This is a genomic window from Bradyrhizobium sp. Pha-3, assembly GCF_042258325.1.
GTDB lineage: Bacteria > Pseudomonadota > Alphaproteobacteria > Rhizobiales > Xanthobacteraceae > Bradyrhizobium > Bradyrhizobium elkanii.
The window spans coordinates 8404920-8630787 of the sequence record NZ_CP170151.1; the positions used below are offsets into that span (position 1 = coordinate 8404920).

General features: G+C 64.4%; 215 protein-coding genes, 3 tRNA genes, 5 pseudogenes and 1 riboswitch (2 of these 224 only partly in view). Of the genes and pseudogenes, 96 read left to right on the forward strand and 127 right to left on the reverse strand.

Features of this window, described 5'->3' with window-relative positions:
- The 3 genes from ACE10X_RS40165 to ACE10X_RS40175 all read right to left on the reverse strand — a co-directional run.
- Positions 1-1235, reverse strand: the 5' portion of a protein-coding gene (locus ACE10X_RS40165) for an amidohydrolase family protein (RefSeq protein ID WP_038386641.1). The gene continues 256 nt to the left of window position 1, outside the view; 1235 of the gene's 1491 nt are visible here — the first part of the coding sequence; its start codon is at positions 1233-1235; its stop codon lies beyond the left edge, outside the window.
- Positions 1236-1385: 150 nt separating this feature from the next.
- Positions 1386-1925, reverse strand: a complete 540-nt coding sequence (locus ACE10X_RS40170; protein WP_375763696.1) for a hypothetical protein — start codon at positions 1923-1925, stop codon at positions 1386-1388.
- 5 nt (positions 1926-1930) lie between these two features.
- Positions 1931-3787, reverse strand: coding sequence for an ABC transporter ATP-binding protein/permease (locus tag ACE10X_RS40175; protein WP_375763697.1), 1857 nt, complete (start codon positions 3785-3787; stop codon positions 1931-1933).
- Positions 3788-3981: 194 nt separating this feature from the next.
- Between ACE10X_RS40175 and rpmE the strand changes: the two genes are divergently transcribed.
- Entirely contained in the window at positions 3982-4209 is a 228-nt protein-coding gene (rpmE, locus tag ACE10X_RS40180) for a 50S ribosomal protein L31 (protein WP_375763698.1), read from the forward strand.
- Positions 4210-5581: 1372 nt separating this feature from the next.
- Entirely contained in the window at positions 5582-8185 is a 2604-nt protein-coding gene (locus ACE10X_RS40185) for an MASE1 domain-containing protein (RefSeq protein WP_038386638.1), read from the forward strand.
- An 86-nt stretch (positions 8186-8271) separates the two neighbouring features.
- Here ACE10X_RS40185 and ACE10X_RS40190 read toward each other — a convergent pair whose 3' ends face one another.
- Positions 8272-8889, reverse strand: coding sequence for a LysE family translocator (locus tag ACE10X_RS40190; RefSeq protein ID WP_038386637.1), 618 nt, complete (start codon positions 8887-8889; stop codon positions 8272-8274).
- Positions 8890-8903: 14 nt separating this feature from the next.
- Entirely contained in the window at positions 8904-9530 is a 627-nt protein-coding gene (locus tag ACE10X_RS40195; protein WP_038386636.1) for an FMN-binding negative transcriptional regulator, read from the reverse strand.
- Between the two features lie 120 nt (positions 9531-9650).
- Here ACE10X_RS40195 and ACE10X_RS40200 point away from each other — a divergent pair, with 120 nt between their 5' ends.
- Positions 9651-11165, forward strand: a complete 1515-nt coding sequence (locus ACE10X_RS40200) for a PLP-dependent aminotransferase family protein (protein WP_375763699.1) — start codon at positions 9651-9653, stop codon at positions 11163-11165.
- A gap of 16 nt (positions 11166-11181) precedes the next feature.
- Here the strand turns inward: ACE10X_RS40200 and ACE10X_RS40205 are convergent, their stop codons facing one another.
- Positions 11182-11694 carry a DUF1465 family protein gene (locus ACE10X_RS40205; protein WP_375763700.1) on the reverse strand — a complete coding sequence of 171 codons (513 nt, stop codon included), beginning with the start codon at positions 11692-11694 and terminating at the stop codon, positions 11182-11184.
- Between the two features lie 656 nt (positions 11695-12350).
- Positions 12351-12542, reverse strand: a complete 192-nt coding sequence (locus ACE10X_RS40210) for a DUF1192 domain-containing protein (protein WP_028340278.1) — start codon at positions 12540-12542, stop codon at positions 12351-12353.
- Positions 12543-12828: 286 nt separating this feature from the next.
- On the opposite strand from ACE10X_RS40210, the gene metG reads away from it, so the two are divergent.
- The 3 genes from metG (at position 12829) to ACE10X_RS40225 (ending at position 18573) form a co-directional block, all read left to right on the forward strand.
- Positions 12829-14508: a methionine--tRNA ligase gene (gene metG / locus ACE10X_RS40215; protein ID WP_304557283.1), complete on the forward strand. Its 1680-nt coding sequence runs from the start codon at positions 12829-12831 to the stop codon at positions 14506-14508.
- A gap of 69 nt (positions 14509-14577) precedes the next feature.
- Positions 14578-15576, forward strand: coding sequence for an NAD(P)H-quinone oxidoreductase (locus tag ACE10X_RS40220; protein ID WP_038386632.1), 999 nt, complete (start codon positions 14578-14580; stop codon positions 15574-15576).
- Between the two features lie 120 nt (positions 15577-15696).
- Complete coding sequence (locus ACE10X_RS40225) at positions 15697-18573, forward strand: EAL domain-containing protein (RefSeq protein WP_028333677.1); 2877 nt, start codon at positions 15697-15699, stop codon at positions 18571-18573.
- 206 nt (positions 18574-18779) lie between these two features.
- Here ACE10X_RS40225 and ACE10X_RS40230 read toward each other — a convergent pair whose 3' ends face one another.
- Positions 18780-19037: a hypothetical protein gene (locus ACE10X_RS40230; protein WP_038386631.1), complete on the reverse strand. Its 258-nt coding sequence runs from the start codon at positions 19035-19037 to the stop codon at positions 18780-18782.
- A 115-nt stretch (positions 19038-19152) separates the two neighbouring features.
- On the opposite strand from ACE10X_RS40230, the gene ACE10X_RS40235 reads away from it, so the two are divergent.
- A complete protein-coding gene (locus ACE10X_RS40235; RefSeq protein WP_038386634.1) occupies positions 19153-20646 on the forward strand; it encodes a sensor domain-containing diguanylate cyclase in 1494 nt (497 codons plus the stop codon).
- A gap of 332 nt (positions 20647-20978) precedes the next feature.
- Positions 20979-21920, forward strand: coding sequence for an IS110 family transposase (locus tag ACE10X_RS40240; protein WP_304557332.1), 942 nt, complete (start codon positions 20979-20981; stop codon positions 21918-21920).
- 105 nt (positions 21921-22025) lie between these two features.
- Here ACE10X_RS40240 and ACE10X_RS40245 read toward each other — a convergent pair whose 3' ends face one another.
- The 4 genes from ACE10X_RS40245 to ACE10X_RS40260 form a co-directional block, all read right to left on the reverse strand.
- Positions 22026-24086 carry a DEAD/DEAH box helicase gene (locus ACE10X_RS40245; RefSeq protein WP_038387498.1) on the reverse strand — a complete coding sequence of 687 codons (2061 nt, stop codon included), beginning with the start codon at positions 24084-24086 and terminating at the stop codon, positions 22026-22028.
- Between the two features lie 343 nt (positions 24087-24429).
- Positions 24430-24777, reverse strand: a complete 348-nt coding sequence (locus tag ACE10X_RS40250) for a hypothetical protein (protein ID WP_038387499.1) — start codon at positions 24775-24777, stop codon at positions 24430-24432.
- 179 nt (positions 24778-24956) lie between these two features.
- Positions 24957-25532, reverse strand: coding sequence for an HAD hydrolase-like protein (locus tag ACE10X_RS40255; protein WP_202948938.1), 576 nt, complete (start codon positions 25530-25532; stop codon positions 24957-24959).
- 145 nt (positions 25533-25677) lie between these two features.
- Entirely contained in the window at positions 25678-26283 is a 606-nt protein-coding gene (locus ACE10X_RS40260) for an ABATE domain-containing protein (RefSeq protein WP_038387500.1), read from the reverse strand.
- Between the two features lie 176 nt (positions 26284-26459).
- On the opposite strand from ACE10X_RS40260, the gene ACE10X_RS40265 reads away from it, so the two are divergent.
- The 4 genes and pseudogenes from ACE10X_RS40265 to ACE10X_RS40280 all read left to right on the forward strand — a co-directional run bounded on the left by ACE10X_RS40265 (position 26460) and on the right by ACE10X_RS40280 (position 29474).
- On the forward strand, positions 26460-27143 hold the full coding sequence (locus tag ACE10X_RS40265) for an alpha/beta fold hydrolase (protein ID WP_375763701.1): 684 nt from the start codon (positions 26460-26462) through the stop codon (positions 27141-27143).
- A gap of 33 nt (positions 27144-27176) precedes the next feature.
- On the forward strand, positions 27177-27776 hold the full coding sequence (locus ACE10X_RS40270) for a TMEM175 family protein (protein ID WP_051003228.1): 600 nt from the start codon (positions 27177-27179) through the stop codon (positions 27774-27776).
- A 40-nt stretch (positions 27777-27816) separates the two neighbouring features.
- Entirely contained in the window at positions 27817-28671 is an 855-nt protein-coding gene (locus ACE10X_RS40275) for an alpha/beta fold hydrolase (protein ID WP_038387502.1), read from the forward strand.
- A gap of 32 nt (positions 28672-28703) precedes the next feature.
- A pseudogene (locus ACE10X_RS40280) lies at positions 28704-29474 on the forward strand (SDR family oxidoreductase).
- 11 nt (positions 29475-29485) lie between these two features.
- Here the strand turns inward: ACE10X_RS40280 and ACE10X_RS40285 are convergent.
- Complete coding sequence (locus ACE10X_RS40285) at positions 29486-30787, reverse strand: sorbosone dehydrogenase family protein (protein WP_038387509.1); 1302 nt, start codon at positions 30785-30787, stop codon at positions 29486-29488.
- 456 nt (positions 30788-31243) lie between these two features.
- Here ACE10X_RS40285 and ACE10X_RS40290 point away from each other — a divergent pair, with 456 nt between their 5' ends.
- Complete coding sequence (locus tag ACE10X_RS40290) at positions 31244-31531, forward strand: hypothetical protein (RefSeq protein WP_075969423.1); 288 nt, start codon at positions 31244-31246, stop codon at positions 31529-31531.
- A 112-nt stretch (positions 31532-31643) separates the two neighbouring features.
- On the opposite strand, the gene ACE10X_RS40295 is transcribed toward ACE10X_RS40290, so the two are convergent.
- Both ACE10X_RS40295 and glf read right to left on the reverse strand, forming a co-directional pair.
- On the reverse strand, positions 31644-32912 hold the full coding sequence (locus tag ACE10X_RS40295; RefSeq protein ID WP_304557296.1) for a serine hydrolase: 1269 nt from the start codon (positions 32910-32912) through the stop codon (positions 31644-31646).
- Between the two features lie 67 nt (positions 32913-32979).
- Positions 32980-34206, reverse strand: a complete 1227-nt coding sequence (gene glf, locus ACE10X_RS40300; RefSeq protein ID WP_038387504.1) for a UDP-galactopyranose mutase — start codon at positions 34204-34206, stop codon at positions 32980-32982.
- A 198-nt stretch (positions 34207-34404) separates the two neighbouring features.
- Between glf and ACE10X_RS40305 the strand changes: the two genes are divergently transcribed.
- Together ACE10X_RS40305 and ACE10X_RS40310 are read left to right on the forward strand one after the other, a co-directional pair.
- Positions 34405-35637, forward strand: coding sequence for a hypothetical protein (locus ACE10X_RS40305; protein WP_375763702.1), 1233 nt, complete (start codon positions 34405-34407; stop codon positions 35635-35637).
- 74 nt (positions 35638-35711) lie between these two features.
- Positions 35712-36864, forward strand: a pseudogene (locus ACE10X_RS40310) (caspase domain-containing protein).
- Positions 36865-36906: 42 nt separating this feature from the next.
- On the opposite strand, the gene ACE10X_RS40315 reads toward ACE10X_RS40310, so the two are convergent.
- The 7 genes from ACE10X_RS40315 to ACE10X_RS40345 form a co-directional block, all read right to left on the reverse strand.
- Positions 36907-37470: a DUF488 family protein gene (locus ACE10X_RS40315; protein WP_375763703.1), complete on the reverse strand. Its 564-nt coding sequence runs from the start codon at positions 37468-37470 to the stop codon at positions 36907-36909.
- Positions 37463-37672 (reverse strand): DUF2945 domain-containing protein, encoded by a 210-nt coding sequence (locus ACE10X_RS40320; protein ID WP_038387511.1) that lies wholly within the window; start codon positions 37670-37672, stop codon positions 37463-37465. The genes ACE10X_RS40315 and ACE10X_RS40320 overlap by 8 nt, the downstream gene beginning before the upstream one ends.
- Before the next feature lie 327 nt (positions 37673-37999).
- Positions 38000-39292 carry a DUF3300 domain-containing protein gene (locus ACE10X_RS40325; RefSeq protein ID WP_051003229.1) on the reverse strand — a complete coding sequence of 431 codons (1293 nt, stop codon included), beginning with the start codon at positions 39290-39292 and terminating at the stop codon, positions 38000-38002.
- Between the two features lie 30 nt (positions 39293-39322).
- Positions 39323-40333 (reverse strand): HAD family hydrolase, encoded by a 1011-nt coding sequence (locus tag ACE10X_RS40330; protein WP_038387513.1) that lies wholly within the window; start codon positions 40331-40333, stop codon positions 39323-39325.
- A 91-nt stretch (positions 40334-40424) separates the two neighbouring features.
- Entirely contained in the window at positions 40425-42146 is a 1722-nt protein-coding gene (locus ACE10X_RS40335) for an arylsulfatase (protein WP_038387514.1), read from the reverse strand.
- Positions 42143-43036: a formylglycine-generating enzyme family protein gene (locus ACE10X_RS40340; protein ID WP_244435970.1), complete on the reverse strand. Its 894-nt coding sequence runs from the start codon at positions 43034-43036 to the stop codon at positions 42143-42145. Before ACE10X_RS40340 ends, ACE10X_RS40335 begins: the two co-directional genes overlap by 4 nt.
- A gap of 271 nt (positions 43037-43307) precedes the next feature.
- Positions 43308-43553, reverse strand: a complete 246-nt coding sequence (locus ACE10X_RS40345; protein ID WP_244435966.1) for a hypothetical protein — start codon at positions 43551-43553, stop codon at positions 43308-43310.
- A gap of 274 nt (positions 43554-43827) precedes the next feature.
- On the opposite strand from ACE10X_RS40345, the gene ACE10X_RS40350 reads away from it, so the two are divergent.
- The gene (locus tag ACE10X_RS40350) at positions 43828-45597 is read left to right on the forward strand and encodes a hypothetical protein (protein ID WP_375763704.1); all 1770 of its coding nucleotides are present in this window, start codon (positions 43828-43830) and stop codon (positions 45595-45597) included.
- Positions 45598-45742: 145 nt separating this feature from the next.
- Here the strand turns inward: ACE10X_RS40350 and ACE10X_RS40355 are convergent, their stop codons facing one another.
- The 3 genes from ACE10X_RS40355 to ACE10X_RS40365 all read right to left on the reverse strand — a co-directional run bounded on the left by ACE10X_RS40355 (position 45743) and on the right by ACE10X_RS40365 (position 49779).
- Positions 45743-45979 (reverse strand): hypothetical protein, encoded by a 237-nt coding sequence (locus ACE10X_RS40355; RefSeq protein WP_157788115.1) that lies wholly within the window; start codon positions 45977-45979, stop codon positions 45743-45745.
- Between the two features lie 841 nt (positions 45980-46820).
- Entirely contained in the window at positions 46821-49217 is a 2397-nt protein-coding gene (locus ACE10X_RS40360) for an autotransporter outer membrane beta-barrel domain-containing protein (RefSeq protein ID WP_375763705.1), read from the reverse strand.
- On the reverse strand, positions 49132-49779 hold the full coding sequence (locus ACE10X_RS40365) for a hypothetical protein (protein WP_304557298.1): 648 nt from the start codon (positions 49777-49779) through the stop codon (positions 49132-49134). Before ACE10X_RS40365 ends, ACE10X_RS40360 begins: the two co-directional genes overlap by 86 nt.
- Before the next feature lie 8 nt (positions 49780-49787).
- Here ACE10X_RS40365 and ACE10X_RS40370 point away from each other — a divergent pair, with 8 nt between their 5' ends.
- Together ACE10X_RS40370 and ACE10X_RS40375 are read left to right on the forward strand one after the other, a co-directional pair.
- Complete coding sequence (locus ACE10X_RS40370; RefSeq protein WP_157788118.1) at positions 49788-50390, forward strand: hypothetical protein; 603 nt, start codon at positions 49788-49790, stop codon at positions 50388-50390.
- Between the two features lie 152 nt (positions 50391-50542).
- Positions 50543-50989, forward strand: a complete 447-nt coding sequence (locus ACE10X_RS40375) for a hypothetical protein (protein WP_038387542.1) — start codon at positions 50543-50545, stop codon at positions 50987-50989.
- Between the two features lie 696 nt (positions 50990-51685).
- Here the strand turns inward: ACE10X_RS40375 and ACE10X_RS40380 are convergent.
- Positions 51686-51960 (reverse strand): annotated as a pseudogene (locus ACE10X_RS40380) (transposase); the annotation flags it as partial.
- Between the two features lie 105 nt (positions 51961-52065).
- Between ACE10X_RS40380 and ACE10X_RS40385 the strand changes: the two are divergent.
- The 3 genes from ACE10X_RS40385 to ACE10X_RS40395 all read left to right on the forward strand — a co-directional run bounded on the left by ACE10X_RS40385 (position 52066) and on the right by ACE10X_RS40395 (position 55707).
- Complete coding sequence (locus ACE10X_RS40385) at positions 52066-53205, forward strand: TRAP transporter substrate-binding protein (protein ID WP_038387520.1); 1140 nt, start codon at positions 52066-52068, stop codon at positions 53203-53205.
- Between the two features lie 88 nt (positions 53206-53293).
- On the forward strand, positions 53294-53962 hold the full coding sequence (locus tag ACE10X_RS40390; RefSeq protein WP_035630999.1) for a TRAP transporter small permease subunit: 669 nt from the start codon (positions 53294-53296) through the stop codon (positions 53960-53962).
- On the forward strand, positions 53959-55707 hold the full coding sequence (locus ACE10X_RS40395; RefSeq protein ID WP_038387521.1) for a TRAP transporter large permease subunit: 1749 nt from the start codon (positions 53959-53961) through the stop codon (positions 55705-55707). The genes ACE10X_RS40390 and ACE10X_RS40395 overlap by 4 nt, the downstream gene beginning before the upstream one ends.
- A gap of 201 nt (positions 55708-55908) precedes the next feature.
- On the opposite strand, the pseudogene ACE10X_RS40400 reads toward ACE10X_RS40395, so the two are convergent.
- The 6 genes and pseudogenes from ACE10X_RS40400 to ACE10X_RS40425 form a co-directional block, all read right to left on the reverse strand.
- Positions 55909-56446: pseudogene (locus ACE10X_RS40400) on the reverse strand (DUF4863 family protein).
- A gap of 136 nt (positions 56447-56582) precedes the next feature.
- Positions 56583-57224, reverse strand: coding sequence for an HD domain-containing protein (locus ACE10X_RS40405; RefSeq protein ID WP_375763706.1), 642 nt, complete (start codon positions 57222-57224; stop codon positions 56583-56585).
- A 183-nt stretch (positions 57225-57407) separates the two neighbouring features.
- Complete coding sequence (locus ACE10X_RS40410) at positions 57408-58382, reverse strand: GlxA family transcriptional regulator (RefSeq protein WP_038387523.1); 975 nt, start codon at positions 58380-58382, stop codon at positions 57408-57410.
- Positions 58383-58573: 191 nt separating this feature from the next.
- Entirely contained in the window at positions 58574-58987 is a 414-nt protein-coding gene (locus ACE10X_RS40415) for a cupin domain-containing protein (RefSeq protein WP_038387543.1), read from the reverse strand.
- A gap of 324 nt (positions 58988-59311) precedes the next feature.
- Complete coding sequence (locus ACE10X_RS40420; RefSeq protein WP_375763707.1) at positions 59312-59983, reverse strand: HD domain-containing protein; 672 nt, start codon at positions 59981-59983, stop codon at positions 59312-59314.
- Between the two features lie 71 nt (positions 59984-60054).
- The gene (locus tag ACE10X_RS40425; protein ID WP_375763708.1) at positions 60055-61044 is read right to left on the reverse strand and encodes an NADP-dependent oxidoreductase; all 990 of its coding nucleotides are present in this window, start codon (positions 61042-61044) and stop codon (positions 60055-60057) included.
- A 1120-nt stretch (positions 61045-62164) separates the two neighbouring features.
- Between ACE10X_RS40425 and ACE10X_RS40430 the strand changes: the two genes are divergently transcribed.
- The 3 genes from ACE10X_RS40430 to ACE10X_RS40440 all read left to right on the forward strand — a co-directional run bounded on the left by ACE10X_RS40430 (position 62165) and on the right by ACE10X_RS40440 (position 63379).
- A complete protein-coding gene (locus ACE10X_RS40430; RefSeq protein WP_375763709.1) occupies positions 62165-62545 on the forward strand; it encodes an alpha/beta fold hydrolase in 381 nt (126 codons plus the stop codon).
- Positions 62546-62582: 37 nt separating this feature from the next.
- A complete protein-coding gene (locus ACE10X_RS40435) occupies positions 62583-62855 on the forward strand; it encodes an alpha/beta fold hydrolase (RefSeq protein ID WP_375763710.1) in 273 nt (90 codons plus the stop codon).
- Positions 62856-63073: 218 nt separating this feature from the next.
- Positions 63074-63379: a hypothetical protein gene (locus ACE10X_RS40440; RefSeq protein ID WP_375763711.1), complete on the forward strand. Its 306-nt coding sequence runs from the start codon at positions 63074-63076 to the stop codon at positions 63377-63379.
- Between the two features lie 83 nt (positions 63380-63462).
- Here ACE10X_RS40440 and ACE10X_RS40445 read toward each other — a convergent pair whose 3' ends face one another.
- The gene (locus tag ACE10X_RS40445) at positions 63463-63813 is read right to left on the reverse strand and encodes a hypothetical protein (protein ID WP_375763712.1); all 351 of its coding nucleotides are present in this window, start codon (positions 63811-63813) and stop codon (positions 63463-63465) included.
- A 910-nt stretch (positions 63814-64723) separates the two neighbouring features.
- Here ACE10X_RS40445 and ACE10X_RS40450 point away from each other — a divergent pair.
- The 4 genes from ACE10X_RS40450 to ACE10X_RS40465 all read left to right on the forward strand — a co-directional run bounded on the left by ACE10X_RS40450 (position 64724) and on the right by ACE10X_RS40465 (position 66360).
- Entirely contained in the window at positions 64724-65071 is a 348-nt protein-coding gene (locus ACE10X_RS40450) for a response regulator (protein ID WP_038387529.1), read from the forward strand.
- 84 nt (positions 65072-65155) lie between these two features.
- Positions 65156-65680: a hypothetical protein gene (locus tag ACE10X_RS40455; protein ID WP_375763713.1), complete on the forward strand. Its 525-nt coding sequence runs from the start codon at positions 65156-65158 to the stop codon at positions 65678-65680.
- Positions 65681-65756: 76 nt separating this feature from the next.
- Positions 65757-66155, forward strand: a complete 399-nt coding sequence (locus tag ACE10X_RS40460) for a PAS domain-containing protein (RefSeq protein WP_375763714.1) — start codon at positions 65757-65759, stop codon at positions 66153-66155.
- A gap of 4 nt (positions 66156-66159) precedes the next feature.
- The gene (locus ACE10X_RS40465) at positions 66160-66360 is read left to right on the forward strand and encodes an HWE histidine kinase domain-containing protein (RefSeq protein WP_375764648.1); all 201 of its coding nucleotides are present in this window, start codon (positions 66160-66162) and stop codon (positions 66358-66360) included.
- Here ACE10X_RS40465 and ACE10X_RS40470 read toward each other — a convergent pair.
- Positions 66336-66566: pseudogene (locus tag ACE10X_RS40470) on the reverse strand (acyl-CoA desaturase); the annotation flags it as partial. The gene ACE10X_RS40465 and the pseudogene ACE10X_RS40470 overlap by 25 nt on opposite strands.
- A gap of 985 nt (positions 66567-67551) precedes the next feature.
- Positions 67552-68619: a glycosyltransferase family 4 protein gene (locus tag ACE10X_RS40475; protein WP_038387531.1), complete on the reverse strand. Its 1068-nt coding sequence runs from the start codon at positions 68617-68619 to the stop codon at positions 67552-67554.
- Positions 68620-69487: 868 nt separating this feature from the next.
- Here ACE10X_RS40475 and ACE10X_RS40480 point away from each other — a divergent pair.
- Positions 69488-69727 (forward strand): hypothetical protein, encoded by a 240-nt coding sequence (locus tag ACE10X_RS40480; RefSeq protein WP_157788120.1) that lies wholly within the window; start codon positions 69488-69490, stop codon positions 69725-69727.
- Positions 69728-70244: 517 nt separating this feature from the next.
- On the opposite strand, the gene ACE10X_RS40485 is transcribed toward ACE10X_RS40480, so the two are convergent.
- The 11 genes from ACE10X_RS40485 to ACE10X_RS40535 form a co-directional block, all read right to left on the reverse strand.
- Positions 70245-71489: an alpha/beta hydrolase family esterase gene (locus tag ACE10X_RS40485; RefSeq protein WP_375763715.1), complete on the reverse strand. Its 1245-nt coding sequence runs from the start codon at positions 71487-71489 to the stop codon at positions 70245-70247.
- A 4-nt stretch (positions 71490-71493) separates the two neighbouring features.
- Positions 71494-71913 (reverse strand): CopG family transcriptional regulator, encoded by a 420-nt coding sequence (locus ACE10X_RS40490; RefSeq protein WP_375763716.1) that lies wholly within the window; start codon positions 71911-71913, stop codon positions 71494-71496.
- Positions 71914-72114: 201 nt separating this feature from the next.
- Positions 72115-72477 carry a hypothetical protein gene (locus ACE10X_RS40495; protein WP_038387447.1) on the reverse strand — a complete coding sequence of 121 codons (363 nt, stop codon included), beginning with the start codon at positions 72475-72477 and terminating at the stop codon, positions 72115-72117.
- A gap of 132 nt (positions 72478-72609) precedes the next feature.
- Complete coding sequence (locus ACE10X_RS40500) at positions 72610-73398, reverse strand: 3-hydroxybutyrate dehydrogenase (RefSeq protein WP_038387448.1); 789 nt, start codon at positions 73396-73398, stop codon at positions 72610-72612.
- Positions 73399-73483: 85 nt separating this feature from the next.
- Positions 73484-74275, reverse strand: coding sequence for an acetoacetate decarboxylase (locus ACE10X_RS40505; RefSeq protein ID WP_375763717.1), 792 nt, complete (start codon positions 74273-74275; stop codon positions 73484-73486).
- A 35-nt stretch (positions 74276-74310) separates the two neighbouring features.
- Positions 74311-75462, reverse strand: coding sequence for a DUF3734 domain-containing protein (locus tag ACE10X_RS40510; protein WP_038387450.1), 1152 nt, complete (start codon positions 75460-75462; stop codon positions 74311-74313).
- Positions 75463-75830: 368 nt separating this feature from the next.
- The gene (locus ACE10X_RS40515; RefSeq protein ID WP_080583521.1) at positions 75831-76346 is read right to left on the reverse strand and encodes a hypothetical protein; all 516 of its coding nucleotides are present in this window, start codon (positions 76344-76346) and stop codon (positions 75831-75833) included.
- A gap of 13 nt (positions 76347-76359) precedes the next feature.
- Complete coding sequence (locus tag ACE10X_RS40520; RefSeq protein ID WP_375763718.1) at positions 76360-79512, reverse strand: efflux RND transporter permease subunit; 3153 nt, start codon at positions 79510-79512, stop codon at positions 76360-76362.
- Complete coding sequence (locus ACE10X_RS40525; RefSeq protein WP_375763719.1) at positions 79509-80585, reverse strand: efflux RND transporter periplasmic adaptor subunit; 1077 nt, start codon at positions 80583-80585, stop codon at positions 79509-79511. Before ACE10X_RS40525 ends, ACE10X_RS40520 begins: the two co-directional genes overlap by 4 nt.
- Positions 80582-81562: an efflux RND transporter periplasmic adaptor subunit gene (locus ACE10X_RS40530; RefSeq protein WP_375763720.1), complete on the reverse strand. Its 981-nt coding sequence runs from the start codon at positions 81560-81562 to the stop codon at positions 80582-80584. Before ACE10X_RS40530 ends, ACE10X_RS40525 begins: the two co-directional genes overlap by 4 nt.
- Positions 81563-81711: 149 nt before the next feature.
- The gene (locus tag ACE10X_RS40535; RefSeq protein ID WP_375763721.1) at positions 81712-82674 is read right to left on the reverse strand and encodes a sensor histidine kinase; all 963 of its coding nucleotides are present in this window, start codon (positions 82672-82674) and stop codon (positions 81712-81714) included.
- Between the two features lie 121 nt (positions 82675-82795).
- Here ACE10X_RS40535 and ACE10X_RS40540 point away from each other — a divergent pair, with 121 nt between their 5' ends.
- The gene (locus tag ACE10X_RS40540; RefSeq protein WP_038387480.1) at positions 82796-83458 is read left to right on the forward strand and encodes a TetR/AcrR family transcriptional regulator; all 663 of its coding nucleotides are present in this window, start codon (positions 82796-82798) and stop codon (positions 83456-83458) included.
- A gap of 20 nt (positions 83459-83478) precedes the next feature.
- On the opposite strand, the gene ACE10X_RS40545 is transcribed toward ACE10X_RS40540, so the two are convergent.
- From ACE10X_RS40545 to ACE10X_RS40555, 3 genes are all read right to left on the reverse strand, one after another.
- Positions 83479-84060 carry a TetR/AcrR family transcriptional regulator gene (locus tag ACE10X_RS40545; RefSeq protein ID WP_244435960.1) on the reverse strand — a complete coding sequence of 194 codons (582 nt, stop codon included), beginning with the start codon at positions 84058-84060 and terminating at the stop codon, positions 83479-83481.
- 80 nt (positions 84061-84140) lie between these two features.
- Complete coding sequence (locus tag ACE10X_RS40550) at positions 84141-84578, reverse strand: hypothetical protein (RefSeq protein WP_375763722.1); 438 nt, start codon at positions 84576-84578, stop codon at positions 84141-84143.
- Positions 84579-84582: 4 nt separating this feature from the next.
- Complete coding sequence (locus tag ACE10X_RS40555; RefSeq protein WP_375763723.1) at positions 84583-84924, reverse strand: hypothetical protein; 342 nt, start codon at positions 84922-84924, stop codon at positions 84583-84585.
- A 120-nt stretch (positions 84925-85044) separates the two neighbouring features.
- Between ACE10X_RS40555 and ACE10X_RS40560 the strand changes: the two genes are divergently transcribed.
- Together ACE10X_RS40560 and ACE10X_RS40565 are read left to right on the forward strand one after the other, a co-directional pair.
- Positions 85045-85254 carry a hypothetical protein gene (locus ACE10X_RS40560; protein WP_038387484.1) on the forward strand — a complete coding sequence of 70 codons (210 nt, stop codon included), beginning with the start codon at positions 85045-85047 and terminating at the stop codon, positions 85252-85254.
- A 651-nt stretch (positions 85255-85905) separates the two neighbouring features.
- Positions 85906-86505, forward strand: a complete 600-nt coding sequence (locus ACE10X_RS40565; protein WP_038387459.1) for a PepSY domain-containing protein — start codon at positions 85906-85908, stop codon at positions 86503-86505.
- Between the two features lie 326 nt (positions 86506-86831).
- Here the strand turns inward: ACE10X_RS40565 and ACE10X_RS40570 are convergent.
- The 12 genes from ACE10X_RS40570 to ACE10X_RS40625 form a co-directional block, all read right to left on the reverse strand.
- A tRNA-Phe gene (locus ACE10X_RS40570) sits at positions 86832-86907 on the reverse strand.
- A 139-nt stretch (positions 86908-87046) separates the two neighbouring features.
- Complete coding sequence (yacG, locus tag ACE10X_RS40575) at positions 87047-87229, reverse strand: DNA gyrase inhibitor YacG (protein WP_028333712.1); 183 nt, start codon at positions 87227-87229, stop codon at positions 87047-87049.
- Positions 87230-87718: 489 nt separating this feature from the next.
- Entirely contained in the window at positions 87719-88348 is a 630-nt protein-coding gene (locus tag ACE10X_RS40580; RefSeq protein ID WP_018269043.1) for a Maf-like protein, read from the reverse strand.
- 198 nt (positions 88349-88546) lie between these two features.
- Positions 88547-89011, reverse strand: coding sequence for a low molecular weight phosphatase family protein (locus ACE10X_RS40585; protein ID WP_038384414.1), 465 nt, complete (start codon positions 89009-89011; stop codon positions 88547-88549).
- A 54-nt stretch (positions 89012-89065) separates the two neighbouring features.
- Positions 89066-89572, reverse strand: a complete 507-nt coding sequence (locus tag ACE10X_RS40590) for a UPF0262 family protein (RefSeq protein WP_016841326.1) — start codon at positions 89570-89572, stop codon at positions 89066-89068.
- Positions 89569-90864, reverse strand: coding sequence for a histidinol dehydrogenase (gene hisD, locus ACE10X_RS40595; RefSeq protein WP_038384415.1), 1296 nt, complete (start codon positions 90862-90864; stop codon positions 89569-89571). Before hisD ends, ACE10X_RS40590 begins: the two co-directional genes overlap by 4 nt.
- Positions 90865-91076: 212 nt before the next feature.
- Positions 91077-91505 (reverse strand): DUF2948 family protein, encoded by a 429-nt coding sequence (locus tag ACE10X_RS40600; RefSeq protein ID WP_038384416.1) that lies wholly within the window; start codon positions 91503-91505, stop codon positions 91077-91079.
- Positions 91506-91806: 301 nt separating this feature from the next.
- Positions 91807-92631 carry an alpha/beta fold hydrolase gene (locus ACE10X_RS40605; RefSeq protein ID WP_018269045.1) on the reverse strand — a complete coding sequence of 275 codons (825 nt, stop codon included), beginning with the start codon at positions 92629-92631 and terminating at the stop codon, positions 91807-91809.
- Positions 92632-92757: 126 nt separating this feature from the next.
- The gene (locus ACE10X_RS40610) at positions 92758-93258 is read right to left on the reverse strand and encodes a hypothetical protein (protein WP_038384422.1); all 501 of its coding nucleotides are present in this window, start codon (positions 93256-93258) and stop codon (positions 92758-92760) included.
- A gap of 180 nt (positions 93259-93438) precedes the next feature.
- Positions 93439-93747, reverse strand: a complete 309-nt coding sequence (locus ACE10X_RS40615; RefSeq protein ID WP_304557322.1) for a UBP-type zinc finger domain-containing protein — start codon at positions 93745-93747, stop codon at positions 93439-93441.
- 191 nt (positions 93748-93938) lie between these two features.
- A complete protein-coding gene (locus ACE10X_RS40620; RefSeq protein WP_051002961.1) occupies positions 93939-95636 on the reverse strand; it encodes a cyclic nucleotide-binding domain-containing thioredoxin-disulfide reductase in 1698 nt (565 codons plus the stop codon).
- A gap of 37 nt (positions 95637-95673) precedes the next feature.
- On the reverse strand, positions 95674-96081 hold the full coding sequence (locus ACE10X_RS40625) for a hypothetical protein (RefSeq protein WP_375763724.1): 408 nt from the start codon (positions 96079-96081) through the stop codon (positions 95674-95676).
- Between the two features lie 101 nt (positions 96082-96182).
- Between ACE10X_RS40625 and ACE10X_RS40630 the strand changes: the two genes are divergently transcribed.
- Positions 96183-96257: transfer RNA gene (locus tag ACE10X_RS40630), tRNA-Thr, on the forward strand.
- A gap of 466 nt (positions 96258-96723) precedes the next feature.
- Here ACE10X_RS40630 and ACE10X_RS40635 read toward each other — a convergent pair.
- The 3 genes from ACE10X_RS40635 to ACE10X_RS40645 form a co-directional block, all read right to left on the reverse strand.
- Positions 96724-96879: a hypothetical protein gene (locus ACE10X_RS40635; RefSeq protein WP_157787953.1), complete on the reverse strand. Its 156-nt coding sequence runs from the start codon at positions 96877-96879 to the stop codon at positions 96724-96726.
- A gap of 54 nt (positions 96880-96933) precedes the next feature.
- On the reverse strand, positions 96934-97275 hold the full coding sequence (locus tag ACE10X_RS40640) for a hypothetical protein (protein ID WP_157787954.1): 342 nt from the start codon (positions 97273-97275) through the stop codon (positions 96934-96936).
- A gap of 319 nt (positions 97276-97594) precedes the next feature.
- On the reverse strand, positions 97595-97720 hold the full coding sequence (locus ACE10X_RS40645) for a hypothetical protein (RefSeq protein WP_276325853.1): 126 nt from the start codon (positions 97718-97720) through the stop codon (positions 97595-97597).
- Positions 97721-98023: 303 nt separating this feature from the next.
- Between ACE10X_RS40645 and ACE10X_RS40650 the strand changes: the two genes are divergently transcribed.
- The 6 genes from ACE10X_RS40650 (at position 98024) to ACE10X_RS40675 (ending at position 108115) form a co-directional block, all read left to right on the forward strand.
- Positions 98024-98344: a hypothetical protein gene (locus tag ACE10X_RS40650; RefSeq protein ID WP_028338941.1), complete on the forward strand. Its 321-nt coding sequence runs from the start codon at positions 98024-98026 to the stop codon at positions 98342-98344.
- A 229-nt stretch (positions 98345-98573) separates the two neighbouring features.
- Entirely contained in the window at positions 98574-99308 is a 735-nt protein-coding gene (locus ACE10X_RS40655; RefSeq protein ID WP_038384428.1) for an outer membrane protein, read from the forward strand.
- 237 nt (positions 99309-99545) lie between these two features.
- Positions 99546-101690 carry a methyl-accepting chemotaxis protein gene (locus tag ACE10X_RS40660; RefSeq protein ID WP_375763725.1) on the forward strand — a complete coding sequence of 715 codons (2145 nt, stop codon included), beginning with the start codon at positions 99546-99548 and terminating at the stop codon, positions 101688-101690.
- A 322-nt stretch (positions 101691-102012) separates the two neighbouring features.
- A complete protein-coding gene (locus ACE10X_RS40665) occupies positions 102013-103077 on the forward strand; it encodes an MBL fold metallo-hydrolase (protein ID WP_026191925.1) in 1065 nt (354 codons plus the stop codon).
- Positions 103078-103261: 184 nt separating this feature from the next.
- Positions 103262-104491, forward strand: coding sequence for a 5-aminolevulinate synthase (hemA, locus tag ACE10X_RS40670; RefSeq protein ID WP_028338945.1), 1230 nt, complete (start codon positions 103262-103264; stop codon positions 104489-104491).
- 114 nt (positions 104492-104605) lie between these two features.
- Positions 104606-108115, forward strand: a complete 3510-nt coding sequence (locus ACE10X_RS40675) for a NahK/ErcS family hybrid sensor histidine kinase/response regulator (protein WP_375763726.1) — start codon at positions 104606-104608, stop codon at positions 108113-108115.
- Positions 108116-108300: 185 nt separating this feature from the next.
- Here the strand turns inward: ACE10X_RS40675 and ACE10X_RS40680 are convergent, their stop codons facing one another.
- Both ACE10X_RS40680 and ACE10X_RS40685 read right to left on the reverse strand, forming a co-directional pair.
- Complete coding sequence (locus ACE10X_RS40680) at positions 108301-109479, reverse strand: YncE family protein (RefSeq protein ID WP_038384430.1); 1179 nt, start codon at positions 109477-109479, stop codon at positions 108301-108303.
- 193 nt (positions 109480-109672) lie between these two features.
- Entirely contained in the window at positions 109673-110347 is a 675-nt protein-coding gene (locus tag ACE10X_RS40685) for a response regulator (RefSeq protein WP_375763727.1), read from the reverse strand.
- Positions 110348-110663: 316 nt separating this feature from the next.
- Between ACE10X_RS40685 and ACE10X_RS40690 the strand changes: the two genes are divergently transcribed.
- On the forward strand, positions 110664-112328 hold the full coding sequence (locus tag ACE10X_RS40690; protein WP_038384431.1) for an MFS transporter: 1665 nt from the start codon (positions 110664-110666) through the stop codon (positions 112326-112328).
- Positions 112329-112419: 91 nt separating this feature from the next.
- Here the strand turns inward: ACE10X_RS40690 and ACE10X_RS40695 are convergent, their stop codons facing one another.
- The 3 genes from ACE10X_RS40695 to ACE10X_RS40705 form a co-directional block, all read right to left on the reverse strand.
- Positions 112420-112893: a secondary thiamine-phosphate synthase enzyme YjbQ gene (locus ACE10X_RS40695; protein WP_038384432.1), complete on the reverse strand. Its 474-nt coding sequence runs from the start codon at positions 112891-112893 to the stop codon at positions 112420-112422.
- Between the two features lie 181 nt (positions 112894-113074).
- Complete coding sequence (locus ACE10X_RS40700) at positions 113075-113587, reverse strand: hypothetical protein (RefSeq protein WP_038384433.1); 513 nt, start codon at positions 113585-113587, stop codon at positions 113075-113077.
- Between the two features lie 31 nt (positions 113588-113618).
- Complete coding sequence (locus ACE10X_RS40705) at positions 113619-114242, reverse strand: 2-hydroxychromene-2-carboxylate isomerase (RefSeq protein WP_028338952.1); 624 nt, start codon at positions 114240-114242, stop codon at positions 113619-113621.
- A gap of 275 nt (positions 114243-114517) precedes the next feature.
- Between ACE10X_RS40705 and ACE10X_RS40710 the strand changes: the two genes are divergently transcribed.
- The 5 genes from ACE10X_RS40710 (at position 114518) to ACE10X_RS40730 (ending at position 117145) form a co-directional block, all read left to right on the forward strand.
- On the forward strand, positions 114518-114889 hold the full coding sequence (locus ACE10X_RS40710) for an AtpZ/AtpI family protein (protein ID WP_028338953.1): 372 nt from the start codon (positions 114518-114520) through the stop codon (positions 114887-114889).
- 72 nt (positions 114890-114961) lie between these two features.
- Complete coding sequence (locus ACE10X_RS40715) at positions 114962-115711, forward strand: F0F1 ATP synthase subunit A (RefSeq protein WP_016847053.1); 750 nt, start codon at positions 114962-114964, stop codon at positions 115709-115711.
- Positions 115712-115766: 55 nt separating this feature from the next.
- Positions 115767-115997: a F0F1 ATP synthase subunit C gene (locus ACE10X_RS40720; protein WP_016847054.1), complete on the forward strand. Its 231-nt coding sequence runs from the start codon at positions 115767-115769 to the stop codon at positions 115995-115997.
- Positions 115998-116089: 92 nt separating this feature from the next.
- Positions 116090-116656 (forward strand): F0F1 ATP synthase subunit B, encoded by a 567-nt coding sequence (locus ACE10X_RS40725; protein ID WP_016847055.1) that lies wholly within the window; start codon positions 116090-116092, stop codon positions 116654-116656.
- A gap of 3 nt (positions 116657-116659) precedes the next feature.
- Entirely contained in the window at positions 116660-117145 is a 486-nt protein-coding gene (locus ACE10X_RS40730; protein ID WP_038384434.1) for an ATP F0F1 synthase subunit B, read from the forward strand.
- 153 nt (positions 117146-117298) lie between these two features.
- Here ACE10X_RS40730 and ACE10X_RS40735 read toward each other — a convergent pair whose 3' ends face one another.
- From ACE10X_RS40735 to ACE10X_RS40770, 8 genes are all read right to left on the reverse strand, one after another.
- Positions 117299-117949, reverse strand: coding sequence for a hypothetical protein (locus ACE10X_RS40735; protein ID WP_038384435.1), 651 nt, complete (start codon positions 117947-117949; stop codon positions 117299-117301).
- 114 nt (positions 117950-118063) lie between these two features.
- A complete protein-coding gene (locus ACE10X_RS40740; RefSeq protein WP_026191927.1) occupies positions 118064-118651 on the reverse strand; it encodes a GNAT family N-acetyltransferase in 588 nt (195 codons plus the stop codon).
- Between the two features lie 213 nt (positions 118652-118864).
- Positions 118865-120154: a pitrilysin family protein gene (locus tag ACE10X_RS40745; protein ID WP_038384436.1), complete on the reverse strand. Its 1290-nt coding sequence runs from the start codon at positions 120152-120154 to the stop codon at positions 118865-118867.
- Entirely contained in the window at positions 120154-121569 is a 1416-nt protein-coding gene (thrC, locus tag ACE10X_RS40750; RefSeq protein WP_038384460.1) for a threonine synthase, read from the reverse strand. The genes ACE10X_RS40745 and thrC overlap by 1 nt, the downstream gene beginning before the upstream one ends.
- A 644-nt stretch (positions 121570-122213) precedes the next feature.
- On the reverse strand, positions 122214-123302 hold the full coding sequence (locus ACE10X_RS40755) for a Cj0069 family protein (RefSeq protein WP_038384437.1): 1089 nt from the start codon (positions 123300-123302) through the stop codon (positions 122214-122216).
- A gap of 148 nt (positions 123303-123450) precedes the next feature.
- Positions 123451-124521, reverse strand: a complete 1071-nt coding sequence (locus ACE10X_RS40760; RefSeq protein WP_038384438.1) for a nickel/cobalt efflux transporter — start codon at positions 124519-124521, stop codon at positions 123451-123453.
- Positions 124522-124526: 5 nt separating this feature from the next.
- Positions 124527-124805: a metal/formaldehyde-sensitive transcriptional repressor gene (locus ACE10X_RS40765; RefSeq protein ID WP_038384439.1), complete on the reverse strand. Its 279-nt coding sequence runs from the start codon at positions 124803-124805 to the stop codon at positions 124527-124529.
- Between the two features lie 97 nt (positions 124806-124902).
- Complete coding sequence (locus tag ACE10X_RS40770; protein ID WP_244435776.1) at positions 124903-125259, reverse strand: hypothetical protein; 357 nt, start codon at positions 125257-125259, stop codon at positions 124903-124905.
- 385 nt (positions 125260-125644) lie between these two features.
- Between ACE10X_RS40770 and ACE10X_RS40775 the strand changes: the two genes are divergently transcribed.
- From ACE10X_RS40775 to ACE10X_RS40805, 7 genes are all read left to right on the forward strand, one after another.
- Positions 125645-126463 (forward strand): sulfurtransferase/chromate resistance protein, encoded by an 819-nt coding sequence (locus tag ACE10X_RS40775; protein ID WP_038384440.1) that lies wholly within the window; start codon positions 125645-125647, stop codon positions 126461-126463.
- Positions 126460-127851 carry a chromate efflux transporter gene (gene chrA / locus ACE10X_RS40780; protein WP_038384441.1) on the forward strand — a complete coding sequence of 464 codons (1392 nt, stop codon included), beginning with the start codon at positions 126460-126462 and terminating at the stop codon, positions 127849-127851. Before ACE10X_RS40775 ends, chrA begins: the two co-directional genes overlap by 4 nt.
- 58 nt (positions 127852-127909) lie before the next feature.
- Positions 127910-128143 carry a hypothetical protein gene (locus ACE10X_RS40785; RefSeq protein WP_038384442.1) on the forward strand — a complete coding sequence of 78 codons (234 nt, stop codon included), beginning with the start codon at positions 127910-127912 and terminating at the stop codon, positions 128141-128143.
- Between the two features lie 72 nt (positions 128144-128215).
- Positions 128216-128521: a hypothetical protein gene (locus ACE10X_RS40790; protein ID WP_038384443.1), complete on the forward strand. Its 306-nt coding sequence runs from the start codon at positions 128216-128218 to the stop codon at positions 128519-128521.
- A gap of 46 nt (positions 128522-128567) precedes the next feature.
- Entirely contained in the window at positions 128568-129512 is a 945-nt protein-coding gene (locus tag ACE10X_RS40795) for a DUF1259 domain-containing protein (RefSeq protein ID WP_038384444.1), read from the forward strand.
- Between the two features lie 111 nt (positions 129513-129623).
- Positions 129624-130598: a magnesium transporter CorA family protein gene (locus tag ACE10X_RS40800; RefSeq protein WP_038384461.1), complete on the forward strand. Its 975-nt coding sequence runs from the start codon at positions 129624-129626 to the stop codon at positions 130596-130598.
- A gap of 119 nt (positions 130599-130717) precedes the next feature.
- Complete coding sequence (locus tag ACE10X_RS40805) at positions 130718-131434, forward strand: dihydrofolate reductase family protein (protein ID WP_038384445.1); 717 nt, start codon at positions 130718-130720, stop codon at positions 131432-131434.
- A 6-nt stretch (positions 131435-131440) separates the two neighbouring features.
- Here the strand turns inward: ACE10X_RS40805 and ACE10X_RS40810 are convergent, their stop codons facing one another.
- Complete coding sequence (locus tag ACE10X_RS40810) at positions 131441-132157, reverse strand: TetR/AcrR family transcriptional regulator (protein ID WP_051002963.1); 717 nt, start codon at positions 132155-132157, stop codon at positions 131441-131443.
- A 205-nt stretch (positions 132158-132362) separates the two neighbouring features.
- Here ACE10X_RS40810 and ACE10X_RS40815 point away from each other — a divergent pair, with 205 nt between their 5' ends.
- The gene (locus ACE10X_RS40815) at positions 132363-133631 is read left to right on the forward strand and encodes an HlyD family secretion protein (protein WP_375763728.1); all 1269 of its coding nucleotides are present in this window, start codon (positions 132363-132365) and stop codon (positions 133629-133631) included.
- A 15-nt stretch (positions 133632-133646) separates the two neighbouring features.
- Complete coding sequence (locus ACE10X_RS40820) at positions 133647-135245, forward strand: DHA2 family efflux MFS transporter permease subunit (protein ID WP_038384447.1); 1599 nt, start codon at positions 133647-133649, stop codon at positions 135243-135245.
- Positions 135246-135299: 54 nt separating this feature from the next.
- Here ACE10X_RS40820 and ACE10X_RS40825 read toward each other — a convergent pair whose 3' ends face one another.
- The 9 genes from ACE10X_RS40825 to coxB form a co-directional block, all read right to left on the reverse strand.
- The gene (locus tag ACE10X_RS40825; RefSeq protein WP_038384448.1) at positions 135300-135851 is read right to left on the reverse strand and encodes a GrpB family protein; all 552 of its coding nucleotides are present in this window, start codon (positions 135849-135851) and stop codon (positions 135300-135302) included.
- Between the two features lie 60 nt (positions 135852-135911).
- On the reverse strand, positions 135912-136742 hold the full coding sequence (locus ACE10X_RS40830) for an SURF1 family protein (RefSeq protein ID WP_375763729.1): 831 nt from the start codon (positions 136740-136742) through the stop codon (positions 135912-135914).
- Positions 136739-137125 carry a DUF983 domain-containing protein gene (locus ACE10X_RS40835; RefSeq protein ID WP_026191934.1) on the reverse strand — a complete coding sequence of 129 codons (387 nt, stop codon included), beginning with the start codon at positions 137123-137125 and terminating at the stop codon, positions 136739-136741. The genes ACE10X_RS40830 and ACE10X_RS40835 overlap by 4 nt, the downstream gene beginning before the upstream one ends.
- Positions 137126-137189: 64 nt before the next feature.
- Positions 137190-138086 (reverse strand): cytochrome c oxidase subunit 3, encoded by an 897-nt coding sequence (locus ACE10X_RS40840; protein ID WP_028338984.1) that lies wholly within the window; start codon positions 138084-138086, stop codon positions 137190-137192.
- 107 nt (positions 138087-138193) lie between these two features.
- The gene (locus ACE10X_RS40845) at positions 138194-138823 is read right to left on the reverse strand and encodes a cytochrome c oxidase assembly protein (protein ID WP_038384449.1); all 630 of its coding nucleotides are present in this window, start codon (positions 138821-138823) and stop codon (positions 138194-138196) included.
- Between the two features lie 5 nt (positions 138824-138828).
- The gene (locus ACE10X_RS40850) at positions 138829-138993 is read right to left on the reverse strand and encodes a hypothetical protein (RefSeq protein ID WP_018269059.1); all 165 of its coding nucleotides are present in this window, start codon (positions 138991-138993) and stop codon (positions 138829-138831) included.
- A gap of 37 nt (positions 138994-139030) precedes the next feature.
- Positions 139031-139969: a heme o synthase gene (locus ACE10X_RS40855; protein ID WP_038384450.1), complete on the reverse strand. Its 939-nt coding sequence runs from the start codon at positions 139967-139969 to the stop codon at positions 139031-139033.
- A gap of 63 nt (positions 139970-140032) precedes the next feature.
- Positions 140033-141649, reverse strand: coding sequence for a cytochrome c oxidase subunit I (gene ctaD / locus ACE10X_RS40860; RefSeq protein ID WP_038384451.1), 1617 nt, complete (start codon positions 141647-141649; stop codon positions 140033-140035).
- Positions 141650-141730: 81 nt separating this feature from the next.
- Positions 141731-142570, reverse strand: coding sequence for a cytochrome c oxidase subunit II (gene coxB, locus ACE10X_RS40865; RefSeq protein ID WP_038384464.1), 840 nt, complete (start codon positions 142568-142570; stop codon positions 141731-141733).
- Positions 142571-142803: 233 nt separating this feature from the next.
- On the opposite strand from coxB, the gene ACE10X_RS40870 reads away from it, so the two are divergent.
- The gene (locus ACE10X_RS40870) at positions 142804-143142 is read left to right on the forward strand and encodes a hypothetical protein (protein WP_375763730.1); all 339 of its coding nucleotides are present in this window, start codon (positions 142804-142806) and stop codon (positions 143140-143142) included.
- Between the two features lie 12 nt (positions 143143-143154).
- The gene (locus tag ACE10X_RS40875; protein ID WP_038384452.1) at positions 143155-143703 is read left to right on the forward strand and encodes an invasion associated locus B family protein; all 549 of its coding nucleotides are present in this window, start codon (positions 143155-143157) and stop codon (positions 143701-143703) included.
- A 114-nt stretch (positions 143704-143817) separates the two neighbouring features.
- Here the strand turns inward: ACE10X_RS40875 and ACE10X_RS40880 are convergent, their stop codons facing one another.
- From ACE10X_RS40880 to ACE10X_RS40890, 3 genes are read right to left on the reverse strand one after another with little or no spacing between them, the layout of a single operon-like run.
- Positions 143818-144420, reverse strand: a complete 603-nt coding sequence (locus ACE10X_RS40880) for a TlpA disulfide reductase family protein (protein ID WP_038384453.1) — start codon at positions 144418-144420, stop codon at positions 143818-143820.
- 35 nt (positions 144421-144455) lie between these two features.
- On the reverse strand, positions 144456-144974 hold the full coding sequence (locus ACE10X_RS40885; RefSeq protein ID WP_304557324.1) for a hypothetical protein: 519 nt from the start codon (positions 144972-144974) through the stop codon (positions 144456-144458).
- Between the two features lie 10 nt (positions 144975-144984).
- Entirely contained in the window at positions 144985-145377 is a 393-nt protein-coding gene (locus tag ACE10X_RS40890) for a DoxX family protein (RefSeq protein ID WP_038384454.1), read from the reverse strand.
- A gap of 132 nt (positions 145378-145509) precedes the next feature.
- Here ACE10X_RS40890 and ACE10X_RS40895 point away from each other — a divergent pair, with 132 nt between their 5' ends.
- From ACE10X_RS40895 to ACE10X_RS40915, 5 genes are all read left to right on the forward strand, one after another.
- Entirely contained in the window at positions 145510-145965 is a 456-nt protein-coding gene (locus ACE10X_RS40895; protein WP_051002964.1) for a helix-turn-helix domain-containing protein, read from the forward strand.
- 272 nt (positions 145966-146237) lie between these two features.
- Positions 146238-147662, forward strand: a complete 1425-nt coding sequence (gene tldD / locus ACE10X_RS40900; protein ID WP_016847098.1) for a metalloprotease TldD — start codon at positions 146238-146240, stop codon at positions 147660-147662.
- Positions 147662-148432 (forward strand): signal peptidase I, encoded by a 771-nt coding sequence (gene lepB / locus ACE10X_RS40905; RefSeq protein WP_038384455.1) that lies wholly within the window; start codon positions 147662-147664, stop codon positions 148430-148432. Before tldD ends, lepB begins: the two co-directional genes overlap by 1 nt.
- Positions 148433-148541: 109 nt before the next feature.
- Entirely contained in the window at positions 148542-148889 is a 348-nt protein-coding gene (locus ACE10X_RS40910) for an MmcQ/YjbR family DNA-binding protein (protein ID WP_038384456.1), read from the forward strand.
- On the forward strand, positions 148886-149452 hold the full coding sequence (locus ACE10X_RS40915; protein ID WP_038384457.1) for a nucleotidyltransferase family protein: 567 nt from the start codon (positions 148886-148888) through the stop codon (positions 149450-149452). Before ACE10X_RS40910 ends, ACE10X_RS40915 begins: the two co-directional genes overlap by 4 nt.
- Before the next feature lie 106 nt (positions 149453-149558).
- On the opposite strand, the gene ACE10X_RS40920 is transcribed toward ACE10X_RS40915, so the two are convergent.
- The 3 genes from ACE10X_RS40920 to ACE10X_RS40930 form a co-directional block, all read right to left on the reverse strand.
- Positions 149559-150116 carry a PAN domain-containing protein gene (locus ACE10X_RS40920; RefSeq protein WP_038384458.1) on the reverse strand — a complete coding sequence of 186 codons (558 nt, stop codon included), beginning with the start codon at positions 150114-150116 and terminating at the stop codon, positions 149559-149561.
- A gap of 143 nt (positions 150117-150259) precedes the next feature.
- On the reverse strand, positions 150260-151630 hold the full coding sequence (locus ACE10X_RS40925; RefSeq protein ID WP_212054777.1) for a glutamate--cysteine ligase: 1371 nt from the start codon (positions 151628-151630) through the stop codon (positions 150260-150262).
- Between the two features lie 93 nt (positions 151631-151723).
- Entirely contained in the window at positions 151724-152248 is a 525-nt protein-coding gene (locus tag ACE10X_RS40930; protein ID WP_375763731.1) for a MarR family winged helix-turn-helix transcriptional regulator, read from the reverse strand.
- A 130-nt stretch (positions 152249-152378) separates the two neighbouring features.
- On the opposite strand from ACE10X_RS40930, the gene gstA reads away from it, so the two are divergent.
- Together gstA and ACE10X_RS40940 are read left to right on the forward strand one after the other, a co-directional pair.
- A complete protein-coding gene (gstA, locus tag ACE10X_RS40935) occupies positions 152379-152996 on the forward strand; it encodes a glutathione transferase GstA (protein ID WP_038384468.1) in 618 nt (205 codons plus the stop codon).
- A 234-nt stretch (positions 152997-153230) separates the two neighbouring features.
- On the forward strand, positions 153231-153539 hold the full coding sequence (locus ACE10X_RS40940; protein WP_244435780.1) for a hypothetical protein: 309 nt from the start codon (positions 153231-153233) through the stop codon (positions 153537-153539).
- Positions 153540-153844: 305 nt separating this feature from the next.
- Here the strand turns inward: ACE10X_RS40940 and ACE10X_RS40945 are convergent, their stop codons facing one another.
- From ACE10X_RS40945 to ACE10X_RS40960, 4 genes are all read right to left on the reverse strand, one after another.
- Entirely contained in the window at positions 153845-156058 is a 2214-nt protein-coding gene (locus tag ACE10X_RS40945; RefSeq protein WP_375763732.1) for a 3-hydroxyacyl-CoA dehydrogenase NAD-binding domain-containing protein, read from the reverse strand.
- A 19-nt stretch (positions 156059-156077) separates the two neighbouring features.
- Positions 156078-157286, reverse strand: coding sequence for an acetyl-CoA C-acetyltransferase (locus ACE10X_RS40950; RefSeq protein ID WP_038384474.1), 1209 nt, complete (start codon positions 157284-157286; stop codon positions 156078-156080).
- A 137-nt stretch (positions 157287-157423) separates the two neighbouring features.
- Complete coding sequence (locus ACE10X_RS40955; protein ID WP_038384470.1) at positions 157424-159211, reverse strand: acyl-CoA dehydrogenase C-terminal domain-containing protein; 1788 nt, start codon at positions 159209-159211, stop codon at positions 157424-157426.
- A gap of 108 nt (positions 159212-159319) precedes the next feature.
- The gene (locus tag ACE10X_RS40960) at positions 159320-159736 is read right to left on the reverse strand and encodes a nuclear transport factor 2 family protein (RefSeq protein WP_038384471.1); all 417 of its coding nucleotides are present in this window, start codon (positions 159734-159736) and stop codon (positions 159320-159322) included.
- A gap of 164 nt (positions 159737-159900) precedes the next feature.
- Between ACE10X_RS40960 and ACE10X_RS40965 the strand changes: the two genes are divergently transcribed.
- From ACE10X_RS40965 to ACE10X_RS40985, 5 genes are all read left to right on the forward strand, one after another.
- The gene (locus tag ACE10X_RS40965; protein ID WP_057016062.1) at positions 159901-160488 is read left to right on the forward strand and encodes a PadR family transcriptional regulator; all 588 of its coding nucleotides are present in this window, start codon (positions 159901-159903) and stop codon (positions 160486-160488) included.
- 367 nt (positions 160489-160855) lie between these two features.
- Positions 160856-164395, forward strand: a complete 3540-nt coding sequence (locus ACE10X_RS40970; protein WP_375763733.1) for a hypothetical protein — start codon at positions 160856-160858, stop codon at positions 164393-164395.
- Positions 164396-164510: 115 nt separating this feature from the next.
- Positions 164511-165353: a hypothetical protein gene (locus tag ACE10X_RS40975; RefSeq protein WP_375763734.1), complete on the forward strand. Its 843-nt coding sequence runs from the start codon at positions 164511-164513 to the stop codon at positions 165351-165353.
- 265 nt (positions 165354-165618) lie between these two features.
- Positions 165619-166548 carry a sulfite exporter TauE/SafE family protein gene (locus ACE10X_RS40980; protein WP_028339007.1) on the forward strand — a complete coding sequence of 310 codons (930 nt, stop codon included), beginning with the start codon at positions 165619-165621 and terminating at the stop codon, positions 166546-166548.
- Positions 166545-167327, forward strand: coding sequence for a TIGR02186 family protein (locus ACE10X_RS40985; protein ID WP_038384475.1), 783 nt, complete (start codon positions 166545-166547; stop codon positions 167325-167327). Before ACE10X_RS40980 ends, ACE10X_RS40985 begins: the two co-directional genes overlap by 4 nt.
- A gap of 1 nt (position 167328) precedes the next feature.
- Here ACE10X_RS40985 and ACE10X_RS40990 read toward each other — a convergent pair whose 3' ends face one another.
- The gene (locus tag ACE10X_RS40990; RefSeq protein ID WP_375763735.1) at positions 167329-168639 is read right to left on the reverse strand and encodes an aspartate aminotransferase family protein; all 1311 of its coding nucleotides are present in this window, start codon (positions 168637-168639) and stop codon (positions 167329-167331) included.
- Positions 168640-168786: 147 nt separating this feature from the next.
- Between ACE10X_RS40990 and ACE10X_RS40995 the strand changes: the two genes are divergently transcribed.
- Positions 168787-169278 carry an Lrp/AsnC family transcriptional regulator gene (locus tag ACE10X_RS40995; protein ID WP_375763736.1) on the forward strand — a complete coding sequence of 164 codons (492 nt, stop codon included), beginning with the start codon at positions 168787-168789 and terminating at the stop codon, positions 169276-169278.
- 14 nt (positions 169279-169292) lie between these two features.
- On the opposite strand, the gene ACE10X_RS41000 is transcribed toward ACE10X_RS40995, so the two are convergent.
- The 3 genes from ACE10X_RS41000 to ACE10X_RS41010 are packed head-to-tail and all read right to left on the reverse strand — an operon-like array spanning position 169293 to position 172366.
- Positions 169293-170624 carry an NRAMP family divalent metal transporter gene (locus tag ACE10X_RS41000; RefSeq protein ID WP_375763737.1) on the reverse strand — a complete coding sequence of 444 codons (1332 nt, stop codon included), beginning with the start codon at positions 170622-170624 and terminating at the stop codon, positions 169293-169295.
- 57 nt (positions 170625-170681) lie between these two features.
- The gene (locus tag ACE10X_RS41005) at positions 170682-171446 is read right to left on the reverse strand and encodes an MBL fold metallo-hydrolase (RefSeq protein ID WP_038384477.1); all 765 of its coding nucleotides are present in this window, start codon (positions 171444-171446) and stop codon (positions 170682-170684) included.
- Positions 171443-172366 carry a DMT family transporter gene (locus tag ACE10X_RS41010; RefSeq protein ID WP_038384478.1) on the reverse strand — a complete coding sequence of 308 codons (924 nt, stop codon included), beginning with the start codon at positions 172364-172366 and terminating at the stop codon, positions 171443-171445. The genes ACE10X_RS41005 and ACE10X_RS41010 overlap by 4 nt, the downstream gene beginning before the upstream one ends.
- Before the next feature lie 98 nt (positions 172367-172464).
- Here ACE10X_RS41010 and ACE10X_RS41015 point away from each other — a divergent pair, with 98 nt between their 5' ends.
- Both ACE10X_RS41015 and ACE10X_RS41020 read left to right on the forward strand, forming a co-directional pair.
- Entirely contained in the window at positions 172465-173328 is an 864-nt protein-coding gene (locus ACE10X_RS41015) for a LysR family transcriptional regulator (protein ID WP_375763738.1), read from the forward strand.
- Between the two features lie 290 nt (positions 173329-173618).
- The gene (locus tag ACE10X_RS41020) at positions 173619-174560 is read left to right on the forward strand and encodes an IS110 family transposase (protein ID WP_375764572.1); all 942 of its coding nucleotides are present in this window, start codon (positions 173619-173621) and stop codon (positions 174558-174560) included.
- 477 nt (positions 174561-175037) lie between these two features.
- Here ACE10X_RS41020 and pdeM read toward each other — a convergent pair whose 3' ends face one another.
- The 4 genes from pdeM to ACE10X_RS41040 form a co-directional block, all read right to left on the reverse strand.
- Positions 175038-175709, reverse strand: coding sequence for a ligase-associated DNA damage response endonuclease PdeM (gene pdeM / locus ACE10X_RS41025; protein ID WP_375763739.1), 672 nt, complete (start codon positions 175707-175709; stop codon positions 175038-175040).
- Between the two features lie 63 nt (positions 175710-175772).
- Positions 175773-178547 (reverse strand): ligase-associated DNA damage response DEXH box helicase, encoded by a 2775-nt coding sequence (locus tag ACE10X_RS41030; RefSeq protein WP_375764649.1) that lies wholly within the window; start codon positions 178545-178547, stop codon positions 175773-175775.
- Between the two features lie 302 nt (positions 178548-178849).
- Positions 178850-180076: an ABC transporter substrate-binding protein gene (locus tag ACE10X_RS41035; protein WP_038384487.1), complete on the reverse strand. Its 1227-nt coding sequence runs from the start codon at positions 180074-180076 to the stop codon at positions 178850-178852.
- A 141-nt stretch (positions 180077-180217) separates the two neighbouring features.
- Positions 180218-181144, reverse strand: a complete 927-nt coding sequence (locus ACE10X_RS41040) for a methyltransferase domain-containing protein (protein ID WP_375763740.1) — start codon at positions 181142-181144, stop codon at positions 180218-180220.
- Between the two features lie 130 nt (positions 181145-181274).
- Here ACE10X_RS41040 and ACE10X_RS41045 point away from each other — a divergent pair, with 130 nt between their 5' ends.
- The 5 genes from ACE10X_RS41045 to ACE10X_RS41065 all read left to right on the forward strand — a co-directional run bounded on the left by ACE10X_RS41045 (position 181275) and on the right by ACE10X_RS41065 (position 186895).
- Positions 181275-182351 carry a ligase-associated DNA damage response exonuclease gene (locus tag ACE10X_RS41045; protein ID WP_375763741.1) on the forward strand — a complete coding sequence of 359 codons (1077 nt, stop codon included), beginning with the start codon at positions 181275-181277 and terminating at the stop codon, positions 182349-182351.
- The gene (locus ACE10X_RS41050; RefSeq protein WP_375763742.1) at positions 182348-184201 is read left to right on the forward strand and encodes a cisplatin damage response ATP-dependent DNA ligase; all 1854 of its coding nucleotides are present in this window, start codon (positions 182348-182350) and stop codon (positions 184199-184201) included. The genes ACE10X_RS41045 and ACE10X_RS41050 overlap by 4 nt, the downstream gene beginning before the upstream one ends.
- Positions 184202-184395: 194 nt before the next feature.
- Positions 184396-184701 (forward strand): DUF6460 domain-containing protein, encoded by a 306-nt coding sequence (locus tag ACE10X_RS41055; RefSeq protein ID WP_038384491.1) that lies wholly within the window; start codon positions 184396-184398, stop codon positions 184699-184701.
- A gap of 22 nt (positions 184702-184723) precedes the next feature.
- Positions 184724-185458 carry an MBL fold metallo-hydrolase gene (locus ACE10X_RS41060; protein WP_038384492.1) on the forward strand — a complete coding sequence of 245 codons (735 nt, stop codon included), beginning with the start codon at positions 184724-184726 and terminating at the stop codon, positions 185456-185458.
- A gap of 114 nt (positions 185459-185572) precedes the next feature.
- Positions 185573-186895 (forward strand): MATE family efflux transporter, encoded by a 1323-nt coding sequence (locus ACE10X_RS41065; RefSeq protein WP_038384493.1) that lies wholly within the window; start codon positions 185573-185575, stop codon positions 186893-186895.
- A 269-nt stretch (positions 186896-187164) separates the two neighbouring features.
- Here ACE10X_RS41065 and ACE10X_RS41070 read toward each other — a convergent pair whose 3' ends face one another.
- Positions 187165-188262: a quinone-dependent dihydroorotate dehydrogenase gene (locus ACE10X_RS41070; RefSeq protein ID WP_304497495.1), complete on the reverse strand. Its 1098-nt coding sequence runs from the start codon at positions 188260-188262 to the stop codon at positions 187165-187167.
- The gene (locus ACE10X_RS41075) at positions 188259-188603 is read right to left on the reverse strand and encodes a DUF952 domain-containing protein (protein ID WP_028334591.1); all 345 of its coding nucleotides are present in this window, start codon (positions 188601-188603) and stop codon (positions 188259-188261) included. The genes ACE10X_RS41070 and ACE10X_RS41075 overlap by 4 nt, the downstream gene beginning before the upstream one ends.
- A gap of 200 nt (positions 188604-188803) precedes the next feature.
- Between ACE10X_RS41075 and ACE10X_RS41080 the strand changes: the two genes are divergently transcribed.
- Entirely contained in the window at positions 188804-189457 is a 654-nt protein-coding gene (locus ACE10X_RS41080; RefSeq protein ID WP_375763743.1) for a helix-turn-helix transcriptional regulator, read from the forward strand.
- 180 nt (positions 189458-189637) lie between these two features.
- Here the strand turns inward: ACE10X_RS41080 and ACE10X_RS41085 are convergent, their stop codons facing one another.
- The gene (locus ACE10X_RS41085) at positions 189638-190423 is read right to left on the reverse strand and encodes a class II aldolase/adducin family protein (RefSeq protein WP_244435784.1); all 786 of its coding nucleotides are present in this window, start codon (positions 190421-190423) and stop codon (positions 189638-189640) included.
- Between the two features lie 260 nt (positions 190424-190683).
- Here ACE10X_RS41085 and ACE10X_RS41090 point away from each other — a divergent pair, with 260 nt between their 5' ends.
- Entirely contained in the window at positions 190684-191616 is a 933-nt protein-coding gene (locus ACE10X_RS41090) for a 2-dehydropantoate 2-reductase (protein ID WP_375763744.1), read from the forward strand.
- Positions 191617-191628: 12 nt separating this feature from the next.
- On the opposite strand, the gene ACE10X_RS41095 is transcribed toward ACE10X_RS41090, so the two are convergent.
- The 5 genes from ACE10X_RS41095 to ACE10X_RS41115 all read right to left on the reverse strand — a co-directional run bounded on the left by ACE10X_RS41095 (position 191629) and on the right by ACE10X_RS41115 (position 196043).
- On the reverse strand, positions 191629-193269 hold the full coding sequence (locus ACE10X_RS41095; protein ID WP_375763745.1) for a lysine--tRNA ligase: 1641 nt from the start codon (positions 193267-193269) through the stop codon (positions 191629-191631).
- Positions 193270-193493: 224 nt separating this feature from the next.
- Positions 193494-194531: a transporter substrate-binding domain-containing protein gene (locus ACE10X_RS41100; RefSeq protein WP_375763746.1), complete on the reverse strand. Its 1038-nt coding sequence runs from the start codon at positions 194529-194531 to the stop codon at positions 193494-193496.
- Between the two features lie 91 nt (positions 194532-194622).
- A complete protein-coding gene (locus tag ACE10X_RS41105) occupies positions 194623-195213 on the reverse strand; it encodes an SCO family protein (protein ID WP_038384500.1) in 591 nt (196 codons plus the stop codon).
- Positions 195214-195231: 18 nt separating this feature from the next.
- Positions 195232-195420, reverse strand: coding sequence for a hypothetical protein (locus ACE10X_RS41110; RefSeq protein ID WP_375763747.1), 189 nt, complete (start codon positions 195418-195420; stop codon positions 195232-195234).
- A gap of 155 nt (positions 195421-195575) precedes the next feature.
- On the reverse strand, positions 195576-196043 hold the full coding sequence (locus ACE10X_RS41115) for a hypothetical protein (protein WP_028339032.1): 468 nt from the start codon (positions 196041-196043) through the stop codon (positions 195576-195578).
- A gap of 279 nt (positions 196044-196322) precedes the next feature.
- Here ACE10X_RS41115 and ACE10X_RS41120 point away from each other — a divergent pair, with 279 nt between their 5' ends.
- Positions 196323-197981: an FAD-binding dehydrogenase gene (locus ACE10X_RS41120; RefSeq protein WP_375763748.1), complete on the forward strand. Its 1659-nt coding sequence runs from the start codon at positions 196323-196325 to the stop codon at positions 197979-197981.
- Positions 197982-198059: 78 nt separating this feature from the next.
- Here the strand turns inward: ACE10X_RS41120 and ACE10X_RS41125 are convergent, their stop codons facing one another.
- Together ACE10X_RS41125 and ACE10X_RS41130 are read right to left on the reverse strand one after the other, a co-directional pair.
- Positions 198060-198419, reverse strand: coding sequence for a hypothetical protein (locus ACE10X_RS41125; RefSeq protein ID WP_038384505.1), 360 nt, complete (start codon positions 198417-198419; stop codon positions 198060-198062).
- A gap of 246 nt (positions 198420-198665) precedes the next feature.
- Positions 198666-199013, reverse strand: coding sequence for a helix-turn-helix domain-containing protein (locus ACE10X_RS41130; protein WP_194458128.1), 348 nt, complete (start codon positions 199011-199013; stop codon positions 198666-198668).
- Positions 199014-199241: 228 nt separating this feature from the next.
- Here ACE10X_RS41130 and ACE10X_RS41135 point away from each other — a divergent pair, with 228 nt between their 5' ends.
- The 3 genes from ACE10X_RS41135 (at position 199242) to ACE10X_RS41145 (ending at position 201140) form a co-directional block, all read left to right on the forward strand.
- Positions 199242-199874 (forward strand): CDGSH iron-sulfur domain-containing protein, encoded by a 633-nt coding sequence (locus ACE10X_RS41135; RefSeq protein ID WP_375763749.1) that lies wholly within the window; start codon positions 199242-199244, stop codon positions 199872-199874.
- Positions 199841-200569: a group II truncated hemoglobin gene (locus tag ACE10X_RS41140; RefSeq protein WP_375763750.1), complete on the forward strand. Its 729-nt coding sequence runs from the start codon at positions 199841-199843 to the stop codon at positions 200567-200569. The genes ACE10X_RS41135 and ACE10X_RS41140 overlap by 34 nt, the downstream gene beginning before the upstream one ends.
- A 220-nt stretch (positions 200570-200789) precedes the next feature.
- Positions 200790-201140: a RidA family protein gene (locus tag ACE10X_RS41145; protein WP_028339041.1), complete on the forward strand. Its 351-nt coding sequence runs from the start codon at positions 200790-200792 to the stop codon at positions 201138-201140.
- A gap of 75 nt (positions 201141-201215) precedes the next feature.
- Here the strand turns inward: ACE10X_RS41145 and ACE10X_RS41150 are convergent, their stop codons facing one another.
- Positions 201216-202157: an alpha/beta fold hydrolase gene (locus ACE10X_RS41150; RefSeq protein WP_375764650.1), complete on the reverse strand. Its 942-nt coding sequence runs from the start codon at positions 202155-202157 to the stop codon at positions 201216-201218.
- Positions 202158-202266: 109 nt separating this feature from the next.
- Here ACE10X_RS41150 and ACE10X_RS41155 point away from each other — a divergent pair, with 109 nt between their 5' ends.
- Positions 202267-202659: a hypothetical protein gene (locus ACE10X_RS41155; RefSeq protein ID WP_375763751.1), complete on the forward strand. Its 393-nt coding sequence runs from the start codon at positions 202267-202269 to the stop codon at positions 202657-202659.
- Here the strand turns inward: ACE10X_RS41155 and ACE10X_RS41160 are convergent.
- Positions 202656-203720, reverse strand: a complete 1065-nt coding sequence (locus ACE10X_RS41160; RefSeq protein WP_076832425.1) for an aromatic ring-hydroxylating dioxygenase subunit alpha — start codon at positions 203718-203720, stop codon at positions 202656-202658. The genes ACE10X_RS41155 and ACE10X_RS41160 overlap by 4 nt on opposite strands.
- Before the next feature lie 105 nt (positions 203721-203825).
- Here ACE10X_RS41160 and ACE10X_RS41165 point away from each other — a divergent pair, with 105 nt between their 5' ends.
- From ACE10X_RS41165 to ACE10X_RS41195, 7 genes are all read left to right on the forward strand, one after another.
- A complete protein-coding gene (locus ACE10X_RS41165) occupies positions 203826-204734 on the forward strand; it encodes a LysR family transcriptional regulator (RefSeq protein WP_375763752.1) in 909 nt (302 codons plus the stop codon).
- Positions 204735-204828: 94 nt separating this feature from the next.
- Positions 204829-205518 carry an RNA polymerase sigma factor gene (locus ACE10X_RS41170; RefSeq protein WP_375764651.1) on the forward strand — a complete coding sequence of 230 codons (690 nt, stop codon included), beginning with the start codon at positions 204829-204831 and terminating at the stop codon, positions 205516-205518.
- Positions 205519-205614: 96 nt separating this feature from the next.
- A complete protein-coding gene (locus ACE10X_RS41175) occupies positions 205615-206136 on the forward strand; it encodes a DUF4142 domain-containing protein (protein WP_028339046.1) in 522 nt (173 codons plus the stop codon).
- 11 nt (positions 206137-206147) lie between these two features.
- Positions 206148-206468, forward strand: coding sequence for a cupredoxin domain-containing protein (locus ACE10X_RS41180; protein ID WP_026191945.1), 321 nt, complete (start codon positions 206148-206150; stop codon positions 206466-206468).
- Positions 206469-206562: 94 nt separating this feature from the next.
- On the forward strand, positions 206563-206925 hold the full coding sequence (locus tag ACE10X_RS41185) for a nuclear transport factor 2 family protein (protein ID WP_028339048.1): 363 nt from the start codon (positions 206563-206565) through the stop codon (positions 206923-206925).
- A 162-nt stretch (positions 206926-207087) separates the two neighbouring features.
- The gene (locus ACE10X_RS41190; protein WP_375763753.1) at positions 207088-207885 is read left to right on the forward strand and encodes a helix-turn-helix transcriptional regulator; all 798 of its coding nucleotides are present in this window, start codon (positions 207088-207090) and stop codon (positions 207883-207885) included.
- A gap of 109 nt (positions 207886-207994) precedes the next feature.
- Complete coding sequence (locus tag ACE10X_RS41195; RefSeq protein ID WP_375763754.1) at positions 207995-209164, forward strand: cytochrome P450; 1170 nt, start codon at positions 207995-207997, stop codon at positions 209162-209164.
- Between the two features lie 219 nt (positions 209165-209383).
- Here ACE10X_RS41195 and ACE10X_RS41200 read toward each other — a convergent pair whose 3' ends face one another.
- A complete protein-coding gene (locus tag ACE10X_RS41200; protein ID WP_375763755.1) occupies positions 209384-210313 on the reverse strand; it encodes a dihydrodipicolinate synthase family protein in 930 nt (309 codons plus the stop codon).
- 36 nt (positions 210314-210349) lie between these two features.
- On the reverse strand, positions 210350-211516 hold the full coding sequence (locus ACE10X_RS41205; RefSeq protein WP_038384514.1) for an NADH:flavin oxidoreductase/NADH oxidase: 1167 nt from the start codon (positions 211514-211516) through the stop codon (positions 210350-210352).
- A gap of 247 nt (positions 211517-211763) precedes the next feature.
- On the opposite strand from ACE10X_RS41205, the gene ACE10X_RS41210 reads away from it, so the two are divergent.
- On the forward strand, positions 211764-212783 hold the full coding sequence (locus ACE10X_RS41210; RefSeq protein ID WP_375763756.1) for an LLM class flavin-dependent oxidoreductase: 1020 nt from the start codon (positions 211764-211766) through the stop codon (positions 212781-212783).
- Positions 212784-213349: 566 nt separating this feature from the next.
- Here the strand turns inward: ACE10X_RS41210 and ACE10X_RS41215 are convergent.
- The 3 genes from ACE10X_RS41215 to ACE10X_RS41225 form a co-directional block, all read right to left on the reverse strand.
- Positions 213350-213556, reverse strand: coding sequence for a DUF3551 domain-containing protein (locus tag ACE10X_RS41215; RefSeq protein WP_304500415.1), 207 nt, complete (start codon positions 213554-213556; stop codon positions 213350-213352).
- Positions 213557-213671: 115 nt separating this feature from the next.
- Positions 213672-213745 (reverse strand) — tRNA-Gly (locus tag ACE10X_RS41220).
- A 108-nt stretch (positions 213746-213853) separates the two neighbouring features.
- On the reverse strand, positions 213854-215371 hold the full coding sequence (locus ACE10X_RS41225) for a 4-amino-4-deoxy-L-arabinose transferase (RefSeq protein WP_375763757.1): 1518 nt from the start codon (positions 215369-215371) through the stop codon (positions 213854-213856).
- A gap of 185 nt (positions 215372-215556) precedes the next feature.
- Between ACE10X_RS41225 and ACE10X_RS41230 the strand changes: the two genes are divergently transcribed.
- From ACE10X_RS41230 to ACE10X_RS41245, 4 genes are all read left to right on the forward strand, one after another.
- Positions 215557-216135, forward strand: coding sequence for a methylated-DNA--[protein]-cysteine S-methyltransferase (locus ACE10X_RS41230; protein WP_375763758.1), 579 nt, complete (start codon positions 215557-215559; stop codon positions 216133-216135).
- Positions 216136-216144: 9 nt separating this feature from the next.
- Entirely contained in the window at positions 216145-216984 is an 840-nt protein-coding gene (locus tag ACE10X_RS41235; protein WP_304557329.1) for an AraC family transcriptional regulator, read from the forward strand.
- A gap of 56 nt (positions 216985-217040) precedes the next feature.
- Positions 217041-217400: a VOC family protein gene (locus tag ACE10X_RS41240; protein WP_038384519.1), complete on the forward strand. Its 360-nt coding sequence runs from the start codon at positions 217041-217043 to the stop codon at positions 217398-217400.
- A gap of 197 nt (positions 217401-217597) precedes the next feature.
- Positions 217598-218014 (forward strand): SRPBCC family protein, encoded by a 417-nt coding sequence (locus tag ACE10X_RS41245; protein ID WP_038384520.1) that lies wholly within the window; start codon positions 217598-217600, stop codon positions 218012-218014.
- A 185-nt stretch (positions 218015-218199) separates the two neighbouring features.
- Here ACE10X_RS41245 and ACE10X_RS41250 read toward each other — a convergent pair whose 3' ends face one another.
- The 3 genes from ACE10X_RS41250 to ACE10X_RS41260 form a co-directional block, all read right to left on the reverse strand.
- A complete protein-coding gene (locus tag ACE10X_RS41250; protein WP_038384521.1) occupies positions 218200-219642 on the reverse strand; it encodes an MATE family efflux transporter in 1443 nt (480 codons plus the stop codon).
- Between the two features lie 332 nt (positions 219643-219974).
- Complete coding sequence (locus ACE10X_RS41255; protein WP_375763759.1) at positions 219975-221024, reverse strand: hypothetical protein; 1050 nt, start codon at positions 221022-221024, stop codon at positions 219975-219977.
- 288 nt (positions 221025-221312) lie between these two features.
- Positions 221313-222371 carry a 2'-deoxycytidine 5'-triphosphate deaminase gene (locus ACE10X_RS41260; protein WP_375764652.1) on the reverse strand — a complete coding sequence of 353 codons (1059 nt, stop codon included), beginning with the start codon at positions 222369-222371 and terminating at the stop codon, positions 221313-221315.
- Positions 222372-222553: 182 nt separating this feature from the next.
- A riboswitch (SAM riboswitch) is annotated at positions 222554-222633 on the forward strand.
- Between the two features lie 76 nt (positions 222634-222709).
- Between ACE10X_RS41260 and ACE10X_RS41265 the strand changes: the two genes are divergently transcribed.
- Entirely contained in the window at positions 222710-223903 is a 1194-nt protein-coding gene (locus tag ACE10X_RS41265) for an O-succinylhomoserine sulfhydrylase (RefSeq protein WP_038384523.1), read from the forward strand.
- Between the two features lie 276 nt (positions 223904-224179).
- On the opposite strand, the gene ACE10X_RS41270 is transcribed toward ACE10X_RS41265, so the two are convergent.
- Both ACE10X_RS41270 and pimD read right to left on the reverse strand, forming a co-directional pair.
- The gene (locus ACE10X_RS41270) at positions 224180-224953 is read right to left on the reverse strand and encodes an SDR family NAD(P)-dependent oxidoreductase (protein WP_375763760.1); all 774 of its coding nucleotides are present in this window, start codon (positions 224951-224953) and stop codon (positions 224180-224182) included.
- 108 nt (positions 224954-225061) lie between these two features.
- Positions 225062-225868: the 3' portion of a pimeloyl-CoA dehydrogenase small subunit gene (gene pimD / locus ACE10X_RS41275; RefSeq protein WP_038384527.1), read on the reverse strand. 339 nt of this gene lie beyond the right edge of the window; the window shows 807 of its 1146 coding nt (coding positions 340-1146); the start codon falls outside the window, past its right edge; the stop codon is at positions 225062-225064.

Sequence of the window (225868 nt, forward strand, 5' to 3'; positions counted from 1 at the left end):
AGCGCGCATTTGCGGATGCCCTCGAGCAACGACACTTTCTTGCGCTCGCGCACCCATTCGCGGATGAAGCGGGTGAAGCAGCCCGCCGAGCGCGGGTGCGAGGTGGCATCGTCGGGCAGCGGCCAGGCGTCGCCGGTGTAGGGGCGGCCGTCCGACAGCGTCCACGGCATCGCGTCGGAGGCGATCGCGCCGCCCGGATACAGCACCGCCATGTCGAGCAGATCGCGATGATGCGCGTTGTTCTCGATGTCGAGCACGTGCCACAGCACCAAGGTCGAGGGCTCTTCGGCCTGTGCCGCCAGCAGTTCCTCGCGGCTGCCGAAGCGATGACCGTCGGTCACGCGCTGCACCGAATCATAGCCGAGGCCGTTGCGTTCCTCGAATTTCGGATCGCTGAAGAAGGTCGCCGCCAGCACGGTCGAGCCGGTGCCGTAGGGATAGGCCTCCACCGTAATCGGCAGGCCCTGCGCCTGCGCTTTCGCGATCAGGGCAACACAGCGTTCGATATCCGTCTTGCTCGACGAGTTGAAATGACAGATGTGCATATGCGCGCCGGTGGCGCCGGCATACCCGATCAGTCGGATATAGGCCTCGGCCGCGCTCTCGGGATCGATCCGCGACATGTAGGCGACGTGGGTGAAGGTCGGCACCGCATGCGTGGCCGCGAGCTGGCACACCGCGGTCAATTCCTGCACGCCGGCGCCCGGCGCATAGGCGTTGAGAATGCCGATGCCGATACCGCCCTCGTTCAGGCCGATCGCGAGGCGGTCGAGGATGCCGCCGACCTCGCCTTCGGTCGCGACGTTTTCGATCCAGCGGCGATCGCGCATCGCGGCGCCAAACGATTCCAGCGAGCTTTCCGAATTCGAGCCGGTCATCGCGCCGATGCGCGCGAAGGCCCAGTTGGCGGCGGCGCCGTAGTTCAGCACCCTGCCCTTCTCGGCCTGGCGCTTGTACCAGGACGCGACCGGCAACACGCCGGCCTCGAGGTCGAGCGAGGTCGTCACCCCGTCGAAGGCCTGCATGCGGTCGGCCGGAATGGTCTGGCCATGCGCGTGCAGGTCGATGAAACCCGGCGCCACCACGAGCCCGGTCGCGTCGATCTGCCGCTCGGCGCCGCCGAGGCCGGTGCCGACCGCGGCGATCTTGCCGTCGACCACAGCCACATCGCCAATCGCGTCCATCCCGCTGGCCGGATCCACCACCCGGCCGCCGCTGATCACCAAGCCACCCATCTCGTCACTCCCCGCATTCCGAAACCGACCGGTCTCCTGTCGAACACAGAGAAGCGCATCGCACTGATCGCAGCAAGCCGGCCAGGGTTGTGGCGACATGCTGTGACGGAATATCCGCCGCGCGTGATGGCGATTGCAGAGAGCCCCGTCCTACGTTCCGGTTGCACGCCGCGATGGCAGCCCGCGCCAGAGATCGGGGCCGGGCTTCACGCGGCTCGCCACGAGTTTTGGCGGCGTGCGGTCCTTGGCGATCGCCGCCTCGACCGCGCGCTTGAGCCTGACATTGTCGATCTGCGCCAGGAATCGCCGGATGACGGCCTCCTGATCCGCACTTTGACCGGAGATCGCCGCGCACAGCTCCGCCGTCGTCCTGCGGAAGAAGTGGAAGGCGTCATCGGCCGCGCCGCCCAGCCGGTCGACCTCGCCGGCCACACCGAGCGCGTGCATCCGATCGTCGTCGTCGAGCGTCACTGCGAAGCGCAGCACGGCAAGCTGCCAGGCACAAAGCAGCTTGCTCTCCGGTTCAGTCGCGTACTCGCGCATCAGTCGAACACCCCGCGCGTCTGACCTCCTTCGGCTGTCGAAGGAGGTCAGACGCGGCGCGACTATCCTTGCGCGGGAATAGGTTTTCGAGGGGAGCGCGCGCCCGATCGCATAGGAATCGCATAGGCGGAGCGCGCCGAGGCCCAATTCGCTCAGATCCCCTCGAACTGCAGCCGGGCCAGCCGGGCGTAGAGGCCGCCCGCGGCGACCAACTCGGCGTGGGTGCCCTGCTCGACGATCCTGCCCTGTTCCATCACCAGGATGCGGTCGCAGGACAAGACGGTCGCCAGCCGATGCGCGATCACCAGCGTGGTGCGGTGGCGCATCAATTCCTCCAGCGCGGTCTGCACCAGCGTCTCGCTCTCGGCGTCGAGCGCCGAGGTCGCCTCGTCGAGCAGCAGCAGCGGCGCATCGCGCAGGATCGCGCGCGCGATCGCGATGCGCTGGCGCTGACCGCCGGACAGCGTCACGCCGCGCTCGCCGAGTTGGGCGTCGAAGCCTTCGGGCAGGCGGCGCAGGAATTCAGTGGCATGGGCGAGATCGGCGGCGCGCTCGACCTCGGCATCGGAAGCATCGGGCCGGCCGAACCGGATGTTCTCGCGGGCGCTTGCGGCGAACACCACGGAATCCTGCGGCACCAGCGCGATGCGCGCGCGCACCTCGGCCGGATCGGCCTGCCGGATCGGCACGCCGTCGAGCGAGATCGTGCCGGATGTCGGATCGTAGAAGCGCAGCAGCAGATGGAACAGCGTGCTCTTGCCGGCGCCGGACGGACCGACGATCGCGACCTTTTCACCTGATCGCACCGCCAGCGACACGCCGTCGACCGCGAGCGCATTGGGCCGGGTCGGATAGGCGAAGCTGACATTGTCGAAGCCGACATCGCCGCGCGCCGGCTGCGGCAGCGCGCGCGGCGAAGCGGGCGCCGCGATCTGCGGCCTGACGCGCAAGATCTCGAACAGCCGCTCGGCGGCGCCCGATGCGGCCGAGACCTCGCCCCAGACCTCGCTGAGCTGGCCGAGGCCGCTCGCGGCGAACGCCGTGTAGAGAATGAACTGGCCGAGCCGGCCCGGACTGATGGTTCCGACCAGCACGTCGTGCGAGCCGACCCAGAGGATCACGACGACGCTGGCGAACACGATGAAGATGACGATCAGCGTCAGCACCGCGCGCGCCTTGGTCGAGCTGCGCGCGGCTTGATAGGCCTGCTCGACCTCGCCGGCAAAACGCGTCCTGGCGAGCCGCTCGCCGGTATAGGCCTGCACGGTACGGATCGCATTGACCAGCTCCGAGGCATAGGCGCTGGCATCGGCCAGCGTGTCCTGGGCGGTGCGCGACAGCCGCCGCACCCAGCGGCCGAACGCCACCAGCGGAATCACGATGATCGGAATCGCGAGCAACACGAAGCCGGACAGCCGCGGGCTGGTGATCACCATCATAGCGGCGGCGCCGAAGAACAGCATCAGGTTGCGCAGCGCGATCGACACCGACGCGCCGACCGCGGACTTGATCTGCGTGGTGTCGGCGGTGAGCCGCGACACCAATTCGCCTGATCGCGCGGAATCGAAGAACGAGGGCGACAGCGAGATCAGATGCGCGAACACGTCGCGCCTAAGATCCGCGACGATGCGCTCGCCGATCGTCATCACGAGGTAGTAGCGCGAGGCGCTGGCGCAGGCGAGCACCGCGACGACCGCGATCATCACGCTGAAATAGCTGTTGATCATCGCGATGCCTTCGGGCGTGAAGCCCATGTCGATCATCCGCCGCACCGCGACCGGCACGATCAGCGTGGTGATCGCGGCGATCGTCAGCGAGATCAGCGCGAGGATCGCCCGGCCCTTGTAGCGCGCCACATAGGGCGCGAGCGCAAGCAACGGCCGCAACCGGGCACGGCTCTTCGCCGGCTCCGTGATCTGGCTCTCGATGAAGGCTTCCTCATCGAGCAACGCGTCGCGCGGGGGCTGCGGGGCGCCGCGCGGGGTCTCAAGCTGTTCGGCTACGCTCATCAATCTAGACCGGTTCTATCGCCCCCCACATAGGCCCGCCGACCCCCCGCTGGCAAATCCGGTAAAGTCCCAATCCGGTGATGGGCTTAGGCCCTTTCTTGGCTTGTTTTGGCGGGCTCCATGGGTTATAGACCCGCGCAAATCCCGTATTCCAGACATCTTGAGACGGGCGCCGGCGCGCCGAAGGAACTGTCATGAAAGCCGATATTCATCCGAATTATCATACGATTAACGTCGTCATGACCGACGGCACCGAGTACCTGACCCGCTCGACCTGGGGCAAGGAAGGCGACACGCTGAACCTCGACATCGACCCCAAGTCGCACCCGGCCTGGACCGGCGGCACCCAGCAGCTGATGGACCGCGGCGGCCGCGTCTCGCGCTTCCAGAAGAAGTTTTCGGGCTTCCTCAAGAAGGACTAAAGTCCGCTTCGCAATCGCCTTGGCGATCACACGCAAAACGCCCCCGTCTCGGGGGCGTTTTTGTTTTTGGGGGCTCGTCCGGATCGGCGGGCTGAACGAGCCCGCGATCCTTTCGATGGGTCGTCCCGGCGAAAGCCAGGAGCCTATAGCCACCGCACTTGATGATGAACAGGATCGTGGCCCCAGCATCGCGCAACAACTCTCATTAGTGAGGGGGAATCTCCGCGAACGCGGCTATCACGGAATGCGGCAACGGCCCCTCACCCCAACCCTCTCCCCGTAAGAACGGGGAGAGGGAGCACTGTGCCGTCGCTGCTCGACCCAATCTCGTCACGGTCTAGTGTGGACGTTTCGATCGCTTGAGTTCGGCGACCTTAAACTTCCCCGCGGCCTGCAGGCTGCTGCAAAGCCACCAGGCCCTGTTTCGGTACTCGCCCAGGAACCATTTGGTCTCGACGCAATCGACGTAGGATTTGTAGGTGAGGTTGTCTCGGCACGTCGACGAGAACGGTCCGTGGGTTTGTCCGCCCGTCGACTCGCTACACCCGACCCAAGGGTCCTTGCCATGCGGGAGGCTCGATTCGCAGCCACCGTTGCAATTGCTGGCGACTTTCTCCAGCGCGGCAATCCTGCCCAGCACTGAATCCGGTGCCGGCGCACGAGCGGTTGACGATGACGTCTGGATGGTTCTCGATCTCCGGTGAGATGCTCCTGTGGTCACCACCTGGGTCGCACGATTGGCCTTGCCACCGGCTTCGGCGCCTCGACCGTGATGGACGGAAGCGGCTTGGCGGGGTCTGTTTGCGACGCTGCCGGGCCGCACAGCCAGACAGTTGACAACACAGCGACGGCTGAAGGCTCGACGGCAATCTCATGACATGGCCCTCCCAAATCCGGGACGGAAATGCCGTCCCGACGAGCGCACGGTACCATACAGCCTGAGTTTGGCTACCTAGGGTTGAAGAAGTACCTGCCGGTGTCTCGGGGTCGACATGGCGGCGAGAGAACGCCGACCGCTCGCGCCGTTCCGGCGTCTGCTCCTGGCCCAAAGCTGAGCTCGAACGGCGCTTGCCGATATTCGCCTTTGACCCGAAGCGGTCACTTGAGCGACACCGACACGCAGGCGGGATCGGATCAATTTTGCAGGACCCACGCCATTAGGTCAGCGATCCTGCCCCATAGCCGTTGTTACGAAGTTGTTGGCGCCCCCTACTCTCGATGCAGCGGCCATGCTTTGGTCAAAACTGCGTTGAGTGTTTGGCAGGGGTCATCGACATGGTGAAAATGCAATCGCCCTCCCTCGGGTGACATTGGACCGGGTGCCAGGTCGTTCCCTACCGCATTCTTGAGGTGCCCACCGCAAAGGCTTGTGATGGAACGGGCAAGGTTCGATAAGGCCGGCATTTTCGCCTTTGGCGATGCTCGGAGCGCTGTGACCTACTCGATCGAAGTTTTTATCGTCACCGCGATCTACGGGAGCCTTGCGGCCTCCGCACATCTCCTTCCCGCTATCAATCCAGCCGCGACACCGCTGTGGCCGCCAACCGGGGTTGCGCTCGCGCTGATGCTACTGCGGGGGTACCGGGTCTGGCCCGCGATCCTGGTGGGCGCCGTCGCGCCTTACCTGATGACCGACCGATCGCTCCTGGAGTTTGTCGCCGCCGGGATCGGCACCCTCCTTGCTGCAATGGCCGGGACATGGCTGATCGGACGCTGGTCGAACGGTCGCCAGACGTTTGCCACGCCAGCCGGTGTCGCAAAGTCTGCGAGCATTTCCTTTGTACCGACCGCGATGATCAGTTCATCCACCGCTTTGGCCGGATTCATCTTCGTCAACGAACCGAGCTTTCCCGATTCCGTCGCCGCCGGGCTGACCTGGTGGCTTGCCGACGCAGCCGCGACCCTGGTGATTGCTCCGGTCATCGTGCTCTGGGCGATGATGCCCTTACGGATTTCCTCCAGGTGGGCTCTGCTGGAATCGATCGCTGTTCCCGCACTCGCTGGTCTCATTGGGATCGTAGCCTACAGCCCGCTCATCGGCAGTGACCTCATCAGCGACGATCTCAATTTGCCGTTGCCGCATCGCAGTCTGCTGGGCTTTCTGGCTTTGCTCCCGTTGATCTGGACCGGCCTGCGCGGCAATCGATGCACCGCGGCTACGGCTGCGCTCATTTTCACCGGAATGGCAGTCTGGGGGTTCGCGTCCGGTAATGATCCGTTTCCGAAGACGGATCTGAGCGGCGCATTGTTGTCACTGCTCGTGCTTTCGATCATCGTATCGGCGCCCCCTCTTGCCCTGGCTGCGGCAATTGCCACGCGCCAGACCACGGAAGCCCATCTGCTTTCCGTGCAGGACCAACTGAACGGTCAACTTGAACGGAACGCCTCGGCGCTCGACAGCATCAGACGGCACTTCCAAACCCTTATCGAAGGCGTCGTCGACTATGCGATTTTTGCGCTTGATCGAGAAGGACACGTTACGAGCTGGAATAGCACCGCTCAAAAGATCATCGGCTACACCTCGGAAGAAATCATAGGCAAGCATTTTGGAATATTTTATCGGCCGGATGAACGCCGCGCAGGTTCGCCAACGCACGCGCTGGAGACGGCAATCGAACGAGGCAAGTACGACGTAGAGGGTTGGCGCATCAGAAAGAACGGTACGCCGTTCTTCATCACCGGCTCAGTCTCGTCGAGCCATGATGACGCGGGAAATCTGATCGGCTTTATCAGTATTCTGCGCGACGCAACCGAGCGACGCGACGCGGAGGAGAAGCTGGTTCAGGCACGCGAACAGCTCGCGATGTCGCAGAAAATGGAGGCAATCGGCAAGCTGACCGGCGGGATTGCACACGACTTCAACAATCTATTGATGATCATCGGAGGCAGTGCCCAGATCTTCACTCGCCTGCTCGATCCAAAACTGCCCAAGGCAATTGAAGCCATACAGACCGCGGCCAAACGCGGCGAGAGCCTCACACGCCAATTGTTGACATTCTCTCGTCATCAGCATCTCAGCCCGACGGTCGTCGACCTGAATACGTCCATCAAGAACATGCGGACCATGATCGAGAGCTCGCTGCGCGGGAACATCGTGTACAACGAGAACGTCAGCGAGGGCGTAGCGTCGGTCAAGGTGGACCTCGCCGAGCTGGAACTTGCGATCGTCAACATCGCCGTCAATGCGCGCGATGCCATGCCAAGCGGCGGCACGTTCACCTTATCCGTCCATGCGGTGACCGCGAACCAGGAAACCGGCGGCGATCGCCGCGCAAAGGCCTTCTTTGCGATAGCGCTTGGCGATACCGGCACCGGCATTCCGCCAAACCTCCTGTCCAAGATGTTCGATCCGTTCTTCACGACCAAGGAGGTCGGCAAGGGTACCGGGCTCGGCTTGTCGCAAGTCTATGGTTTCGCGCATCAGGCCGGCGGAACGGTGACGGCGGACAGCAAGGTTGGACAGGGAACGACGATTACAATCTACCTGCCGTCCTGCGCAGACGAGCAAATCACCAGTAAAGAGCTGGCCGCTGCCAGAACAAGAGCAAGGCAGCCGCAGCGGCAGACGGTTCTCGTTGTCGACGACAGCCCAGAAGTGGCGGATGTGACTTCCTCGCTGTTCGAGCATCTGGGTTATGACACGATCTATCGAGATTCGGCCGAAGCGGCGCTGAAATTGCTCGACGCCGGTACAAAGATCGATCTCGTCTTCAGCGATATCGTCATGCCCGGGACGATCGATGGCGTCGGGCTCGCGAGAGAAGTCAGGTCGCGATACCCCGGTTTGCCGATAGCCCTTACAACCGGCTACAGCGATGCCGCAAAAGCGGCTCCGCCAAGTCTGAAAATACTCCGCAAGCCGTTCGATACCGAGGCGCTGAGAGATTTTATCCACGATCTTGCGCCTCCCCGACCAACGCGATCATCCGGCACGCCCATGGCGTCAAGCACGACCGAAGCCGTGCGCAGAAATTGACCGGCCGCGCCATTGCAGAAGCGGCTCGTCGCGCAGCTTGACGAAGCGTTGATCTGCACCATCGCCGCTGATGGACATGACTGCTGCTAGCGATCCTGGAAAGCCAGCCGCGCGCCGAGCGCGACCAGGATGCTGCCGCCGATCCGCTGCATGACGCGCTGCGACCGCTTCGAGCGCTGCAGCTTCGACATCACGGCGCTGGCGAAAAACACGCAGACGATGTCGACCGCCGAGAAGGCCAGATTGACCGTTGTGCCGAGCAGAAACAGCTGGGCCCAGACCGGCAGGCCGGCCGACGCATCGACGAATTGCGGCAGGAACGCCAGGAAGAAGATCGCGGTCTTCGGATTGAGCACCTCGACGACGATGCTTTGCGCGAAGGCGCGCTCCGCGGAGAGCGGCGCAAGTGTGGGGCGCTTTGCATTGTCGCGGTCGCGGAACAGCGACAGCCCGAGCCAGACCAGATAGGCCGCGCCGGCAAGCTTCATCGCCATGAACAGCGGCGGCACCGCATGAAACAGCAGAGCGAGGCCGGCCGCCGCGGCGACGACATGGACATAGCCGCCGAGATGCAGCCCGAGCGAGGCCATCAGCCCCGCGCGCCGGCCGCCCGCCAAAGTGCGGGCCGCGGCGTACAGCATAGCGGGACCCGGGATCAGCGCGAAGGTTGCGGTCGTGATCGCGAAGGCAAGATACAATTCCATCGGGGGCGTTCGTCTCAGTTCCCAGGGATCATCGCCGCGACCTCGCGGTCGACCGGATTGTCGCTGGCGCCAAGACCCGCGATGACGCCGGCGCGATCCCCAGGCTTGCGGTTCTGGCTCATCTTCTTCTTGGCGTCGATCCGCGTGATCGGCATCCGGAAGCCGACGATCCCGCGCAGCTGCGCCTTGATGAAATCGTCAGGCGCGTCGCTGACCTGCCAGGCCTCCCGGCGCGACTTCTCGTGCAGCTCGGTCAACCGGGTCACGACGTCGAGCAGGCGATCGGCATCCTCGAAGAACTCGGCCGCGCCATAGGCGTGGACGGCGACGTAGTTCCAGGTCGGCACCACCTTGCCGTGCTCGGCCTTGGTCACGTACCAGGACGGCGTCACATAGGCGTCGGGCCCCATGAAGATCGCCATCGCCTCGCCGAGCGCGGGCAGCTTCCACTGCGGGTTGGGCCGCGCGACGTGACCGTACAGCGTGCCGTAGTCGCCCTCGTTCTCATTGAGGATCAGCGGCAGCGGCGTGCCGATCAGGCCATCGGCGGTTGCGGTGACCAGCGTCGCGAGCTTTGAGGCCCGCATCGCGGCGTGGATCGGACCGAGCTCATCGATCTTGAAATGCGGCGGCAGGTACATTGCGAACCTCTCGGCAGACCCCTTGGCAGACCTCTGGCAGGCCTCATCAATTGCTGCTCCACCATAGCGCTGAAGTGGCCTATGATAAGAGCCACTTTCGATCATTTTGATTGGTCCACTATGCCCCGCCTGCGCGCCACGATCAGCGTCCCTTCGCTCCGGGCCGTCGACCGCGCCGCCGGACAGGTCGGGCGCCAGATCGCGCAGGCCCTGCGCGCCGCGATTGCGAGCGGCGAATTGAAGGCCGGGGAATTCCTGCCGTCGACGCGCGCGCTGTCGGCCTCGCTCGGCGTTGCGCGCGGCACGGTCACGGAAGCCTTCGAGCAGCTGCTGGCCGAGGGCTATCTGGAATCGCAGGTCGGTGCCGGCACCCGCGTCGCGCCGACGCTTGCCGAACAGTCACGGCCCGTCGCGGTCAATCGCAACCCGAACGAATCGGCGCCGATCCAGTTGCCGCCGCGCGCGGCGCGGCTTGCCAAAGTGGCGGCGGCCTTCACGCCGATGCCGGAAGTCCCGTTTGCGATCGCGGTCCCCGGCGGCGCGGTCGCGCCCGACGACCATTGGCGCCGCCTCGGCAACCGCGTACGCGCATCGCGCGCGGCGGCGCCTGCGAGCTATGGCGATCCGCGCGGCTTGATGGAGCTGCGGCAGGCGATCGCCGACTATGTGCGCAAATCCCGCGCGGTGCATTGCGAGCCCGAGCAGGTCGTGATCACGGCCGGCACCCAGCAAGGCCTCTATCTCGCCGGCCGCGTGCTGCTGTCGTCGGGCGATCGCGTCTGGGCCGAGGATCCCGCCTATCCCGGCATGACGGCGGTGCTCGACGATCTCGATCTCCTCACGACGCGCGTGAGCGTCGATGCGCAGGGCGTCGACGTCGAAGCCGCAATCGCCGCGTGCCCGCATGCGCGCGCGGCCTTCGTGACGCCGTCGCATCAATATCCGCTGGGCATGCCGATGAGCATGGCGCGCCGCAATGCGCTGGTGGCGTGGGCCCAGCGAAGCAATGCCTGGATCGTCGAGGACGATTACGACAGCGAGCTGCGCTATGCCGGGCATCCCTTTCCGTCGATGCAGGGCCTCGCCCCATCGCGGGTGATTTACCTGGGCACGCTGAGCAAGGTGCTGTTTCCCTCGCTGCGGCTCGGCTACGTCGTGGCGCCCGCGCCGCTGATCGACGCCTTCGCCGGCGCGCGGGCGCTGCTCGACCGGCATTCGCCGACCGCCGACCAGTATGTGCTGGCGGCCTATATGGGCGAGGGGCTGTTCGAGGCGCATATCAGGCGCATTCGCGGCGTCTACGCCGCACGGCGTGCGACGCTGATCGCGGCGCTGACGCGCCACATGCCTGACGACGTCACGCTCCAGCCGAGCGATCAGGGCATGCATCTGCTGTTGTGGCTGCCAGAGCACTTCGACGATGTACAATTGGCAAAATCGGCGCTTGCCGCCGGCATCGTCGTGCGGCCGATTTCGCCGATGTACAAGGCCGCACCACGCCCCGGCCTGATGCTCGGCTTCGGCGGGTTCGAACCGGAGGAGCTGGAGGCGGCGGCGATCAGGCTACGACGTGTGATCGATCAGCACACGTCACAGCGGCGCGCCACGCCACGCCGTGCTGAGGCCTCACACTGATTTTGCAGCTTGGACTTTACTGCTCGAACGCGGCCTTGAGGCGGTTGAGCTGCGGCACCAGCGGGTTGCCGATCGAGGAACGATCCGGCGCCGGCGCGTGGATCGTGGTGTCGAGGCGGCGGACGCGCGCCTGCAGATCCATCGAGCGGGCGATCAACTGCTGCAATTGCTCGGGCAGCTTGGTCACCATGTCGGCCGGGCCGGGATCGGCGGCCGACAGCTTGACCTTGGTCTTTTCGCGATTGGCCTGGGTCAGCGTCATCTCGCCTTCCTTGACCGCGCGATGCAGCAGCAGCCAGGACGCGAGCTGCATCAGCCGCGTGGTCAGGCGCATGCTTTCGGTGGCATAGGTCAGGCTCACGGACCGTTCGAGCGCCTTGGCCTCGGCACGTCCGTCACCGTCGAGATAGGCGGCGGTCTGCTCGACCAGGTCCATGCCTTCCCGGAACAGCACGCCGAATGCCGTAGAATTGGTCAGCCGCTCACTGAACAGCACAAGCCCGGCTTCGCTCTGGGAACGATCGGCCATGGTTAACGCCCTCACACCATCGTAACGCCCGCTGGCATCTGACGCGCCAGCTTATGATGAACAAATCATTGCGCGGGGGCGCCGAAGAGTCCAGCCGCAACCGGATTTATGGTTTCCAGCGGATAGGACGCACAAAAAAGAGCCGCCGTTTCCGGCGGCTTTTGAAGTTGATAACAGGGAGGCGTCAAACAGAGTGGACAGGAGCCACTCGGTGTCCAAACGAGGACAATGCCAGTCATAATCGAGAAAGCTTAACCGATCGTAAATGAACGGATTTCTTGACGCTTTGTTTGCCATGTCGGCCATTGACCTAGTTTGGGACAGGTCTCTTCGTACCCCGGATGGAGCCAACGGGTCGCGCGAACGCGCGCACCGATGACAGGCTCCGCGAAATCCGGTGCCGCGGGTCTTCTCCTTCCCCCTGCAAGGGGGAAGGTCGGGATGGGGGTCAGCCGCAGGCGACGGTGTATTTGGAGAGAGCCGATCCCACCCGCTTTGCTCTGACGAGCAAAGCGACCTCCCCTTTTCAAGGGGAGGTGGAGCAGCGTAGCCCGGATGGAGCGCAGCGAAATCCGGGAACGGTCCATCCGCGGATAGCGCGGCTCCCGGATTGCGCTTCGCTCCATCCGGGCTACGCCACGAATGATGTCGCAGCGCTACGACTTGAAGAACGCGTTCGCGGCATCCTTCGACGCGCGCTTCTTTGTCATCGCCTCTTTCAGGCGATCGACTTCGGTCGTGAGCAGCGCGATGCGCTCGGTCAATTCCTCGACCGACAGCAGCGAGAGATCCTGTCCGATCTCGTGGCTGATTTTCTTGCGCGGCCGGTCCTCATCCTCAATCGGCATGTGTCCTCCCCGCGATGCTGGTCTGGCGCCGTGCGTCCAGAGCTGGTAGATGTCCTTGTGCAGGAGAATTTTGCAGTGACTTTCGTGTACGCGCAACATCTGACGCGAATGCCCCGGCCCGACCGCAAGGAGTCTGACCGGACGGGATAGTTGCGCGCCTGCGCGCGAGGCATGAGCCGACCCCAAGCCCTTCCGGTCACGCGGGAGGGCTTTTTGATTTTCCGATTTGATTTCGTCGGAATTTCTCTTGGGGGTCGGCATCACCGAACGCGAAAGACCTTAACCCATGACCAAAATTCTCATCACCAGCGCGCTGCCTTACGTCAACGGCGTCAAGCATCTCGGCAATCTCGTCGGCTCGCTGCTACCCGCCGATGTCCACGCCCGCTTCCGCCGGCAGATCGGCTGCGACGTGCTGTTCATCTGCGCGACCGACGAACACGGCACGCCGGCCGAGCTCGGCGCCATCGAGGCCGGACAGGATGTCCGGGCGTTCTGCGACGCGCAGCACGCCATCCAGGCCGATATCTACCGGCGCTTCGGTCTGTCCTTCGATCATTTCGGCCGCACCAGCTCGCCGCACAATCATGCGCTGACGCAGCACTTCTATCGCCGGCTCGATGACGCCGGGCTGATCGAAGCACGCACCTCGCGACAGGTGTTCTCGCCCGCCGACCGGCGCTTCCTGCCCGATCGCTATGTGCTCGGCACCTGTCCGCATTGCGGCGACACCGGCGCGCGCGGCGATCAATGCGACCATTGCGGCACGCTGCTCGACCCGCCGGACCTCATCGATCCCCGCTCGGCGCTGTCAGGCGACTGCGCGCTCGAGATCCGCGAGAGCCGTCATCTGTATCTGCGCCAGTCGCAGCTGATCGAAAAAATAGGCGCATGGATCGACAGCCGCAGCGGATGGCCACCCTTCGTGGTGTCGACCGCGAAGGGCTGGCTCAATGCGGAGCTGTGCGACCGCTGCATCACGCGCGATCTCGCCTGGGGCATCGCGGTGCCGCGCGCGAGTTTCGACGGCAAGGTGTTCTATGTCTGGTTCGACGCGCCGATCGGCTACATCGCGGCGACGCAGGAATGGGCCGACGCCGCGCCCGGCCGCGACTGGCGGCAATGGTGGTGGCAGGCCGATGACGTCAGCTACATCCAGTTTCTCGGCAAGGACAACATCCCGTTCCACACCGTGAGCTTTCCGGCGACGCTGATCGGCTCCGGCGAACCGTGGAAGACCGCCGATGTGATCAAGGGATTCCATTGGCTGAATTACGAAGGCGGCAAGTTCTCGACCAGCCGAAAGCGCGGCGTCTTCACCGATGCGGCGCTCACGGAATTGCCCGCCGACCTCTGGCGCTGGTGGCTGATCGCCAACGCGCCCGAAAGCGCCGACACCGATTTTGGCGTCGCCAGGTTCGTTGCCGACGTGAACAAGGATCTCGCCGATATCTTCGGCAATCTCGCCAACCGCATCATCAGTTTTGCGCATCGCGCCTTCGACGGCCACTTTCCCGAAGGCGGCGTGCCCGTTGATACCGAGCGACAGCTGGCGCACGATCTGGAGCAGCGCATCGCGACGCTGCAACGCCACCACACCGCACTGGAGTTTCGCGCGGCGGCGGCAACGACCCGCGCGATCTGGGACACCGCGAATGCTTACCTGCAACACACAGCACCATGGTCCGCCATCAAGTCCGATCCGGCACGCGCGGCGGTCATCACCCGCGTCGGGCTCAATCTTGTCGCGCTTGGTGCGACACTGGCGTGGAGCATCGTGCCCCACCTCGCGGAGCGCGTGCTCGGCGCGCTCGGTCGCAGCGATGCCGTGCCGCGCTGGCCCAATGGCCCACTCCTCCCGCTGCTGGATCGCGGCGCGGGCACGCCGGTCGCAAGGCTCGGACCGCTGGTCGAGAAAATCACGCCTGAGAGAGCCGGCCAGCTCACGGCGCGGTTCGGGGCTTAACGGCGTTTCGCTTCGGTGGAAAAGGCGGTATGCCATCCGCCAATCCTCTCCACTGACCAGGGACCGACCATGCCAAACCTGCCCGCGCAAATGACCGTCGTCGCCATCAGCAAGCCGGGTGGCCCTGAGGTGCTGGTGCCTGAGACCCGCGCGGTGCCGGTGCCGAAGGCCGGCGAGATTTTGGTCAAGGTCGCGGCCGCCGGCGTCAATCGTCCTGACGTCGCGCAGCGCTCCGGCTCCTATCCGCCGCCGCCCGGCGCCAGCGACCTGCCCGGCCTCGAGATCGCGGGCGAAGTGGTCGCGCTCGGCGAAGGCGCAAAGCACAAGATCGGTGACAAAGTGATGTCGCTCGTTGCCGGCGGCGGCTACGCGCAATATTGCATCGCGCAGGACGCGCAGGCGATGACCGTGCCGCCCTCGCTGTCGATGCAGGAAGCCGGCGCTACTCCGGAAACGCTGATGACGGTGTGGCACAATGTGTTCGAGCGCGGCGCGCTCAAGGCTAGCGAAACGCTGCTGATCCACGGCGGCTCGTCGGGCATCGGCACGATGGCGATCCAGCTTGCCAAGGCGTTCGGCGCCAAGGTGATCGTCACCGTCGGCTCGCAGGACAAGGCCGCCGCCTGCCTCAAGCTCGGCGCCGATCAAACGGTCAATTACAAGACCGAGGATTTCGTCGAGGCGGTGAAGAAGGCCACCGGCGGCAACGGCGCCGATGTCATCCTCGACATGGTGGGCGGCGACTATATCGACCGGAACTACGACGCCGCCGCGGTCGAGGGCCGCATCGTCCAAATCGCGTTCCTGTCGGGAACTCCAAAGGCCACAGCCAATTTCGCCAAGCTGATGGTCAAGCGGCTGCACCACACCGGCTCGACCCTGCGCCCCCGTAGTAATGCGGACAAGGCGGCAATGGTCGCGGCGATCGAGGCAAAGGTGCTGCCCTTGCTGCGCGAAGGCCGCGTCAAACCGCTGATGGACAGCACATTCCCGCTGGAAAAGGCCACCGACGCGCACCGGCGCATGGAGACCAGCGAACATATTGGCAAAATTGTGTTGGTGGTTTAACCCTCGCGACGGAAGCAGGGGCGGAAACCCTTTGATTCCCTTCGCTTTCGTGTCATTTATCGCGCCACCGCCGGGCCGGTCGCCGGGCCCGGTCAGTTTGTCGATCGCGGAGTACTGACATTGCGTCTGATCAGGTGCCTTGCGCTGCTCGCGCTGGGCCTCATGATGTTTGCCGCCGCGCCTGCCGCGTATGCGATCGACGCGGTGAGCGTGCGCAGCGATGCGCCGGCGATCGATTTGACGGCGGTTCTCGACCATCAGCGCAGTGAAACCGACCGCATCCAGGTCTCCACCGCACCCGGAACCGACGGCATCGTGCGCCGCATCGAGGTTCGCGCCCGCGAAGGCGGCCAGAACTGGGTGGTGTTCGCGCTCGCCAACAACACCGACGACCAACTCGACCGCCTGATCGTCGCGCCGCACTACCGCATCGTGTCGTCCGGCCTGTTGTGGCCCGACCTCGGCCTGTCGCGCATCGCCACCATCACGCCGTCGGTCGGCGATCGTCCCGAGCGGCAGGAGAGTCCGACCGCCGACGTGTTCCGCATCACGCTCGATCCCGGCGCCGTTGTCACCTATGTCGCGGAACTGCGCACCGACAAGCTGCCGCAGCTCTATCTGTGGGAACCCGACGCCTACAAGGACAAGGTCAACTCGTTCACGCTGTACCAGGGCATCGTGATCGGCATCTCGGGCCTGCTCGCGCTCGTGCTCACGATCTTGTTTGTGGTCAAGGGCAGCATCATGTTCCCCGCCGCCGCGGCGCTGGCCTGGGCGGTGCTGGTCTATATCGGCGTCGACTTCGGCTTCTGGGGCAAGGTGCTCGACATGTCGAACAACGCCGAGCGCGTCTGGCGCGCGGCGGGCGAGGCGATCCTCGCGGCGACACTGCTGGTGTTCCTGTTCGCTTATCTGAATTTGAGTCGCTGGCACGTCCGCTACTCGCACATCACGATCGGCTGGCTGGTCTTCCTCGGCTCGCTGGTCGCGCTGGCGCTGTTCGATCCCGCGGTCGCCTCCGGCATCGCGCGCATGTCGCTGGTCATGATCGCCTTCGCCGGCTTCGCGCTGATCGTCTATCTCTCGACCCACGGCTTCGACCGCGCGGTGCTGTTGATCCCGACTTGGTTCCTGCTGGTGGTCTGGGTGGTCGCGGCCGGCATGACGGTCGCAGGCTCCGTCACCAACGACATCGTCGGCCCGGCGCTGCTCGGCGGCCTGGTGCTGATCGTGATGCTGATCGGCTTCACGGTGATGCAGCACGCCTTCGCCGGCGGCGGCGCCACCACCGGCGTCGTCTCCGATGTCGAGCGCCGCGCGCTGGCGCTGACTGGCTCCGGCGACCTGATCTGGGACTGGGACGTGTCCGCCGACAAGGTGTTCACCAGCCCGGAGACCGAAGCGCTGCTCGGCCTCAAGCGCGGCACACTGGAAGGCCCGGCGGCGAAATGGCTCGAGGTGCTGCACCCGCTCGACCAGGACCGCTTCCGCGCCGCGCTCGACAGCGTGCTCGACCAGCGCCGCGGCCGCCTGGTGCAGGATTTCCGGCTCCGCACGCCCGACGGCCACTTCATGTGGTTCGCGCTGAAGGCGCGGCCGGTGGTCGGCTCCGACGGCGAGGTCTCGCGCGTGGTCGGCACCCTCACCGACGTCACCGAGTTCAAGAATTCCGAAGAGCGGATGCTGCATGACTCCGTGCATGACAACCTGACCGGCCTGCCGAACCGCAGGCTGTTCATGGACCGCCTCGGCGCGGTGGCGAATCTCGCCAAGACCATGCCGAACCTGCGGCCGACTTTGATGGTGATCGACCTCGACCGCTTCAAGCAGGTCAACGATTCCGTCGGGATTGCGGTCGGCGATTCCATCCTGCTGACGCTGGCGCGCCGGCTGACCCGCATTCTCAAGCCGCAGGACACGCTGGCGCGCATGGCCGGCGACCAGTTCGGCCTGATCCTGCTGTCGGAGCAGGACCCGGCGCGGATCACCAATTTCGCCGAGACCATCCGCAAGACCATCCGCGCCCCGATCGCGTTCAACGACCGCGAGATCTTCCTGACCGCCTCGATCGGCCTTGCGCTGTCCGACCCGGCGGCGCCGCTGACCGACGAGATCATCAAGGACGCCGAGCTTGCGATGTATCATTCCAAGCGGATCGGCGGCGACCGCATCGACGTCTACAAGCCGGCGATGCGGGCGCGGAAGACCGACCGCCTGACCCTGGAAAGCGACCTGCGCCGCGCCATCGAACGGCAGGAAATCACGATCCTGTACCAGCCGATCGTTCGGCTGGAGGATCGCGCGATCGCCGGCTTCGAGGCGCTGGCGCGCTGGGACCATCCCAAGCTCGGCCGGATGTCGCCGTCGGAGTTCATCAACGTCGCCGAGGAGACCGGCCTGATCGTCGATCTCGGCATGTTCGTGATGGACCAGACCGCGCGGCAACTCGCGGTGTGGCAGCGCGCGATGCGCGCGCGCGAGCCGATCTTCGCGTCGGTCAACGTGTCGTCGCGGCAATTGCTGCGCCACGATTTGATCCACGACATCCGAACCGTGCTGTCGCGCTCCTCGGTGGCGCGCGGCACACTGAAGCTGGAGCTGACGGAATCGCTGGTCATGGAGAACCCGGAGCACGCCGCCCAGATGCTGGCGCGGATCCGCGAGCTCGGCACCGGCCTGTCGCTCGACGATTTCGGTACCGGCCACTCCTCGCTGTCCTATCTGCAGCGCTTCCCGTTCGACACCATCAAGATCGACCAATCCTTCGTCCGCACCACGAGCCGCGGCACCCGCCCGGTGATCCTGAAATCGATCATCGCGCTGGCGCACGATCTCGGCATGGAAGTGGTCGCGGAAGGCGCCGAGACGGATTCGGATGCCGTCGAGCTGTACCAGCTCGGCTGCGAATACGCCCAGGGCTTCGCCTTCGGCGAGCCGATGGACGCCGATGCCGCGACCCGGCTCCTCACCGAGGAACGGCTGGAGGCCGCGAGCTAAGCGCGCTGGGATTTGGCTGCACTAACTTTCCGCATATTCGCTTCGCCTCTCCCGCTTGCGGGCGAGGCCGACACGCGTAGCGTGGCGGGTGGGGACTCTCTCTACAATGCGACTCGCGGAGAGAGCCCCCACCCCAGCCCTCCCCGCAAGCGGGAGAGGGAGCGCACCTTCTCCGCGGTGACTGCCCGACATTACAGGATCGCGCCTTAGCGCGGCTTGGGCATGCGCTTGAACTTGACGCTCTTGCCGTCGGCCTGCCGGGTGGCGATGTAGCCGGCCTCGAGGCAGGCCTCGCGCTGCGGCATCTTCTCCTGCGGGCTGCGCAACGTCTCCCACCACGACGCCCGATGCGCGGCGCGCGGCAGCGCCGCGTCGATGATCGCCTCGATCTCCTCGAAGGTCAGCACGATTTCGGGCAGATGCTGCTTCTTCAGATAATCCCGCAATGCGTCGTAGTCGTTCACAACGTCCTCGATGACAAAAATCCGGCAACCACCCGTTAACCCATTCGGCGGCTGCTGTCGCCATTTAAGGCGACAACAACATTTCCCGATGCATGACGGCGCTTTGGAGCGGGACATGCGATTTCGGCGGGGAAAGGACGCAAGGCGGCGCTGGCGGCTATCGGCAAAGCTGCTGATCGCCTCGTCGGTTGCGACCGTCCTCGGCTTCTCCGCGGTTTGCGCCGGCGTGATGTTCGACATGCGCCGCGGCGAGGAGGAACTGGCCCGCCGCACCCTGGAGAATCTGGCGTCGGGCATCGAGGCCGACATCAGCCGCAACATCGAGCTCTACGACCTGTCGCTGCGCGCGGTCGCCAGCAATCTCGAGATGCCGGAGATCCGCAATATCAGCAAGGAGCTGCGCCAGCTGATCCTGTTCGACCACGCCGCGACCGCAAAACATTTCGGCGCGATCCAGGTGTTCGACACCAAGGGCAATTTGACCATCGACGCGGCGAGCCTCGATCCGCGGCCGGAGAACCGCAGCGACGAGGAGTATTTCACGGTCCAACGCGACAATCCCGATGCCGGCCTTTACGTCAGCCGGCCAATGCTGCATCGCGGCGCCTACGCCATCGTGCTGAGCCGGCGCATCGTCGATGACGCGGGCCGCTTCCTCGGCGTCGTGGTCGGCTCGATCCGCTTCAGCTATTTCCACGATCTGTTCGGGCGGCTGAACCTCATGCCGGGCGACACCATCACCGTGCTGCGCAACGACCGCACCATCATCATGCGGACGCCGTTCGATCTCGACGTGATCGGCAAGAACCTAACGGAGCAGCTGGACTGGAAGGCCGAGAACCTGAAGGCGGGCGGCGCCTTCTCCGGCAAGGGCCCGGTCGACGACACGCCGCGGCTCTATGTCAGGCGCAGCAGCTCCGGGCCGCTTTACGTGGTGGTCGGCAAGCCGCTCGAAGCCGTCTTCAACCTCTGGCGCACCGAGGCCATTCGCATCGGCGCGATCATGGCGTTTCTGATCCTGTTCGTGCTCAGCGCAACGCTGGTCCTCGCCCGCGAGATCGTCCGCCGCGCCGACGCCGAGGACAAGCTCGAGGAGATGGCGACCACCGACGCCCTCACCGGCCTGAAGAACCGGCGCAAGTTCGACGGCGAGATCGAGCGCGAGTGGCGCCGTGCCGGCCGCTACGGCCAGCCGGTCGCGCTATTGATGATCGATGCCGATCATTTCAAGGCCTACAACGACACCTATGGGCATCAGGCCGGCGATCAGGTGCTGGTCGGGATCGCGATCTGCATTTCGGACGCGGTGCGCCGCGCCGGCGATTGCCCGGCGCGCTTCGGCGGCGAGGAATTCGCCGTGCTGCTGCCCAACATGACCGCGCTCGAGGCCTTCAACCTGGCCGAGACCATCCGCCACAAGGTCCAGCAATGGTGCGCGGGCGAACTGATCACGACGGTCAGCATCGGCGTCGCCAGCATGCGTCCGTCCGCGGGCCAGCAATGGTCCGACCTGATCGAGGCCGCCGACAAGGCGCTCTACGCCGCCAAGGCCAACGGCCGCAACCAGTCGGTGCTCGCAACCGTTCCGAAGATCGCGCTGGTGGCGTGAGGGGCCAAGCGGCTGCGAGATACCGGGCTTCACACGCAATCAGTTAGACACGGAGCTCTCTCCACATCGTCGTCCCTGCGAAAGCAGGGACCCATAACCACGGGGCTTCGTTGCAGAAGCGAGCTGTGGCTCCAGCGTTATGCAGCAGCAAGCATCGGTGGTTATGGGTCCCTGTGTCTTGGAAGTCTGTCAGGATGTGGGTGGGCGGGAAGCCGTTGGGTCCTTGGCGCTTGACGCCGCGAGCCGGCTCGGTCTCCCGCCCGTTCCATCTATCAACCTGAACAGTTGCACGAGGCTGCGCCAACAGACCTCGCATCACAGGGACAGGCACCGTGATCATAGCTCTTCGTTACGTCGGAATCGACGTCTCCAAAAAACACCTCGATATCTTTGATGAGGCTGACGGCGTGCCGAGGCGCATTGCCAACGCGACACAGGCCATCACACAGCAGGTGGCGCGTTGGCAATGCGATGCGCTGGTGGTCTTCGAGGCGACGGGTATCTATGACCTCGCGCTTCGCGAGGCGCTGCGTCAGGCCGGGATCCAGTTCGCACGGATCAACCCGGCCCGTGCCCGCGACTTTGCACGGGCCAGCGGCCTGCTCGCCAAGACCGATCCGATCGATGCGCGGATGCTGGCGGCCTTTGCGCGGGCCATGCAGCCCGCCCCCGAGCAGGTCGCCGATCCTGCACGGGGCGCCTTGGCGAGGCTTGCAAAACGGCGGGATCAGCTGGTCCTCATGCGCGCCCAGGAGAAGAACCGGCGCAGCGAGGCCGACGATCGCGCCATGGCCGAACGCATTGGCCGCCTCATCGAGGTCCTCGACAGCGAGATCGCCGGGATCGAGGCCGACATCAGCGCATTGATTAAAGCCGAAGCGCAGATCGCGGACGATGCGAAGTTAATGCGTTCGCTGCCCGGCGTGGGTCCCGTGGCCTGCATACAGCTCATCGCGCAGATGCCGGAACTCGGGCGGGTCGGACCGAAACAACTCGCAGCGCTCGCTGGCCTTGCTCCCTTCAACGTCGACAGCGGCACCTTCCGCGGCAAGCGCAAGATTGCGGGCGGCCGAAAGCGCGTTCGTGACGCCCTTTATATGGCGGCCCTCAACGCAGTTCGCAGGGCTGATCCGTTCAAGGCCTTCTATGCACGACTGCGACAGGCCGGAAAACCAGCCAAACTCGCCCTCATCGCCGTCGCCAGGAAGCTGCTCACGGTCCTCAATGCCATGATGCGAGACCGAAAGCCGTACCTGCAGACCAAACCAACATAACAGTTGCCGGGTCGCGCTGCGCTTGCCCGGGACGACACTGAGTTTGTTGCGGCGTCGAAACTCATACATCGGCATTCTGAACGCTGCGCCGCCGCCGGCGCCAGCTCAGCCCCGCCGCTTCTTCTTTGGCTTCTTGCCGAACTTCGGCTTCGCCGACACATCCGGCCACTGCGTGCGTCCGGCGTGACTGGGCTTGCCCGGATGCTTCTTTTTCTTCCCGAACCGTGGCTCGTCGCCGGATTTCGGCCTGAAGTCTTTTCCGTCCCGATCGGATCGGAACGAGTCCCTGGATTCCTTCTTTGACGCGTAGTCCTGGCGCGAACCGCTCGCGCCTTCGCTCGAAAACGCCCTGGCCTCGCGATCCGGCTTGCCGCGCCGCTTTCCTGCCGCCTCGTCGCGCGGCCCGTCGGCGCGCGGTGCGCTGTATCCGCCGTCGTCATTGTCGCGCCAAGGATCGTGCCTGGGCTTGCGCGCCGGCTTCTCGCGCACCTCGCCCTGCGGTGCGCCCGCCAGCAGCTCGATGCGGATGCTGTCTTCCTTGTCCGGGCGCTTGATCTTGACCGCGAAGGAATCCGCCACCCGCGCGGCGATCTCGAACTCGGTGGTCGTGTCCATGATCTTGATCGCGCCGATGTCGCGCTTGTCGATGCCGCCACGACGGCAGATCATCGGCAGCAGCCAGCGGGCTTCGGCATTCTTCCGGCGTCCGATCGCGGCGCGGAACCAGACAGTGGCCTCCTCCATGCCGTGACGCGCTGATGACTTGCCGGTCTTCGATCGCGGTCCGGCGGCACGCTCATCGCGGCGCGAGGCGCGCTCGCCGCGGCGATCGTCACGGTCCCGACCGCGTCCCTCGCCGGGATCGAGAATGTCTTCGGGCGCAGGCAGCCGCGCGCGGTAGAGCCGGGCGAGCGCCGCGGCAATCGCCTCGGGCGCGCGTTCGGCGAGCAAGGCCTGCGCCAGTGCCAGATCGTCTGATGTCGCCTCCTCGGAGAACACTGCATCCTGCAGCAGGCGATCATGGTCGAGCTTGCGGATCTCCTCCGCCTGCGGCGCGGAGCCCCAGACCACATCGATGCCGGCGAGATCGAGCAGCAATTCGGCGCGCCGCCGCCGTGCCGGCGGCACCAGCAGGATGCTGACGCCCTTGCGGCCGGCGCGGCCGGTGCGGCCCGAGCGATGCTGCATGACCTCCGGGTCTTTCGGCAGATCCGCGTGAATGACGAGATCGAGGCTCGGCAGGTCGATGCCGCGCGCCGCGACGTCGGTCGCGACGCAAACCCGCGACCGTCCGTCGCGCAACGCCTGCAGCGCCTGGGTCCGCTCGTTCTGGGTCATTTCGCCCGACAGCGCGGCGACGGAGAACCCGCGCTCGAGCAGCGCCGCCTGCAAATGTCTGACGGCCTCACGGGTGTTGCAAAACACCAGCGCGCTCGGCGCTTCATGGAAACGCAGCACGTTGACGACCGCGTGCTCGACATCGTCGGCAGCCACCCGGATGGCGCGGTACTCGATATCGGCATGGCCGCCTTCGTCACCGGCGACCTCGATCCGGAACGCCTGCTCTTGATACTGCTTGGCGAGCGCAACGATGCCGCGCGGGAACGTCGCCGAGAACAGCAAGGTGCGGCGGGCGTCCGGCGTGGTCTCGAGGATGAATTCCATATCCTCGCGGAAACCGAGATTGAGCATTTCATCGGCCTCGTCGAGCACGACGACCTTGAGTTCCGAAATGTCGAGACGGCCGCGCCGCAAATGGTCGCACAACCGGCCGGGCGTCCCGACCACGATGTGGGTACCCTCGGCAAGCTCGCGTTGCTCGCGGCGCGGGTCCATGCCGCCGACACAGGAGACGACGCGGGCATCGGCGTGTTCATAAAGCCATGCAAGCTCGCGCTGAACCTGCAAGGCGAGCTCGCGGGTCGGCGCGACGATCAGGGCCAGCGGGGCGGCAGCCGGCTCGAACCGCTCGGCGCCGTCGAGCAGGTCCTTTGCCATGGCCAAGCCGTAGGCAACGGTCTTGCCCGAGCCGGTCTGGGCTGAAACGAGGAGATCGCGGTCCACGGCGTCGTCCGCGAGCACGGCGAGCTGGACAGGGGTCGGCTGATCGTAGTTGCGCTCAGCCAAGGCGCGGGCGAGCGGCGAACTTGTGGTCGGAAAGGGCACGAGATGGGAAACCTTGATTGGTCCGGGCGCAGAACGTCGAGCGGGACGACCTGGAGCTGCGTACCCGGCAGGCGGCACAGCCGCATGACGATTTGGGGTGCTTTACGCCAAGACCGACCAAATCGCCATGCCCCCGTCGCAGAAAAGCTGGCGCGGATCAGGCTGGCTGCCCGATCGGGGCCGTAAGGCCGGTCAGCGCGATGGCGGGTGATGGCTTCGCCTGACCCGCAAGACCCGTCTGATCGGCGAGAGCCGCCGCTACTTGCCGCCTTGGCGCATGTGAGAGGTCAAGAGGGAACGACAGCGGGACGAGCGCCGTCGTGGCACTCCTCTTGACGCTACATCACTTCGCCTTGAGCGCCTTCTCATGGCTCTCGAGCGCCGCTGTCATCAGCTTCGGCAATTGCGCGGCATAGACCTCGATGAAGGTGGCATCGCCGCAGGCCTCCGGATCGCGGGCGGCCTGCTCGGCGATGCGCGCGGCCTTGGCCTCGCATTTCGCGAACATGTGCCAGAACCAGTCGGCATTCTTGCCGAGTGCCGGCTTGTTCTTCTTGATGACGGCGGCGCCGACCGCGCTCATCGCGCTGACGACGCCGGCGCCCAGCGTGCTGATGGCGCGCGCGTTAAGGATGTCCTCGCGCCCTTGCGCGGTGGCGTTGGTCGCGGTCGCTCGTCCCTTGGCCGGCATGCTGTGAGCTCCTTCGATCCCTGTGGCGGGCGCAGCATCGGCCGCGGAAGTTGAGGAAGGCTCAAGGGGCATGGTTGAAAACCGCTATGGATTTCATTCCGGTTTTATGCACTTCCGAGCGATCGGGCCTGGAGGGGAGTTTTGCCCGCTCCTCCGTCGCGAGAATCCGTCAGGTGCCGTTACCCTTTGGCGCCGTAGCGGCGGATCAGCTGATCGGCAACATCGTCGAGGTCAGTGCCGACGACCTGCGGCTGCGGACCGACGCCGAGCAGATCGTTGCCGGGACGCTTGATCAGCGCGGCCTCCCAGCCGGCGGCGACCGCGCCCAAGGTGTCCCAGGTGTGGCAGGCGATCAGGCAGAACTCCGAGGGCTTTGCCCCGAGCTCCTTCTCGACATAGCCATAGGCCTGCCGCGACGGCTTGTGGTGCTTGACGCCGTCGGCCGAGAAGCGCCGCTCGAACAGATCGACGATGCCGCCATGGGTCAGCTGCCGGGTCTGCACCTCGAGCAGATTGTCGGTCAGCGTGAACAGGCGGAAACCCGCCGCGCGCAGCTTGCGCAGCGCGCCGGGCACTTCGCCGTGCGGCGGCATGGTGGAGAATTTCTCGGTCAGTTCCTGCTTGTCGGACTCGTTGATCCTGATGCCGCGGGTGTCGGCCAGCATCTTCATGACCGCGGCGCCGATATCGGTGAAGGGCACGTAGCAGCCGGCCACCGTGAGCGAGGCCGAGTACATGATGAAGTTGGCGAACACAGCCGCATCGCGCTCTTGTCGTTGAAGATGCGCGCGAACACCGGCTCCATGGTCTCGAGGTCGAGCAGGGTTTCATTGACGTCGAACACAATCAAGGGAAGTGCCGCCATTTTGCTGGGCTCCTGTCGTTTGGCTTTTGCTGGTCTCAGCCCCTGTCCTTCATCCGGCTGCGGTGCGCGGCCTGCTTGGCGCGGTTGCCGCAGATCGCCATGCTGCACCATCGGCGCGCACGCGCCCGCGTGTGGTCGGCAAACATCAGCGTGCAGGCCGGGCCCTCGCACGCCTTGATGTCGGAGAAGCTTTCCTCGCAGACGACCCTGGCCATCGCTTCCACGATCGGCAGCAGCAATGTTTCGGCCGAGCGCCAGCGCCGCGTCCGCTCCAGCGCGAAACCGTCATCGCCGTGCTTTTGGCGATGCGCCACGATCCGGCTGAACGCCTGATCTCTTTCCAGCAGCCGGTTCAGCGGCTCGAGCTCCTTGAGCGCACGCGGCGCCAGCGGCCGGCCCATATGCTTGCGCACGAAGCCGCGGAACCATTCGCGCAAATCGCGAGCCTGACCGGCGACGTCGTCGAGTTCGCCCGGCGTCGCGCGCGCCTTGAGCTCGTCGAGCACATCGGGCGGCACCAGCTGCGCCTGCGCGAGCCAGCGCAGCAGGCCGTCGCCATCGGCGATCCAGTCCACCGGCGTATCGACCGGCGTCGCGATCGAATTGATGAAATCGAGGCCCAGGCTATCGGCGATGAACATCGCGGGCGGATGGGATTGCACGGTGACGCCCTCCTGGCGGCTTCCTCAGTCGCGAAAATAGTAACCTGATAAAATGCATTTGACAAGTTACTCGTCATGAGCCATAAGCGCGATAACCCATCAAACTGCATTTGAGAGGTTATGGCCGAAACCGGCCTGAAACGAGGGAGCGGACAATGTCGAACGAGAATGTCAGCGTGGTGCTTGCCCATGGCGCGTGGGCCGATGGCTCGAGCTGGGCGCGGGTGATCACGGCGCTCGACGCCGAGGGCATTACGGCGGTGGCGGCGCCGCTGCCCCTCACCTCGCTCGCCGACGACGTCGCCGCGCTGAATCGCACCCTGGACCGCGTCGCGGGCCCGGTGGTGCTGGTTGGCCATGCCTATGCCGGCGCCGTGATCGCCGGGACCCGCTCGCCGCGCGTCAAGGCGCTGGTCTATGTCGCGGCGCTGGCGCCGGATGAAGGCGAGACGGTCGCCGACGTATTCTACCGGCTGCCACCGCATCCGTTCGCGCCGAAGCTCGCGCCCGACGCCAATGGCCTGATCTGGCTGCCGGAGTCCGCCTTCGCGCAAGGCGCGCGGTCCGAGGACCTCGCGGTGCTCGCCGCGGTGCAGCGGCCGATCTCGCCGGCCTGCATCACCGTGCCGGTCGGCCGCCCGCTGTGGAAGGACGTCCCGAGCTGGTTCCTGGTTCCCGAGGACGACCGGATGATCGCGCCCGAGACACAGCGCGGCATGGCGGCGCGGATGCAGGCGACCGTGCGCTCACATCCCGTCGATCATACCCCGATCGTCACCGCGCCGAAGCTCGTCACCGACATCATCCGGGAGGCGGTCGAGAGCGTTACCGAGCACTGACCTCTTCCCACGATTTCGGACAGGAGAGCTGCCATGCAGGAGAAACGTCTCTCGGCCGACCGGCTCGGCGCGTTTTCCGACGCGGTGATCGCCGTCATCATCACGGTGATGGTGCTGGAACTGAAGCCACCGGAGGGCTCGCGGTTCGCCGACCTGTTGCCGCTGTGGCCGACCGCGATCAGCTACGCCGCGAGCTATCTGTTCATCGCGGTGATCTGGGTCAATCATCACCATCTGCTGCATCTGGTGCGGCAGCCGACGCCGCGGCTGATCTGGCTGAACTTCGTCCACTTGTTCGCCGTCTCCCTGCTGCCGTTCGCCACCGCGTGGGTCGCGCGATCGCACATGGCCGCCGCGCCGGTGGTGGTCTATGCCGTGATCTTCCTCCTGATCGACCTCGCCTATCTCGCCTTCGAGCGCGCGGTGCTGGCGCAGGCCGACCAGAGCGCGATCTCCGAGCGCGTGCGGACCTGGACGCAGCGCCGCACGCTGCTCGCGCTGCTGGTGTTCGCGGCCGGCGCCGCCATCGCCCCGTTCATGCCGCTGCTGGGCTTTGCCACCGTGTGCTGCGCCCTGCTGCTCTATCTGCGTCCCGAAGCGATCAGCGGGCTCGCCAAGCAAATCAAACCCTAAGTCCCAGAACTCACCAACGCGCGACCACAAGGAGTGACAGATGTCTCAGGTCAAATACCGCACCGCCGATGTCGATGGCTTTAACATCTTCTATCGCGAAGCCGGCTCGCCCGGCGCGCCAAAGTTTCTGCTGCTGCACGGCTTCCCGAGCGCGGGCCATATGTTCCGCGAACTGATCCCGCAACTCGCGGACAAATTCCACATCGTGGCGCCGGATTTGCCGGGCTTCGGCCAGTCGGACATGCCGCCGCGCGACAAGTTCAACTACACTTTCGACAGCATCGCCGGCGTCATCGATCGCTTCACGGAGGTGATCGGCTTCGATCGCTTCGCGGTCTATGTGTTCGATTATGGCGCGCCGACCGGCTTCCGCCTGGCGGTCAGGCATCCGGAGCGGATCACGGCGATCATCTCGCAGAACGGCAACGCCTATGAGGAAGGCCTTAGCGACGGCTGGACGCCGATCAAGGCCTATTGGCAGGATCCTTCGCCGGCGAACCGCGACGCGCTGCGCGCCTTCCTGAGGCCGGACACGACGCGCTGGCAGTACACCCACGGCACATCGGATCCGCAAGCGGTGTCGCCGGACGGCCAGAACCTCGACAACTACTACATGGCGCGGCCCGGCGCCCACGACGTGCAGCTCGATCTGTTCGGCGACTACAAGGGCAACGTCGCGCTCTACCCCACCTTCCAGACTTACTTCCGCACCCACCAGCCGCCGTTCCTCGCGGTGTGGGGCAAAAACGATCCGTTCTTCCTGCCGCCGGGCGCCGAGGCCTTCAGGCGCGACAATCCGAAGGCGGTCGTCAAATTCTTCGACACCGGCCACTTCGCGCTGGAGACGCATGTCGCCGAGATCGCGCAAGCCATCCGCGAGTTCCTGAGCCGCTGACGTCAAGCGCGCCGATCCATCGGGGAATGCACATGACCAGATCCGTCGCCATCGTGACCGGCGCCAGCTCCGGCATCGGACGCGCCACCGCGCTGCGGCTCGCGCGGGATTTTTCCGCCATCGTGCTTGTCGCGCGCAGCGGCGAGAAGCTGCGCGAGGTCGGCAACGAGATCGAAGCCAGCAGCGGCACGCCACTGGCGCTCGACCTCGATCTCGCCACGCCCGATGCCGCCGATGAAGTCGTCAAGACCGCGCTGGATCGCTTCGGCCGCATCGACGCGCTGGTCAATGTCGCGGGCGCGGTGGCGGGGCTCGATCTGTTCGAGATGACCGATACGCAATGGGACGCCGGACTCGCGCTCAAATTTCACGGCGCCAGGCGGCTGACGATCCGCGCCTGAGACGCGCTGAAAGCGTCGCAAGGCGCGGTCATCTTCACCTCAGGCAATGCCGCCGTGCTGCCGCGCGCCGGCGCCGCCGCGGTGGGCACGATCAACGCCGCGATCGAGGCACTTGCAAAAGCCTTCGCCGAGCGCGGCATCGACGACGGCGTGCAGGTGAACTGCGTGTCGCCAGGCGCCGTGATGACCGGACGCCGCCTCGCGATGCTGGAGAAGGCCGCGGCGGCCAGGCAGGTCGATGTCGACACCGCCAAGGCCGGCTTCCTCAGGCAGGCCGGGATCAGGCGGTTCGGCACGCCGGAGGAGATCGCCGACCTCGTCGGCTATGCGGTGTCGCCGCCGGCGCGCTGGATGACCGGCACCGTGCTGCGCATGGATGGCGGCGAGATCAGGTCCGTCTGAGGTCGCCGCGCCTACGCGCCCGTCACGCGCCAGATCACGTTGCCGACGTCGTCGGCCACCAGCAGCGAGCCGTCGGGGCCGAGCGCGACGCCGACCGGGCGGCCGTACGACACCTTCTCGTCGGGCGCGAGGAAGCCCGACAGGATGTCGCGCGCCGGCCCTGCCGGACGACCGTTCGCGAACGGCACGAACACCACCTTGTAGCCCGACAGCGTCGAGCGATTCCACGAGCCGTGCTGGCCGATCACCATGCCGTCGGGGAATCCCGGCAGCGTGCCCTGCGGCATCCAGCACAGGCCCAGCGAGGCGGTATGGCCGCCGAGCGCATAGTCCGGCTGGATCGCCTTGGCGACCATCGCCGGATCCTGCGGCACGCGATCGTCGACCGTCTTGCCCCAGTAGCAATAGGGCCAGCCGTAGAAGCCGCCGTCACGCACCGAGGTCAGATAGTCCGGCGGCGTCTCGTCGCCGAGGCCGTCGCGTTCGTTGACGACGGTCCAGAGCACATTGGTGGTCGGCTCCCACGCGATGCCCACCGGATTGCGCAGGCCGCCGGCGAAGATGCGGCTGGTGCCACCTGCGAGATCGAGCTCGTAGATCGCGGCGCGGCCTTCCTCGACCGCAAAGCCGCCTTCAGCAATATTGCTGAGCGAGCCGACACCGGCATAAATCTTCTTGCCATCGGCGCTCGGCAGCAGGCTGCGCGTCCAATGCCCGTCAGGCTTGAAGCTGACGAGCTTGCGTCCCTGCGCGGTGATGCGATCGGCGCCCGCGGCATAGGGAAACGCCACCACGCCGTCGGTGTTGCCGACATAGAAGGTGTCGCCGACCAGCGCCATGCCGAACGGCTGGCTCAATCCTTCCATGAAGGCACCGCGGCTTTCGGCGACGCCGTCGCCGTCACGGTCGCGCAGCAGCGTGATGCGATTGGCGCTGACGCCGAGCGCCGCGGCGCGCCGCATCGTCGCCTGCATCGCATAGTGGAAGACGCTGCGCGGCGTGCCAGCGATCTGCGTTGCCTCCGCGATCAGGACATCGCCGTTCGGCAGCACGTTGATCCAGCGCGGATGATCGAGCCCGGCCGCAAAGGCATTGACCTTGAGCCCGGGCGCGGCGACCGGCTTCTGGTCCTTGTCCCAGCCCCGCGCCGTCGGCATCTTGAGCGTCGGGATCGCGCCCTGCGGTTTGGCCTGCGGGATCTGCGGCGCGCTGCCCCAGGCCGGCGCGGGCTGCGCGCCCTGCATCCGCCGCCACGCCAAGGCGCCGGCCCCGATCGCCGCGACGACGCGGGCAAAAACTCCAGACGTGCTCATGAACTTCCCCTGTATTTGCGCCGTGTTAGCGCGCCTTGTCATTCCCTTGCCGACCGGCCGCGGCCCCAGCAGCATTCGCATAATGCCGGCCCTGATGACAGTAGTTATACGATCTTCGCAGCCGCGCACGAATCGGGGAGACTGGCTGCACGCTCCCTTGTCAGGGCGTTTTCCTCCCTGGACCTTGCCCGCCGCAGTGGCGGGCTTCCTTTTACGAACCGCCCCGGTTTTTCGAGGCGCCGCTCGCGCATGCGCCGTTATAGCCATAGAAGCATAACGGGCCGGCGACGGATGCGTCCTGCCGGGCAGAGCCCGGCAGTGCCCTCCCGGAGCGCAAGCCCCTTCACAAGAACCTGATCCCACGCTCGCGCAGATTTGCCTTTGCGAGATGCATGGCAGATCAGGAACGCCGCTCCATGGCGGTCGTTGGTCGGGACACCAGCAAGGAGAGTGTGAATGCAACGAAAGACCAAGATATTGTCCCTCGCCGCGGCGTCCCTGATCGCAACAACGGCAGGCGCGTTCGCACAAGGCTACTATCCTTACGGGAACCCTGGTCCGAGATATTACGGCGGCCCCCGCTATCAGGCCGTGCAGCCTGATGTGATGTACTCTCCGGCGGAGCCGGGCTGGTACGGTTCATTCAACGGCACCAACCATCCGACGCCGAGCTCGACCCAGGGTGACGTGGGTCCTGAAGGGAACAACAACGGTACGCTGACCGGCGTCTACAGGCGCTGGTAGCCACGCAAAATTTAAGGCCCGTCGCTCAGCTTGAGCGACGGGCCTTTTTGCTGTTCCACGTTCCACGTATGCAAAACGTGGGAACGCGAGGTTCGACTTTTCTGCTGAGGCGTTACTTCACCATCGCGCCGTAGACGATGTCCTGCACATTCTCGCGATAATATTTGCGCAGTTCGCCCGGCGCCGCGGTTCCCACCACGACGACAAGACGCTCTTTCGGATCGCAGAAAAACTGCGTGCCGTAGGCGCCGTTCCAGGTGAACTCGCCGGGATTGCCCGGCACCGACGACAGCCCCTCGCCGGTCCGCACCGCGACCGACAGCCCGAAGCCGAAGCCGCCGCGATGCGGTTCGACCGCGGCGACGTTGTTCTTGATCTCCGGCCCGAGATGGTTCGACGTCATGTGATGCACCGTCTTGGGGCTGAGGATGCGCTTGCCGTCGAGCTCGCCGCCATTGAGCAGCATCTGCCCGAAGCGCAGATAGTCGCCGACGGTGGCGAACGAGCAGGCGCCGCCGCAATCGAACCTGGTCGGCGTATCGAGCAGCTTGATGGCTTGCGGCTTGCCGGTGAGCGGATCGTTCGGGAACGGACGCGCCAGCCGCGCGCGCTGTGCGTCGGCCGGGTGGAACGTCGCATCCTTCATGCCGAGCGGCTTCCAGACATTGGCCGCGAGATAATCGCCGAGCCGCTGGCCGGAGACCTTCTCGACGACGGCGCCGAGCACGTCGATCGAGAAGCCATATTCGAACTCGGTGCCGGGCTGGTGCACCAGAGGCAGCTGGGTGATGCGCTCGATGAAGGCCTGAGTATCGCCCTCGACCGCCGGCGCGGTGCCGTCGGGATAGAGCCGCGCCAGTGCGCTCGAGCTGTCGGGACGGCCGCCATACATCAGGCCGGAGCTGTGGCGATAGAGATCGTGGATGAAGATCGGCTGCGCCTGCGGCTCCATCTTCAGCGAGCCGTCGGCCTGCTGCACGCCGACCTTCATGTCGGCGAACGCCGGATAGAACTCGGCGACCTTGGCCTGCAGTGGCAGCTTGCCTTGCTCCATCAGCGTCAGGCCCGCGACCGCCGCCATCGGCTTGGTCATCGACGCCAGCGCGAACACCGCATCGATCGGCATCGGCGTGCCCTTCACCGGATCGAGCTGGCCATACGCCTTGTAATGCACGAGCTTGCCGTCGCGCGCGATCGCCACCACCGCGCCGGGCACGCGCTTGGCCGCGATCTCGCGCGCGAAGAAGTCATCGAGCCGCGCCAGCCCCTGCTCCGAGAAACCGACCTGGTGCGCCGACGCTTCCGGGAGCGGCGCGGCGTGGGCGATGCTGACAGCAAGACTTGTGGCGGCGGCAGCCGCGGCAATGACGGTTTTTCTCATTGTTTCCTCACCGGGGACCGCGGGCGATTTGTTATGGCGTTCGTTGCCCGCAGCTCGCAGGATTAGATCACGCCGGCAAGGACGACAAGACTTCGCGGCGCGCGGCCGCGTCACGCGGGTGCATGCCTTCGCGAACGAAGAACGGCTCGACCTCGTGCTCGAACGTCTTCAGCGCCGCGCCGATCGCCTGATGCATGTCGAGATATTTGTAGGAGCCGAGCCGGCCGCCGAAGATGACATTCGGCCGCGACGCCGTCATGGCGTGGTAGGAGGCGAGCATGGCGCGGTCGGCGGCGGTGTTGATCGGATAATACGGCTCGTCGCTCCGGCCCGCGAAGCGGGAATATTCGCGGTAGATCGTCGTTCGCGCCTCGGCATGTGCGCGCTCCGGATGCAGATGCCTGAACTCGTGGATGCGGGTGAACGGCACCTCGGCGTCGGCATAGTTGATGACCGCGGCGCCCTGGTAGTCGGCGACATCGTGCACCTCGCGCGCGAAGTCGACGGTACGCCAGCCGAGATGGCCGCAGGCATAGCCGAAGAAGCGGTCGATCGGGCCGGCATAGACCACGAGCTGCCGCGGATTGATACGATCGGCGACGTCGAAATAGTCGACGCCGAGCCGGACGTCGATCGCGGGATGATCGAGCATCCGGCGGAAGATCGCGGTGTAGCCGTCGAGCGGCATGCCCTCATAGCGATCGGCGAAGTAGCGATCGTCGAAGGTGAAGCGGACCGGCAGGCGGCCAATGATGTCGGCCGAAAGCTCACGCGGATCGGTCTGCCACTGCTTCTGCGTATAGCCGCGGATCAAGAGATCGTAGAGCGTGCGGCCGACCGAGGCGATTGCCTTGTCCTCGAGGTTGCCGATCCCGGAGGCACCATGCCTCCCCGCGGCGCCGTGCACGGCCGCCTCCGCCGCGATCACGGCGCGGGCCTGCTCGGGCGTCATGGCGCGCCCGAACGCCGCGCACACGGTCGCAAGGTTGATCGGCATCGAATAGACGCGGCCCTCCGCCACGGTGAAGACGCGGTGACGGTAGCCGGTGAACTCGGTGAAGCGGTGCAGATAGCGCCAGACGGTCTCGGAATTGGTGTGGAAGATATGCGTGCCGTAGCGATGCACCTCGACGCCGCTGTCGGGGTCGAGCTCCGAATAGGCGTTGCCGCCGATATGCGGACGGCGGTCGAGCACGCAGACGGAGCGGCCGAGCCTGCTCGCCACCTGCTCGGCGATCACAGCGCCGAAGAAGCCCGCCCCCACCACGACGACGTCGAAGCCATCAAGCTGCATGCGCTCTCGCCTCTCATGTCGGATCGCGACGGCGCCCGACGGAGCTTCAACGTGACGGCACGGCCGTTTCGGGCGAAATAAATCCGCCCGTCGGGATAATTCCGAGCCCGGAACGGCCGGCTCGGCCGTTCAACTGACAGCCTGCAAGGCGACGCAAATGCCCGCGCGAGCAGCAACACCATCAAGCGCGGAGGTCCCATGTCCGTGATCTGCGTCCTGTACTCCAGCAACACCACCTATGATTCGCTGCGCGGCATCCTGGCGATGGCCGCGGCCGAACTCGACCGGCTCGGGCACGAGGTCAAAATGCTCGATCTGCTGGCACCGGATTTCTCGGCCCGGCTCAACGCCCTGCTGCCGCGGCGCGCCGAGACCATGGCGCTCGGCTTCTCCGGCATCGGGCTCGATATCCACACCAAGGATGGCAGATTGTTCTGGGACGTCGCCCAGATCCCCGTCTTCACCTTGTTCTGCGATCATCCCTGCTATTTCGCCCGGCGCCACGGGCTCGAGAGCCGCTACACCGCGCATGGCTACGTGTTTCCGGACCACGCCGCATTCAACCGCGATCATCTGGGGGCCAATGGCGCCGTGTTCGCGACCCATATGGGCATTCCCGATCCCGGCTTCTTCGGCGGCCTGCCGCCCGAGAAGCGCAACGGCCGGCTGATCTTCGCCAAGTCCGGCTGGAATCCGGTGGCGCTCGAGCGCGGCTGGCGCAAGACGATGCCGCCAAAGCTGTTCGCGCTGCTGTTCGACGCAATCGCCGAGGCGCGCGGCAAGACCTGCGGCGCATTTCCGAAGATCATCGTCGACGTCGCCGAGCAGCATCTGGTCTATCTGAGGCCCGGCGGCGACCTGTTCAACGTGATCCTGACCCGGCTCGACAACTACACACGAGGCGTGCGCACCCGCGAGGTGGGTGCGGTACTCGCCGACTATCCGGTCGACTTCATCGGCGGCGGCTGGAGCGATCTCGACGTCAGCGGGCGTCCGGCCCGCGTGCTCGGCGCGATGACGTTCGATGCGATGCGCGAAGGCCTCGGCAGTTACCTCGCCGCGGTCTCGCTCAATCCCAATATCGATCTGTCGGTGCATGACCGGGTGTTCTTCGCGCTCGGCGCCGGCACCGTGCCGGTGTTCGACGCCAACCGCTTCTCGGCCGCGGAGATGCCGCATCTCGCCCGCTTCAGCTTCGGCCAGGACACGATCAGCATCGCCGCCGCCGTCGAGGCCGTGCTGGCCGATCCCTCAGCGGCGCAGGCGGCGGCCGCGACCACCTTGCGCGAACTCTATCCGCGCTTCTCGATGCAGCGGTCGGTGCAGGACATCCACGAGGTCACGATGTCGATCGCGGGCGCCGCCGGCGCCAGTTTGTTGCCGGCCGAGCCGGTGCCCGCCGGCGTCTGGACGCCGAAGCAGGCGGCCTGATCGCGTCGCCATTTCCGTGGCCGCATCGCGCCCGCTGCGCTACCATGCGCCGGTCACCTCCGATCGGGGCCAGCATGAACCGCCGCGCGTTTGTCTCGGGACTGGCCGTTGCCGCGGCGCTTGCAGGCTTCGCCGCGCCGGCTGCGGCCGACGGCAGGCGGGTGGCGCTGGTGATCGGCAACGGCGCCTACAAAAGCGTGCCGGCGCTGTCCAATCCGCCAAATGATGCCGGCGATATCGCAGCCGCGCTGCAACGCCTCGGCGTTGCCGTGACGCTCATCACCAATGCAGGCTTCGACGAGATGCGGCGCGGGCTGATCGCATTCGGCCGCAATGCCGCGGGCGCCGACATGGCGGCGGTGTACTTCGCCGGCCACGGCATGGAGATCAACGGCGACAACTGGCTGATCCCGGTCGATGCCGAACTGAAGCGCGATACCGACGCCGCCAATGAAGCGATCAGCCTGCAAAGCGTGATGCTGCAGGTCGCCAACACCGGAAGTCTCGGCCTCGTCATCCTCGATGCCTGCCGCAACAATCCGTTCGCAGCGAAGATGGGCCGCTCGCTCGCCACCCGCGCCGCCGCCGGCAGCGGGCTCGGCCGCATCGAGCCGGTCGGCAACGTGCTGGTCGCCTATGCCGCGCGACGGCACCACTGCGCTCGACGGCGACGGCCGCAACAGCCCGTTCGCCGCGGCGCTGCTCCGCAACATGGAGACGCCGGGCGTCGAGGTCACCTTCATGTTCCGCAACGTCCGCGACGACGTGATGGAGGCGACGCGCAACGCGCAGCAGCCGTTTGTGTACGGCTCGCTGTCGCGCAAGGCGATCTATCTCGTCGCCGCGCCGCCGGCCGACGCCGCCGCCACGAAACAGGCGAACGCTGCGCCGGCAGCCGCCGCATTGTCGGCGCCATCGACGACGTCAGCCGGCGCGATCGATCCCGCGCTGGTCGGCACCTGGGAGATCATGGTGCCGGATGGTCGCGGCCAGTCACGCTGGATCTGGCGGATCGTGGCCGACGGCACCTACCAATTCCACGCCGAGCCCTCGCGCGCCGCGCGCCCGCACGAAGGCACCGTCAGCTTCGCCAACGGCCGCTGGACACTGCATGCTCTGCGAGGACTGAGGAACTACAGCGACGGCGGCTCCTACGAGATCCGCGACTCTACTGCCGTCATCACCGGCAAGCTCGGCACCGGCTACTGGAAGCGCAGCGTGGAGTGAGTGCGCGCGGCGCGATGGTGCAGCCGCAAGCCTCGCCCCCTTTCATAAATCCAGTTCACCCGTCGCCGGATAGACCACCGTGCCGTCGCCCTGGACGACGGCGCCTTCGGTGAGACGGGCGGGCTCGAGGCGGCCCTCCCCCATGATGTGGACGACGGTCTCGCCGGACGCGATCAGATAGTCGGCGACGATGCGGCGGTGGCAGCGCCACCACACCGCTTCCGAGCACATCATCGCACAGCGTTGCCGGCGCCCTTCCTCGCGCAGATGCTGGAGCGCCGCATGAAACTGCGGCGACAACGCATAGTCGGCGTAGTTGTGAAAACTCTCGTTGCTCCAGAATCCATTGACGGACGGCGGCACGCTTCGCGCCTTGCCGCGGAGCCCGCCGAGATCGGCCAGATGCTCATACGAGATGCCCGCGGCCTTGAGCGGCTTGGGCAGCGTATCCTTGTTGAACTGCGGATTGGTTCGCGACCGCGGCACCGTTCGGATGTCGACGATGCGCTCGATCGTGGCCGCGCCGAGGAGAGCGATGAAATCCTCGAGACTGCGGGTGGAATGACCGATCGTGAAGAACGGAAGCGCCACGTCTTTGCTAGGCATGATGCAGCGCGCTGCCTTTATGGGCCGCGACGTGATCGGTCTTGTCGCTCTTGATCTCGTATTGCGGATCGGCCTCCGAGGCGCGGTGCGTGTGCCCCTTGTAGTCGAAATCGCGGGTGTGAACCGCGATGATGGTGCCCGAGACGCGGCCGGCCTCGGAATTCCAGCTGACGTGATCGCCGACCTTGAATTTCCTGGCCATGTCTAAAGCGTCCTTCAAGCGCGGAATTGATCATACGATACGCTGCCAATCGGCGGCATCGGACTAAAAAACCGCCGGACAAACGGGCTGGCAGCCGGCCAGGTTCCGGCTTCGCGTTGAGATTCAAGTTTCTCCCGGCACGCCGGACATTTCATGGCCCTTGGGGCACGTAATTTCAACCTGGATTTCATCCGCAGAAGGTCGGATCGCCCCGACCGGGAGCCAGTGGTCGCCATAGACAGCCACGTTCGACGATCGCACCCTGCTAAGGATGGTCACGCCGTTTGGCGATCTCGTATGGAATTCCCCAAATGGCGATCACGCCACTCAGCGCCGCCGGCCACCGCCATGAAAGCCGCCGCCTCCACGCATGCCGCCAGCACGCATGCCGCCACCGCCGCGATGGAAGCCACCGACACCAGCGCGCATGCCGCCACCACGGATCGCGGCCGGCCGGCCGCCGCCGACGCGTCCACCGACGCGCGTGCGCGTTACGCTTCTGTGCGAGACCGCAGCGCGATTGCCCGCGCGCGTATGGGCGCGGGTGACGTTCCGGCTGCTGGTTCGGGATACGCTTGCGCCACGATTGCCGGCGCGCTGTGAGACCGCGGTCTTGGCTCGGCCCGTTCCCGCATTCGAGAACTTGCCACCGGGACCGCCGGTCCGATTGCGCAGGGCTTCGCGTGCGGCCGGCGTGTTGCCGCTGCCGAAGCGCCGCGCCACGCCGGCATCGCGATAGGCAACACCACCGCGATGCGCGGGATTGTGGGCCCAGTTGTTGGTCCTGATCTTGGTGCGGTTGAACTGGTTGTAACGGTTGACGTTGACGTAGACGTTGCGATTCCACCAATTGCAGCCGCCCCAGATCGCGGTACCGACGGCGACAGCGGCGGTAAAGCCGATGACACCCGCGGCTACGTAGCCTGGCGGAGACCAATAGAACGGCTGGTAGTCGGGATAATCCCAGGCTCCGTAGACGACGCCGGGATCGTAGACCGGGACGTAATACTGGTCGGGATCGACCGGCTCGATCGAGATCGCCTGCTGCATGCCGGAGGGCGCGGTCACGCCGGCGGGAGGCGCGCTCTTCGTCACCTTCTGCTGCGGCGTCGATTTGAGATTGCCCGCGGCCTCGGCGCGCTGTCGCAGCTTCTGCACGGCGCTCATCACGTCCTGCTCCTGCGCGAGGAATGCGTCGCCGAGCTGTTGCACCCATTCGAGCTTGTCGTTCATCATCTGCAGGACTTGCGGCACCGCCGTGAGGGCCTTGACGCTCGGATCCCATGATTGCTTCTGCATGGCATCTTCGAGCGCCTTGCCGGTGATACCCTTGTTGTCCTGCGACCACCGCGCGGCCTCGACGACTTCCAGCGGATAGGTCGATGCCATCAGGATCTGCGACAGCAACGCATCCGGGTAGAGCGCGATCGGCGCCACCAGTTGCTCGATCTGTCCGTCAGGAAGTTTTGCCGGAGCTGCTGCCGGCGCCGCGGCCTGGTTCTGCGTCGGCGGCGTGGCCGCTGGGGCCTGGGCGTATGCCGGAAAGGCAATCATCAGTCCGGTGGCCAGCGCTGCGCCAACAAGGGTGAAGCGATGCAATTTCGGAAGACGTATTTTCATTATGCTTCCTCGCTTTTCTTATGTCCCGGTTTACTGGAAGATGAATATCCGCTTCCAATCATCCTTCATGCTGGCGATAGTCCAGCCATTGGCGCTCGCCGCGTCGAGCCCCTTGTCGAGCTTGCCGAAGGGAGACTTGCGGTCGTACGCGTATTCGCGCTCGGCATCGGTGTGATGCACGATCAGGCCGAAGCGGCGGCCGCGCGCGCCGGTGGTCCACTGCAGCATCTGGAAGTCGCCGTCGGAGTTGCCGAAGGCGGCTATCGGCCGGCGGCCAATATGCGAGTTGATGCCGACCGGCTTGCCGGGTCCGTCATCGACGAGATCGATGGCTGGCAGGCGCATCAGCACCGGCCCATCTTTGTCGACCTTGAACTGCGTCTTGATGCTCGATCCCACGACCTGCTCTGGCGGGATACCGTAAACACGCTCGCTCCACGGGCGCATGAATTCAATGCCGCCGCCGGAGACGATGAAGGTCTTGAAGCCATTGGCTCGCAAATACCCGAGCAATTCGAGCATAGGCTGATAGACGAGATCGGTATAGGGCCTGTTGAATTTCGGATGACGCGCCGTCTTGATCCAGTCGCTGGCAATCTGCTCGAACTCGGCCGTTGTCATGCCGGCATGGGTCGCCATGACGAGATCGACCAGGCCCTTCTCACCCGCCTTGGCCAGCGTTGCGATGTCGTTATCGAGGACGGCCTTGAATGGTTGTTTCTGTTTCCATTCCGGATGCTTGCCGGACAACACCTTGACCCGGTCCAGCACAAAAGCGAGCTGCACATACATCGGCTGCTCGCACCAGAGCGTGCCGTCATTGTCGAATGTCGCGATGCGCTCTGACGCCGGCACGAAGTCTGGCGCCCCTTCCCGGGTCACGGCCGAGACAAAGTCCAGAACGGACTTTTTCGAGTGACCTTCATTCCACGACGGGAGCGGATCTCCCTGTGCCAGCGCACGACCTGCGAGGGGCGCCGTAGCGGCCGACACCAGCAGGCCCGCCAGCATCGAGCGCCGATCGACCCGAATTCCCTTCATGAGTCCCTTTCCCATTCCCAAGTGAAAGCAAAGACCAGAAAGCAAAGACCAGAACGGCTCCGAAACTCCGGAGCCGTTCAATGCGCTTCGGCTAGTTGCCCGTCGGCAAGCCGATGCTGAAACCCTCCTTAGCAAGCTCATCCCTGAAGAACTGGAACCGCTGATACTGGGTAAGCGTGATTGGTCCCGAGTAACCCTCACTCTGAAGCTTCCGCGGTGGATACTTCACGTAGGTCTGCATTAGTTCTTTGGTCGCGGCGTTGATCGTGACCAGCGTCCAGGTATGCTCCGTGTAGTTATTCATGAAGATGTCGTAACGCTCCTGAGGATCCTGCCAGAGATCGAAGACTTGCGGAACGGTCGCCACATAGGACTCCGGCCCCTTCCATCCGAGATTGCTGTCGACCGCGAGGCCGCCGGTCTTTGCGCCGTTATCGCCGCGCAAATTGAACACAGCCTTGTAATTGCCGACGCGCGCTGCGCCCGGCGTGAGCTCGTTCTCGGTGAAGTAGAACCAGTTCTTGCGCTCCGATTTTCCTGTACCGAACAGAATCGGCGACATGTCGTAGCTGTCGAAGATGATCGGCTTACCCTCGCGGTCGTTCTCGGGCAGCTTTACGCCGCCAAGCTTGGCGAATGTCGCCATGTAGTCGAGACCACCGAGAATGTCGGCATTCTTCGTACCGGCCTTGATGCCGGGCCCCCATGCGATGGAGGGAACGCGATTGCCACCCTCTCGGACCGTACCCTTGGTTCCACGGAGCGGTGTATAGCCAGCATCCGGATAGACGTCCTGCCAGGCGCCGTTGTCGGTCGTCCAGAACACATAGGTGTTCTTGTCGAGGCCAAGCGCACGCACCTTGTCCAGGATCCTGCCGATGCGGGCGTCGTTCTCGACAACCGAGTCGGCATATTTGGACTTGGACATCGACTTGCCCTGGAATTCGGGCGCCGGCATGTTGGGCTGATGCACCTTCATGAAGTTGACGTTCATGAAGAAGGGCTGCGTCGATGTTCTGTTGCGTTCGAGATAGTCGAGCGATGCTTTCTCGACATAATCGTCGAAGAACGGAATGCCGACCACACCCTTGTCCGGCGTGTTGACATACTGGCCGTTGATCTTGAACTCTTCCTTCGCCGGCTGGCCCGCGTTGCCGGACATTGCCCCCTTGGTCACCCGCGTGAACATCGCCCTCAATTCGGGATCCATGTCCGGAAACCACGTCGGATCGGCGTAGGTGTAGGCATTGAGATGATACAGACCGGCGTATTTCATCTCGTCGTAGCCTTGCGCGTTTGGCAACGCATAGTCGGCTTCGCCGAGATGCCATTTTCCCGCGAAGAACGTCTTGTAGCCGCCCGTCTTCAGGACGGAGGCGAGCGTCCATTCGGCCGCCGGAAGGCCGCCGCCCTGCCCCTGGAACGCCACGGTGGTCATGCCGCTGCGGTTCGGAATGCGGCCCGTCTGCATCGCCGCACGGCCGGGCGTGCAGCTCGGCTGCGCGTAGAAGGACAGGAACTGCATGCCCTCGGCCGCCAGTCTGTCGATATTGGGCGTCGGCATGCCGCGATTCTCGCCGCCGAGATAGCAGCCGGCATCCCCATAGCCGAAATCGTCGGACACGATGAAGATGATGTTCGGCTTTCCTGCGCCCGACGTAGTCGCCGGCTGCGGTGACTGCGGCGTCTGCTGCTGCGCCTGTGCCGTCTGAACGGGCGCCATCGAGGCAAGGGCGGAAACGGCGGCAATCGAGGTGGAGGCGAACAACAGGTTGCGGCGATTGAGCGTATCGGTGCAGGTCTTCTCAGTCATGTCTCTCTCCCTGGGCGGGTTACACAGCGGAATCCGAGGTGGCTGGTCGACGTGTCGACCGGCTCGGCATGACGCGCGGCCGGTCGATAGCGTCTGCAGTAGTTCGGCGCGCAAAGGTGCGACCCGCCCTTGATGACCTTGCGCGGTATCCTGCTGAGCGGCTGCAGCGGGTCGTAGCTGTCATGCTCGGTGCCGCCGCGGGGATTTTGCGGGATGCAGCACGCCTTCGCAGCATCGGCCTCGTGCTTCGGCATGTACCAGTCGCTGGTCCATTCCCAGACATTGCCGATCATGTCGTGGACGCCGTAACCATTGGGCGGATAGGACGTCACCGGCGAAGTGCGCGCAAAGCCGTCATCGCGGCTGTTCTCGAAAGGGAAGCGGCCTTGCCAGGTGTTGGCGCGATGCACTCCCCCGGGAGCGAACTCGCCGCCCCAGGCGAACTCGGCGCCATCAAGCCCACCGCGTGCGGCAAACTCCCACTCCGCTTCGGTCGGCAGGTCCTTGCCGGCCCATCGGGCGTAGGCCAGCGCGTCGGCGTAAGCGATATGGACGACCGGGTGGTCATCGAGCGACTTGATGTTGCTCTTACGGCCGTAGGGATGCCGCCAGTTCGCTCCCTTGAGCAGCGTCCACCATTGGCTGTAGTCGCGGAGATCGACGGGGTGATCCGGCGGCGTGAAGACCAGCGAGCCGGCGAAGATCAGATGCGGCAGCGCATCCGGATAGCTCGCTGGATCGGGAGCCACTTCGGCGAACGTCACATGGCCGGTGGCCCGCACGAATTCCTTGAACTGCCGGTTCGTCACCGGTGTTCGATCGATCCAGAAGCCGTCGACGCTCACCGTGTGGCATGGAGCTTCTTCGGGATAATGGTGATCCGATCCCATGCGAAACGTGCCGCCGGGAATGAAGATGCTGTCGGAGGCGAGGGTTTCGTCTACGTTCGCAACCGGTCTCTGCGCGATATTCACGAACTTTGCCTCCAACTACGCGCTGGAGCGAATTGCCTGCTTGGTCGGCTCGGTTGCATCCTTACCCAGGTCCTATGTCTGATCGCTCGCAGCATGCATTCTGCTCCGGCAAGCACGCCCGATATCGAAAGGTTGATAAGAATCGTATTGTTCACGCACTGCTCCAGTTATGCGAACGCCCCCTCGATCACGGCCGGTTCAGACGAACCAGGGCCTCCGCTTCCAGTTCGGCAACGAGCCGTTCGTAATCCGCGGCCTTCCGACTTCCTTCGCGGTCTCCATGCTTTGCCGCTTGTTGCCAACGACGAAGCGCTTTCACAGCTTCGTCATAATCTGCGCAAATCGCTCGAAACTGCGCATCGCGATTGAAGCAGCGCCGAATGTCAAGTTCGCGCAGCGGAAAGCGGGTCACAATCGCGCGGAACTCCTCCATGATGAACTCGCTTGTGGCCAACGTGACCTTTGCGACTGGTTCATTGGGGCTTCAAGGTACGAACATGTTCGTACACGGCACGATGCGCGTTGGCGCGCTGCTGTCTCGGGCGCGATGGCTTCATCGCCGATGCGACCAGCTGTCGCTGCAGTCGGGAACTCATTGTTCTGATGATCGAAAGTTGTCGCATCAGCGCCGGCTGCTTGCTTCGCTCACGAGTTGCAACAGCTGACAGGAAGGCTTACCGTCGACCGACGATTGGGGTTGCCGGTTGATGACTGATGTACCCTTCGCTCACGATGCCGCCAGCGGTTCATCCGATGTAACGCCGCGTGATGATTCCGCGGTGCCGCCAGCGCATGTAGCGAAAGAGCTGGACCGCATCCTCTCGAGTCCGCATTTCCAGGCGAGCGAAAGGCGGCAAGCATTCCTTCGTTTCATTGTCGACGAGACGCTTGCAGGCCGCGCTGAGAGCCTGAAAGGCTACACAATTGCCTTGGCCGTGTTTCGGCGCGACCATTCTTTCGATCCCCAGGCTGACCCTGTCGTCCGTCTTGAAGCTCGACGATTGCGCCGCGACCTCGATAGCTACTACGTGGATTCGGGCCGGGACGATCCGGTGCGCATCACGATTCCAAAAGGCTCCTACGTGCCCCATTTTGAGTGGCACAAAATGCATACTTCCGACGCTTCACCTCGCGAACCTGCCCTCGAACTTCACGATCGTTCTACAACTGCTGCTACACGTGCGAATTGGACGACCAAGCTTGGGATCAGGCGCTATGCGCCCGTCGCTGCCGCGCTGGCAGCCGGCGTGGTGGCTTGGATATGGCTTGCGGCAAGACCGCCTTCGTCACCAATGACGCCACGCGAGCCCGCGGTCCTCGTGATGCCGTTCGAGCCACTCACTCCCGGGGAGAACACGCGCCTCTTCGCCATCGGCATGGGGCAGGAACTGACCAGCAACCTGTTTCGATTCGGAGGATTCCGGCTCTACACGTCGCCCCCGAACGCGCCCACCGTAAAAAGCGACACAGCGCCCCGTCTGGGTGCTTCCTATGTCGTCCGTGGAAGCGTTCAAACCAGCGCCGAAGAGGTGCAAGTCACAACGACGGTCTTTAGCGAGAATGACGAGATCGTATGGATGCGAACATATGCTCGACCGTTCGATCCTCAGTCGCTCATGAATGTCCAGCGTGAACTCGCAAGCGAAATCGCAACTGTCGTCGGCCAATCCTACGGCGTGGTCAGAAACGACATTCGCGCGGATCCACCGAGGAATATGGAAAGCTATCTCTGCGTCCTGCGCGCTCAGGCCTATCGCAGCACTTTCCGGCGCGTCGACTTCGATCCAGCCATGCAGTGTCTTCAGCAAACCGTTCAGCGGGATTCGCAGTATAGCGATGCATGGGCGATGCTTGGGTGGCTGCATATCGACGCGGGAAGGCTGGGCTATTCCGGCGACGGCAACCCTCAAACGGAATATGACAAGGCCCTCGAGGCGACGTCGCGCGCCATCGCCCTGCAGCCGAACAATCTCCTGGCGCTGAAGGCCCTGGCTTCGGCCTACCATTTCACGGGACGTTACGCCGATAGCGATCGCATCAGCCATCTGGCGATCGATCTCAATCCTAACGATCCCGACATCCTTGCCCAGTTCGGCTGGCGTCTTGCCATCCGCGGAAACTTCTCGGAAGGAGTCCCGATGCTCAAACGCGCGATCGAGCGCACGATGCATCCGCCAGGCTGGTACCTTCATTTCATCGCGATCGACCTTTACTTGAAGGGTGAATACAAGCAGATGCTCGATGTCGCCGAGACGGCATCGTTGCGCGATTCCGGATTCAGCCAGCTGTTGATTGCGATGGCGAACGCAGAGTTGGGACGCCGCGATGCGACCCAAACGGCCTTGAAAGGAATGTCGCAATATAAAGCGTTGGCCGACGATCCGGCCGGCTTCTTGCGCCGCAACGGCGCCGCCGATCAGGTTGTCGACGCTCTCATGACCGGATTGCGCAAAGCCCAGGCTCTCGTCGCGAGTTGACGTTCCCTGCCAGCCGGCATTTTGCAGTTGCGCTTTCAGTTTCCGACGGCGATTCCGCCGTCACCGTTTCTCATTTGCTGCATCTACGCATGGAATGGACCGCCCGAAGGCGGCCTTCCATAGACTTGCGGCAACCAAGCGATGCCTACGGGCGAATGCCGTTCTTTCGCGCGCAATCCCGATAGGCGGAATAGCCCGCCGAGTTTCGGGCGGCAGTCGCCCCGCTTGTCATGTTCGCACCGCCGGCGGCAGCGGCTTCATTCGCCTGCCTGAAGCATTCAGCACGAATTGCATCGACATTCTTGCCACTATTCTTCGGAGCCGCATTTGCCGGAACCGCAACCAGCAAAACCAAAGTGCCAAGTACTACTGTCTTCCACATAGTCGTCTCCCTGTTCCCTGTAGTGGACCAGCTGCCGTACCAGTTCGCCAATTTGCTGCGCCGGCACGTAAGCATCAGCATCGTTTCACGCAGGGAGGTCTTCAAGGTACGAACACGTTCGTACCTGCCGAAGGATCGGGCTCCACAGTGCCGCGAGTTGCGCTTGCGCTCCGAAGCCGGCGACGCGCCGTCCTGAACATGCGATTTGTGCCAGCGTGGCACGCAGTTGAACAGGCGGAACGAAGCTCGTTCAGCGGGATTGATCGGGACACCCTTGCAAGGAGTCCCGATATGCGACCAACCAAGGCTTTGCTGGTTTTGAGCTTCATCGCATCTGCAGCAATGATACTTCCTTATGACGCACAGGCCCGGCGCGGAGGAGCCGGCGCTCGATCGGCTCACTTCCATGGAGGAGGAATGCGGCCTGGTTGGCACGGCGGCGGCACGCGATGGCATGCCGGCGGCTGGCACGGCGGCCGCGCGCGTTGGGCCGGCGGCGGCTATTACCGCGGTGGCGGTTACTATCGAGGCGGTTGGGGGCCCGGAGCTGCCGCAGCCGGTTTGGCGACTGGCGCAGCCATCGGAGCCGCGACAGCCTATAACTCCTGCTATCAGACGCGAAACGTGTGGAACGGTTACGCGTATGTTCAGCAAAGCGTGAGAGTCTGTTAGGCATCTCCCCGAGTTCGAGATCGCGGACCGACTGATCAACTTGGTTTGGTTTGCGCGAACTGCGGTAACGAGGCGGCGCGCCGCTCGGTACGCGAGCTTGCGTCTGACGTCCGCGCGCGTGCGAACGCCGACCCCGTCCGGGTCGGCGTTACGTCCTCGCGCTCCTGTTCTACCAGTTGACGCGCAGTCCGGCTTTTCCGCTGTAGGAGAAGCCGCCACCATCGAAACGGCTCTGATAGGAAGCGTTGGCATAAAGCGACGTGGTCGACGTGACCTGTCCGCTGATGCCGGCATTGATCTCACCCCACAGGCCGCCGAGGCTGGCCTGGAATGGAACGAAGCCGGTGTCCGACGAGAACAACGTTTTCGGGTTGCCGAGGAATTCGTTCCACAGGCTCGGACGGATCCAGGCCGTCAGCGTACGCGGACTGTCATCGACCGCCCATGTTCGACCGAATCGGGCACCGATCCGGGTCGCGAGCGAATCCACGTCCGCAAAGCGGATTTGCGCCGCGATGTCGCTGGCGTCGTTGATGTGGATGTTCTGATACACCAGTTGCGCCTGCGGCTCGATGAAGAAGCCGCCGGCGAACTTGAAGGGATATCCGCCCTCCACCGACGCAGCACCACCCTGAGCGCCGGTCTTGAGCGGCGGAAGGCCGCGATTTGCGCTGCTCGTGATGTCGTAGAACGTGCCTTGCAGAATCGAGTCGATGTACCAGCCGGTCGGTCCGAAATGCGTCCAGTAGCCGCCGAGCGTGTAGGCGGCAAAGGTGTTGTCACCCTGGCTGCCATCGAAATGGGTGACCCGCCCGCGCGCGCCGCCGATCGCGAAATACGCCCCCGCCTGGTCGCGCGAACCGTCGGGACTGTCGTGCCGATAGACATCCATGCCCGCCTGCAGCGCCAGGAAATCATAGCTGAAGTGGGGTCCGGCTTCGCCGCCCAACACGCCGAAGCTGTCGCCCTGGTGCACGCCGTTGACCCCAAGCACGCGACCCCATCCGACCCTGGCGTTCTCGGGGTTGGCGCGGAAACGCTCGTCCTCCTCCTCGCCCACGCGTTCATGCAACGTGTCGAGCAGGCTGCGTCCGTACAACAGCGTCATCGACGGAATTGCCGCATAGAGCGAAGTCTCCTCGCGGTAGTCAGGAATATCGCCGCCACCACCGTCAGTTCCGCCTCCACCTCCGCCTCCGCCTCCACCGCCGCCACCTCCGCCTCCACCTCCACCGCCTCCACCGCCACCACCGCCGCCGCCTCCTCCACCGCCACCGCCTCCGCCGCACCTGGGCACGTTGGGAAGATTGGAGCAGTTAATAAGACCGCCACCGCCGCAGGCACGCAGATTGGGATGAGCGACACAGTCGAGGGTGTCGCGCAAATACCAGGCTTGCGGGTTGCTGGAATCGACGCTCGAACGGAACAGCGAATATTGGTAAGGGCCGGCCAAGACCGCCTGAGACAGGCTGAAGGCACCAGCCGTCGTCGTCGCACCATTGATCGCGTCGACGACGAGAATGCCGTTGCCGGTGGTGAGCGCGCCGCCGCCTGTGGTGTTGCTGATCTTCAGGAACGTGTTGCCGCCTGCCGTGCCGCCATTGATGACGAGCTTGTCCGACGGCGAACCGTCCGTGCCGAGATACGTATTGAGCCCGATGGTGCCGCCCTGGCCGACATAGTTGACCGCCGTCAGCGTCTTGTAGCTCGACAGCTGCGTCGGATCGCCGACAGGGGACGTGAACTGGATCATGCTCGAAGCGTTGATCAAATTGGTGACGTTCGAGTTGCCGGTCATGGTCCAGAGAGAATTGTTTTTCAGCGCGACGCTGGAGGTGCTGCCGGAGTCGGTGAGCGCAACCCCCTGCAGCGTCGAACTGTCCGCGACGAGGTTGAGCGTGGAGCCGCCGCTGACGTTCAGCCATTGATTGTTGTTCACGACCGCAGTCACGCCGGTCAGGCTGACGCTGCTGGTGCCACCCGGGGCGGCGATCGACGCACCGTTCGGACTGGTCATGGTGACTCCGGAGAGCGTCGCACCACCGCCACTTATGTTGAGCGCGTTGGCATCGGCTCCGTTGGCCGTCAGTGAGCCCCCGGTCATGCTCAGCGTACCGCCGCTTGTCACGCCGGCCGCATGGGTGCCTGCACCTGAGGTGGTGACCGTCGAGCTGCCGTCGAGCGTGACGCTGCCCGAATTGTCGGCCTGCACTCCGCGGCCTCCGCTGCTGTTCGGAACGGTTACCGTCACGCCGCTCGCCGTAAGGGTGCGTCCGACACCGCTCGCCTGCAGGCCGATCTCGCCTCCGCCGCCGCCCGTCGCGGCGACGCTGCCTCCCTTCAAGGTGATCGCGCCGCCGTCGAGTGCCTTGGCACCGACATCTCCGCCGCCGCCGGAAACCGTGACCGCAACGCCGTTTGCCGTGACAGTGCTTCCGGACGATTGCGCCAACAGGCCGGTTTCGCCGCCGCCGTTCCCCTCAACAGTGACGGTGCCGCCGGTCAGCGTAACCGCCCCACCGGTGTCCGCGCGCGCGCCAACGTCGTTGCCGCCTCCGCCGGGCATCGAAAATGGTTGTGTCCGTCGCGCTAGCTTTGCTGCCTGCACCGGTCGCCCACAGACCTGTATTGCCGCCGCCACCCGCGGCGTAAGTGATCGAGCTGTTCTGCATGGCGATCAAGCCGCCATTGGCCGCCTTTGCGGCCACATTGTTGCCGGCGCCGTTGAGGCTTACTGCAAGTCCCGACGCGTTAATCCCGCTGCCTGATCCATCGGCAAGCAGCGCGGTGCCCCCACCGCCAAAAGCCGGATTAATGGCGGATCCCGATTGAAAGACGATCGTGCCACCGCTTTGCGCGGACGCGGCCGTACTCCAGTTGCCGTTGATGCCGGATCCTGAGCTGAAGATGATAGAGCCCAATGTATCGGCCAGACCGCCGATGCTGCCACCATTGTTGGGATTGATGGTGACGTTGTTCGTCGTGATCTGAGTGGTGTCGTTGCTGGCGTGAATGGCGGGTGTCCCGGTGAGTGTTGTGCCTGACGCAATTGTGCAGATCCCCATCGTGAGCGTGACGGTGGAGCCGGCTGCCACGGTGCAAGATTGAGCCATTGCCGTGTCGATCATGGTGCCCGATGCTCCGACGGGCCGCGACATGCGGTCTCGGCTTTTTCCTGGAGAACTGGATCAATGATTGCAGGGCGGCGCGCATCGACGCCTGTTTCCTGCAATTACCCGCGCGAGATCCAAGAAGAGTCGAGCCGGTAAAGCACTTCATTTGCGCTGCCTTCCAAGCCTGTCGTTTTCAACAACATCAAATTGAAAAGAACGGGCTGCCTGGGTCGCAGTGCAAAAAGCAGGAACGGCTACAATTCAAGATCGCAAATCATCATCCGGCTATCAGGACGAAGATCAACTCGAATGTTGCGATCAGAAATGTGCGCTGCCGTTTGTTCGCAGTTGATGCTTTCTCATCACACAACTTATGCAGTTTGTGCCAATTGTCGCGCTCTCTCGCATACGTCCGACGTGTGGTCGTCGTGCAGTTGCGCGATGATGCAACCTTTCATCAATTTGCATTCGCGCTTCTCTCTCCGGAGTCGTCGGATGCGCGCGAGAGAGCGCGACGGTTGGGCATTGATCGCGACATCCGCATGTCGACGCGACTCCCTGCCGCACCCGTGCCGCCTCTGCTGAACTCGGCATTCCAAATCGATCAGCAAGTCACGTCGATTTGATGCTGCGCATGAGATGCACAGGAACCACTTCCGGAGGTTGCATTTGGTTAGGTGCGAGAAAACGGGAACTTGCAGGCGAACTTGCAGACTTGGCATTCAGTGATGCCAAGCTTCGCAAGCGTCGCCAACAAACCAAATCCAGGGAGCAAGCCATGATGAGTCTAAAAGTTCTTGGCGCGGCCGTGATAGTGGCGTCCGCAGTTTCGAGCCCCGCATCGGCGCAAGCGGTCTTCTCCAACCCGGCCGCCTGTTCATCTCAATTCGCCAGCGCCAACTGCCTCAACAGAGGAGCCGGGAGCCCGTACGACAGCAGGAGAGCCTATCGGCGAACCGCCTATCGCGAACCGGTGGGACCGGTGGGGGCCGCCGCCGGCGTGGCCGGCGCTGCCGTCGGAACAGCCGCAGCGATCGCAACCGCTCCCTTCAGCGGCTGGCGCAATTCCTACGCCGCATACGATAGCTACGATCGACCCGCCGCATATGGCGACTACTACGCGTGGAACGGCGACTGGAACAGCTACGCCTCGCACAATGGGATCGTCTGCAGGCCCGGTACTTACTTCAAGGGGTCCGACGGACTCCAGCATCTCTGCCAATAGGCCCTCTGCCCGCAGGGCTAATCTACCCAGGCGGCCTGCAAGGGCCGCCTGCTTCCTGCCCTCGCCAACGGCAGCGTCGTCACCGGCGCGGCTGGAGGTGGCGTTCGCGCGTGAGCCATCGACGCTTCGATTGCCGATTACGGTAGGTAGCATCGGCCTTGCGTCACGCCGTGCTCACGGAGCTCTGCGCGCGATATGCGCTCGTCATGGACATGAGCAGCGTTTCCGGCCTTATCCAACGCTTCGCGGTTCGCTTTCCGGGCGCACCGTCGCCCGCGCCGCATTAATTTAGCATTTTGGAGCGTCGATAAGGACCGTCGTCGCCGTCAATCACAACCATCGGCCGGAAGTCTGACTTTAAGAAAAGCGCTACAGCGTGGAAAAAAGCGTAGTCTGGTGCCAGGGGCGGAATCGAACCATCCGGCTTCGCCCTTCGGGCCACGCCGGGACGAGCGTCTGCGTGGAGGGATGGCTGGCTACGATCGCATCGGGGGGAATGGTGCGCCATTCAGAATAAAAATTCGAACTCATATGTTATTGAAGTAACTATATAATTTAAGGCGTCAGCGCATGAACCGCGTGCTCGGAGCTCTGCAACAGCAGTCCACTCGCGAGAGGCCGGATACATTCATGCAACTGAAATCGTCACCGACGACGTCACGACACCATGCATGGACGGGGTGGACCACACATGCAGACCATGGCGTCGGCCAGCAACCGCTTCAGCCGTGTTCTCGTCCTCCAGCGTCTTCAGCCGCTTGGCCTCCGACACCTCCATCCCGCCGACCTTCGCTCTTCATTTGTAGATGCTGGCGTCGCTGACGCCATGCTTGCGGCAGATCGGCGGCCGAAACGTCGGGCTCATGCTCTTTCAAAATTCCGATGATCTGCTCTTCCGAAAGGCGGCTACGCTTCCGTGGTCGGTCCTCGTGCGGCGCGTCATCACTGCAGTCCGCGTCGTAGCGTCGCATCATTCCGAACATTCTTGCCAAACCCCTGCGCAAGACTTTGACTTGTTCCAATAAAAAAAGCGCCGATCCGCAAAGAATCGCTATTCCAAGGGGGAGGAGGCAGCCATGACCAAATCAAACAAGGGCAGCACTTCGAGCCGCCGCGGCTTTCTCAAGGTCGCTGCTGCGGGGGCCGCCGCGACGGTAGCCGCGCCGAGCGTCGTCAGCGCCCAGGGGCCGATCAGCATGCGCTGGCAAAGTACCTGGCCGTCAAAGGACATTTTCCACGAATACGCCCTCGACTACGCCAAGAAGGTCAACGACATGACCGGCGGCGAGCTCAAGATCGAAGTGCTGCCGGCAGGCGCTGTCGTGCCCGCCTTCGGCCTGCTCGATGCCGTCTCCAAGGGCGTGCTCGACGGCGGCCATGGGGTGCTGGTTTATCACTACGGCAAGCAGACGGCGCTGGCGCTCTGGGGCTCGGGACCGGGCTTTGCGATGGACGCCAACATGCTGCTGGCCTGGCACCGCTATGGCGGCGGCAAGGAGTTGCTCGCAAAACTTTATGAATCGATCGGCGCCAATGTCGTCTCGTTCCCCTACGGTCCGATGCCGACCCAGCCGTTCGGCTGGTTCAAGAAGCCGATCACCAAGCCCGACGACGTCAAGGGGCTGAAGTTTCGCACCGTCGGAATCTCCATCGACGTGTACTCAGGAATGGGCGCAGCCGTGAACGCGCTGCCCGGCGGCGAAATCGTGGCCGCCATGGACCGCGGCCTCTTGGATGCGGCGGAATTCAACAACGCCACCTCGGACCGCGTGCTCGGCTTCCCCGACGTCTCCAAGGTCTGCATGCTGCAGAGCTATCACCAGAACGCCGAGCAGTTCGAGATCACGTTCAACAAGGACAAGTACAACGCGCTGCCGGAGAAGATGAAGGCGATCATCGCCAACGCGGTGGACGCGGCTTCGGCCGATATGTCGTGGAAGGCGATCGACCGCTACTCCAAGGACTATGTCGAGTTGCAGACCAAGGACAACGTCAAGTTCTACAAGACGCCCGACGCCATCCTGAAGCAGCAGCTCGATATCTATGATGGCGTGGTGAAGAAGAAGGCGGCGGAAAATCCCCTGTTCAAGGAGATCGTGCAGTCGCAGATCGAGTTCGCCAAGCGCGCGACGCAGTGGGAGCAGGACACGGTGGTGAGCCGCCGCATGGCCTACGATCACTATTTCGGGCCAAACGCCGCGGCCAAGAAACTCTGATGGCGAGATAAAGCCCGCAAGGCGCCGTCCGCTCCCCGACGGTGCCCTGTGCTATGCTGGGATCGTTTCTTATGCCGAACCGTATCACATGAGCGTACAGCGTTTGCTGCACACGATCGACGGCATCTCCACCTGGGTCGGCAAGGCGACCGCCTGGCTGATGATCGTCCTGATGAGCGTCGTCTGCATCGAGGTGTTCAAGCGTTATGCCGTGAACATGCCGACGGCATGGATCTTCGACGCCGAGAACATGCTGTATGGGTCGCTGTTCATGCTGTGCGGCGCCTATACGCTGGCGCAGAACGCCCATGTCCGCGGCGACTTCCTGTACTCCTCGATGCGCCCGCGCACGCAGGCCGCGCTCGACCTCGTTCTCTACTTCGTCTTCTTCATCCCGGGCATCGCCGCGCTGATCTATGCCGGCTACTTCTACGCCGCGGACTCCTGGCACATCAACGAGCATTCCAACGTCACGGCGGACGGCCCGCCGGTCTACCACTTCAAGACCGTCATCCCGATCGCGGGCGCGCTGATCATGCTGCAGGGGATCGGCGAGATCATCCGCTGCATCGTGTGCCTGAAGACCGGCGAATGGCCGAGCCGGCTTGCCGACGTCGCCGAGACCGACGTCATCGGGGAGCAGCTCGCGCACTCTGAATTCGTGGACGAGGAATCGCGCAAGCTCGCCATCGAGGGCGCGGCGCGCATCGATGAAATGGCGCGGCAGCGCGGCATGGGCGGGGACCTGAACACATGAGCGATCCCGCGCTCGGCCTGTTGATGCTGACGCTCATCGTCGTCGTCATCATGATGGGCTTTGCCACGGCGTTTACGCTGATGGGCCTTGGCATGTTCTTCGGCTTCATCGCCTTCTACGACCCGTCGCAGAACTGGACGCACAACAAGGTTTTCGAGCTGATGGTCCAGCGCACCTACGGCGCGATGACCAACGACGTGCTGATCTCCATCCCGTTGTTCGTGCTGATGGGCTATGTGATGGAGCGCGGCGCCCTCGTCGACAAGATGTTCTATTCGATCCAGCTCGCCTTCCGCCGCCTGCCCGCCTCGCTCGCGGTTGCGACCCTGATCGTGTGCACGTTCTGGGGCATCGCCTCCGGGCTCGTCGGCGCGGTGGTGGTGCTGATGGGCGTGATCGCCTTCAACCCGATGCTGCGCGCCGGTTATGACGTGAAGCTCGCCTCCGGCGTCATCACCGCGGGCGGCACGCTCGGCATCCTGATCCCACCTTCGGTGATGATCATCGTCTATGCCGCGGTCGCCGGCCAGTCCGTGGTCAAGCTCTATGCGGCGGCGATGCTTCCCGGCTTCTTCCTGGCGTTCCTCTACCTCGTCTATGTCGTGGGCTGGGCGATGATCAACCCGAAGATCGCCCCGCCGCTGCCGGAGGAACAGACCCGCGTCAGCGTGCCCGAATGGATCGGAAATTTCGCGACGCTGTATTCGCCGAATCTGTTCGTCGGCCTGTTCAAGGCACTGCTCTCGCCCGCAAAGGCGAAAACGCTCCGGATCGACGGCAAGCCGATGGGCTATGGCGCGATCGCGCAGAACTTCCTCATTTCGCTGGTGCCGTTCCTGATGACCGCGGCCGCGCTTGGCACGGTCTGGTGGTACGTCGTGCTCCACCAGCAGGCCGGCGCCGCGAGCGGAGCCGTCGAAGGCCTGCAGCAGCTCGGCAGCCCGGTCGAGCCGAAGGAGCTGTCGCCCGCTGAAAAGGGACCGGACACCCAGTTCTACATCTGGTTCGCGATATCAGCCGCCGTGCTGGCTGCGTGGACGGCGCGCTCTTACTTGCGCATGGACGGCGAACGTTTCGAAGTGTTGAAGCTCTTGACGTCGTCGGTGATGCCGCTCGGCATCCTCACCGTCGTGGTACTGGGGGTGATCCTGTTCGGCATCACGACCGCGACCGAGTCCGCCGGCGTCGGCGCCGCTGGCGCCTTCATCCTCGCTTTGCACGCCGGCACGCTCGACTGGAAGCGCACCAAGGAAGCGGTGTTCCTGACCGCAAAGACGACCGCGATGGTGTGCTGGCTGTTCGTCGGCTCGGCGCTGTTCTCGGCGGTGTTCGCCATTCTCGGCGGTCAGGCGCTGCTGGAAAGCTGGGTGCTTTCGCTCAACATGACGCCCGTGCAGTTCATGATCTTGTCGCAGGCGATCATCTTCGTGCTGGGCTGGCCGCTCGAATGGACCGAGATTATCATCATATTTGTGCCGATCTTCCTGCCGATGCTGAAGCACTTCAACATCGATCCGATCCTTTGGGGCACGCTGGTGTTCGTGAACTTGCAGGCCGCGTTCCTGTCTCCGCCGGTCGCGATGTCGGCGTTCTATCTCAAGGGCGTCGCCCCGAAGCACGTTACGCTGAACCAGATTTTCGCCGGCATGATGCCCTACATGCTGATCGTGATCCTGTGCATGGTGATCATGTATCTCTGGCCGGGCATGACGCTGTGGCTGCCGAACTATCTGTACGCGAGTTGAGGCGCAGCGGGGAGCACCGGGCGCTTGTCAAACGGAAATGGTGCCCAGGGAGGGAATCATACGCAGTCACCGACAGGAGGAACCGCTCTTTGTGCTCAGTATGATGGTCTGATGCGTGGGACCATGGCAGAGGTTGGCTACATCCCGACCCGCACCGGATCGCGGGGAGCCCCGCCTGGCTGGCGATGTGCTGTGCGATGATCAGGCGGGAGCCTTGAAATCGTATGAGATGCGTCCAGCCGGCAGGTAGAACAGATCGATAACCGCGCCGCCTCTGACCTCGGATAGTGCCTGCTGCCCGGATCGGGTGCCGTCCAGCCCGGTCCCTGCCATCCCTGCAATCCCTTCAACTCCGCCCACTTGTTCAGGGGCACGACGAGGTTGAGCTCGCCATAGGGATGGCCGTGATACTGGCCGCGCAGCACGTCGTCGTCATCTTCGTCCTTGAAGCGGCGCGTATCAGCGCTGTTCATGTAGACAGCGGTGATGCTGAACTGGAAGGTCTCAGCTGTCGGCTCCAGGATGCGGCTGCGCCGTTAGTTCGGGCCGTCCACCTCCTGGTTTGCCGCCCATCCCTCCTCGACCCCGATCTTGATCAGACGGGCGAGATGGCGATAGAGCGCACTATCTTCCCCATATGTTGTGTTGAGCCAGCGCTCCATCTCCGCGCCGGGTGTCATGTCTTGACTTCCCGGAGAAACGGAATGCTACGCTGGATGAGTTCTTCCCGGCTTCCCATGGTGATCTCCTCTTCGACTAAGTTTTACGCTTCGAATCCCTGAAACGTGGCGAACGCATCAGTATCCGGCTCGTGGCATCAATGTTTCCCGTCCCTCGAGCTTGGCCGACGGAGATGCCGTACACCAAGGAGGGGATCAGTTCGGCCAAGCTGAGCCAAGGATGATTGAGCAGAAGTTCTGACGGACATAGTTCATGTCCTTCAGCGACAGAACGTCGGCCTTCACATTTCCGAACGTCGTCAGCGGCTTCTTGATAATGCCGTTAGCGAAGTGCTCGATGATGTTCTCCTTGAAGTTCGTCTCGCGCGGATGATGGACGCAGACATGGTCGCGCTGTTCATGCGTGAAGTGGTGATAGGCGATACCGAGAACGTCCATCTCCACACCGGCGGTCACCAGCGCGATGGTCGGGCGCATATGCTCGGGGATTCCGGGCGTGGTGTGGAGCGCGATGGCAGTCCAGACGTCCTCGATGTCACGCTCGGGCACGCCGTAGCTTTTCATGAATTTGCGGGCGGCGTTGGCGCCGTCGACCTCGAAGCGCAGATCGGGGCTCGAATATTTCTCGGTGAGGCCCATGTCGTGGAACATGGCGCCGAGGTAAAGCAGCTCCGGGTCGTATTTCAGCCCGCAGCGCTCGCCGGTAAGCGCGCCCCACAGGAATACACGGCGACTATGGTTGTAGAGCAGGTCGTCTTCGGTATCGCGCACGAGCTGCGTGGCCGCGCGCGCGATGGCGCTGTCAGGCACGCGAATGCCAGCGATGATTTCGGACATGGAGCAATCTCCTCGGGTGGATAACGGGCTGGTGCTTGTCGGGATTAGGCAACAGGGCTCTGCTCCAGACAACAACCGGGATGCTACGGATCAGGACAGCCGTACGTCGTTTCCTGACAAAGGGCCGCTCGGAGCTTCAGGGCAGTAGGAGCCCCGCAGTTTCGTCCTCGGATAGCTCGCGAACTATTCCGGTTCTGCTCGCCGGAAGCTGGCGCGATATTGGACAGGGGTCACGCCGAGACGGGTGCTGAAGACAATCCTCATCCGATCCGCAGATCCGAAGCCGCAATCGAAGGCAATGGCCTTCAGCGGTCGGTCGCTTGCTTCCAGCATCATGCGCGCGGCATCAATACGGGCGCGCTCGATGAATTCGTGCGGTGTGGTCCCGGTCACCTGCCCGAAATGCCGAGCCAGATTCCGGGGGCTCATGCCGGCCACAGCGGCAAGCGACTCCAACGTGTGGCGATCCCCAATATTGGCCATGACATGGTCCTGGATGCGTGCGGTTGGCGATTCCGGATCGGCAGGTGCCGTGAGATAGGGACTGAACTGCGATTGTCCGCCCTGGCGCTGGGCAACGACAACCAGCCGCTTGGCGACCTTGAGCGCCGTTTCCGCGCCGTGCCGCTGCCCGACGAGCGCCAAGCCCAAATCTATCCCCGCAGTCACACCAGCCGCGGTGATCAACCGTCCATCGCGAACATAGATCAGATCCGGTTCGACTCTTGCCTTCGGAAACCTTGCCGCGAGCGCCTGTGCATCCTGCCAATGGGTCGTGACTCGCCGATCGTCGAGGAGGCCGGCATAGCCGAGCACAAAAGCCCCTGTGCAGATCGATCCATAGACGCTGGAGCGCCACGGCAGCTCCTTGACCCACTGAAGCAGGCACGGTTCGGGCTCCACTTTCGGTGGCGTCGGAGTGCCGGCCACCAGAACGATGTCGAAGCCGCCCGCCGCCTCCTCGAAGGTCAGGTCGGCGACCATGCGTATGCCGTTCGACGCGCGCAGCGGATTGCGGTGAGCAGCAACCAATACCGTTTCATAGCGGTCCGCGCTGCCGAGAAACGCGTTCGCCTCACTGAACACATCCATCGGCCCAGCCACGTCTAGCGCCTGGACCCCCTCACAGACGACGATTGCGACAGCTTGTACCGGCACCTCTCTGTCTCTCCAGTCTAGCGCCCCATTATGCAACTAGTTCCGGAGACTGCAAAAGGCTTGGCGCGACCAGCGAAGCAACAACGAAACGTCTACCGGTTGGCTCGCTGGCGCAGCCGCCAACCAGTAGCCCTGCAGCTCCTCAATTGAGCATCACGGCCACAGGCGAGCTCGTCGCGCAATTTTCGTGATCACGGCCCCTTGTCTGGCGTCGTCAAGGGCGCGTTCTTGGAATCGACGACGAAGACTGCCAGTAAGCTGGCGGGCTCCTTGTCGCTGGCGTTCTCGCTGATGGTGTGATGTGAGCCGGGCATTTCGTAAAACCCTTCGCCTGCGTGATAGACCTTGGCGGGGTCATTGCCGACTTGGCTGCGGACGGCCCCGGATAACACATAGGCGTAGATAAATGCCGAGGCTGCGTGGTGATGAGCCAGCGATTTGCCTCCGGGAGGATAGTTCACCGTCACAGCAACTATTTTCTTTCCTTCGACATTCGGGAGTGCGTGCTCGAACGCGACTTTCACCTCCTCTCGCTCCTGCGCGATCGCGGGTGAAGCTCCCAAGGCGATCGCTAACGCTATCAGCGGCACGAAGGCCGCTCGCATTGCCCTCCTCACTACTTTTGCTGCCATATCTCGAGGGTTTGACAGCGCGCCAATCCGATAGGAAAATCCACTGATCGACATCATAGCACTCCTCTTCTAACGAGCTCGCGCAAACTAGCTGGAACCAAGATGCAGGGCCGATGGCCGACGGCGGGAAAACCGACGTGCAGGTCCCGCACGAGGCCGGGTAAAAGCCCGGTGATCATGGACCCCTCGGTGCCGATGGCAGAAGCGCCGAGAGTTAGCCAGATGAGGGAGGCCAGCGAGCCGGCGCCGGTAGCTTGCGCGCGATCGGGGTTGAGCTCCTGGAGCACAAGATAGGTTCTAGTCATGATTGTGAGCCTGGTGCTGGGAATCCGGGAAGGGAGAAGCAGCGATCAGGTCGCAGGCGTTGGGGCTCTTGAATCCCGGGATGAAACGTTCGCACACGGCGGCGTTGACGGTGCCATACGTCGTCGCGGGCTTGTGCGCAAAGCCGGCGAAATACTCCTGAATGAAGCCTTCTTTGAAATTTATGCGCGGGTACTTGGCGACGATTTCCTCGCGCAGCTCCGCGGGAAACTGATCGAACCCCACGCCGATTACATCGAGAAGCACACCGGAGTTGAGGAGCGCCACTTCGGCGCCCATGTGCTTCGGGATGCCGGGGGTGGTATGCAGCGCAATAGCTTCCCAGACGGTCTGCACCTGATCTTCAGCGATGTTGTGAGTGCTAAGAAACTGCCTTGCGGCATTTGCGCCATCGACCTCGAAGCGCTCGTCTGGACTCGAGAACTTCTTGATCAGGCCGAGATCGTGAAATGCGGCGGCGACGTAAAGGAGTTCACGGTCGAAGCGCAGATTCCTCTGACGCCCCTGCTCAGTCGCGAACAGGTAGACGCGGATCGAGTGATTAAATAGCAGATCGGTGGAATGTTCGCGCAGGATGTCCGTCGCCTCTTTCGCGAGCAAGGAATCGGGAATGACGAGAGCATTGGAGAGATTTGGGGTTGTCATGGTTGCGTCCTTTCAAGAGTTACTGTGAGGCTTGGTTGTGCGTTGTGCGCGCAACTACGAAATTGTGCTGATCAACTCGCTCCGACGTCGAGCACGATCTTTCCTTTCGGCTGAGGCCCCACGCGTTCCAGCATCAAATGAGCCTTGCGCGCATCCGCGAGGGGTAAGATTGCCCCTACGTTTGTTCGTAGTTTTCCACCATCGATGAAGCGAGCGATCTCTGTCAGGGATTGGCTCGTGACGTTGACCAGAAAGAAGGCGGCTTCAACACCGTAGCGCTTTGCAAGATCCTGATCCGGGCGGGACACTGCCGAGATCAGTTTGCCGCCGCGACGCAGGACCCGGAACGAGCGGGTTTGTGTTCCGCCGCCGACCAGATCAATCACAGCGTCCGCGTTCTGAACTTCTTCCTCGAAGCGCTGCGTCCGGTAGTCGATCACCGTGTTTGCGCCGAGGTTGCCCGCGACGGAAATATCGCCCATCGATGCGGTCGCCACGGTTTGCAAACCCGCGTGACGGGCCAGTTGAACTGCATAGGATCCGACATTGCCGGCCGCACCGTGAATGACCACCGTTTGACCCGCTTTGAGTTGGGCGTGATCAAACAACGCCTGCCATGCCGTCACGGCAACGACAGGAACGGACGCGGCTTCGATATGGCTTAGCGAGCTTGGCTTGCTCGAGACCATTCCTGCGGAAGCCACAGCGTACTCGGCGTACGCACCGATAAACTGCGGATTCGTAACACCATAAACCTGATCTCCCACACGTAGTTCGGAAACGCCGGGCCCCATCGCGACGATTTCACCGGACAGATCCGAGCCCAAAGTGAGGGGAAGCGGTTGCGGCAAAGCGCTCTTGCCGGATCTGATCCAGCCATCCCATGGGCCAACTCCAGCGGCCGCAACTTTGACCACGACCTCGCCAGGACCTGGCTCGGGTCGCGGCACGCGCTCGAACTTCATGACCTCTGGCGACCCAAACTCGTGCACGCGCCAGGCCATCATTGTTGAATGAGTTCGCTCTTCGTTTGCTTGGGGAACAATGCTGCTCGCGGTCATCACATCCTCCTTGCGCTCAGCGCGTCATGATTGCCGTCGATCGTTCGGGGCGATTGATGGGGACGGGCTTATCCGTATGTCGCAACGAGTTGTGCCCCGGACAACGAGCACGATCCCGCAGATCAGGACAGCCGTACGTCGTTTCCTGACAAGGCCCGTCCGAACGTTCCCGGAGCGGTTTCGCCGTCAGATGATTCTCGATCTATTCCGATTCCACCCAGCCGAAGCTGCCGCGATGTTGGACAAGGGTAGCGCCAGGGGGGCTCACCCTCAGCTGGTCCCGATCCGAAGGCGTGATCGGAAGCTGCGGGCTTCAGCCGCCGGTCCCTTTTTCCAGCATCATACATGCGGCATCGAAGCGCGCGGCGGATCGGATGAGGGAGCCGTCAATGCCGTTGGCAGTCTGCGCTGCGAAAGCATCAAGGGCGATAAGCATCTTCGGGAGGTGGTCAACCTCCCATCAAGGCGCATAACGACAGGATCGCCGAAACGTCGTATGGCCGGACGGAGAGTCGGCTGGAGAGCGACCGGATAACCGACGAGGACGATGCTTAGGGCGTCATCGCACTGTCGATTTCCGAATATCGAGTACCCTTATTCAGGAAACACTCACGATTTTTCCCATCGCGGCTTCGGATTACTGGTCAATTGCCATCGTCTTGCGTGCAGACGGCAATGCGCAGCGTGGCGCCGCGGTCCGGCTTCTCACGCAATGACCTCCCACCAAATCGTAGTTTAGCGTGGAAAAGCGTGGAAATGGTGCCCAGGAAAGGATTGGGGCTCAATCCGTCAAACCTTAGCAAAAACAGCCACTTACCTCTGCGCCAAGTCCGACGCTTGTACCACTGGACTGTGCTCGTGTCGACCCTGCCCTGATCGCCAAACCACACGCACTGCCGGGGCAGCGAGACTGCGCCAGGAAGAGCGGTTTGGCACAGTTTGGCATGACGACGCCTCGCGTTGCACGCAACGGAGCACCCCCGATGGAAAAACTTGCGGCTTCACCAGCCCAGAGCACAATGTCGTCTCGCGGCACTTTTGAGGGACCGCGTTTCCGTTGCAGGGGTTCGCCGCCCGCGCCTTCGCGCAACTGGTCTGGCAGCAACGGAGGAGAATTTGCATGGCATCATTCGTCCTTGTCCCCGGAGCAGGCGGTATGGCCTGGTATTGGCACCGGGTGGTGCCGCTCATTCACGCGGCCGGGCATGCAGCCATCGCCGTCGATCTACCTGGGGACGACAGGCATGCCGGTCCCGCTGCGTATGCGGAGATCGTCGCCCGCGCGATCGCGGAACGACGCGACGTTGTTCTTGTCGCTCAATCGCTCGCGGGCTTCACGGCGCCGCTTGTTTGCCTGCATGCGCCCGTGCGGATGCTCGTGTTCGTCAATGCGATGATTCCAAAGCCCGGCGAAATGGCTGGCGCGTGGTGGGACGCCACAGGAGCTGCCGAAGCGCGGGAAAAAAGCCGCGGGGCGCCGAGGCTAGGCGACGGAGTTTGATCTCGCGACCTACTTCCTGCACGACGTACCGGAAGATGTGCTGCGCGTCGGTCCGCCGCAACCGCGCGAGGAAGCCGAGATTGTTTTCGGCGAATTCTGCCGTTTCGAGCGCTGGCCCGACATTCCCATTCATGTTCTGGCGGGAAGAGACGACCGCTTTTTCCCGATCGAATTTCAACGGCGTGTTGCACGTGAAAGGCTCGGCAAGGCGGTGGAGGAAATTCCCGGCGGCCATCTGCTGGCGCTGTCAAATCCGGAAGTGCTTACTGAGCGCCTTCTCGCCTATGGGAGCGGCCTGACGAGCTACTAGTCCTCAGGTAGTTATCGAGTACCAGCCTGAATTCGGTCTGTTGGCAACCGGGGAGCTGCATTCGGCCGGTCGGCAAGGCCAGGGCGCAGGTCAGCTTGTAATCAGCCCGATCCGATTGAAGGAAAAGCGGGATCGCCCCGATCGATCGGGGACTACCCGGTGGAACCCTGGGGGTTCGCGCCCGTTGCATCTCAAAACAAACCGAGGGAGGACTTGCAATGATGAAGATCGCTCTTTCTGTGGCCGCAGCCGCAGCGATACTGATGACTGCCCCACTCGGCACTCCGACGAAGGCAGAGGGCGTCAAGGTGGCCCAGGGCGTCGATGTTCAGGTCGGCCGGGACCGCGACTACCGCTACGATTACGATAGGGAGCATCGCCGGCGGTATGACTCCGACACCACAGTTGGTGTCGGCCCAGGTGGTGTCACCATCGGCCCACGACGGCACTGTCGCACGGAAACGACCACGGTTGAACGGGACGACGGCCGCATGATCACACGCAGGGAGCGCCGCTGCGACTGAGAACGCGACGCGCTGCGTGAGGCGCGTTACCGCGGAGGCGAGTGGGCAGCATCCGTCTTCGCGACTACGACCTACGCCGGCTCTTACTTGGCCTTTTCGGCGTCCGAGCTATTGGCAGGCTTTCCGGTCAACGGCTCGCCCTTCCGATAGGCCGATTTCTCGTAGCGGTTGCCGTTCTTCGAGATTTTGGTAGTCCACCCGGTGTTCCAGGTGATCACAGCGGCATTGCCCTCTTCCTTCCAGCTGCCGGTCATTCCCCCCCCCCCGCGGGTGGCCTTGGCAGTCCCACCGCCCGACAGGGTGATCTCGAACTGTTGTCCGGCCGTGTCCTTGACTTTCCACACGCCCTCGAAGTCGCTGGCCGCAACGCTGGCCGAGCTCATCGTCCCGATCAGCCACGCCGCCATAACCGTCACAATCGTTGCTTGTTTCATGCCGTCTTTCCTCCAAAGAACAACACCATCATGGAAACTACTTCATTGATCGAAGGGTTCCGGGGACGTGTTCTGCGGCAAGCACGCCTCTTTAAAATCGGACGCCACGATTCCGCTGACCGGCGTTACTAGAGCGGCCTTGTGCTTAGAGATCAGAGACTCACCCATTCGGTCTCGCCGATAAAATTGCTCGCTTGCCGATAACGAAAATCGCTATTGACGCTTGACGACACGTTGCCGCCGCGCTGCATCGACAGACACCGCGATCACAGACGAGCGCTTCCAGTCTGCGTTGATGAGCATTGGCTGCGAGGGTGCTGCGATTAAACCCGCGATCAAGCGAGCGTTCCTGCAGTCATGACCAAAGATGAGGAGTGCTGAAATGGCCGAGAGTCTGTACCCGCCGTCGTCGCGAGAGCTTGCCGAGAAGCGCCGAACTTTCGCTCCCCGAGACCAGGTGTTCAGCCGTCGCGTATTCGCCGACGGCACGCTACCGGCAAAGACCAAGCAGCTGATTGCGGTCGCGGTGGCGCACGTGACACGAGCCCATATTGCATTCGGCTTTACCGGAAGAGGCGGAACCCCTCGGGGCCGCGTACGAGGAAGCCCTGCGTAAGCTCGGACTGATCGACCGGGAGGATCCCATCACCGAAATCTCGTCGCACGGAAGGTCATCGAGGTGGCTCAAACGGGCGTGCGAGATCCGTCGGACATTTGCGCCCAGGCGATTGACGGCCTCAGCATCCAACGCTGAAGCCGTTTGATCGAACGAATGAGCGACGAGCCCTCCAGAGGACAGCGACATCCTGCCAGCCACCATCGGCTGGCGGGTTTGGGAATGAGAGAACTTTTCGGCCGTTTTGCAACTTTTCGTCGATCTTCGCCCGAGTCCGCATAGGGAGGTGGAAGTTTGGCGACCGTCCTTATCGTGGAAGATGAATTTTTGGTCCGGGACGTCGTCCAGTCCGAACTGGAGGACCCCGGCTACGGCGTGGTCGTCGCCGACAATGCGGACATTGCCATTGCGATCCTCGAAGCCCGCACGGATATCAACCTCGTCTTCACAGATATCGACATGCGCGGTTCAATGGACGGCATGACGCTCGCCGCGTGCGTGCGCGACCGATGGCCACCCATTCATATCATCACGATCGGAAAGGCTCGGCCGCGCGAGATTCCAGCGAACGCGCTTTTCATCCCGAAGCCCTACCTCGGCCGGGCCGTTGTCGACGCGATGCGCACGTTTCAAAACATGTAGGCTGTGCAGTGCCGTTTCGGGGTCGGTTCCTGGGTCTCGGTTGGAACAGATGGTGAAGCTCCGGTTTGATCCAGCGGAGGCTTCATGACCCGGATTTGGAACATACCAGTTTTTATCCTCGCCACCATCTACTTTGTCGTAGACGAGGTATTTTCGTACGCCATTCAGCCACTCACGGAGTGGCTCGCGAAGAAGAAGCTGTTCGAACGGGCCCGCCGATGGGTGACCTCGCTAGGGCCGTATCCTTCGCTCGCGCTTTTCGCGATCCCTGTGATTATACTGGAGCCCGCAAAGCCGTTGACTGCATATTTGTTAGGAGCCGGACATTTCTTCGCCGGCGCCGTCGTCTTTATCACTGCGGAAGTTTTGAAGCTCACATTCGTCGAGCGGCTCTTTCATCTCAATCGGGATAAGCTGCTGTCGATCCCAGCGTTCGCGTGGGGATATCGGTACTGGCGGCGCATGATGGATGCGATCGAATCTCTGGAAGTCTGGCAGGCCACACGGAGGCTGTTGGTCAACGCTAAGAATATGGTTCGCACGCGTTGGCTGCAATTCAAAGACGACCATCGGCTTTTCCGACTTCGCTACCGGTCTATAGGACGGTAGACGCGCCGTCGCCCATTGCGTCATGTGGTTGTAAGGGACTTCCTCTTCAGGCTCTTAATGGTGCGAGCTATAGTAAATGACCGGCTTAATCTGGGACGTTGATAAGCTTCGGATTGCAACCGACGCGGCGGGCATCGCCTTGTGGTCTTGGAATGTCGATACCGACCGGCTGGAGCTAGACGAGCGGGCCCATATGCTCTGGGGCGTTCCAAATACTGGAATCATCACGTTCGAGATCCTCTCTTCTCTTATTCACCCCGAAGACCTCGACCGAGTACGAGCCGCTTTTGCAGCTACGCGCGATATGCTCGGCGCTTACGAGACAGACTTTCGCATCTTGCATGAGGGCACCGTTCGTTGGATATCCGCGCGGGGGCGCGGTCACGATCAAGGTATCGTCGGCCGGATCATGTATGGCGTGTTCATCGACGTAACGGATCGAAAGGGCAGAACAGGCGCGCGAAATGCTCGCTAGCGAAATGAATCATCGAGTGAAAAATATTTTTGCGATTACGTCTGCATTGACAACAATATCTGCCCGGTCAACGACGACAAAAGACGAACTCGTCAAAGACCTTCGTCAGCGGATATTCGCACTTTCAAGAGCCCACGATCTGGTTCGCCCCGATCCTAGTCAACAGAAAAAGGCAGCGCAGCTAATATACCGCTTGCGTCCGTGAATATGTGCAAGGGAATTGATGCAAAATGTTGCATGATACAGGAGGACGGTGCTCCAGAGGAAGCCGACCACGAGTCCTGGCCATTCGGCAATGAGGAAGCACAAACCGGCAATCGCGATCGCAGGAACGATCTCAAAGTTGTGCAACCACATCAACTCAGGACAAGATACAAAATCCGAAACCTTTGTCAGATCGGTTGCATCGTTCAAATGAGGCGACGAGCGCTTCGACCAAGCTAACAGCGAACGCGACCCATAACATTAGGAACGCTTCGCGCCGCTCGATGTCAGGCTACGCAATTCCCCTTCGTACGGCGTGGTAGCTGATACATCCGTCTCTTCGGCATGACGCCTGCATGCGTGCTGCAGGTCATTTATTGGCCGGACCCTCGTTGGAGACATCGCGCACGTTTAGTACCAACGTCCACGGCCGTACCAGCCGCCGCCGCCCAGCAGCAGAATGAGAAGAACAATGATGAGAAGCGTGGTGGTATCCATTTGGATCTCCCTCCGAAGGCTGCGCATTACGCCGCAAAAAAATCTAGTTTTGACAACGTTTTGCCGATCGTCCGGTTCCAGGAACCCACGTGGCGAGGCGCCGCAGGCTTGACGTCCGCGCTCATCTACGCGGTCCTTCGCTGAAATGATGTCCACGATATGTCCGATTTACCCTACCCAATAGCGACCGAAGAACGGACATCGCGGGAATCTCGAATGTGCCGCCGGAAACATGCTCATGCACCGCAGCAACTCGTAGCTTTATTCGATCACCTCGTCGGCGCGCGGCTAACAATCAGGTTTGGCCGGGCGGGATCGTCTGGACTGGGAAACACAGGATGCTCCAGCCGCGCTTAGCGCCCGCGACGTAACCGGGCGGTGACCTCGTCGTTGTGGGCCGCGACGGCTGCCAGTACTACAGCCTCGTTGCGCTTCGTGCCCAGTTCCGCTGCGACCCCATCCAATTCTACGGGGGAGATCCGGAGGTCGCGGTGGGCCTCCTCAAGGCCGAGCGGCGTCGTGCCGGGCTTGGTGGCCGTGAACTGGAAGGGCCACCCGAAACGTTGCAGACCCACATCGTCCGCATGAACTTGAGGCTGGGCAGCTCTTGGTGTGCCATTCCCGCAGCTGCGGGTTGGCCGCCGCCCTCAAGGCCCGGCCGTGCCGGCTGCCCGAGGGCGACCTGATGCACGCGCTATTCGGCGCTCCTCACTAGTTTGATGCGCGGTTCTGCTGCTTGCATCAGGCTGCGATAGGCCGCGAGATAGTCAAGCGCCATGCGGCGGGCGGTGAAACGCGCCTCAAACCGTTTTCGGACCGCTGCCCGGTTCAGTAGAGAGAGACGGCCGACTGCCGAGACGGCGCTGGTTTCATCCTCGACGATGAAACCGGTCAAGCCTTCGTCGATGATCTCCGCAACCGAACCGCGGTTGTATGCGATCACCGGGGTACCGCATGCCATCGCTTCAATCATGACAAGACCGAACGGCTCCGGCCAGTCGATGGGAAGGAGCAGCCCGATCGCGCCACTGAGAAAATCTGATTTTTCGTGGTCCCCGATCTCACCGATGTATTCGACGAGCGGATGGTCGATCAGCGGGCGGATGATCTCATCGTAGTATTCCTGATCGGCGCGATCGACTTTGGCTGCGATTTTCAAGGGAATGTCGCATCGGATGGCGATCTTGATGGCGCGATCGACGCCTTTTTCTGGCGCAATGCGACCAAGCACTGCCAGATAACCAGGCGTGATCGGTTTCGGCGTCAGCAGTTTTTCCGGGAGGCCGTGATGAATGGTGCGGATAAAGTTGGCCTGCGGCACCGGCCGCCGCTGCGCGTTCGAAATTGAAATCACCGGGATGGATGAAAATGTCGTGAACACCGGCTGATGCTCGGGCAGGTCGAGTCTGCCGTGAAGGGTGGTGAGAAATGGTGTCGGCTGCCGGGCAAACAACGAGAATGGATAGTAGTCGAGATGAAAATGCAGAAAATCGAACTCCTCATCGTCGCATTTTTGCCGCACACGCTCGAGCATCACCATGTGCAACGCGTTGGGATCGCGAACCGACCCGTCGAGGCGCAGCGCCTTCGGCCACGTCGCGTGGAGTTTTGCCGAGGTGCTGGAATCGCCGCTTGCGAACAACGTGACATCATTCCCAAGTGCGACCAGTTCCTCGGTCAGCCAGTGCACCACCCGCTCAGTGCCGCCGTAAAGCCTGGGCGGAACAGCCTCCGTGAGCGGAGCAACCTGCGCGATGCGCATCTATTTATCTCCCTGTTTTTCGTTAGGAACAGCAGATAGCGATGAGGGCGGTGTAGAACGAGCATGCGCTTCTGAGCTCAAGCGCCGCTGGTCAATATTGGTCAGTTTCTGAAATAAACGGAGCGTGACCTGCTCCATTTGCGTGGTCGAGCGGAAAGACTTTTTTTGTCCTAGCGGTCGAAGATGAGTTTGGCGGTCGGTAGGCGTAACGAGGAAGAGAACGGACCTGCAAGTGCGGCCGCCGCCAATATCAGCGGAAGAATGGAATTTAAGGATTTGAGGCTCTACAATCCGGTCTCCTGTTGAACCGAATACTCATTGGCTCCGCTCAACGATGCCTGGGCGGCACACCAAGGCTCCTGAATTCAAATCCAGGCGATTTTTTGTGTTTCCGTCCGTGGCGTAGACCACCGACAGGCCAAGCGACGCCGTGCAATGATTCGGCGCCGGTTGTTCGAGGCGGTGCACGATGCCGAATTCAGAATATTCGCGAAAGCATGACTTAGAGTGCCTGCGTCTGGCATCTGACTTGACGCAGTTGGCAAACGGTACCGTAAGTCCTGTTCTGCGATTGCAGTTCCTTCGGATGGCCAAAGTCTGGACCAGGCTGGCGGAATTGGACCAAACGCAAACAGCGCGACAAGGCATTGAATAGCGGCCCCGGCAAGTTCGGTCTCGATCTAGCAGGGCATCCCTGTTTCGCAGTTGCCCTCTGCATGACTCTGCCAGGCATGATGGCCGCGGCTGGTCCTCCGCTCACGCCATAACCGTGCTCGAAAATCGAAACTACCGATGCACTTCACTTGGGTTGCATGCGAACCGAATTGCCGGGTTTGGATCGGCGCGGTTCCGCCGTGGGATGCATGAATTGTCGCCGCAGGAATTGCAGATCACTGGTCTCGTCGCCACCGATGCCGTCGTCTACGTGCTTCCGGAGAACGGGTTGACCAAATCGGCGGTGGCTTCACTGACGCTGAAGCCGGCGCAGGATCGCCTTGTCGGCAGTGCAGACGACGAGAAGATCCCGCCCGCGCCAAAATCCACAAAGACGGCCGAAGCCGCCGTACCGACCGGCGAAGTTGTGGCTGTGGCTCCCGCACCAAAGTAGCAGAGCCGTGCGTTCTACCTTTCCCTACGCCCCTCGTTATGGCCGGTTGGTCACCCACTTTGAACACGCGACCGAATCCGCTGGCGTCGAGGTGATACAGGTAGCCCCAGTATTCCTAGTATCCGCCAAAACCGATCTTTCCAAACGATCAGCACCGCAGATGCACAGGTGTGAGTTCTGCAAAATTCTGCTCTTGGATACATTGAGATGTCGAATTTGCAGAGATTTGCAGAAGGCAAGGCTGCCGCCCATCTCTTATGGGAGATCGATGAGGTTGGGATGGCCGGTCGCTTCCAGGTCGCCGATAGCGATGGGCTTGGTGAGGAAGATGCAAGTTGCCTCGATCAGCGAACTCGCTCGCATTTGGGAGTCGCTACCCGCTCGCGAGGTCCTCTTTGCGCTGATCCTCTCGCCAACACAATCTTACAAGATCGTGCGCCAGCGTGGAAAAGCGTAATTTTGGTGCCCAGGGAGGGAATCATACGCAACCACCGACACGACGAGCCGCTGTTTGTCCTTAGTATGGTGGCGTGAGTGCTTGGCCCGTTCCAGGGGTAGAATGGCACGCGCCGTCCCCGGGCAATTTGCGCGCGAGGAAGAAACGCAGCATTTCCCTCGTCGCGTCTGGCCCTCGCGGATCGGTGTAGGAGCCGGCGGGACTGCCGCCCGACCATGCGTGGCCGGCGCCATGAATGTTCCAGTGTTCGGAGATCACCCGGCCGCTCTGGTCGGTAACGATGGTGCGAGTGTAGGCATGCCCGTCGGGCACCCGTCCGCGAAGCACCTTCGTTGCCGGACTCGTCGCTTTGGCGGACTGCTCGAGAATGCGGTCGCCGTTGTCGGGATGCACCGTGGTGTCGCGATCGCCATGGAAAACGATGGTCGGCACAACCGATCCGACCTTCACTAGTGCTTCGGGCCCGCCCCCCTGTCGCATCGCCATGAATGCGGAGGGAAGATTGCCGGCGGCACCGCAGGCCAGGCCGGAATGGATGCCGACGGCTGCGTACAGGTCGCCGTACGTCGCTGCCATGATGGCAGCAGCGGCCCCGCCCGCGGACAGGCCTGCGACGTAGACGCGTTTCGGATCGATCGCATGGTCCCGCATGATCTGGCGGGTGATGCCCGCGATCAGCGAAGGTTCGCCGCTGCCCCGCTGCTGGTCGCCCTTGCGAAACCAGTTCCAGCATTTCGCTTGGTTGGCTCCGCTGGGCTGCTCGGGATAGGCCACGAAACAGTTCTGCTCTTCCGCCAGGAAGTTCATCCTCGTGCCGGCCGCGAAATCGTCGGGCGACTGGGTGCAGCCGTGAAGCATGACAATCAGGGGAAGCGGCTTTCCCTGATTGCGACTTGGGATGAATAGCTTGTAGGTCCGGCTTCCCGCTGCGTTGCTGAAGGTGCCTTCGATGAACCTTGTGCTTTTGGGCGCGATATCCGACGTGGACGGCGGAGCGCGCCTGATCGGACCTGGCAGGCCAAGTCTGGAGAAGTCTTTCATGCTGTCGACCCGCAGGGGGCTTTTGGGCCGCGGAGGAGTGGAGGAAGCTTGCGCGGGCGGCCGGCGCTCCCGCTCCTCGACGACATTGGCCTTCAGGTCGATGGTCGGCGGCTCGAGCCTCGCGGGCGCGGCACTGGCTGTGCTGCCGGACGGTTCTGAGACGCCCTCGCCGCGCAGCATGCGCTGCAGGAGCGCGGTCGCCTCCATCAGTTGGCCGGCACGAGTGAGGCGAGTGGCTTCGCGAACGATGTCGTGATTGATCATTTGATCACCTCGTTCTGTCGGCGAGAGCGGCCTTGACCGCGGGAGTGGCATGGAGGGCCCCCAGCACCGAGATCGAGGCAATGGTGGCGCGGGCCAGATCGGGCGTGACGTCCTGGGCGATCGTCGCGAGTCCCAGAACGTTGATGTGCAGCATCTCGCCGGCGCGGCGCGCCGCTTCGAGACCTTCGCGGCTGAAATGCCGCAGCCCGAGGTCCAGGCTGTTCCGTGCCGTGGACTGCTTGACGACGTCTGCGTGACGTTCGAGCTGGTTGCGGATCGCCGTCCGGATGAAATCGGTCCGGTTCGAATAGAACCCTTCCTGCACCATCAGATCGACCTGACCGAGGTCGACATAGCCAAGGTTGATCGTGATCTTCTCGGTGTCGGGGATCCTTGGGCGCAGCTCGCGTACATTGTTGGCCATAACAACAATCCATTGTTGCCATCCAAAAGGATGGTACGTGGATGTCATATGGATGTTTTGAGGCTGCTTTCAAGGGACGAGAAAGCCAGAAAGACTTGGAGCGGACAGCGCGCGCGAGACGTTTTGCTCGGTATCAGGATACCCAAATGGACAGCGGTAGACCTGTCGCGTTTTTCAAGCGCTAACCCCGGTGATCGCGACCTAGTTATTTCGTTGCGCGGTCCAATATCCCGAGCAGCGCCCACCCGCTGCGTGGCCGCTCCAGGTCCCGCGGCCGGTGTCTTGCGTCAGCCTTCCCGACCCGGATGCGTATTTGTCGTGGACCGTCACCGACGCGCGAACCGCCCCCGATCTTCCGACATGGCCGCTGAACTTCACCAGATTGGGATGCGTCACAACGCCGTCGTTTATGTTCACCGAGAAATTGTAGGTCGGATCGCAGCTTCCGCGTTGTGTAACGAAGGTGAGATTCCAGGGGCCGTCGTAAGAGGTTCTGGCTTCGGCAGCCGTCGCCAGAGTAAGGCAGGCGCAGCCAATGACATTCGCGATCAGTCGCTTGTTCATGATCTTCTCTCCAGAGGAATTGGTTGATGTTCAGTCGGCAGTCGTAGGTGCTTGGGTTGGTCTAGTGCAGCTGTTCGTCGACCATGTTCTTTCACCGCGCGCTTCACGATCCGGTGTGCATTTCGGCGGGCCCTACGCGGCCGTCCAGCCGCCGTCGATAGAAAGGTTGGCACCGGTGATTTGCGCGGCGTCCTGGCTGCACAGGAACAACGCCAGCGACGCCACCTGCTCGACCGTGACGAACTCCTTCGTGGGCTGGGCGGCGAGCAAGACGTCGTTGATCACCTGATCCCTATCCATGTTGCGCGCGTTCATCGTGTTCGGGATCTGCTTCTCCACCAGCGGCGTCCAGACGTAACCGGGGCTTATGCAGTTGCAGGTGATCTTCGACCGGGCGAGCTCCAGCGCCACCGTCTTGGTGAGTCCCACGATGCCGTGCTTGGCCGCGACATAGGCCGACTTGAAGGGGGAAGCGACGAGCGAATGCGCCGAGGCCGTGGTGATGATACGGCCCCAGCCGCGCCTCTTCATGCCAGGAGTAACGGCACGGATCGCGTGGAATGCGGAGGAGAGATTGATTGCGATCACTGCGTCCCACTTTTCGACTGGAAAATCCTCGATCGGCGCGACATGCTGGATGCCGGCATTGTTGACGAGCACGTCCACGCTGCCAAACGTCCTCTCGGCAAACGAGATCATGTTGGCGATATCCGCTGGCTCGGCCATATTCGCGGGCGAATAGATGGCCTTCACCTCGAAATCGTTCTCGATTGCCGTCCGCGTTTTTTCGACATCGGCCGGTGCCCCAATCCCGTTGAGCACGATGTTGGCGCCGGCACCCGCGAATGCCCGCGCATACGCGAGACCGATGCCGCTCGTCGAGCCGGTCACAACTGCGACTTTACCCTTCAGAGTATTCATTTTGCCTTTCCTTGTTGATCTGTGACGGTCTTGCGGCTGGACGCCGGGCTGCTTCCGGGCTCGCGCAGCCGATCGCGGTCATCCATCATGTGACCAGACTTCTCTCGTAGTTCCGGACCGGGCGTCGAACCGGCGGTTGCAGATAGTCGTGAACGACCTTGCCCAGCCCCAGGGTAAGATCTGCGCGGATGTGAATCGCGGACACGATCTCGAGCACCGGCAACTCGGCCACGGGAGCCAGGGCGTGAGGGGTCAGGGCGAGAGCCGCGGGTCCGGTCCACGCCCCTTTCAAGACAAGCTGCTCAAGGTGATATTCGACAAGCTCGCAGATCCGCGGAGTGCCGTCGACGTGCGGAATGATCTTGAGAAGGAAGTTCGGCTCCTCGAGAGCGGCCTTGACTTGCGCCAGGTCGGCTTCGCGGTGCTTGTATCCCATCGTGCCGGTGGCTACCCGCAATGGACCGTAATCCAGAGTGCCGATCAGCGTATCGATCTCGGTCCGCAGCGTCGGTTGGCCGAGCTTTTTCGGGAAGCCCCAGAGTTCCCGGCCGCCCGCGATCGGTCCCTCATCGTTCAGGAACATGCAGTGGGTATAGCCGCCCCTGCGCCCGAGGAACGAAACCGGGATGACCTGCCCGCTCTCGGTGTAGTCGCCAAAACCATTGGAATCCGGCATGCGGATGAATTCGTATTTGACCAGCGCGTCGCGTTCATCAAGTTCGAGCGGAGCCGGAACGACCGATCGCAGTTTCGCCGGATCGGTACGATAGGTGATGATCAGGTATTCGCGGTTGACGAACCGATACGGCCCCGGCGGATAGGCCGGATTGGTGAGCGGCATCGCAAATGCCCGCTTCACGACTTCATTCTCGTGCATTCAATTTCTCCTGTGACTGGAATGACCGGCTTGGCCTATTCGCGACCATCCTGCTCAAGATCGAACGTGGAGACGCCGTCCGCACTGGTCGGGCGCGCCAGAACCTCGGGATGACGAAGGGTGCGTAACGCATCGTGATAACCGGCGCGCCAATGATCCTGCATCGAGAGGCGGGAAAACTCGTAGTCCTTGGAGTGGCCTTCGTAGTCCCGCGCGCGATAAATCAAGTGGACGAGGCTGTGCACGTTGTGAGAGGCAGCCGTCCTGAGCAGCCTGACGTCCTCTTGCTCGCGTAGCTCTTCGGGCAGCCGGCTCAGGAGAGCTGCCAGATCTCGCTGCAACCGGTGCAGGCTCTTGAACTGGTCTGTGCTCGCTCGCGTGCGGCTCGAATATTGAATCTCCTTTTGACGCGTAACGACGTCGCCCATATTGCGCGGAATCTGGCCGCGCGCGCTCCAGAGATCGACCTGAAACACAAGCGTGTCCTGACGGGCTCCACACTCGATCACCCACTGCAACGGAGTGTTGGATACGAGGCCGCCGTCCCAATAGTGTTCGCCATCGATTTCGACGGCCGGAAAGCCCGGCGGCAGCGCCCCACTCGCCAGGATGTGCTCGGGCCGAATCGTATGCGTGGCCGTGTCGAAATAGACCAGATTGCCGGTCCTCACATTGACGGCACCTGCGCTGAACCGCGTCATACCAGCGTTGATGCGATCGAAATCCACGAGCCGCTCCAGAGTCGTCTTCAACGCGCTGGTGTCGTAGATGCTGGTGGCGGCAAGGGTTCCACCCGTTTGCAGCCACGGCGCCAGTGGCCGCGCAGAAAAGAAGCCGTTCGCGCCAAACACCGCCGCAAAGCTCGCATTCACCTGATTGAGAAAATTGCGGGTGTGATCGCTATTCATCAAATCGGTGAACGGCGCGTCCAACGTCACCTGCGTCCAGAACTCGCGAAGCCGGTCAACGCGGGAATTGGGCGGATTGCCCGCGATGATTGCAGCGTTGATCGCTCCAATCGAAATGCCGGCAATCCAATCCGGATGGATGTTGGCTTCGGCCAGGGCCTCGTAGACGCCTCCCTGGTAAGCGCCCAGAGCGCCGCCGCCTTGCAAGAGCAACGCGATGCAATCGAATGGCAGACGCCGGTCAGCGGTCGCGAAGTGTGGTCGAGGCTGAAAGTTCATGGGGTTCTGTGCTCTTGTTTACGATTGCCCAAGCCTGCGTTCTGTTCAGAACGTGTCGCAGCGGGCTTCGCGATCCGATTTAATAAAATATACCGTATAGTTTGATATTTGAGTTGTCAAGCAAGCGCGTTCACAGCTTTGTGCTGCATCTGATTTTGTGCTGCATCTGATTGAGTGACGTTTAACCCGGACGTTGTTGTCGACTACCCGACCAGTTCGACACGCTGACGCAACGCCGAAGTCCGCTTCGACGTCACGCAGCTGCGGTGAGCGAACCGCTCTCTGTCACGAGCAGCAGCGAAGCCAACGAGCTTACGATATCCACTGTGTTCGTCGGGTGACGTCCACCCTGCCCGAATTCGTGTTGGCTAGTTGCAAACCAGAACGCGTCGGTGGCGACTATAGGCGTAGTAGCAGTCGCTATCGGAATAATTGCCATCGTTCGAGCTGCCATAGGCATAACCGGCAGAGGCTCCGGCGACATAGGCTGCACCATAACCGTATCGCCGCCCGCCATAGCCATGGCTGAAGCTTCCGGAACGGCTGTAGCTGACCGATGCAGAGCGAGCCTGGACCGAGCCTGTAACCGCGGGTCCGTCACGACCGCCGGCGCGGACGCCGCCAAGCGCCCCTAGATCGCCGCGAGGACCAGCGCCGGCGCCCAACCGAGGAGGCGGACCGCCAAGGCCGGCATGGGCCGCACCGCCGGGGCCCATGGGAGGTGGACTTGCGAATGCGGGAGGACCGCCGGCCGCGATCGGCGGAGGACCGCCCGGCCCCATTGGAGGCGGACCGGGGAATTGCGCAAACACCGCAGTCGGCGCCAATGAAATCGTTGCGAGCGTTACGCTGACGGACAGCGTCAAGAGTGTCTTCCTGGACATGGTAGTCTCCGTTTCAGATTTGCGTTTCAAGGACCGGCACCGGCGCGGACGGCGCAAGAGTCGGGTTCGACGAATGAGTCTCGTGCGCCGGCTCAACCGTCTCAGACATTGGCCGGCCATCGTCTTGGACAGGGTGGATCCGGAACCACGCCACATAGAGCGCCGGCAGGAACAAGAGCGTCAGCAGCGTGCCGACGATGATGCCGCCCATCATCGCGTAGGCCATCGGGCCCCAGAAAATCTCGCGCGCGATCGGAATCAGCGCGAGACTCGCGGCGGCCGCCGTCAGCAAGATCGGCCGCATGCGATGCTCGGTCGCTTCCACGACGGCATCCCAGGCCGGACGCCCCTCCTTCCTCAGATCCTCGATCTGCACGATCAGGATCACCGAGTTTCGGACCAGGATGCCGATCAGTGCCAGGACGCCGAGGATGGCGACGAACCCAAGCGGCGCGCCGCTCGGCAGCATGGCCATGACGACGCCGATCACGGCAAGCGGTGCGACCGCGAACACCAGGAACAAGCGGTGGAAGCTCTGCAGCTGAATCATCAGGACGGTCGCCATGACGAACAGCATGAGCGGAACGACGGCGACGATCGGCGACTGGCTCTTAGCGCTTTCCTCCACGGAGCCGCCGATCGCCACCGAATAACCCGCCGGCAGTGCTTTGCCGAACTCCGCCACCCTCGGTGCCAACTGATCCATGATTGTCTTCGGCTGGACGTTGGAGACGATGCCAGCCTTCAGCGTGATCGTCGGAATGCGCGCGCGGCGCCAGATTGTCGGCTGCTCGATCTCATAGCGCAGGTTCGCCACGGCCCCGAGCGGCACCGACTGCCCACCCTGCCCGGCCAACTGCAGATCCCGGAGCGTATCGATCGAGCCGCGCTCGACCGCGGTCGCGCGTCCAGTGACATTGACAAGATAGATGCTGTCGCGAACCTGTGTGATCGGCGTGCCCTCGAGCACCGAGCTCACGGCCGTGGCGATGTCTTCTGACGTCACGCCGAGCTGGCGGGCCTTGTCCTGGAGAACGTCGACCTTGACGACCCGCGCAGGCTCCATCCAGTCGAACACGACGTTGCCGAGATCGGGGTTGCTCCGGACGATGCCAGCGAGCTCCTGCGAGAGACCCCTGACCTTCGCGACGTCCGGTCCGCTCACGCGATATTGCACCGGACGCCCCACCGGCGGGCCGACCTCGAGCAACTTGACGTAAGTGTCGGTGCCCGGAAATGTCTTCCTCAGATATTCCTCGAATTGCGCCTTGACGAGGTCGCGCGCTTTTATGCCGCCCTTGGTCACAACCACCTGCTGGCCAAACCATGCATTGGCGGTCTGCACGTCGAACGACAGCACGAAGCGCGGCGCGCCCGTGCCGACATAAGTCGACCAATGCTCCACGGAGCCATTGCCCTGCAGCTGTTCGCGCTCGAAGCGCGCCATCTGCGCATTGGTGTCTGCAATCGAGGCATTCTGCGGCAGATTCCAGTCGATCACCAGTTCGTCACGGTCCGACAAGGGAAAGAACTGCTGCTGCACGAGCGTCATGCCGAACAACGCGACGAAGAAGGCTGCAACCGTCACCCCGACGGTGATCCAGCGATGATGCATGCAGACGAGCAGCAGGCGGGCGAACATCTGCGCCAGCCGGCCCTTCTCCCCGTGGTGCCCCTTCATCTTTGCGGGCAGAATGGTGACACCGAGCAGCGGGGTGAACAGCACCGCGACGATCCACGATACGATCAAGGAGACCGCAATCACCACGAACAGGGTGAAGGTGAACTCGCCAGCATTGCTGCTGTTCAGCCCGATCGGGATGAAGCCCGCGACGGTGACCAGCGTGCCTGTCAGCATGGGAAAGGCGGTCGACGTATAGACGTGAGTGGCCGCCTTTTCCAGGGGATCTCCGACCTCCAGACGGGCCACCATCATTTCGACGGCGATCATGGCGTCATCGACCAGAAGGCCGAGCGCGATGATCAATGCGCCAAGCGAAATTCTCTGCAATGAAATGCCGGCATAGTTCATCACCACGAAGGTAATGGCGAGAACCAGCGGGATCGCAATTGCGACGACGAGCCCGGCGCGCATGCCCAAGCTGAGAAAGCTGATGGCGAGAACGATGACCACGGCCTCAAACAGTGCTTCGGTGAAGCCCGACACGGCATGCTCGACGACAACAGGCTGATCGGCGACCAGGTGAACGCCGACGCCGATCGGCAGGTCTGCAATGACCTTTGACATTTCCTCCTTCAGCGCCTCGCCGAAGTGAAGCAGGTTGGCGCCGGACTTCATGCCGATGGCAAGTCCGATCGCGGGCTGGCCGTTGTACCTGAACAAGGTCTTGGCCGGATCGGCATAACCGCGCGTGACGGTCGCGACGTCAGTCAGCGGAAAGAAGCGGTCGTTGATCCGGAGATTGACCGCGTTCAGGCTTGCCTCTGACGTGAAACGACCGTTCACCCGCACGCTGATCCGCTCGGGCCCATCCTGGAACACCCCGGACGGCGCGACCGCGTTCTGTCCCTGCAGGGAGGCCATGATCGAGCGGACGTCGAGGCCAAGGGCGGCGACCTTCCGGGTGGAGAATTCGAGGTAAATCACCTCGTCCTGCGTTCCCAGAATGTCGACCTTACCCACGTCAGGCACGGTCAACACCTTGGCGCGGACGTCCTCGACCTCGTCGCGCAGCTGACGCTGGGTCAAGCCGTCGCTGGTGAAGGCATAGATGTTGCCGAACACGTCGCCGAAGCGATCGTTGAAGCCCGGCCCGACGACCCCTTGCGGGAATTCGCCCTTGATATCCGCGATCATATTGCGGACGCGGATCCAGGTCGGCTTGACGTCAGCCGCCTTTGTCGTGTCGCGCAGATAGACGAACACAGTGGTCTGGCCCGCGACCGTCACGCTCTTGGTGTAGTCCAGCGACTCCAGCTCCTCGAGCTTCTTTTCGATCCGGTCGGTGACCTGGCGCGTCATCTCTTCGGGCGAGGCGCCCGGCCACTGCGCCTGGATCACCATGGTCTTGATGGTGAAGTCGGGATCTTCCTGACGACCAAGCTGAAGATAGGCAAAGAGGCCTGCCGCCATGAAGGCGATCATGAAATACCAGACGAGCGAACGGTGGCGGAGCGCCCAGTCGGAAAGGTTGAACGACGTCATGGCTTCTGATCCTGTTCGATACGGACGTGTTGTCCTGGCTTGAGGCTGTGGATTCCGGCGGTCACGACGCGCGCGCCGGGATAAAGCCCATCGGCGACGCGGGCACCTGCGGGGTCCCCGGCGAGATCGACCTTGTGCAGAGAGACGGTGCTCGCAGGCTGATCGACGACCCAGACGAAGTTCGCGCCATCCTTGGCGAGCACCGCCGAGGCGGGAACGCGCAATGTCAGACTTTGCGTTTTGTCGAGCGTCGCGGTGACGGTCGTGCCCAAGCGGAAGCTTTCGGGAGGGTTGTTCAGGGCGATGCGGACTCGCCGTAGGCGCGTCACCGGGTCTGCCTGCGGCGCGATCTCGCGAACCTTGCCTTCGACCTGGACGGCGGGGAGCAACTGCAAGCCGACGGTGAACGGCAAGCCAATTTCAAGCGGCACCGGGAAATCCTCCCCGATATCGACCACCGCCTCGCGGATGTCGGGCCTCGCAACCGTCACGACATTTTGGCCAGGAGAGACCACCTGTCCGACTTCTGCGCCCACCGCAGTGACGACGCCGGCGAAATCTGCCTTGAGCTGGGCATAGCCCCGTTGCTCGATGGCCTTCGTCAAGTTCGCCTGTGCGTGCGCGACCGACGCGGCGGCACCGGCTCGCGCCTGCTCGGCATTGTCCAGTGTCTGCTTTGTGGTGGCGTCGGTTGTGATGAGGGTTCGCTGCCGCTCCTCCGTCGCCTTGGCAGTCGCCAGCAGCGCCTCGGCCTTGGTGAGCTCAGCCTTCGTCGAGCGCACCGCAAGCTCCAGAGCCATGGAATCGATGACACCGACCGTTTGTCCTTCGCTGACGACGTCACCAACGGAGACGGGACGCCCGGTCAGACGTCCCAGGACGCGGAACGCGAGATTGGTCTTGTACTGCGGCTCAACAACGCCAACGGCGACGATGCCGTCCGGGCGGCTCGGCTCAAGGACCATCGACAGCACGGGTCGCACCGGCTCGGGCGCTTTCGCATCCTGCTGACATCCAGCCAGCGCGAGCGCTGATACAAACGTGCCGGCTGCAATCGTGATGCACCTCTTCATGACGGGTCTCCCTCAAATGTTACGGCCTGGCCATTGCTCAGCAGCTTGCCGCCATCGATCACGACGCGCTCGCCCGGCTTGAGTCCGGCCTTGATCAGCACTTCACGGGCTTCATAACCGCCGATCGTCACCGGCTTGAGCGCAGCCGTTTTGGTCGCCGGATCGACGGTCCAAACCGCGGGCTTCGATCCCGCGGCCGCCAATGCGCTCCAGGGCAACGCGATCTGCTGCTCGGCTTTCGCTTTGACGGTTCCCGCAACGGCGCTTCCAAGCGTCATCGCTGCCGGCGGATCCTGGATGGCAACCTTGACGCGGATGGTCGCTCTCTTCGCATCAATCGCGGGCGAGACCTCCCTGACATGCCCGCTCACCGCAACACCTGCGTCGGAGACAAGCGCCAGCGATACGCGGCTGTCGTCGAGATCGCCAAACAAGAGAGATTCGTAGATATCGAACACCGCATCCCGTTCACCGTCCTGCGCCACGGAGAAAACGGGCTGCGCGGCCTGTACGACCTGACCGACTTCCAGATTGCGCGCGGTGACCACGCCTGCCGCTTCGGCGCGCAGCGCGGTATAGCCAAGGGCGTCTTTCGACGTTCCCAACTCCGCCTTTGCGGCTTCAAGCGCACCTTCTGCGGTTCGCAACCCTTCCTGCACGTGATCGTAGACCGTCCGCGTGGTGAAGCCGCTTGCGATCAACGTCTTCTGTCGTTCGAAAGTCACCTTGGCCACGCGCAGCTGAGATTCTGCGGCCAGCACCGCCGCGGTCGCGGCATCAACGTCGGCCTGCTGCTCGGCGGGGTCGAGCACAGCCAGGATCTCACCAGCCTCGACGTGGGCGCCGACATCGACATAGCGCGCGAGCACACGTCCGCTGACGCGGAATGACAGGTCAGCGTGGAAACGGGCCTGGATTTCGCCGGTCAGCGTGACGGAGGCTTGCTGGTCGCGCGGCTGCACGATCTCCGTGCGCACGATTGCCGCGCGCGTAACCGGAGCAGCGGCGTGATCGTTGCAGCCACTCAGCGTGATTGCGACAAGCGCGACCGCAAGGCCACCAGGACCCCTCAACTTGCCTTTGCGGGCAGCTTGATCGATTTCGCTGTGGTTCGTAGCGTGATGGGTCATAGCAGGTCCATGCGGTGGCGTGGTGACAACAACGCGCCCAGCGCATCCGCCGCCGGCCGGGCAGATACCAGTTGGGCTCCGTGAGTCGGAGTGGGATCCGGTCGAGTCGCAACGAGGCGGCTGTCCCGATCAGGGCAGTTCGTTCCTGTGCAAAGCGCCAAGGCATCGGACGCGCTGACGTTTGACCGGCGAGGCGACCGCATGATGCGACGTCTCGCCATCGCCCCGTTCGCCTGCCGCTCACGCGCTGACAGCGGAAACGACAGAACGACGGACGTGAATTCGTCACCAAAGCCGTGCTCGACACGGCCGCCGAGACCCCTGGCAAGATCATTGCTGAGCCGCAGTCCGCGCCCCGCAGCGCTCCGTGACGACCGCGACCCATTGTCCAGAATGACGCAGTTCACCAGCGCACCGATTCGTGTCAGCTTGACTTTGATTTCTCCGGTCCGCGCCTCGAAGCACGCATGCGTCGCCGCATTGGTGACGAGCCCGTGGACGATCAATCCGAGCTGCCGGCATCGCTCGGTTTGAAGCGGGAGAGATTCGGTAACGATTGCCAGCCGGATATTCATCCGATCCAGCAACGAACGGCGCATGGCGCAGCCCATCATGCGGATGTAGGTCCCGGCGTCGATCAGCGCCTTGCCCTTGGGCACTGCGAGCGCCTGTTGCACATCGGCATAACCAAGCAGCAACTCGACGACGTCGCCTAAGGCCCGCTTGGCCTCCGCCCCCTCGACCCGGACGGCCGCGGCCGAAACCAGATTGATCGCCGAGGCAAGTCCACCATTGATCCGGTGATTCAATTCGCGCAGCAGGATGCCCTGCTCCACAATTGGCGAATCCGCGCTGCATGTATTCACGACGGTCTCCTCAGGTTGCGCCGGACAGGCGGCGGCCGAACGCGCATGTGGCGGTCGGCCGGTCATCCGGATCAGCTGGGCAGGCACGGCCATTAAAGGTCGCCTGTCCGAAGCTAAATCAAACTATACCGTATATTTTCTTTTCATTGCATTTCCTGCCGGGGCATGTCAAGTGGAATCCAGACACGCAAAAACCCGTGATGAGGAAATGGTGATGGCGAAGAACAAGAGCCCGAAACGCGGCAGGCCGCCCAAGGACCTGGCAGGCGACGTCCAGGCGCGGATTCTCGATGCAGCCCAGCAGCTCTTTCTCGAGAAAGGGTTTCGGAGTGCCAGCATCGACGACATCTCCGAGTTGGCCCCTGCGAGCAAACCGACCATCTATGCCCACTTCCCCGGCAAGGAGGCGCTGTTCGTGGCGGTGGTGGCCCGCACCATCAACGGGTTGACAGATTTCGAGGGGTTCACGCCGGCCGGCCGCACCATCCAGGAAAAGCTCGCCAATCTCGGCATCGAGATCGTGGAGAGATTCGTCGAGGACACGTTGGACCTCACGCGCGCGACGATCGCCGAGGCGCGGCGATTTCCCGAGTTGAGCCGAAACGTTCACGACGCTGCGCGCGACCGTGCGGCTGGGGCAGTTTCGCAGCTCTTGAACGAGGCAACGCAGAAGGTCGCACGCTCAGCCAAAGGACCATTCAGCGCAAAGCGGAGCGTTGCGACCGCGCAGATGTTCATGGATCTCATTCTGCTTCCGATGCTGATGAGATCCCTGATGGGTGAGGAACTGAAGGATCTCAAAAAAGAGCTGCCGACGTTCCTGCACGAACGGGTCAATTTCTTTCTCGCGGCTTGCGAGGCGGATTGGAGGCCGTGAACCAGCCGAAGGCCCCGCCGCTATCCTTGCGCCACGGCTTTGGGACGGATCTCGGCGGCCAAGTCGATCGGCCGCCCCCACGGTCGATGACGCAGGGCGCCCGCGCAGAAATCCATCATCTCGTCGAACGTGGGCCGAACGGCAGCGGCATTGATCCGCGATGGATTGAGATACCCCTCCATCGCTTCAAGCAGGCAACAGGTCATTGCCATCGCACATCCCGGTCGTAGCTCGCCGCTCGCCTGTCCGGCAGCAATGGTCGCGCGCACAAGCCCCCGGATCTGGTCTGCGTAAGACAGGGCGACCGCCCAGTTCTCGCGCACCGCCTCGGCGACCAGTTCGTGTTGCTTGCTGTCGCACTCCAGCCGATGTTGGTGCAGCTGCGAGATCATCCTCAAAGCAGCCGTTAGGCGCTCAAGGGCGGAGTCGCCGCGTGCCGCAAGCATTGCAGCCGCGGACACGCGATCGAGCAGATCCGCCACGACCGTCTCTTCGATCGCCTGCCTTGAAGGGAAGAAGCGGTAAACGTTAGCGGGCGACATCGACGCTCCGCGAGCGATATCGGCGACGGTCGTCTTCCTGAACCCGATCTCGCGGTGCAATCGGACCGCTGCCTGGACGATTCGCCGACGGATGCACGACGATCCAACTTGGCGCATCCGCTCCTGCATCGCTTGCAACCTCAGCGAGATGCGATCGAATGTAATTCACGCCGGCAAGTTTCGCCGAAGTGACGCAAGGGATCCATCTCCTCCATGAGCTCGGGCAAATCGACCAGTTCGGGGTTCGGCGAAAGGTAGGTTTCGACGATCAGGCGACCTGCCCGCTCTGCGGCTTGAACCACCTCATCGCTAGAGAGAATCCTCATCCGCCCGACAAGCGCGTACAGATTAACCAGTTGCGGAATCTCGGACCTGTCGCTGACGAGCGCCTCGGCATAGAGACGGGAGGCTTCCTCGATGAAACTCCGATAGAGCCGCTCGCGCTTGGAAATCGACCGGGCATTATGACGCTCACGAAGCTTGCGGCGTCGTGTCACCCATCCAGTCACGATCGTGGAGATCGCTCCGAAGGCCGAGCCTCCAAATGCGGCGAAGGCGGGTGCATAAATCGTGTTCATGCGATCAGTCCTCATCTCTCGCGCCGCGGCGGGGCGCCCCAATACTCCTGACCGAAGCAGCTTCCGCAGCGCGGTCAAAGACGGCTCTGCAAGCATCACTCAGAGCTGACTCTCTTTGCCGGAGACAGGCCTCCACATTCGTGGCGTCGGGGATGAAGCTAAGGCACAGCCGGAAAGCGTCAGGCGCGCATGCGGCCCTCTGTTCGGGAGTGCCGCGGTTCTCCTGAGCAAAGGCAGTCGCGTTGCCGAGCAATGCCGCCAGCATGACAATGAATGTGCGCTTGAACATACAGATTCCCTTCTTCTGCTGAGGCATCGCGCTTTCGAACGGGAAACGCAGCGTCATGCTCCGATTCCCCGCCCGTCGAACTGCCTGAACACGAGCTTGTGAGTCTTCGCTCTTGACACACCCCGCGGTTCGGGATGTATATGAACTATACGGTTTAGTGTATTTATGGAGCCGAGAATGTCAACACTTTTGTGGTCGCTCGCGAAGGAAAATCCATGGCCCGGGCTTGCGCTCGCATCTCTGAACCTGGTCGTGGCTCTCTCCCTCGTGGCCCTGAGCCTGCTGCTGGGCGTTACGATAGCGTTGCTCGCCGGGTTGCACGCGTTCGTCGGTGGGCGATCCGGGATCGCGCCGAGGGGACTTCAGCGCGGGAGCCCGGCGCTGTGAGCAGAACATCCGTCTTGTCAATGCGTGCGCGCGGCTCAGTCGATACTCAAGCTCCCGTGCGGGGTTACTTTATGTGGGTCGGCGGAGCATTGCTTGTGCTGCTCTTTGCAGCCAATTCCCTGCTGCCCGCGCCCTCGCCAAACAAGCTCATCGAATCGCACTCTACGCTTCCGCCGATCCGGATCGCCTCCGAGCTGAAGGGACCGGAAGCAGTTATCATCGATACCAGCCAGCCGGGTTTCCCCATTCTCCCGGACAGGAAAATTGCAGTCCCCTCACCGCTTACCTCGGATGCGGCCGATGCCGTACGACGGCCGCCCGCGTCAATATCCGAGCAAGCCGATGCGAGTGACGGTAGCCCCGCAATCCCGACCCATGTCCGCGAAACGTTGGCGCAGTTAGATCCGGGAGTGTCCGATCAAGCCGACTCAAGCACGAGGCCAGTCGGGCTTGCCTCGGAACCACGACGCAATTTCGCACACACTCGGTCCGGGGAGCGGCGGCGACCTGGTCGGCATTCGAGTTTCGATACCACACCCGAATGGTGCGCTTCACTGAGGCAAGGTTCGTGTCGATAGGGCCCGTCGTGGACCCTCGCACACCCATAAGACCACCGATCAGTTTTTCACGGATAGCCACGGGATTTACCTCATGTCGAAGAAGCGATTGTTAGCGATTATCGTTTTGTCCACGCTTGCTGCTACGGGCACGAGAGCCGACGTCACCCACTCACCTTTGGACGCCGCAAATAGGGGCGTAGCCGCCCAAGGCGATGCCGATGAGGCGGCGATACGTCGCCTGATCGAGCAATTTCGCACCATAAAAATACCACTCAGTCGGGCGGTAGCGATCGCCGAGCATTTACATGACGGTTCGAGGACCGCGGATGTCAGTCTTGAGATTTCCGGTCCGGCCATTTATCGCGTGCGGACGGTAGGCAATGAGCGACTTTGGGAAAATGTCATAGATGCGAATACCGGCAGCGTGACAGAGAAGGAAGTTTCGTCATCGCTGAGGGAGCTCGACCGAGACGATCTGGGCAATATCATTGCCCTGAAGTCTGTTGAGCAAGAGCTGTCGGACGCCGTACGCATCGCCGAGAAAGCTGCAGAGGGAAGCGCTCTCGCCGGAGGTCTGATGAAGCAGGATGGCAAGCTCAACTTCGTGGTCGTCGTCGCCAGTGGTGATCGCTTGAAGGAGGTCACGCTCGAACCGCCCAGAGTCGGTAAGCAAGGCGCAACTCCCCGCTAGTCTAGGCGACGCAGGTTTGAACCGATGAGCCAGATCGCTCTCACCGCGATCCGATGTTTTAGAGATCAGAAGCGCTACGTGACGCGTTGCTCCGTGCGACCACTTCTCGAAGTCCCACGTTACCCACCTTTCGTTCGCCTTCCTTTGACGGCCTTTCGAACGACAGCTTCAGTCTTCGGCCAGCCCAGCGCAGCCGCCATTTGGAATGGTCGCTTTGCGCAATGAGCGGTCGTTCCATAATCATGCATTCCGCGAATGAAGGCCTCGCCAGGTAACCAAGCTCCGCATCGTACAATGTCGTAGAACATCGCAGAATATCGTAGCTTTGGTGCCCAGGGGCGGGATCGAACCACCGACACTGCGATTTTCAGTCGCATGCTCTACCAACTGAGCTACCTGGGCATACCCGCGGGGCCAAAAGGCCGGAGCGAGCGGGCGGTTTATAGAGAGGTCGGAGCGTCGTGTCCACCCGCCTTCGCCAAAGCCTTCGGCGCGGCGAGCCCGCCCGGCATTCTTTCCCCAACTTGTTGGGAAATCTTGGCTATTCCGGGTCCTCCGCGTCGTCCTCGCGGCCTGGGACGACATAGCGGCCGGTCAGCCAGCGGTTGAGGTCGACGTCGCGGCAGCGTGCCGAGCAGAACGGGCGGAAGGCCTGCTCGACGGGCTTGCCGCAGATCGGGCAGGCGCGCGGGGTGGCCGGGGGTGTTCGGGCTTGGTCAGTCATGGCTGGGACGGAGTTTACATCATCTGCTGCATGTTCCGCTGCGCTCCCTCTTACGGGTAGGGCAATCGCATATGCGTCTTCGCCGGCCGCGCAGGTGCTTGGCCTCGTGGCTCGAGACGTCGACCTCGCCCGCAAGCGCAGGGCGATAGCCTCGGAGCGAGGGGCGTTTCCGCGATTTCTGGATAATGGAAGAATGCCGCTGATTTGCCCGACGAGTCAAGTTGCCGTGTCGAAGCCCGGCAGCCGCCGGCACCTTTGCATGGGGTTGTTTTCGATATTTTGGCAGCGCACCCTGCGGCAAGCTATCGCGTCCGGCTATCGGCCTCGTTCCATAGCCAGGCCATGACGATGTGCAGCAGTTGGGGTGGGGGGTCTCACCGCGAGTCGTTCAGGAGGAAAGAGGCCCCGCCCGTATCGCATCTTCGATGCGATACGACCTCTCCCCAAGCGGGAGAGGTGGACTGACGTCGCCGCACGAAAGTGGATACCTCACACCGCGACGGAGTTGAGCCAGCCGTGGCGGATCGGAAAGCCCTCGCCGCCTAGCAAGGTCACGGTCTCGTAGAGCGGCAGGCCGACCACATTGGTGTAGGAGCCGACCATCTTGACCACGAACGATCCGGCGATGCCCTGCACCGCGTAGCCGCCGGCTTTGCCGCGCCATTCGCCGGAGCCGATATAGGCCTGGATGTCGTCCTCGCTGAGCCGCTTGAAGCGCACGCGCGTTTCGACCAGGCGCTGACGGAATGCCTCGCGCGGCGTCACCACGCAGATCGCGGTGTAGACGCGGTGATTGCGACCCGACAGCAGCCGCAGGCACTGCGCGGCCTCGTCGACCAGATTGGCCTTGGGCAGGATGCGGCGGCCGACCGCCACCACGGTGTCGGCGGCAATGATGAAGGAGCCGCGCAGGTCGTCGTCGAGATGCACCGATTTCAGCGCGGCGTCGGCCTTGGCGCGCGCCAGGCGGTTGGCGCAGGCGCGCGGCAACTCGCCCCGCCGCGGGGTCTCGTCGACATCGGCCGGGCGCAGCGCATCGGGCTCGATGCCGGCCTGGTTGAGCAGGGCCAGCCGCCGCGGCGAACCGGAAGCAAGAACGAATTTGGGACGGCCTAGCATGCGGGCTTTTGGGCTGAATCGGGGGGACGGACGCGGGCGGAACCTATCGGATGGGGCATGGATGCACAACCTTGGAACCGGCCGCGAATCGCGCCCCCGCCTGGAGACAAGGCCCCATAAGCACAGCTGTTTGTCAGTCTGGCGACAAGCGGCGGTTCTGCGAAACGGAACATGCTGGTCCCCTCGCCACACCGAGCCTTACAGGTTTGCCGCGCCGGCCTTGGCAAAGCGGCGGCGAATGCGCAGCAACAGGCCGTCGCAGACCTCGCGATAGGCGGCCAGCTTCTGCTCGCGCGAGCCCTCGGTGCCGGTCGGATCGACGGTGGGCCAGTATTCGACATCGGCCGCGAGCGTGCGGGTGAGGTCGAGCGCCTTGTGATGGGCTTCGGGAGCCAACGTGATGATGAGATCGAAGTTCAGCCCCTCCCAGTCCTCGAGTTCCTCGAAGGTTTGCGGCTTGTGGCCGGAAATGTCCTGGCCGAGCTCGGCCATGACGGCGACCGCGAACGGATCGAGCTCACCCTTCCTCACCCCGGCCGAGCGCACATAGAGGCCTTGCGGAAACATCTGCTGCAGCAGGCTTTCGGCCATCGGCGACCGCACGCTGTTCAGGCCGCATGCGAACAACACGGCCTGGGGGTTGCGCGCGCGCGGCGCTTCCATGCGATCAGGCTTTTTTCGATCGGGGTACGCCCCCGTCAATCACCGCTTCACCGATCATGCGCCTTCACCCTTCCAGTGCAGCACAGTGATCAGCGTGAACAGCCGCCGCGCGGTCTCGAAATCGACGCGCACCTTGCCCTTGAGCCGCTCCTGCAGCGTGCGCGAGCCCTCGTCGTGGATGCCGCGGCGGCCCATGTCGATCGCCTCGATCTTGTCCGGCGTCGCGGTCCGGATCGCCTGATAGTAGCTGTCGCAGATCATGAAGTAGTCCTTCACGACGCGTCGGAACGGGGTCAGCGACAACAGATGCGCGACCACCGGCGCGCCATCCTCCTTGCGGATATCGAACATCAGCCGGTTGCCGGTGATCGCGATATGCAGGGTGTAGGGCCCCGGCCCGGCGGCGCCCTCGGGCGCGAACAGGTTCTGCTCGATCAAATCGTAGATCGCGATCGCGCGCTCATGCTCGATATCGGGCCCGGAACGGCCGATCGATTCCTCGTCGAGCGTCACCGCGACGATGCGATTGTTGGAATCCTCGTCGTCTGGTGGCTTGTTCATGAGAGGTTGAGGCGCAATCCGACGGAACGTGAATGGGCATCGAGACCCTCGGCCTGGCCGAGCGTCATCGCGGCGGGCCCGAGTGCACGGAGCTGATCCGGCCCGCACCGCAGGATCGAGGTTCGCTTCATGAAGTCAAGCACCCCGAGGCCCGACGAGAACCGCGCCGAGCGCGCGGTCGGCAGCACATGGTTGGAGCCGCCGACATAATCGCCGATCGCCTCCGGGGTATGGGCCCCAAGGAAGATCGCCCCGGCGTTGCGGACCTTGTTCGACAGGCCCTCGGCGTCCGCCGTCATGATCTCAAGATGCTCGGCCGCGATCGCATTGGCGAGCTCGACCGCGTCGTCGAGTTTTGCCACCTTGATCACGGCACCGAAATCGTTCCACGAGGTGCGGGCGATCTCGGCGCGCGGCAAGGTCGCCATTTGCGCCTCGACCGCGCGCTCGACGTCGGCGGCGAGCCGTGCACTGTCGGTGATCAGGATCGACTGCGCGCTGACGTCATGCTCGGCCTGCGCCAGGAGATCGGCCGCGATCCAGTCGGCATTGCCGGTGTCGTCGGCGATGACCAGCACCTCGGAGGGACCGGCGATCATGTCGATGCCGACCTTGCCGAATACCAGCCGTTTTGCCGCGGCAACATAGGCGTTGCCGGGGCCGACGATCTTGGCGACCGGCGCGATCGTCGCGGTGCCGTAGGCCAGCGCCGCGACCGCCTGGGCGCCGCCGACGCGGTAGATTTCCGAGACGCCGCCGAGATGGGCGGCCGCGAGCACCAGCGGATTGAGCTTGCCGTCCGGCGCCGGCACCACCATCACCACGCGCGGCACGCCGGCGACCTTGGCCGGCACTGCGTTCATCAGCACCGAGGACGGATAGGCCGCGGTACCGCCGGGCACATAGAGCCCGACCGCATCGACCGCGCTCCAGCGCCAGCCGAGCTCGACGCCGGCGGCATCGGTGAAGCGCTCGTCCTTCGGCAACTGGCGGCGGTGAAAGGTCTCGATCCGGTCGCGCGCGAACCTCAGGGCCTCGACGGTCTTGGGGTCGCAGGCCGCAACCGCGGCGTCGATCTCGGCTGCCGTAATGCGCAGGCCGGCCGCGTCGATATCGAGCCGGTCGAATTTTTTGGTCGCCTCCAGCAGCGCCGCATCGCCGCGGGCCGCCACGTCGTCGACGATCGCGCGGGTGGCGCGCTCGACGTCGGCCGACACCTCGCGCTTGGCCGCCAGGAAATCGCGGAATCGCTGCTCGAAATCGGCGCTCTGTCGGTCCAGGCGAACGGGCATGACGGCTTTCTTAGGAGGAATTCGGGTCCCTGCTCAATGGCGCGGCGGATAATGGCCGTCAACCCTTGCAAAACACACAATCCGCCGTCGTCCCGGCGAAGGCCGGGACCCATAACCACCGATGCGGATTTTGGTCGCGATGGGGGCCCCAGCCCCCCTCAACGACCGGCATTCGGGGTAATGGGTCCCGGCCTGCGCCGGGACAACGGAAATTAATGCGGCGCCACGCCGAGATCGTCGGTGCCGAGATCGGTCAATTCGCATTCCAGGCACTCGACATCCAGCCGCAGCGCTCCGCCATGGCCGAACATCAAGAGCGCGCTGCCGCCCGGCGGGTCGGAGGCATAGAACTCGATCCCGAGCAGTTCCAGGGTGGCTTCCGGGGCCTCTAGGTCGATATTGCGCGACTTGCATGCCAGCACCCGGTCGAACCTCAGCGCGGCGATCAGCCGGCGCGAGCAGGTGCCGCCCGACAGGGTCTGCTCCCAGTCCAGCCGGTTCAGGCCGACCACGAGGCGTTTCTCGTCCTGGCGCCAGACGATGTCGGAGGGCTGGACGCGGGCGTCCTGCACATGGGCCGAGATGACCGCGAGGTCATCGGCATCGAGGGCGATTAGTTTCAGCGGCGCGGGTGGGGACATGACGGTGGTTATAACGCCTCGCGGCCCGGGAGGTACCAGACGGCCAATGGAATTCGTGCTGGGAGGAACCGGCTCCACCCAAACGGCACCTTCGCCGCCCGGCAGTCGCATACAGCGTCGACGGAGTTCCAACATATCGTCATGGCCGGGCGTGACCCGGTCATCCACGCCTTTCTTCACGTAGCGCCAAGACGTGGATGCCCGGGACAAGCCCGGGCATGACGAGTTCGTGGACGTCCAGAGCGAACCCTGTTCGCCGAGGACGCGTTAGGCCGGCGCGGTGCAGACGCAGCCCCGCGCCTCAGCCCTTGATGAACGCCAGCAGATCCTTGTTGATCGTCTCGGCCTCCGTCGTCGGCATGCCGTGCGGAAAACCCTTGTAGGTCTTCAGCGTGCCGTTCTTCAGAAGCTTGGCCGAGAGCGGGGCGGAGTCGGCGTAGGGCACGATCTGGTCGTCGTCGCCATGCATCACCAACACCGGCACGTTGATCTTCTTCAGATCCTCGGTGAAGTCGGTCTGCGAGAACGCGACGATACCGTCGTAATGCGCCTTGGCGCCACCCATCATGCCCTGCCGCCACCAGTTCTGGATCACGGCTTCCGACGGTTTTGCGCCGGGCCGGTTGTAGCCGTAGAACGGCCCGGCCGGCAGGTCGCGGTAGAATTGCGAGCGATTGGCGGCGAGCTGGGCCTGCAAGCCGTCGAACACCGACTTCGGCAGGCCGCCGGGATTGTTCGCCGTCTGCACCATCAACGGCGGCACCGCGCTCAGGATCGCCGCCTTCGCCACCCGGCTCTCGCCGTGGCGGGCGATGTAGTGCACCACCTCGCCGCCGCCTGTGGAATGGCCGACATGGACGGCGTTCTTCAGGTCGAGATGCGCGGTGACGGAAGCGAGGTCGTCGGCATAGTGATCCATGTCATGACCGTCGGCGACCTGGGCGGAGCGGCCATGGCCGCGGCGGTCGTGGGCGACGACGCGAAAGCCGTGCCCGACGAAGAACAGCATCTGCGCGTCCCAGTCGTCCGACGACAGCGGCCAGCCATGGCTGAACACGATCGGCTGCCCCGAGCCCCAATCCTTGTAGAAGATCTCGACGCCGTCTTTGGTGGTGATGGTGGGCATTTGATCGCTCCTCTTCTGCCAAATGTGTCGGTTCTCGGCGCGACAGGCATGAGCGCCCGACGCCGCACGATCGTGCATCGTGTTTTATGCCGCGTGTCGCCGCGAAATGATGTCGCGCGCGTCAGATCAGGCGAACGTGACCGGCCTGAACCGGCGCCAGGCGCCGATGGTCACCAGGACGAAGAACACCAGCACGATGCCCTGCACCGCCGCAAACACCGGCCCGGACGGCGGGTTCGGCGGCACCGCCGGCGCCAGCGCCTGCAACGCCGGCACCTTGAGGAAGCTCTGGATGACCAGCACGAAGACGTTGAGATAGAGCGAGACCATCGCAGTCACGATATAGATCGGACGCCAGGCGCCCTTGAGCTGCATCGCATACAGCGCAATACAGGCGATCGAGAGCAGCACCAGCGAAAGCCCGCCGATGATATGCGACGGCAGCAGCTTCTCGGTCACCAAAGGCGGGATCACGAAGCCGGTGGCGCTGGTCAGAATCGTGAGCACGAGGAAGATCGCGGTCAGCCCAGGCATCGCGCGCGAGCCGAGCAGGCCGAACATCACGAGCACACCGGCGACGATTGCAATCAGGCTGATAATGACGTGCACAAGCACCAATGTCGTCATGTGGCGCACTCCCCGCTGAGACCCGCATGCAAGGTTACGATGCGTGACGGAAAATTGCTACATGCTTCGATGGCAGGACGGCCGACATCTCATCTAAAATTTTGCCGGCGCCTGCGATTGCTGAAAATTTTCGCACGTATGTCACACGATGCGGCATCGTGCGCCCTGTGCGAAGCTGAATCAATCATAGCGCGGGATCGGTCCGTTATGCGGCGTCTTGCGCTTCGACAGGTCGAACAGCACCTCGTCGACATAGCACCAGCCCCAGCCTTCCGGCGGATCGTAGCCCTCGATCACGGGATGGCCGGTGGTGTGGAAATGCGCCGTCGCATGCCGGTTCGGCGAATCGTCGCAGCAGCCGACATGGCCGCAGGTCCGGCAGATGCGCAAATGCAGCCAGCGGCTGCCGCTCTTCAGGCATTCCTCGCAGCCGAGCGCGCTCGGCGTGACGTCCTGGATGCCGGCGATATGGGTGCAGCCTTTTGTCATTTTTTCGGCCTCTTACCTTGTGCGCCTCTCTAACCCGTCATCCTGAGGAGCGCGGAACGCGCGTCTCGAAGGATGCACGGCCGCACTCTGGCCGATTCATCCTTCGAGGCTCGCTCCGCTCGCACCTCAGGATGACGGGGAAACGTTTGCGTTTGCCGCATCAATCGTACTTTTTGCCGCATCAATCGTACTTACAGCGTCGGACTGCCCGCGTCAGCGAGATAGCCGTGCAGAGCGGCGACGACCTGCGCGCCCTCGCCGATCGCGCCGCCGACGCGCTTGACCGATCCGGAGCGGACGTCGCCGACCGCGAACACGCCGGGCACCGTGGTCTCGAGCAGCGGCACGGCGCGCGCGCCCTCGCCGGTCTGCACGCCGGTCATCACGAAGCCGCCGCGGTCGACCTGCACCCCGCAGCCCTCGAGCCAGCCGGTCGCCGGATCGGCGCCGACAAACAAAAAGAGATTGCGGATATCCATGGTGAACTCGTCGGGCGCGAGCCGGCTGCGCCAGCGCACCCGCTGCAGCGTCTCGGTGCCGTCGAGCCCGATCACCTCGGTATTGAACATCAATTCGATGTTCGGCGTCGCCTCGATGCGCTCGATCAAATAGCGCGACATGCTGGCTCCGAGCCCGCCGCCGCGGATCATCATGTTGACCCTGCGGGCATGCGCCGACAGGTACACCGCCGCCTGCCCCGCGGAGTTGCCGCCGCCGACCAGCACGACATCCTGCTGAGCGCAGAGCCGCGCCTCGATCGGCGAGGCCCAGTACCAGACGCCGCGGCCTTCAAAGGCATCGAGATTGTCGATCTCGGGCCGGCGATAGCGCGCCCCACTGGCGACCACCACGGATTTCGCGCGTAGCGTATGCCCGCAGGCGGTGTCGAGCACGAATGCGCCGGACGCTTTCGTGCAGTCGAGCGATTTGATCGAGACCGGGATCAGCATCTCGGCGCCAAATTTTTGCGCCTGGTTGAAGGCGCGCCCCGCCAGCGCTTGGCCGGAGATGCCGGTCGGAAAACCCAGATAGTTTTCGATGCGCATGCTGGCGCCGGCCTGGCCGCCGAAGGCGCGGGAATCGAACACCGCGACCGATAGTCCCTCCGACGCCGCATAGACCGCGGTGGCAAGCCCGGCCGGGCCGCTGCCGACCACGGCGACATCGTAGAGTTTTTCATGCGCGCTGTTGCCGATCATGCCCAGCGCCATCGCGAGCGCGGTCTCGGACGGATTGCGCAGCACCGTGCCGTTGGGACAGACCACCAGCGGCAGCTCGGCGCGCGTCGGCGAATAGCGCGCGACGAGGTCGGCGGCATCCTTGTCGGTCTCGGGGTCGAGGAAGTGGTGCGGCTGGCCGTTGCGCGCCAAGAAATTCTGCAGCGACGCCATGTTGCCGACCGAGGCCGGGCCGATCAGCACCGGCCCGCCGGCGCCGCCCTGGATCAGGCTGACGCGGCGCAGGATCAGCGCGCGCATGATGCGTTCGCCGAGATCGGCCTCGGCAACCAAAAGCGCGCGCAGCCGGTCGGGCGGCAGCAGCAGCGTCTCGACCACCCCGTCGGCATGGCCGTCGACCAGCGCCGGGCGGCCGGAGAGCTGGCCTATCTCGGCGAGAAACTGGCCCGGTCCCTGGTCGATAACAGGCGCGACATGGCCAAGGCCGTCACGCTGGGTGATCGAAACGCTCCCCGACAGCACCACGAACATGCCCGGCCCGGGCTTGCCGGTCTCGAACAGCGCCTCGCCGTCCTTGTATGACCGCGGCTCGCCGAAGCGCCGCATCCGCTCGATCTCGTGCGCGGTCAGGGTCGGAAAGGTCTGCTCATGGCGCGGGAACGCGTAGGCGGTTGCGCTCAGCCGATCGATCGTCGTCTCGTCTACAGCCATCTCGGCGACCCGCTTCCTTATAACAGTACGAACCGGGTTAACGGCGCGGCTCGTTTCCGCCGGCGTCATCTAGCGAGCCATCGGCTGGTTCGGAAGCCACATCCTCGCGACCGCGCGCCTGCGATTTCCGCCGCTTCAGGTTTTCGCGCAGCGCCAGCTTGAGACGATCCTGTCGTGAATCCTTCACGCGGGCTCCGGCCTGCCCGCCGCCCTTGTCCTGATCGCCTGTCATTGCAAAACTCTCGAACCGCCGCCGACCGGCGCGAGGCGAGCATAGCCAATGGCGGATGCCCGCGCACCCTGCCCGGTCGGCCAGTTGCGGCGATATGATTCGGCGGCAAGCGCGGATCGGGATGGTTTCGGCGAGATCGGGAACCCAATCCGGCCGAAATCGGCCGAATTGGCCAAAATCATCGGCGAGGCCGTCGATTTCTGCCGATTTCAAGGGCGACAGGGGCGCTGTTTCGCTTGCGCCAAAGGGAGGCCTGTGGCAAGAACCGCCCGCTTGGACGGGCCCTTGGGGCCGATTCAATTTTTCCCGGGCATGCTGCCGTAGCTCAGTGGTAGAGCACTCCATTGGTAATGGAGAGGTCGACAGTTCAATCCTGTCTGGCAGCACCAGGAACTTTACCCAACGAAAGCCGCGGGCAGAGCGCTGTGCTTGCTGTTCCAGCTCAGCTCTAGCCTAGAGCACTCCGAGCAATCATTGCCCATCTGGTTGGAAACGATCGAAGACGACCTGCTCAAGTTCCGAGAAAGCGACTAGCCTGACTGAGGCCAGTCGTGCGCCTCGTTACCTCTTAGTAGCACGCTTCGGCTGGAGCTTGCTCTTCTCCATTTTCTTATCTTGGGAGCGTTTCACTGCTTTTACTACAGGCTCGGCTTTTTTGGGTGCGTCGCCGCTGCCAAAAGCCGTCGAAACTTCACTTTCAGGACGGAGCAGTTCATCCGAAGATGATCGATCCGAGACAAATGGCTCTTTGAAGGCCGCTTCAAACGCCTTTACGAATCTTTCGTCCCCTCTGACCGAGTTGAAGGCCGGCCAGTCACGAAAATCGAATGGTCCAACATCACCGGATGCAGCAACCTACGGCAGGCATTGAACGACTAGATCAATCTCGTCTTTGACCGCAGCGACGCATATCTTGAACTTGTCGCCTGAAGCCGACCAATCTTCGTTCTCGAGAATATCTATGGCCGCGCCCCGATTGCCCAAACCTTTAGTCGCGATGGCCAAGTTCACGACCACATTTTCCGGATCTCTTCCGTTCCATGTTTCTTTAGGGACAGGCCAAATTCAAGCATCACTTGAGCAAGCTCGTAACGCGTACGAATCAACAGTTCGTAAAGTAGTGGGTATTAGTTGCTCAAACTGGTTCATTGAGTGGAGAAAACGCTCGGTCAGCGCCTCAAACGAGTCTAATTTCGACGAGGGCTCTGTCGGGCTCTCCTCCTCGGCCGCTACGGTTTCAGCCAGCTGTTCACGACGTTTTTTCTCATTGGTTTTCTTGCCGGGACGCTTCCCACCGTTGGCAATCCATTCCTCAACTGCCTGACGCTTCTCTGAGAAATAAAACCCTCCGGCTCTTTTCAACTTAGAGTCGAGCCTAAATCCTACATATATCGACGATGTCGTCATCAAATACTCTCAACCTCCGAAGGTGACCGGACAAAACCCAACTCGACGAATGCGCGGAGTCCAAATAGTAATTCTCAACTGATTCGGCAGCACAACTAAAAGGTTAGTCGATGAACTTTAGAGTGCTGTCGGCGATCCGCGCAAATCTGGGGCACCACGAGAACGACGCCAAAAAAATCACGTAATACCAAGGAATTAAGAACTAGGCGCACCGTCCATTGGTAACGGAGAGGTCGACAGCTCAATCCTGTCTAGCAGCACCAGGATATTCGCAAACAATGGCAATCGCAGGCACGCGGTGCGCCCGCATGCGCTGGATTCAATGCGCCAGCAGCGCGCCCATCCCGCCGATCGTCAGCACGACGTAGAACGCGAACACACTGCCGACCCATTTCCAATCGATCTGATCGTGTTCGGGGCTGAGGCTTTCGATGAGGCCGTGCATGATGGTTTCCGTCAGAAGCGTTTTCGAGCGAAGCGGGTACCCCTTCGCGTGATGAAAACGCGTCAAAACAAGAATCCAGACCCCCGTTTCGATTCAATCGGAACGGAAAAGGCTCTGAAGCGCGATGAGATTAGGTTGAATCGTCATCGCGCTTTAGCTCTTTGTTTGAGCATGATCTTTTCGGAAAACCGCTTCGCACTTTTCCGGATCATGCTCTAGAAGTCGCATGCGCGGTGTATAGCCCGCACCTCGAGCACGTCATGTGACTCACTTCACATTTTGCCATCGCGGAGCGGACCCAGCGTGACCGGCCCAGAACTGAAGAAATTGCGCGAACATCTCGGCGAGGCGCTCGGCCGCGAGCTGACGGCGGCTGATATGGCGAAGCTGTGTGGGCTATCGGCCGCCGGCGGCGCCGAGAAGTTGCGCAGGTGGGAAGTCACCGGCCCGACCCCGAAGGTTGCCGCCCTGCTGCGCGTGCTGGCGATGGCGAGCGAGCACTATCCGATCCTGGAGAAGTTCGACGTGTTCGATCGCCACGACGTTCCGGTCAGGGATCGTGCCGCGCGTCGCCAGGCGTTCCGCGAGCAGATGCGCGACGACGTGCGCAAGCGACTGGCCTAGCCGACGGCTTGGTTAACGGGAAATGCGCGCCGCGCGCACCGCGTTAAGCCTTGCTTCATTCCACCTTAAGCGTTCGTTAGGCACAACAAAACGTTTCGCCGCAAAGGCTGCGACTTAACGCTCCGGGCAGCATTCGGGTGACTGCATTTTATTCAAATGCGGTCTAACCCATCCGCCATGGATGGCGCCATTCACGCTGCGCCTCATGACTTGTCCGGAGACTGCCCCCATGAAGACGTTCCTGCTCGCAACCGCAGCCGCCGCGGCTGCCGTCGCTGCCTTTGGCGCGACCGCCAACGCAGCCGATTTCAACCGTGGCTACTATCAGAAGGCGCCCGCGCCTGTTTACGCCGCTCCGCTCTACAACTGGACCGGCTTCTATCTCGGCGGCCATCTCGGCGGCGTGTTCTCCCAGAACAACAACTTCAACGGCCTCGCGCTGTCGGACTCCGACGCCCGCTTCATGGGCGGCGTGCAGGGCGGCTACGACTGGCAGCTGTCGCCGATGTGGGTGATCGGCGTCGAAGGCCAGTATTCCTGGGTCGGCGGCCACCAGCTCAACGCGATCTTCCCCGGCGGCTACGTCTACAACAATAACCAGCGCGGCATCGGCTCGATCACCGGCCGCGTCGGCTACACCTGGGGCCCCGGCCTGATCTATGTGAAGGGCGGTTACGCCTATTCCGACAACAACGAAACGGTGACGCTCGGCGGCGCGCTGGTCGGCTTCGCGCTCAGCGACAACCACAGCAACGGCTGGACCATCGGCGGCGGCGCCGAATACATGTTCGCGCCGAACTGGTCGGCCAAGGTCGAGTACCAGTACTACGACTTCGGCGACAGCCGCTTCACCGCGCCGGGTGCGCTGGTGCCGGTCGGCAGCTTCCACAATGACGAGCACACCGTGAAGGCGGGCCTCAACTACCGATTCAATCTCGGCGGCCCCGCCTACGGCCGCTACTGAGAATACTGTCCACAACCGATAGTGGAAAAGGCCGGCTCACGCCGGCCTTTTTGCGTCATATCGCGAGCATCGATTCCGCACAGCGAACCAACATGGCGGCGATGCGCGCCAACCCTGAAAAATCCTGCAGATCATCGCAATTTTCCCGATTTTGTTAACCGGCCGCACCGATACTCCCGCGCCGGGGAAACATCCAAGAGTAGTGGCCAAGGTAGTGGGCCAGGGGGCACGGGGGCAATGGCGTTTCGGTTCAAGCTCGGCAAACCAAATCTCAAGCGTATCCATCTGCCGCAGATGGGCGTCAGGGGCAGCCTGTTCGCAGCGTTCGCTGTCATCGCAGGCATGGCGCTGGTGATCAGCGCAGGCGCCGGCATCGTGCTGCATCAGCTCGGCGGCACCATGACCGATCTCTCTGGCCGCGACATTCCGCGGCTTGCCGCGAGCCTGCAACTTGCCGCGCAAAGCGCTTCGCTCTCGGCGCAAGGTCCCGGCCTGCTCGCCGTGCAGAGCGAGGACGCGCTGAACGATCGCACCAAGAAGGTGCAGGACGTCGCGCGGCTCACCAACGCCAAGCTTGGCGAGATCATCGAGCTCGGCGCCGACAAATCCGTGGTCAGCGCGCTGCAGGAGAACGTCAAGAACACCGACGAGGCGACCAAGAGCCTGATCTCGGCGGCGCGCGAGCGGCTCGAGGTCGGCGCGCTGCGCGACAAGCAGTACAATGCGCTGCGCAAGGCGCAGGCGGCGTTCGTCTCCGCCGCAAGTCCCGCGATGCTCGACGCGCAGACCCGCCTCAACGCCATCCTCGCCGCGGCCGAGGTGTCCGCGGACGACGCCACTGAAGCTGCCCGCACCGTCGGCCAGATCAGCAACGTGCTCGCCGCCGGCAATCTGATGGCCGCCGACATGACCGCGGCGCTGTCGGCCAATTCCAGCGAAACGCTCGACGCGATCGAGGCCGAGTTCAAGGCCGGGCGCGAACGCGTCAAGTCCAACCTCGAGGACCTGCCGAACAATCCCGCGATCGTTGCGGTGCGCGACACCGCCTCGAGGCTGCTCGTGCTCGGCGAAGGCAAGACCGGCGTGTTCAAGATCCGCCAGAAGGAGCTCGACGCGATCGACTACGGCCAGACCATCCTGGAAGAGACGCGCAAGCTCAATGTCGGGCTCGGCATCAGCATCCAGCAGCTGGTCGACGCGGTGCAGAAGGAGACCGACAGTTCGACCTTCCAGGCCCGGCAGCAGATCTCGCTCGCGACCATGGTGATGATCGGCCTCGGCGCCCTGACGCTGGTCGGCTCGTTCCTGTTCGTCTGGCTCTATGTCGGACGCAACATCCTGCGCCGCATCCGCGGCCTGCAGCGCTCGATGCAGCTGTTGTCCGACGGCGACCTCGACACCGAGATCCCGCAGAGCCGCCAGCGCGACGAGATCGCCGTCATGGCCGACGCGCTGCAGGTGTTCCGCGAGAGCATGGTCGAGAGCCGCGAGCTCACGGAAAACCAGAACAAGGACCGCAGCGCCAAGGCCGAGCGCGCCTCGCGCATGGAAGCGCAGATCGTCACGTTCGAATCCAACGTCCGCAGCGCGCTCGGAAGCCTGCAGACCGCGGCGAACTCGATGCAGTCGACCGCGCAGAGCATGTCGGCGACCGCCGACCAGTCGAGCGCGCTGGTCAACGCCGTCGCGTCGGCCGCCGAGGAAACCTCGGTCAATGTGCAGACGGTGTCGGCCGGCACCGAGGAGCTGTCGTCCTCGATCCAGGAGATCGGCCGCCAGGTCGTCACCTCGGCGGAGATCGCCCGCAAGGCGGTGGAGGAAGCCAGCGCCACCGACAGCACGATGCAGGGGCTCGCCGACAATGCCGCACGCATCAGCGTCGTGGTCGACCTGATCCAGACCATCGCCTCGCAAACCAATCTGCTCGCGCTCAACGCCACCATCGAGGCGGCGCGCGCCGGCGAGGCCGGCCGCGGCTTTGCCGTGGTCGCCTCCGAGGTGAAGAACCTCGCGAGCCAGACCGCCAAGGCGACCGAGGAAATCCGCCAGCAGATCGTCAGCATGCAGGAGGTGACGACCACGGCCGTCTCCGCCATCCGCAACATCTCGAGCACGATCGGCGAGATCAACGACGTCACCACCGCGATCGCCGCCGCGGTCGAGCAGCAGGGCGCGGCGACCCGCGAGATCGCCCGCAACATCCAGCATGCGGCGGGCGGCACCAGCGAGGTGTCGAGCAACATCGTCGGCGTCTCCACCGCCTCGGCCGAGGCCGGCTCTGCGGCCGGCGAGGTGCTGAGCGCCTCCGACGCGCTGCGCCGCGAGGCCGACGTGCTGCGCTCGGAAATCGACGGCTTCCTGTCGAACATCCGCGCGGCGTAGCAGCGATATTCCGTAGCCCGGATGGAGCGCAGCGAAATCCGGGACCGGGGTTTGTCTTCCCCTTCCCCCTGAAAGGGGGAAGGTCGGGATGGGGGTCAGCCGCAGGCGACGCTCTATGCGGAGAGAGCAGATCCCCACCCGCTTTGCTCTGCGAGCAAAGCGACCTCCCCTTTTCAAGGGGAGGTTTGACAAAGTGACCCGTCCCGGATTGCGCTTCGCTTCATCCGGGCTACGGAATTCCGGCGACTTCCCAGCGTATTCTCCGGACGACTATCTGATTTTTCGGCTGGCGCGGCGGCCCGTGTGCCGCTAAGCCGGTAGCATGCATACGAAGACCGACCCCGTGCACTCCTCGGCAGAGGCACTGCGATACCCCTGGGAGAACCATCCCGGCCACGACCAGGTCGTGGAGGTGGCTCCCGGCGTGCTGTGGGCGCGGCTGAAGCTGCCGTTCCGCCTCAACCATGTGAACATCTATCTGCTCGCCGACGGCGACGGCTGGACCATGGTGGACGCCGGCTTCGGCAATGAGGAATCGATCGCAGCCTGGACCACGCTGTTCGAGGGACCGCTGAAGCACGTCAAGGTCACCCGCCTGATCGTGACGCATTCGCACCCCGACCATGTCGGTCTCGCCGGCTGGATCACCGAGCGCTTCGGCTGCCCGCTGTTCATGTCGCAGGTGGAATATCTGCAGTCGGTCTATCACCAGAACCGCGGCACCGAGGAGCGGCGCAACGCGCAGCGGCTGTTCTTCCGCCGCCACGGCATGGACGAGGACCTGACCGAGAAGCTGCTCGGCCGCGGCCAGGACTATTTGAAGCGCGTCTCGGTGCTGCCGCCGTCCTATCATCGCCTCACCCATGGCGACGAGGTCGTGATCGGCACGCGGCGCTTCAAGGTGATCACCGGCGGCGGCCACGCGCTCGACCAGGTGATGCTGTATTGCGCGGCCGACAAGCTGTTCCTGTCCGCCGACCAGGTGCTGAGCAAGATCTCGCCCAATGTCAGCGTCTGGGCGGTCGAGCCCGAGCAGAACTCGCTCGGCGAATATCTGGCGTCGCTGGCGAGCCTGACCACCACCCTGCCTTACGACGTGATGGTGCTGCCCGGCCACGGCGTGCCGTTCTACGGGCTGAAGACCCGGATCAAGCAGCTCGCCGATCACCATGAGGAGCGCTGCCGGCTGATCGCCGAGGCCTGCCGCGAGGTGCCGCAGACCTCCAAGGAGCTGGTGCCCGTGGTGTTCCACAAGCACGTGCTGGACGAGCACCAGATGGGCTTTGCCGCCGGCGAGCTGGTCGCCCATGTCAACTACATGCTGGTCGAGGGCCGCCTGACGGCCGAGATGCACGCCGACGGCATGCTGCGCTTCAAGACGACCTGAACGCGGCCGGGCGGCAAGGCATCGCCCGGCGATTTGACCGAAATCAAGCCGAACGGCCCCGGCTAGGGCAATTTGCCCAACTGCGGCGCATGCCCAGATGTGGGTCAATGCATGGACATTAGAGCTGGAAAAGCTCTAAGAAGAAGCAATCATTCCGGTCAGGTTCCGCTTTCTGGGTTTGCCGATGGATTACAGCCAGTTCTTCAATGCCGCCCTCAACCGCCTGCACGACGAACGGCGCTACCGGGTGTTCGCCGACCTCGAGCGGATCGCGGGACGCTTCCCGCACGCGACCTGGCATTCGCCGAAGGGCAGCCGCAACGTCGTGATCTGGTGCTCCAACGACTATCTCGGCATGGGCCAGCACCCCAAGGTGGTCGGCGCCATGGTCGAGACCGCAACCCGGGTCGGCACCGGCGCCGGCGGCACCCGCAACATCGCGGGCACCCATCACCCGCTGGTGCAGCTCGAGGCGGAACTCGCCGACCTCCACGGCAAGGAAGCCTCGCTGCTGTTCACCTCGGGCTATGTCTCGAACCAGACCGGCATCTCGACGCTCGCCAAGCTGATCCCGAACTGCCTGATCCTTTCGGACGCGCTGAACCACAATTCGATGATCGAGGGCGTGCGCCAGGCCGGCTGCGAGCGCCAGATCTTCCGCCACAACGACGTCGCGCATCTCGAGGAGCTCCTGATCGCCGCCGGTCCCGACCGGCCGAAGCTGATCGTCTGCGAGAGCCTTTATTCGATGGACGGCGACGTCGCGCCGCTCGGCAAGATCTGCGATCTCGCCGAGCAATACGGCGCCATGACCTATCTCGACGAAGTGCATGCGGTCGGCATGTACGGCCCGCGCGGCGGCGGCATCGCCGAGCGCGACGGCGTGATGCACCGGATCGATATCGTCGAGGGCACGCTGGCAAAAGCGTTCGGCTGCCTCGGCGGCTACATTGCAGGCCGCGCCGAGGTCATCGACGCGGTGCGCTCCTATGCGCCGGGCTTCATCTTCACCACCGCGCTGCCGCCGGCGATCTGCTCCGCCGCGACGGCTGCGATCCGGCACCTGAAGACCTCGAACTGGGAGCGCGAGCGCCACCAGGACCGCGCCGCCCGCACCAAGGCGATCCTGACCGCCGCCGGCCTGCCTGTCATGTCGAGCGACACCCACATCGTGCCGCTGTTCGTCGGCGATCCCGAGAAGTGCAAGCGCGCCTCCGACCTGCTGCTCGAGGACCACGGCATCTATATCCAGCCGATCAACTATCCGACGGTCGCCAAGGGCACCGAGCGGCTGCGCATCACGCCGTCGCCCTACCATGACGACGGCCTGATCGACGCGCTGGCCGAGGCGCTGCTCCAGGTCTGGGACCGGCTCGGCCTGCCGCTGCGCCAGAAGTCGCTGGCCGCCGAGTAACCCTATTCGTTTCCGACCCCGAATTTGGGCCGGCCGTGCATCGCGCGGCCGGCCCTTTGCGTTATATAATCCGGTATCCGGCCCCTTTCCCGGCCTGGACGGAGATAAGCAGCGATGCTGCACGACTGGGGCGTAATCGCCACGGCGTTCGCCTACATCGGATTGTTGTTCTTCATTGCCAGCCGCGGCGACCGCACGTCGCCGGGCGAGCGCGGCCGTGCCAGCCAGTGGATCTATCCGCTGTCGCTGGCGATCTACTGCACCTCCTGGACCTTCTTCGGCTCGGTCGGCTTCGCCACCCGCACCAGCATCGACTTCCTGGCGATCTATGTCGGCCCGATCGTGATGGTCGGACTGTGCACGCCGCTGCTGCGCCGGGTGATCGCGCTCGCCAAGTCGCAGAACATCACCTCGATCGCCGACTTCATCGCTGCGCGCTACGGCAAGAGCCAGGCGGTGGCGGCGACCGTGGCGCTGATCGCGATCATCGGCTCGGTGCCCTACATCGCGCTGCAGCTGAAGGCGGTGGCGGCGTCGCTGGAGACCATCCTGAGCGAGGACCAGGCGTTCTCGAAAATCCCCGTGATCGGCGACATCGCGCTGATGGTGACGCTGGCGATGGCAGTGTTCGCGGTGCTGTTCGGCACCCGCCACACCGACGCGACCGAGCACCAGCACGGCCTGATCCTGGCGATCGCGGCCGAGTCCATCGTCAAGCTGGTCGCCTTCATCGCCGCCGGCGCCTTCGTCACCTTCTGGATGTTCTCTCCGGTCGAGCTCTACGAGCGCGCCCTGAAGACGCCGGAGGCGGTGCGCGCGATCGAATATGTGCCGTCGATCGGCAATTTCCTGATCATGACGCTGCTGTCGTTCTGCGCGGTCATGCTGCTGCCGCGCCAGTTCCATGTCAGCGTGGTCGAGAATTCGACGCCCGCCGAAGTCACCCGGGCGCGCTGGCTGTTCCCGCTCTATCTCATCGCCATCAACCTGTTCGTGATTCCGATCGCGATCGCCGGCCTCGTCATCTTCCCGTTCGGCGCGGTCGATGCCGACATGTTCGTGCTGGCGCTGCCGATCGAGGGCAATTCGCAATTGCTCAGCCTCGCCGTGTTCGTCGGCGGGCTGTCGGCCGCGACCGCGATGGTGATCGTCGAATGCGTCGCGCTGTCGATCATGGTCTCCAACGACATCGTGCTGCCGCTGGTCTTGCCGCGCAGCGACGACGCCAGCGCCGGCCAGAAGGACTTTGGCGATTTCCTGCTGAAGGCGCGCCGCTTCTCGATCTTCGCCATCATGGTGCTGGCGTATTTCTACTATCGCGCGCTCGGCAACACCCAGCTGGTCGCGATCGGCCTGTTGTCGTTTGCCGCGATCACCCAGCTGGCGCCGGCGTTCTTCGGCGGCCTGTTCTGGCGCAGAGCCACCGCCCGCGGCGCCATGGCGGGCATGCTGGTCGGCTTCGCGACGTGGCTCTACACGCTGTTCATCCCGAGCTTCCTGGAAACCTCGACCGCCGGCATGATGCTGCTGCAGCACGGGCCGTTCGGGATCGAGGCGCTGCGGCCGCAGGCGCTGTTCGGCGCCGACCTGCCGCCGCTGCTGCACGGCGTGCTGTGGAGCCTTGCGCTCAACATCCTCACCTATGTGCTGTTCTCGCTGGCGCGCGCGCCGTCCTCGATCGAGCTGTTGCAGGCCGACGTGTTCGTCCCCAACGCGCTGGCCCCGATCGCGCCCAGTTTCCGGCGCTGGCGCACCACGGTGACGGTGGAGGACATCCAGAGCACGGTGACGCAATATCTCGGTCCCGACCGCACCCGCGAGGCCTTCGCCTCCTTCGCCGTCGACCGCAACATCGTGCTGCTGGCGTCGGCGCCGGCCGATTTCGAGCTGCTGCAGCATGCCGAGCGGTTGATCGCCTCCTCGATCGGGGCGGCGTCCTCGCGCCTCGTGATGTCGCTGCTGCTGCAACGGCGCACGGTGTCGGCCAAGGCCGCGCTGAAACTGCTCGACGATTCCCACGCCGCCCTGCACTTCAACCGCGAGATCCTGCAGACCGCGCTCAATCACGTGCGCCAGGGCATCGCGGTGTTCGACGCCGATCTGCAGCTGATCTGCTCCAATCGCCAGTTCTCCGAATTGCTCGCGTTGCCGCCGCACTTGGTGCAGCTCGGCATACCCTTGCCCGAGATCCTCGAATTCATGGGCGCGATCAGTCCGCCGCCGGCCGGTGACAGCGACAGCCTGCTGCAACTGCGGCTGCGCGCCTACACCACCGAGGGCGAGCCCTATCTGGAACGCTTCACCGACCGCCATCTCGTGATCGAGGTCCGCGCCAACCGCATGCCGGGCGGCGGGCTCGTCATCACCTTCTCCGACGTCACGCCGAGCTTCGAGGCGGCAGAGGCGCTGGAGCGCGCCAACGCGACGCTGGAAAAGCGGGTGCGCGACCGCACCGAGGAGCTGACGCGGCTGAACTCTGAGCTCGCGCTCGCCAAGGGCATCGCGGAAGACGCCAACGCCTCCAAGACGCGCTTCCTGGCGGCCGCCAGCCACGACATCCTGCAACCGCTCAATGCGGCGCGCCTCTATGTCACGAGCCTGGTCGAGCGCCAGAACGGCGGCGAGGATTCCCGCCTGGTCGAGAACATCGACGACTCGCTCGAGGCGATCGAGGACATCCTGGGCGCGCTGCTCGACATTTCCAGGCTCGACGCAGGCGCCATGACGCCGGCGATCACGAGCTTCCGGATGGCCGACCTGATGCGCTCGCTGGAGATCGAGTTCATGCCGATCGCCCGCGACAAGGGCCTCGACCTGCGCTTCGTGGCCTGCTCGCTGCCGGTCGAATCCGACCGCTCGCTGCTGCGCCGGCTGCTGCAGAACTTCATCTCCAACGCGATCAAATATACCCCGCGCGGCCGCGTCCTGATCGGTTGCCGCCGCCGCGGCGCCACGCTCCAGATCAGCATCTTCGACACCGGCGTCGGCATTCCCGTGCAGAAGCGCGGCGAGATCTTCAAGGAGTTTCATCGTCTCGAGCAGGGCGCCCGGATCGCGCGCGGCCTCGGCCTCGGCCTGTCGATCGTCGAGCGGCTGGCACGCGTGCTCAACCACCGCATCGCGATCTCGGCCAATGTCAGCGGCGGCTCGGCGTTCTCGGTCACCGTGCCGGTCGCAACCGCCGTCAACCATACCGCGGCGGTCACCACCGCCACGCCGCTGTCGAAGACGCCGATGAGCGGCTCGCTGATCGTCTGCATCGAGAACGATCCCGCCATTCTCGACGGCATGAAGACGCTGCTGACGGCGTGGGACGCCGAGGTGATCGCGGTGCTCGACGCCGACGGCGCGATCAGCGCGATCGAGGCCGCCGGCGGCCGCGTCACCGGCGTGCTGGTCGACTACCATCTCGACCGCGGCAACGGCGTCGCCGCGATCCGCGAGATCCGCCGCCGCTTCGGCGACGGCATTCCGGCGATCCTGATCACCGCCGACCGCAGCCCCGCGGTGCGCGCCGCCGCGCGGGAGGAAAACATCGCGGTGCTGAACAAGCCGGTGAAACCCGCCTCGCTGCGCGCCCTGCTCGGACAATGGCGCACCCAGCAGATGGTGGCGGCGGAGTAGCGCGGGGCGGCGCAATCCGGGCGCGCATCTCGCTTTGGATCATGATGCGATTGGATCGAATCGCATCATGAAGGCGCCGCAAGGACACGGCGCTCCCGCCCGCAAGCGCGAGAGGTGAAGCGAGCCTGCGGAGTGGCCGGCTCAACCGAAAATCACATGCTCCAGCAAGATCGCCAGGTGTCGGTTTAGTTCGGCCCCATTCCGGCCGACGCCGGGTGCCCTGGCACCTGAAAGCGCTTGCCTGTATCGGTAACGTTAGTTCCGTCGACCTTGAGGATCGAGAAATCCTGGCTGAGGTAGTTCCCGACCAGGATGTATTTTCCGTCAGGCGTGAACACCGCGGCCTCAGGCAGTCCGCCGACTTCGATATCTCCGGTCTTGGTCACTTTCTTGCCGTCGATCTTCAGGACCGAGACGCTGCCGTTCTTCTCGTGGAAGAACGCATTCTTCATGTTCGAGCCGCGCAGGATCACCGAGACTGCGAGATCCCCCTTCGGACTGACGCCAAGCCCCTCCGGTCCATCGCCGACCACCACGCGATCGATGATGCGCGGCGGCTTCGCTTCGAGATCGATGACGCTGGCCGTGTCGACGCTGCCGTCCGACGCGCCTGAGTTGCCATTGTCCGACGTCAACGCGATCTTGCTGTTCGGGGTCACTGCGACGTTGTAAGGCCATTGGCCGGTTGGCAGGTCTATCTTGGTGTAGGTGACTTTGTCGCCGGCGATATCGAGCACCGATATCTTGTGCCCGGGAAAACGCGCGACCAGCGCGTGCTTGCCGTCTGGCGCGAACGCGACATGTGCGACACTGTCAGGCATCGGTATCGTGTCGGTGATCTTGACGTCAGTGCCGTTGACCGAAAGTACGCTGATCGAATTGTCCCCGCGGTTGGCAACCAACGCCATCTTGCCATCGGGACTGAAGCTCAAGCCTGATGGCTGCTTTCCGCCGGCAATGGTCGCTGCCAGCTTGGGCGGGGTCGCCTTGAGATCGATCACATAGATCTTGTTATCCGGCACCTGCTTCAGAGCGTCGCCTTCCTTCACCACGTCGACCGAATCCGCGACCAGCGCCACCGTTCCGGTCGGATCGATCGCGACGTTGACCGGGGGGCCGACTACCGAATTCTTCAACGGGAGAGAAGCCGCAATCTTCGGGTTCTCGGGATCGGCGAGATCGACGATCAGCACTTGATCCTTGCCGGGCGCTGACAGCACCGGCTTGCCGTCGTCGTCCCACAGCAGCTTCTCGTCCAGGCCGACGATCATCAACGGCTTGGCCTGAGCGCAATTGAAAGAGCTGGTACCGAGAAGGATTGCCGCAGCCAGAGATAGTCCGGCGACGCGAGTGACGGAAATCATGGCGTTCTCCCCAAAAGCACGCGGCCTCTCACGGGCCGATGCCGGACAGGATACTCGGTTTTCGACCGATGCGCAGTTTGAATGGGATCTGGAGGGCTTCGCGGAAGCGTGCCATCGGGCGCGCTCTCGCGCCACCCGTCGGCTCGCAATGCCGTGGCCCGAGCCCGGCAATCACAGCTGGAGTTGCTCGGGACTACGTCGGCGGCGTGCCCTGGCGCCACTGGCCGCCGGCGATCTTGGCGGCGGCGATCACGGCTTGGGTGCGGCTTTCGACGCCGAGCTTCTGCAGGATCGCCGAGACATGCGCCTTGATGGTGGCTTCGGAGACGCCGAGCTCATAGGCGATCTGCTTGTTGAGCAGCCCCTCGGACAGCATCATCAGCACCCGCACCTGCTGCGGGGTCAGCGTGACCAACCGGTCGCGCAGCCGCGTCATGTCGGGATCGCCGGCCGCCGACAGATCGGTGTCCGGCGGCACCCAGACGTCACCCTCCATCACCTTCATGATGGCATCCCGCAACGTCTCGACGCCGAAGCGCTTGGGGATGAAGCCGGAGGCGCCGAAGTCGAGCGAGCGGCGGATGGTTCCGGCATCGTCACTGGCGGAGACGATGACGACCGGGATCGCAGGGTATTGCGCCCGCAGATAGATCAGGCCGGAGAAGCCGCTGATCCCCGGCATGCTCAGATCGAGCAGAATCAGGTCGACCTCGGAGTCCCGCTCCAACAGCGCGGTCAGGTCCTCGAACGATCCGGCCTCGCTGATCGTGGCCGATCTCACGACGCTCGACACCGCCTGACGCAACGCGTCGCGGAACAGCGGATGGTCGTCGGCGATGACAAGATGAGTATTGGCAGGAGCAGTCATCTCAGTCCCACAAGCGGGCTTTAGGCAAACCCGCGTCGCTCGGTTTTCGCCCGCGCGGCAGTATCACGCAAGCGCTTGATAATACCAGATGCCAACGCGGTTAACCCGCGCAGCTTGTGCGCCGCAATAGACGCCTCCGGAGGCGTTCCATCCTGCTCTTCCTTCAGAAGATAGGTTCGATCCTGAAAAGGCCAAAAGTCTTATTGGGGCGGGTTTCACTGCGATGTTACCTTCATCTCAAGCCGAGGGCCTATTCGGGCCTCACCCGCCAGCCGGGGGCGAGCATGGCAGCAATATTTCGGGGGGAGCAATCCAGATGTCCACTATGACTGCAACTTCGGCGCGGCCCGCCGGCATGACAAAGGATGAGCGTTTCGTCATCCTCGCGTCGTCGCTCGGTACCGTGTTCGAGTGGTACGACTTCTATCTCTACGGTTCGCTGGCCGGCATCATCGGCGCGCAGTTCTTCTCCGACTATCCGCCGGCGACCCGCGACATCTTCGCGTTGCTGGCATTCGCCGCGGGCTTCCTGGTGCGCCCGTTCGGCGCGATCGTGTTCGGCCGGGTCGGCGACATCGTCGGCCGCAAATACACCTTCCTCGTCACCATCCTGATCATGGGTCTGTCGACCTTCATCGTCGGCCTGTTGCCCAACGCCAAGACCATCGGCATCGCGGCGCCGATCATCCTGATCTCGCTGCGCCTGCTGCAGGGCCTCGCGCTCGGCGGCGAATATGGCGGTGCCGCGACCTATGTCGCCGAGCATGCCCCACCCGGCAAGCGCGGCTACTACACCTCCTTCATCCAGACCACGGCAACGCTCGGACTGTTCCTGTCCCTGCTGGTGATCCTGTTCACGCGAACCCTCACCGGCGAAAAGGACTTCGCCGACTGGGGCTGGCGGATTCCGTTCCTGGTGTCGGTGCTGCTGCTCGGCATCTCGGTCTGGATCCGGCTGCGGCTGAACGAATCGCCGGTGTTCCAGCGGATGAAGGAGGAGGGCAAGACCTCCAAGGCGCCGCTGACCGAGGCCTTCGCGACCTGGAGCAACGCCAAGATCGTGATCCTCGCGCTGCTCGGCCTGACCATGGGCCAGGCGGTGATCTGGTACACGGGCCAGTTCTACGCGCTGTTCTTCCTGCAATCGATCCTGAAGGTCGACGGCTATACCGCCAACCTCTTGATCGCCTGGTCGCTGCTGCTCGGCACCGGCTTCTTCCTAGTGTTCGGCGCGCTGTCGGACAAGATCGGCCGCAAGCCGATCATCCTGGCGGGCTGCCTGATCGGCGCACTCACGCTGTTTCCGATCTTCAAGATGATCACGACCAACGCCAATCCGGCGCTGGAGAAGGCCTATGAGACGGTCAAGGTGCAGGTGGTTGCGGATCCCGCGGGCTGCGGCGATCTGTTCAACCCGGTCGGCACCCGCGTCTTCAGCGCGCCCTGCGACACCGCCCGCGCCTTCCTTGCCCAATCGTCGGTGAAATACTCGACGGTGCCGGGCCCGGCCGGCTCGCCGGTGAAGATCCTGATCAACGACAAGGAAGTGCCGTATACGGACGCCAAGACGTCGAACCCCGCAATCCTCGCGGCGGTGCAGGCGGCGGGCTATCCGAAGCCGGGCGACGCCGGCATCGTGAAGATGTCGCACCCGTTCGACGTCTTCCGTCCGCAGGTAGCCTCGGTCATCGGCCTGCTGTTCATCCTGGTGCTCTACGTCACCATGGTCTACGGCCCGATCGCCGCCATGCTGGTCGAACTGTTCCCGACCCGCATCCGCTACACCTCGATGTCGCTGCCCTATCATATCGGCAACGGCTGGTTCGGCGGCCTGCTGCCGGCGACCGCGTTCGCGATCACCGCATCGACCGGCGACATCTACTCCGGTCTCTGGTATCCGGTCATCTTCGCCGCAATCACCGTCGTGGTCGGCGCGCTGTTCATCCCGGAAACCAAGGACGTCGACATCACCAAGACCTGACCGGTCGACATCCCAGTCAAAATGCATCGGCCGCGGAGCGATCCGCGGCCGATGTCGTTTTAGGAGCCGAAGCCGGATGACAATGCGCGCGTCAGCGCGTGGCGCCGATGAATTGCAGCACGATCTCGCGCCGGTGCGCCCGGGCGCGGTGCTCGATCAGATAGATGCCCTGCCAGGTGCCGAGCGCCATCTCGCCGTCGAGCACGGGGACCTGCAGCGAGGTCGACGTCAGCATGGTCTTGATGTGCGCCGGCATGTCGTCGAGACCTTCGGCGTCGTGACGCCAGCCGCCGTCTTCGGGCGCCGCGCGATCGAGCGCCATCATCAGGTCGAGCAGCACGGTCGGATCGGCATTCTCCTGGATCGTCAGCGAGGCCGAGGTGTGACGGATGAACAGCGTCACCGCGCCCTCGCCGGCGCGCACCTCACGCAGGAATTTGACGACCTCGCGCGTGATGTCGGTGAAGCCGGCGCCCGACGTTTCGACCGTCGATCGCGACGACACGATGCTGGTTGCCGCGATGGAAGACGGCGACGAGTGCGATATTTTCTTCGATGAACTCATCTATCCTCTAGACCGTCGTCCCGGCGAAGGCCGGGACCCATAACCACTGATGTTCATTGGTTACGCGAGATATCAACTCCGAGTCGTCGAAATCGAGAGGCTACGGCGTATGGGTCCCGGCCCCCGTGCGCAATTGCGCACTAGGCCGGGACGACGCTGAAGAGACAGCGCCAGCGTCACATCAAATCTTGCCGCCATTGACGTCGCGCTGCACGCGGTTGGCCATCTCGATCAGCCGCCGCCAGGCCCGCTCCACGAACGACATCATGCGATCCATGTCGCGGTCGCTCGGCAGCGGGATCTCGATCTTGCGCTCGCCCTCGGCGCTCTTCGGCTCTGGCTTCTTCAACGAATCCGATTTCGGCAACGCTTCGTCGGTCTTGGCCGACGGTGCGCGCGCGGCGAGCTCGCCCTTGAGCTTGTCATTGTCGGCCTGCAAACGCCCGATCTCGGCATCCAGCGCCGCCCGCTCGTCCGGCACCATGTAACAGGCCCAGCCGGCGCTGGAATTGGTGCAGGTCGACACCGCGCCGGTGCGGGTGTCGAGCCGCAGGAAACCGTCGCCGGCCGGAGACAATGCGTAGCGGCCATTCTCGGTGTCGGGTGCGGTTTGCGCGATCGCCGCGCCGCCGCTTGCGATCAGGATGGCAGCAATTGCGATGGACAATTTCGACGGCGACATCGCGATGGGCATGGCTTGCTCCGCCTCAACCTGATTCCTGCCCCTACACAACAGAGCTATAGGGCTTGCGGCCTGACTTCAACGCGTCTTCAAGCAATTCGATCCGGTCCTGGCCCCAGAACACTTCGCCATCGAGCACATATCCGGGCGAGCCGAACACGTCGGCATCCAGTGCATTCTGGCGATTCTGTTCATAGGTCGCGCTGATCGCTTCAGTGCCGGAGCGCTCCACCAGCTGCCGGCCGGGCAAACCTGCATCGTCGGCGAGCTTCACCAGCGTCGCGGGATCGGCAAGGTTGAGCTGCTGCTCCCAGACCGCAGGATAGGCCCGTTGCAGGAAGGGCTCGGGGTCGAGGCCGGCCTCGAGCACCGCGATCACGACGCCATCGGCAAGCCGCCCGTTGAACGGCCAGTTGGCCGGCTGCAGATGAAAATTCAGCCCGCGCTTGTCGCGCCAGCGCTGCAACTCGATCATCCGATAGCGCTGCCGCACCGGATGGCGCTTGGCGAGCGGCAGCCCGCCGGTCTCCGAAAACAGATCGACCAGCAGCACGGGCCGGTAATTTACCTTGAGATCGTAAGTGCTTACGAGTCGAACGAAGGGCTTGTGGCCAATATAGGCCCAGGGGGATTGCAGCGAGAAGTAGTAATCGATCTGGCGCGGCATGCGGAACCTGACTGCATGAGAGGGACGGGACTTTCGGCGATCCCAGCAGAGCGGGAAAAGTCACGCAATATCGCTCAATGCCACGCAAGCTGTTGCACTGCGATCACTGCGTCACTCTGACCTTGAATATCTCCAAATAAAACCAGCAGAATCAAAGCAATAACTGGTTACGACGCAATCTTGACTTGATTAGACGCGGTAAGTATGGTCCGCGCGGCTTTTGACGGGGACGGGCGCAATTTCCATCATCCGCGGCATCGGTTAGTGTTTGCAGCATGGCTGAGAACACCAACGACGGCGCAAATGGAAGTCGCGATCAATCGCCTCCTGACGAAGCTGCGCTTTCCGCAAGGCTCGGAAGTCTCGATCATCGGTTGTCAGAAATTCGCGACAGCCGCAGGAGCAAGACTGATCAATCCGGTAATGAAAGCGGGGACAGTGCCGCCAGAGCTTCGGCGATGGCGCTCGGTTTTCGTCTTTCCTCGGAGCTGATCGCGGGCGTTGCCGTCGGAGCGGCGATTGGCTGGGGGTTCGACCGTTTGCTGTCGACGTCGCCATTCGGCTTCATCGTGTTAACGCTGCTCGGCTTCGTCGCCGGGGTGGTCAACGTGGTGAGGTCCGCGGGCGTGGCCTCGGGCAAGCGCTGAGCGCTGGCGGGAAGTCACGACATTTGAAATTCGATTACCGGCACGATAGCCGGTGGACCAAGAGCCGCGCGGATGAAAATCGACCCGATCCACCAGTTCAATATCGAGCCCCTCTTCACGCTCGGCCACATCGGCAATCACACGATCGCCTTCACCAATTCGTCGCTCTTCATGCTCATCGCGGTGCTGCTGATCGCGCTGCTGATGCTGGCGAGCGGTCGGGAACTGGTTCCGGGACGGCTGCAGTCGGTCGCCGAAATCTCCTACGAGTTCGTCGCCACCACGATTCGCAGCACGGCCGGCGCGGAAGGCATGAAGTTCTTCCCGCTGATCTTCTCGCTCTTCATGTTCCTCTGCGTCTCGAACCTCGTCGGCGTCATTCCCTACACCTTCACGATCGCGAGCCACCTGATCGTCACCGCGGCGCTCGCGCTTCTGGTGTTCTTCACCGTCCTGATCTACGGCGTCTACAAGAACGGCCTGAAATTCTTCAGCATCTTCGTCCCCCACGGCGTTCCGATCTACATCCTGCCGCTGGTCATGTTCATCGAGATCCTGTCGTTCTTCCTGCGGCCGGTCTCGCACAGCGTTCGTCTGTTCGCCAACATGCTGGCCGGCCACATCGCGCTGAAGGTGTTCGCGGGCTTCGTCGCGATGCTCGGCTTCTCGCTGGGCGCGCTCGGCTGGGTCGGCGGCGTGCTGCCGCTGGCGCTCACGATTGCGCTGTATGCCCTCGAACTGCTGGTCGCGTTCCTGCAGGCCTACGTGTTCGCGATCCTGACCTGCATCTACCTCAACGACGCCATTCATCCGGGACACTAAGCGGTCCGGGGAATCTCCACCCACCAATCTGTCTATCTTTCTCAAGGAGCTACATATGGAACCGGCAGCAGCAAAACTTATCGGCGCGGGCATCGCGTGCATCGGCATGGGCGGCGCGGGCGTCGGCGTGGGCATCATCTTCGGCAACTACCTCGCCGCTGCAGTGCGTAACCCGTCGGCCGCTCAGGGCCAGTTCGGCAACCTGATCTTCGGCTTCGCCGTGACCGAAGCGCTCGGCATCTTCTCGCTGCTGATCGCGCTGCTCCTGCTGTTCGTTCCGCTCTGAGCGGCACCCCGGTTCCGCGTTAGCGGCAACCCCTTCGCGCCGCCCAAGGGTCACCTCAAGGGCGGCGCGCATGACAGCAACAGGAGAACACCATGGCTGAGAGTCATGGCGAGGCAAAAGGCCAGAAAGCCGGCGCCCACACCGAGACCGACGGCGGACATCACGGCGGAGCCTTTCCGCCGTTCGATTCGTCCAATTTCGCCTCGCAGCTGGTGTCGCTGGCGATTGCATTTGTCGCGCTCTACCTGATCGTGTCGCGTTTCGCCCTGCCGCGCGTCGGCGGGACGATCGACGCACGTCAGAACAAGATCGAGGGCGATCTGGCCGAGGCGCAGAAGCTGAAGGACGAGTCCGACGCGGCGCTGAAGGCCTACGAGACCGAGCTGGCGAATGCGCGCGCCAACGCGCAGGCGATCGGCAACGAGACCCGCGAGAAGCTGAACGCGGCCTCGGAAGCCGAGCGCAAGGCGCTGGAAGAGAAGCTGGCGGCAAAGCTCGCCGACGCCGAGAAGCAGATCGCAACGACCCGGACCAACGCCATGAGCAACGTCCGCGGCATCGCGGCGGATGCGGCCGGCGCCATCGTCCAGCAACTCGCCGGCGTCACGCCGGACGCCAATGCGGTCAACAGCGCCGTCGACGCGTCGCTGAAGGGATAGACGATGTTTTACGAACCGGAAACCTGGGTTGCGATCGCCTTCGTCATTCTGCTGGTCGTGTTCGGCTATCTCGGCGTCCATCGCACCCTGCTGACGGCGCTCGACCACCGTGCCGAGCGCATCAAGGCCGAGCTGGAAGACGCCCGCCGTCTGAAGGACGAGGCCAATAAGCTGCTCGGCGAGTACAAGGCGCGCCGCGCCAGCGCGGAGCGCGAAGCCGAGGAGATCATCTCCAGCGCCAAGGCCGAAGCCGAGCGGATCGCGGTCGAGGCCAAGACCAAGATGGAAGATTTTGTCGCCCGGCGGACCAAGACCGCCGAGAGCAAGATCGCCCAGGCCGAGGCTCAGGCCGTGGCCGATGTCCGCGCCGCCGCGGCCAACGCCGCCGTGACCGCCGCCTCGACCATCCTGTCGCAGTCGGTCAAGGGCTCGGTTGCCGACGACCTCGTCGGCAAGGGCATCGCCGAAGTCCGCTCCAAGCTGAACTGACGCGATCTCAACTCCTTCGACAAAAGGCCGGCGCGAGCTCATCGCGCCGGTCTTTTTCTTTGCCCGTATCTGTCCGCATGATGCGGGGTGCTTTGTTTTGACGCGCTTTCTTCACGCGAACCGGTATCCACTTCGCTCGAAAACGCTCTGGTACTACTTCTTCTTGTGCGGCGCGCGGGGCTTGGGCTCCGGCTTCAGGGCCTGCGGATCGAAGCCGATATAGAAGATGTAATTGTCGTTGTCGGCCGGCGACGGCGCCGGATACACGACGTCCTCGGCGACCAGGCTGAACGGCACGCTGCCGCTCTCGTCCATCTGCACCGTGGTGGTGTAGGCCTTGGTCATGATGGTCTTCTCGCCGACGCCGCCCTGCACCACGGCGACGCGAAGCGGTACCTGAATGCTCGGTGGCGCGCCCTGGGGACCGACAATGATCCGCCCCTGAATACCGATCTTGGCCGTGATCTGGCCGCTGTTCAGATTGCATTGCCGCGCCGTGCGCGTAATCGAGGCCAGGAACTTGACGTCGTTGCCGACCGCTTCCTTGCCGTTCGCGGCCACCGAATAGGTCGAGGCTCCGGAGCGGATCTGCACCGGCGGGCAGGTCAGTTCGGCATCGGCGTCGTTGAGCTGCTGCGGCGCTGCGGGCGTCGCCGGCTTGTCCTGGTCGGACGAGCCGCCGCCGAACAGGCTCTTGAAGCGGTCGCTCAGCGACTGCGCGGAAGCTGCCGACGGCAGCAGGGTGGCACCGAGACCGATCGATACCGCCGCCGCGAGCGCGAACCTGATCACCCTGTCACCCATCAATATCCTCAAATCTCCAAGCCCGGTTCCCCGTTTCGCGGGCGTTATAGCAAGGCAATGGCGGCGAACCCAAGGCATGGAATCGACATCGCCATCAGCCAATAGGCTTATGATTCAGCCGCGGAAATCCTCGTGCAGCAGGCCGAACAGCAGGTGGTCCTGCCAGATCCCGTTGATGCAGAGATAGCGCCGCGCCAAGCCCTCGCGGGTGAAGCCGCACTTCTCCAGCACCCGGATCGACGAGGCATTGGAAGGAATGCAGGCAGCCTCGATGCGGTGCAGATTGAGCTCGCCGAACAGCGAGGGCAGCAGCACCCGCAGCGCCGTCGTCATGTAGCCGCGATGGGCGTGCGGCAGCCCGACCCAATAGCCGATGGTGCCGGCCTGCACGATGCCGCGCCGCACATTGGCGAGCGTGATCCCGCCGATCATCACCCCGTCCGATTCGCGGAAGATGATGAACGGATAGGAGCGGTCGGCGGCGATATCCTCGGTGTAGCGGCGCAGCCTGCGGCGGAAGCCGGCGCGGGTCAGGTCGTCGGAGGGCCAGATCGGTTCCCACGGCGTGAGATAGGCGCGGCTGAATTCGCGCAACTGCGCCCATTGCGGGAAATCCGACATCTGCGGCGCGCGCAGCAAGAGCCCGTGACCGCGCGGCATCAGTGCAGCGGGTCCATTGGACGGCAAACGAAACAGGGCCATGGCCCAACACTCCCCGCCACTTCTCCCTCGCCCCGCCCTTGCGGGGAGAGGGTCGGGGTGAGGGGTCTTACCGCAGATTCGGTTTTGCGGTTCTACCCCTCACCCGAAGCCTTCGGCCATAGCCGAGGCTCCGCCTCGGCGTATGTCCGTCAACGGCCGCCGGTAGGCGGCCTATGCTCTCCCCGCGAGCGCGGGGCGAGGTAAGCAGAATTCTTAATGCAGCAGCGTCTTTGCCTTCGACTTCGTCAATCCTTCCGCAAAAGCCACCGCCGTGTCCAGACCCCTGCCGCTGCCGAGCGCGACAACGGCGGGCCGGCTGCGCGCCAGCAGGGCACGGGCGGCGTTGCGGCTCGATTCGACGCTGACCGCGTCGATCCGCGCCACCAGTTCGTCCACCGTCTGCGGCCGGCCATAGGCTAGCACATGGCGTGCCAATTGTTCGGCCCGGGATGAACAGCTTTCCAACGCCATCAACAGCCCGGCCTTCATCTGCGCCTTGGCGCGGGCGACCTCGGCCTCGGTCAGGGTTTCCACCGCGTCGCTGATGACGTCGACGATGACTTCCATCATTTCCGGCGCGTCGGCCGGATCGGTCCCGGTGTAGAGGCCGAAGAAGCCGGTGTCGGTGTAGGGCGCGTGGAAGGTGTAGATCGAGTAGCACAGCCCGCGCTTTTCGCGCACCTCCTGGAACAACCGCGACGACATCCCGCCGCCGAGCGTGTTGGTGAAGACCTGCAGCGAGAACAGCGACGGATCGGTCTGCGGCACGCCTTCGAGCGCCAGCGTCAGATGCGCCTGCTCGAGGTCGCGATGCACCACCCGCGAGCCGCCCTTGCCGAACATCGCGGCCTGTGGCTTCGGCGCCGGCGTGGCGTCGAAGCTTGCGAATTTCTGCGTGACGTCCTCGACGATGCGCGCGTGATCGACCGCGCCGGCGGCCGCGACCACCATGTCGGGGGCGCGGTAATGCGTCGAGAGATAGCCGCGCAGCATGTCGCGGTCGAAGGCCTTCAGCGTCTTGGCGGTGCCGAGCAGCGAGCGCCCCATCGGCTGCTCCGGATAGCAGAGCTCGTTGAGATGCTCGAACACGACGTCGTCGGGCGTATCCTGCGCCGCGCCGATCTCCTGTACGATGACGCTCTTCTCGCGCTCCAGCTCGTCCGGCACGAAGGAGGGATTGGCGAGGATGTCGGACAGCACGTCGAGCGCCAGCGGCACGTCCGCCTTCATCACCCGCGCATAATAGGCCGTGGTCTCGGTCGAGGTCCCGGCGTTGAGGTCGCCGCCGACCGCCTCGATCTCCTCGACGATCTCGCGCGAGGAGCGCCGCGCCGTGCCCTTGAACGCCATGTGTTCGAGCAGATGCGAGATGCCGTGCTCGTTCGGCTTCTCGTCGCGCCCGCCGACGCCGGCCCAGACACCAAGCGCCGCGGTTTCCAGATGCGGCATGGTGTCGGTGACGATTGTCAGGCCGCTCGGCAGCTTGGTGATTTCAACGCCCATCAGGCAACTCCCTGCTTGGCAGCACGGCTGACCGACAGCACGAAGCGCTCGACCTCGCCAGAATCATTCTTCATGACCGTGATGTGTTCGGATTTGCTCATCAGGCCTCCGAGCCAGACCGGCAGCTGCGGACGCACCCCGCAGGCGGCTTCCACCGCGTCGGGGAATTTGGCCGCGTGCGCGGTCGACAGCACGATGTTTGGAATCCTGGAATCGGAGGTGTCGCGGTCGGCGACCGCGAGCGCCACCGCGGTGTGGGGATCGACGAGGTCGCCGGCCTCGCGCCAGGCGGCGCGGATCGCCGCCGCCGTCTCGGTCTCGTCGGCGCGGCCGGCGTCGAAATCACGGCGCACGGCGGCCAGCGTCGCATCCGGCAGCACGAAGCGGCCGGACTGCTTCAGCGAGGCCATCAGGCGGCGAACCTGATCGGTGTCGCGGCCGCTCGCCTCGAACAGCAGCCGCTCGAAGTTCGACGACACCTGGATGTCCATCGACGGCGACGCCGTGGCGTGCACCTCGCGCACCTCGTAGATGCCGGTCTTCAGCGTGCGCGCCAGGATGTCGTTGACGTTGGCGGCGATGCGCAAGTTCCGGATCGGCAGCCCCATCCGCTTGGCGACGTAGCCCGCGAAGATGTCTCCGAAATTGCCGGTCGGCACCGTGAAATCGACGGTGCGCTGCGGCGAGCCGAGCGCGACCGCCGAGGTGAAGTAATAGACCACCTGCGCGACGATGCGCGCCCAGTTGATCGAGTTGACGCCCGACAGCGCCACCGTGTCGCGGAAGCGATGGTTGTTGAACATCGCCTTCACCAGCGCCTGGCAATCGTCGAAGGTGCCTTCGATCGCGAGCGCATGGACGTTGGCGGCGCCGGTCGTCGTCATCATGCGGCGCTGCACCTCGGAGATGCGGCCGTTCGGGAACAGCACGACGAGGTCGACATTGTCGAGATTGGCAAAAGCCTCGACGGCGGCGCCACCGGTATCGCCCGAGGTCGCGACCACGATGGTGGTGCGCTGCGCGCGCTTGGCCAGCACGTGATCCATCAGCCGCGAGATCAGCTGCATCGCGACGTCCTTGAACGCCAGGGTCGGCCCGTGGAACAGCTCGAGCAGGAACTGGTTCGGCCCGGCCTGATCGAGCGGCACCACCGCGGGATGGCGGAACGTGGCATAAGCCTCGTTCGCCATGCGGCCGAGCTCGGCGTCGGAAATCTCGCCGGCGACAAACGGACGGATGATCTCGACCGCGACCTCCCAATAGGGACGGCCGAAGAAGGTGGCGATGGTCTCGGGCGACAGCTGCGGCCAGGTCTCGGGCACGTAGAGCCCGCCGTCGCGGGCAAGCCCGGTCAGCATCACATCGCAGAAGCCAAGCACCGGGGCCTCACCCCTGGTCGAAATATACCGCGTCAAACCGCCCTCCAAAGGCTTCGATCAGAGCCTTAAGCCTTTGATATCATGGAATTATCGAGTTCGCCTCGTGCGACCCGAACGGTTCACCATAGAAGATCGGACTGGCAATGGGTAGCCCGAAGCGCGCGCTTCGGGGTCGCGGGACGAGTGGTGAGTGGCGCTGCTGAGGGAGATTGGCGGGCGCGCCGCAAACACAACTGTCGTCCCTGCGAAGGCAGGGACCCATACTCCGCGGCGGTTGTTGTGGAGGGGGACTCGTCGTTGCAGCACTGCTCAACAATGACCGTTCGTGGTTATGGGTCCCTGCTTTCGCAGGGACGACAGCGAATATGTGGCTTCGTCTGTGAGACAAACATTGTCTGTGAGACAAACATTCGCGTTCTCGCGACATGATCTGTCCGAGCTTTGCTCTTCGTCCGCCCTCTCTTGAGCAGAGGGCGCAGGGAAAGCCGGGTGCCGATCGCACCCATGGGCCCCGAGCAATGCCTAGAAAGCTCGGGGGTAGGACCACAGGTGTAACCGGAGCAATCCGGCTTTCCCTGCGCGATGGGCTACGGCTTATACGTGCTCTCCCCGGCGAGACTTGGCTTGTTTGTCACCGCCTTCGCTTGGCGAATGCGGGAGAGGGAGCCTGAAGGGCGTGCTCACCTCACGCTCGCCATGTTCCGACCGATGCGATTCCCGACCGTTTGCGCGATCGCCGCCGGCGCTTCGTCGGGGATCGCAAAGCACGAGCTCGCGTTGATCTCGCAGAGCACATAGGTGTCGGCGCCATCAGCGTCGCGCGGACCGTAGAGGAAATCGGCATCCCAGATCACCGGCAGCGACGCTTCATCGATCGCCAGCGCGGCCATCATTTGCGGGATCCATTCGTCCTCCATCAGCCTTCGCAGCCTCTGCAATTGCGGGGCATCGGGGCCGTGCATGATGCGCGGTCCAGGTTGAGCTTCCGAAGAATCCGGGCCTTGCGGGGGCGGCGGGATCAAGGCCTTGATCAATTGGTGCCCGAAGCCCGCGACCTTCGATCCGCTGACATAGCAACGGATCATGCCCTCGGGCAGGCGCGGCTGGAATGCCTGATCGATGATGCAGCCGCCCCAGCCGAAATACGGCTCGCAGCGCGCCATGAAGTCCTGCAGCGGCAACTCCTCCGGCTGGCTGCCGCGCAGCGCATGCAGCACGCGAATCGTCGCGTCGGTGTTCGGCACAGTTTCCACCTTCCAGACGCCCTGCCCGCCATTGCCGCGGTTCTGCTTGAGCACGCGCGGACCGCCCGCACGCAAGCGCGAGGGGAATTCGGCGCGAAAGGCATTGACCGCGGCATATCGATGGGTGTCGGCACCCCAGCCCAGGTGACGCGTCCGGTACAGCACGTCCTTGACGCCCATCTTGAGGATGACGTCGGGATGCGCGCTGACCCACGGTCCCTTCGCCGCGACGTCGCGCAGCAGCGGATCGAGGGCCGCGCGCGTCTTGCCCTGATGGATCGGATCGACCCAGACGAGAACGCCGTCCATGGTCAGCAATTGGTCGCGAACGGCATCGGCGAATGTCTCGTCATAGACGACGGGAACGGCCTCGATGCCGGAAGCGGCGAGCGCTTCGAACACACGGACGAAACGGCTGTTTTGCGCCGTCGCCTCCCGTCGCGACGCGACGTCGCCGCGCGACAGGATAGCGATTTTGCAACGACGATTTTCGGAACGAAGAAGTGTGTGTGGTTCGGTGTCCATGTGAAAGCTCCACGACGGTGAATGTCGCGCAGAGCTTGGACCGAGGTCTCACGGGGAGTCTGCCTTGTCCCCTTGAGGCAAATCTAGACCACCTCGCGCAGGTTTCAAGATCGAAGTGGGGCGAAGTGGATCAGGCCGTGATCCCGGATCACGCCGTGATCCCGTGCAACCCGAGCCAACCCGTGTAGAGGCCGACGAGCACGATCAGCGCCGCCGACACGTAGGGAGCGCGATGGGCAAAGCGGCTGAAGCCGGCCCAATGGCGCTCGACATGACGCAGGCTGAGCGCGGCCGCAACACCGGCGGAGACCATGGTGATCGCAAGCCCGATGCCGAAGCAAAGCACCAGCACGAAGCCAAGGCTGAACTGCTTGAGCTGGAGACAGAGCAGCAGCACGGTGATCGCCGCCGGACACGGAATCAGCCCGCCGGTCAGGCCGAACAGGATGATCTGCCACGTCGTGACGGTGCGTCCGGCAAAGCGCATGCGGATGTCGGCGGCGTGCGCGCGCGCATGCGCGTCGTCCTCGTCGCCGAGATCCATATGCGCATGGTCATGCTCCTCGAACAGGACTTCCGCCATGTCCGCGCGCACCGAGACGCGCACCTTGAACGCATGCGGCTCCGGAATTTCGTCGATGCTTTCCAGATAGCCGTCGTGGCGGGCGAAACGAAAACGTTGCTCGCTGCCGTCGGGACGGATCGTCACGACGTCAACGTCGCCCGCCGCCGGCAGCGCTCCGGCCTCGCTTCGCAACCGCCAGCGCGGCGGCACGCCGTCCTCGAAGACCTCGAGCGACAGCGCTTGTCCGGCCAGGACCAGCCGGCCCGTTTCGTCGTGGTGATGGTGATGATCGTGATCGTGTTCGGCAGTCTGCTCGCGCCAAGTGCGCCAAGCCATCCAGGCCGCGATCGCGATGATGATCACCGCCGACACCAGTTGCAGCCAGGCTTCGCTGCGTTCTCCGGACCATTGCTGGCCGAAGTGAAGGCCGGCGAGCGCGACCAGCCAGACGATGGCGGTGTGCGAGATCGTCGCCGACAGGCCGAGCAGCACCGCCTGCACCACGGTGCCGCGGATCGCGATGATGAAGGCCGCCATCATCGTCTTGGAGTGGCCGGGCTCGAGCCCGTGCAACGCGCCGAGCAGGATCGCGCTGGGCACGAACAGCCATGCATGCGCGCTGCCCTGCTGGAGCAGCTGAGACAGGTCGGTCATGGCACTCACTTCAAATAGGTACGAACGACGTCGATCAGGTCCGCGGCGCCCTGCGCCTTATCGGGATCCTTTTCCCGGGCGGGATCCACGACGTGATGACGGATGTGATCCTCGAGCAATTCCGCGGTGAGCCCGTTGATGGCGCCGCGAACCGAGGCCACCAGCATCAGCACGTCGGCACAACCAATCTCGGACTCCAGCGCGCGCTCGACGGCCTCCAGCTGGCCCTTGATGCGGCGAACCCGGCCGACGAGCTTGGACTTGTGCTTGATGGTATGCGACATAAATGTAATATAGGGGGGTACCCTATATCGGTCAACCACACTGTCGACGGGCCGGGCGCGCATCGAGGCATGGCGGGCGGGATGTCAGCGACGGGCTTCAGCCCATACTGCCAGGCATGAAGCAGCGCGCCTTCGGGTGACCGTCTATGTAGTAGGGCCACACGATGGGTCGGCCGGACAGGTTCGGCCCGGGCACGACGGCTTCGTTCGGAACGTCAACCCACTCACCATCGATGCGCACCCGATAATGGCCGTTCCTGGTTTCCCAGTCGACGTCGTCAATGTGCTGCGCATCCGTGCCATCGCAGCAGGGCCCCTTGCTGCTGTGCAAGCCCTCATACCAACCGTTCAATTCGGGCTGCTGATGATCGTGGGCGAGAGCGCCGCCGGTTGTTGTGATGAGCAGCATGGCGACAAGCTCAACAGGCGTCGCATGCCAATAATGACTGTCCATCAATCGGCATTGCTCCAATGAATGCAGGCGGGAGCGCGACACGTTCGCAGTGTCGGCGTCTACCTGAGCTGGTCCCTGCCACCGCGCAACTCGGCAACGAATTGTATGTTCCTATTCGCAACTCGCCGGAGATGGAGAGGTGACCCATCGGCTCGGGCCGGCTTCGGTCGGCGATTGAAGGAGGTAGCCTGCCGCTCCTGCGGCGAATGTTCGTTCCATACTGCGCGATGAAGTTTTCGTGACTGTCGATCGGCGATTGCTGCGGGATTTGGCAAAGTCAGGTTGACAGGCCGGAGATCAGGGTTTTTGATGCGGCTACGGGGATGTGCGATCTCCCCGCGAGGCGACATGCCCAAGAATCGCGTCCTGTCACCAAGGGCGCACCATGTCGTCATACACATCGATCTCATCCGAAAAATTGTCCCGTCTCATCGGCACGGCCAAGGCGCCGACGCTCGTCGACGTTCGCCTCGATGAAGATTTCGCTGCCGATCCGCGCCTGATCCCGGGCGCGGTCCGCTACTCCCATCGCGATGTCCAGGACTGGGCTTCCCGCCTCACCGGCCAGTCCGTGGTGGTGGTCTGCCAGAAGGGGCAGAAGCTTGCCGAAGGCACCGCGGCCTGGCTCCGCTGCAACAACATCACGGCCGAGATTCTCGAGGGCGGCCACCTCGGCTGGCGGGAGGCGGAGCTACCGACCGTTCCCGCCGACAAGATTCCGAAACGCGACGGGCGGGGCCGCACCGTCTGGGTGACGCGATCGCGGCCGAAGATCGACCGCATCGCCTGTCCATGGCTGATCCGCCGCTTCGTCGATCCTGCGGCGGTGTTCCTGTTCGTCACATCGGCCGAGGTCGAGGCGGTCGCCGAACGGTTCGACGCCACGCCGTTTGACATCGAGAACGTGTTCTGGAGCCATCGCGGCGAGCTCTGCACCTTCGACGTGATGGTCAAGGAATTCAGCCTCGCGACGCCGGCGCTGGAGCGGCTCGCGACCATGGTGCGGGCGGCCGATACCGCGCGGCTCGAGCTTTCGCCGGAGGCGCCCGGGCTGCTCGCCGCCTCGCTCGGCCTGTCGCGCATGTTCGACGACGACCTCGAGCAATTGAGCGCCGGCCTGCTGCTCTACGATGCGTTCTACCGATGGTGCCGCGACGCGACCAAGGAGACGCACAACTGGCCGACCAGCAAGGTGAAGCCATGACCGACGTCGCAACGACAGCGAAGGCGCGCGGGCACGAGCCCGCGCACGGCATCTCCTTCAACGAGGCGCTGCTGGTCTGGATGCGCGTCGCCATCCTGAGCTTCGGCGGACCGGCCGGCCAGATCGCGGTGATGCATCGCATCCTGGTCGAGGAGAAGAACTGGATATCGGAGGGGCGTTTCCTGCACGCCCTCAATTACTGCATGCTGCTGCCGGGGCCGGAGGCGCAGCAGCTGGCGACCTATATTGGCTGGCTGCTGCACCGCACGCTCGGCGGCATCGTGGCGGGCGGGCTGTTCATCCTGCCCGGCATCTTCGCCGTCATGGGCCTCAGCTATATCTACGCGGCGTACGGCAATGTCGGGTTTGTCGAGGCGCTGTTCTTCGGCCTGAAGGCCGCGGTGCTGGCCATCGTGATCCAGGCCGTGGTGCGGGTCGGCAAGCGCGCGCTGCGCAACCGGGTGATGATCGCGCTCGCGGCGATCGCCTTCGTCGCGATCTTCTTCTTCGCCGTGCCGTTTCCGCTGATCATCGGAGCCGCCGCGGTCACCGGGCTGGTCGGCGCACGCCTCGGCCGGAGCGAATTTGCTGCGATCGAGCATGGCGGCAAGAATTCCGCCGTGATCGACAGCATGCTCGGTGAAGCGGTGCCGGATCATGTTCGTCCCAACGCATCGCGCAGCTTGCGGGTCGGCACGATCTGGCTCGCGCTTTGGCTGGTGCCGGTGTTCGCCCTGCTCATTGCGCTCGGGCCCGGCGACGTGTTCACCCAGATCGCGATCTTCTTCAGCAAGATGGCGATGGTGACGTTCGGCGGCGCCTACGCCGTGCTGGCCTATGTCGCGCAACAGGCGGCCGACTATTATCACTGGGTCAGCCCGCGCGAGATGCTGGACGGGCTCGGCATGGCCGAGACCACGCCCGGCCCGCTGATCATGGTGGTTCAGTTCGTGGGCTTCATGGCCGCGTTCCGCGAGGCAAGCGGGCTGTCGCCGATGCTTGCCGCGACGCTCGGCGGGCTGCTCGCGACCTGGGTGACGTTCACGCCGTGCTTCCTGTGGATCTTCGTCGGGGCGCCCTACATCGAGGCGCTGCGCGGCAACAAGGCCCTGGCGGGCGCGCTTTCGGCGATCACCGCCGCCGTGGTCGGCGTGATCCTCAATCTGTCGATCTGGTTCGCGCTGCACACGCTGTTTCGGCAAACCTCGCCGGTGCATGGGCTTGGCCTGTCGTTCGACGCGCCGGTGCCCGATAGCGTCGACTGGCCGGCGCTGGCGTTGTCGATCGCCGCCGCGATCGCGATCTTCCGCTTCAATGTCGGGATGCTCAGTGTCCTCGCCACGTCCAGCATCACGGGCGTGCTGCTGCGCCTCGCGGGCATCATCTGAGCGGAGCGGCACGCATCGGAAGAACCTGGGGCAGCACAACACAACCAGGAGAACAACCATGCAGAGGCGAAGACTCTCCCACTTGATTCTCGCACTGACGATCGTGGGTGCGGCCATGCCGGCCCATGCCCTGACGCAGGACGAGTTGGTCGCGAAACTTCGCGCCGCCGGCTACGCCCAGGTCACCGACGTCAAGTCGACGGCCGAAGGCACGACGGCGAAGGCGATGAAGAACGGCAAGCCGGTGCGGCTCGTGATCGACAGCAGCGGCCAGGTCAAGGAGCGGGACTGAGCTTGCGCGCGCGAAAGCCGTCAACCGATCGATGGAGTGACAATCATGATGAGAGCTATTGTGGCCCTGTGCATGGCGGTGCTGTGGCCGGGCGCAACCCTGGCAGTACCGGCCGCCCTCGACGAGCAGCAGGACGCGGCTGTCACATTGCAGGCGGCGACGGTCCATCCGCAGGCGAGCGAGATGCTGCGCGGCGTCGTCGATCGCGTCGATGAACGCAACGACGCGCTGCTGATACGGCTGTCTCCGGGCCGGATCGAATCGTTCAAGGTTCAGGACGGCCTGATCTTCAATGCCGTCCGCTTCGGCGATCCCGTCGAAATCGCGGTGCAGAGCATCGCCGGGTTCCGGACCATCGTCGGGCTCTCGAAGCAATAGAGCCGGGCTCCGACGCATCGAAAACCAGGTTCAAGGGAGCAATTCAATGCGACACACGATTTCGGCGCTGATCGGCGTCGGTGCCTGCCTCTTCGCCACGGGCGGAAGCGCGCAAAAGATCGACTGGCAGGTGTTCACTGAGCCGTTCGTCTCGTCGGCGCATGCGCAGGCGATCGACTGGCAGAAGGTCGACGACGTGCTGGGCAGAAAACCCGCCGTCACCGGCGACGTGCATCGCTACGGCTTTCCGCGCAGCGACCTTGCGGTGACGCTCGACGGCGTCACCATCAAGCCGGCGCTGGCGCTCGGCGGCTGGGTCGCCTTCAAGCCCATGCACGACGGCGTCATGGCGATGGGCGACCTGGTGCTGCTCGAATCCGAAATCAACCCTGTGATGCTGAAGATGATCGGAAACGGCCTGCAGATCACGGCCGTGCACAACCATTTGCTTGGCGCGAGCCCGGCCACCTTCTACATGCACGTCGCCGGCCACGGCGACCCGGTCAAGATCGCCGCCGCGATCCGGGAGGGCCTCGCGGAAAGCAAGACGCCGCTCACGGCCGCGGCGCCGGCCGCGCCGCCACCGGCGATCGATCTCGATACCGCGCAGCTCGACCAGATCATCGGCGTCAAGGGCCAGGCCAATGGCGGCGTCTATCAGCTCAACGTTCCGCGCCGCGATCCGGTCACCGAGGATGGCATGCCGTTGACCCCGGTCGGCCCGATGGGCGTCGCCATCGGCATCAACTTCCAGCCGACCGGCGGCGGCAAGGCGGCGATCACCGGCGATTTCGTGCTGACGAATGACGAGGTCAACCCCGTCATCATCGCGCTGCGGACGCACGGCATCGACGTCACCGCGCTGCACAGCCACATGCTGGATGAACAGCCGCGCCTGTTCTTCATGCATTTCTGGGCCAATGACGACGCCATCAAGCTCGCCAAGGGCCTGCGTGCCGCGCTGGACAAGACGGCGAGCAACAGGAGCTGAGGGACAGGCCAGCCCCGGCAAGGGATCGGCCTCGGCCAAATGCATGGAACGGCTTTGCTGTCCTCGCGATTGTCGTGGGACGCACGACCCACCATGCATGGAGCCCGATCATTGCTGAAGCTGTACAGGTCGGCGACCTCCGATTGGCGAAGCATCGGCGCGCAATTGCCGTCCGAGATCATCTGGATCGATCTGCTCGATCCCACCGAGGACGAAAAGCAGTTCGTCGAGCGCGTGCTCGACATCCGCGTCCCGTCCGAGCGATCGTTGAGCGAGATCGAGGCGTCGAGCCGCCTGATCACCGACCATGACCGGCTCTATCTGAGCTCGCCGGCGGTGAGGCTTGACGACAACAACGAAGCCGAGATCACCAATATCGGCTTCGTGATCGGCCCCAAGGTGCTGGTCACCGTGCGGTTTGCGCAGCTGACCACGTTCGACGACGTCATGAAGCGGATCGGCACCGACAAGAGCCTGCAGAACGGCATGTGCGTGTTCACAGCGCTGCTCGAGGCCATGATCGATCGCGGCGCCGACGTACTGGAGCATCTCGGCGCCAAGACCGACAGGCTGTCGCGGGGCGTCTTCAAGGGCGGCCTGGTACGGAGCAAGCGTCCGGTGCGCTCCAGCCGCAGGCTGCGCGAGGCGCTGGAGAACATCGGCGAGCTCGCCGATCGGCTGGCGAAGGCGCGCGACGTGCTGCTCGGCGTCGGCCGGGTCGCGAGCTTCGCCGACGACGTCGGCAATGAATGGATCACATCGGCATCGAAGCGCCGGCTGGAGGCCGTCTCCAAGGACGTCGCCTCGCTCGGCGACTACGAGACCCGGCTGTCGGACAAGATCCAGCTGCTGCTGGACGCCGTGCTCGGCTTCATCAACATCCAGCAGAACGACCTGTTCAAGATCCTGACCATTGTGTCGGTCGTCGGCGTTCCCCCGACCATCCTGGTCGGCGTCTGGGGCATGAATTTCAAGGCGATGCCGGAGCTGAGCTGGACGTTCGGCTATCCCTTGGCCTGGGCCGCGATCATCGCCAGCGGCATCCTGCCGGTGCTCTGGTTCAAGCGGCACGGCTGGTTCGATTAAAACAAGCGAAGTTGAAACGCCGCCGCGTTATCCGCGTTGAGAACCTGCCTGCGCGTCGATAAAACTGAAGCCGCCCACCCGCCCCCGCGGCGCGGTCATCCCCATCGAAGAGTTCACCTATGCGCCCCCACATCATCTGCCACATGGGCACGTCGATCGACGGCCGGCTGCATCCCAGCCGCTTCACCAAGGCCGCCGCCGGGATCCCGGCCGACGTGCTGCGCTCGCACTACGAACGGATCCATGACGGCTTCGATGCCGACGGATGGATCATTGGCCGCGTCACCATGAACGAGATGGCCAAGGGAACGGAGCGGCATATCGCCAACCCACCGAGGCTGCCGCGCGAGGCGCATCTCGGCAATCGTAACGGCCGCAAGCTTGCGATCGGCATCGATCCGTCGGGCCGCGTGCATTTCGGCAAGGACAATGTCGGCGGCGATCATGCCGTCGCGGTGCTGGGCGAACAGGTATCCGACGCGCATCTCGCCGAACTGCGCGAGGACGGTGCGTCCTATCTGTTTGCCGGCGCGAAGGGCGACGATCTGCCGGGCGCGATGGCGCAGCTCGCCGCCCTGTTCGGCGCCAAGACGCTGCTGCTCGAGGGCGGCGGCGGGATCAACGGCGCCTTCCTCAAGCACGGGCTGATCGACGAGTTCAGCACATTGATCTTTCCGGCGGTCGACGGCGTCGCCGGATCGCAAAGCATCGTCGACTATCACGGCCCGGACGGCGACCGCCCCGGCGCCGGACAGTCGCTGCGGCTCACCCATTGCGAGACGCTGGAAGGCGGCATGGTCTGGCTGCGTCACGCCGTGGAGCGCGCGCCGGACTGAGTTTGCCTATGGCTTGGGATTCTCCACCCAGCCGGTCCGGCATGCAGCAACGAAAAACGCGACGCCGCGCGCGACATGGGCGTCGATCTCGGGATCGAGCGCCTTCAGATCCACCTCGAACAAGGCCCGCAGCAGCATCGGCACGGCGATGATGTCGAGGAACATCCGCGCCGTGGTCGGCAGCTGCTCTGGCGCGAAGGCCGGCAGCTTGCCGAGCTCGTCGGATTGCGTCAGCTCTCGCAACAGGTGAATGCCGAGCTCGGTGCTGAGCGCGCGCGCCCTGCGGTTGACGTTGGCGGCGAGATCCGGGAAGCGGTGCGCCTCCGCGATCGCGAGCCGCATCAGGCCGATCCGGTCGGCGTCGAAGCCCCAATGCAGCAAGGTCGAGGCAACGCTGGTGAGGCGCTCCTCGATGGTCGCGCCGACCGGCGGATCGGCCTTGAACTCGGCGATGCGTGACAGGATGTCCCGCGTCACCACTTCCGTGAACAGCGCCCGCTTGTCGCGGAAGCGCGCATAGATCGTCCGCTTGCCGGAGCGCGCGACTTCCGCGATCTCGTCGATGCTCGCGCCCTCGAACCCGCGCTGCAGGAACACTTTGCGCGCGGCCTCGAGAATCCGCGCATCGACCTCGCCGGCAAGCTCCTTCGGCGGTCGCCCGGCGCGCACCTCGACTGGCCTGGCTTTGGCTGCCCGCGGCTTCTTCAGGGTACTGGTGATCATCGCATCGACCCGGGTTCGATGGGCCGGTCAGGCCGGCAATATCAAGCAATATAGCCTTATCACAACTAGTTGTAAATAGAACGATACAGTTCCGTTCTTATTGACGCTGCGCCGCAGCGGGACTATTTGTCGCATAGAACGGAACGGTACCGTTCCTTTTTGCGAAGGCCCTGCGGACCTCGCTCGTCAGCCAGGAGCAGCCATCATGTTCGAAGACACTGTTTTGGAGCGCGACCAACCGGGCCACGAGGGCATCGAGGGCACCCCCTCGGCGACGGCCTCGCATGAGCCCGATGTCAGATCGGAGCGGCCGGAGATCACGACACGAGCTCCGGCGCAGGAGCGTCCCGCGGGCAAGCAGCCCGCCCCGCCGGCAACCGTCCCGCCCGAGGTCGCCGGCACGGCGCCGAAGCGCGGCTTCCTGCGCCGCCGTCCGGTCGTCTCCGCGATCGGCGCCGTGCTGCTCGCGGCGGCAATCGGCGGCGGCTATCTCTACATGGACTACAGCGGGCATTTCGAATCCACCGACGACGCCTTCATCGCCGCGCGGCAATCCGCGCTCGCGCCGAAGATCTCCGGCTACATCACCGCCGTCCCGGTCACCGACAACCAGCATGTCGCGGCCGGCGACGTGATCGCCCGGCTCGACGACCGCGACTATCGCGTCGCGCTGGCGCAGGCCGAGGCGCAGGTCGCGGCCGCGCGCGCCAACATCGAGAATGTCGATGCGCAGCTCGACGTGCAGCAGGCGCAGATATCGGCCAACCAGGCCCAGGTCGACCAGGCGCAGGCAGCGCTGGTGTTCGCCCAGCAGCAGGCGACGCGCTACCAGCATCTGGAGCAATCCGGCTACGGCACGGTGCAGAATTCCGAGCAGTTCACCTCGCAGCTGCATCAGCAGCAGGCTGCGCTGCTGAGCGCGCAGGCGACGCTCAACCTCGCGCAGCGCCAGGTCGAGTCGCTGAAGGCGCAGCGCAAGAGCGCGGTCGCGAACCTCGCCCAGGCCGAGGCACAGCGTGACCAGGCCAGGCTCAATCTGTCCTATACGACGGTCACCGCCGCGCAGCCGGGCCGCGTCGTCAACCTCTCGGCCGCGGTCGGCCAGTTCGCGCAGGCCGGCACCAATCTGACGATGTTCGTGCCCGACCAGACCTGGGTCACCGCGAACTTCAAGGAGATCCAGCTCGACAAGATGCGGCCGGGCGAGAAGGTGACGCTGAAGATCGACGCCTATCCCGGCCGCACCATCCAGGGCCATGTCGAGAGCGTGCAGCCGGGCTCCGGCACCGCGTTCTCGCTGCTGCCGGCGCAGAACGCCACCGGCAACTACGTCAAGATCGTGCAGCGCGTGCCGGTGAAGATCGTGATGGACAACCCGCCGGCCGACGTCGCGCTCGGTCCGGGCATGTCCGTCGTCCCGACGGTGCGGATCGATGCCGCGCCGTCGCTGCTCGAGCGGCTTGGAAAACTCTGATCCGGAGAGGCTGTCATGAGTGCCGCTGCAATCGATGCCAATAGCCTCCCCACTCCGAACGTTGCCGTCAATCCCTGGCTGATCGCCATCGTGGTTGCGCTCGCGAGCTTCATGGAGGTGCTCGACACCACCATCGCCAATGTGGCGCTGCCCTATATCGCCGGCGGCATGGGCGTGAGCGAGGATGAGGCCTCCTGGGTGGTCACCACCTATCTGGTGTCCAACGCCATCATCCTGACCGCGTCCGGCTTTCTCGCCCGCACGCTCGGGCGCAAGACCTTCTTCCTGATCTGCCTCGGCATCTTCACCGTCAGCTCGATCCTGTGCGGCTTCGCGCCCAATCTGAACACGCTGCTGCTATTCCGTATCCTGCAGGGTCTCGGCGGCGGCGGCATGGTGCCGGTGGCGCAATCGATTCTCGCCGACGCCTTCCCGCCGGCCAAGCGCGGGCAGGCGTTCGCGGTGTTCGGCATTGCCGTCGTGGTGGCGCCGGTGGTCGGTCCGACGCTCGGCGGCTGGCTGTCCGACAACCTCTCCTGGCACTGGTGCTTCCTGATCAACGCGCCGGTCGGCGTGTTCGCGATCGCGCTGATCGCGGCCGTGCTGCAGGAGCCCGCGACCGCGAAAGCCAAGGGGGCGCAGCCCCAGGGCAACACGTTCGACTTCATCGGCTTCGCGCTGGTCGCGACCTTCCTCGGCGCGCTCGAGGTGATGCTCGACCGCGGCCTCGAGGACGACTGGTTCGCATCGCCCTTCATCATCACCTTTGCAGTGATCTGCGCTACGGCGTTCGTGCTGATGATCCCGTGGGAGATGACCCGGCGCAATCCGATGATCGATCTGCGCATGGTCGCAACCCGGCAGTTCGGCGCCTGCTTCCTGGTGATGCTGGCGACCGGCGCCATCCTGCTCGCGACCACGCAATTCTTGCCGCAGCTGGTGCAGCAGGATTTCGGCTACACCGCGACCTGGGCCGGCCTCGTGCTCTCGCCCGGCGGCGTCGTCACCATGATGATGATGTTCGCGGTCGGTCGGCTCGCCGCCCGGGTGCAGCCGAAATACCTGATCGTTGCCGGCGCGCTGGTGATCGCCGCCTCGATGTACAGCATGACCAACGTCTATGCCGATCTCGGCTTCTGGTTCATGGCGCGCTCGCGCATGCTGATCGGCGTCGGCCTGCCGCTGATCTTCGTGCCGATCATGGCGGCCTCCTATGACGGCATTCCGCCCGACAAGACCGACCAGGCCTCCGCGCTGATCAACGCGGCGCGCAACACCGGCGGCTCGATCGGCGTCTCGATCGTCTCCAACGTGCTGACGCATCGCCAGCAATTCCACCAGAGCCGGCTGGTCGAGCAGGTGACGCCGTCCAGTCCGCAATACCAGGACACGCTGCACCAGATCACCGACTTCTTCGTCGCCCAGGGCAGTTCGCTGGCGCAGGCGCACAGCCAGGCGATCCAGTGGATCGGGCAACAGGTGCAGACCCAGGCCTCGTTCCTGTCTTACATGGACGCGTTCTGGGTCCTGATGCTGATCGCGCTGTCGGCGATCCCGCTGGCGCTGACCTTGCGCAAGGTCAGGCTTGGCGGCCCCGCCCCTATGGGTCATTGATCCCGGCGCGGACGTGCATGAGCTACGGCGGAATGCAGGCGTGGCGAAGCCGCGCTATCGACCGGACGGGTCCGCGCGCCACGCGCGGGCCTTCGCGGTCGTCTCCTCGACGAAGCGAGTTTTGCCGTTGCGATAGGCCGCGATGTCCTCTCTTGAGGAGGCAGCAAGGGCTTGCTTGATATCCGCGTAGGCGCGGGCCGCCTCGGGATGCGCGCGAAGATAGTCCCGGAACACCAGCAGCGTTTCCCAGCGCGGATTGGATGGCTCCATCACATGCAGATGATGGGTCCAGGGCCCCGGAGGGCCCTTGCGGAAGAACAACTCGCCAGGCAGCCACGCCGCGTATTCCGGTATGTAGTTGTAGCCGAGCGCCTCGATCGGCTCGATGCAGCGTTCCCGTACCTCCGCGAGGCTGGGGACACCGACCATCAGGTCGATGATCGGCTTCGACGGCAAACCTGGAACCGCAGTGCTTCCGACATGCTCGATGGCCAAGGCCAGCGAGCCGAGCGCATGCTCGATCCTCGCGCGCTCCGTCTCGAACATGGCCGGCCAGTCGGGGTCATAGTCCAGGACAACGATCGGTCCGGCGCCGTATTTCTCCATGGCACACCCTGATTGCTTGCCGCGAAGTCTCCTTCGCGGGTCAATCAAACCATGCCGAGACTAGGTTCGACCAAAGGCGGGCCGCCGGTGGCCGCGCCACCACAGGCCGAAGGCGATGGTGACCGCGGCGGCCAGCGAGAACCAGGTGATGGCGTACTGCATGTGGTCGTCCTTGAGACGCACCTTGAGCGGTCCGGGCTTCGGCGTGCCGCTGTCGGGCACCGGCGCCTCGAGGTCGATGTAGAACGGTGCGACCTGGCCCCAGCCGAGCGCCTGCGCCATTGCGCGATGATCGCGCACGAACCACAGCCGCTTCGAGATATCTTCCTTCGGCGTCAGCCGGCCCGGTGGCTCGGGAAAGCGAATATAGCCGGTCAGTTCAACCGGCGTGCCGGTGACAAGGCGGCCAACGACGCGGTCCTCGAAGGCGCGATCCTGCATCGTGTTCTGGACGAAGCCGGTGTTGATCACAACGGTCTCGCCGCTCGCGAGCTTCGCCGGCAGCAACGCCCAGGTGCCGGGACCCGAAATGTCGTCGCGCACCGCGGAGCCGGAGCTGAACACCATCGCGTCGGGCTGCTTCGCATAGGTCGCGGTCAGCGTGACGCGGCGGAATTCATCCTTGGCGGAGGTCAGCGTCGGCCATGCCGACGGCGGTGGCAGCGCCTCGGTCGGGGCGGCCAGCCGCGCATCGAGCGCCGCGATCAGCGCGTGCTTTTCGACCCGGCGCTGCAATTGCCAAAAGCCGAGGGCGATAAACACCGCGATCAGGATCAACGTGAAAATGCCGAAGCCGGCCGCGCTCGGCCGGCGAGAGCCTTTTGACGCGTTTTCTTGGCGCGAACCGGTGTCCACTTCGCTGGAAAACGCTTTTTTCGTCGTATCATTCATTTCGGGTCGCGCTCGATCAATTGGCCTTCGGCGGCCTTGTGGTGGAATTGCAGCGCGATCAGAAGTGCCTTCATCGATCGTAGCGGCAGGATCGTGGTGACCAGGATCAACGGCAGCCACAGCGCGGCGTGCACCCAGAACGGCGGCTGGTACTTCACCTCGACGATCAGCGCCGCCGCGACCACGATGGCACCGGCCAGCATGATGACGAAGATCGCCGGCCCGTCGCCGGAATCGATGAAGGCGAAGTCGAGGCCGCAGGCCTGGCAGCGCGGCGCCAGCGTCAGGAAGCCGGAATAGAGCTTGCCCTTGCCGCAGCGCGGGCAGCGGCAGGCGATGCCGCGCAGTGCGCTCTCAGTGACGGTCGGCGGGGTATCGGTCATCGGTTCTCTTCAAAAGCAAAGGGGCGACCATTCGGCCGCCCCCTCTTAGCACGTCGGCCGGCAATTAGTGTGCGCCGTGGGCCATCGTCTCGGCGCCGTGGCCCCAGACGTAGATGCAGATGAACAGGAACAGCCAGACCACGTCGACGAAGTGCCAGTACCAGGCGGCAAACTCGAAGCCGAGGTGCTGCTTCGGCGTGAAGTGGCCGGCATAGGCGCGGATCAGGCAGACCAGCAGGAAGATGGTGCCGACCAGCACGTGGAAACCGTGGAACCCGGTCGCCATGAAGAAGGTCGCGCCATAGACGTTGCCGCCGAACGAGAACGTCGCATGGGCGTACTCATAGGCCTGCACGCAGGTGAAGAGGGCGCCGAGGATCACGGTGAGGATCAGGCCCTGCTTGAGGCCCTGACGGTCGTTCTCGAGCAGCGCATGGTGCGCCCAGGTGACGGTGGTGCCCGAGGTCAGGAGCAGCAGCGTGTTGAGCAGCGGCAGATGCCAGGGATCGAAGGTCTCGATGCCCTTCGGCGGCCAGGTGCCCGGGACCGAGCAGGCGCCCATCGCCGTGCCGGCGCCGCAGCCGAACACCGCATCGCGCGTGGCGTGCACCGCGTCGGCCGGGAACAGCGCCGAGTTGAAGAAGGCCCAGAACCAGGCGACGAAGAACATCACCTCGGAGGCAATGAACAGGATCATGCCGTAGCGGTGGCTGATCTGCACCACGCGGGTGTGGTCGCCCTTGTACTGGGCTTCCTTGATCACGTCGCCCCACCAGCTCGCCATGGTGTAGAGCACGCCAATGGTGCCTACGCCGAACACGATCGGGGCGGCGGAGAACATGTGATGCATCCAGCCGATCGCGCCGAACGCCATGATGAAGGCCGAGATCGAGCCGACCACCGGCCATGGGCTCGGGTCGACGAGATGATAGTCGTGATGCTTGACTTGCGCCTCAGCCATTGCCGTCTCTCCATTCGCGTGCCGCAAGGCACGTCTTAAATCTCAAATTCCAATCTCTTCAGCATGATCTTCTCGGAAAACCGGTCTCCACTTTTCCGGATCATGCTCTAGCCGCCCTTGCGCTGCTCCGCCTCGCCGGCCGCCACGGGCTTCGGCGTTGCGTCGCGCACGGGGAAGAAGGTGTAGGACAAAGTGATCGTCTTCAGCGTGTCGTTCTCGCTGTCCTTGGCCAGCGCCGGATCGACATAGAACACCACGGCCATCTCGCGCTTTTCGCCCGGCGCCATGGTCTGTTCGGTGAAGCAGAAGCAGTTGATCTTCTGGAAATAGGCGCCGACCGTCAGCGGCGCGACATTGTAGGACGCCTGGCCGGTCGTGGTGCGCGCCGACTGGTTGGTGACGGTGTAGTAGACCGTGACCACCTGGCCGATCTTGACGTCGATCGTGTTCTGCTCCGGCTCGAACTTCCAGGGCAGGCCCGGCGCGACGTTGGAATCGAAGCTGACCGAAATGGTGCGCGCGAGCGGCGCATCCGAAGGCACCGAGGTCGCGACCTGGGTGGTGCCGTTGAAGCCGGTGGTACGGCAGAACCAGTTGTAGAACGGCACGGCTGCGTAGGACGCGCCGACCATCAGCACCACGACGAAGCCGCAGATCGAGGCAACCACGGCGTCGCGCGTCAGCGTGCGGCGCGTGACCTTGGCGCCCTCACCCTGCTGCGGTTCCTGGTTCGCCATCTCACTCACAGCGGCCGCACCAGCACGGCTGGTCCCTTGACGAGGGTGACGGCGAAGAACAGCACGACCAGGATGCCGAGCGCGAGCGCGATGGCGATCGAGCGCTGGCGGCGGCTCCTGAGCTGCGCCTCGGTGAGGACGATTCCTTCTGGTTCGCGTTTCTCGTCCATTGATATCCCATGCGCCCCCATCTCGCCCCCCGGCTCCCTATCCGATGAAGACAGGCGCAATCGCGCGGACCACGACCTCGGCGAGGAGGACGGCAAACAGCGCGAACAGATAGAGGATCGAGAAGGCGAACAGCCGGCGCGTGGCGCGATTGGCAGCCGTGCCCTCGCGGCGGCGATAGACCTCGATGGCGAGCCACAGCATGCCGGCGCCAAGCACCAGCGAGGTGACGCCGTAGATCGCGTCGAAATAGCCGAGCGGCCACGGCGCCAGCGCGATCGCGACCAGCACGATGGTGTAGAGCAGGATCTGCAGCCGGGTCGCGTCGGGACCGGCGACGACCGGCAGCATCGGGATGCCGGCGCGCGCATAGTCGTCGCTGCGGAACAGCGCCAGCGCCCAGAAATGTGGCGGGGTCCAGAAGAAGATGATCAGGAACAGCAGGATCGGCTCGACCGAGAGCGATCCGGTCGCGGCGGCCCACGCCACCACCGGCGGCAAGGCACCGGCGGCGCCGCCGATCACGATGTTCTGCGCGGTCCAGCGCTTCAGCCACATCGTGTAGATCACGGCGTAAAAGAAGATGGTGAAGGCAAGCAGCGCACCCGCCACCCAGTTGACGAGGATGCCGAGCGTCATCACCGAGAAGAAGGCGAGCGTGATGCCGAACGCGGCCGCCTCGGTCGGCGTGATCCGGCCGCGCGGGATCGGCCGGTTGGCGGTGCGCGTCATCAGCGCGTCGACATCGCCCTCATAGGCCATGTTGAGCGCGCCGGAGGCGCCGGCGCCGACCGCGATGCACAGGATCGAGGTGAACGCCAGCACCGGATGCACGTGCACCGGCGCGATCATCAGCCCGACCAGCGCGGTGAAGATCACCAGCGACATCACGCGCGGCTTCAACAGCGCGATGTAGTCGCCCACTTCGGCCTCGGAGATCCGGGGCAGTTCGATGGCGTTGTGATCGACAACCGACAAGATCAGGTCTCGCTTCTCTCAAAAGGCGCGGCGCACCGCTAAGTGCGCCGCGTTGTCGTGGACTTACTGCACGCGGGGCAGCACTTCGAACTGGTGGAACGGCGGCGGCGAGGTCAGCGTCCACTCCAGCGTGGTCGCACCCGCACCCCACGGATTGTTCGCGGCCTGCTCCTTGCGGACGAAGGCATCGATCACGCCGTAGATGAAGATCAAGACGCCGATGCCGGAGATGTAGGAGCCCCAGGAGGAGATCAGGTTCCAGCCCGCGAATGCATCCGGATAGTCGACATAGCGGCGCGGCATGCCCGACAGGCCGAGGAAGTGCTGCGGGAAGAACACCAGGTTGACCCCGATGAAGGTAAACCAGAAGTGCGCCTTGGCGATGGTCTCCGAGTACATGTAGCCGAACATCTTCGGGAACCAGTAGTACCAGCCGGCGAAGATGCCGAACACGGCGCCGAGCGACAGCACGTAGTGGAAGTGCGCCACCACGTAATAGGTGTCCTGCAGCACGCGATCGACACCGGCATTGGCCAGCACGACGCCGGTGACGCCGCCGACGGTGAACAGGAAGATGAAGCCGATCGCCCAGATCATCGGCGCCTTGAACTCGATCGAACCGCCCCACATCGTGGCGATCCAGGAGAAGATCTTCACGCCGGTCGGCACCGCGATCACCATCGTGGCGGCGACGAAATAGGCCTGCGTCGCCGAGGACATGCCGACGGTGTACATGTGGTGCGCCCACACCACGAAACCGATGCCGCCGATCGCGACCATGGCGTAGGCCATGCCGAGATAGCCGAACACCGGCTTGCGCGAGAAGGTGGAGACGATCTGGCTGACCATGCCGAAGGCGGGCAGGATCAGGATGTACACTTCGGGGTGGCCGAAGAACCAGAACAGGTGCTGGAACAGCACCGGGTCGCCGCCGCCGTCAGCCGCAAAGAAGGTGGTGCCGAAATTACGGTCGGTCAGCAGCATGGTGATCGCACCGGCGAGCACCGGAAGCGACAATAGCAGCAGGAACACGGTGACCAGGATCGACCACACGAACAGCGGCATCTTGTGCAGGGTCATGCCCGGCGCGCGCATGTTGAAGATCGTGGTGATGAAGTTGATGGCGCCGAGGATCGACGAGGCACCCGCAAGATGGAGCGAGAGAATCGCGAAATCGACCGCAGGACCCGGATGGCCGGAGGTCGACAGCGGCGCGTACATGGTCCAGCCCGCGCCGACGCCGTTGGCGCCCGGCTCACCCTCAACGAAGGTGGACATCAGCAGCAGCGCGAACGAAGCCGGCAGCAGCCAGAACGAGATGTTGTTCATGCGCGGGAACGCCATGTCCGGCGCGCCGATCATCAGCGGCACCATCCAGTTGCCGAAGCCGCCGATCATCGCCGGCATGACCATGAAGAAGATCATGATCAGACCGTGCGAGGTCACGAACACGTTATAGGTGTGCGTCTCGTGGAATATCTGGACGCCCGGATACATCAACTCGGCACGGATCGCGATCGACATCGCAGCACCGATGATGCCCGCGATCACCGCAAAGATCAGGTACATCGTACCGATGTCCTTGTGGTTCGTGGAGTAGAGATAACGCCGCCATCCGGTCGGATGGTGGGCGTGATCATCATGGGCGTGATCGTCGTGTGTCGCTGCGCCTGTCGCCATGTTCAAAATCCTGCCTTGCAGTCCCTCTTGGACCTTGCGGTCCCGTCGCCCTTATTCCATCCGCGCCGTAAGCCGTGAGGCTTACTGCGCCGCCTGACCAGCCGAGGCGTAGGAATTCGCCGGGTTGGTCGCAAACTTCTTCTTCGCGCCTTCAACCCAGGTCGCGAATTCCTGGTCGCTGACGACCCGCACCGCGATCGGCATGAAGGCATGGTCCTTGCCGCACAGTTCCGAGCACTGGCCGTAGAACACGCCGGTCTTGGTCGCCTTGAACCAGCTCTCGTTGAGACGGCCGGGGATCGAGTCGATCTTCACGCCGAAGGCCGGCACCGCGAAGGAGTGGATCACGTCGGCACCGGTGGTCTGGATCCGCACCACCTTGTTGACCGGGACCACCATCTCGTTGTCGACGCCGAGCAGGCGCGGCTGCTTGTCCTTGTCGAGCAGCGAGTCGAACTCGAACTTGCCGTTATCCGGGTAAGCGTAGGACCAGTACCACTGCTTGCCGGTGACCTTCACCGTGAGGTCCGGCTTCGGCACGTCGAGCTCCAGGAACAGCAGGCGGAACGACGGCACCGCGATGCCGACCAGGATCAGGACCGGGATCAGCGTCCAGGCCACCTCGATCAGCGTGTTGTGGGTGGTCCTGGAGGGGACCGGGTTGGCCCTGGCGTTGAACTTCACCACCACGATGATGAGCAGCGCGAGCACGAACAGCGTGATCAGGGTGATCAGCACCAGCAGGAAATTGTGAAACCAGATGATGTTTTCCATCACCGGGGTCGCGCCTTCCTGCAGCGTGTGCTCCCACGGCGCCGGCTGCCCCATTTCGGCGAAGGCCGATCCCGTGGCGACAGACGCCACACCCGCCACCGCCAACCCCAGCAATTGCCTGCCCAACCGGCCAATCGACATCTTCATGCCGCTCGCGCTCCCTTGCATTATTCCCCAAAGCACCCCCGGCATGTGGCCGAAAATGCAGCACGATCCGCCCTGACAAACGGCCTTCCGGACATACCCGTCTCTGAGTCAAGGTGGGTACGGGAGCCAGATCGCTAGAACGCGTCGAAATCCAGCCTCTCAAACCATAATTCTCCGGCGCTCGCAATGCAGTAGTGGGGCCGAAAGCCATGCGCCTGCGATGAAGCTGCCGCTTGCGATTTTTCCCGCAAAATCAAGCGAAAGTCCCCGAAACGACGCCGCATGCAGTTGACAGGGGGATTACCGGATGTACCCACAGACAGGGCAGCGCACAGGAACCTGATTCGCTGCGGGCTGCCCCAATCCGGCGCGAGAATGGCTTCAAGATCGCCTTCAAGGCGCCGTCATTGCGGTATCAGTCGACGCCTGAGCATGATCCGGAAAAGTGGAGACCGGTTTTCCGAAAGATCATGCTCAAACAAGAAGATGAGATCATGATTCGCTTCCGGGAAGCGCATCATGGCGCGCGTGCTACCGGCGGCCGGACGGCCGGACCGACCGAACATCTATAAGGATCGACCCGGATGGGCGCTTCGAACATTCGTTTGACGATGGCCAGCCGGCTCGGCGGCCTCGCGATTCTGGCCCTCTGTCTTGGCCTTTCTCTTCTCCTTTCCCTTGGCCTGACCCAGTCGGCAAACGCGCAAGGCGCCGTGCGCTCGGTCCATGGCGACTGGCAGATCCGCTGCGACACCCCGCCCGGCGCCCAGGCCGAGCAATGCGCACTGATCCAGAGCGTGGTAGCGGAAGACCGCTCCAACGCCGGCCTGACCGTGATCGTGCTGAAGACCGCCGACCAGAAGAGCCGCCTGATGCGCGTGGTGGCGCCGCTCGGCGTGCTGCTGCCCTCCGGCCTCGGCCTCAAGCTCGACAATCAGGACGTCGGCCGCGCCGGTTTTGTCCGCTGCCTGCCCAATGGCTGCGTCGCCGAGGTCGTGATGGACGACAAGCTGCTCGGCCAGCTCAAGAACGCCAAGACCGCGACCTTCATCATCTTCGAGACCCCGGAAGAGGGCATCGGCTTTCCGCTCAGCCTGAACGGCCTGGCTGAGGGCTATGACAAATTGCCGTAGGGGCGAGAGGTCTGACCGCGCCGCGAACGGCAAGAGGACGTAGCCCGCATGAGCGAAGCGACATGCGGGAGCTCCCGGATATCGCTGCGCTCATCCGAGCTACTCGTTGCCGACTCACCGCCCCCCACCCGCATAATAATCGAACAACCCGCTCGCCTCCGCAGAGAGCCAGTCGGCCTCGCCCGTCATGTAGCCTTCGACTTGTCCAGTGATGCCGATCAAAAATGAGATCGGCATGCCGTAGAGCGCAAACGGCGTGTCGACTTCGGCGGCGTCGACGCGCGACACGAGACCGCCCGGATCGAAGCCGATCGCGAGGTGGCGGAGCCTGAGCTGCTTGACGTAGGGCGCGACCGGCGCGCGGTTGCGATCGGTGCTGACAGCGACGACGACGAGATCGCTGCGACCGCCGGCGGCAAGGCGGTCCAGCATCGGTAGCTCGGTCCGGCACGCCGCGCACCAGGTGGCCCAGAAGTTGACCAGCACCATCCTGCCTTTGAACGCGGTGAGATCGAGCGCGCCGCCGGCGAGCACGGGGATCGCAACCTGCGGCACCGGGCGGGCGCCTTCGACCTGCGTGAACTGGTGCCGGATGGTGCCGAATTGCGGCGGTGCCGATGCGGCGCGCACGGCTCCGGCCGGCATCGCGAGCGAGGCGCCGGCGCCGATCATGCTGGCCACGACGGCGCGGCGCGAGGGTGCGTGAGCTGACGTCATAATGGGTTCTCCACTTGGCCTGATCGCTGCATCGCTCAGGAGCGGATGTAGGACCAGCCGGCTTCCTGCAATTCGATGATGCGACCGGGCCCGTTCGGCACCAGGTCGACATTGTCGAGCAGGACGAGCGGATGTCCCTCGGCGCGCTCCATGCCGAGCTTGGTGGCTTCGCAGACCACGAAGCGGATGTCCGGCGTGAGCCCTCTCACCACCCGGAGCAGGTCCTTCACCGGCGAGGTATCGGCCCGCAGCATGTGGACGCCGGCATTGTAGGCGACGACCTCGATCTCGAACGGTTCGTTGCGCTCCCGATAATATTTCGGGAGGTTGAGCGCGGTCGAGATCAGCGCCCGCATCGTGGTCGGGTCGTCGCTGTTGATCGGCAGCACCAGGCGGTGCATGCGCGGCTCCGACTTCCTGGACTCAAGTTTCTTGGGCTCGGGTTTCGAGACCGCCGCGACCGAACCGGTGAGCAGCATTGTCGCGGCGAACGGCACCGCGAAGGCCAGCACCAGCCCGGTCACGACCGCCAGCTTGCGGCGAGAGACGCGCATCGCGCTCACCTCACGGCGCGCTCGCGAGCAGCGCGAACTGGCTGCGCTTGGCGTAGGCGACGATTGCACTCAATGTCAGCAGCACGAGGGCGGGCACCGGCGAGCCGCCGATCACGAACAGATGCGTAATGGTCGCACCGACCATGATGCAGCTGAGCAGCACGCCGCCGAACGCTGCGACCGGGGGCAGCAGGATCAGGACCGCGCCGAGCAGCTCCAGCGATCCGGTGAAATAGCGGAACCACTGACCGAGCCCGATATGCTCGAATTCCTCGACCAGCATCGGCACGCCGTAAAGCTTGGCGGCGCCCGCGGCGGCAAAGGCCAAAGCGAGCAGTCCCCTGACGACCCAGAGGCTGACGGATTTCCAGCGCGACGGCGCCGCGGCAACTGCAACTGACATTTATGACTCCCGAGTTGTTCGTAAGGCCGGACCGCGGCTACCCGACCGATCGGCGGCTGGCCCGCGGCTTTCGGTGGTCTAAATTCGGAAGTAAGATGAAAAGAACAAGTAGGATGCTTTTTGTGAGGTAGTATGAAAAAACTGACTATTGAGCCTGCCGAGCCTCCGGCGGCGTCCGAGCCGTGCAACGGCGACCTGTCGGCGCAATTTCATCGCGCGCTGTCGGTGCTGGCCGGGAAATGGAAGGGCGACATCCTCTGGCAACTGGTCGAGCGCAAGCGGCGGTTCGGCGAGCTGCGCCAGTCGATCCCCGGCGTGACCCAGCACATGCTGACCACGCAGCTGCGCGATCTCGAGGCCAATGGCCTCGTCAAGCGCACGGTCTATCCCGAGGTGCCGCCACGGGTTGAGTACGAGATGACGCCGTCGGCCAAGGCGCTCAAGCCGGTGTTCGACGAACTGTACCGCTGGGCGCAGGAGCATGGCTTTCCGACCTCGGCGCAGGGCACCGCGCAGCCGAAGCCGCAATCGGGCGATGCAGCCGAGCGCGAAAGCCAGCCGCGGAAGGCGGATCGGCGCTCAAGGTGATGACGACAAGGTGAGGAGCCCGACGGCGCACTGTGATCGACCGCATAATCGCAGGCACTCCCGGTTTGCTACCCCAACCACTATCTTTGGTGATCGCCGTCCGGGCCTGAACCGGGACCGGTACAGGTTTCCGGGTTGTAAGATGAGTTTTCCGCTCGTCTCTGCTTCAATCCCCCCGAAATCCCTGCTGCGGGTTCCCCACTGGCAATCAGTTGCGCTTCAGGCAAGGATGACGAGGAATCGCTAAGCAATCGCACTGCGTCGGAGTGACCATGACCAATCCCGCCACGACCTCCCTGCTCGACCGCGCCAATCTGGACCGCGATGCCGTCCGCCGCGAGGTGGCGCGCGGCCTTGAAGGCGCCGACGACGGCGAACTGTTCCTGGAATTTGGGCAGACCGAGGCGCTGGTGTTCGACAATGGAAGGCTGAAGCAGGCGACCTATGACACCTCGCAGGGCTTTGGCCTGCGCGCGGTCAAGGACGACGCGGTCGGCTATGCGCATTCCTCCGACGTCTCGATCCCGGCGCTGATCCGCGCCGCGGATGCGGTCGCGGCCGTGCGCGGCGGCTATGCCGGCACTTTCGCCGCGGCGCCCGCCCACACCAACATCAAGCTTTATGGCGACGAGAACCCGCTGGACGGGCCGGCATTCGAGGCCAAGGTCAAGCTGCTCGGCGAGATCGACGCCTATGTCAGGGACAAGGACCCGCGGGTGCGGCAGGTTTCCGCCAGCCTCACCGCGACCTGGCAGGTGGTCGAGATCCTGCGGCCGGACGGCGAGAGCTATCGCGACATCCGCCCGCTGGTGCGCGTCAACATCTCCGTGGTCGCCGGCCAGGGCGACCGGCAGGAAAGCGGCAGCAAGGGCTATGGCGGCCGCGAAGGCTATGCGCGCTTCATCGAGACCAAGGCCTGGCGCGACGCCGCCGACGGCGCGCTGCGCGAGGCGCTGGTCAATCTCGAATCGGTGCCGGCGCCCGCCGGCGAGATGGACGTGGTGCTCGGCGCCGGTTGGCCCGGCGTGATGCTGCATGAGGCCGTCGGCCATGGGCTCGAGGGCGACTTCAACCGCAAGCAGACCTCCGCCTTTGCCGGCCTGATGGGCCAGCAGGTCGCCGCCAAGGGCGTCACCGTGGTCGATGACGGCACCATGGCCTCGCGCCGTGGCTCGCTCTCGATCGACGACGAGGGCACGCCGACCAACCGCACCGTGCTGATCGAGGACGGCATTCTTGTCGGCTACATGCAGGACCGCCAGAACGCCCGGCTGATGGGCATGAAGCCGACCGGCAACGGACGGCGGCAGAGCTATGCGCACGTGCCGATGCCGCGCATGACCAACACCTACATGCTGTCGGGCGACCGCGACCCGGCCGAGATCATCGCCTCGGTGAAGAACGGCATGTACGCCGCCAATTTCGGTGGCGGCCAGGTCGACATCACCTCGGGCAAATACGTGTTCCAGTGCACCGAGGCCTACAAGATCGAGAACGGCAAGCTCGGTGCGCCGGTGAAGGGCGCCATGCTGATCGGCAACGGACCGACCGATCTCCACAGGATCACCATGATCGGCAACGATCTTGCGCTGGATACGGGAATCGGCACCTGCGGCAAGAACGGCCAGGGTGTGCCGGTCGGCGTCGGCCAGCCGACGCTCAGGATGGAACGGATTACGGTCGGAGGAACGGGCTAGTGAGCAGCGGAAACGAAGTTGTGACGGCCAAGCCGACCAGCTGGCGCGGGCAGGCCGTGCAACTGGCCGCGATCGTGGCCGTCGTGTTCCTCGCCAAGGGCGCGATCGCCGAGCCGTTCTACGTGCCGTCGGGATCGATGGAGCCGACGCTGCTGATCGGCGACGCGCTGGTCGCCTCGAAATTCCCCTATGGCTATGGTGCGGCGTCGCTGCCGATCCAGATTACGCTGCCGGAGACCGGCCGCGTGTTCGGCGAGACACCGAAGCGCGGCGACGTCGTGGTGTTCCGCTGGCCGGGCGACCGCTCGCAGGCCTGGGTGAAGCGCGTGGTCGGGCTGCCCGGCGATCGCATCCAGATGCGGCAAGGTCAGCTCTTCATCAACGATCATCCGACGACGCTGAAGCCCGACGGCACCGGCTTCGCCGAAGACGATCGCGGCGGCGGCGAGGAGGCGTATCGCTATATCGAGACGCTGCCGAACGGCGTCAACCACGCGATCTTCAAGATCCGCGACAACGGCCGGCTCGACAACACCCAAGAGGTGACGGTGCCGCCGGGCAAACTGTTCGTGCTCGGCGACAACCGGGACAATTCCGCCGATAGTCGCGTGCCGGTGCGCGACGGCGGCGTCGGCCTGTTGCCGATCGACAATCTGATCGGCCGCGCCGACGCCGTGGTCGGCTCCTGGGACCTCGGCATCCGCAGCCAGCCGGTCTGGACCTGGCTCTCAGGCTTCCGCCTCGCGCGCTTCTTCACCTCGGTGCAGTAGACGCGTAGCGCGTAGCCCGGATGAGCGCAGCGACATCCGGGGCATGTGTCGAGGCCGTCCCGGATATCGCTTCGCTCATCCGGGCTACATTCCCCGCGAGAGGTCAGCCGTGACCTTCGACGACATCAGGCGCATCGCGCTGGCGTGGCCGGAGGTCGAGGACGGCTCGTCCTACGGCACGCCGGCGCTGAAGGTGCGCAACAAGATGCTGGTGCGGCTCAAGGAGGACGGCGACAGCCTGGTGATGCCGGGCGTGCCGCCGGATGAGCGCGACATCTTGGTCGAGCATCAGCCCAAAGTGTTCTACTTCACCGATCACTACCGCGACTACCCGATGGTCCTGATCCGCCTGTCGAAGGCCAAACGCGCCACCGTCGAGCCCTTGCTGCGCCGGCACTGGCGCACGCTGGCGTCGAAGAAGGCGGTCAGGGACTACGACGCGACCGCCTCGTCGTGACGCGGGACGAATTCCTCACAGCCGCGCTGCGCAACCCGGCCAATCAAGCCGTCACCGACGAGCTGTACCGCCTCGGCTTGCCCGATGCGTGGCTGGTGGCCGGCTGCCTGGTGCAGACCGTGTGGAACGTGGTGACCCGCCGGCCGCTCGATCATGGCATCAGCGACCACGACATCTTCTATTTCGATCCGGATACCTCATGGGAGGCCGAGGACGCGGTGATCCGCGAGTTCAAGGCACGGCTTGCGCATCTCGGTGTCGCGATCGAGGTGCGCAACCAGGCCCGCGTCCATCTCTGGTATCCCGACAAGCACGGCCTGCCCTACCCGGCGCTGTCGTGTTCGACCGACGGCATCGATCGCTTCCTCACCGAAAACACGCAGATCGGCATCCGCCGCACCACGCGCGGCTACGACGTTTATGCGCCGAACGGTTTCGACGATGTCGCCGGCATGATCGTGCGGCCGAACCGAACCGCGAATTTTTCCGCGGCGAACTATGCGACGAAGGCGGCGCGGTGGAAGGCGCTGTGGCCGGAGATCACGGTGCTGGCGGCGGAGTAGCCTGTCGTAGCTTCGTAGCCCGGATGAAGCGCAGCGAAATCCGGGGCAGGCCCATCCGCGGTGAGTCCGGTCCCGGATTACGCTTCGCTCCATCCGGGCTACGGTTTCAGCGCACCACGCCCGACGTAAACCCCGCCTTGCGGCGCGGCGGCTTGATCTCTTTCTTCAGGAAGCAATGCGCGTCGCGGCCGGCATAGCCGGGGCGGGCGTAGGTCCAGGCGCGGCACTTGTTGTCGGCGGTGCAGGCGGCCTGGCAGGCCTCGTCGCCGCCGTCGCTGCTCTTCAATTCGAAATTCTTGTAGTCGCCGCCGAGGCGGTCGATCGAGGTTTCGATGGCGCCGTTGCGCGGTTCGACCACACCGGCACCGCGCACCCCGGAGACGCAGCAGACGTTCTGCACCCTTGGCGGCACGGTGCTCTTGAGCCAGCACACCGCGCCGTTGTTGGCGTCGGTCGGATAGTTGAAGCTCCAGGCGCGGCAGCGGCGGTCGCGCTCGCAGGTCAGCGCGCAATCGGCCGGATCGCCCGTCGTCACTGGCGCGTTGAGATAGTCGCCGCCGGGACGGTCGAAATTGGTCTGCGCCAATGCCGGGCGCGCGACGACAGCGGCCGCGAGGACCGCAAACATCACCACACACGCCCTAAAGTGGCGGCCTATCCCCATGAGATTGCTTTCAAATTCGCGCAGCCCCGCGCGTTTAGCGGGTCGTCATTTGAACGCCATGAACCTGTACGGCGGATGAACGGCGGGTGCGACACCACCGCCGTTCGCGCGCGTTTCGGGCCCGGATTGGGGTCAAGCGGGGATTAAAACGCGTACTCCTGATAGGCCGGTTCCACCGAGCCCTTCCAGGGACCGTTGAACTTCTCCAGCATCTCCTCCGCCGGCGAGCGGCCGGCCTCGATGATGCGCTCGAGCGGTTCGAGGAAGCGGCTCTCGTCGCGTCCGAGATGATCGATCCGGCCGCGCCGTCGCAATCCGGCATGCGACAGGATCAGGCACTCCTTGGCGATCTCGAACAAATAACGGTCCTTGATCCGCGACTTGAAGCCGAAACGCGGCACGTCGTCACGCAGCGCCTGCCGCTCCGGCGCGGTCCAGTGGCGGACGATGTCCCAGGCGGCATCGAGGCTGTCATTGTCGTAGAGCAGCCCGACCCAGAACGCCGGCAGCGCCGGCAGCCGGCCCCACGGCACGCCGTCGGCGCCGCGCATTTCGAGGTAACGCTTCAGCCGCACCTCGGGGAAGATCGTCGAGAGGTGATTGGCCCAGTCCGACAAGGTCGGACGCTCGCCCGGGAGGGCGGCATTCTTGCCGGCGAAGAAATCCCGGAACGAGGAGCCGGAGACGTCGATATATTCCTCGCCGCGCTTGACGAAATACATCGGAACGTCGAGCGCGTAATCGACATAGCGCTCGAACCCCATGCCGTCCTCGAACGCGAACGGCACCATGCCGCTGCGCGCATTGTCGGTGTCGCGCCAGATCTCGGAACGGAACGACAGGAAGCCGTTGGGCTTGCCTTCGGTGAACGGCGAGTTGGCGAACAAGGCGGTCGCGATCGGCTGCAACGCCAGCGACACGCGCAGCTTCTTCACCATGTCGGCTTCGGAGGAGAAGTCGAGATTGGTCTGCACCGTGCAGGTCCGGAACATCATGTCGAGGCCGTATTTGCCGACCTTCGGCATGTAGTTTCGCATGATCTTGTAACGCCCCTTGGGCATCACGGGGATCTGCGCGCGCGACCAGGACGGCGTCATGCCGAGGCCGAGGAAGCCGATGCCGAGCGGGGTTGCGATCTCCCGCACCTGCGCCAGATGCGCCATCAATTCCGACTGCGTCTGATGCACGGTCTCGACCGGCGCGCCCGACAGTTCGAACTGCCCGCCCGGCTCGAGCGAAATCGCGCCGCCGCCGGTGACGTCATAAAGGCCGATGATGTTGCCGCGCTCCATGATCGGCTCCCAGCCGAGCAAGAGCTTCATGCCCTCGAGCAGCGCGCCGATGCCCTTGGCGCCTTCATAGGGCACGGGCTGATGGCCCTCGAGCGTGAACGGAGTCTTCTCGTGCTCGGTGCCGATCCGGAATTCGGACTCAGGCTTCACGCCGGCTTCAAGCCACGCCACGAGTTCGTCGCGCGACTGCAGCGGCGTCATGTCGATCTGGTCACGCGCCATAGATAATCCAACTCAAGGGCGCTTCGATCGAAGGCGCGCGGTGGCAGGGACATCCGCGAGCCACAACGGCCGCGGATGATGGAATCAGCAATATCATCGGGCAGGCACGCCGTCTCGCGCAGGCGCAGCCTTGCTATCAGCCTTGGTCTCGTTCTTGACGTCGCCTTTGGCGTCGCCGCAAGCGCAGCCGAGCCGGTCGAGCAGACCGCACAGCCTGGTCGCGTCGGCGTCGGACAATTTGGAGCCGACATGCTTGTCGATCGCGGCGGAATAGGCGTTCCACATCTTCCTCTGCAGCTCGCGCCCGGCCTCGGTGATCTCGACGAACTGGCCGCGCTTGTCGATCTTGCATTCGCGCCGGGCGGCGAGCCCCTCGTCGACCAGCTTGTCGATCAGCCGCGAGGTCGAATACTGCGGGATCAGCATCTGGCGCTCGAGCTCGACCGGGCGCAGTTCGCCCGACGGCGCGCGCGACAGCTCGAGCAAGGCGTCATACCAGGCGAGCGGCGGAAAACCGGCCTTCTTCAAATCCTGCTCGACGCAGTCCAGCACCCGGCTCGGCACCCGCATCAGGCGGATCCAGGCGGCCGTCGCCTCGCTCGATAGCTTACGTTTCATGGTCTAGCTCATAGGGTCCCGGAACCGAGTGTACCGCACTGAATGCATCTGCATCAATCTTGACTATTTCATGCAGGCGCATGTAGGCAATCCCTCTCCGGACGCCAAGAACAAGGGAAGGAATACCCCTATGAAGCTTTATTACACCCCCGGTGCCTGCTCCCTCTCCCCCCATATCGCCCTGCTCGAGGCCGGGCTCCCCTACGACCTGGTCAAGGTCGATCTGCGCGCCAAGAAGCTCGAAAACGGCGAGGATTTCCTCCAGGTGAACCCCAAGGGCCAGGTGCCGGCGCTGGCGCTGGATACCGGCGAGATGGTCACCGAGGGGCCGATCATCATCCAGATGATCGCCGACAAGGCCGCCGACAAGAAGCTGGCGCCGGCGAGGGACTCCAACGAGCGCTACAAGCTGCTCGAATGGCTGAACTACACCACGACCGAGCTGCACAAGAATCTCGGCCCGATGTTCTCGCCCGTGCTCGCCGACGACGCCAAGGCCTTCTTCAAGGACCGCGCCATGGGCAAGTTCAAATATGTCGAGAGCCAGCTCGCCGGACGCGACTATCTGATGGGCAACCAGTTCACGGTCGCCGACGGCTACCTCTTCACCATGATCATGTGGGCGCAGGACCGGCTCGGCTTCGATCTCTCCGGCCTGCCGAACGTGACCGCCTACAAGGCCCGCGTCGCGGCGCGCCCGAAGGTGCAGGAAGCGCTGAAGAAGGAAGGCCTGCTCAAGGCGGCCTGAGCTCGCTCACCACCACCGCGATAGAGCCGGGTCGATCGATCCGGCTCTATTTTGTTGTGGATTCGCCGATCCCCTTTCTCGACACCGGAGGCGGAAAGTCTCAATTTAACCTGCATTATAGCGATTAATACTAAGTCAGTGTAGTTCCGGCTGAGGGCGTGGCCGTCCTTGTTCGAGCGATCCAACTGACCGACTATGACCTGCGGCGCCCTCCGCTCCAACTGGTCTAAAAATGTGACGATCGCCTTTACCCTTTTATTGACCAGCACCCTGGTTGGGCTGGCAACCAGTTTGTACTTTCGGGTTTGGACATTGATGCTGGAGTCGCCGCTGATCGCGGTGCTCGCGGCGATCGTGCTCCAATCCGACGGCTTTTCCTTTGCCACCGGCGCTCCGATCGTCGTCGCCTGCCTCGCCTTCAACCAGTTCGCCTATCTCGCCGGCGCCTTGCTCTCGCCGGGGACCGACGGCTCAATGGCTGAAGAAATTGACGGCCTGCCAGACCGCCGTGGCGAGCACAATATCCGCGGCCAGAACGAGTAGCGCGAGGCCGGTCCATGACGGGCCCTTGCCCCGCAAACGCAGCGGCTTCCACCGCCGCGACGGCGACAACGAAGGCAACGGATCCTTCGCCACGACCTCCGCGGCATTTTCCCTGAGCGCAGAACTCATCGCACGACACCCTCACGCTGATCGTCGCCCCGACGATCGACCAGCAAGAGTGATGCCAGCAGCGTGGTGCCAGTGGGGAACAAGCGTGGCGGGACTTTGACCGGCATGACCGTCGCACAACAGGACCAAGTCGGATCGATGACCGGCTTGATCCTGCGCGAGTTTGCCCCGGAAGTTTACGCCGCCTGTTTCTTCGGCGGGAAGCGGCCGTAGAAGGTTTCTCCCTTGGCGGCCATCTCCTCGAGCAGCTTCGGCGGCGTGAAGCGCGAGCCGTACTTCTTCTCGAAGCTGTGGCAGAGCGCGACGAAGTTCCTGGTGCCCATGAAGTCGATGTAGGACAGCGCACCGCCGGTGAACGGCGCGAAGCCGAAGCCGAGGATCGAGCCGACATCGGCCTCGCGCACGTCGGTGATGACGTGATCCTCGACGGTGCGCGCGGCCTCCACCGCCTGCACCACCAGGAAGCGCTGCTTCAATTCCTCGACGCTGAGCGTGTCGGGATCGAGCTGCTTCGGCTGTAGATTGGCGAGCCCCGGCCACAGGCTCTTCTGGCCCTTGCCCTTCTCGGGATAATCGTAGAAGCCCTTGCCGTTCTTGCGGCCGAAGCGACCCTGTTTCTCGACCATCTCGACCATCAGCTTCTTCTGCGCCTGGTCGATCGCGTTGGGGCCGAGATCGGCCTCGGTCGCCTTGGTGATCTTCAGACCGAGATCGAGCGCGACCTCATCCTGCAGCGACAGCGGCCCGACCGGCATGCCGGCCATCTTGGCGGTGTTCTCGATCATTGCCGGCGGCACGCCTTCGAGCAGCATCTCGTTGCCCTCGGAGATGTAGCGCATCACGCAGCGGTTGGCGAAGAAGCCGCGGGAATCGTTCACGACAATGGGCGTCTTGCCGATCGCGCGCACGTAGTCGAGCGCGGTCGCCAGCGCGACGTCGCCGGTGTTCTTGCCGAGGATGATCTCGACCAGCATCATCTTCTCGACCGGCGAGAAGAAGTGGATGCCGATGAACTTGCCCTGGTCCTTGAACTCCTCGGCCAGCGAATTGATCGGCAAGGTCGAGGTGTTGGAGGCGAAGATGGCGCCCGGCTTGAGCAGCGGCTGCGCCTTGGCATAGGTGTCAGCCTTGACCTTGCGGTCCTCGAACACGGCCTCGATGACGAGGTCGCAGTCTGCGATCACGTTGTAGTCGGCCGTTGCCGAAATCCGCGCCAGGATGGCGTCGGCCGCGTCCTGCTTCATCCGCCCCTTGGCGATCAGGCCGTCGACCACGGTCTTGGCGTGGCCCTTGCCCTTGTCGGCGCTCTCCTGGTCGCGATCGACCAGCACGACGTCGATGCCGGCCTGCGCCGACACATAGCCGACGCTGGCGCCCATGAAGCCGGCGCCGATCACGGCGAGCTTCTTGACCTTGGTCGGCGGCACGCCCGCCGGGCGACGCGCCCCCTTGTTCAACTCCTGCATCGACAGGAACAGCGAGCGGATCATCGCCGCGGCTTCCTTCGAGCGCAGCACCTTGGTGAAGTAGCGCGACTCGACCCGCAGCGCGGCGTCGATCGGCAGCTGCAGGCCCTCATAGACGCAGCTCATGATGGCGCGCGCGGCCGGATAATTGTCGTAGGTCTCGCGGCGGTAGATCGCATTGCCGGCCGGGAACATCTGCATGCCCATCTTGGAGAAGACGGGGCCGCCGGGCAGCTTGAAGCCCTTCTCGTCCCACGGCGCGACCGCCTTGCCGCCGCCCTTGATCCAGTCCTTGGCGGCCTTGATCAAGTCTGCGGCCGGTACGACGGCGTGAATCAGGTTGAGCGCCTTGGCGCGGGTCAGATTGACCGCCTCGCCCTTGAGCAGCAATTGCATCGCATCCGCCGGCTGCACGAGACGCGGCACGCGCTGGGTGCCGCCGGCGCCGGGGAACAGTCCGACCTTGATCTCGGGCAGGCCGAGGCGGGTCTTCGGGTTCTCGGCCGCGACGCGGTAGTGGCACGCCAGCGTGATCTCGAAGCCGCCGCCGAGCGCGAGCCCGTTGATCGCGGCGACCCATGGCTTGCCCGAGGTCTCGATCGCGCGGAACGACTGCGACATCTGGCGGCTCTGCTCGAACAGCATCTGGTTCGCGGCTTCCTCGCCCTTCTCCTTCAAGAGCTGCGCGTAAGCGCGGTTCATGCCCTCGAGCATCGAGAGGTCGGCGCCGGCGCAGAACGCCTCCTTGGCGGAGGTGATCACGACGCCCTTGATCGCGGCATCGCCGGTCGTCTGCTTGATGATCTCGCCGATCTCCTGGGTCGAGACCTCGTCGAACACGTTCATCGAACGATCAGGGATGTCCCAGGTGACGAGCGCAATGCCGTCGGCGTCGACTTCGAACTTGAAATTCTTGTAAGCCATGTTGCTCGCTCCCCTCGTCTCAGACGCGCTCGATGATCGTGGCGGTGCCCATGCCGCCGCCGATGCACAGCGTCACCAGCGCGGTTTCCTTGTTGGTGCGCTCGAGCTCGTCGAGCACGGTGCCGAGGATCATCGCGCCGGTCGCCCCTAACGGATGGCCGAGCGCGATCGCGCCGCCATTGACGTTGATCTTGGCGTTGTCGATGTCGAACGCCTGGATGTAGCGCAGCACCACCGAGGCGAAGGCCTCGTTGAGCTCGAACAGGTCGATGTCCGACTTCTTCATGCCAGAGCGCTCGAACAGCTTTTCGGTGACGTCGACCGGGCCGGTCAGCATCATCGCGGGCTCCGAGCCGATATTGGCGAATGCGCGGATTTTCGCCCGCGGCTTCAACCCGTGCTTGGCGCCCGCCTCCTTGCTGCCGAGCAGCACGGCGCCGGCGCCGTCGACGATGCCGGAGGAATTACCGGCGTGATGCACGTAATTGACCTTCTCGACCTCGGGGTGCGACTGGATCGCCACCGCGTCGAAGCCGGCCATCGCGGCCATCGCCGCGAATGACGGCTGCAGCTGAGCCAGCGACTGCATCGTCGTCGTGGGGCGCATGTGCTCGTCCTTGGCGAGGATGGTCAGGCCGTTGACGTCCTTGACCGGCACCACCGACTTGCTGAAGCGGCCCTCGTCCCAGGCCTTGGCCGCGCGCTGCTGGCTCTGCACCGCGTAGGCGTCGACGTCGTCACGCGAGAAACCGTATTTGGTCGCGATCAGATCGGCCGAGATCCCCTGCGGCATGAAATAGGCCGGTACCGCCATCGAGGGATCCATCGGCCAGGCGCCGCCGGAGGCGCCGATGCCGACGCGGCTCATCGATTCGGCGCCGCCACCGATCACGAGCTCATGCTGACCGCTCATGATCTGGGCCGCGGCGAAGTTCACTGCATCGAGGCCGGAGGCGCAGAAGCGGCTGATCTGCACGCCCGGCACCTTCTCGCCAAGGCCGGCGCTCAGCGCCGCGAAACGGGCGATGTCGGAGCCGGCCTCGCCGACCGGATCGACCACGCCGAGCACGACGTCGTCGACGGAATCCTCGGGAAGATTGTTGCGCTCCTTGAGCGACTTCAGCGGCACCGTGGCGAGCGCCAGCGCGGTGACCTCGTGCAGCGCGCCGTCGGCCTTGCCGCGGCCGCGCGGGGTACGAACGTGATCGTAGATGTATGCCTCAGGCATGACGCCCTCCTTGATATGAGGATCATAATATATACGGAAGAACCCGCCGCCGCAGCGGTGCGGCGGCAATTTTCAAGGCTTTCTTGTTTGACGCGTTTTCTTCACGCGAACCGGTCTCCACTTCGCTGGAAAACGCTTCAGAACGCTTCCGCGGCCAATTCCATCGTGGTGGCGCTGCCGCTCTGGATCCGGGCCAGATGCACGGCGGTTTCCGGCAGCAGCTTCTCCATGAAGAAGCGGCCGGTCACGAGCTTGGTGTTGAGGTAGGGCGTGGTGCCGGCGGCGGCCTTGTCCTGCGCCACCTTGGCCATCTTCGCCCACATATAGCCGAGCGCGACGAGGCCGAACAATTTCATGTAGTCGGTCGCGGCGGCGCCGGCATTGTCGGGCTTGGTCAGCGCGTTCTGCATCAGCCAGCCGGTGGCCTGTTGCAGATGGCCGAGCGCGGTGGAGAGCGGGGTGATGAACGGCTTCATCGCCTCGTCGGCGCCATGCTCCTTGGCGAAAGCGCCGACCTCGCCGAAAAACGCCATCGCGGCACGGCCGCCGTCGCGCGGCAGCTTGCGGCCGACCAGGTCGAGTGCCTGGATGCCGTTGGCGCCCTCATAGATCATCGCGATGCGGGCATCGCGCACGAACTGCTCCATGCCGTGCTCGGCGATGTAGCCGTGGCCGCCGAACATCTGTTGCGCCGAGACCGTGTTGGCAAACCCGGTGTCGGTCAACACACCCTTCAGCACCGGCGTCATCAGGCCCATGTGATCGTCGGCGGCCTGGCGATCCCCGGCGTCGTTGGAGCGGTGCGCGACGTCGCTCTTCAGCGCGGTCCATACCACCATGGCGCGCGCCGCCTCGTTGAAGGCGCGGATGGTGAGCAGCGTGCGGCGCACGTCGGGATGCACGATGATCGGATCGGCCGGCTTCTCGGGTTCCTTCACGCCGGTCAGCGAGCGGCCCTGCAGGCGTTCGCGGGCATAGGCGACCGCGTTCTGATAGGCGACCTCGGACTGCGCGAGGCCCTGCACGGCGACGCCGAGGCGAGCCTCGTTCATCATCACGAACATGCCCTGCATGCCTTTGTTCTCTTCGCCGATCAGCCAGCCGGTGGCGTTGTCGTAGTTCATCACACAGGTGGAATTGCCGTGGATGCCCATCTTGTGCTCGATCGAGCCGCAGCTGACGCCGTTGCGCGCCCCGAGCGAGCCGTCGGCATTGACCAACACCTTCGGCACCACGAACAGCGAGACGCCCTTGATACCGGCCGGCGCGCCTTCGATGCGCGCCAGCACGAGATGGATGATGTTCTCAGTGAGGTCGTGCTCGCCGGCGGAGATGAAGATCTTGGTGCCCGTGATCTTGAAGCTGCCGTCGGCCTGGCGCACCGCCTTGGTGCGGAGCAGGCCGAGATCGGTGCCGCACTGCGGCTCGGTCAGGTTCATGGTGCCGGTCCACTGGCCGGCGACCATCTTCGGCACATAGGTCTGCTTCTGCTCGGGGGTGCCGTGCACCAGCAGCGCCGCGGTCGCGCCCATGGTCAGCCCGCCATACATCGAGAACGCCATGTTGGCGGAGATCTGGAATTCGTTGACCGCCTGCGAGAGCGTCACCGGCAGGCCCTGGCCGCCAAATTCCGTCGGCGCCGACAGGCCGAGCCAGCCGCCTTCGGCGACCTGCTTGAAGGCATCCTTGAAGCCCTTCGGCGTGGTGACGCTGCCGTCGTCACTGCGCTTGCAGCCTTCGAGATCGCCTGTGCGATTGAGCGGCTGCAGCACCTCTTCGCTGAGCTTGGCGGCCTCGCCGAGGATCGCCTCGCGCACATCGGCCGACGCATCGGTGAAACCGGGAAGATTGCCGTAGCGGTCGATCTGGAAAACGTCGTTGAGCAGGAAGCTGACGTCTTCGACGGGGGCTTTGTAGGTTGGCATGCTGGTCTCCCGGCTGGCACGTGGCCGCATGTGCGACGGACGCTGCGCAGCGTGTCCTTGGGTTTGTTGGAGCGGACCTTATCCGGTTCCGGAGGTCCGCGGCAGATGCTATCGCGACTGTGATTGCGACGTTGCGCCGCTTTGCTTCATCAACTCCTCGCCCATCATCCGATGCAGCAGGTTGATCCCCTTCAGCGGACGCACCATCACCTTGAAATGCGTGATCCGGCCGTCACCATCGAACGTGATGATGTCGACGCCGTTGAGCTTGATGCCGTCGATCTCGTTCTCGAATTCGAGCACCGCGCCGGTGTCGCTCTGCCACTCGCCGAGATACCTGAAGGTCGGACCGCCGAGCACCTTGGCGGCGCTGGTGAGATATTTGAAGGTGATGTCGCGGCCGCGCTGCGGCGTGTGCACGACCGGGCTTTCGAACACCGCGTCGGGATGCAGCAGATCCCACAGAGCGGCGGTGTCGTGGGACTTCATGTAGGCGTACCACTTGTCGAGGCCCGGCTTGCTCATTCGGACGTCTCCTGCGGCGGGGTTTAAGAAAAGCCTGAACCACCGGCGCGCGCGACAAGGTGGCACGCCGATCACCATATGCATATTGACGCATATGCACAGTAACGCATAAAGTCAAGCGAACTTCAGAATGGCCTTTTGGGGAACTGAGATGGAGGTGGGCGTTGGCACTCGGTGACGCAATCCTCGCCTGCCTCACGGAACGTCCGATGACGGGCTACGAGCTCGCCAAGACGTTCGACGCCTCGATCGGCTTCTTCTGGAAGGCCGACCACCAGCAGATCTACCGCGAGCTCTCGCGGCTGCGCGACAAGGGGCACGTCCAGGGCCGCGAGGTGGTGCAGTCCGGCAAGCCCAACAAGCTGGTCTATACCCTGACCGCCGAAGGCCGCGCGGCGCTGAAGCACTGGGCGGCGCGGCCGAGCGTTCCGCCCTCGATCAAGGACGACCTTCTGGTCCGGCTCTATGCGCTCGACTGCGTCGACATCGAGCCGCTGCGCAACGACCTGATGGCGCGGCTGGAGCATCACCGCGACCGCTACGAGCGCTACGAGCGCCTGCTCAACAAGCGCTTTCCCGACGGTACCGCGCCGCCGGCCGACGTCGGCAAGATGCTCAGCCTGCGCCTCGGCATGCGCCATGAGCGCATGGTGGTGGAATGGTGCGAAGAGGCGCTCGACGCGCTGTCGGCGATGTCCGGCCGCAGCAATGTGCTGCCGCTCGACGACGGCAAGCGCGAGAGCAACGGCTAGAAACAAATCTCCAACCTCCCCTTGAAAAGGGGAGGTCGCTTTGCTCGAAGAGCAAAGCGGGTGGGGATCCGCTCTCCCGCATACAGCGTCGCCCGCGGCAAACCCCCATCCCGACCTTCCCCCTTTCAGGGGGAAGGAGAAGTTCGGCGGCAACACAACTCGCTGTCCTGATCCGGCGCAACAGGTTCCCGGATTCCCTAACTTTAGAGCCAGTCGGCCGCATTCCTTAACCCGTTATTTACCGTGACGGGAAAAAGTCAGCAGCTGAGGCAGACGCCCAGCGCAGAATTCGATTGTCTCTTAACGGGAATGCGCGGGGAGGCTGCGGGCGCAGGGTGTAGCGCCGGAGTCGGGACCGGACGGAATCATGAATTCGCGCGTATCGTGGAGTGTTGACGGCATCGATCCCTCCGTCCGCGAAAGGGCCGAGGCGGCTGCGCGCCGCGCCGGCATGTCGCTCAACGACTGGCTCAACTCCACCGTCGGCGAACCGAGCCCGCCGGATTGGCGCATGGAGCAGCGGCAGCCGATGCCGAGCCGGGAAAGCCGCGAGGTCGCCGATATCCACCAGCGGCTCGACGCCATCACCCGCCAGATCGAACAGATCGCAAAGCCGGTGACGCGTGCCGAAGCGGTGCGCGCCGAAGTGCCGCGCGGCCAGCCCGCCGTCGCGCGACAGCTGAACGACGCGATTTCGCGCCTCGATGCCCGGCTGTCGCAAATTTCGCGGCCGCAGCCGGCGCGCGAGCCGCAGCCCCAGCCGATGCGTGAATCGCAGATGCAGCGTGAGCCGCAGATGCATGACCGGCAACTGGAGGAGAGGCTGCGCCAGGCGGAAGCGGTCGAGCGCGCCGCGGCCCAGGTCTATCGCCCCTCGCCGCCACTGAGCCCGGCCTCATTCGATTCCGCGATCGCGGAGATCGCCGCGCGCCAGAACGAGCTCGATGTATCAGCACAACGGCAAATGCCGCCGCGCGGCGCGCCGCCGATGGCCGCCTATGCGCCGCCGCCGGCTGCGCCGGCCGGGCCCGACTTCTCCTCGCTCGAGCGTCATCTGCTCAAGATCACGAGCCAGATCGAGGCGCTGCAGCGGCCCGACCATATTGAGCAGTCGATCGCGGCCTTCCGCGGCGAGCTTGCGGAAATCCGCCAGGCGATCACCGAGGCGATGCCGCGCCGGGCGATCGAATCGATCGAGAACGAGATCCGCTCGCTGCATCACCGGATCGATGAGATCCGCCAGGAGGGCCGCAACGGCCAGGGCCAGGCGATCGCCGGCATCGAACGCGCGCTGTCGGAAATCCACGAGGCGCTGCGCACGCTGACGCCCGCCGAGCAGCTCACCGGCTACGACGAGGCGATCCGCAATCTCGGCGCCAAGCTCGACATGATCCTGCGCGCCAACGACGATCCGTCGACGGTGCATCAGCTCGAAAGCGCGATCGCCGCGCTGCGCGCCATCGTCTCCAACGTCGCCTCCAACGACGCGCTGCTCCAGCTCTCCGGGGACGTGCATGCGCTGGCCGCGAAGGTCGACCAGCTGTCGCAGATGTCGCGCGCCGAGACCCACGGCGATGCCTTCGCCGGGATCGAGCAGCGCATTGCCGCATTGGCCTCGACGCTGGAGGCCCGCGAGCGGCCGGCCGGCCATGACAACACCGACGTCATCGAAGGCGCCCTGCGCTCGCTGTCGGAGCGGATCGACCGCCTGCAGGTCGGCAACGACAGTTCGTCGGCATTCACCCATCTCGAGCAGCGCGTCTCCTATCTGCTCGAGCGCCTGGAGTCCGCCGACCAGCGCTCCGGCAATCTCGGCCGGGTCGAGGAAGGGCTGCATGACATCATGCGGCACCTCGAGGCGCAGCACGCCCACATCGCCTCGCTCGCCGACGCCGCCCGCAACGTCAGCTCCTCGCCGCAGCCGATGATGGACAGCGGCATCGTCGACATGGTGAAGCGCGAGCTGTCCGACATCCGCTTCAGCCAGTCGGAGACCGACCGCCGCACCCAGGATTCGCTGGAGACCGTTCACAACACGCTCGGCCATGTCGTCGATCGTCTTGCGATGATCGAGAACGATCTGCGTACAGTGCGCACTGCGCCGCCAGCTCCCGCGCCGGCCGAATCGCGGATGGAAGCTCCGCGGATGGAGATGCCGCGCGCGGCGATGTCGCAGTCGATCGCGCAGCCCAAAGCTGAAGCGTACAAGCCTGAATCGTACAGGCCCGAATTGCCCAATCCTGCGCTGGCGCAGGAGCACTTCATGTCCGCGCCGCGCGAATTCCATGCCGCGCAGCCGGTCGAGAGCGCGCCGCCGCCGCCGCTGCCGCCGCGCGCGATCAGCGAGATCCTCGAGCCGCATGCGGCGTCCGCACGCGCCGCGATCGCGCCGGAACTGCCGCCGGATCATCCGCTCGAACCGGGCACGCGCCCTTCCGGCCGCGTCGCTTCGCCGTCGGAGCGGATCGCGGATTCCGAGCGCGCGATCAGCGATCTTCCCGCCGGCAAGAAGGAGCCGATCTCGACATCGAGCTTCATCGCCGCCGCGCGCCGCGCCGCGCAGGCCGCTGCCGCGCAACCCGTCAACGAGAAGGCGGCGCGCGCCGCGAGCAAAGCTGCAGCCAAGGCCAAGGAGAAGGCCGACAAGGCCGCGAAGGCGGCTGCCGCCAAGGCCGGCACGGCCGCGGCCGGCGCGACGGCGACTGGCGCGACGGAGGCGCAGCCTTCGACCATCACCTCCAAGATCCGTTCGCTGCTGGTCGGCGCGAGCGTGGTCGTGATCCTGCTCTCGACCGCCAAGATGGCGATGAACCTGCTCGACACCAGCTCCGCGCCGCAGATGCCGGCGATCGAGCACAGCGAGCCGGCCACGCCGCCCATGCAGCCGCCTGCCGAGAATTCCGCAGCCCCCGCACCGGCTGCGCCGTCCGGCGTGCCCGGGTCGTCAGTCCCCGGGCCGTCAATGACCTCGCCGACCCCGCTTGGCCGCCAGTCCAACAACACTCCGGCGCCGAACACGCTCGACAGCGCGCAGGTGACGATCCCACCGGCAACCGCGCCCGCACCCGCCGCCGCGCCTGAGCCGGCTGCGGCGCCAACGGCCGCCGCCAATGACGTGACCGGCACGATTCCGACCGCACCGCCGCTCGGCGGCAAGCTCGCCATGGTCCAGATCCCGGCGGGCGAGAAGCTGCCCGATGCAATCGGTGGTCCGGCGCTGCGCACCGCCGCGATCAAGGGCGATGCGGCCGCGGCCTATGAAGTCGGCGTCCGCTTTGCCGAGGGCAAGGGCGTGACCGCCAATGTCGACGAAGCCGCCAAATGGTATGCCCGCGCGGCGCAGGCCGGCGTGGTGCCCGCGATGTTCCGGCTCGGCACGTTCTACGAGAAGGGCCTCAGCGTGAAGCGCGACTTCGATGTGGCGCGACGCTACTACGTGCAGGCCGCCGAGCGCGGCAACGCCAAGGCGATGCACAATCTCGCCGTGCTCGACGCCGACGGCGGCGGCAAGGGCGCCGACTACAAGAGCGCCGCGCAGTGGTTCCGCAAGGCCGCCGATCGCGGCGTTGCCGACAGCCAAGTCAATCTCGGCATCCTCTATGCCCGCGGCATCGGTGTCGAACAGAACCTCGCCGAGTCCTTCAAGTGGTTCAGCCTCGCGGCCGCGCAGGGCGACGCCGACGCCGGCCACAAGCGCGACGATATAGCCAAGCGGCTCGACCCGCAGTCGCTGGCCGCAGCGAAGCTGGCAATCCAGACCTTCACCGCCGAGCCGCAACCGAGCGATGCGGTCAACGTGCCGGCCCCCGCCGGCGGCTGGGACGGCGCTACCGCGCAGCCCGCAGCGGCGAAGCCGGTCAAGCAACCCTCGAAGCGGACCGCGGCGCTCGCCGCTCCGGCTCGCTAGGTTCGAGACGGCTGCGGCGCCTTGACGGCGCCGCTGTCCTATACCTCCGGCCCTCCGCCGTGTAGACAGGCGCGCAGTTCCGCGCCATCGGCGCACGCGTTCCGGAGGGTCAGGCTTGTCTGTCGACGATCGCCAGGATGATGGAACGGGCCACCGTTCGTCGCCGACCGGTCCCCGCGTTGCGCCGCCGCGACAGGCGCCGTCTCCATTTGCCCGGCGCCCCTCGGCCTCGCCTCCGCCGACGCCGCAAGGGAACGCGGCATCGCCGGCCCGCGCGTTCCGGTTCTCGCTCTGGTCCATCATCATCTTCGTGCTGCTGTTGTCGAGCGTCGCCATCCAGGCTTACCGGGACCTGTCGACGCCGGGCGCCTGGGACTTCTGGCGCGAGACCTACATCGCGGCCAGCATGACGTCGGCCGTGATTCCCGACGTCGACATCGACGGATCGGGCCGCGGCCGGCGGGCGCTTGCGATCAGCGGCAAGATCGGCTCGGCCAGCGCGAGCTGGTTCCGTGACCGGCTCAGCGAGGCGCGTCTCGCACCAGGCGACGTCGTGCTGCTGTCGTCGCCGGGCGGCGCGCTGAACCAGGCCGCCATCATGGGCGAGGTCATCCGCACGCGCGGGCTGGTCACCGCGGTCGCCACCGCCGGCGCCTCGGGCAAGCTCCGCCCCGCGTCCTGCGCCAGCGCCTGCGTTCTGGTCTATGCCGGCGGCCAGACCCGCTATGGCATCGCGGGCTCGCGGCTCGGCGTGCATCGCTTCACGACGAGCACGCCCGTCAGCGATCCCCTCGCCGAGGCACAACGCATCCAGGGCATGGTGCTGGGCTACATGACCAAGATGGGCGTCTCCTCCGGGATCGTCGAGGCGATGTCGCAAACCTCCGATATCCGCTGGCTGAACCCGAAGGAAGCGCTCGCGCTGAACCTGATCACCAGGCCGGTCGATCGGCCGTGAGGCGGCACGGGCGTCATTAATCTGAATCATCAACCACGTCCGCAGACGGCGGCCGAGTGCGGCGAAAAATGCCCCCGGGAGCGGATTCTTTAGTCCCTCCCCCCGCCGATTTCAGTTATGCAAGAACGCGGCAATCGACCCGCGTTCGCCTGCGTCTTGCGCGCCGACCGGATTCGTTCAGCCGGAGAATGCCCGACCAGAACGACATCACGCCGTGATGCGGCCTTGCGCCGATCGCGCGGCGAACCGACAAGAAGCGACGCGCGTGCAGCTCTACCTCCCGATCGCCGACATTCCGGTCAATGTCTTCCTCATCCTGGCGATGGGCGCGGCGGTTGGATTCGTCTCCGGCATGTTCGGGATCGGCGGCGGCTTCCTGATGACGCCGCTGCTGATCTTCGTCGGCATCGCGCCCGCGGTCGCGGTCGCCTCCGTCGCCAGCCACATCGCGGCCTCCTCGTTCTCCGGTGCCATTTCCTATTGGCGCAGACGTGCGATCGACCCGCTGCTGGCGGCGGTGCTCCTGGTCGGAGGCACGCTCGGCACCACGCTCGGGGTGTGGACCTTCACCTTCCTGCGCTCGCTCGGCCAGCTCGACCTGATGATCGCGCTGTCCTACGTCATCCTGCTGACGACGGTCGGCGGGCTGATGTTCTGGGAAGGCCTGCGCGCGATGCTGCGCGCCCGCGGCGGCCGCCCCGTCACCCTGCGCAAGCCCGGCAGCCATGGCTGGATCCATGGCCTGCCGCTGAAGCTGCGCTTCAAGCGCTCCAAGATCTACCTCTCCGTCATCCCGATCGTCGTGGTCGGGCTCGCGATCGGCTTCATCGGCGCGGTGATGGGAATCGGCGGCGGCTTCATCCTGGTGCCGCTGATGATCTATGTGCTACGGGTGCCGACCTCGACCGTGATCGGCACCTCGATGGTGCTCACCCTCGTCACCATGGTGTTCGCGACCATGCTGCACGCGGTGACCAATCATCTGGTCGACGCCGTGCTGGCACTGATCCTGATGGTCGGCGGCGTCACCGGCGCGCAGTTCGGCGCCCGCGCCGGCCAGAAGATCCGCGGCGAGCATCTGCGCCTGCTGCTCGGCCTGCTCGTGCTCGCGGTCGGCATCCGCTTTGCGGTGGAGCTGGTGATCCGGCCGCAGGACCTGTTCAGCATCCGCGAAACCGGCGGAGCCCCGCCATGAGGCCGCGCACCGCGCTCGCGATCATCGGCCTCGCCGTCGCCAGCCTGGCGGCCGCGCCCGCTCATGCCGAGCGGCTGATCGTGTCGGTCTCCAACCACCGCGTCACGGTGACGCCGAACTATTCCGGCGGCGAGCTCGTGCTGTTCGGCTCGGTCGAGAAGGACGACAAGACGCCGTCAAACCGCGCGAACTACGATCTCGTCGTCACGGTGTCCGGCCCGCGCGCCGACATGGTCACGCGGCGCAAGGAGCGCAAGTTCGGCATCTGGATCAACACCGACTCGCGCCAGTTCCTGCAGGTGCCGGGCTATCTGGCGCTGTTTTCCAATCGCCCGTTCGACCAGATCGCCTCGCCCGAGGTGCAGCGGCGGCAGCAGCTCGGGCTCAACAACGTGCTGCTGATGCAGCGGGTCGGGCCCGACTATGCCGACGTGGTGCCGAACGACCCGTTCCGCAGCGCCTTCGTGCGGCTGCGCTCCGAGCACGGGCTGTACCGCGAGGCGACCTCGGCGGTGACCTTCCTGACCCCGACCCTGTTCCGCACCGGCATTCCGCTGCCTGCGGAGGTGCCGATCGGCACCTATAATGTCGAGATCAAGCTGTTTTCCGACGGCGCGCTGGTGACCAAGGCCGAGACCGCGTTCGAGATCGTCAAGGTCGGCTTCGAGCAATTCGTCGCCACCACCGCGCGGCAGAACGGCTTTGTCTACGGCCTGATCACCGCGTTCATGGCGCTGATGACCGGCTGGATGGCCTCGATCGTGTTCCGCAAGGATTGATTTAGCCGGCCCTGCTTTGCAACGCGCTTTCGAACGCGTCGCCGAGGATCGCGAGGCCAAGATCGATCTCGTCGTCGCTGATCGTCAGCGGCGGGGCGATGCGGAACACGCTGCCCATGCCGGGCAACTGAACGATGTTGGTGCTCAGTCCAAGCTGCATGCAGCGCTGGGAGACACGCGTTCCGAGCGCTTCGTCAGGCTCCTTGCTGTAACGGTCGCGCACGATCTCGATGCCCTGCATCAGTCCCCTGCCGCGCACGTCGCCGATGCATTCGAACCGGTTCTGAAGTGCGAGCAGCCCATCCCTCAGCCGCGCGCCCGCTATCCTGGCGCGCTCGACCAATCGGTCGCGCAGGATGATCTCGATGACCTTCAGCCCGACTGCGGCCGGCATCGGGTCCGACACATGCGTCGTGTAGAACAGGAAACCACGTTCATGACACCGCTCTTCGATCTCGGCGGAGGTGATGACCGCAGCCAACGGCAGGCCGGCACCGAGCGTCTTCGACAAGGTCAGGATGTCAGGCACGGCGCCGTCGCGCTCGAAAGCGAACATGGCGCCGGTTCTGCCGAGGCCGGTCTGTGCTTCGTCGACGATCAGCAGCATGCCGCGTGCCCGGCACAGCTCTTTCAGTTCGGCAAGGTAGCCTTCAGGCAGATCGATCAGCCCGCCGGAGCTGAGGATCGGCTCGGCGATCATGCAGGCGAGCGAGCCGGTCGATTGGCGATCAATCAGATCGAAGGCGTAGGCCAACTCGGCCCGCCAATCGGCCGCGTTGCCGAAGCGCGGGCGATAGGGGTTCGGCGTCGGGATCGCGAGCGAGCCGACCGGCGCGGGACCATAGCCCTTGCGGCCGGCCGAATAGGTCGTTCCGGCCGCACCAGACGTCATGCCGTGCCAGGACTGCGCGAACGCGACGGTCTCGAAGCCGCCGGTGGCAAGCTTGGCCATCTTGATGGCCGCCTCGTTCGACTCGCCGCCGGTGCTGAGCAGCATGACGCGATCAAGCCCCCGCGGCAGCAGGCCCGCGAGCTTTTCCGCCAGCGAGACGACCGGGCGCGTCAGCATGCCGCTGAAGAGATGGTCGAGCCGTTCGGCATGCTCGCCGATGGTCTGGACGATCTCCGGGTGACCGTGACCAAGCACGGCGCTCATCTGCCCGGACGTAAAATCCAGGATGGCGCGGCCGTCGGCGTCATAGACGAAGGATCCGGAGGCGCGCTCGATGATGACGGGAGCGAACGTCCCGCCATAGCGAATGAGGTGCCGCCGCGCGCGATCCCAAAAGGATTTGTCGTCATTTCCGGCCATACCCGCTCCTTGCTGCTCGGTCGCAGCGATCAAAGAACCCTCGCACCACATCTTATGCGCGCACGAGGGCAATGACATTGCGATTTGAGATGCTTTTCATCCCCTCTTCTGCAATCAATTGCGCAAAAGATGGAAAATGCGAAAGAAATGGGAACCGCGATCGTGATTGACGAGATCGACCGAAAAATCCTCGACGTGCTGCAGGTCGAGGGGCGCATCACGAATCTCGAGCTGGCCGAGCGGATCGGCCTCTCGTCTGCCCCCTGCATGCGACGCGTCCGCACCCTCGAAGAGGCCGGCGTCATCAATTCCTATGTGGCGCTGGTGGACCCAACGCGGGTTGGACTCGGGTTTGACGTGATCGTCGAGGTCCGTCTGAAGCAACAGAACAGGGAATCCTTCGCGCGCTTCGAGAGGAAGGTGATCGACCTTCCGGAGGTCGTCGAATGTTGCATGATTGCCGGCGATTGGGATTACTCGCTACGGATCGTGTCCTCGGACCTCGCGCGCTATCAATCCTTCATCCTCGACCGCCTCATGCATCCGGACACCGACATCGCGAGCTACCGCACGACGATCATCCTGCGAAAGGTCAAATCGACGACCAGGATCGATAGCTCGCTGTTCGGCGAGGGTTGAGGAGTTCGAACGAGCTACATCAGGAGGCCGATCCCCATCGCGATCACGCTGAGCGCCATCGCGCCGGTCGAGAGCCAGCCGAGCCAGTACAGCCAGCCGCCGACCACAAAGCGGTCCATGACGTCCCGGCGGCGGGCCATGAACATCAGCAGCACCATGACGGGCACCGCGAGCACGCCGTTGACGACCGCGCTCCAGTACAGCGCCGCGATCGGATCGATCGGCGTGAAGTTGAGCGCGATGCCGATGCCGCCCGACAGCGCCAGCACCGAATAGAACGCGATCGCCTCCTTCGGCCTGCGCGTCAGCCCAACCGGCCATCGCTGGCCCTCGCCGACCGCATAGGCCGTCGCACCCGCGAGCACCGGGATCGCCAATAGGCCGGTGCCGACGATGCCAAGCGCGAAGATCACCTCGGCAAACGGCCCGGCGATCGGGCGCAGCGCCTCGGCGGCCTGCGCCGAGGTCTGGATGTCGGTCTTGCCGGTGGCATGCAGCGATGCGGCGGCGGTGACGATGATCGACAATGCGATCAGGTTCGAGAACGCCATGCCGGTGATGGTGTCGGCACGGATGCGCGAGAATTCGTGCCGTGCGCCGTAATGCCGCTCGATCAGCGGATGCTTGGTGACATCGACCCGCTGCTCCTCCGCCTCCTGCGAGGCCTGCCAGAAGAACAGATAGGGCGAGATCGTGGTGCCGAGGATCGCAACGATGGTCGTGAAATAGTCCGCGCTCCAGCTGATGCGCGGCAGCACCACGCCGGCCAGGGCCTCCATCCACGACACCTTGGCAAAGGCGAGCGCCGCGACATAGGCGAACAGGCTGAGCGTCAGCCATTTCAGGATAGCGACGTAGCGCCGGTAGTTCATGAAGATCTGCGCGGCCACCGAGGTGACGCCGAACAGCACCACATAGAGAATGGCCGGACCGCCGATCAGAAGCTTTGCCGCATCGGCCATGGCCGACAGGTCGGCCGCGATGTTGATGGTGTTGGCAATCGACAGCAGCGTCACCACGACGGCGAGCAGCCAGCCTGGATAATGCCGGCATACATTGCCAGCGATGCCGTGCCCGGTGACGCGGCCGACCCGCGCCGAGATCTCCTGGATCGCGCTCATCAGCGGAAACGTCAGCAGCATGGTCCAGCCAATGCCGTAGCCGAGTTGCGCGCCGGCCTGGCTGTAGGTGCCGATCCCCGAAGGGTCGTCGTCGGATGCGCCGGTGATCAGGCCGGGGCCGAGCGTCTTCAGGACGCGGTTGAGACTGAACGGCTGGCGCCGGGGCTTCGCCGCCGGCGCATCGTCATGTTTGTCGTGTGGTGAGATTGTCCCTTGCCGCGTCATGTCCGGTTCCAGCCGTCTGACAACGAGCCGGATACCGGCAAGTTCCTGCGGCGAAACCTACGGCTCGATGACCGTGGCGACGCCGGGTTCGAGGATGCGCAGACGGCGGCCGAAGCCGAGCGTGTCGAAGCTCGCACGCAGGTCGCTCGCGCTCTGCCGGAAATGCGCCCAGCCGTCGGTATGAACCGGCACGATCACCGCGTCCGCAAAGGCGCGCGCGGTCTCGATCGCGTCATTGGTGTCCATGGTGAGATGGAAGGGGCCGCGGGTTTGCGCCGCGCCGGCGAACGGCAGCACCACGCCGCAATCGAAGCGCCGCGCGACCTCGGCGACCCCGTCGAACCAAGTGGTGTCGCCGCTGACATAGACCGGACGGCCGGGCTTCGCCGGCTCGACGACGAAACCGATGACGTCGCCGGACAACGGCTCGATCCCGGCCGGTCCATGCCGCGCCGGCGTCGCGGTGATGGTGAGCGTCCGGCTGCCCTTCCGCAACTCGGTCGAGGCCCAGGGCGCAAAGCCCTCGGCGTTGCCGCCGAGCCGCCTGGCGCCGGCCTCCGTCGTCAGCACGCGCTTCGCGCCTTTAAGGAAATCCCGGCCGGAATGGTCGAGATTGTCGGAATGCTGGTCGTGGCTCAGCAGCACCGCATCGATCGCGCCGACATCCCGCGCGCCGAGCGCGGGACCCGTCAGTTTCTCCAGTTTCACATGCGGCAGTTGATACTCGCCGGGTGCATCGAAGGTCGGATCGGTGAGCAGGCGAAACCCGTCGATCTCGATCAGGGCGGTGGGGCCTCCGATCAGTGTGATGGTGATACTCACGTTATACTCCTGCTGGTGGGGGCCGTCGGGCGGGTCACCAGGTAAATGCCGAGCGCGACCGGAACGATCCCGAGCAGGTCGCGAAATTCGACATGCTCGCCGAGCACGAGGTAGGCGAACAGCATGCCGAGCGGCGGCATCAGGAAGTGATAGGCGCTTGCGGCGGTCGCGCCACACACTTTCAGAAGATGAAACCAGAGCAGATAGGCAAGGATCGAGCCGCCGAGCACGAGAAAGGTGAAGGCGCCGGCAAGCCGCATGCTGGGCACGATGTCGCTGACGCTGGAGAGCGTGAAGGCGAATGGCATCACCGCAAGGCCGCCGGCGATGTTCTGGATGCCGTTGCCGATCCACAGGCTGCCCTTCGGCGCCAGCAGCTTGAACAGCACGGTGCCGGCGACGATCGAGGCGAGCGAGGCCAGCGTGAACAGGATGCCGTGCGGGCTGTCCGATCCGACCGACATGCGATGCCAGACGATGAAGGCGACGCCGACGATGCCGAGCACGAGACCGATCACCTTGCGCAAGGTCATGCTCTCGCCGAGGAACAGCGCCGCCAGCATGGCAGTGAACACCGGATTGGCCGAGACGATCAGTGCGCCAAGCCCGGCGGAGACGGTCTTGAGGCCGGTATAGCCGAGGCCGAGATAGAGCGCGTTGTTGGCGACGCCGAGCACGGCGAATACCGCCGCATCGCGCCAGGTGAGATCCCATTGGTCGCGGCGCAGCCAGGAGATGACGAGGATCAGAACCCCGGCGAGCGAGAACCGCGCGGCGAGCAGGATCAGCGGCGGGCAATCGGTGACGCCGATCTTGCCGGCGACGAAGGCGTAGCTCCAGAGCAGGCAGAACAGGGCAATCAGCAGTGGCATGGTGTTGAAGCGGGCGCGCGGGGCGGCCATCGAGGTTGCGGCGGACATGGGCGAATTCTCCTTCCGCCATGATCTAGGCCAGCGCCTTGATATTTGGAAATTAAATGATAGACTATCGTGCAGTGGATTTATAAATGGAGGCTGCGATGCTCGACCTGGAGCTGTTGCGCAGTTTCGTCTCGGTGGTCGATGCCGGCGGCTTCACCCGCGCCGGAGAGCGTGTCCACCGCACGCAGTCGACGGTGAGCCAGCAGATCAAGCGCCTGGAGGAGGATGTCGGCCAGCCGCTGTTGATCCGCAGCGGCAAGGACGTCACCCCGACGGAAGCCGGCGAGCGGCTGTTGACCTATGCGCGGCGGCTATTGTCACTCGCCGAAGAGGCCCGCGACGTGCTCTCGCGGCCCGGCAGCGAAGGCGCGATCCGGATCGGCATCACCGAGGATTTTGCCGCCTATCGGCTGACAAAGCTGCTCGCGACCTTCGCGCGCAGCCATCCGAACTTGCGGCTCGACGTGCGCTCCGGCCAGAGCCTGTTCCTGTACCGCGATCTCGAACGCGGCGATCTCGATCTCGCGCTGATCAAGCGCGCCGCAAATGAGAAGGGCGGCATCGCGGTGTGGCCTGAACGCGTGCACTGGGTCACCAGCAAGAGCCACCCGCGCGATACGACGGCCGGCTCGGTTCCGCTGATCGGTTTCGCCTCGGGCTGTCTCTACCGCGCCCGCGCCATCCATGCGCTGGAGAGCGCCGGCCGCAACTGGCACATGGCCTACACCTCCTCCAGCCTCGCCGGCATCCAGGCCGCGGTCGCCGCGGGCCTCGGGCTCAGCATTTTGTCAGAAATGTCGATCCAGCCCGAGCATCACGTGCTGACCGCAAAGGACGGCTTTGCGCCGATCGACCGCACCGAGGTCGCCCTCGTCGCCGCCCCCGAAGCCAGCCCGGCGACACTGCGCCTGGCGGACAGGCTCGCGGAGTATTGCGAAAGCGTGCAGGCGAAGGCGGCGTAAAGCAAAGGCTGCGCCGCCACGCCGCCGTCGTCCCTGCGAAAGCAGGGACCCATAACCACAGGGCTGTGTTGCCGAAGCAAGCTGTGGCCCCCAGCGTCGCACAACAACGACCATCGGTGGTTATGGGTCCCTGTGTCTTGGAAGTCTGTCAGGATGTGGGTGGGCGGGAAGCCGTTGGGTCCTTGGCGCTTGACGCCGCGAGCCGGCTCGGTCTCCCGCCCGTTCCATCTATCAACCTGAACAGTTGCACGAGGCTGCGCAACAGACCTCGCATCACAGGGGCAGGCACCGTGATCATAGCTCTTCGTTACGTCGGAATCGACGTCTCCAAAAAACACCTCGATATCTTTGATGAGGCTGACGGCGTGCCGAGGCGCATTGCCAACGCGACACAGGCCATCACACAGCAGGTGGCGCGTTGGCAATGCGATGCGCTGGTGGTCTTCGAGGCGACGGGTATCTATGACCTCGCGCTTCGCGAGGCGCTGCGTCAGGCCGGGATCCAGTTCGCACGGATCAACCCGGCCCGTGCCCGCGACTTTGCACGGGCCAGCGGCCTGCTCGCCAAGACCGATCCGATCGATGCGCGGATGCTGGCGGCCTTTGCGCGGGCCATGCAGCCCGCCCCCGAGCAGGTCGCCGATCCTGCACGGGGCGCCTTGGCGAGGCTTGCAAAACGGCGGGATCAGCTGGTCCTCATGCGCGCCCAGGAGAAGAACCGGCGCAGCGAGGCCGACGATCGCGCCATGGCCGAACGCATTGGCCGCCTCATCGAGGTCCTCGACAGCGAGATCGCCGAGATCGAGGCCGACATCAGCGCATTGATTAAAGCCGAAGCGCAGATCGCGGACGATGCGAAGTTAATGCGTTCGCTGCCCGGCGTGGGTCCCGTGGCCTGCATACAGCTCATCGCGCAGATGCCGGAACTCGGGCGGGTCGGACCGAAACAACTCGCAGCGCTCGCTGGCCTTGCTCCCTTCAACGTCGACAGCGGCACCTTCCGCGGCAAGCGCAAGATTGCGGGCGGCCGAAAGCGCGTTCGTGACGCCCTTTATATGGCGGCCCTCAACGCAGTTCGCAGAGCTGATCCGTTCAAGGCCTTCTATGCACGACTGCGACAGGCCGGAAAACCAGCCAAACTCGCCCTCATCGCCGTCGCCAGGAAGCTGCTCACGGTCCTCAATGCCATGATGCGAGACCGAAAGCCGTACCTGCAGACCAAACCAACATAACAGTTGCCGGGTCGCGCGAAGCCTGTCATCGGGCGGCGCTTCGCGCCGACCCGTTGGCTTGCCCGGGACGACACCGAGTGTGGCGCGGCAGGCGAAGGCGGCGTAGGCGAGGTCGCGCAACAATCTCTGCTGTCGTCCCGGCGAAAGCCGGGACCCATAACCACAGGGCTGTGTTGCCGAAGCAAGCTGTGGCCCCCAGCGTCGCACAACAACGACCATCGGTGGTTTATGGGTCCCGGGTCGCGCTTCGCTTGCCCGGGACGACACCGAGTGTGTGGCGCGGCAGGCGGAGGCGGCTTAGGCGAGGTCGCGCAACAATCTCTGCTGTCGTCCCGGCGAAAGCCGGGACCCATAACCACAGGGTTGCGTTGCTGAAGCAGGCTGTGGCCCCAGCGTCGCGCAACAACGACCATCGGTGGTTATGGGTCCCGGGTCGCGCTTCGCTTGCCCGGGACGACACCGAAAATAATGGCACCGTCAATAACACCGTGACGCGACGAACGCGTGGACGCGGTTGTCGCCGAGTACGTGGGCCATGAAGCCGGGCGATCCGAAAATCCGTGTGAACGCGGCGTCGCGGATGCTCAGCCCCCCGGTGTAGGCGCCGAACGCCGGCATCACCGCGCGCTCGCCGTCACAGGCAAAGCAGCGGCGCTCGATCGAGCGGCCACGGGTCGGCACCCGCGCCTTGGGATGCAGATGGCCGGCGATCTCGCCGGCCGCGCCGGTCGGCTCATGGCGGAACGCGATCGGGCCGATCGCGACTTCGGTCGCGACCACGCCGCCGAGATCGGACGGCAGCGCCGGATCGTGGTTGCCCGAGATCCAGATCCAGTTGCGCCGCAGCTGCAAGGCCGCGAGCGCCTCGCGATCCGGATCCGACAGCCGCGCATGCGCATCGCGATCGTGAAAGCTGTCGCCGAGCGCGATCACCTGCCGCGGATCGTGCCGCGCAATCACCGCAGCGAGCCGGCTCAGTGTCGCGACCGTGTCGTAGGGCGGCAACAGCACGCCGCGGCTGGCGAAGCTCGAGCCTTTTTCCAGATGCAGATCGGAGACCACCAAGAGGCTCTGAGCTTCCCAGAACAGCGCGCCGGAGAAATCGGCCAGGAATCCGACGTCCGCCACCGTGACCCTCGAAACGCGCATGTCGTCACCGTCTCGCAAAGCTAGCGCGCTTGCCGTCACGTCCTGTTCCCCACAGTGCCAGTATTACGTCGTCGCCTCCCGCACGAGTTCCTCGGCCGCCTCGGCCAATAGCTCGTCGGATGCTTCGCCATAAACTGACTCGCGGCCAATTTCCAGCAGCGCGGGGACGGCAAGCGGAGAAACGTGGTCGAGATCTTTGTGGGTGATTCGGCCGTGGATGCGCGAAAGCATGTCGCTGAGACGGCGGAGATCGAGCAATCCCGTGGCGGCATCGCCGCGCGCGGCGCGCAGCAGCACATGGTCGGCCTGATGTTTTCGCAAAACGTCATAGATCAGGTCGGTCGAGAACAGCACCTGACGGCGCGACTTCTCCTCGTCGGTGAAGCGGCGCGCGATCAGCCCGGAGATGATGGCACAGTTGCGGAAGGTCCGCTTCATCAGCGCGGATTCCGCAAGCCACGCTTCGAGGTCGTCGCCGAGCATATCAGGGTCGAACAGCGCGTTGAGATCGAGCTTGCCGTGCCGGATCATGAAGGAGAGATCGCCGACGCCCCAGACCGCGAGCGCATATTCGTTGGCGACGAAGCCGAGCGGACGGGCGCGGGCGCGCTCCAGCCGGCGCGTCAGCAGCATGCCGAGCGTCTGATGCGCGAGGCGGCCCTCGAACGGATAGCAGACCAGATAATGGCTGCCGCCGCGCGGAAAGGTTTCGACCAACAGCTCGCGCACCGCCGGCACCCGCGAAAATTTTCGCTGCAGCGACAGCCAGTCGTGCACCTGGTCCGGCAGCGCGTTCCAGGCCCGGCTGTTGTCGAGCAATTTGCGGACCCGTTCGGCGAGATAGGTCGAGAGCGGGAACTTGCCGCCCATATAGGACGGCACTTTTGCATCTTTATCATTGGCGCGGGAGACATAGACCTGGTCTTCAACCAAGGCCTCGTAGCGCACCACCTCACCGCCAAAGACAAAAGTGTCGCCGGGCACGAGGCCCTCGATGAAGACCTCCTCGATCTCGCCGAGCATCCGGCCGCCGCGCGCGATCGCGCCGGTCGATCCGCCGCTTTTCCCTTGGCCGCCGGCGCGCGAGCGCACCAGCCGCACCTTCAGCATGGTCTCCTCGACGATGGTGCCGACGTTGAGGCGGTAGCTCTGGCGCACCTTTGGATTGGTGACGCGCCAGCGGCCCTGCTTGTCCTGCTTGATGCGCGCGAAGCGCTCATAGGTCTTCAGCGCGTAGCCGCCGGTGGCGACGAAGTCGACGACATCGTCGAAGTCGGTCCGCGCCAGCGCTGCATAGGGCGCTGCGGTCCTGACCTCATCATAGAGTTCATCGGACAGGAACGGATTGCCGCAGGCGCAGCCGAGCACGTGCTGGGCCAGCACGTCGAGCGCGCCAGAGCGCAGCGGCGGCGTGTCCTGCGCATTCTCCGCGATCGCGTCGATCGCGACACGGCATTCCAGCACCTCGAAGCGGTTGGCCGGCACCAGCACGGCGCGCGAGGCCTCGTCGAAGCGGTGGTTGGCGCGGCCGATCCGCTGCATCAGCCGCGACGAACCTTTCGGCGCGCCGATATTGATGACGAGATCGACATCGCCCCAGTCGACGCCGAGATCGAGCGAGGAGGTGCAGACCACGCCGCGCAGCTTTCCGGCGGCCATCGCGTCCTCGACCTTGCGGCGCTGCGCGACATCGAGCGAGCCGTGATGCAGCGCGATCGCCAGCCCGTCGTCGTTCATGCGCCAGAGATCCTGAAACAGCATCTCGGCCTGGCTGCGGGTGTTGACGAACACCAGCGTGGTCTTGTTGCGCTTGATCAGCTCGTAGACCTCGGGCAGCGCATGGCGAGCGCTGTGGCCGGACCACGGCAGCCGCTCCCTGGTGTCGAGCATCTCGACCACCGGCGGCGCGGCACCGCCGGCGGTGACGACGTCGGCGGACGCGTTTTCGCCGCCCGGCTGCGACACCAGGAAGCGCGCGAGCTGCTCGGGCTCGGCGACCGTTGCCGAGAGGCCAATGGCACATATCTGCGGCGCGATGGTCCAGAGCCGCGCAAGTCCGAGCGACAGCAGATCGCCGCGCTTGGAGGTGACGAGCGCATGCAGTTCGTCGAGCACGATGCGCTTCAGCGAGGAAAACAGATAGGGCGCGTCGTCGGACGCCAGCAGCAGCGCCAGCTGCTCCGGCGTGGTGAGCAGGATATCCGGCGGATAGCGCCGCTGCCGCTGCCGCCGCGACACCGGCGTGTCGCCGGTGCGGGTCTCGATCCTGATCGGCAGCCCCATCTCCGCGACCGGCGTCTCCAGATTGCGCGCGATATCGACCGCGAGCGCTTTCAGCGGCGAGATGTAGAGCGTGTGCAGCCCGCCGCTGCGGCGAACGCCGCGACCGGTGGAGATGAGATTCGGACGCGATCTCGCCGACGCAGCTGCCTCTCCGCTTGTGAGCTCGTCAGGCTCCCTCCCCCTGAAAGGGGGAGGGTTGGGGTGAGGGTCAGCCGCTTGCTCCGTGCCCGCGGCTGACCCCCACCCGTCGCGCTCGGCCGCGCTAGCGCGCGCCGGAGCGCGCCGACCTCCCCCTTCCAGGGGGAGGTGAGAATCCTGGCGACCATGTGTTTCACCCGATAACTCCACCAGCGTCGGCAAGAACCCCGCCAGCGTCTTGCCCGCTCCCGTGGGCGCGATCAGCAGCGCCGAGCGCTCCTCCCGCGCTTTCGCCAGCAGCGCGAGCTGATGCTCGCGCGGCGACCAGCCGCGTGAGGCAAACCAGTCGCGAAACCGGCGCGGCAGGAGATCGGCCGTTTCCGACGGCGTGACGGAGAAGAGATCGAGCGTCGACACGCCCAAGAGGTAGGTGGTTCAGGCGATTTCGTCGAGGGCGGTCGGAAGTGGCGGCAGGTGGCAAGGGGCCGGCGCCAGGACGCTTCGACTCCCTCTCCCCGTTCTTCACGGGGAGAGGGTTGGGGTGAGGGGCTGCTTCCGCGAGCGGCGAGTGCCGTGAGACCTGTGCCCCTCACCCGGATCGCATCTCACGATGCGACATAGCCGAAGCTCTGCTTCGGCGTTCTTGAGGACGGCCGCCGTAGGCGGCCTAAGCCTCTCCCCGCAAGCGGGGCGAGGTTAAGGAACAGCGTGCCCCGCACCTACTCCGTCATCGGCTCGCCGGAGAGGTCCCAATCCTTGCCATTGAAGATCGAGACATAGAGCGTCTTCATCGGCGTGTAGTCGTCGGGCGTATAGCTGTAATTGATGCCATCAAGGAAATAGGGCGAGTGGAAACCGGCGAGCGTGGTGGCGTGCTTCAGCACGTTGGTGCGGGTCAGGTCGTCGCCGCAGCGGCGCAGGATTTCGCCCATCGTCGCTGCCTGCCCGTAGCCGGCGAAAGCGATGGTGTTGTCGGGGTCGATGTTCGGCAGGTACTTCTTGCGCAGCTCCTCGAACGCGACCACGTCCGGATCCTTCTCATAGCGCGGCACGCCGACTTCCTTATTGTAGCGGATCGCGACGATGTCCTTGGCGTTATCGAGGCCCGCGGCGCTCAGAATCGAGCGACCGGTCGAACCCGCCGACAGCAATTGCAGCGGCTTCCAGCCGAGCTCGGTCACCTTGCGGATCGACTGCGACGTCGCCTTGCCGGTGGTGATGTTGTAGAAGACATCGGCGCCCGACTTCGAGAGATTGATGAGCTGCGAATCGACCGTCGGATCGGTGAGATCATAGGTCTGCTCCATGATCACCTGTGCCTTGCCGCCGGCATCGGCCAGCACCTTCTTGAACGGCCCCAGGAAGTCGCGGCCGAAATCATCGTTCTGGTAGAGGATGCCGACCTTGGCGTTCGGCTTCACGCTGACGACGTGCTTGGCGAGGATGCGCGCCTCGGTCGGATAGAGCGGCAGGCCCGCCATGGTCCATTTGAAATTCTTCGGGTCGTTCCACTTCGAGGCGCCGGTGTTCAACAGCAGTTGGGGCACGCCCTTGGAATTGAGGTATTTGTGCACGGAGGTCTGCGGCGCGGTGCCGAGCGAACCATAGAGCGCCAGCACCTCCTCCTGCTCGACCAGACGGCGCGTCGCCTCGACGCATTTCGGCGCGCTGTAGGCATCGTCCATGGTGAGGAATTTCACCTTGCGGCCGTTGATGCCGCCCTTGTCGTTCAGCATCTGGAAATAGGCTTCGCCGACGCGGCCGAGCACACCATAAAGCGAGCCGGGGCCGGAATGCGGCACGGTCTGGCCGAGCTTGATCTCGGTGTCGCTCGCACCCGGATCGTACTTCTTGTCGGCGGCCCGGACGAAGGGCGCAGGCAGCACGGACGCGGCGATCACGGACAATGCAGTGGCGCCGAACTCGCGCCGTGTATGTTTTTTCATTATTTCTCTCCCTGAGGCGAAAAGCTCTCGCATTCCGCCTTGCGCCGGGCAAGCGTGAAGTCACAGCTTTGCGGCGCAATGCCGCGTCGCGGCAAATGCGTAGCGTGTAGACTCAAGTTTGAGCCTTAAAGAGACCGGACGTCACGGCTTGATGGCGACGGCGACGAGTCCCGGTGCCGGGATATTATCTTCGTTGCGCGCCGAGAGATCCTCGAGCAGAGCCAGTGTCAGCCCCGCGGCGGCGACGGACGCGCGCACGTAGGCAGCACTGTGGGCGTAGCGCAGCCCTTCGCCGACGATGACGCCTTCGCCGCCATGGGTCTCTGCGGTGAAGGCGAGCGCGCCGCCCGGCACAAGCACGCGCCTTGCCTCGGCGAGCACGGGCGCGAGATCGGCGACATAGACCATTGCATCCGCGGCCAGGATCAGTTCGGCGCTGGCCTCGCGCCTGGCCGAAACGGCCTTCAACATGTCGTCGACCTCGAGCTCGGCATAGAGGCCGGTGGCGCGCGCCTTGTCGATCATGCGCGGCGACAGGTCGATGCCGACGAAGCGATCGACATGCTGCGCGAATGCACCGGCCGCCAGCCCGGTGCCGCAGCCGAGATCGATCGCGCGCTTGAAGAAGGCCGGCTGCTTTGCGCCCGCACGCACCGACAGCACCGCCTTGAACAGCAGCGCCGGGCCGCGATAGCCGAGATCGCCGACCAGCGCGGCCTCGAAGCGTGGCGCATATTGATCGAACAGCGTCTGGACATAGCCCGGCGGCATCGCGCTGACGGCCTCGACGCCGAGCTGCATCAGGTGCAGGCCGGCGCCATGACGGTCGTCGGGATCCGCGTCGCGCGCGCCGCGGAACGCTGCGATCGCGGCCTCGCGCTGGTCGAGCTCCAGGCGGATCTTGCCCAGCGTGTACCAGGCTGACGGGAATTTCGGCACGAGCTCGATCGCCTGTTCGAGCAGCTCGGCGGCAGCCGGCAGATCGCCCTTCAATTGCAGGTCGCGCGCGAACTCGTAGCGGCGGTCTGCGACGAGGTCGCCGGAGGACAGAAACAGGCGGGGGGCCATTCGCTTTAAGGAACCAATCTCGGCCGGGTTCGGCCATCCATCAAAGCACGGACTTTTTCCGGAGATGGATGCACGGGTCAAGCCCGCGGATCCGGCTAAACATCGCGGATCGAGCGCCTATATAGGGACGATGCGCCCGCAAGACATCCTGATGCCCGTCCCGGCCGGGCTTTGCTGCAAGCCCGGCGGCTTCCACATCGATCCTGTCAGGCCGGTCGAGCGGGCACTGATCACCCATGGCCATTCCGACCATGCGCGGGCGGGCCACGGCGCTGTGCTCGCGACCCAGGAAACACTCGACATGATGCGGCTGCGCTATGGCGAGAACTTCGCTGGCTCTGTGCAGGCGATCGCCTATGGCGAGGAGATCAGGCTCGGCGACGTCACGGTGACGTTTCATCCCGCCGGCCATGTGCTGGGCTCCGCCCAGATATCGGTCGCCTGCAAGGATACCCGCATTGTCGCCTCCGGCGACTACAAGGATGCGCGCGACCCGACCTGCGCGCCGTTCGAGCTGGTGCCCTGCGACGTCTTCATATCAGAGGCGACGTTTGGATTGCCGGTGTTCCGCCATGGCGATGCCGCCGGCGAAGTGAACAAGTTGCTCACGTCGGTCAAATTGTTTCCGGAGCGCGCGCATCTGGTCGGCGCCTACTCGCTCGGCAAGGCGCAGCGCGTGATCGCGCTGCTGCGCGAGGCCGGCTACGATGCGCCCATCTACCTGCATGGCGCGATGGAGAAGATCACCTATTACTATCAAGAGCGCGGCATTCCGCTCGGCGAGCTCCGGCCCGCGCGCGGCATGAAGAAAGCCGAACTTGCCGGCACCATCACGCTGGCGCCGCCAAGCGCGACATCCGATATCTGGACGCGTCGCTTCCCCGATCCTGTCACCGCATTCGCCTCGGGCTGGATGCGCGTGCGCGCCCGGGCCCGGCAGGGCGGTGTCGAGCTGCCGCTGGTGATATCAGATCATGCGGACTGGGACGGGCTGACGGCGACGATCGCGGCGACCGGCGCCGGCGAGATCTGGGTCACCCACGGCCAGGAAGATGCGCTGGTGCATTGGTGCAAAAGCAAGGGCCTTGCCGCGCGACCGCTCGATCTGGTCGGCTACGGCGACGAGGACGAAGGCGAAACGGCCGCACTGACCGGCGAGGCGGAGCCCGCCGGCGAGGCCCAGCCCGCCGGCGAGGCAGAAACATGAACCGCTTTGCCGAGCTGCTCGACCGCCTCGCCTACGAGCCCGGCCGCAACAACAAGATCAAGCTGCTGGTCGCCTATTTCCGCGAGACCGAGGACCCCGACCGCGGCTACGGGCTGGCGGCGCTGACCGGCGCGCTGTCGTTCAAGCATGCCAAGCCCGGATTGATCCGCGACCTGATCACCGAACGCGCCGATCCGGTGCTGTTCGGCTACTCCTATGATTACGTCGGCGACCTCTCGGAAACGGTCGCGCTGATGTGGCCGAAGGCTGGAGCAAATTACGCCGAGTCGTTGCTGGGCCACCCCTCTCCCCAGCCCTCCCCCGCAAGGGGGGAGGGAGCCCCATCGTCGTACTCACCTCACAGCGATGAGGCGACTGACGTGGGTGAGGGACGCGCCGGTGGATGGGTTCCCTCCCCCCTTGCGGGGGAGGGTCAGGGAGAGGGGTACCGCGGGCGAGATGCCGGTGAGACTCCGCGAACCCACAACAACCCGCCTCCTCCCACCCTCACCGACGTCGTCACGACATTGCGCACGCTCGGCAAGGCCGAGTTGCCGGCGCAGCTGGCGCGCTGGCTGGACGAACTCGACGAGACCGGGCGCTGGGCGCTCTTGAAGCTCGTCACCGGCGCGATGCGGATCGGGATTTCGGCGCGGCTGGCGAAGACCGCGGCGGCGGCGCTCGGGACTAAGGACCCGCACGAGATCGAGCTGATGTGGCCCGGCCTGTCGCCGCCCTATCTCGATCTGTTCGCCTGGCTCGAAGGCCGCGGCGACAAGCCGGTCAACCTGGACCCTGTGCCGTTCCGCCCGGTGATGCTGGCGCATGCGATCGAGGACAGCGATTTCGCCAATCTCGATGCCGCCGATTTCAGCGCGGAATGGAAATGGGACGGCATCCGCGTGCAGGCGGTGTCCGGCCGCGACGCGCGCGGCCACATCCAGGCGCGGCTTTATTCGCGCACCGGCGAGGACATCACCGGCAGCTTTCCCGACCTCGTGCCGTCGCTGCACCTGCCCGGCGCGATCGACGGTGAATTGCTGGTATTGCGCGACGGCCGCGTGCAGACCTTCAACGTGCTGCAGCAGCGGCTGAACCGCAAAGTCGTCTCGGCGAAGCTGATCAAGGAGTTTCCGATCCATCTGCGCGCCTACGACCTGCTCGGCGATGACGAGAACGATCTGCGCGAGCTGCCCTTCACCGAACGCCGTGCGCATCTCGAAGCCTTCGTCGCCAAGCTGAACGATCCACGCATCGATCTGTCGCCAACCGTCCCGTTCGCCAGCTGGGAACAGCTGGCCGCGGCGCGTGCCGATCCCAAGAGAGCCGGTGCCGGCGACGATGCCGACGCGGTCGAAGGCGTGATGCTGAAGCGGCGCGACGCGCCCTATCTGCCCGGACGGCCGAAAGGACCGTGGTGGAAGTGGAAGCGCGATCCGCACATCATCGACGCCGTGCTGATGTATGCCCAGCGCGGCCACGGCAAGCGCTCGTCCTATTACTCCGACTATACGTTCGGCGTCTGGACCCGTGGCGATGATGGCGACGAGCTGGTGCCGGTCGGCAAGGCCTATTTCGGCTTCACCGACGAGGAGCTGTTGCAGATCGACCGCTTCGTCCGCCGCAACACCACCGAGAAGTTCGGCCCGGTGCGGCATGTCGTGCACGAGCCGGATCAGGGGCTGGTGCTGGAGGTCGCCTTCGAGGGCTTGCAGCGCTCGCCGCGTCACAAGTCCGGCGTCGCGATGCGCTTCCCCCGGATCAGCCGCCTGCGCTGGGACAAGCCGCCGCGCGAAGCCGACCGGCTGGAGACGCTTGAACGGATGTTAATGTCCATGACAGGAAGTTAAATCCGAAGCGTGCATGGCAGCCATTGATCGCGGCGCGCGGGTTTCCCATGTGCACCGCCGTGACCTATAATGCGGGCGATTCCGTTAGACCTCGGTTCTGATGGGATCAGAATCGAGGTCTAGGTTTTGATTTGACGCGTTTTCTTCACGCGAACCGGTGCCCACTTCGCGCGAAAACGCTATTGGAGAGAGCAATGCCGAACGACATCCGGGACTTGCCGGCCGGCCGGAGTGACGGCCTGTACCGCTTTCTCGGCGGATCGCCGCTCTCCGTGGCGTTCCGGTTGATTCTGCTGTCGATTCTGGTCGGTGTCGTGCTCGCCGCGATCGGCCTCGATCCATGGAACATCCTCTACAGCATCCGCAGGCTATTCCAGAGCCTCTGGGATTTCGGCTTCGACGCGATCAACTGGGCCTGGCGCTACTTCCTGCTCGGCGCTGTCATCGTGATTCCGATCTGGCTGTTGTCGCGGCTGTTCGGCGCGCCGCGCGGCCGCTGATCCCAGGGAGAGTGCACAGCCGATGCAATTGCGATTTGTTGGCTGCGGCGATGCATTCGGCTCCGGCGGCCGCTTCAACACCTGTTTCCACGTCAGCGGCGCGCGCAGCAATTTCCTGATCGACTGCGGCGCCTCGTCGCTGCCGGCGATGAAGCGGCTCGAGATCGACCGCGACGCGATCGACCTGATCCTGATCACGCATTTCCACGGCGACCATTTTGCCGGCCTGCCGTTCTTCCTGCTCGACGCGCAATTCTCCCGCCGCACCCGGCCGCTGGTGATCGCCGGGCCGCAAGGCATCGAAACGAAGCTGCCAGCGGTGATGGAGGTGATGTTCGAGCATTCCTCCAAAACCAAACAACGCTTCGATCTGTCCGTCGTCACGCTCGCACCGCGCGAAACGCGCAGCTTCGGCGAGGTGACCGTGACGCCCTACCCTGTCGTGCATGGCGAATCCGGCGGGCCGTTCCTCGCCTATCGCGTCGGGGCGGAAGGCCGCATCATCAGCTACAGCGCCGACACCGAATGGACCGACGCGCTGATCCCGGCGGCGCAGGACGCCGACCTCTTCATCGCCGAAGCCTACATGTACGACAAAACGGTCAAGAACCATCTCAGCCTGAAGACGCTGGAAGCGCATTTGCCCGCCATCAACGCCAAGCGCGTGGTGCTGACCCATATGAGCGACGACATGCTCGGCCGCATCGACGACCTGCCCTACACGGCGGCGAGCGACGGCATGGTCGTGGTGCTCTGAGCATGCAATGCCTTGCCCGCTGCCCCTCCGCCATCGCATTGCTCTGAGAACAATTCCGGCATGGTCGCGCGACGGATGACGCGATAGAAACGGATATTCCCTGCAATTGTAGCCATGCACGCACCCATCCATCCGAAGATCACGACGCGCCAGGTGTTCGCCATCGCCGGCCCCGCGATGGTCGCCAACCTGACCACGCCGCTGATCGGCATCGTCTCGACCACCGCGATCGGCCGGCTCGACGACGCCGCGCTGCTCGGCGGGGTGGCGATGGCCTCGGTGATCTTCGACTGCCTGTTCTGGCTGTTCGCCTTCCTGCGCATGAGCACGCTGGCTTTCACCGCGCAGGCGCAGGGCGCCGGCGAAATCAAGGAATATGCCGCGATCCTGGTGCGCGGCTTCATCGTCGCCGGCCTGATCGGCGCGGCGCTGATCGCGCTGCAGGTGCCGCTCGCCGCGGTCACATTCCAGCTGATGGGCGGCAGCGAGGGCGTCACTCGCGCGGCCAAGAGCTATTTCATGATCCGGATCTGGTCGGCGCCGCTGGCGCTCGCCAATTACGTCATCCTGGGCTGGCTGGTCGGCCAGGCCCACGCCAATCTGGCGCTGGCGCTGCAGATCGTGATCAACCTGATCAACATGGCCGCAACCGTGCTGCTGGTGCAGGTCTACGGCGCCGGCATTGCCGGTGCCGCGATCGCCGCCGTGCTCGCCGAGACCGCCGGTTTCGCCGCCGGCATCGTGGTGGCGTGGCGGATCTCGCAAGGCGGCTTTGCCGTTCCCGCGGCCACGCTGTTCGACCGCGCCAAGCTGATGCGCATGCTGGCGGTCAATCGCGACATCATGGTCCGCACCGCGGCGCTGATCGTCGTGTTCCTGTTTTTCACCGCCAAGGGCGCACGCGAGGGCGACGTGACGCTGGCGGCGAATTCGGTGCTGAACAATTTCCTGCTGGTCAGCGCCTTCTTCCTCGACGGCCTCGCCAATGCTGCCCAGCAGCTGTGCGGCCGCGCGTTCGGCGCACGCGACGCACGCGGCTTTTCCGATTCGACCCGGCTCGTGCTGCTGTGGGGCATCGGCTTTGCGCTGGTCGTATCGGTGCTGTTCGCGCTGTTCGGACCGGCGCTAATCAATCTGATGACGACCAGCGACGACGTGCGCCGCTATGCCCGCGCCTTCCTGCCGTTCGTGATCCTGGCACCGCTGCCCGGCGTATTCGCATTCGGCTTCGACGGCATCTATGTCGGCGCCACCTGGGCGCGCGAGATGCGCAATCTGATGCTGGCCTCGCTCGCGATCTTCCTCGCCACCTGGGGGGCGCTCAGTTCGTTCGGCAACACCGGCCTATGGATCGCGCTGCTCGGCTTCTACGTCGCACGCGGCGGCCTGCAAGGCCTGCGCTATCCGGCGCTGCTCAGGAAGACGTTCAAATCGTAGCTGCGTAGCCCGGATGCAGCGAAGCGAAATCCGGGGACCTACGCCGCAGCGAGACTGTCCCGGATTGCGCTTCGCTTCATCCGGGCTACGAAGTTCTCTTCCCCTTCCCCCTGAAAGGGGGAAGGTCGGGATGGGGGTCAGCCGCAGGCGACGCAGCTCATGGAGAGAGCTGATCCCCACCCGCTTTGCTCTGGCGAGCGAAGCGACCTCTCCTTTTCAAGGGGAGGTTAGAGCGCAGCCGGATTTCGCTTCATCCGGGCTACGGATACCTACCGCACCGGCCAGTCCTCGGCCGTAATCGTCGCCGCATCGGCGCCGACGATTTCCGACAGCGAGTCGCGGCCGGTGCGCAGCAGGGTCGAGGACAGATCGCGCTTGATGTCGTCGACGAGACCGATGCCCTTGTAGACCAGCGAGGAATAGAGCTGGATCAGGCTGGCCCCGGCGCGGATCTTGGTCAGTGCGGCGCCACCGCTATCGATGCCGCCGACGCCGATCAAGGGAAACGCGCCTTCGACGCGGACATAGGTCTCGGCCACCATGCGCGTCGACAGCCGGAACAGCGGACGGCCCGACAGGCCGCCCTGCTCCTTGGCGCGATTCTCCTCGCGCAAGGTCGAGGGCCGCGCCAGCGTGGTGTTGGCAACGATCATGCCGTCGACGCGCCGCGAGCGGGCGATGTGCACGACGTCGTCGAGCTCGGCCAGACTCAGATCCGGCGCGATCTTGAGCAGGACCGGCGAGTCGCCGGCGTTCTTGCGCACGCGCTCGCGGGTGTCGATGACCCGCGCCAGCAGATCGTCGAGCGCGGCCGATTGCTGCAAATTGCGCAGGCCCGGCGTGTTCGGCGAGGAGACGTTGACGGTGAAATAGCTCGCGACCGGCGCAAACGTCTCGATCAGCTTCACATAGTCGGCGGCGCGGTCGGGCGAATCCTTGTTGGCCCCGACATTGACCCCGACGATGCCGCCGGCGCTGGCGCGCGCGGCGAGCCGCCGCAGCACGGCCTCCGCGCCGTCATTGTTGAAGCCCATGCGGTTGATGACGGCCTCGTCGCGCTCCAGGCGAAACAGCCGCGGCCGCGGGTTGCCGCCTTGCGGCTTCGGCGTGACCGAGCCGATCTCGACAAAGCCGAAGCCGAGCCGCAGCAGCGCGTCGGGCACCTCGGCGCTCTTGTCGAAACCCGCCGCCATGCCGATCGGGTTTGGAAAGTTGAGTCCGAAGGCGCGCACCGCGAGCTTGGGATCATCCGGCCGCTGCCGGATCGGCGGCAGCAGCTTCAGGCCCTGGATCGCCATACGATGGGCATCCTCGGGATCGAACCAGCGCAGCAGCGGCAGCGAGAAGGCGTCGAAGGCACGGATCACGGCTTGAGCTCCGGAACGTCGTGGCCACCGTCGGAGCGCGCGCGCAAGTCGAGGATCTCGGTGACCGCGCCGAGGTCGAGTTCGCCATAGAGATGCGGGAACAGCTCGTCATTGCGCGACCGCTCCCAGCGCAGGGCATCGCCCAGCGCATCGGCATCGACCGCGACCAGGAACAGGCCGGTTTGCCCGTGGTAGTGCTTGCGCGCGGTCTCGGCGACCTGGGAGGCGGTAGAAAAATGGATGAAGCCGTCGCGTTTGTCGTCGGCACTGCCCCGGTACACGCCCTGCCGCTCGGCCTCGCGCCAGGCCGAAGCGGGGGTGATTTTGTAGATCATCGGCACGGGCCGGCCTTCCCTTTTGTCCTTGAGTCTCTTGGGGTTTTATCCGGATTTGAGGGGAAACGCCCCAGACGCCATCTGGCGAGCGAGGGACCGTATCGGCGGCGGCGGCGCAACTCAAGCGGTGCCAGGACACATCGGCCGACAGATTTGCGAAAACGCCAAGTTTCAGGCAATAATTCCTACCATCCGGGATACCCTCGATGGCCAAACAGCCCAAAGCCACCCGACCGCTGACCCACGCGCAGGTCTGGGCCGCGCTCGACCGGCTCGCCGAACGCGCCGGCCTGTCGCCGTCCGGCCTTGCCAAGCAGTCCGGACTCGACCCCACCACCTTCAACAAGTCGAAGCGCGTGACGGGCGACGGGCGCGAGCGCTGGCCCTCGACCGAATCGCTCTCCAAGGCGCTGGCGGCGAGCAATGCCAGCATGGAGACCTTCGTGCAATTGCTCGGCGATGGCGCGCGCGGCGGACAGTCGGTGCCGCTGATCGGCTTCGCGCAGGCCGGGGCCGGCGGCTATTTCGACGACAGCGGCTTTCCCGCCGGCAAGGGCTGGGACGAAGTCGCACTGCCGGCGACCACCGACGAACATGCCTATGCGCTGGAGATCGAGGGCGACTCGATGAAACCGGCCTATCGCGAAGGTGACATCATCGTGGTGTCACCCGCGACCGCGATCCGCCGCGGCGACCGCGTGGTGGTGCGCACGACCGGCGGCGAGGTGATGGTGAAGGAATTGAGACGCCGCACCGCCAAGATGCTGGAACTCGGATCGCTCAATCCGGAGCACCCCGACCGCATGCTCGATGCCGAGGAAGTCGCGTGGATTGCGCGCGTGGTGTGGGCGAGCCAGTAGCCGGGCACGTCGATCACCACATAACCAGTGTCGTCCCGGCGAAAGCCGGGACCCATAGCCACCGGCCTGCGTAATTGGCAGGCTGTGGCCCCAGCGAGTCCAATGTTTGTGTCCTGCGGTAATGGGTCCCGGCTTTCGCCGGGACGACGGTGGAGGTTGCGGCGCGCTTCCTGCTGGGCCTTACGTCGCGTAGTCCGGCTCCTTGCGATCCAGCATCCGCTTCAGCGCATCGAAATGCCGCTGCGCCGGGGACGGGCCGTCGTAGAGATGGTCGTCGCGGAAATCGCGCTTGGTCTTCTCCACCACCTGCTGCGGCAATTGCTTGAGCGGCTGCTGCGTCCACATCGCGTAGATCTGCACCTGCGCGGCGCGTTCGATGTAATAGAGCCGGTCATAAGCATCGGCGACCGTCTCGCCGACGGTCGAGATGCCATGATTGGCCATGAACAGGATGGTCTTGTTGCCGATCACCGTGGCGAGCCGTTTCCCTTCCTCGGGATCGAGCGCGGGGCCGGTGTAGAGATCGTCATAGGCAATCGCTTCCGACAGCCCGACCTCGGTCTGGCCGATTTCCTTGATGCGCGGATCCTCGAGCCGCGTCAGCGCGCTCGCATACGGCATGTGGGTGTGGAACACGGCCTTGGCCTGCGGCAGCGCCTTGTGGATCGGCGCATGGATGCAATAGCAGGAGCGCTCGACCTCACCCTCGCCGCGCTTCACCTCGGCATCGTCGATGCCGACCTCCATGAAGGAGGATGCCGTCACCTCCGACCAGTGCATGCCGAACGGGATCTGGTAGTAGCGGTCGGTGCGGCCGGGCACCACGAAGGTGAGATGGTTGAAGATGCCTTCCGAAAAGCCGTGGATGTAGGCGAGCCGATGCGCCGCCGCGAGATCGACCCGCGCCTGCCATTCCTCGGCGCTCGAACTATCCTGCAGCGATGTCGGCGAAACCCTGAACTGCATGCGCATGCTCCCATCTGTGCCGGCCTCTCGGCGGAGTCCGTGCTGATTTTATGGATGCGAGTGTAGCGCAATCCGGCGCCAGGCTCCGGTGAAATTGCCGATGGCCTGCTATCCGAATTTTGCGGGTTTGGCGTCATCGTGTGATGATGCGATGCGAAGACGGCGCGTCGGCGGTTGCATTCGCTGCGGCGACGCGCCGCACTAAGCAGCCAGCACTCCCAGCCCGATGCGACACACTTCGCCAACCCCAGAGTCACGCCATGACAGGACAATCCGACCGCAAAACCATCGCCATCGTCGGCCTCGGCAGTATCGGCGGCATCATCACCGGCCTGCTGCGGGCGGTCGACAAGCATGACGTGATCGCCTGTGTCCGGCGGCCGCTCGATCGCCTCACGGTCGAGCGGGCGGAAGGCACGGTGGAGGTGCCGCTGCGCGCCTTCACCGATCCGGCAGAGGCTACGCCGGTCGACTGGGTGTTGTTGTCAACCAAGGCGCAGGACACGGAATCGAGCGCGCCCTGGCTGCAGAGGCTGTGCGGGCCGCGGACGCGTGTCGCGGTGCTGCAGAATGGCATCGGCCACGCGGAGCGGCTGGCGCCATTGGTCGGCGCCGCCACGGTCGTTCCGACCATCGTCTATTACAACGGCGAACGGCTGGCGCCGGATCGCGTCCGTTTCCGCCGCGCCGGCGAGCATGAATTCGCGGTTGCCGATGACGCGAACGGGCGCGCGTTCGAAGCGCTGCTGAATGGTACCGCGATGCGCGTGCGGCGCTCCGCCGATTTCACCACACTGGCGTGGCGCAAGCTTCTGCTCAATGCGGTCGCCAATCCGATCACCGCGCTCACCTTGCAGCGGCAGGCGGTGTTCCGCCGCGCGGACGTCAAGGCGCTGTGCCGCGCCATCCTCGAGGAGGCCGCGAATGTCGGCCGCGCCGACGGCGCACAGCTCGCGCCCGACGAGGCCGAGCTGATGCTGGCGACGTTGTTGACCTATCCGCCCGACGCCGGCACCTCGATGTATTTCGATCGTGTCGCGGGACGCCCGTTCGAAGCCGACGCTCTCACCGGCGCGATCGTCGCGGCCGGTGAACGGCACAGCGTGCCGACGCCGCTCAACGGCCTGCTGCTGACGCTGTTGCGCGCCACCAGCGACGGCCTGCGCGACGCGGCGCAGGCCGAGCCGCGATGAGCGGCGCGATCCCTACGACGACCGCGCCAGCGCGCCGTCGATCATGTTGACCGCATTCTGCACGCCGTAGACCGCGACGAAGGAGCCGAAGCGCGGGCCCTTCTCCTGGCCGAGCAGCACCTGGTAGAGCATGTTGAACCAGTCGAGCGAGACGCCGGGACGGCCGTCCTTGCCCTTCTTGACCATGTCGAGGAACGGCTCGCGGCGGCCGATCTCATAGACCACGTTCTGGATGTCTTCCGCGCTCGCGTTCGCCGGCATGTTGGCGAGCGCATCGCGCAGATCCTGCAGCGCGGCGCGCTCTCCGTCGGTCGGCTCGCGGAACTGCTTGGTCGGCGCCACGAAGTCGCGATAGTAGTTGATGGCGTAGCCGACCATCGCGTCTAACTTCGGATGGGTCTGCGGCGTCACGCCCGGACGATAGCGGCCGATGAAGCCCCACAGCGTCTCGGCATTCTCCGCATTCGACGACGACACCAGCGTCAGCAAGAGCTGGAAGGTGACCGGCATGTCGGCCTGCGGCGGCTTGCCGGAATGGATGTGCCAGACCGGATTCTGCAGCTGCTGCCGCGCTTCCTGCCGCGTGAAGCCGTCGAGGAATTGCTGGTAGTCGTCGACATTGCGCGGGATGACGTCGAAATAGAGCCGCTTCGCCGCCTTGGGCTCGCGATACATGAACAGCGACAGCGACTCCGGCGAGGCGTAGCGCAGCCATTCGTCGATGGTCAGGCCGTTGCCCTTCGACTTCGAGATCTTCTGGCCCTTCTCGTCGAGGAACAGTTCGTAGTTGAAGCCTTCCGGCGGCGTGCCGCCGAGCGCCGAGCAGATCTTGGCCGACAGCTTCACCGAGTCGATCAGATCCTTGCCGGCCATTTCATAGTCGACGCCGAGCGCGTACCAGCGCATCGCCCAGTCCGGCTTCCATTGCAGCTTGCAGCGGCCGCCGGTGACGGGAACGGTGACGGTCTCCTTGGTATCGGGATCCTCGTAGGAGATCGTGCCGGCCTTGGCGTCGTGCGCCGTCACCGGCACGTAGAGCACGAGGCCGGTGCGCGGACAGATCGGCAGGAACGGCGAGTAGCTCGCCGCGCGCTCCTCGCGCAGCGACGGCAGCATGATCGCCATCACCTTCTCGATCCGCTCCAGCATGCGCAGCAGCGCGGCATCGAACCGGCCCGAGGTGTAGTACTCGGTCGAGCTCGCGAACTCGTAGTCGAAGCCGAACTGGTCGAGGAACGCGCGCAACCGCGCATTGTTGTGCTGGCCGAAGCTCGAATGGGTGCCGAACGGATCGGGCACCTTGGTCAGCGGCTTGCCGAGATGCTGCTCCAGCAGCTCCTTGTTCGGCACGTTGTCCGGCACCTTGCGCAGGCCGTCCATGTCGTCGGAGAAGGCGAGCAGGCGCGTCTTGATCTTGTCCTCGGTGAGCACGCGGAAGGCGTGGCGCACCATCGTGGTGCGCGCCACCTCGCCGAAAGTGCCGATATGCGGCAGGCCCGACGGGCCGTAGCCGGTCTCGAACAGCACCTCGTCCTTGGGATTTTTCTTCAGCCGCGCCACAATCGCTTTCGCCTGCTCGAACGGCCAGGCGTTGGATTGTTCGGCGAGCGCCCGCAGGTCGCTCGGGGTGGCAGAAGGATCAATCACGGACATTCCTCAGGTTCTCTCCAAAAAGGCCGCGAAAACTAACGCTTTCGCGGCAAAATGCAAAACGACGCTCCCTCGCCCCGCTGTTGCAGGGAGAGGGTTGGGGTGAGGGGCTCCATCCGCGTAACCGGCGAGAGAGGAATTCGCGGTGGGTCCCCCTCACCCGGAATTCAAGCTGCGCTTGAATTCCGACCTCTCCCCGCAAGCGGGGCGAGGTGAAGACCACAGCGTCAGAACGGGCTGACCGAGAAATAGCGCAGCCACAGATCGGTGAAGCGGCCTTTTTCCCAGATCCGGAACAGCGCCCAGTTCAGCGACTGCCGGAGCAGATCGTTGCCCTTGCGGACGGCGATGCCGACGCCCTCGCCGAAATAGCGGCTCTCGACAAAGGGGCCGCCGGAGAACGCGCAGCATTCGGCGGAATCGGTGCCGTTGATCCAGAACGCGAGCGAGATCGCATCGCCGAAGATGAAGTCGACCTCGCCGCGGCGCAGCGCCGCGCGCAGCGCGTCGTTATCCGGATAGGAATGGATCTCGGCGTCGGTAAACATCGCCTTGAGGTAGGCCTCGTGCGAGGTCCCGGCGATGACGCCGACCTTCTTGCCCTCGAGATATTCCGGGCGGATTTCCGGCATCACGTTGTCACGGCGCGACACGAAGCGCGCCGGCGCGCGGTAATAGGGATCGGTGAAGTCGACCTTGGCGCGCAGCTGCGGCGTCACGGCCATCGACGCGATGATGGCATCGCCACGGTTGGTCGCAAGCGCATCGATCAGGGTCTCGAAGCGGCGCATCTGGATGGTGCAGGTGACCTTGATCTCGTCGCAGAGCGAACGCGCGAGGTCGACGTTGAAACCGGCCGGATTGCCGTCGGGACCGGTGAAATTGAACGGCGGATAGTCGGTCTCGGTCAGGAAGCGGATCACGGTGAGGCGCGACAGGTCCGGGCGGTCCGGCCGGCGCCGCGGGTCCCAGAAACCCGGCACCGCCTGCGGCGCGGCCTCGGCGGCGGCCTTGGGCGGCAGGGTCGGGGCCGCCTGGGTTGCGGCTGGGGCCCCGGGCGCTGCCTGCGGTGCAGTCGGCGCCGGTCTGGTCGGCGCAGCCGGCGCGGGGGCCGTCTTGGCCGCCGGTGGTTGCGCTGCAGGCGCTGGAGGCGTCTGCCCGATCGCAGAACCTGCCAAGGCCAGCAAGGCAGCCGCGATCATGCCCGCGGCCAGGCGACGCTGGCGCGAACGGACGGCAAAGGGCTGGACAGAGGGATTTGGCATAACCGGCAATTTCAGGAAATTGAACGGCTTATAGCCGAATCGGCGCCTGAAGCGAGCGCCGATTGGGTTAATTCTGAAACGGAAATGGCGATCAGAGATACCGTTTGAGATCGGCCGCCGCCTCTTCCGGCGTCCGCTTCAGATTGAACGGCGCGACAAAATGACCGTCGCGATCCATCAGATAGATCAGCGCGGTGTGGTCCATCGTGTAGTCGCCATCCTTCAGCGGCACTTTCTTGGCGTAGACACGATAGCTCGACAGCACCTTCGCGATCGCGGCAGGATCGCCGGTCAGGCCCTTGAGGTGCGGATCGAAGCTCGACAGGTAATCCTTCATCGCTGTGGCGGTGTCGCGTTCCGGATCGACCGAGACGAAATAGGCATTCACGCGATCGGCGTCCTTACCCATCGCCTTCAGGACCTCCGAGATCTCGAACAGCGAGGTCGGGCAGATGTCCGGGCAATGGGTGAATCCGAAGAAAATCAGGGTCGGCTTGCCCTGGAGATTCTTGTCGGTGACGATCTGGCCGGACTGGTCGGTGAGCTGGAACGACCCGCCGATCGCGGCCGGCGCGGCAACGGTGCGCAAGCCGCCGATCGCCCACAGCATGAGGAACAAGCCGACCGCCAGACTGCCCGCGAAGGCAGCGAAGATCACCAATGGGCGCGTGGTCCGGGGCATGATGCGAGAGCGTCCTTGTCAGAAGCAGGCAGAGATGCCGGCCGTGATCATTTCGAAAAACACCGCGGTCCCGTAGTGGAACCAGAGCGCGGCGGCGGCAAGCAGGGCCAATCCGCCGATACCGGCCGCACCCCACAGGATCGCAAACGCCACCCGGCCCTGCGAAGCCGCTACGAGCTCGGATCGGGTGGAGATCGGCTGAACCATCAGGCTGAGATAAGCCCGGTTCCGGCAGGCAGCAAGCGCAATGGCGGTCGCAGGCCGTCAAATGATGGCGAGCGATTCCGATGCCTGCTCGTCCATGGCCCGGCGTATGACCAGGCCAATGGCCGACGAGGGGCAAACAGAGAAGCAGCCGGAGCTTAGTGCGCGGGCTTCGGCGCCGAGGCCTGGGCGTTGAGGTAGCACGGTTTGTACAGCGCCTGCAGTTGCTTGCCGCGCAGGAAGATCATGCGCCGGGTCAGACCACCACGCTCCGAAATCCATCTGCGTACCGCCGGCGGATACATCAGGTACAGCATATGGGTGGCTTCGGGATTGGGGACCGGGCGGCCGTTGTCACCGTAATCCCAGGCTGCGTGGAAGCCGAGGCTGGCGTGCGAGGTCACACAAATCCGGTCGTGAGGAACCTTGCCGAGCACGATGGTGCAGGCCGAGGCGCACAGCCCGTCGATGATGACCGTCTCGCCCGATGTCCGCAGGTCCTGATACCTGTCAACATAGACGCCGATCTTGCCGCCGCGATCGTCGGCGATCCTGACTACAGCTTGAGACGTCCCCATTCCCGCCAGCAGGAGAACCGCAGCGAGCAACCCCGTCATCAACTTCATTTTGGCCAGCCCCAGTCGAAACCGAATCTGTTTGGTCTGTGATGCAAGACAATCGTGAGCGTGTTGCGCGCGCGTATTTTTGTCCAGACGAGCGAAGCCGGTCAAAACAAATTCAAATTGGGTGTTGCGCGCACGCTGCAGTGGGACTGGGGAAAGGTCCCAAACTGGAACAGCGTGGCGCGCGTGCTTGGTGCTCCGCCGCCACAGGCAAGGTCCATTTGGCGTTGACCGCACGCAATGAGGCGGTCTTGAATCCCGATGGGACCGGGGGACTCAAACATGGCTGAGGATGCAGATGTGATCGTGGTTGGCGCGGGGCTTGCCGGTCTCGTCGCCGCAACCGAGATTGCCGACGCAGGCAAGCGCGTCATCGTGCTCGACCAGGAAGGGGAACAGAGCATCGGCGGCCAGGCCTTCTGGTCGTTTGGCGGCCTGTTCCTGGTCGATTCGCCGGAGCAGCGCCGGCTCGGCATCAGGGATTCCGCAGACCTCGCTCTGCAGGACTGGATGGGCACCGCCGGTTTCGATCGCGAAGAGGATTACTGGCCGCGCAAATGGGCTGAAGCCTATGTCGCGTTCGCGGCGGGCGAGAAACGCGACTGGCTGCGCGCCATGGGCCATCGCATCTTCCCGGTGGTCGGCTGGGCCGAGCGCGGCGGTTACGACGCGATGGGCCATGGCAATTCGGTGCCACGCTTCCACGTCACCTGGGGCACCGGACCCGGCATCGTCGAGCCGTTCGAGCGCCGCGCGCGCGAGGCCGCGAAGAGCGGACGGCTGGTGTTCAAGTTCCGCCACCGCGTCGATGCGCTCAGCGTCACCAACGGTGTGGTCGACGGCGTCAGCGGCGTGATCCTGGAACCGACCTCGGTCGAGCGCGGCAAGAGTTCCTCGCGCGATGTCGTCGGCGATTTTTCCTTTCGCGCACAAGCAGTGATCATCGCGTCCGGCGGCATCGGCGGAAATCATGATCTGGTGCGGCAGAACTGGCCGAAGCGGCTCGGCGAGCCGCCCAAATTCATGATCTCCGGCGTGCCCGAACATGTCGACGGCCGCATGATCGGGATCACCGAGGCTGCGGGCGGGCGGCTGATCAACCGCGACCGCATGTGGCACTATGTCGAAGGCATCCGGAACTGGAACCCGATCTGGCCGCGTCACGGCATCCGGATCCTGCCGGGACCGTCGTCGCTGTGGTTCGACGCGTCAGGCAAGCGGCTGCCGGCGCCGCTGTTCCCGGGCTCCGACACGCTCGGGCAACTGCACTACATCATGGGCACCGGCTACGATTACTCGTGGTTCATCCTGACCCAGAGCATCATCAAGAAGGAGTTCGCGCTGTCCGGCTCCGAGCAGAACCCCGACCTCACCGGCAAGAGCTGGCGCATGACGATCAAGCGCGCCACCAACAAGGGCGCGCCGGCGCCGGTGGAGGCGTTCAAGCAGCACGGCGCCGACTTCATCGTGCGCGACAATCTCGCCGATCTCGTCGATGCCATGAACAAGCTCGCAGGCAACGATCTGTTGCAGCTCGACGCCATCAAGGCGCAGATCGAGGCGCGCGACCGCGAGATCACCAACCCCTACGTCAAGGATGCGCAGGTGATGAACCTGCACAATGCGCGGCGCTATATCGGCGACAGGCTGATCCGCACCGCTAAGCCGCACCGCATCCTCGATCCCGAGCACGGCCCGCTGATCGCGGTGAAGCTCAACATCCTCACCCGCAAGACGCTCGGCGGGTTCGAGACCGATCTCGATTCGCGCGTATTCGGCAACGATCACCAGATCATCCGCGGGCTCTACGCGGCCGGCGAGGCCGCCGGCTTCGGCGGTGGCGGCGTGCACGGCTATCGCTCGCTGGAAGGCACGTTCCTCGGCGGCTGCCTGTTCTCGGGCCGCAATGCGGGACGCGCGGCAGCGAAGGCGGTGAACTAGGCGCGCCTTTCCCTAATGCGGGCGTCGAGGCCCGTCGGCGAGAACCGGCGGGCCTCGATTTGCTGAGTCCGAATTTGTTCAGGCGGTCTTGGTGAAAAGCGTCAGGATGCCGTTGGTGAGATTGACCGCGACAACTTGTGCCGAGCTGAGGCCCTTCGCCTTCAGCGCGGATACTGCTTCTTCAGAGGCGTCGATGGAGCCGCGAAGGTTCCGCAGGTCGTCTTCGCTTGCCTTTGCGACGACAGCCTCGACCTTTGACCGGGCGTCGGGCTTGAGTTCCTTGATGTCCACGACCTGGATGCTCCGGATGGCGGTGGGCTGGTCAGATTGAGCCTGCGGCATCGCCTTCGGTTGCGTTCCCTGCACCTGCGCCCAAGCAGGTGTTCCGAGCGAGAGCGCCGCAACGATGACGGACGCCGTAGAGATGCGGATGCGCATGACTATTCCTTGTGTTGATTACCCCCAACATCCCGCGACAACGGGCTTTCCTTGATTAAGGTTCCGCCGGAAATCCGATCTCTGGACTAGCTTATGCGACCGTCGCCGGGGGCGCTGCCAAAATATCGAAAACAACCCCATGCAAAGTACCAAGTAGCGGGCGGTGGCCGGCGTTCGAACAAGCAACTTGACACGTCGGGCAACTCAGAGGCACTCTTCTAATATTCCGAAATTACGCATCTTGCTCTAGTCTGCTTCCGCGCCGAGGAAGCGGACGCCGAACGTGTCGGCGTTGGCCTCGCCCCAATCGTAGAGTGCCTGCAGCATCGGCTTCAGCATCTCGCCGCGCTTGGTCAGGCAATAGCGCGAGGAGCCGCCGCCGCGCTCCTGCCTGACGAAACCCGAATTGCAGAGATCGCGCAGGCGCTCGGTCAACACCTTGTCGCTGAGCTGCGGGATGTCGTGGCGCAATTCGCCGTAGCGCATCGGCCGGACCTTGAGCCGGCTCAGGATCACCGTCTTCCATTTGCCGCTGAGCTGATCGATCGAGAACTCGACCGGGCAACCATATTTGCGCTTGGTCTTGCGGATCATCGCAACTCTCCCGCGGCACTTTCCATCTGGTTCGTTGAGAGCCGCCATCGATCCATCTAAGCACGCTTGGCACGGGTTGGGCGAGTTCAGGGATCATTGCAAGGCATGACAGACGACAATTCCGCCCAGGGTCCAAGCGACTAGCAACAGCCGCGCAAGCGCATCGTCATCAGACGCAACGGACCTTACGAACCGGAGCCCGGTATTCCGATCGTCGATCATCTCGGCGTGCCGATCGCAGCCGCGGCGCCGGTGCGGCTCTGCCGCTGCGGACAATCGCAGACCAAGCCGTTCTGCGACGACAGCCACGTCGCGCGCGGTTTCACCGACGCCAAGGATCCGCGGCGCTTGCCAGACAAGCTCGAGGTCTATGCCGGGCAGCAGGCGTTCGTGTTCGACAATCGCGGCACCTGCGCGCATTCCGGCTTCTGTACCGACCGGCTCAACTCCGTGTTTCGTCTCGACGAAGAGCCGTTCATTGCGCCGAGCGGCGCACGCTTGGACGATCTCATCAACGCGGTGCGCAGGTGCCCGTCGGGGGCACTCGGCATCGGCATTGGCCCCGAGCGGAATGCCAACCTGTCGGATGTCAACCGGCCGCCGCAGATCGAAGTGTCGAAGGACGGGCCCTATCGCGTCACCGGCCATGTCGAGCTGGTCGATGAGGATGGCGCATCGATCGCGCGGAACGCGGGCGCGTCGCAGGAGCATGTCAACCTGTGCCGCTGCGGCGCATCGCTGAACAAGCCGTTTTGCAGCGGCATGCACTGGAACGTCGCGTTTCGCGATCCCGTTCCCGACCCGATGCGCGAGCCGACGCTGTTCGAATGGGCCGGCGGCTACCCGCGCTGCTCGACATGACGCGCATCTTCTACAGCCGTTACGTGCCTGAGGATCCGCTGCTCGGCCCGCTATTCGCCGAGATGTCGCCGGACCACCCCGAACGGGTGGCGGCGTGGCTGAGCGAAGTGTTCGGCGGCCCGCGCTTCTACACCGAGCGCTATGGCGGCTATCGGCGGATGGTGTCGCAGCACATCGGCAAGGAGATCCGGCCGGAGCAGCGCGCATTGTGGGCGACCTACATGGTGCAGAGCGCCGACGATGCCGGCTTGCCGACCGATCCGGAATTCCGCGCCGCGTTCGTCGCCTATATCGAATGGGGCTCGCGGATCGCGGTCGAGAATTCGGGCGCCGGCGCAGCACCGCCGCCGAACATGCCGGTGCCGCGATGGTGGTGGGTCTGCAACGCAACGCCGGCCGCACGGCCGTCCGCAACCGCGAGCGATGCGCAGGCCGCGAACGACGTCAGCATGGCACTCCCCGATCCCGGCGAGACCGTGCAGTTCGAACAGCACATCCGGCCGCTGTTCCGGCCGATGGATCGCAGTTCGATGCTGTTCGCCTTCGATCTCTGGAAGGAGGCGGATGTCGCCAGGCACTGTCAGCAAATCCTGGCACGGCTCGAGGCCGGGAGCATGCCCTGCGACGGCGCCTGGCCGGCCGAGCGAGTGGCGCTGTTCGCCCGCTGGGCGAATGGGCAGAATCCGCCGACCTGATTGCGCCGAGCCTATCTCGGAGCAATTTCGAGCGATTTCGGTGAACGGCGCTGCAAATTGTGCAGTGGCGGCGCTCGCTCTGGCAGGTTAGAGGTTTGGTTCTGATCAAATCAGAACCAAACCTGTCGATCTCTTGTTTTGACGCGTTTTCTTCACGCGAAGCGGTAGCCACTTCGCTTGAAAACGCTATAGACATGCCCGCCATTCAGTGGAGACCCAAATGAGCATTCAGCGTTTCGAAACCGGCCCGCGCATGAGCCAGGCCGTCGTGCACGGCAACACCGTCTATCTCGCCGGCGTCGTCGCCGGCAAGGCGGCGGGCGGCAGCGTCACCGACCAGACCAAGGACATCCTGTCGATCATCGACGGCCACCTCGCCAAGGCCGGCACCGACAAGTCGAAGCTGCTCAGCGCGACGATCTACATCACCGACATGAAGACGTTCCCGGAGATGAACGCGGTGTGGGACGGCTGGGTCTCGGAGGGTAACACCCCGGCCCGCGCCACCGTCGAGGCCAAGCTGGCGGCGCCGCAGTACAATGTCGAGATCATGGTCGTCGCGGCCAAGTAAGCGCGCCGCAAGTCGCGATAGATGTCGGATGCCCCGGATTGCAGAATCGCAGTTCGGGGCATTTCACATCACACCTCACGCGCTGATCCGCGATCGCTCGCTCGCGGTCTCGCCGAGATCAGACTGAAGCCAGCGGGCAATCCGACGCCACGAACCGGCCAGAGCCCTGCGGCCCATGAACAGGCCGAGGTGACTACACGGCTCGGTCTCTCGTTGCAGCCACGCGGGCCGCGTGCCCAACAGCCGCATCGTCGCAAACGCCTGGTCGGGCGGAACGACAATGTCGTTCTCCGCAGCGAGCAGGAAGACCGGCAGCTTCACCGCAGCAAGATCGATTTTGCGGCCAAGCGCGACGAAGTGTCCGGCCGCAATCCGGTTCTGGCGAAAGATCCAGTCGGTCACTTCAAGGTAGTAGGTACCCGGCAGATCGAGGGGATCGCTGTCCCAGTGCGTGAAACGGTCGAGCAGCGCCCGTGCATCCTCCGACTTACGGTCGAGCCGTCGCTGCAGCGCCGCTTCCACGTCAAGCAGACTGAACGGGATACTCCATACCTTCAGCATCTGCTTGCCACTGACAATCCCATCCCCCTGACGCACCAGCGCCTCGAAGCCCTGCTGCGGCAGCGAGGCAACCATCCTGGAAAGCTCTGACGGCACCGAAACGTCGACCGGGCTGCCGGCAAGCACGAGCCGTCGTACCTTGCCGGGAAAGCGCGCCGCATAGAGCAAGGACAGCCAGCCGCCCTGACAGAGACCTGCAAGGTCGACCGGCGGCCCGATCGTGTCGACGGCCACGTTTAGATCGGACAGAAAGGTGTCGATCGAGAAATATCGCATCTCCGATGCCGCCGAGCGCCAATCCGTGAGATAGAGACGCGCAACGCCAGCCTTCTGCAACGCCTCCATCAGGCTGTGGCCGGGGGCAAGATCCGCAATCTGCGCGCGATGCAGCGCATAGGGCGCGCAGACCAGCAGCGGCCGGCCTTCGGCCGCTCTTGAGAAATCCAGCAAGCGCATCGACGGCAGCTGAAGCGCGACCGAATGGGCTGTCGTCCAGGGCAGCGACGCCCCTTCGCTCGGCGAAACTGTGGGCTCGGGCGTACGATTGGGGTACCACTGCGAGGAGATGTCCAGCGCCAATCGCGCGGCTTCAAACGGCCATAGCCAGGCGTCCAGCGCCCAGCTGGTGCTCGCACTTCGATCCGATGGATCCGTCTTTTCGGGCAAGCTCATTCACCGATTGATCGCTGCCGGGATGGTCTGGCCAACGCGGGTCACCTTCACGCTGATCAAGAACCGACAAAATCAGGTCGGATCAGTTTACGCCAAACCGGCTGGAGCGGCAGCCACGCCGGGATGTCACGATCTCGCGACCCCGGCGCGGCTTGGCAGCAAAAGCCGTCGTTTCAGCGGACTAAAGCGCGATGAGATTGGGTTGAATCATCATCGCGCTTTAGCTCCTTGTTTGAGCATGATCTTTTGGGAAAACCGCTTCACACTTTTCCGGATCATGCTCTAGGCGGCGCGTGCCGTGCCCTTCTCCGCCTCGAGCTTGCGCGCGAACAGCCAGCGGAAATAGGTCAGCGGGGCATCGGCGCCGATCGCGAGCAGCTGATAGTCCGGATCGGCGTCGAACACGCGCTGCTGCGCCTCGATGATATCCTTGTCCTCGTTGAACCCTTCCTCAAGGCTGTGCCGCAGCGACAGTGCGATGTTCGGGTTGTCGATGTCGAAATCGTGCAGGTAATTCCAGAAGAAGTGCGTGGTCGAGCGCGTCTCCGGCGTCATGAACTGCGCGTTGCGATACGACCGCGTGCCCGGAACCTGGACGCCCTTCTCGACGCCCTGCCCCGCCGGCGCGAACGTCGTGTCGAGCGTGAAGATGCCGGGCACGATCATGCGGCCGATGTTGCGGCGGTCGATCTTGTCGGTTTTGTTCGGGATCACCTTCTTGTGGTAGGGCGGCGGCTCGGCGCCCATGTGCCAGCGCTCGACACGGAAGCCGTCGTCCAGCTTCTCGATCGCGACCGGCTTGGTCTTGTAGGCGTACTCCTCCGAACCGCCGAGCGTGTTGGTGTGCACGAAGGCAAGATGCGCGAAGTCGCTGAGATTGTCGACGATCAGGAGCCAGTTGGCCTTGTAGTGCATGTAACCCGGCAAGCCGCGCCATCTGGGATCCTCGAGCGGCGGATAGTCGAGGATCAGTTTCGGATCGGCCTTCTCCGGGTCGCCGGTCCAGATGAAGATCAGATTGTAGCGCTCGACCACGGGATAGCTGCGCACGCCGAGCTTGGCGGGGATCGTGTCCTGGCCAGGAATCTGGATGCATTTGCCGTCGGCCGCGAACTTCATGCCGTGATACATGCATCTGATGTCGTCGCCCTCGATGCGTCCCATCGAAAGCGGCGCGGCGCGATGGCAACAGCGGTCGTCCAGCGCGACGACTTTCCCGCTCGACCCGCGATAGAGCACGATCGGCCGTTCCAGGATGGTGCGCGCGACCATCTTGCCGTCGATCAGTTCGTGATTCCACGCAGCCACGTACCAGGTGTTGCGCAGGAAAATTCCGTCGTCAGCCATCTCACCCTCCCGATGCAATTTGGTTGCGACGAGGTTAGGTGATTGCGGTCACCGGGATAATCCGATTTGGCTGGACACACTGTACCGGTGGATGGACAATCGGCCATGGAGTGGCGCGACTGGGAGCTGTTTTGCGAGGTTGTCGAGCATGGCGGCTTCACCGCGGCCGCGCGTGTGCTCGGCCATCCCAAATCGAGCCTCAGTGCTGCGGTGCAGCGTCTCGAAGCCAATCTCGGACTGCGGCTGATCGAGCGAACCACGCGCCACCTGCGGCTGACCGATTCCGGCGAGACCATCTATCGCAAGGTGCGCCCGCTGTTCGCCGCGCTGCACGACACCCACAGCGAGGCGCTGGCGATGTCGAGCGCGGTCGCGGGCACGTTGCGCATCAAGGCGCCTTATGAATTCGGCGCGCATCATGCGGGGCCGGTCGCCTGCGCGGTGATGGGCCGCTATCCCGAACTCGCGATCCGGATCGATGTCGAGCATGACATCGTCAACCCGATCGCCGAGAACTACGACATCGTGTTTGCGATGCTGGAGGCGCCGCTGCCGTCGGCCGGCATTGTGATCCGCCGCGTCTTCACGCTCGAGCGCGGCCTGTTCGCAGCCCCCGCGCTGCTCGACAAGCTCGGCGAGCCACGCACGCTGGATGATCTGAGAAAGCTGCCGCTGTTGACCGGTCCCAGCGATCCGCCATGGGCGATCACCGCTCCCGGCGGCGCAGTCGAGCATCTCGCGGTCGATCGCGCGCGGCTGACCAGTTCGAATGCCCATGTCCGCCTGCAGGCAGCGCTCGCCGGCCATGGCGTGCTGCGGGTCACCGCCAGCTACACCCGCGCCGCCGTCGCGGCCGGCCAGTTGCGGCGATTGCTGCCCGATCATGCCTGCGAGCCGCTCAACGTGCACGCGCTGCTGCCGGCGCGGCAATTTGTCCCGGCGAAGGTGCGCTGTTTCCTCGATGGAATGGAGGCGCATGCGCGCGGCGATCCGGAGGCCTATATCAGGCCGTAGGGGTCTTTTTGGCCGATCACCATTTTCCCGGGAACCTGTACGGCCGGTTGGCATCCAATGGTATTATTCCGCCAACAGTGAGGGCGATTCCGCCATGCGCCAGGCCCATGTAACGTCCCTGCCGCCGACCAGCTCGGGCGATGCCGAGCTCGTGCAGCGCGCGCGCGCCCGCGACGAAGCCGCAATCCGCGCCATCATGCAGGCGAATAATCGCCGGCTGTTCCGGCTGGCACGCGGCATCCTCCGCAACGACCACGAGGCCGAGGACGTGGTTCAGGACGCCTATGTGCGCGCCTTTACCCATCTCGACCAGTTCCGCGGCGACTCCAGCCTCTCGACCTGGCTGTCGCGGATCGCAATGAACGAGGCACTCGGCCGCCTGCGCCGCAGGCACAGCAGCGTCGAATGGTCCGATCTGCCGAAAGGCGCTCCTGAAGCCCAGATCATCCAGTTCCCCCTGTCGTCAACAGACGATCCGGAAAAATCCATGGCCCAGCGTGAGATCCAGCACGTCGTCGAGCACGCGATCGACGAGCTGCCCGAGGCGTTCCGCCTCGTCTTCATCACCCGCGTGATCGAGGGCATGAATGTCGAGGAGACAGCTGAGATCCTCGGCCTCAAGCCGGAAACCGTGAAGACCCGCCTGCACCGCGCCCGCACCATACTGCGCGACAATGTCGAGCGGAAGATCGGCCCCGTCGTCATGGAGGCCTTCCCCTTCGCGGGCAAGCGCTGCGAGCGATTGACCGAGGCGGTTCTGAAACGGCTCCGCGCCACGGCCTGAATTTTTTCGGGAACCTCCGCTCGTCCGCGCCATCCAACTCCTGTGCAAGCAACGACGCGCCGCGCGCTACGCCCGGCTCAACAGGAGTTTCAAACCATGTTCGTTCGATTGAGTATCGCGGTCGCCGCGCTCAGCCTTCTCAACTGCGCTGCGCTGGCACAGGGCGCAAAGCCGACCGATCCGCAGATCGCACATATCGCATATACGGCAGGTGTGATCGACATCAATGCCGCCAAGCAGGCGGAAGAGAAGGCCTCCAACAAGGAGGTCAAGGCGTTCGCCAAGGACATGGCGCGCGACCACGAGGCGGTGAACAAGCAGGCGCTCGACCTCGTCAAGAAGCTGAAGGTGACGCCGGAGGACAACGACACCAGCAAGGCGCTGTCGAAGCAGGCGGCCGACAAGCTCGCCGAGCTCGGCAAGCTGAAGGGCGCCGCCTATGACAAGGCCTATATCGACAACGAGGTCGCCTACCACAAGGCCGTCAACACCGCGCTGGAGACGCAGCTGATCCCCTCGGCCAGCAATCCCGAGCTGAAGAGCCTGCTGCAGACCGGCCTGAAGATCTTCCAGGGCCACCAGCAGCATGCCGAACACGTCGCGGCCAGCCTGAAGTAAGGAGACGCGTGATGTTGTCAGGACGCTGTCTCGCAACGCTGGCCTTGCTCGCGCTCGGCGCGATGGCCGTCCCGGCGCATGCGGCCACCATCCAGATCGTGATGGAAAATCTGGTGATCTCGCCGGCCGAGGTGTCGGCCAAGGCCGGCGACACCATCGAATGGGTCAACAAGGACGTCTTCGCCCACACCGCCACCGCGAAGAACGGCGACTTCGACGTGACGATCGCGCCGAAGAAGACGGTCAAGTCGGTTCTGACCAAGGCCGGCACGGTCGACTATTACTGCCGCTACCATCCCAACATGAAGGCGGTGCTGACGATCGCACCATAGCCTGCGCGATGACCTGCGAGGTAATCGATTGGCGCACGCGAACCTTCGATAGTCCGGACCGCCGCACAGTCCGGCACTATCGAAGGAGAGCACCATGACCGACCATGCCACCATCGCCCGCCGCTATATCGATCTCTGGAACGAGCGGACCCCAAGCCGGCGTCGCGAGATGCTGAGCGAGAACTGGACCGCCGATGCGCGCTATATCGATCCGCTGATGAGCGGCGACGGCCATGAGGGCGTCGACGCGCTGATCGCGGGCGTGCAGCAGAAGTTTCCGGACTTCCGCTTCAAGCTGATCGGCGAGCCGAACGGCTTCGGCGACCATGTCCGGTTCTCCTGGGGCCTCGGCCCCGACGGCGTCGACAGCCCGATCAAGGGCACCGACTTCGCCATGCTGAAGGACGGCCGGATCAGGAGCATCACCGGCTTCCTCGACCAGGTGCCCGGCGCCTGAGTCGCCGCTTCCACGCCGGCGATGTCGCTGCCGGAGCGTTTTCGAGCGAAGTGGATCCCGGTTCGCGTCAAGAAACGCGTCAAAACAAAGAATCCAGAGCCCCGTTCCGATTCCATCGGAACGGAAAAGGCTCTAGTCTTCCCGAAACACAGGGAGGACGCCATGAAGGCAGATTACGCCTTCAAGACTTCTGTCGTCAGCGACATCACGCCGGCGCTGCTGGCGATCGGCCGCGACAGCTTTCCAGAGGCCCTGATCGGCGCGCTACGCCGCGTCGCCGGTGTCGGTCATTGCATGGTGTTCTCGTTCACCGGCCCGCGGACCGCCGCGTGCCTGCTCGATGTCGGCAACATCCCGACCGGGCGCGACCTCGGGATCGCCTATTCCGAACATTTCCATCAGGCCGACCCGAACCGCGATGCGGTGTTCGAGGGACGGGCGCAGGCCGCACCGATCGTGCTGCCGAACTTTGCCCGCCGCATGTACAGCGACGGCTACCGCAAGATCTTCTTCGACGACTCCGACATTGTCGACAAGTTCGCTTCCGCGATCTGGATCGGCGATACCTGCTTCTATGTCAATTTCTACCAGATCACCGCGCAAGGCCGCTTCAGCCGCGAGCAGATCGCGCGCCTGGCCGCGGTCGCGCCGGCATTGACGGCGGCCGTGGCGCGGCATTTCCAGCGCGACCCGGCAGCGGATGTTGATCCGATCGAGCGGTTGAAGACCCTGTTTGCAACGGCCGAGCCGCTCGCCAGGCTAACCGGGCGTGAGAAAGAGGTCTGCCTGCGCATCCTCTCCGGTCTCAGCTCGGAAGCGATCGCCGCCGAGCTCGGCATCGGGCTGCACTCAGCCCTCACCTATCGCAAACGTGCCTATGACAAGCTCGGCATCTCCTCGCAGAACGAGCTGTTCGCGATCGCGCTGCGCCTGATGGCCTCGGCGCGCCAGCTGAACTGAACGCTCCAGGCGGTGGGGCTTCACTCTGTCCCCAGCGCTGGGGACAGACGGGTCGCGCCCGCCGGCCTATGCTCGGTTCGAAAACCTGAGGCCAAACCGAGATCACGTCGTGAGCACCGCGCCCCATTTCGACATCGACGTCCCCGCCTTCTGGCAGGATCCCTATCCGGCGCTGGCGCGCATGCGCAAGGAGGCGCCGATCGCCTTCGTGCCGCAGCTCGGCAGCACCCTGCTGTGCAGCCGCGACGACATCTTCATCTCGGAGAAGCAGATCGACGTGTTCTCGTCGCACCAGCCCGAAGGGCTGATGAACAAACTGATGGGCCACAACATGATGCGCAAGGACGGCGATGCGCATATGAACGAGCGCAAGGCGATCTTTCCGGCGATCTCGCCGAAAACCGTCCGATCGCACTGGACCGCACAGTTCGCAGCACACGCGACGCGCATCCTCGACGAACTGAAGCCGGACGGCGTGGTCGATTTCGTGCAGGCCTTCGCGCTGCCGTTCTCGGCCGAATGCCTGAAATCGATCACCGGCCTCACCAACATGCGCTTCCAGGACATGAACGCGTGGTCGCAGGGCATGATCGACGGCATCGCCAATTATGTCGGCGATCCCGCGATCGAGGCGCGCTGCCATGCGGCGACCTCGGGCATCGATGCCGCGATCGACGACATGGTCCCCAGGCTGCGCAAGACGCCCGACCTCAGCCTGCTCGGCGTGATGCTGCAGACCGACATGCCGATGGAGAGTGTGCGCGCCAATATCAAGCTTGCGATCTCGGGCGGCCAGAACGAGCCGCGCGATGCGATCGCCGGCACGGTATGGGGGCTGCTGACGCATCCCGACCAGCTGGCGCTGGCGACGAGCGGCACGATCCCGTGGCTGCAGGTGTTCGAGGAATATGCGCGCTGGATCTCGCCGATCGGGATGTCGCCGCGGCGGATCGCAAGGCCCTGGACGATCAGGGACGTCGCATTCGAGACCAATGAGCGCGTGTTCCTGATGTTCGGCTCGGCGAACCGCGACGAGAAGCACTTCGACAACCCCGACGCGTTCGACGTGCGCCGTGACGCCGGCAAGAGCATCGCGTTCGGTGCCGGCCCGCACTTCTGCGCCGGCGCCTGGGCCTCGCGCGCCATGGTCGCCGACGTCGCGCTGCCCGCGATCTTCAACCGGCTGAAGAAGCTGCGCCTGATCGAGCACAAGCCGGCGCGGATCGGCGGCTGGGCGTTCCGCGGCCTGCTGGATTTACCGCTGACGTGGGACGCGTAGAGCGGATGAGTTTCGGTTGAATCGGCTTGCTGCGATCTCGGTTTCACCTCTCCCCGCTGGGGAGAGGTCAGCGCGTAGCGCCGGGTGAGGGCTCTTGCTCTCTCGATAGACCGTGACCCCTCACCCGATTTGCTGCGCAAATCGACCTCTCCCAAGGGAGAGGTGCACCGAACCCGAGGCCAAGTCGATCCAACCTCATTTCATCATGGTCTAGGAGCTCTAGCCTCCCCAGCGCAGCACGACCGGATCGAGTGTCCGCGCGATCTCGATCAGCCCAGCACGCGTCGCCGGATGCAGCGGTTGCAGCGGGTGGCGCACCGCATCGGACTTGATGACGCCGCCCTCGCGCATCAGCACCTTGCAGGCCTGCAGCCCGCATTGGCGATTCTCGTAGTTGATCAGCGGCAGCCAGCGCGCATAGGCCTGCACCGCCTCGTCGCGCCGGCCGGCAAAGAACGGATCCATGATCTGGCGGATGCCGTCGGGATAGCCGCCGCCGGTCATCGCACCGGTGGCGCCGGCATCGAGATCGGCCATCAGCGTGATCGCCTCCTCGCCGTCCCACGGCCCCTCGATCTCGGCGCCGCCCTTCTCGATCAGGCCGCGCAGCTTGTTCGCGGCCATCGGCACCTCGATCTTGAAGTACCTGACATTGGCGAGCTCCTTCGCCATGCGTGCCAGGAAATCCACCGACAGCGGCGTGCCCGCGACGGGCGCGTCCTGGATCATGATCGGGATGTTGATGGCATCCGACACGACCCGATAAAACTCATAGATGCCCGGCTCGACGACGCGGAAGGTCGCGCCGTGATAGGGCGGCATCACCATCACCATCGCGGCCCCGGCGGCTTCCGCCTCGCGACTGCGCTCAGCGCACACCGCCGAGGAGAAATGCGTCGTCGTGACGATGACGGGAATGCGGCCGGCGACATGCTCGAGCACCGCATGCATCACGGTCTCGCGCTCGGCGTCGGTCAGCACGAACTGTTCGGAGAAATTGGCGAGGATGCAGATGCCGTGGGAGCCGGCGTCGATCATGAAGTCGACGCAGCGCCGCTGCCCCTCGAGGTCGAGATTGCCGCTGGCGTCGAAGATGGTCGGCGCCACGGGGAAGACGCCGCGATAGGGGCGCTTTGCGACTGACGTCATGATAACGACCTCCCAGGTTCCTGTCGGATTTTCTTGTCAGCTCTGGCGGAACGGCAGCGGCGGGCCATCGAGCCTGCGCAGGCCGGGCTCGCGCCGCTCCAGCCACCAACCATACTGCTTCGGCCAGGACGCGAACACCTCGCCGCCTCCACCGTCGAGCGCAAGCTCGGCATGCAGCGGCCAGTTCGGATCGAACAGCGCCTCGCGGCCGATCGCGACCATGTCGGCATGGCCTTTGGCGAGGACGTCTTCGGCCTGCTGCGGGTGCAGGATGAGGCCGACCGCGATGGTCGCAACGTCGGCGGCGCGGCGGATCTCATCGGCATAGGGCACCTGAAAGCCGTAGCCGCGCGGAATCCGCGCCGCGGTCGCCGAGCCGAGCAGGCCGCCCGACGAGCAATCGATCAAATCGACACCGCGCGCCCTGGCTTCGCGGGCGAACGCGACCTGGTCCTCGAGCGTCAGGCCGCCGTCGATGCCGTCGACCGAGGAGATACGCACCGACAGCGGCCGCTCCGTCGGCCAGGCCGCGCGCACGGTCTCGATGATCTCGAGCGGATAGCGCATCCGCCCGGCGCGATCGCCGCCATAGGCATCGGTGCGGCGGTTGGACAATGGCGAGAGGAATTCGTGCAGCAGATAGCCATGCGCGCAATGCACCTCGACGAATTCGAAGCCGGCCTCGACCGCGCGCAAGGTGGCGCGCCGCCATTGCTCGCGCAGCGCGGCGAGTTCGGCGACGTCGAGCGCGTGCGGCATCAACCAGCCGTCTTCCATCGGGATCGCACTCGGCGCCACCGTCCGCCACGGCAGATCGCCGCGGGCGCGGTCGGCCGCATCGAGAGCGGCATTGCCGTACCAGGGACGCTGCATGCTGGCCTTGCGGCCGGCATGCGCGAGCTGGATCGAGGGCACGGCGCCATTGTCCTTGAGGAAGGCGGCGATGCGCTCGAGCGGCGCGATCTGCTCATCGTTCCAGATGCCGACATCGCCATGGGTGATGCGGCCCTCCGCGACAACCGCCGCGGCCTCGACCATCACGAGCCCGGCGCCGCCCTGGGCGAACTTGCCGAGATGCACGAGATGCCAGTCATTGGCCAAGCCGTCGGTTGCCGAATACTGGCACATCGGCGAGATCAGGATGCGGTTTCGGGAGGTCACGCCGCGAAGCGTGATCGGCTGAAACAGAAGCGGCTGCGACATCGGGACCTGCGGGACGGTGTTGGCGGGAGAAATCGTGGCGGAAAGCTAGGCGGCGCGCCCCGGGATCGCAAGTCATGCCGCGGCGCAGGCGGCAAGACCTGCACGCATGCAGCACTTGCGCAACGGCGCGATCTGCAAAACCCGCGGCATCTGCCGCAGAAAAATCTCCCGGGTGTTAAACACTTTCGGTCATCCCCGGGTCACATCGCGGATCGCAATTCGCCGCGGACATCCCTACATTGCCGGCATGAAGAAAATCGGATTCCTTTCGTTCGGGCACTGGACGCCCTCGCCGCAGTCGCAGGCCCGCTCGGCCGCGGATGTGCTGCTGCAATCCATCGACCTCGCGGTCGCCGCCGAAGAGCTTGGCGCGGACGGCGCGTATTTTCGCGTCCATCACTTCGCGCGCCAACTGGCCTCGCCGTTCCCGCTGCTGGCGGCAGTCGGCGCCAGGACCAGCCGGATCGAAATCGGCACCGCCGTGATCGACATGCGCTACGAAAATCCGCTCTACATGATCGAGGACGCCGGCGCGGCCGACCTGATCGCGAGGGGACGCCTGCAACTCGGCATCAGCCGCGGCTCGCCCGAGCAGGTGATCGATGGCTGGCGCTATTTCGGCTATCAGCCGGGCGAGGGCGAAACCGACGCCGACATGGGCCGGCGCCATGCCGAGATCTTCCTCGACATGCTGCGCGGCCAGGGATTTGCGCAGCCCAATCCACGGCCGATGTTTCCCAATCCTCCCGGCCTGCTGCGGCTCGAACCACTCTCGGAAGGTCTGAGCGAGCGCATCTGGTGGGGCGCCGGCTCGAACGCCACCGCGGTGTGGGCGGCGAAGCACGGGATGAACCTGCAGAGCTCGACACTGAAGAACGACGAGACCGGAGAGGCTTTCCACATCCAGCAGGCGGCCCAGATCCGGGCCTATCGCGCCGCCTGGAAGGAGGCCGGGCACACGCGTGAGCCGCGGGTCTCGGTGAGCCGCAGCATCTTCGCGCTGGTCGACGATCGCGACCGCGCCTATTTCGGCAACGGGCAGGAGGAAGACCAGGTCGGCTTCATCGACGAGAGGACGCGCGCGATCTTCGGCCGCGGCTACGCCGCCGAGCCGGACAGGCTGATCGAGCAGCTCAAGACGGATGAGGCGATCGCGGAGGCCGATACCTTGCTTCTGACCGTCCCCAATCAGCTCGGCGTCGCCTACAACGTGCATGTGATCGAGACGATCCTGACCCAGATCGCGCCCGCTATGGGCTGGCGCTAAATCCATCGCGAACGTCAGCGATATCGACCGGCGTGCGCTCGTCACATCGGGCAGAACCGGGATAAGGACCCGCGCCGGCCGTCTTCTAGGGGGGCTGTTGAGAGGGAACGGCCCGGCGCGGGCTTGAACCGACCGTTCTCGCCGGAGGTCGGTCGGCTCTGTTCGACCAATGCCGGAACCCGCGACATCGTTCCGGCGGAACTTCGTTCTCAAACGCGGAGAACTACGGAAACATAACTGCGCGTTGTGAGAAGAACAGGTCGAGTACGGTTCGTTAGGCGCGCACGTTGCGTGAACAGATCGCCGTAATATCCCGGGATAATAGCGAAGGCCGTCTGCGGATCGCCTGGGTCAGGAATCCCTGTCGCGATTGCGCCGGGGGAGATCGAGCCGATCGACGCGCTCGTCAATCCGCCGGTTCAGGTCCTCGTCTTCTCGCGTATTGCTGCCGCGGCGGGCGCGAGCCACCAATGCACAACATCCGAGCAGAACGATCGCAAAGAGCGCGTAGTACCACCATGCCATGCACTGATCTCAAATGACGCTCGCCAATACGAGCGGAAAGGTCATCGTTCAGGCCGATGAGGACGCGCCGACCTCGGCGCATAATAGGGGTTCACCAGACAGGTCGCCGGCATGCCCACAGCGCTGGCCTGGCACTGATCCAGCGACGTGAAGATGCAGTCCATGCGCTCGCCGACCAACTCACCGTAAACATGCATGCAGACGGGATAGCGCGGATCATACATTTGCGCGGATGCCGGCCTCGTCATCCAAAGCACGCCTAGCGCAAGCAGCAGCGCTCCAAGCAACCTCACGTCACGTCTCCTGCTGTCGTCAAACACATTGCCTTGCCGACGAACTGTCCCGCGACATTTGCCTGAAGGCTGGAGCGGGCGAAGGGAATCGAACCCTCGTATGCAGCTTGGGAAGCTGCCGTTCTACCATTGAACTACGCCCGCGATCTCAATTGCTTGAGGTCGCACCTCACGGGTGCGACCGGCCGGACCATAGCCCGGGCGGAGGCAGCGGATCAAGCGCGCATTGGAGCCGATCGCCGCACCGCCCCGCTAGTGGCCCATTCTCACGAGCACGTCATTGATGACAAAAGCCGCGGCAGCAGCCGCGTCGCAGCTGCCGCTTCGTGCATAGATGCAGACATCGGCGATGCCGACGCGGGCACAGCTTTGCCTTGAATAATCCGCCGGCAAATCACCGGCGGCCGCGGGCCGCGCGAGGATGCGGTTGAAGGCCGGCCTGGTCGCCTGCAACAGCGGCGGCAGGATCAGCTCGGCGAGCGGATCGGCGGGCTCCAGCGCATAAAGCGGCGTCGTCCCAACCAATCGTTCCCGCCCCGGCAACAGCTGGAAACGGACATTGTAAAGTGCGAGGCCGCATAGCTGCGGATCGCTGCGCAGTTCGGCGGCGAGCCGCGCCGCGCCGACACCGCGCGTCCAGTAGTCGCGCATCCCTTCGCTGGCGCGGGCGAGCGTCACCGAGAGCAAGGTCCAGCCGCCAATGACGATCGGCAATGCCCAGCGGCGCCAACCGGGTTTTGCGCGCAGCCATTGCACCCAATCGGCCGATCCCAGCGCCGCGACGATGATGAACAGCACCACCGACAGGAAGACGAAGCGGTATTCCTTGTGCGCGATCAGGCTGTGGAAGACGAGGTTGACCAACGCCACGGCCAGCAACAGCGGCGCATGGCGCGAGCCGCGCCAGATCGCAGCGAGCGGCAACACGATCGCCGCCGACCAAACGATCAGGAAGTTGACGAGATAGGCCGAAGCCGGCGTCACGCCGAACTCGGTCGCGCGATCGTGCAGCAGGTTTTCCTTGATGTTGCCGATCAGCCAGGCGAACGGCACGGCGCCATGCGCAAGGTCGATCGCGGCGGAGAGCATCAACGCGGCGAGACCGCCCGCGATCAGCGCAATCAGGTTTCGCCAACGCATCCAGCAGGCGCCGAGCGCAAGCGCGGCGATGGCCGGCGCGTACTGAAAGCGGCAGACAAAGGCGAAAGCGAGCAACGCGCCGCCGATCGCGAGATGCCGCTGCGACGGACGACCGGTCACCAGCAGCGCTGCCGGCACGATCAGCGCCGTCGCCAACGGCTCGCCCAATGTATGCGGCGCGAGCAGGATCAACTCGAACCAGACCGCAGCCGCGAACGCCGCGACGACGGCATGGGTTCGCGAGATGCGTGCACCGAAGTACCAGGCGCTGACCACGATCGACAGCGACGCTGTTGCGGCGACCAGGCGCGGCACCAGGAAAGCGCCCTCGCCGCCCGGCGCAATCAAGCCGCCCACCGCGACCGGCCCGGCCAGCAATGTCGGCAGCAACCAGCCGCGAATGCCTTCGCGCCACTCCCACGTCAAGATGCCGTCATGGCCGAGCATCCGCCAGGCCGGCTCGAGATATTGAAATATCTCGTCGGGATACATCACGTTGGGCCAGAGCGCGGTCGCAAGGCGCAGGACCAACGCCAGCAACAGCAATGCGAACAGCGGATGACGACGCCCGGTCGATATCCCGGCCGCGGCTTTGTCGCCGCGCGCGATATCCGCGCCGGTGCTGGTCATCGTTCCGCCGATCGTACCGTGGAGCATGCTGACGACCAGATAGCGGGCAAAGCCTTTAAGATGCGTGACTGGTAATTAGCGGGGTCACACAGAACGGGTCGCGACATGGTTAGCTAAACGTCAAGATTCAAGATGCGCACGCCGGCGACGATGTTAAGATCGCGCGCATGGGGGCTGGTGGCGTCATGGCGGGGCGTGGGTACACTATTTTCGACACGGCGATCGGCCGATGCGGTATCGCGTGGGGTGAACTCGGCGTGGCCGGCGTGCAGCTTCCCGAGCTGCGCGAGATCGAGACCCGCAAGCGGCTATTCAGGCTTTTTCCGGATGCGCGCGAGATGCGGCCTCCCGAGGAGGTCGCTGTCGCGATCGAGGGCATCGCTGCGACCTTGCGCGGCGGCATTGGGGACCTTGCCGGCATTGCGCTCGACATGAGCGGCATCCCGGTCTTCAACGCGCGCGTCTACCAGTTTGTCCGCACCATTCCCCGCGGCGAAACCCGGACCTATGACGAGGTGGCGAGCGCCTTGCGCGCGTCCGGCGCGGTCTATTCGGTGGCACAGGCACTCGGCCGCAATCCCTTCATGATCATGGTGCCCTGCCATCGCGTGCTCGAGGCGGGCAATTATGCCGACCGGATCTCGCCGAACGGCGGCAACATCTCGAAGCGGCGGCTGCTCTCGATCGAGGGCGCCCAGCCGACCACCAGCAAGACCCTTTTTGATGTGCTGCTGCCCGTTGCACGGTCCCGGCCGCAAGCTTAAATCCCGGGTATGGTCCGAACCACGCTGCTGCAGCGCGATCGCATCACGGTGAACGAGTTCCGCTGCTCGGCGGAACCCGGCGACAAGCCGTTCGCCGAGCAGTTCGCCTCCCACTCGGTGTCCTATGTGCGCAGCGGCAGCTTCGGCTGCCATTGCCGCGGCCGCTTCCATGAGCTGGTGGCAGGCTCGATCCTGGTCGGCCATCCCGGCGATGAATACACCTGCACGCACGACCACGTGGTCGGCGACGAATGCCTGTCGTTCTTCCTGGACCCGGAGCTGGTCGAGACCATCGGCGACCGCGCGGCGGTCTGGCAGGTCGGGTCGGTGCCGCCGCTGCCGGAACTGATGGTGATCGGCGAACTCGCGCAAACGGCGGCAGATGGCAACAGCGACGTCGGTCTCGACGAGATCGGCCACCTCCTCACCAGCCGCCTTGTCGAGCTGGTGTCCGACCGCGAGGCAAAGCCCCTCACCGCGGGCTTGCGCGATCGCCGCCGCGCCGTCGAGGCCGCGCTGTGGATCGACGCCAATTCAAAGCATCAGATCGACCTCGACGATGCCGCCGAGCAAGCCGGCTTGAGCACCTTCCATTTCCTGCGGCTGTTTTCCGCCGTGCTCGGCGTCACCCCGCATCAATATCTCGTGCGCTCGCGGCTGCGCCATGCGGCGCGGCGACTCGCCGACGACGACAGCCCGATCACCGACATCGCCTATGACGTCGGCTTCGGCGATCTGTCCAATTTCGTGCGCAGCTTCCACCGCGCCGCCGGCGCCTCGCCGCTGAAGTTCCGCCAGGCCTCGCGTGGCGACCGCAAGATTTTCCAAGAACGTCTCGCGCTGCAATAGCTAGGCTGCTCCAGTCCGCGCGTCTTTCGATGCGCCCAACGACTGGAGATTCCCTGATGTACGACCATATCGGATTGCGCGTCGCCGACCTCGACGCCAGCGTGCGCTTCTACACCGCGGTGCTGGCGCCACTCGGCTTCGTGCTCTGCTCGCGCGACGACGGCGGCGCCGGCTTCGGCCCGAAGGGCGAGCCCGCGCTCTGGCTGCATTTGCACAAGGGCAAGGCCCAAGGCGGCGCGCATGTTGCGTTCCGCGCGCCGAGCCACGACGCGATCAAGACATTCCATACCGAAGGCCTGAAAGCCGGCGGCAAGGACAACGGCGCGGCCGGCCATCGCAAGGACTACAGCCCGACCTATTACGCGGCGTTCCTGCTCGACCCCGACGGCAACAATGTCGAGGCGGTGGCCACCTGACAAAAAGCCGCGCATTCCAATGTCATCCTGAGGAGCCGCGCAACGCGCGGCGTCTCGAAGGATGGCCCCGAGCGAGATCCGGTCATCCATCGAGGCTCGTTCAGGAACGCGATGCCAAGGCATCGCGTCGCTCGCACCTCCAGCGACAAAGGCGAAGCCTTTGCGCGGGGATGACAACCACCCGAAAGGTTACAAAGATGGCTTCCATTCAAAAGGATATCCCGATCGACGCGCCGGCAGATCATGTCTGGGACGCGTTGCGCGATTTCGGCGCGCTGCATACGCGGCTGGTGCCGGGCTTCGTGACCGACACGCAGCTGGACGGCGACGTCCGCACCGTCACTTTCGCCAACGGCACCGTGGCGCGCGAGACGCTGGTCGATTGCGACGACAACCGAAAGCGGCTGGTCTATGCGATCAGCAGCGAGCGGTTGAAGCAGCATTCCGCCTCGGTGCAGGTGTTCGCCGAGGGCGACGCGCGCTGCCGCGTGGTGTGGATCGCCGACGTGCTGCCGCACGAGGTCGCGCCCTACATGGACGCGCAGATGGACCTCGGCGCAGCGGCGATGCAAGCGGCGATGGCCAAATCGGCCAGGGAGAAGAACGCGGCGTGATCCGCGACGTTGCGCGACCGGCCGCGCATTTAAACCGTGACCGTCACCCTGAGGAGGCCGCGAAGCGGCCGTCTCGAAGGGCGACAGCCCGGCTGTTTCCAGAAGCGGACGCCGAAGCATCGGGGCCGTCGATCCTTCGAGACGCGGCCAAGAGGCCGCTCCTCAGGATGACGGATTGAGAAATGCTACGACAGCGCCGGCTGCGCCTCGGCGACCGGCGCCGGCTTGCCCCAGCGCGTCAGGATCACACTGAGACAGGACAGCACGCCGAGCACCCCCATCGAGGCGGCGGCGAGTGCGAAGAAATTCTGCGCGCTTGCGTCATGCGTCGACAGCCACCAGCCGCCGGCGCCGATGAAGATCAGCCGCGCGGTCTGCGCCAGCACCGGACCCAGCACCTTCGCGGCACCCTGCGAGGAGAAATACATCGACATCGCAAGGCCGATGAACGCGTACATCGGCGCGGCGGTCGAGAGATATTGATGGCTGGTCGCCCGCACGTGTGGATCATTGGTGAACAGATTGACCCAGAGGTCGGGGAAGACGGCGATGAAGCTGCCGACCACGCCGACCGCAAGGAACGACACCGTGCCCGCGGTCCAGGCGATGCGCCGGGCCCGCGCGACGCGCTCGGCGCCGACCGCCATGCCGATCATCGGCACCGAGGCGATGCCGACCGCGAAGGCGACCGAGGTCAGCATGAATTCGAGCCGCGCGCCGATGCCGTAGCCGGCGAGCACCGCGGTGCCGAACTGCGCCAGCATGTGGGTGAAGATCGAGATCGTCAGAACCGATTGCAGCGGCGAGAAGCAGGAGATGGCACCGACCTTGAGGATGTCGATGAACATCGCCCATTGCACGCGCAGCCCCTTGAGCTTCGGCTTCACGCGCGCGCGGCCCGAGAACAGATACCAGCCCATCACGCTGATGCTGATCGAATAGGCGATCAGCGAACCCGCGGCGACACCGCGCATGCCGAATTGCGGCACCGGGCCGAGCCCGAGCCCGAGCGTGCCGCCCAGAATGATCTGCCACACCGCCGACGACAGGATCATGGTCGACGGCAGCTTCATGTTGCCGGTGCCGCGCAGGATGCCGGCCATGGTGTTCATCAGCCAGGGCAGGATCGCACCGCCGAAGAACACCTGCGAATAGGCGATCGCCTGCGCCAGCACATTACCGCGGCCGCCGAGCAATTCGAGCAGCCGCGGACCGAAGATCAGCATGCCCAGCATGAACGTCAAACCAAAGGTCAGGCCGATCAGCAGCGCATGCATCGCCAGCGTCGAGGCGCGCTCGATCTCGCCGGCGCCGAGCGCGCGCGCGATCGCGGATGCGACGCCGCCGCCCATCGCGCCGCCGGACATCGTCATGGTGAGGATCACGCAGGGAAACACCAGCGCCATCGCCGCTAGCGACTCAACGCCGAGCCGGCCGATATACGAAGTCTCCGCGATGACGACGCAGGTGCCGGCGGAGAGCGCGATCACATTCGGCCACGCCAGCCAGAGCAACGTGCGCAGGATCGGCCCGTCGAGCAGCGCATTGCGCGCCGGCTTGGTCACCGGCGGCGGCAGCGGCCGCTCTTGTTCGTCGACAGGTATTTCGGCGAGGCCGAGATCGGACATTTCTACTCCCACGCGCGATCTGGGGAGCCGCGCCATGGTGTTTCCCTACCATGGCGGCGGCGGAATCCACGTGCGCGGGGCGCAAGGGGGGCCTGCGTGATTGCAGGTGAACCTCTGATCTAAAGCATGATGAGATTAGGTTAAGCAGGATCGGCATCGGAGGTTCACCTCTCCCTTGGGAGAGGTCGATTTGCATAGCAAATCGGGTGAGGGGTTACGTCGATCGAGAGGGCAAGAGCCCTCACCAGGATTGCTTCGCAATCCGACCTCTCCCCGTCGGGGAGAGGTGAACCAAACCGCCGTGAGCCGGTTCAACCAAATCTCATCCCGCTCTAGCCGATCGACCAGACGAACGGCGCGCCGGCGGTGACATTCGGCTTCAGATGCACCGGAATATGCCGTCCGCAGCCGGCGGCCAGCCCTTCGAACAGGCCCGTCAGCACGCTGGCGCAGGCCGGGTGATAGTCGGCGACATCGGCCATCAGCTTCCAGCCCTGCTGGCGGATCTCGAACTGGCCCTCGGATTCGCTGATGTCAGCGATATCGTCCTGCGACTCGAAGAGAGTGCGCAGGAATGCGGCAAATTCCGTGGCAGGGCCACGGCTGCCGCCGAGCGCCTGCGCGACCTCGTCATAATACTGCATGCCGATCAGCTTGCCGGTGAGATGCAGCAGATAGCTCGCATCCTCCGGGCCGAACACCTGCACGATGACCGGCGCGGCCGTCTTCACATATTCCATCGCGTAGTTGCGATAGGCCTTTTCCAGCCGCGGCTTCGGCCAGCTGTCGACCAGCAGCGCCGGCGCGCTCTTGGGATCGAACGGCGGCGCCTCGAGATGGCGCGCGAACACCAGGCGCTGGTCGAGCTCGAGCGGATGATCGTATTCGCAGTAATAGCCCTCGAGCCCGTCCTGGCCGTCGACACTCTGCTTGGTGCAGACGAAGCCGAGCCGCAAATCCCCGAGCGCGACGCCGTTGTTGGCGTGCCAGCCGCGCAGCATCGCGCGCGAGACCTCGCCGGGCACGCCGCAGATCGCCGTGCCCTTCCAGATCCAGCGCGGCGGCGGATAGCGGATCCAGGCCTTGCGGTCGGTCTCGTACATGTATTCGACGTGCACGCCGCCGATCCAGTTGGAAAGATAATGATACTGCGCGGCCGCGACCGCCGGCGGCAGGCCGTCGAGGCCGAGCTTCTTCAGGCCGGGGAGAAAGCGTTCCTGCTGCTGGCGGCGAAACACGCGGAAGACGAATTCCGCTGCATCAGCCGTGCCGCGCCGCGTGACCACGGTGAGGATCAGCCCGGTGAAGAAGGCGTGATAGAGATCGGCGACGCTGCGCCACTTCCGCCACTGGGCCTGTTGTGCGCTTTCGCCTGCGGTCATGTTCGCTCCCTGGCTCTTGTTGGCGAGGTCGAGCTCGCATGCGCAATCGTAGCCCGGATGCAGCGAAGCGCAATCCGGGGCTGCTCAATCCGCGTATGCAGCGTCCCGGATTTCGCTACGCTTCATCCGGGCTACGGAATTAAGCGCGCGCGAAACGGAATTACACACTCGGTGTCATCGCCCGACTTGATCGGGCGATCCAGTATTCCAGAGCCGGTGTGCCCGATCGAGAAGCCGCGGCGTACTGGATTCCCCGCTTTCGCGGGGAATGACAGCGGAGGAATTCCGCTACACGCGAAAATGCTTGGAGAGCTTCAGGCCCTGCGCCTGATAGTTCGAGCCGATGCGCTGGCCGTACAGCGCGTCGGGACGCTCGAGCATGCGTTCATAGACGAGACGGCCGACGATCTGGCCATGCTCGAGAATGAACGGCACCTCGCGCGAGCGCACCTCCAGCACGGCGCGCGCGCCCTTGCCGCCGGCGCCGGCATAGCCGAAACCGGGATCGAAGAAGCCGGCATAGTGGACGCGGAATTCGCCGACCAGCGGATCGAAGGGCACCATCTCCGCGGCGTAGTCCGGGGGCACCTGCACCGCCTCTTTCGACGCCAGGATGTAGAACTCGCCGGGATCGAGGATGAGGCTGCCGTCGGGCCGGGCCTTGATCGGCTCCCAGAAATCGTCGACCGCATAGCCGCCGCGGCGATCGACATCGACCACGCCGGTGTGGCGCTTGGCGCGATAGCCGACGAAGCCGCCCGAGCTCTCGCCGGAGAGATCGACGGAAAGCGCAACGCCATCGGAGAGATCGGCATCGTCGATATCGACCAGCCGCTCGGCGGCATGCAGCGCATCGAGCTCGTCGGCGGTCAACGTCGCCTCGCCGATCCGGAAGCGGACCTGGCTGAGCCGCGACCCCTCGCGCAGCAGCACGGGAAACGTCTTCGGGCTGATCTCGGCGTAGAGCGGGCCGTGATAGCCGGCGCCGATCATGTCGAAGCGGCGGGTGCCGTCGGCGATCACGCGGGTGAAGACGTCGAGCCGTCCGGTCGAGCTCTTCGGGTTGGCCGCGGCGACGATCTCCGGCGGCAGCGCCAGGCTCTCCAGCAGCGGCACGATGTAGACGCAGTTGGTCTCCAGCACCGCGCCGTCGGACAGATCGATCTCGTGCAGCTTCAGCTGGTCGATCCGCTCGGCGACGGTGGCATCGGGTCCCGGCAGGAAGCTGGCGCGGACGCGGTAGGCGATGTCACCAAGGCGCAGGTCGAGGCTGGCCGGTTGGATCTGGCTCTCGACAAAGTCGTAGGCGGGCAGAATGAGGCCGGCCTCCGCCATCTCCGCGATCATGCGGTCGGGCAGGATTCCGTTGGATTCATCTTCCAGCGTGAACGACACGGCGCGGTCCCTCGGCGATCCCTCGAGATGGCCCAAAAATTATACTCCAGGCGGCCATCAAGCCCCAAAATATGGGCTTTTACGGGTTATCCGATGACCGTCTTGACGGAAAGGGCGCGAGGGAATATCAGCTGCACTTATCCCGTGGTGATTTGAGCCGGCCGGCTTGCAGCCACGTTAAATAAGTCGCTAAACAGGCCGGGGACAGTGTGATCCCGGCTTGTGGAGGTTGCTCCAGGCCGGTTTTTTTGTGGCCAGTTTCCAGGGGAAATGGCCACCTCGGAGGTCACATGTCTGAATCTGAAACCACGGCCCGCTTTCGTCCCGAAACCCGCCTCGTCCATGGCGGCACGCTGCGCTCGCAATTCGGGGAGACGTCGGAAGGGCTGTTTCTCACCCAGGGCTACGTCTACGACACCGCCGAGCAATGCGAGGCGCGTTTCAAGGGCCAGGACCCCGGCTTCATCTATTCGCGCTATTCCAACCCGACCATTGCGATGTTCGAGCGCCGCATGATCGAGCTCGAGGGCGCGGAAGCCGCGCGCTCGACCGCGACCGGCATGGCCGCGGTGACCACCGCGATCCTCGCGCCGCTGAAGGCCGGCGATCATGTGGTGGCCTCGAAGGCCCTGTTCGGCTCCTGCCTCTACGTGGTGCAGGACCTGCTGCCGCGCTACGGCATCGAGACCACGCTGGTCGACGGCCTCGATCTCGACCAGTGGCAGCGCGCATTGCGGCCGAACACCAAGACCTTCTTCCTGGAGAGCCCGACCAATCCGACGCTCGACGTGCTCGACATCGGCGCGATCGCAGAGATCGCGCATAGCGGCGGCGCCCGGCTGATCGTCGACAATGTGTTCGCGACGCCGATCTGGCAGAGCCCGCTGTCGCTCGGCGCCGACGTCGTGGTCTATTCCGCGACCAAGCATATCGACGGCCAGGGCCGCTGCCTCGGCGGCGTCATCCTGTCGTCGGAAGCCTTCATCGCCGAGCACATCCACAATTTCATGCGCCAGACCGGCCCGTCGCTGTCGCCGTTCAACGCCTGGGTGCTGCTGAAGGGACTGGAGACGCTCGGCATCCGCGTCCGCGCCCAGACCGAGAACGCGGCGAAGATCGCCGAGGCGCTGGCCAGGCATCCGAAGATCACGCGGCTGGTTTATCCGGGCCGCCCCGACCATCCGCAGGCCGAGACGGTGAAGAAGCAGATGGGCGCCGGCTCGACGCTGGTCGGCTTCGAGGTGAAGGACGGCAAGGCCGGCGCCTTCCGCTGCCTCAACGCGCTGAAGATCTCGCGCATCTCCAACAATCTCGGCGACGCCAAGAGCCTGGTCACGCATCCCGCGACCACGACGCATCAGCGGCTGGCGCCGGAGGCCCGCGCCGAGCTCGGCATCAGCGAAGGTTTTATTCGCTTCTCGGCCGGGCTCGAGCATCCCGACGACCTGATCGAGGATTTCGAGCGGGCGCTGGAGCGGGTCTGAGGCAAAGGTAGAAGCCCCAAGCGGGCTGCGCCCCCTGTCCCGCTTGCGGGCAGGGCTATCGCATATGCCCCTTGGCGACCGCGCAAGTGCTTGGCCTCGTGGTTCGAGACGCGCCGCAAGCGGCGCTCCTCACCATGAGGGTCTACTATTGTGCCGCAAAACAAGACCTCATCCTGAGGAGCCCGCCGAAGGCGGGCGTCTCGAAGGATGGCCACGAGGGCACCGCCACGAAATGCGATAGCCCTGCGCAAGCGGGAGAGGCGAAGGAACAGCCCCCTACGTCGCCGCCGTCGTCACGCCGCCGTCGACCACGATGGTCTGGCCGGTCATGAAGGTCGACGCATCGGAGGCGAGATAGGCCACCGCGCCGGCGATCTCGTCGGGCTCGCCGATGCGGCGGAGCGGCGTCGACGCAGTGCGGCGCTTCAGATTATCCGGGTCCTCCCACAGCGCGCGGGCGAAATCGGTCTTCACCAGGCCCGGCGCCACGCAATTGACGCGCACGCCCTTCGGGCCCCACTCGCCGGCGAGGCTGCGGCACAGCGCAAAGTCGGCCGCCTTGGAGATGCCGTAGGCGCCGATCACGGTTGAGCCGCGCAGGCCGCCGATCGAGGAGATGATCACGACCGAGCCTTTGCCGCGCTCGGCCATCTGCGGGATGGCCTGCGAACAGAGCCAGATGCTGCTCTTGACGTTGGCGCCCATGATCTTGTCGAAGGCTTCGTCCGTGATGTCGAGCAGCGGGCCGTAATAGGGGTTCACCGCAGCGTTGCACACCAGGATATCGATCTTGCCGTAGTGCTTGATCGTGCCCGAGACCAGCGCCTCGACCTCGTTGCGGCGTGAGATGTTGCAGGGGATGACGAGCGCATCGCCACCCGCCTTCTTGATGCCGTCGGCGACTTCTTCGCAGGCGTCCGCCTTGCGCGAGGAGATCACGACCTTGGCGCCGAGTTTTGCCAGAAGCTCGGCCGAGGAGCGGCCGATGCCGCGGCTCGAGCCGGTGATGACCGCGACCTGGCCGGTGAGATCGAACGGGGTGTTTTTCATTGTTGTTGTTTCCCTGAGTTCTACGAAGACTCGTCATGCGCGGGCTTGACCCGCGCATCCATCTTTCGAAGAGCGATGGGTTGCCGGGTCAAGCCCGGCAACGATATCTCACGCCAGCAGCCCGCCGCCCTCGCTGACGCGACGGAGGTGGTAGTCGGTGTCGCCGAGCGTGTTCTCGATCATGGTCAGCCGCTTGAAGTAGTGGCCGATCTTGGCTTCCATGGTCATGCCGATGCCGCCATGAAGCTGGATCGACTGCTGGCCGACGAACTTCAGGGACTTGCCGACCTGCACCTTGGCGGCCGCGACCGCGGACGAACGCTCCTTGGCATCGTCGAAGTCCGACGCCATGGTGGCGAACATCGACATGCTGCGGGCCTGCTCCAGCGCCACGAACATGTCGGCGGCACGGTGCTGCAGGCTCTGGAACGAGCCGATCGCAACGCCGAACTGCTTGCGGGTCTTGATGTACTCGACGGTCTCCTTCAGCGACTCGTCCATCGCGCCGACCGCTTCCGCGCACAGCGCAATGCGGGCTTCGTCGGCGACGCGCTCGATCAGGGGCAGGCCGTTCTCGGGATCGCCGATCGCAGCGTCAGCGCCGACCTCGACATTGGTGAAGGTGATGTCGGCCGCATGCAGCCCGTCCTGGGTGGGATAGCCCTTCCTGGTGACGCCCTTGGCATCCGCCGGAACCAGGAACACGCCGATGCCGGTCTTGTCGCGCTGGCCGCCCTTGGTGCGCGCGGTCACGATCAAGGTGTCGGCGTTCTCGCCGTTGAGCACGACGAACTTCTCGCCGTCGATCACCCAGCCGGCGCCCTTCTTCTTGGCCGTGGTCACGACGTCGAAGAGATCGTAGCGCGAGTTCTTCTCGAGCTGGGCAAAGCCGAAGCTCTTGCTGCCGTCGATGAT

Excerpts from the sequence above, each read along its gene's own strand:
- ACE10X_RS40175 (WP_375763697.1), bottom strand. The coding sequence starts at position 3,787 with ATGAGCGTAGCCGAACAGCTTGAGACCCCGCGCGGCGCCCCGCAGCCC.
- rpmE (WP_375763698.1), top strand. The coding sequence starts at position 3,982 with ATGAAAGCCGATATTCATCCGAATTATCATACGATTAACGTCGTCATG.
- ACE10X_RS40185 (WP_038386638.1), top strand. The coding sequence starts at position 5,582 with ATGGAACGGGCAAGGTTCGATAAGGCCGGCATTTTCGCCTTTGGCGAT.
- ACE10X_RS40190 (WP_038386637.1), bottom strand. The coding sequence starts at position 8,889 with ATGGAATTGTATCTTGCCTTCGCGATCACGACCGCAACCTTCGCGCTG.
- ACE10X_RS40195 (WP_038386636.1), bottom strand. The coding sequence starts at position 9,530 with ATGTACCTGCCGCCGCATTTCAAGATCGATGAGCTCGGTCCGATCCAC.
- ACE10X_RS40200 (WP_375763699.1), top strand. The coding sequence starts at position 9,651 with ATGCCCCGCCTGCGCGCCACGATCAGCGTCCCTTCGCTCCGGGCCGTC.
- ACE10X_RS40205 (WP_375763700.1), bottom strand. The coding sequence starts at position 11,694 with ATGGCCGATCGTTCCCAGAGCGAAGCCGGGCTTGTGCTGTTCAGTGAG.
- ACE10X_RS40210 (WP_028340278.1), bottom strand. The coding sequence starts at position 12,542 with ATGCCGATTGAGGATGAGGACCGGCCGCGCAAGAAAATCAGCCACGAG.
- metG (WP_304557283.1), top strand. The coding sequence starts at position 12,829 with ATGACCAAAATTCTCATCACCAGCGCGCTGCCTTACGTCAACGGCGTC.
- ACE10X_RS40220 (WP_038386632.1), top strand. The coding sequence starts at position 14,578 with ATGCCAAACCTGCCCGCGCAAATGACCGTCGTCGCCATCAGCAAGCCG.
- ACE10X_RS40235 (WP_038386634.1), top strand. The coding sequence starts at position 19,153 with ATGCGATTTCGGCGGGGAAAGGACGCAAGGCGGCGCTGGCGGCTATCG.
- ACE10X_RS40250 (WP_038387499.1), bottom strand. The coding sequence starts at position 24,777 with ATGCCGGCCAAGGGACGAGCGACCGCGACCAACGCCACCGCGCAAGGG.
- ACE10X_RS40260 (WP_038387500.1), bottom strand. The coding sequence starts at position 26,283 with ATGTTCATCGCCGATAGCCTGGGCCTCGATTTCATCAATTCGATCGCG.
- ACE10X_RS40265 (WP_375763701.1), top strand. The coding sequence starts at position 26,460 with ATGTCGAACGAGAATGTCAGCGTGGTGCTTGCCCATGGCGCGTGGGCC.
- ACE10X_RS40270 (WP_051003228.1), top strand. The coding sequence starts at position 27,177 with ATGCAGGAGAAACGTCTCTCGGCCGACCGGCTCGGCGCGTTTTCCGAC.
- ACE10X_RS40275 (WP_038387502.1), top strand. The coding sequence starts at position 27,817 with ATGTCTCAGGTCAAATACCGCACCGCCGATGTCGATGGCTTTAACATC.
- ACE10X_RS40285 (WP_038387509.1), bottom strand. The coding sequence starts at position 30,787 with ATGAGCACGTCTGGAGTTTTTGCCCGCGTCGTCGCGGCGATCGGGGCC.
- ACE10X_RS40290 (WP_075969423.1), top strand. The coding sequence starts at position 31,244 with ATGCAACGAAAGACCAAGATATTGTCCCTCGCCGCGGCGTCCCTGATC.
- ACE10X_RS40295 (WP_304557296.1), bottom strand. The coding sequence starts at position 32,912 with ATGAGAAAAACCGTCATTGCCGCGGCTGCCGCCGCCACAAGTCTTGCT.
- glf (WP_038387504.1), bottom strand. The coding sequence starts at position 34,206 with ATGCAGCTTGATGGCTTCGACGTCGTCGTGGTGGGGGCGGGCTTCTTC.
- ACE10X_RS40305 (WP_375763702.1), top strand. The coding sequence starts at position 34,405 with ATGTCCGTGATCTGCGTCCTGTACTCCAGCAACACCACCTATGATTCG.
- ACE10X_RS40315 (WP_375763703.1), bottom strand. The coding sequence starts at position 37,470 with ATGCCTAGCAAAGACGTGGCGCTTCCGTTCTTCACGATCGGTCATTCC.
- ACE10X_RS40320 (WP_038387511.1), bottom strand. The coding sequence starts at position 37,672 with ATGGCCAGGAAATTCAAGGTCGGCGATCACGTCAGCTGGAATTCCGAG.
- ACE10X_RS40325 (WP_051003229.1), bottom strand. The coding sequence starts at position 39,292 with ATGAAAATACGTCTTCCGAAATTGCATCGCTTCACCCTTGTTGGCGCA.
- ACE10X_RS40330 (WP_038387513.1), bottom strand. The coding sequence starts at position 40,333 with ATGAAGGGAATTCGGGTCGATCGGCGCTCGATGCTGGCGGGCCTGCTG.
- ACE10X_RS40335 (WP_038387514.1), bottom strand. The coding sequence starts at position 42,146 with ATGACTGAGAAGACCTGCACCGATACGCTCAATCGCCGCAACCTGTTG.
- ACE10X_RS40340 (WP_244435970.1), bottom strand. The coding sequence starts at position 43,036 with ATGGGATCGGATCACCATTATCCCGAAGAAGCTCCATGCCACACGGTG.
- ACE10X_RS40345 (WP_244435966.1), bottom strand. The coding sequence starts at position 43,553 with ATGGAGGAGTTCCGCGCGATTGTGACCCGCTTTCCGCTGCGCGAACTT.
- ACE10X_RS40350 (WP_375763704.1), top strand. The coding sequence starts at position 43,828 with ATGACTGATGTACCCTTCGCTCACGATGCCGCCAGCGGTTCATCCGAT.
- ACE10X_RS40355 (WP_157788115.1), bottom strand. The coding sequence starts at position 45,979 with ATGTGGAAGACAGTAGTACTTGGCACTTTGGTTTTGCTGGTTGCGGTT.
- ACE10X_RS40360 (WP_375763705.1), bottom strand. The coding sequence starts at position 49,217 with ATGCCCGGCGGAGGCGGCAACGACGTTGGCGCGCGCGCGGACACCGGT.
- ACE10X_RS40365 (WP_304557298.1), bottom strand. The coding sequence starts at position 49,779 with ATGATCGACACGGCAATGGCTCAATCTTGCACCGTGGCAGCCGGCTCC.
- ACE10X_RS40370 (WP_157788118.1), top strand. The coding sequence starts at position 49,788 with ATGCTCCGACGGGCCGCGACATGCGGTCTCGGCTTTTTCCTGGAGAAC.
- ACE10X_RS40375 (WP_038387542.1), top strand. The coding sequence starts at position 50,543 with ATGATGAGTCTAAAAGTTCTTGGCGCGGCCGTGATAGTGGCGTCCGCA.
- ACE10X_RS40385 (WP_038387520.1), top strand. The coding sequence starts at position 52,066 with ATGACCAAATCAAACAAGGGCAGCACTTCGAGCCGCCGCGGCTTTCTC.
- ACE10X_RS40390 (WP_035630999.1), top strand. The coding sequence starts at position 53,294 with ATGAGCGTACAGCGTTTGCTGCACACGATCGACGGCATCTCCACCTGG.
- ACE10X_RS40395 (WP_038387521.1), top strand. The coding sequence starts at position 53,959 with ATGAGCGATCCCGCGCTCGGCCTGTTGATGCTGACGCTCATCGTCGTC.
- ACE10X_RS40405 (WP_375763706.1), bottom strand. The coding sequence starts at position 57,224 with ATGTCCGAAATCATCGCTGGCATTCGCGTGCCTGACAGCGCCATCGCG.
- ACE10X_RS40415 (WP_038387543.1), bottom strand. The coding sequence starts at position 58,987 with ATGCGAGCGGCCTTCGTGCCGCTGATAGCGTTAGCGATCGCCTTGGGA.
- ACE10X_RS40420 (WP_375763707.1), bottom strand. The coding sequence starts at position 59,983 with ATGACAACCCCAAATCTCTCCAATGCTCTCGTCATTCCCGATTCCTTG.
- ACE10X_RS40425 (WP_375763708.1), bottom strand. The coding sequence starts at position 61,044 with ATGACCGCGAGCAGCATTGTTCCCCAAGCAAACGAAGAGCGAACTCAT.
- ACE10X_RS40430 (WP_375763709.1), top strand. The coding sequence starts at position 62,165 with ATGGCATCATTCGTCCTTGTCCCCGGAGCAGGCGGTATGGCCTGGTAT.
- ACE10X_RS40440 (WP_375763711.1), top strand. The coding sequence starts at position 63,074 with ATGATGAAGATCGCTCTTTCTGTGGCCGCAGCCGCAGCGATACTGATG.
- ACE10X_RS40445 (WP_375763712.1), bottom strand. The coding sequence starts at position 63,813 with ATGAAACAAGCAACGATTGTGACGGTTATGGCGGCGTGGCTGATCGGG.
- ACE10X_RS40455 (WP_375763713.1), top strand. The coding sequence starts at position 65,156 with ATGACCCGGATTTGGAACATACCAGTTTTTATCCTCGCCACCATCTAC.
- ACE10X_RS40460 (WP_375763714.1), top strand. The coding sequence starts at position 65,757 with ATGACCGGCTTAATCTGGGACGTTGATAAGCTTCGGATTGCAACCGAC.
- ACE10X_RS40465 (WP_375764648.1), top strand. The coding sequence starts at position 66,160 with ATGAATCATCGAGTGAAAAATATTTTTGCGATTACGTCTGCATTGACA.
- ACE10X_RS40475 (WP_038387531.1), bottom strand. The coding sequence starts at position 68,619 with ATGCGCATCGCGCAGGTTGCTCCGCTCACGGAGGCTGTTCCGCCCAGG.
- ACE10X_RS40485 (WP_375763715.1), bottom strand. The coding sequence starts at position 71,489 with ATGATCAATCACGACATCGTTCGCGAAGCCACTCGCCTCACTCGTGCC.
- ACE10X_RS40490 (WP_375763716.1), bottom strand. The coding sequence starts at position 71,913 with ATGGCCAACAATGTACGCGAGCTGCGCCCAAGGATCCCCGACACCGAG.
- ACE10X_RS40495 (WP_038387447.1), bottom strand. The coding sequence starts at position 72,477 with ATGAACAAGCGACTGATCGCGAATGTCATTGGCTGCGCCTGCCTTACT.
- ACE10X_RS40500 (WP_038387448.1), bottom strand. The coding sequence starts at position 73,398 with ATGAATACTCTGAAGGGTAAAGTCGCAGTTGTGACCGGCTCGACGAGC.
- ACE10X_RS40505 (WP_375763717.1), bottom strand. The coding sequence starts at position 74,275 with ATGCACGAGAATGAAGTCGTGAAGCGGGCATTTGCGATGCCGCTCACC.
- ACE10X_RS40510 (WP_038387450.1), bottom strand. The coding sequence starts at position 75,462 with ATGAACTTTCAGCCTCGACCACACTTCGCGACCGCTGACCGGCGTCTG.
- ACE10X_RS40515 (WP_080583521.1), bottom strand. The coding sequence starts at position 76,346 with ATGTCCAGGAAGACACTCTTGACGCTGTCCGTCAGCGTAACGCTCGCA.
- ACE10X_RS40520 (WP_375763718.1), bottom strand. The coding sequence starts at position 79,512 with ATGACGTCGTTCAACCTTTCCGACTGGGCGCTCCGCCACCGTTCGCTC.
- ACE10X_RS40525 (WP_375763719.1), bottom strand. The coding sequence starts at position 80,585 with ATGAAGAGGTGCATCACGATTGCAGCCGGCACGTTTGTATCAGCGCTC.
- ACE10X_RS40535 (WP_375763721.1), bottom strand. The coding sequence starts at position 82,674 with ATGGCCGTGCCTGCCCAGCTGATCCGGATGACCGGCCGACCGCCACAT.
- ACE10X_RS40540 (WP_038387480.1), top strand. The coding sequence starts at position 82,796 with ATGGCGAAGAACAAGAGCCCGAAACGCGGCAGGCCGCCCAAGGACCTG.
- ACE10X_RS40550 (WP_375763722.1), bottom strand. The coding sequence starts at position 84,578 with ATGAACACGATTTATGCACCCGCCTTCGCCGCATTTGGAGGCTCGGCC.
- ACE10X_RS40555 (WP_375763723.1), bottom strand. The coding sequence starts at position 84,924 with ATGACGCTGCGTTTCCCGTTCGAAAGCGCGATGCCTCAGCAGAAGAAG.
- ACE10X_RS40560 (WP_038387484.1), top strand. The coding sequence starts at position 85,045 with ATGTCAACACTTTTGTGGTCGCTCGCGAAGGAAAATCCATGGCCCGGG.
- ACE10X_RS40565 (WP_038387459.1), top strand. The coding sequence starts at position 85,906 with ATGTCGAAGAAGCGATTGTTAGCGATTATCGTTTTGTCCACGCTTGCT.
- yacG (WP_028333712.1), bottom strand. The coding sequence starts at position 87,229 with ATGACTGACCAAGCCCGAACACCCCCGGCCACCCCGCGCGCCTGCCCG.
- ACE10X_RS40580 (WP_018269043.1), bottom strand. The coding sequence starts at position 88,348 with ATGCTAGGCCGTCCCAAATTCGTTCTTGCTTCCGGTTCGCCGCGGCGG.
- ACE10X_RS40585 (WP_038384414.1), bottom strand. The coding sequence starts at position 89,011 with ATGGAAGCGCCGCGCGCGCGCAACCCCCAGGCCGTGTTGTTCGCATGC.
- ACE10X_RS40590 (WP_016841326.1), bottom strand. The coding sequence starts at position 89,572 with ATGAACAAGCCACCAGACGACGAGGATTCCAACAATCGCATCGTCGCG.
- hisD (WP_038384415.1), bottom strand. The coding sequence starts at position 90,864 with ATGCCCGTTCGCCTGGACCGACAGAGCGCCGATTTCGAGCAGCGATTC.
- ACE10X_RS40600 (WP_038384416.1), bottom strand. The coding sequence starts at position 91,505 with ATGTCCCCACCCGCGCCGCTGAAACTAATCGCCCTCGATGCCGATGAC.
- ACE10X_RS40605 (WP_018269045.1), bottom strand. The coding sequence starts at position 92,631 with ATGCCCACCATCACCACCAAAGACGGCGTCGAGATCTTCTACAAGGAT.
- ACE10X_RS40610 (WP_038384422.1), bottom strand. The coding sequence starts at position 93,258 with ATGACGACATTGGTGCTTGTGCACGTCATTATCAGCCTGATTGCAATC.
- ACE10X_RS40615 (WP_304557322.1), bottom strand. The coding sequence starts at position 93,747 with ATGACAAAAGGCTGCACCCATATCGCCGGCATCCAGGACGTCACGCCG.
- ACE10X_RS40620 (WP_051002961.1), bottom strand. The coding sequence starts at position 95,636 with ATGGCTGTAGACGAGACGACGATCGATCGGCTGAGCGCAACCGCCTAC.
- ACE10X_RS40640 (WP_157787954.1), bottom strand. The coding sequence starts at position 97,275 with ATGACGACATCGTCGATATATGTAGGATTTAGGCTCGACTCTAAGTTG.
- ACE10X_RS40645 (WP_276325853.1), bottom strand. The coding sequence starts at position 97,720 with ATGCACGGCCTCATCGAAAGCCTCAGCCCCGAACACGATCAGATCGAT.
- ACE10X_RS40655 (WP_038384428.1), top strand. The coding sequence starts at position 98,574 with ATGAAGACGTTCCTGCTCGCAACCGCAGCCGCCGCGGCTGCCGTCGCT.
- ACE10X_RS40660 (WP_375763725.1), top strand. The coding sequence starts at position 99,546 with ATGGCGTTTCGGTTCAAGCTCGGCAAACCAAATCTCAAGCGTATCCAT.
- ACE10X_RS40665 (WP_026191925.1), top strand. The coding sequence starts at position 102,013 with ATGCATACGAAGACCGACCCCGTGCACTCCTCGGCAGAGGCACTGCGA.
- hemA (WP_028338945.1), top strand. The coding sequence starts at position 103,262 with ATGGATTACAGCCAGTTCTTCAATGCCGCCCTCAACCGCCTGCACGAC.
- ACE10X_RS40675 (WP_375763726.1), top strand. The coding sequence starts at position 104,606 with ATGCTGCACGACTGGGGCGTAATCGCCACGGCGTTCGCCTACATCGGA.
- ACE10X_RS40680 (WP_038384430.1), bottom strand. The coding sequence starts at position 109,479 with ATGATTTCCGTCACTCGCGTCGCCGGACTATCTCTGGCTGCGGCAATC.
- ACE10X_RS40685 (WP_375763727.1), bottom strand. The coding sequence starts at position 110,347 with ATGACTGCTCCTGCCAATACTCATCTTGTCATCGCCGACGACCATCCG.
- ACE10X_RS40690 (WP_038384431.1), top strand. The coding sequence starts at position 110,664 with ATGTCCACTATGACTGCAACTTCGGCGCGGCCCGCCGGCATGACAAAG.
- ACE10X_RS40695 (WP_038384432.1), bottom strand. The coding sequence starts at position 112,893 with ATGAGTTCATCGAAGAAAATATCGCACTCGTCGCCGTCTTCCATCGCG.
- ACE10X_RS40700 (WP_038384433.1), bottom strand. The coding sequence starts at position 113,587 with ATGCCCATCGCGATGTCGCCGTCGAAATTGTCCATCGCAATTGCTGCC.
- ACE10X_RS40705 (WP_028338952.1), bottom strand. The coding sequence starts at position 114,242 with ATGCCGCGCCAGATCGATTACTACTTCTCGCTGCAATCCCCCTGGGCC.
- ACE10X_RS40710 (WP_028338953.1), top strand. The coding sequence starts at position 114,518 with ATGGCTGAGAACACCAACGACGGCGCAAATGGAAGTCGCGATCAATCG.
- ACE10X_RS40715 (WP_016847053.1), top strand. The coding sequence starts at position 114,962 with ATGAAAATCGACCCGATCCACCAGTTCAATATCGAGCCCCTCTTCACG.
- ACE10X_RS40720 (WP_016847054.1), top strand. The coding sequence starts at position 115,767 with ATGGAACCGGCAGCAGCAAAACTTATCGGCGCGGGCATCGCGTGCATC.
- ACE10X_RS40725 (WP_016847055.1), top strand. The coding sequence starts at position 116,090 with ATGGCTGAGAGTCATGGCGAGGCAAAAGGCCAGAAAGCCGGCGCCCAC.
- ACE10X_RS40730 (WP_038384434.1), top strand. The coding sequence starts at position 116,660 with ATGTTTTACGAACCGGAAACCTGGGTTGCGATCGCCTTCGTCATTCTG.
- ACE10X_RS40735 (WP_038384435.1), bottom strand. The coding sequence starts at position 117,949 with ATGGGTGACAGGGTGATCAGGTTCGCGCTCGCGGCGGCGGTATCGATC.
- ACE10X_RS40740 (WP_026191927.1), bottom strand. The coding sequence starts at position 118,651 with ATGGCCCTGTTTCGTTTGCCGTCCAATGGACCCGCTGCACTGATGCCG.
- ACE10X_RS40745 (WP_038384436.1), bottom strand. The coding sequence starts at position 120,154 with ATGGGCGTTGAAATCACCAAGCTGCCGAGCGGCCTGACAATCGTCACC.
- ACE10X_RS40755 (WP_038384437.1), bottom strand. The coding sequence starts at position 123,302 with ATGGACACCGAACCACACACACTTCTTCGTTCCGAAAATCGTCGTTGC.
- ACE10X_RS40760 (WP_038384438.1), bottom strand. The coding sequence starts at position 124,521 with ATGACCGACCTGTCTCAGCTGCTCCAGCAGGGCAGCGCGCATGCATGG.
- ACE10X_RS40765 (WP_038384439.1), bottom strand. The coding sequence starts at position 124,805 with ATGTCGCATACCATCAAGCACAAGTCCAAGCTCGTCGGCCGGGTTCGC.
- ACE10X_RS40770 (WP_244435776.1), bottom strand. The coding sequence starts at position 125,259 with ATGGACAGTCATTATTGGCATGCGACGCCTGTTGAGCTTGTCGCCATG.
- ACE10X_RS40775 (WP_038384440.1), top strand. The coding sequence starts at position 125,645 with ATGTCGTCATACACATCGATCTCATCCGAAAAATTGTCCCGTCTCATC.
- chrA (WP_038384441.1), top strand. The coding sequence starts at position 126,460 with ATGACCGACGTCGCAACGACAGCGAAGGCGCGCGGGCACGAGCCCGCG.
- ACE10X_RS40785 (WP_038384442.1), top strand. The coding sequence starts at position 127,910 with ATGCAGAGGCGAAGACTCTCCCACTTGATTCTCGCACTGACGATCGTG.
- ACE10X_RS40790 (WP_038384443.1), top strand. The coding sequence starts at position 128,216 with ATGGCGGTGCTGTGGCCGGGCGCAACCCTGGCAGTACCGGCCGCCCTC.
- ACE10X_RS40795 (WP_038384444.1), top strand. The coding sequence starts at position 128,568 with ATGCGACACACGATTTCGGCGCTGATCGGCGTCGGTGCCTGCCTCTTC.
- ACE10X_RS40805 (WP_038384445.1), top strand. The coding sequence starts at position 130,718 with ATGCGCCCCCACATCATCTGCCACATGGGCACGTCGATCGACGGCCGG.
- ACE10X_RS40810 (WP_051002963.1), bottom strand. The coding sequence starts at position 132,157 with ATGATCACCAGTACCCTGAAGAAGCCGCGGGCAGCCAAAGCCAGGCCA.
- ACE10X_RS40815 (WP_375763728.1), top strand. The coding sequence starts at position 132,363 with ATGTTCGAAGACACTGTTTTGGAGCGCGACCAACCGGGCCACGAGGGC.
- ACE10X_RS40820 (WP_038384447.1), top strand. The coding sequence starts at position 133,647 with ATGAGTGCCGCTGCAATCGATGCCAATAGCCTCCCCACTCCGAACGTT.
- ACE10X_RS40825 (WP_038384448.1), bottom strand. The coding sequence starts at position 135,851 with ATGGAGAAATACGGCGCCGGACCGATCGTTGTCCTGGACTATGACCCC.
- ACE10X_RS40830 (WP_375763729.1), bottom strand. The coding sequence starts at position 136,742 with ATGAATGATACGACGAAAAAAGCGTTTTCCAGCGAAGTGGACACCGGT.
- ACE10X_RS40835 (WP_026191934.1), bottom strand. The coding sequence starts at position 137,125 with ATGACCGATACCCCGCCGACCGTCACTGAGAGCGCACTGCGCGGCATC.
- ACE10X_RS40840 (WP_028338984.1), bottom strand. The coding sequence starts at position 138,086 with ATGGCTGAGGCGCAAGTCAAGCATCACGACTATCATCTCGTCGACCCG.
- ACE10X_RS40845 (WP_038384449.1), bottom strand. The coding sequence starts at position 138,823 with ATGGCGAACCAGGAACCGCAGCAGGGTGAGGGCGCCAAGGTCACGCGC.
- ACE10X_RS40850 (WP_018269059.1), bottom strand. The coding sequence starts at position 138,993 with ATGGACGAGAAACGCGAACCAGAAGGAATCGTCCTCACCGAGGCGCAG.
- ctaD (WP_038384451.1), bottom strand. The coding sequence starts at position 141,649 with ATGGCGACAGGCGCAGCGACACACGACGATCACGCCCATGATGATCAC.
- coxB (WP_038384464.1), bottom strand. The coding sequence starts at position 142,570 with ATGAAGATGTCGATTGGCCGGTTGGGCAGGCAATTGCTGGGGTTGGCG.
- ACE10X_RS40875 (WP_038384452.1), top strand. The coding sequence starts at position 143,155 with ATGGGCGCTTCGAACATTCGTTTGACGATGGCCAGCCGGCTCGGCGGC.
- ACE10X_RS40880 (WP_038384453.1), bottom strand. The coding sequence starts at position 144,420 with ATGACGTCAGCTCACGCACCCTCGCGCCGCGCCGTCGTGGCCAGCATG.
- ACE10X_RS40885 (WP_304557324.1), bottom strand. The coding sequence starts at position 144,974 with ATGCGCGTCTCTCGCCGCAAGCTGGCGGTCGTGACCGGGCTGGTGCTG.
- ACE10X_RS40890 (WP_038384454.1), bottom strand. The coding sequence starts at position 145,377 with ATGTCAGTTGCAGTTGCCGCGGCGCCGTCGCGCTGGAAATCCGTCAGC.
- ACE10X_RS40895 (WP_051002964.1), top strand. The coding sequence starts at position 145,510 with ATGAAAAAACTGACTATTGAGCCTGCCGAGCCTCCGGCGGCGTCCGAG.
- tldD (WP_016847098.1), top strand. The coding sequence starts at position 146,238 with ATGACCAATCCCGCCACGACCTCCCTGCTCGACCGCGCCAATCTGGAC.
- ACE10X_RS40920 (WP_038384458.1), bottom strand. The coding sequence starts at position 150,116 with ATGGGGATAGGCCGCCACTTTAGGGCGTGTGTGGTGATGTTTGCGGTC.
- ACE10X_RS40925 (WP_212054777.1), bottom strand. The coding sequence starts at position 151,630 with ATGGCGCGTGACCAGATCGACATGACGCCGCTGCAGTCGCGCGACGAA.
- ACE10X_RS40930 (WP_375763731.1), bottom strand. The coding sequence starts at position 152,248 with ATGAAACGTAAGCTATCGAGCGAGGCGACGGCCGCCTGGATCCGCCTG.
- gstA (WP_038384468.1), top strand. The coding sequence starts at position 152,379 with ATGAAGCTTTATTACACCCCCGGTGCCTGCTCCCTCTCCCCCCATATC.
- ACE10X_RS40945 (WP_375763732.1), bottom strand. The coding sequence starts at position 156,058 with ATGGCTTACAAGAATTTCAAGTTCGAAGTCGACGCCGACGGCATTGCG.
- ACE10X_RS40950 (WP_038384474.1), bottom strand. The coding sequence starts at position 157,286 with ATGCCTGAGGCATACATCTACGATCACGTTCGTACCCCGCGCGGCCGC.
- ACE10X_RS40955 (WP_038384470.1), bottom strand. The coding sequence starts at position 159,211 with ATGCCAACCTACAAAGCCCCCGTCGAAGACGTCAGCTTCCTGCTCAAC.
- ACE10X_RS40960 (WP_038384471.1), bottom strand. The coding sequence starts at position 159,736 with ATGAGCAAGCCGGGCCTCGACAAGTGGTACGCCTACATGAAGTCCCAC.
- ACE10X_RS40970 (WP_375763733.1), top strand. The coding sequence starts at position 160,856 with ATGAATTCGCGCGTATCGTGGAGTGTTGACGGCATCGATCCCTCCGTC.
- ACE10X_RS40985 (WP_038384475.1), top strand. The coding sequence starts at position 166,545 with ATGAGGCCGCGCACCGCGCTCGCGATCATCGGCCTCGCCGTCGCCAGC.
- ACE10X_RS40990 (WP_375763735.1), bottom strand. The coding sequence starts at position 168,639 with ATGGCCGGAAATGACGACAAATCCTTTTGGGATCGCGCGCGGCGGCAC.
- ACE10X_RS40995 (WP_375763736.1), top strand. The coding sequence starts at position 168,787 with ATGGGAACCGCGATCGTGATTGACGAGATCGACCGAAAAATCCTCGAC.
- ACE10X_RS41000 (WP_375763737.1), bottom strand. The coding sequence starts at position 170,624 with ATGACGCGGCAAGGGACAATCTCACCACACGACAAACATGACGATGCG.
- ACE10X_RS41010 (WP_038384478.1), bottom strand. The coding sequence starts at position 172,366 with ATGTCCGCCGCAACCTCGATGGCCGCCCCGCGCGCCCGCTTCAACACC.
- ACE10X_RS41015 (WP_375763738.1), top strand. The coding sequence starts at position 172,465 with ATGCTCGACCTGGAGCTGTTGCGCAGTTTCGTCTCGGTGGTCGATGCC.
- pdeM (WP_375763739.1), bottom strand. The coding sequence starts at position 175,709 with ATGCGCGTTTCGAGGGTCACGGTGGCGGACGTCGGATTCCTGGCCGAT.
- ACE10X_RS41035 (WP_038384487.1), bottom strand. The coding sequence starts at position 180,076 with ATGAAAAAACATACACGGCGCGAGTTCGGCGCCACTGCATTGTCCGTG.
- ACE10X_RS41040 (WP_375763740.1), bottom strand. The coding sequence starts at position 181,144 with ATGGCCCCCCGCCTGTTTCTGTCCTCCGGCGACCTCGTCGCAGACCGC.
- ACE10X_RS41045 (WP_375763741.1), top strand. The coding sequence starts at position 181,275 with ATGCGCCCGCAAGACATCCTGATGCCCGTCCCGGCCGGGCTTTGCTGC.
- ACE10X_RS41050 (WP_375763742.1), top strand. The coding sequence starts at position 182,348 with ATGAACCGCTTTGCCGAGCTGCTCGACCGCCTCGCCTACGAGCCCGGC.
- ACE10X_RS41055 (WP_038384491.1), top strand. The coding sequence starts at position 184,396 with ATGCCGAACGACATCCGGGACTTGCCGGCCGGCCGGAGTGACGGCCTG.
- ACE10X_RS41060 (WP_038384492.1), top strand. The coding sequence starts at position 184,724 with ATGCAATTGCGATTTGTTGGCTGCGGCGATGCATTCGGCTCCGGCGGC.
- ACE10X_RS41065 (WP_038384493.1), top strand. The coding sequence starts at position 185,573 with ATGCACGCACCCATCCATCCGAAGATCACGACGCGCCAGGTGTTCGCC.
- ACE10X_RS41080 (WP_375763743.1), top strand. The coding sequence starts at position 188,804 with ATGGCCAAACAGCCCAAAGCCACCCGACCGCTGACCCACGCGCAGGTC.
- ACE10X_RS41085 (WP_244435784.1), bottom strand. The coding sequence starts at position 190,423 with ATGCAGTTCAGGGTTTCGCCGACATCGCTGCAGGATAGTTCGAGCGCC.
- ACE10X_RS41090 (WP_375763744.1), top strand. The coding sequence starts at position 190,684 with ATGACAGGACAATCCGACCGCAAAACCATCGCCATCGTCGGCCTCGGC.
- ACE10X_RS41095 (WP_375763745.1), bottom strand. The coding sequence starts at position 193,269 with ATGTCCGTGATTGATCCTTCTGCCACCCCGAGCGACCTGCGGGCGCTC.
- ACE10X_RS41100 (WP_375763746.1), bottom strand. The coding sequence starts at position 194,531 with ATGCCAAATCCCTCTGTCCAGCCCTTTGCCGTCCGTTCGCGCCAGCGT.
- ACE10X_RS41105 (WP_038384500.1), bottom strand. The coding sequence starts at position 195,213 with ATGCCCCGGACCACGCGCCCATTGGTGATCTTCGCTGCCTTCGCGGGC.
- ACE10X_RS41110 (WP_375763747.1), bottom strand. The coding sequence starts at position 195,420 with ATGGTTCAGCCGATCTCCACCCGATCCGAGCTCGTAGCGGCTTCGCAG.
- ACE10X_RS41115 (WP_028339032.1), bottom strand. The coding sequence starts at position 196,043 with ATGAAGTTGATGACGGGGTTGCTCGCTGCGGTTCTCCTGCTGGCGGGA.
- ACE10X_RS41120 (WP_375763748.1), top strand. The coding sequence starts at position 196,323 with ATGGCTGAGGATGCAGATGTGATCGTGGTTGGCGCGGGGCTTGCCGGT.
- ACE10X_RS41125 (WP_038384505.1), bottom strand. The coding sequence starts at position 198,419 with ATGCGCATCCGCATCTCTACGGCGTCCGTCATCGTTGCGGCGCTCTCG.
- ACE10X_RS41130 (WP_194458128.1), bottom strand. The coding sequence starts at position 199,013 with ATGATCCGCAAGACCAAGCGCAAATATGGTTGCCCGGTCGAGTTCTCG.
- ACE10X_RS41140 (WP_375763750.1), top strand. The coding sequence starts at position 199,841 with ATGGGCCGGCGGCTACCCGCGCTGCTCGACATGACGCGCATCTTCTAC.
- ACE10X_RS41145 (WP_028339041.1), top strand. The coding sequence starts at position 200,790 with ATGAGCATTCAGCGTTTCGAAACCGGCCCGCGCATGAGCCAGGCCGTC.
- ACE10X_RS41150 (WP_375764650.1), bottom strand. The coding sequence starts at position 202,157 with ATGCGCTTGCTGGATTTCTCAAGAGCGGCCGAAGGCCGGCCGCTGCTG.
- ACE10X_RS41155 (WP_375763751.1), top strand. The coding sequence starts at position 202,267 with ATGTCCAGCGCCAATCGCGCGGCTTCAAACGGCCATAGCCAGGCGTCC.
- ACE10X_RS41160 (WP_076832425.1), bottom strand. The coding sequence starts at position 203,720 with ATGGCTGACGACGGAATTTTCCTGCGCAACACCTGGTACGTGGCTGCG.
- ACE10X_RS41165 (WP_375763752.1), top strand. The coding sequence starts at position 203,826 with ATGGAGTGGCGCGACTGGGAGCTGTTTTGCGAGGTTGTCGAGCATGGC.
- ACE10X_RS41170 (WP_375764651.1), top strand. The coding sequence starts at position 204,829 with ATGCGCCAGGCCCATGTAACGTCCCTGCCGCCGACCAGCTCGGGCGAT.
- ACE10X_RS41175 (WP_028339046.1), top strand. The coding sequence starts at position 205,615 with ATGTTCGTTCGATTGAGTATCGCGGTCGCCGCGCTCAGCCTTCTCAAC.
- ACE10X_RS41180 (WP_026191945.1), top strand. The coding sequence starts at position 206,148 with ATGTTGTCAGGACGCTGTCTCGCAACGCTGGCCTTGCTCGCGCTCGGC.
- ACE10X_RS41185 (WP_028339048.1), top strand. The coding sequence starts at position 206,563 with ATGACCGACCATGCCACCATCGCCCGCCGCTATATCGATCTCTGGAAC.
- ACE10X_RS41190 (WP_375763753.1), top strand. The coding sequence starts at position 207,088 with ATGAAGGCAGATTACGCCTTCAAGACTTCTGTCGTCAGCGACATCACG.
- ACE10X_RS41200 (WP_375763755.1), bottom strand. The coding sequence starts at position 210,313 with ATGACGTCAGTCGCAAAGCGCCCCTATCGCGGCGTCTTCCCCGTGGCG.
- ACE10X_RS41205 (WP_038384514.1), bottom strand. The coding sequence starts at position 211,516 with ATGTCGCAGCCGCTTCTGTTTCAGCCGATCACGCTTCGCGGCGTGACC.
- ACE10X_RS41210 (WP_375763756.1), top strand. The coding sequence starts at position 211,764 with ATGAAGAAAATCGGATTCCTTTCGTTCGGGCACTGGACGCCCTCGCCG.
- ACE10X_RS41215 (WP_304500415.1), bottom strand. The coding sequence starts at position 213,556 with ATGACGAGGCCGGCATCCGCGCAAATGTATGATCCGCGCTATCCCGTC.
- ACE10X_RS41225 (WP_375763757.1), bottom strand. The coding sequence starts at position 215,371 with ATGACCAGCACCGGCGCGGATATCGCGCGCGGCGACAAAGCCGCGGCC.
- ACE10X_RS41230 (WP_375763758.1), top strand. The coding sequence starts at position 215,557 with ATGGCGGGGCGTGGGTACACTATTTTCGACACGGCGATCGGCCGATGC.
- ACE10X_RS41235 (WP_304557329.1), top strand. The coding sequence starts at position 216,145 with ATGGTCCGAACCACGCTGCTGCAGCGCGATCGCATCACGGTGAACGAG.
- ACE10X_RS41240 (WP_038384519.1), top strand. The coding sequence starts at position 217,041 with ATGTACGACCATATCGGATTGCGCGTCGCCGACCTCGACGCCAGCGTG.
- ACE10X_RS41245 (WP_038384520.1), top strand. The coding sequence starts at position 217,598 with ATGGCTTCCATTCAAAAGGATATCCCGATCGACGCGCCGGCAGATCAT.
- ACE10X_RS41250 (WP_038384521.1), bottom strand. The coding sequence starts at position 219,642 with ATGTCCGATCTCGGCCTCGCCGAAATACCTGTCGACGAACAAGAGCGG.
- ACE10X_RS41255 (WP_375763759.1), bottom strand. The coding sequence starts at position 221,024 with ATGACCGCAGGCGAAAGCGCACAACAGGCCCAGTGGCGGAAGTGGCGC.
- ACE10X_RS41260 (WP_375764652.1), bottom strand. The coding sequence starts at position 222,371 with ATGATCGCGGAGATGGCGGAGGCCGGCCTCATTCTGCCCGCCTACGAC.
- ACE10X_RS41265 (WP_038384523.1), top strand. The coding sequence starts at position 222,710 with ATGTCTGAATCTGAAACCACGGCCCGCTTTCGTCCCGAAACCCGCCTC.
- ACE10X_RS41270 (WP_375763760.1), bottom strand. The coding sequence starts at position 224,953 with ATGAAAAACACCCCGTTCGATCTCACCGGCCAGGTCGCGGTCATCACC.